Origin of the sequence: Candidatus Litorirhabdus singularis (assembly GCF_026262625.1) — a bacterium.
GTDB classification, from domain to species: Bacteria; Pseudomonadota; Gammaproteobacteria; order Pseudomonadales; family Halieaceae; genus Litorirhabdus; species Litorirhabdus singularis.
On sequence record NZ_SHNN01000001.1, the window covers coordinates 1,038,089 to 1,268,774 of the forward strand.

The 230,686-nt window shown below is 55.2% G+C and carries 192 protein-coding genes and 2 pseudogenes (2 of these 194 cut by a window edge); 99 read left to right on the forward strand and 95 right to left on the reverse strand.

Translation table 11 applies throughout. The annotated features are described in order from the left end of the window. The 6 genes from bglX to EYC98_RS04730 form a co-directional block, all read right to left on the reverse strand. Positions 1 to 115, reverse strand: the start of a protein-coding gene (bglX, locus tag EYC98_RS04705) for a beta-glucosidase BglX (RefSeq protein WP_279244148.1). The gene continues 2,117 nt to the left of window position 1, outside the view; 115 of the gene's 2,232 nt are visible here — the first part of the coding sequence; its start codon is at positions 113 to 115; its stop codon lies off the left edge, out of view. Between the two features lie 20 nt (positions 116 to 135). After that, a complete protein-coding gene (locus tag EYC98_RS04710; protein ID WP_279244149.1) occupies positions 136 to 3,579 on the reverse strand; it encodes a hypothetical protein in 3,444 nt (1,147 codons plus the stop codon). Between the two features lie 4 nt (positions 3,580 to 3,583). Next, complete coding sequence (locus EYC98_RS04715; protein ID WP_279244150.1) at positions 3,584 to 4,522, reverse strand: glycoside hydrolase family 17 protein; 939 nt, start codon at positions 4,520 to 4,522, stop codon at positions 3,584 to 3,586. 17 nt (positions 4,523 to 4,539) lie between these two features. Beyond that, a complete protein-coding gene (locus tag EYC98_RS04720; protein WP_279244151.1) occupies positions 4,540 to 5,448 on the reverse strand; it encodes a glycoside hydrolase family 17 protein in 909 nt (302 codons plus the stop codon). A 215-nt stretch (positions 5,449 to 5,663) separates the two neighbouring features. Then, positions 5,664 to 6,986 carry a glycoside hydrolase family 2 TIM barrel-domain containing protein gene (locus EYC98_RS04725; protein WP_279244152.1) on the reverse strand — a complete coding sequence of 441 codons (1,323 nt, stop codon included), beginning with the start codon at positions 6,984 to 6,986 and terminating at the stop codon, positions 5,664 to 5,666. Positions 6,987 to 7,001: 15 nt separating this feature from the next. Beyond that, a complete protein-coding gene (locus EYC98_RS04730; protein ID WP_279244153.1) occupies positions 7,002 to 8,585 on the reverse strand; it encodes a sugar porter family MFS transporter in 1,584 nt (527 codons plus the stop codon). 432 nt (positions 8,586 to 9,017) lie between these two features. On the opposite strand from EYC98_RS04730, the gene EYC98_RS04735 reads away from it, so the two are divergent. The 4 genes from EYC98_RS04735 to EYC98_RS04750 all read left to right on the forward strand — a co-directional run bounded on the left by EYC98_RS04735 (position 9,018) and on the right by EYC98_RS04750 (position 18,170). Then, the gene (locus EYC98_RS04735; protein ID WP_279244154.1) at positions 9,018 to 13,370 is read left to right on the forward strand and encodes a glycoside hydrolase family 16 protein; all 4,353 of its coding nucleotides are present in this window, start codon (positions 9,018 to 9,020) and stop codon (positions 13,368 to 13,370) included. A 53-nt stretch (positions 13,371 to 13,423) separates the two neighbouring features. Next, positions 13,424 to 16,099 (forward strand): TonB-dependent receptor, encoded by a 2,676-nt coding sequence (locus EYC98_RS04740; RefSeq protein ID WP_279244155.1) that lies wholly within the window; start codon positions 13,424 to 13,426, stop codon positions 16,097 to 16,099. A gap of 117 nt (positions 16,100 to 16,216) precedes the next feature. After that, on the forward strand, positions 16,217 to 17,353 hold the full coding sequence (locus tag EYC98_RS04745; RefSeq protein ID WP_279244156.1) for a sensor histidine kinase: 1,137 nt from the start codon (positions 16,217 to 16,219) through the stop codon (positions 17,351 to 17,353). Further along, positions 17,346 to 18,170, forward strand: a complete 825-nt coding sequence (locus tag EYC98_RS04750; protein ID WP_279244157.1) for a LytR/AlgR family response regulator transcription factor — start codon at positions 17,346 to 17,348, stop codon at positions 18,168 to 18,170. The genes EYC98_RS04745 and EYC98_RS04750 overlap by 8 nt, the downstream gene beginning before the upstream one ends. Before the next feature lie 6 nt (positions 18,171 to 18,176). On the opposite strand, the gene EYC98_RS04755 is transcribed toward EYC98_RS04750, so the two are convergent. Together EYC98_RS04755 and EYC98_RS04760 are read right to left on the reverse strand one after the other, a co-directional pair. Next, on the reverse strand, positions 18,177 to 18,956 hold the full coding sequence (locus EYC98_RS04755; RefSeq protein ID WP_279244158.1) for a hypothetical protein: 780 nt from the start codon (positions 18,954 to 18,956) through the stop codon (positions 18,177 to 18,179). A gap of 27 nt (positions 18,957 to 18,983) precedes the next feature. After that, positions 18,984 to 19,400, reverse strand: a complete 417-nt coding sequence (locus EYC98_RS04760) for a nuclear transport factor 2 family protein (RefSeq protein WP_279244159.1) — start codon at positions 19,398 to 19,400, stop codon at positions 18,984 to 18,986. A gap of 170 nt (positions 19,401 to 19,570) precedes the next feature. Here EYC98_RS04760 and EYC98_RS04765 point away from each other — a divergent pair, with 170 nt between their 5' ends. Next, entirely contained in the window at positions 19,571 to 20,929 is a 1,359-nt protein-coding gene (locus EYC98_RS04765; RefSeq protein ID WP_279244160.1) for an aromatic ring-hydroxylating oxygenase subunit alpha, read from the forward strand. Positions 20,930 to 21,066: 137 nt separating this feature from the next. On the opposite strand, the gene EYC98_RS04770 is transcribed toward EYC98_RS04765, so the two are convergent. From EYC98_RS04770 to EYC98_RS04795, 6 genes are all read right to left on the reverse strand, one after another. Next, positions 21,067 to 21,819, reverse strand: a complete 753-nt coding sequence (locus EYC98_RS04770) for an SDR family NAD(P)-dependent oxidoreductase (RefSeq protein WP_279244161.1) — start codon at positions 21,817 to 21,819, stop codon at positions 21,067 to 21,069. A gap of 11 nt (positions 21,820 to 21,830) precedes the next feature. Next, positions 21,831 to 23,453 (reverse strand): AMP-binding protein, encoded by a 1,623-nt coding sequence (locus EYC98_RS04775; RefSeq protein ID WP_279244162.1) that lies wholly within the window; start codon positions 23,451 to 23,453, stop codon positions 21,831 to 21,833. Between the two features lie 44 nt (positions 23,454 to 23,497). Then, positions 23,498 to 25,012 carry a hypothetical protein gene (locus EYC98_RS04780; RefSeq protein ID WP_279244163.1) on the reverse strand — a complete coding sequence of 505 codons (1,515 nt, stop codon included), beginning with the start codon at positions 25,010 to 25,012 and terminating at the stop codon, positions 23,498 to 23,500. After that, positions 25,009 to 26,025 (reverse strand): LLM class F420-dependent oxidoreductase, encoded by a 1,017-nt coding sequence (locus EYC98_RS04785; RefSeq protein WP_279244164.1) that lies wholly within the window; start codon positions 26,023 to 26,025, stop codon positions 25,009 to 25,011. Before EYC98_RS04785 ends, EYC98_RS04780 begins: the two co-directional genes overlap by 4 nt. A gap of 82 nt (positions 26,026 to 26,107) precedes the next feature. Next, positions 26,108 to 27,571 (reverse strand): coniferyl aldehyde dehydrogenase, encoded by a 1,464-nt coding sequence (locus EYC98_RS04790; RefSeq protein WP_279244165.1) that lies wholly within the window; start codon positions 27,569 to 27,571, stop codon positions 26,108 to 26,110. Positions 27,572 to 27,764: 193 nt separating this feature from the next. After that, on the reverse strand, positions 27,765 to 28,943 hold the full coding sequence (locus tag EYC98_RS04795; protein ID WP_279244166.1) for an NnrS family protein: 1,179 nt from the start codon (positions 28,941 to 28,943) through the stop codon (positions 27,765 to 27,767). Positions 28,944 to 29,144: 201 nt separating this feature from the next. On the opposite strand from EYC98_RS04795, the gene EYC98_RS04800 reads away from it, so the two are divergent. Together EYC98_RS04800 and EYC98_RS04805 are read left to right on the forward strand one after the other, a co-directional pair. Further along, positions 29,145 to 29,699, forward strand: a complete 555-nt coding sequence (locus EYC98_RS04800) for a VOC family protein (protein ID WP_279244167.1) — start codon at positions 29,145 to 29,147, stop codon at positions 29,697 to 29,699. Between the two features lie 37 nt (positions 29,700 to 29,736). Beyond that, complete coding sequence (locus EYC98_RS04805) at positions 29,737 to 31,611, forward strand: propionyl-CoA synthetase (protein ID WP_279244168.1); 1,875 nt, start codon at positions 29,737 to 29,739, stop codon at positions 31,609 to 31,611. 41 nt (positions 31,612 to 31,652) lie between these two features. Here the strand turns inward: EYC98_RS04805 and EYC98_RS04810 are convergent, their stop codons facing one another. Beyond that, positions 31,653 to 33,491 carry a cation:proton antiporter gene (locus tag EYC98_RS04810; RefSeq protein ID WP_279244169.1) on the reverse strand — a complete coding sequence of 613 codons (1,839 nt, stop codon included), beginning with the start codon at positions 33,489 to 33,491 and terminating at the stop codon, positions 31,653 to 31,655. Between the two features lie 168 nt (positions 33,492 to 33,659). Next, complete coding sequence (locus EYC98_RS04815; RefSeq protein ID WP_279244170.1) at positions 33,660 to 34,670, reverse strand: NADP-dependent oxidoreductase; 1,011 nt, start codon at positions 34,668 to 34,670, stop codon at positions 33,660 to 33,662. A gap of 130 nt (positions 34,671 to 34,800) precedes the next feature. Here EYC98_RS04815 and EYC98_RS04820 point away from each other — a divergent pair, with 130 nt between their 5' ends. The 8 genes from EYC98_RS04820 to EYC98_RS04855 all read left to right on the forward strand — a co-directional run bounded on the left by EYC98_RS04820 (position 34,801) and on the right by EYC98_RS04855 (position 42,422). Next, positions 34,801 to 35,559 (forward strand): SDR family NAD(P)-dependent oxidoreductase, encoded by a 759-nt coding sequence (locus EYC98_RS04820; RefSeq protein ID WP_279244171.1) that lies wholly within the window; start codon positions 34,801 to 34,803, stop codon positions 35,557 to 35,559. Between the two features lie 91 nt (positions 35,560 to 35,650). Then, positions 35,651 to 35,893 carry a DUF3302 domain-containing protein gene (locus EYC98_RS04825; RefSeq protein WP_279244172.1) on the forward strand — a complete coding sequence of 81 codons (243 nt, stop codon included), beginning with the start codon at positions 35,651 to 35,653 and terminating at the stop codon, positions 35,891 to 35,893. Further along, positions 35,890 to 36,831: an HlyD family secretion protein gene (locus EYC98_RS04830; RefSeq protein ID WP_279244173.1), complete on the forward strand. Its 942-nt coding sequence runs from the start codon at positions 35,890 to 35,892 to the stop codon at positions 36,829 to 36,831. The genes EYC98_RS04825 and EYC98_RS04830 overlap by 4 nt, the downstream gene beginning before the upstream one ends. Positions 36,832 to 37,072: 241 nt before the next feature. Next, the gene (locus EYC98_RS04835) at positions 37,073 to 37,897 is read left to right on the forward strand and encodes an HAD-IIB family hydrolase (protein ID WP_279244174.1); all 825 of its coding nucleotides are present in this window, start codon (positions 37,073 to 37,075) and stop codon (positions 37,895 to 37,897) included. Positions 37,898 to 37,899: 2 nt separating this feature from the next. Then, entirely contained in the window at positions 37,900 to 39,132 is a 1,233-nt protein-coding gene (locus EYC98_RS04840; RefSeq protein ID WP_279244175.1) for a glycosyltransferase family protein, read from the forward strand. Then, entirely contained in the window at positions 39,122 to 40,876 is a 1,755-nt protein-coding gene (locus tag EYC98_RS04845; protein WP_279244176.1) for a sugar phosphorylase, read from the forward strand. The genes EYC98_RS04840 and EYC98_RS04845 overlap by 11 nt, the downstream gene beginning before the upstream one ends. Beyond that, positions 40,873 to 41,511 carry a carbonic anhydrase gene (locus EYC98_RS04850; protein WP_279244177.1) on the forward strand — a complete coding sequence of 213 codons (639 nt, stop codon included), beginning with the start codon at positions 40,873 to 40,875 and terminating at the stop codon, positions 41,509 to 41,511. The genes EYC98_RS04845 and EYC98_RS04850 overlap by 4 nt, the downstream gene beginning before the upstream one ends. A gap of 104 nt (positions 41,512 to 41,615) precedes the next feature. Beyond that, positions 41,616 to 42,422: an enoyl-CoA hydratase-related protein gene (locus EYC98_RS04855; RefSeq protein WP_279244178.1), complete on the forward strand. Its 807-nt coding sequence runs from the start codon at positions 41,616 to 41,618 to the stop codon at positions 42,420 to 42,422. Positions 42,423 to 42,446: 24 nt separating this feature from the next. Here EYC98_RS04855 and EYC98_RS04860 read toward each other — a convergent pair whose 3' ends face one another. The 6 genes from EYC98_RS04860 to EYC98_RS04885 all read right to left on the reverse strand — a co-directional run bounded on the left by EYC98_RS04860 (position 42,447) and on the right by EYC98_RS04885 (position 49,111). Beyond that, complete coding sequence (locus tag EYC98_RS04860; RefSeq protein ID WP_279244179.1) at positions 42,447 to 42,887, reverse strand: RDD family protein; 441 nt, start codon at positions 42,885 to 42,887, stop codon at positions 42,447 to 42,449. Positions 42,888 to 42,889: 2 nt separating this feature from the next. Continuing rightward, a complete protein-coding gene (locus EYC98_RS04865) occupies positions 42,890 to 43,417 on the reverse strand; it encodes a VOC family protein (RefSeq protein WP_279244180.1) in 528 nt (175 codons plus the stop codon). A 1-nt stretch (position 43,418) separates the two neighbouring features. Then, positions 43,419 to 43,655 (reverse strand): CDGSH iron-sulfur domain-containing protein, encoded by a 237-nt coding sequence (locus EYC98_RS04870; RefSeq protein WP_279244181.1) that lies wholly within the window; start codon positions 43,653 to 43,655, stop codon positions 43,419 to 43,421. Between the two features lie 74 nt (positions 43,656 to 43,729). Then, positions 43,730 to 44,185 (reverse strand): DUF2141 domain-containing protein, encoded by a 456-nt coding sequence (locus EYC98_RS04875; protein WP_279244182.1) that lies wholly within the window; start codon positions 44,183 to 44,185, stop codon positions 43,730 to 43,732. Positions 44,186 to 44,382: 197 nt separating this feature from the next. After that, positions 44,383 to 47,697, reverse strand: a complete 3,315-nt coding sequence (locus EYC98_RS04880) for a pilus assembly protein (RefSeq protein WP_279244183.1) — start codon at positions 47,695 to 47,697, stop codon at positions 44,383 to 44,385. A gap of 361 nt (positions 47,698 to 48,058) precedes the next feature. After that, a complete protein-coding gene (locus EYC98_RS04885) occupies positions 48,059 to 49,111 on the reverse strand; it encodes a mechanosensitive ion channel family protein (RefSeq protein ID WP_279244184.1) in 1,053 nt (350 codons plus the stop codon). Positions 49,112 to 49,512: 401 nt separating this feature from the next. Here EYC98_RS04885 and EYC98_RS04890 point away from each other — a divergent pair, with 401 nt between their 5' ends. Continuing rightward, the gene (locus EYC98_RS04890) at positions 49,513 to 51,984 is read left to right on the forward strand and encodes a TonB-dependent receptor plug domain-containing protein (protein ID WP_279244185.1); all 2,472 of its coding nucleotides are present in this window, start codon (positions 49,513 to 49,515) and stop codon (positions 51,982 to 51,984) included. A gap of 227 nt (positions 51,985 to 52,211) precedes the next feature. Here EYC98_RS04890 and crp read toward each other — a convergent pair whose 3' ends face one another. Further along, on the reverse strand, positions 52,212 to 52,850 hold the full coding sequence (crp, locus tag EYC98_RS04895; protein ID WP_279244186.1) for a cAMP-activated global transcriptional regulator CRP: 639 nt from the start codon (positions 52,848 to 52,850) through the stop codon (positions 52,212 to 52,214). Between the two features lie 370 nt (positions 52,851 to 53,220). On the opposite strand from crp, the gene EYC98_RS04900 reads away from it, so the two are divergent. The 5 genes from EYC98_RS04900 (at position 53,221) to EYC98_RS04920 (ending at position 58,728) form a co-directional block, all read left to right on the forward strand. Then, entirely contained in the window at positions 53,221 to 53,826 is a 606-nt protein-coding gene (locus EYC98_RS04900) for an isochorismatase family protein (protein ID WP_279244187.1), read from the forward strand. 149 nt (positions 53,827 to 53,975) lie between these two features. Then, entirely contained in the window at positions 53,976 to 56,384 is a 2,409-nt protein-coding gene (locus tag EYC98_RS04905; protein WP_279244188.1) for a Lon protease family protein, read from the forward strand. Continuing rightward, positions 56,362 to 57,126 carry a hypothetical protein gene (locus EYC98_RS04910; protein WP_279244189.1) on the forward strand — a complete coding sequence of 255 codons (765 nt, stop codon included), beginning with the start codon at positions 56,362 to 56,364 and terminating at the stop codon, positions 57,124 to 57,126. Before EYC98_RS04905 ends, EYC98_RS04910 begins: the two co-directional genes overlap by 23 nt. A gap of 326 nt (positions 57,127 to 57,452) precedes the next feature. Further along, positions 57,453 to 58,340: a VOC family protein gene (locus EYC98_RS04915; RefSeq protein ID WP_279244190.1), complete on the forward strand. Its 888-nt coding sequence runs from the start codon at positions 57,453 to 57,455 to the stop codon at positions 58,338 to 58,340. Between the two features lie 94 nt (positions 58,341 to 58,434). Beyond that, on the forward strand, positions 58,435 to 58,728 hold the full coding sequence (locus EYC98_RS04920; RefSeq protein ID WP_279244191.1) for a YebG family protein: 294 nt from the start codon (positions 58,435 to 58,437) through the stop codon (positions 58,726 to 58,728). Positions 58,729 to 58,816: 88 nt separating this feature from the next. On the opposite strand, the gene EYC98_RS04925 is transcribed toward EYC98_RS04920, so the two are convergent. Beyond that, entirely contained in the window at positions 58,817 to 60,271 is a 1,455-nt protein-coding gene (locus tag EYC98_RS04925; RefSeq protein ID WP_279244192.1) for an FAD-binding protein, read from the reverse strand. A 169-nt stretch (positions 60,272 to 60,440) separates the two neighbouring features. Between EYC98_RS04925 and EYC98_RS04930 the strand changes: the two genes are divergently transcribed. After that, entirely contained in the window at positions 60,441 to 61,253 is an 813-nt protein-coding gene (locus EYC98_RS04930) for a sugar phosphate isomerase/epimerase family protein (RefSeq protein WP_279244193.1), read from the forward strand. A 9-nt stretch (positions 61,254 to 61,262) separates the two neighbouring features. Here the strand turns inward: EYC98_RS04930 and EYC98_RS04935 are convergent, their stop codons facing one another. Beyond that, positions 61,263 to 61,934 carry a YiaD family glycine zipper/OmpA-like lipoprotein gene (locus EYC98_RS04935; RefSeq protein WP_279244194.1) on the reverse strand — a complete coding sequence of 224 codons (672 nt, stop codon included), beginning with the start codon at positions 61,932 to 61,934 and terminating at the stop codon, positions 61,263 to 61,265. Positions 61,935 to 62,096: 162 nt separating this feature from the next. On the opposite strand from EYC98_RS04935, the gene EYC98_RS04940 reads away from it, so the two are divergent. Beyond that, complete coding sequence (locus tag EYC98_RS04940; RefSeq protein WP_279244195.1) at positions 62,097 to 63,167, forward strand: aldo/keto reductase; 1,071 nt, start codon at positions 62,097 to 62,099, stop codon at positions 63,165 to 63,167. A gap of 33 nt (positions 63,168 to 63,200) precedes the next feature. Continuing rightward, a complete protein-coding gene (locus EYC98_RS04945; protein ID WP_279244196.1) occupies positions 63,201 to 63,380 on the forward strand; it encodes a hypothetical protein in 180 nt (59 codons plus the stop codon). On the opposite strand, the gene EYC98_RS04950 is transcribed toward EYC98_RS04945, so the two are convergent. From EYC98_RS04950 to EYC98_RS04965, 4 genes are all read right to left on the reverse strand, one after another. Beyond that, positions 63,377 to 64,756, reverse strand: a complete 1,380-nt coding sequence (locus EYC98_RS04950; protein ID WP_279244197.1) for an alkaline phosphatase — start codon at positions 64,754 to 64,756, stop codon at positions 63,377 to 63,379. The two genes, EYC98_RS04945 and EYC98_RS04950, sit on opposite strands and share 4 nt — an antisense overlap. 105 nt (positions 64,757 to 64,861) lie before the next feature. Then, on the reverse strand, positions 64,862 to 65,281 hold the full coding sequence (locus EYC98_RS04955; RefSeq protein ID WP_279244198.1) for a MaoC family dehydratase: 420 nt from the start codon (positions 65,279 to 65,281) through the stop codon (positions 64,862 to 64,864). Continuing rightward, on the reverse strand, positions 65,278 to 65,733 hold the full coding sequence (locus EYC98_RS04960; protein ID WP_279244199.1) for a hypothetical protein: 456 nt from the start codon (positions 65,731 to 65,733) through the stop codon (positions 65,278 to 65,280). The genes EYC98_RS04955 and EYC98_RS04960 overlap by 4 nt, the downstream gene beginning before the upstream one ends. After that, positions 65,730 to 66,236 (reverse strand): pyridoxamine 5'-phosphate oxidase family protein, encoded by a 507-nt coding sequence (locus EYC98_RS04965; protein ID WP_279244200.1) that lies wholly within the window; start codon positions 66,234 to 66,236, stop codon positions 65,730 to 65,732. Before EYC98_RS04965 ends, EYC98_RS04960 begins: the two co-directional genes overlap by 4 nt. Before the next feature lie 86 nt (positions 66,237 to 66,322). Between EYC98_RS04965 and EYC98_RS04970 the strand changes: the two genes are divergently transcribed. Together EYC98_RS04970 and EYC98_RS04975 are read left to right on the forward strand one after the other, a co-directional pair. Next, positions 66,323 to 66,526 carry a DUF7661 family protein gene (locus EYC98_RS04970; RefSeq protein WP_279244201.1) on the forward strand — a complete coding sequence of 68 codons (204 nt, stop codon included), beginning with the start codon at positions 66,323 to 66,325 and terminating at the stop codon, positions 66,524 to 66,526. A gap of 6 nt (positions 66,527 to 66,532) precedes the next feature. Further along, positions 66,533 to 67,495, forward strand: a complete 963-nt coding sequence (locus EYC98_RS04975; protein ID WP_279244202.1) for a patatin-like phospholipase family protein — start codon at positions 66,533 to 66,535, stop codon at positions 67,493 to 67,495. A 188-nt stretch (positions 67,496 to 67,683) separates the two neighbouring features. On the opposite strand, the gene EYC98_RS04980 is transcribed toward EYC98_RS04975, so the two are convergent. Continuing rightward, entirely contained in the window at positions 67,684 to 68,289 is a 606-nt protein-coding gene (locus tag EYC98_RS04980) for a DUF502 domain-containing protein (RefSeq protein WP_279244203.1), read from the reverse strand. A gap of 207 nt (positions 68,290 to 68,496) precedes the next feature. Here EYC98_RS04980 and EYC98_RS04985 point away from each other — a divergent pair, with 207 nt between their 5' ends. Then, positions 68,497 to 69,705 carry a DUF1214 domain-containing protein gene (locus EYC98_RS04985; protein ID WP_279244204.1) on the forward strand — a complete coding sequence of 403 codons (1,209 nt, stop codon included), beginning with the start codon at positions 68,497 to 68,499 and terminating at the stop codon, positions 69,703 to 69,705. Here the strand turns inward: EYC98_RS04985 and EYC98_RS04990 are convergent. The 3 genes from EYC98_RS04990 to EYC98_RS05000 all read right to left on the reverse strand — a co-directional run bounded on the left by EYC98_RS04990 (position 69,686) and on the right by EYC98_RS05000 (position 71,747). After that, positions 69,686 to 70,558 (reverse strand): sterol desaturase family protein, encoded by an 873-nt coding sequence (locus tag EYC98_RS04990; protein ID WP_279244205.1) that lies wholly within the window; start codon positions 70,556 to 70,558, stop codon positions 69,686 to 69,688. The two genes, EYC98_RS04985 and EYC98_RS04990, sit on opposite strands and share 20 nt — an antisense overlap. 3 nt (positions 70,559 to 70,561) lie before the next feature. Next, positions 70,562 to 71,248 carry a TetR/AcrR family transcriptional regulator gene (locus tag EYC98_RS04995; RefSeq protein WP_279244206.1) on the reverse strand — a complete coding sequence of 229 codons (687 nt, stop codon included), beginning with the start codon at positions 71,246 to 71,248 and terminating at the stop codon, positions 70,562 to 70,564. Between the two features lie 151 nt (positions 71,249 to 71,399). Beyond that, a complete protein-coding gene (locus tag EYC98_RS05000; RefSeq protein ID WP_279244207.1) occupies positions 71,400 to 71,747 on the reverse strand; it encodes a hypothetical protein in 348 nt (115 codons plus the stop codon). Between the two features lie 107 nt (positions 71,748 to 71,854). Between EYC98_RS05000 and EYC98_RS05005 the strand changes: the two genes are divergently transcribed. Next, positions 71,855 to 72,730, forward strand: coding sequence for a LysR family transcriptional regulator (locus EYC98_RS05005; protein ID WP_279244208.1), 876 nt, complete (start codon positions 71,855 to 71,857; stop codon positions 72,728 to 72,730). Here EYC98_RS05005 and EYC98_RS05010 read toward each other — a convergent pair. Both EYC98_RS05010 and EYC98_RS05015 read right to left on the reverse strand, forming a co-directional pair. Then, positions 72,727 to 73,113 (reverse strand): VOC family protein, encoded by a 387-nt coding sequence (locus EYC98_RS05010; protein ID WP_279244209.1) that lies wholly within the window; start codon positions 73,111 to 73,113, stop codon positions 72,727 to 72,729. The genes EYC98_RS05005 and EYC98_RS05010 overlap by 4 nt on opposite strands. Before the next feature lie 95 nt (positions 73,114 to 73,208). Then, positions 73,209 to 73,622 (reverse strand): MAPEG family protein, encoded by a 414-nt coding sequence (locus EYC98_RS05015; protein ID WP_279244210.1) that lies wholly within the window; start codon positions 73,620 to 73,622, stop codon positions 73,209 to 73,211. Between the two features lie 287 nt (positions 73,623 to 73,909). On the opposite strand from EYC98_RS05015, the gene EYC98_RS05020 reads away from it, so the two are divergent. Next, positions 73,910 to 74,266, forward strand: a complete 357-nt coding sequence (locus EYC98_RS05020) for a glutathione peroxidase (protein ID WP_320415546.1) — start codon at positions 73,910 to 73,912, stop codon at positions 74,264 to 74,266. Between the two features lie 54 nt (positions 74,267 to 74,320). Here the strand turns inward: EYC98_RS05020 and EYC98_RS05025 are convergent, their stop codons facing one another. After that, positions 74,321 to 76,399, reverse strand: coding sequence for a 3-hydroxyacyl-CoA dehydrogenase NAD-binding domain-containing protein (locus tag EYC98_RS05025; protein WP_279244212.1), 2,079 nt, complete (start codon positions 76,397 to 76,399; stop codon positions 74,321 to 74,323). A 215-nt stretch (positions 76,400 to 76,614) separates the two neighbouring features. Between EYC98_RS05025 and EYC98_RS05030 the strand changes: the two genes are divergently transcribed. The 11 genes and pseudogenes from EYC98_RS05030 (at position 76,615) to EYC98_RS05080 (ending at position 87,392) form a co-directional block, all read left to right on the forward strand. Next, entirely contained in the window at positions 76,615 to 78,336 is a 1,722-nt protein-coding gene (locus EYC98_RS05030; RefSeq protein ID WP_279244213.1) for an N-acyl-D-amino-acid deacylase family protein, read from the forward strand. 166 nt (positions 78,337 to 78,502) lie between these two features. Then, positions 78,503 to 78,778, forward strand: a complete 276-nt coding sequence (locus EYC98_RS05035; RefSeq protein WP_279244214.1) for a hypothetical protein — start codon at positions 78,503 to 78,505, stop codon at positions 78,776 to 78,778. A gap of 60 nt (positions 78,779 to 78,838) precedes the next feature. After that, positions 78,839 to 79,270: a PPOX class F420-dependent oxidoreductase gene (locus tag EYC98_RS05040; protein WP_279244215.1), complete on the forward strand. Its 432-nt coding sequence runs from the start codon at positions 78,839 to 78,841 to the stop codon at positions 79,268 to 79,270. 157 nt (positions 79,271 to 79,427) lie between these two features. Beyond that, on the forward strand, positions 79,428 to 79,922 hold the full coding sequence (locus EYC98_RS05045; RefSeq protein WP_279244216.1) for a lactoylglutathione lyase family protein: 495 nt from the start codon (positions 79,428 to 79,430) through the stop codon (positions 79,920 to 79,922). Between the two features lie 101 nt (positions 79,923 to 80,023). Beyond that, the gene (locus tag EYC98_RS05050; RefSeq protein WP_279244217.1) at positions 80,024 to 80,422 is read left to right on the forward strand and encodes an MAPEG family protein; all 399 of its coding nucleotides are present in this window, start codon (positions 80,024 to 80,026) and stop codon (positions 80,420 to 80,422) included. A 75-nt stretch (positions 80,423 to 80,497) separates the two neighbouring features. Then, positions 80,498 to 81,562 (forward strand): DUF1254 domain-containing protein, encoded by a 1,065-nt coding sequence (locus EYC98_RS05055; protein WP_279244218.1) that lies wholly within the window; start codon positions 80,498 to 80,500, stop codon positions 81,560 to 81,562. Positions 81,563 to 81,688: 126 nt separating this feature from the next. Then, positions 81,689 to 81,976: pseudogene (locus tag EYC98_RS05060) on the forward strand (hypothetical protein); the annotation flags it as partial. A gap of 8 nt (positions 81,977 to 81,984) precedes the next feature. Further along, on the forward strand, positions 81,985 to 82,773 hold the full coding sequence (locus EYC98_RS05065; RefSeq protein WP_279244220.1) for a hydroxypyruvate isomerase family protein: 789 nt from the start codon (positions 81,985 to 81,987) through the stop codon (positions 82,771 to 82,773). A gap of 10 nt (positions 82,774 to 82,783) precedes the next feature. After that, entirely contained in the window at positions 82,784 to 84,322 is a 1,539-nt protein-coding gene (locus tag EYC98_RS05070; protein ID WP_279244221.1) for an acetyl-CoA acetyltransferase, read from the forward strand. A 345-nt stretch (positions 84,323 to 84,667) separates the two neighbouring features. After that, complete coding sequence (locus tag EYC98_RS05075) at positions 84,668 to 86,272, forward strand: isocitrate lyase (protein WP_279244222.1); 1,605 nt, start codon at positions 84,668 to 84,670, stop codon at positions 86,270 to 86,272. Positions 86,273 to 86,714: 442 nt separating this feature from the next. Next, a complete protein-coding gene (locus tag EYC98_RS05080) occupies positions 86,715 to 87,392 on the forward strand; it encodes a hypothetical protein (protein ID WP_279244223.1) in 678 nt (225 codons plus the stop codon). A 68-nt stretch (positions 87,393 to 87,460) separates the two neighbouring features. On the opposite strand, the gene EYC98_RS05085 is transcribed toward EYC98_RS05080, so the two are convergent. From EYC98_RS05085 to EYC98_RS05095, 3 genes are all read right to left on the reverse strand, one after another. Further along, positions 87,461 to 88,468 (reverse strand): zinc-dependent alcohol dehydrogenase family protein, encoded by a 1,008-nt coding sequence (locus EYC98_RS05085; protein WP_279244224.1) that lies wholly within the window; start codon positions 88,466 to 88,468, stop codon positions 87,461 to 87,463. Between the two features lie 89 nt (positions 88,469 to 88,557). Further along, a complete protein-coding gene (locus tag EYC98_RS05090; protein ID WP_279244225.1) occupies positions 88,558 to 90,579 on the reverse strand; it encodes a DUF3604 domain-containing protein in 2,022 nt (673 codons plus the stop codon). A 79-nt stretch (positions 90,580 to 90,658) separates the two neighbouring features. Beyond that, positions 90,659 to 91,567 carry a transporter gene (locus EYC98_RS05095; protein ID WP_279244226.1) on the reverse strand — a complete coding sequence of 303 codons (909 nt, stop codon included), beginning with the start codon at positions 91,565 to 91,567 and terminating at the stop codon, positions 90,659 to 90,661. A 311-nt stretch (positions 91,568 to 91,878) separates the two neighbouring features. On the opposite strand from EYC98_RS05095, the gene EYC98_RS05100 reads away from it, so the two are divergent. Both EYC98_RS05100 and EYC98_RS05105 read left to right on the forward strand, forming a co-directional pair. Next, the gene (locus EYC98_RS05100; RefSeq protein ID WP_279244227.1) at positions 91,879 to 95,526 is read left to right on the forward strand and encodes an AsmA family protein; all 3,648 of its coding nucleotides are present in this window, start codon (positions 91,879 to 91,881) and stop codon (positions 95,524 to 95,526) included. Positions 95,527 to 95,657: 131 nt separating this feature from the next. Next, a complete protein-coding gene (locus EYC98_RS05105) occupies positions 95,658 to 96,719 on the forward strand; it encodes a porin (RefSeq protein WP_279244228.1) in 1,062 nt (353 codons plus the stop codon). A gap of 65 nt (positions 96,720 to 96,784) precedes the next feature. On the opposite strand, the gene EYC98_RS05110 is transcribed toward EYC98_RS05105, so the two are convergent. Together EYC98_RS05110 and EYC98_RS05115 are read right to left on the reverse strand one after the other, a co-directional pair. Beyond that, on the reverse strand, positions 96,785 to 97,357 hold the full coding sequence (locus tag EYC98_RS05110; RefSeq protein ID WP_279244229.1) for a DUF4136 domain-containing protein: 573 nt from the start codon (positions 97,355 to 97,357) through the stop codon (positions 96,785 to 96,787). 120 nt (positions 97,358 to 97,477) lie between these two features. Next, on the reverse strand, positions 97,478 to 98,038 hold the full coding sequence (locus EYC98_RS05115) for a lipid-binding SYLF domain-containing protein (RefSeq protein ID WP_279244230.1): 561 nt from the start codon (positions 98,036 to 98,038) through the stop codon (positions 97,478 to 97,480). Positions 98,039 to 98,260: 222 nt separating this feature from the next. Here EYC98_RS05115 and EYC98_RS05120 point away from each other — a divergent pair, with 222 nt between their 5' ends. The 4 genes from EYC98_RS05120 to EYC98_RS05135 all read left to right on the forward strand — a co-directional run bounded on the left by EYC98_RS05120 (position 98,261) and on the right by EYC98_RS05135 (position 102,931). Further along, positions 98,261 to 99,403, forward strand: a complete 1,143-nt coding sequence (locus tag EYC98_RS05120) for a BamA/TamA family outer membrane protein (protein ID WP_279244231.1) — start codon at positions 98,261 to 98,263, stop codon at positions 99,401 to 99,403. Between the two features lie 122 nt (positions 99,404 to 99,525). Continuing rightward, complete coding sequence (locus tag EYC98_RS05125; RefSeq protein WP_279244232.1) at positions 99,526 to 100,260, forward strand: DUF3313 family protein; 735 nt, start codon at positions 99,526 to 99,528, stop codon at positions 100,258 to 100,260. A gap of 168 nt (positions 100,261 to 100,428) precedes the next feature. Further along, entirely contained in the window at positions 100,429 to 101,262 is an 834-nt protein-coding gene (locus EYC98_RS05130) for a hypothetical protein (RefSeq protein ID WP_279244233.1), read from the forward strand. 97 nt (positions 101,263 to 101,359) lie between these two features. Continuing rightward, positions 101,360 to 102,931, forward strand: a complete 1,572-nt coding sequence (locus EYC98_RS05135) for an arylsulfatase (RefSeq protein ID WP_279244234.1) — start codon at positions 101,360 to 101,362, stop codon at positions 102,929 to 102,931. 56 nt (positions 102,932 to 102,987) lie between these two features. On the opposite strand, the gene EYC98_RS05140 is transcribed toward EYC98_RS05135, so the two are convergent. From EYC98_RS05140 to EYC98_RS21855, 7 genes are all read right to left on the reverse strand, one after another. Continuing rightward, positions 102,988 to 104,061 (reverse strand): NAD(P)H-dependent amine dehydrogenase family protein, encoded by a 1,074-nt coding sequence (locus EYC98_RS05140; protein WP_279244235.1) that lies wholly within the window; start codon positions 104,059 to 104,061, stop codon positions 102,988 to 102,990. A 228-nt stretch (positions 104,062 to 104,289) separates the two neighbouring features. Further along, positions 104,290 to 105,789, reverse strand: coding sequence for a porin (locus tag EYC98_RS05145; RefSeq protein WP_279244236.1), 1,500 nt, complete (start codon positions 105,787 to 105,789; stop codon positions 104,290 to 104,292). A gap of 220 nt (positions 105,790 to 106,009) precedes the next feature. Next, positions 106,010 to 107,389: an APC family permease gene (locus tag EYC98_RS05150; protein WP_279244237.1), complete on the reverse strand. Its 1,380-nt coding sequence runs from the start codon at positions 107,387 to 107,389 to the stop codon at positions 106,010 to 106,012. Then, a complete protein-coding gene (gene dinB, locus EYC98_RS05155; RefSeq protein ID WP_279244238.1) occupies positions 107,382 to 108,455 on the reverse strand; it encodes a DNA polymerase IV in 1,074 nt (357 codons plus the stop codon). Before dinB ends, EYC98_RS05150 begins: the two co-directional genes overlap by 8 nt. A gap of 22 nt (positions 108,456 to 108,477) precedes the next feature. Further along, the gene (locus tag EYC98_RS05160) at positions 108,478 to 110,268 is read right to left on the reverse strand and encodes an ABCB family ABC transporter ATP-binding protein/permease (protein ID WP_279244239.1); all 1,791 of its coding nucleotides are present in this window, start codon (positions 110,266 to 110,268) and stop codon (positions 108,478 to 108,480) included. A gap of 4 nt (positions 110,269 to 110,272) precedes the next feature. After that, positions 110,273 to 110,704: a hypothetical protein gene (locus EYC98_RS21850; RefSeq protein ID WP_478219244.1), complete on the reverse strand. Its 432-nt coding sequence runs from the start codon at positions 110,702 to 110,704 to the stop codon at positions 110,273 to 110,275. A gap of 39 nt (positions 110,705 to 110,743) precedes the next feature. Next, positions 110,744 to 111,484, reverse strand: coding sequence for an alkylhydroperoxidase-related (seleno)protein (locus EYC98_RS21855; protein WP_478219245.1), 741 nt, complete (start codon positions 111,482 to 111,484; stop codon positions 110,744 to 110,746). Positions 111,485 to 111,542: 58 nt separating this feature from the next. Between EYC98_RS21855 and EYC98_RS05170 the strand changes: the two genes are divergently transcribed. From EYC98_RS05170 to EYC98_RS05185, 4 genes are read left to right on the forward strand one after another with little or no spacing between them, the layout of a single operon-like run. Then, a complete protein-coding gene (locus EYC98_RS05170) occupies positions 111,543 to 112,514 on the forward strand; it encodes a quinone oxidoreductase family protein (protein ID WP_279244241.1) in 972 nt (323 codons plus the stop codon). 25 nt (positions 112,515 to 112,539) lie between these two features. Beyond that, on the forward strand, positions 112,540 to 112,932 hold the full coding sequence (locus EYC98_RS05175; protein ID WP_279244242.1) for a nuclear transport factor 2 family protein: 393 nt from the start codon (positions 112,540 to 112,542) through the stop codon (positions 112,930 to 112,932). Positions 112,933 to 112,954: 22 nt separating this feature from the next. Next, complete coding sequence (locus tag EYC98_RS05180; protein WP_279244243.1) at positions 112,955 to 113,422, forward strand: YbaY family lipoprotein; 468 nt, start codon at positions 112,955 to 112,957, stop codon at positions 113,420 to 113,422. A gap of 21 nt (positions 113,423 to 113,443) precedes the next feature. Then, entirely contained in the window at positions 113,444 to 114,475 is a 1,032-nt protein-coding gene (locus tag EYC98_RS05185) for an alpha/beta fold hydrolase (RefSeq protein ID WP_279244244.1), read from the forward strand. A gap of 51 nt (positions 114,476 to 114,526) precedes the next feature. Here EYC98_RS05185 and EYC98_RS05190 read toward each other — a convergent pair whose 3' ends face one another. After that, positions 114,527 to 115,000, reverse strand: a complete 474-nt coding sequence (locus EYC98_RS05190) for a LabA-like NYN domain-containing protein (RefSeq protein ID WP_279244245.1) — start codon at positions 114,998 to 115,000, stop codon at positions 114,527 to 114,529. Positions 115,001 to 115,099: 99 nt separating this feature from the next. Beyond that, positions 115,100 to 117,583 (reverse strand): TonB-dependent receptor, encoded by a 2,484-nt coding sequence (locus EYC98_RS05195; RefSeq protein ID WP_279244246.1) that lies wholly within the window; start codon positions 117,581 to 117,583, stop codon positions 115,100 to 115,102. A 304-nt stretch (positions 117,584 to 117,887) separates the two neighbouring features. Here EYC98_RS05195 and EYC98_RS05200 point away from each other — a divergent pair, with 304 nt between their 5' ends. Both EYC98_RS05200 and EYC98_RS05205 read left to right on the forward strand, forming a co-directional pair. Further along, complete coding sequence (locus EYC98_RS05200) at positions 117,888 to 120,203, forward strand: TonB-dependent receptor (RefSeq protein ID WP_279244247.1); 2,316 nt, start codon at positions 117,888 to 117,890, stop codon at positions 120,201 to 120,203. 167 nt (positions 120,204 to 120,370) lie between these two features. Next, the gene (locus EYC98_RS05205) at positions 120,371 to 120,823 is read left to right on the forward strand and encodes a Spy/CpxP family protein refolding chaperone (RefSeq protein WP_279244248.1); all 453 of its coding nucleotides are present in this window, start codon (positions 120,371 to 120,373) and stop codon (positions 120,821 to 120,823) included. 36 nt (positions 120,824 to 120,859) lie between these two features. Here EYC98_RS05205 and EYC98_RS05210 read toward each other — a convergent pair whose 3' ends face one another. Then, on the reverse strand, positions 120,860 to 121,237 hold the full coding sequence (locus EYC98_RS05210) for an EthD domain-containing protein (RefSeq protein ID WP_279244249.1): 378 nt from the start codon (positions 121,235 to 121,237) through the stop codon (positions 120,860 to 120,862). A gap of 272 nt (positions 121,238 to 121,509) precedes the next feature. On the opposite strand from EYC98_RS05210, the gene EYC98_RS05215 reads away from it, so the two are divergent. Next, complete coding sequence (locus tag EYC98_RS05215) at positions 121,510 to 122,028, forward strand: P-loop NTPase family protein (RefSeq protein ID WP_279244250.1); 519 nt, start codon at positions 121,510 to 121,512, stop codon at positions 122,026 to 122,028. A 6-nt stretch (positions 122,029 to 122,034) separates the two neighbouring features. Here the strand turns inward: EYC98_RS05215 and EYC98_RS05220 are convergent, their stop codons facing one another. Continuing rightward, complete coding sequence (locus tag EYC98_RS05220) at positions 122,035 to 122,598, reverse strand: hypothetical protein (protein WP_279244251.1); 564 nt, start codon at positions 122,596 to 122,598, stop codon at positions 122,035 to 122,037. A 97-nt stretch (positions 122,599 to 122,695) separates the two neighbouring features. On the opposite strand from EYC98_RS05220, the gene EYC98_RS05225 reads away from it, so the two are divergent. The 5 genes and pseudogenes from EYC98_RS05225 to EYC98_RS05245 all read left to right on the forward strand — a co-directional run. Beyond that, the gene (locus EYC98_RS05225; RefSeq protein ID WP_279244252.1) at positions 122,696 to 123,592 is read left to right on the forward strand and encodes a hydroxymethylglutaryl-CoA lyase; all 897 of its coding nucleotides are present in this window, start codon (positions 122,696 to 122,698) and stop codon (positions 123,590 to 123,592) included. 97 nt (positions 123,593 to 123,689) lie between these two features. Further along, on the forward strand, positions 123,690 to 125,747 hold the full coding sequence (locus EYC98_RS05230; protein WP_279244253.1) for a hydantoinase/oxoprolinase family protein: 2,058 nt from the start codon (positions 123,690 to 123,692) through the stop codon (positions 125,745 to 125,747). 11 nt (positions 125,748 to 125,758) lie between these two features. Beyond that, complete coding sequence (locus EYC98_RS05235; RefSeq protein WP_279244254.1) at positions 125,759 to 127,645, forward strand: hydantoinase B/oxoprolinase family protein; 1,887 nt, start codon at positions 125,759 to 125,761, stop codon at positions 127,643 to 127,645. A 146-nt stretch (positions 127,646 to 127,791) separates the two neighbouring features. Beyond that, positions 127,792 to 128,286: an LEA/WHy family protein gene (locus EYC98_RS05240; RefSeq protein WP_279244255.1), complete on the forward strand. Its 495-nt coding sequence runs from the start codon at positions 127,792 to 127,794 to the stop codon at positions 128,284 to 128,286. Between the two features lie 30 nt (positions 128,287 to 128,316). After that, positions 128,317 to 129,507 (forward strand): annotated as a pseudogene (locus EYC98_RS05245) (MFS transporter); the annotation flags it as partial. A gap of 105 nt (positions 129,508 to 129,612) precedes the next feature. On the opposite strand, the gene EYC98_RS05250 reads toward EYC98_RS05245, so the two are convergent. After that, a complete protein-coding gene (locus tag EYC98_RS05250) occupies positions 129,613 to 129,825 on the reverse strand; it encodes a YqaE/Pmp3 family membrane protein (protein ID WP_320415539.1) in 213 nt (70 codons plus the stop codon). Beyond that, a complete protein-coding gene (locus tag EYC98_RS05255; RefSeq protein WP_279244257.1) occupies positions 129,797 to 131,215 on the reverse strand; it encodes a carotenoid oxygenase family protein in 1,419 nt (472 codons plus the stop codon). The genes EYC98_RS05250 and EYC98_RS05255 overlap by 29 nt, the downstream gene beginning before the upstream one ends. A gap of 157 nt (positions 131,216 to 131,372) precedes the next feature. On the opposite strand from EYC98_RS05255, the gene EYC98_RS05260 reads away from it, so the two are divergent. From EYC98_RS05260 to EYC98_RS05290, 7 genes are all read left to right on the forward strand, one after another. After that, positions 131,373 to 131,990, forward strand: coding sequence for a TetR/AcrR family transcriptional regulator (locus EYC98_RS05260; protein WP_279244258.1), 618 nt, complete (start codon positions 131,373 to 131,375; stop codon positions 131,988 to 131,990). Between the two features lie 95 nt (positions 131,991 to 132,085). After that, a complete protein-coding gene (locus EYC98_RS05265; RefSeq protein ID WP_279244259.1) occupies positions 132,086 to 134,398 on the forward strand; it encodes a TonB-dependent receptor in 2,313 nt (770 codons plus the stop codon). A 48-nt stretch (positions 134,399 to 134,446) separates the two neighbouring features. Continuing rightward, positions 134,447 to 135,223 carry a hypothetical protein gene (locus EYC98_RS05270; protein ID WP_279244260.1) on the forward strand — a complete coding sequence of 259 codons (777 nt, stop codon included), beginning with the start codon at positions 134,447 to 134,449 and terminating at the stop codon, positions 135,221 to 135,223. A gap of 13 nt (positions 135,224 to 135,236) precedes the next feature. Then, positions 135,237 to 135,431 (forward strand): hypothetical protein, encoded by a 195-nt coding sequence (locus EYC98_RS05275; RefSeq protein WP_279244261.1) that lies wholly within the window; start codon positions 135,237 to 135,239, stop codon positions 135,429 to 135,431. Continuing rightward, complete coding sequence (locus tag EYC98_RS05280) at positions 135,428 to 135,904, forward strand: hypothetical protein (protein WP_279244262.1); 477 nt, start codon at positions 135,428 to 135,430, stop codon at positions 135,902 to 135,904. Before EYC98_RS05275 ends, EYC98_RS05280 begins: the two co-directional genes overlap by 4 nt. A gap of 4 nt (positions 135,905 to 135,908) precedes the next feature. Beyond that, the gene (locus EYC98_RS05285; protein WP_279244263.1) at positions 135,909 to 136,382 is read left to right on the forward strand and encodes a hypothetical protein; all 474 of its coding nucleotides are present in this window, start codon (positions 135,909 to 135,911) and stop codon (positions 136,380 to 136,382) included. Positions 136,383 to 136,460: 78 nt separating this feature from the next. Beyond that, positions 136,461 to 136,643 (forward strand): hypothetical protein, encoded by a 183-nt coding sequence (locus EYC98_RS05290; RefSeq protein ID WP_279244264.1) that lies wholly within the window; start codon positions 136,461 to 136,463, stop codon positions 136,641 to 136,643. A gap of 18 nt (positions 136,644 to 136,661) precedes the next feature. On the opposite strand, the gene EYC98_RS05295 is transcribed toward EYC98_RS05290, so the two are convergent. Further along, entirely contained in the window at positions 136,662 to 138,638 is a 1,977-nt protein-coding gene (locus EYC98_RS05295) for a pyrroloquinoline quinone-dependent dehydrogenase (protein ID WP_279244265.1), read from the reverse strand. Positions 138,639 to 138,921: 283 nt separating this feature from the next. On the opposite strand from EYC98_RS05295, the gene EYC98_RS05300 reads away from it, so the two are divergent. Beyond that, on the forward strand, positions 138,922 to 139,896 hold the full coding sequence (locus EYC98_RS05300; protein WP_279244266.1) for a 2-hydroxyacid dehydrogenase: 975 nt from the start codon (positions 138,922 to 138,924) through the stop codon (positions 139,894 to 139,896). A 14-nt stretch (positions 139,897 to 139,910) separates the two neighbouring features. Here EYC98_RS05300 and EYC98_RS05305 read toward each other — a convergent pair whose 3' ends face one another. Next, positions 139,911 to 140,231, reverse strand: a complete 321-nt coding sequence (locus EYC98_RS05305) for a hypothetical protein (RefSeq protein ID WP_279244267.1) — start codon at positions 140,229 to 140,231, stop codon at positions 139,911 to 139,913. A gap of 64 nt (positions 140,232 to 140,295) precedes the next feature. After that, positions 140,296 to 140,871 (reverse strand): DUF4136 domain-containing protein, encoded by a 576-nt coding sequence (locus EYC98_RS05310; RefSeq protein ID WP_279244268.1) that lies wholly within the window; start codon positions 140,869 to 140,871, stop codon positions 140,296 to 140,298. Positions 140,872 to 141,012: 141 nt separating this feature from the next. Between EYC98_RS05310 and EYC98_RS05315 the strand changes: the two genes are divergently transcribed. Beyond that, a complete protein-coding gene (locus tag EYC98_RS05315; RefSeq protein ID WP_279244269.1) occupies positions 141,013 to 141,978 on the forward strand; it encodes a LysR family transcriptional regulator in 966 nt (321 codons plus the stop codon). Between the two features lie 75 nt (positions 141,979 to 142,053). Then, the gene (locus tag EYC98_RS05320) at positions 142,054 to 144,195 is read left to right on the forward strand and encodes a PQQ-dependent dehydrogenase, methanol/ethanol family (RefSeq protein ID WP_279244270.1); all 2,142 of its coding nucleotides are present in this window, start codon (positions 142,054 to 142,056) and stop codon (positions 144,193 to 144,195) included. Between the two features lie 45 nt (positions 144,196 to 144,240). Here the strand turns inward: EYC98_RS05320 and EYC98_RS05325 are convergent, their stop codons facing one another. Both EYC98_RS05325 and EYC98_RS05330 read right to left on the reverse strand, forming a co-directional pair. Further along, positions 144,241 to 145,146 (reverse strand): MBL fold metallo-hydrolase, encoded by a 906-nt coding sequence (locus EYC98_RS05325; protein ID WP_279244271.1) that lies wholly within the window; start codon positions 145,144 to 145,146, stop codon positions 144,241 to 144,243. Positions 145,147 to 145,156: 10 nt separating this feature from the next. Next, entirely contained in the window at positions 145,157 to 146,254 is a 1,098-nt protein-coding gene (locus tag EYC98_RS05330) for an NADP-dependent oxidoreductase (protein WP_279244272.1), read from the reverse strand. Between the two features lie 27 nt (positions 146,255 to 146,281). On the opposite strand from EYC98_RS05330, the gene EYC98_RS05335 reads away from it, so the two are divergent. Then, entirely contained in the window at positions 146,282 to 147,244 is a 963-nt protein-coding gene (locus tag EYC98_RS05335) for an enoyl-CoA hydratase/isomerase family protein (protein WP_279244273.1), read from the forward strand. A 5-nt stretch (positions 147,245 to 147,249) separates the two neighbouring features. Here the strand turns inward: EYC98_RS05335 and EYC98_RS05340 are convergent, their stop codons facing one another. Beyond that, positions 147,250 to 148,131: an AraC family transcriptional regulator gene (locus EYC98_RS05340; protein WP_279244274.1), complete on the reverse strand. Its 882-nt coding sequence runs from the start codon at positions 148,129 to 148,131 to the stop codon at positions 147,250 to 147,252. Between the two features lie 106 nt (positions 148,132 to 148,237). Here EYC98_RS05340 and EYC98_RS05345 point away from each other — a divergent pair, with 106 nt between their 5' ends. From EYC98_RS05345 to EYC98_RS05375, 7 genes are all read left to right on the forward strand, one after another. Beyond that, the gene (locus EYC98_RS05345; protein WP_279244275.1) at positions 148,238 to 149,641 is read left to right on the forward strand and encodes an aldehyde dehydrogenase family protein; all 1,404 of its coding nucleotides are present in this window, start codon (positions 148,238 to 148,240) and stop codon (positions 149,639 to 149,641) included. A gap of 6 nt (positions 149,642 to 149,647) precedes the next feature. Beyond that, positions 149,648 to 150,808 carry an acyl-CoA dehydrogenase family protein gene (locus tag EYC98_RS05350; RefSeq protein WP_279244276.1) on the forward strand — a complete coding sequence of 387 codons (1,161 nt, stop codon included), beginning with the start codon at positions 149,648 to 149,650 and terminating at the stop codon, positions 150,806 to 150,808. Then, positions 150,805 to 151,593: an enoyl-CoA hydratase gene (locus EYC98_RS05355; protein ID WP_279244277.1), complete on the forward strand. Its 789-nt coding sequence runs from the start codon at positions 150,805 to 150,807 to the stop codon at positions 151,591 to 151,593. Before EYC98_RS05350 ends, EYC98_RS05355 begins: the two co-directional genes overlap by 4 nt. After that, a complete protein-coding gene (locus tag EYC98_RS05360) occupies positions 151,593 to 152,717 on the forward strand; it encodes an enoyl-CoA hydratase/isomerase family protein (protein WP_279244278.1) in 1,125 nt (374 codons plus the stop codon). Before EYC98_RS05355 ends, EYC98_RS05360 begins: the two co-directional genes overlap by 1 nt. Before the next feature lie 2 nt (positions 152,718 to 152,719). Next, complete coding sequence (gene mmsB, locus EYC98_RS05365; RefSeq protein ID WP_279244279.1) at positions 152,720 to 153,604, forward strand: 3-hydroxyisobutyrate dehydrogenase; 885 nt, start codon at positions 152,720 to 152,722, stop codon at positions 153,602 to 153,604. Between the two features lies 1 nt (position 153,605). Further along, positions 153,606 to 154,442: an alpha/beta fold hydrolase gene (locus tag EYC98_RS05370; protein WP_279244280.1), complete on the forward strand. Its 837-nt coding sequence runs from the start codon at positions 153,606 to 153,608 to the stop codon at positions 154,440 to 154,442. A gap of 125 nt (positions 154,443 to 154,567) precedes the next feature. Next, positions 154,568 to 155,371 (forward strand): enoyl-CoA hydratase, encoded by an 804-nt coding sequence (locus tag EYC98_RS05375; RefSeq protein WP_279244281.1) that lies wholly within the window; start codon positions 154,568 to 154,570, stop codon positions 155,369 to 155,371. Here EYC98_RS05375 and EYC98_RS05380 read toward each other — a convergent pair. From EYC98_RS05380 to gor, 5 genes are all read right to left on the reverse strand, one after another. Further along, complete coding sequence (locus EYC98_RS05380) at positions 155,359 to 156,270, reverse strand: DUF4340 domain-containing protein (protein WP_279244282.1); 912 nt, start codon at positions 156,268 to 156,270, stop codon at positions 155,359 to 155,361. The two genes, EYC98_RS05375 and EYC98_RS05380, sit on opposite strands and share 13 nt — an antisense overlap. Beyond that, on the reverse strand, positions 156,267 to 159,116 hold the full coding sequence (locus EYC98_RS05385; protein ID WP_279244283.1) for a Gldg family protein: 2,850 nt from the start codon (positions 159,114 to 159,116) through the stop codon (positions 156,267 to 156,269). The genes EYC98_RS05380 and EYC98_RS05385 overlap by 4 nt, the downstream gene beginning before the upstream one ends. Beyond that, a complete protein-coding gene (locus tag EYC98_RS05390) occupies positions 159,106 to 160,056 on the reverse strand; it encodes an ABC transporter ATP-binding protein (protein ID WP_279244284.1) in 951 nt (316 codons plus the stop codon). Before EYC98_RS05390 ends, EYC98_RS05385 begins: the two co-directional genes overlap by 11 nt. Before the next feature lie 69 nt (positions 160,057 to 160,125). Further along, the gene (locus EYC98_RS05395; RefSeq protein WP_279244285.1) at positions 160,126 to 160,875 is read right to left on the reverse strand and encodes a sulfite exporter TauE/SafE family protein; all 750 of its coding nucleotides are present in this window, start codon (positions 160,873 to 160,875) and stop codon (positions 160,126 to 160,128) included. Next, positions 160,875 to 162,230, reverse strand: a complete 1,356-nt coding sequence (gene gor / locus EYC98_RS05400) for a glutathione-disulfide reductase (protein WP_279244286.1) — start codon at positions 162,228 to 162,230, stop codon at positions 160,875 to 160,877. The genes EYC98_RS05395 and gor overlap by 1 nt, the downstream gene beginning before the upstream one ends. Before the next feature lie 157 nt (positions 162,231 to 162,387). On the opposite strand from gor, the gene EYC98_RS05405 reads away from it, so the two are divergent. From EYC98_RS05405 to EYC98_RS05435, 7 genes are all read left to right on the forward strand, one after another. Continuing rightward, on the forward strand, positions 162,388 to 163,800 hold the full coding sequence (locus EYC98_RS05405; protein WP_279244287.1) for an FAD-linked oxidase C-terminal domain-containing protein: 1,413 nt from the start codon (positions 162,388 to 162,390) through the stop codon (positions 163,798 to 163,800). After that, positions 163,790 to 164,749 carry an FAD-binding protein gene (locus EYC98_RS05410; protein ID WP_279244288.1) on the forward strand — a complete coding sequence of 320 codons (960 nt, stop codon included), beginning with the start codon at positions 163,790 to 163,792 and terminating at the stop codon, positions 164,747 to 164,749. The genes EYC98_RS05405 and EYC98_RS05410 overlap by 11 nt, the downstream gene beginning before the upstream one ends. Next, positions 164,746 to 166,005, forward strand: a complete 1,260-nt coding sequence (gene glcF, locus EYC98_RS05415) for a glycolate oxidase subunit GlcF (protein WP_279244289.1) — start codon at positions 164,746 to 164,748, stop codon at positions 166,003 to 166,005. The genes EYC98_RS05410 and glcF overlap by 4 nt, the downstream gene beginning before the upstream one ends. Then, positions 165,998 to 166,441: a nuclear transport factor 2 family protein gene (locus EYC98_RS05420; protein WP_279244290.1), complete on the forward strand. Its 444-nt coding sequence runs from the start codon at positions 165,998 to 166,000 to the stop codon at positions 166,439 to 166,441. The genes glcF and EYC98_RS05420 overlap by 8 nt, the downstream gene beginning before the upstream one ends. A 364-nt stretch (positions 166,442 to 166,805) precedes the next feature. Next, positions 166,806 to 167,276 carry a hypothetical protein gene (locus EYC98_RS05425; RefSeq protein WP_279244291.1) on the forward strand — a complete coding sequence of 157 codons (471 nt, stop codon included), beginning with the start codon at positions 166,806 to 166,808 and terminating at the stop codon, positions 167,274 to 167,276. Next, on the forward strand, positions 167,242 to 174,120 hold the full coding sequence (locus tag EYC98_RS05430; RefSeq protein WP_279244292.1) for an FG-GAP-like repeat-containing protein: 6,879 nt from the start codon (positions 167,242 to 167,244) through the stop codon (positions 174,118 to 174,120). The genes EYC98_RS05425 and EYC98_RS05430 overlap by 35 nt, the downstream gene beginning before the upstream one ends. 14 nt (positions 174,121 to 174,134) lie before the next feature. Further along, positions 174,135 to 186,380 carry a PKD domain-containing protein gene (locus EYC98_RS05435; protein ID WP_279244293.1) on the forward strand — a complete coding sequence of 4,082 codons (12,246 nt, stop codon included), beginning with the start codon at positions 174,135 to 174,137 and terminating at the stop codon, positions 186,378 to 186,380. 2 nt (positions 186,381 to 186,382) lie between these two features. On the opposite strand, the gene EYC98_RS05440 is transcribed toward EYC98_RS05435, so the two are convergent. From EYC98_RS05440 to EYC98_RS05485, 10 genes are read right to left on the reverse strand one after another with little or no spacing between them, the layout of a single operon-like run. After that, positions 186,383 to 188,689: a vWA domain-containing protein gene (locus EYC98_RS05440; protein ID WP_279244294.1), complete on the reverse strand. Its 2,307-nt coding sequence runs from the start codon at positions 188,687 to 188,689 to the stop codon at positions 186,383 to 186,385. After that, the gene (locus tag EYC98_RS05445; RefSeq protein WP_279244295.1) at positions 188,668 to 189,840 is read right to left on the reverse strand and encodes a hypothetical protein; all 1,173 of its coding nucleotides are present in this window, start codon (positions 189,838 to 189,840) and stop codon (positions 188,668 to 188,670) included. The genes EYC98_RS05440 and EYC98_RS05445 overlap by 22 nt, the downstream gene beginning before the upstream one ends. Then, complete coding sequence (locus tag EYC98_RS05450) at positions 189,837 to 190,742, reverse strand: DUF58 domain-containing protein (protein ID WP_279244296.1); 906 nt, start codon at positions 190,740 to 190,742, stop codon at positions 189,837 to 189,839. The genes EYC98_RS05445 and EYC98_RS05450 overlap by 4 nt, the downstream gene beginning before the upstream one ends. Then, positions 190,715 to 191,704, reverse strand: coding sequence for an AAA family ATPase (locus tag EYC98_RS05455; RefSeq protein ID WP_279244297.1), 990 nt, complete (start codon positions 191,702 to 191,704; stop codon positions 190,715 to 190,717). Before EYC98_RS05455 ends, EYC98_RS05450 begins: the two co-directional genes overlap by 28 nt. After that, a complete protein-coding gene (locus EYC98_RS05460; protein WP_279244298.1) occupies positions 191,697 to 192,725 on the reverse strand; it encodes a hypothetical protein in 1,029 nt (342 codons plus the stop codon). The genes EYC98_RS05455 and EYC98_RS05460 overlap by 8 nt, the downstream gene beginning before the upstream one ends. 23 nt (positions 192,726 to 192,748) lie before the next feature. Beyond that, positions 192,749 to 193,219, reverse strand: coding sequence for a hypothetical protein (locus tag EYC98_RS05465; protein WP_279244299.1), 471 nt, complete (start codon positions 193,217 to 193,219; stop codon positions 192,749 to 192,751). After that, positions 193,216 to 194,676, reverse strand: coding sequence for a hypothetical protein (locus EYC98_RS05470; RefSeq protein ID WP_279244300.1), 1,461 nt, complete (start codon positions 194,674 to 194,676; stop codon positions 193,216 to 193,218). Before EYC98_RS05470 ends, EYC98_RS05465 begins: the two co-directional genes overlap by 4 nt. A gap of 9 nt (positions 194,677 to 194,685) precedes the next feature. Next, entirely contained in the window at positions 194,686 to 195,768 is a 1,083-nt protein-coding gene (locus EYC98_RS05475) for a prenyltransferase/squalene oxidase repeat-containing protein (protein WP_279244301.1), read from the reverse strand. After that, positions 195,768 to 196,469 carry a hypothetical protein gene (locus tag EYC98_RS05480; protein ID WP_279244302.1) on the reverse strand — a complete coding sequence of 234 codons (702 nt, stop codon included), beginning with the start codon at positions 196,467 to 196,469 and terminating at the stop codon, positions 195,768 to 195,770. Before EYC98_RS05480 ends, EYC98_RS05475 begins: the two co-directional genes overlap by 1 nt. Continuing rightward, a complete protein-coding gene (locus tag EYC98_RS05485; protein WP_279244303.1) occupies positions 196,454 to 197,065 on the reverse strand; it encodes a TVP38/TMEM64 family protein in 612 nt (203 codons plus the stop codon). The genes EYC98_RS05480 and EYC98_RS05485 overlap by 16 nt, the downstream gene beginning before the upstream one ends. 138 nt (positions 197,066 to 197,203) lie before the next feature. Between EYC98_RS05485 and EYC98_RS05490 the strand changes: the two genes are divergently transcribed. From EYC98_RS05490 to EYC98_RS05500, 3 genes are all read left to right on the forward strand, one after another. Next, entirely contained in the window at positions 197,204 to 198,226 is a 1,023-nt protein-coding gene (locus EYC98_RS05490) for a methyltransferase (protein WP_279244304.1), read from the forward strand. Then, complete coding sequence (locus EYC98_RS05495; RefSeq protein ID WP_279244305.1) at positions 198,223 to 198,909, forward strand: YdjY domain-containing protein; 687 nt, start codon at positions 198,223 to 198,225, stop codon at positions 198,907 to 198,909. The genes EYC98_RS05490 and EYC98_RS05495 overlap by 4 nt, the downstream gene beginning before the upstream one ends. Before the next feature lie 217 nt (positions 198,910 to 199,126). Then, entirely contained in the window at positions 199,127 to 199,744 is a 618-nt protein-coding gene (locus EYC98_RS05500) for a hypothetical protein (protein WP_279244306.1), read from the forward strand. Between the two features lie 84 nt (positions 199,745 to 199,828). Here EYC98_RS05500 and EYC98_RS05505 read toward each other — a convergent pair whose 3' ends face one another. Both EYC98_RS05505 and EYC98_RS05510 read right to left on the reverse strand, forming a co-directional pair. Beyond that, positions 199,829 to 202,246 carry a TonB-dependent receptor gene (locus tag EYC98_RS05505; protein ID WP_279244307.1) on the reverse strand — a complete coding sequence of 806 codons (2,418 nt, stop codon included), beginning with the start codon at positions 202,244 to 202,246 and terminating at the stop codon, positions 199,829 to 199,831. Between the two features lie 145 nt (positions 202,247 to 202,391). Then, positions 202,392 to 203,018 (reverse strand): MSMEG_1061 family FMN-dependent PPOX-type flavoprotein, encoded by a 627-nt coding sequence (locus EYC98_RS05510; RefSeq protein ID WP_279244308.1) that lies wholly within the window; start codon positions 203,016 to 203,018, stop codon positions 202,392 to 202,394. A 105-nt stretch (positions 203,019 to 203,123) separates the two neighbouring features. Here EYC98_RS05510 and EYC98_RS05515 point away from each other — a divergent pair, with 105 nt between their 5' ends. Further along, positions 203,124 to 203,867, forward strand: coding sequence for a sulfite exporter TauE/SafE family protein (locus EYC98_RS05515; RefSeq protein ID WP_279244309.1), 744 nt, complete (start codon positions 203,124 to 203,126; stop codon positions 203,865 to 203,867). Here the strand turns inward: EYC98_RS05515 and EYC98_RS05520 are convergent. Next, positions 203,864 to 204,211, reverse strand: a complete 348-nt coding sequence (locus EYC98_RS05520; RefSeq protein ID WP_279244310.1) for a DUF805 domain-containing protein — start codon at positions 204,209 to 204,211, stop codon at positions 203,864 to 203,866. The two genes, EYC98_RS05515 and EYC98_RS05520, sit on opposite strands and share 4 nt — an antisense overlap. A gap of 204 nt (positions 204,212 to 204,415) precedes the next feature. On the opposite strand from EYC98_RS05520, the gene EYC98_RS05525 reads away from it, so the two are divergent. After that, complete coding sequence (locus EYC98_RS05525) at positions 204,416 to 204,829, forward strand: putative quinol monooxygenase (protein ID WP_279244311.1); 414 nt, start codon at positions 204,416 to 204,418, stop codon at positions 204,827 to 204,829. A gap of 2 nt (positions 204,830 to 204,831) precedes the next feature. On the opposite strand, the gene EYC98_RS05530 is transcribed toward EYC98_RS05525, so the two are convergent. From EYC98_RS05530 to EYC98_RS05575, 10 genes are all read right to left on the reverse strand, one after another. Continuing rightward, positions 204,832 to 205,245 (reverse strand): cupin domain-containing protein, encoded by a 414-nt coding sequence (locus EYC98_RS05530; RefSeq protein WP_279244312.1) that lies wholly within the window; start codon positions 205,243 to 205,245, stop codon positions 204,832 to 204,834. A gap of 112 nt (positions 205,246 to 205,357) precedes the next feature. Beyond that, positions 205,358 to 205,618: a DUF2845 domain-containing protein gene (locus EYC98_RS05535; RefSeq protein WP_279244313.1), complete on the reverse strand. Its 261-nt coding sequence runs from the start codon at positions 205,616 to 205,618 to the stop codon at positions 205,358 to 205,360. Then, entirely contained in the window at positions 205,618 to 206,148 is a 531-nt protein-coding gene (locus tag EYC98_RS05540) for a hypothetical protein (protein WP_279244314.1), read from the reverse strand. The genes EYC98_RS05535 and EYC98_RS05540 overlap by 1 nt, the downstream gene beginning before the upstream one ends. Before the next feature lie 155 nt (positions 206,149 to 206,303). After that, entirely contained in the window at positions 206,304 to 207,620 is a 1,317-nt protein-coding gene (locus tag EYC98_RS05545; protein ID WP_279244315.1) for a malonyl-CoA decarboxylase domain-containing protein, read from the reverse strand. A gap of 186 nt (positions 207,621 to 207,806) precedes the next feature. Next, the gene (locus EYC98_RS05550) at positions 207,807 to 208,655 is read right to left on the reverse strand and encodes an SDR family NAD(P)-dependent oxidoreductase (RefSeq protein ID WP_279244316.1); all 849 of its coding nucleotides are present in this window, start codon (positions 208,653 to 208,655) and stop codon (positions 207,807 to 207,809) included. Between the two features lie 52 nt (positions 208,656 to 208,707). After that, complete coding sequence (locus tag EYC98_RS05555) at positions 208,708 to 209,445, reverse strand: SDR family oxidoreductase (RefSeq protein ID WP_279244317.1); 738 nt, start codon at positions 209,443 to 209,445, stop codon at positions 208,708 to 208,710. Positions 209,446 to 209,448: 3 nt separating this feature from the next. Next, positions 209,449 to 209,787 (reverse strand): 2Fe-2S iron-sulfur cluster-binding family protein, encoded by a 339-nt coding sequence (locus tag EYC98_RS05560; RefSeq protein WP_279244318.1) that lies wholly within the window; start codon positions 209,785 to 209,787, stop codon positions 209,449 to 209,451. A gap of 9 nt (positions 209,788 to 209,796) precedes the next feature. Continuing rightward, positions 209,797 to 210,567, reverse strand: coding sequence for an SDR family oxidoreductase (locus EYC98_RS05565; RefSeq protein ID WP_279244319.1), 771 nt, complete (start codon positions 210,565 to 210,567; stop codon positions 209,797 to 209,799). Next, positions 210,564 to 212,027 (reverse strand): aldehyde dehydrogenase family protein, encoded by a 1,464-nt coding sequence (locus EYC98_RS05570; RefSeq protein ID WP_279244320.1) that lies wholly within the window; start codon positions 212,025 to 212,027, stop codon positions 210,564 to 210,566. The genes EYC98_RS05565 and EYC98_RS05570 overlap by 4 nt, the downstream gene beginning before the upstream one ends. Before the next feature lie 2 nt (positions 212,028 to 212,029). Continuing rightward, a complete protein-coding gene (locus EYC98_RS05575) occupies positions 212,030 to 212,887 on the reverse strand; it encodes an NAD(P)-dependent oxidoreductase (RefSeq protein WP_279244321.1) in 858 nt (285 codons plus the stop codon). A gap of 98 nt (positions 212,888 to 212,985) precedes the next feature. Between EYC98_RS05575 and EYC98_RS05580 the strand changes: the two genes are divergently transcribed. Genes EYC98_RS05580 through EYC98_RS05590 form a run of 3 tightly spaced genes read left to right on the forward strand, consistent with a single transcriptional unit; the run spans position 212,986 to position 215,209 of the window. After that, positions 212,986 to 214,095, forward strand: coding sequence for a MarR family winged helix-turn-helix transcriptional regulator (locus EYC98_RS05580; RefSeq protein WP_279244322.1), 1,110 nt, complete (start codon positions 212,986 to 212,988; stop codon positions 214,093 to 214,095). Next, positions 214,092 to 214,790, forward strand: a complete 699-nt coding sequence (locus EYC98_RS05585) for a sterol desaturase family protein (protein ID WP_279244323.1) — start codon at positions 214,092 to 214,094, stop codon at positions 214,788 to 214,790. The genes EYC98_RS05580 and EYC98_RS05585 overlap by 4 nt, the downstream gene beginning before the upstream one ends. 8 nt (positions 214,791 to 214,798) lie before the next feature. Continuing rightward, on the forward strand, positions 214,799 to 215,209 hold the full coding sequence (locus EYC98_RS05590; protein ID WP_279244324.1) for a nuclear transport factor 2 family protein: 411 nt from the start codon (positions 214,799 to 214,801) through the stop codon (positions 215,207 to 215,209). A gap of 41 nt (positions 215,210 to 215,250) precedes the next feature. Here EYC98_RS05590 and EYC98_RS05595 read toward each other — a convergent pair whose 3' ends face one another. Both EYC98_RS05595 and EYC98_RS05600 read right to left on the reverse strand, forming a co-directional pair. Next, positions 215,251 to 216,093, reverse strand: coding sequence for a class I SAM-dependent methyltransferase (locus tag EYC98_RS05595; protein WP_279244325.1), 843 nt, complete (start codon positions 216,091 to 216,093; stop codon positions 215,251 to 215,253). 119 nt (positions 216,094 to 216,212) lie between these two features. Next, positions 216,213 to 216,758 carry a YaeQ family protein gene (locus EYC98_RS05600; RefSeq protein WP_279244326.1) on the reverse strand — a complete coding sequence of 182 codons (546 nt, stop codon included), beginning with the start codon at positions 216,756 to 216,758 and terminating at the stop codon, positions 216,213 to 216,215. Positions 216,759 to 216,958: 200 nt separating this feature from the next. Here EYC98_RS05600 and EYC98_RS05605 point away from each other — a divergent pair, with 200 nt between their 5' ends. From EYC98_RS05605 to EYC98_RS05630, 6 genes are all read left to right on the forward strand, one after another. Next, complete coding sequence (locus tag EYC98_RS05605; RefSeq protein ID WP_279244327.1) at positions 216,959 to 218,389, forward strand: coniferyl aldehyde dehydrogenase; 1,431 nt, start codon at positions 216,959 to 216,961, stop codon at positions 218,387 to 218,389. Between the two features lie 16 nt (positions 218,390 to 218,405). Beyond that, positions 218,406 to 219,599 carry an amidohydrolase family protein gene (locus tag EYC98_RS05610; RefSeq protein ID WP_279244328.1) on the forward strand — a complete coding sequence of 398 codons (1,194 nt, stop codon included), beginning with the start codon at positions 218,406 to 218,408 and terminating at the stop codon, positions 219,597 to 219,599. A gap of 108 nt (positions 219,600 to 219,707) precedes the next feature. Beyond that, complete coding sequence (locus EYC98_RS05615) at positions 219,708 to 220,703, forward strand: SDR family oxidoreductase (protein WP_279244329.1); 996 nt, start codon at positions 219,708 to 219,710, stop codon at positions 220,701 to 220,703. Positions 220,704 to 220,785: 82 nt separating this feature from the next. Further along, entirely contained in the window at positions 220,786 to 221,709 is a 924-nt protein-coding gene (locus tag EYC98_RS05620) for an NAD-dependent epimerase/dehydratase family protein (RefSeq protein WP_279244330.1), read from the forward strand. A 23-nt stretch (positions 221,710 to 221,732) separates the two neighbouring features. Next, positions 221,733 to 222,497: an SDR family NAD(P)-dependent oxidoreductase gene (locus tag EYC98_RS05625; protein WP_279244331.1), complete on the forward strand. Its 765-nt coding sequence runs from the start codon at positions 221,733 to 221,735 to the stop codon at positions 222,495 to 222,497. A gap of 113 nt (positions 222,498 to 222,610) precedes the next feature. Further along, positions 222,611 to 224,683 (forward strand): TonB-dependent receptor, encoded by a 2,073-nt coding sequence (locus EYC98_RS05630; protein WP_279244332.1) that lies wholly within the window; start codon positions 222,611 to 222,613, stop codon positions 224,681 to 224,683. Positions 224,684 to 224,734: 51 nt separating this feature from the next. Here EYC98_RS05630 and EYC98_RS05635 read toward each other — a convergent pair whose 3' ends face one another. From EYC98_RS05635 to EYC98_RS05650, 4 genes are all read right to left on the reverse strand, one after another. Continuing rightward, complete coding sequence (locus EYC98_RS05635) at positions 224,735 to 224,974, reverse strand: YgaP family membrane protein (protein ID WP_279244333.1); 240 nt, start codon at positions 224,972 to 224,974, stop codon at positions 224,735 to 224,737. A 62-nt stretch (positions 224,975 to 225,036) separates the two neighbouring features. Beyond that, positions 225,037 to 225,639: a DUF3501 family protein gene (locus tag EYC98_RS05640; RefSeq protein ID WP_279244334.1), complete on the reverse strand. Its 603-nt coding sequence runs from the start codon at positions 225,637 to 225,639 to the stop codon at positions 225,037 to 225,039. A gap of 13 nt (positions 225,640 to 225,652) precedes the next feature. Next, positions 225,653 to 226,981: a heterodisulfide reductase-related iron-sulfur binding cluster gene (locus tag EYC98_RS05645; protein WP_279244335.1), complete on the reverse strand. Its 1,329-nt coding sequence runs from the start codon at positions 226,979 to 226,981 to the stop codon at positions 225,653 to 225,655. Between the two features lie 63 nt (positions 226,982 to 227,044). After that, complete coding sequence (locus EYC98_RS05650; protein ID WP_279244336.1) at positions 227,045 to 227,464, reverse strand: rubrerythrin family protein; 420 nt, start codon at positions 227,462 to 227,464, stop codon at positions 227,045 to 227,047. 151 nt (positions 227,465 to 227,615) lie between these two features. Here EYC98_RS05650 and EYC98_RS05655 point away from each other — a divergent pair, with 151 nt between their 5' ends. Continuing rightward, entirely contained in the window at positions 227,616 to 228,509 is an 894-nt protein-coding gene (locus EYC98_RS05655) for a hydrogen peroxide-inducible genes activator (RefSeq protein ID WP_279244337.1), read from the forward strand. 26 nt (positions 228,510 to 228,535) lie between these two features. On the opposite strand, the gene EYC98_RS05660 is transcribed toward EYC98_RS05655, so the two are convergent. Next, positions 228,536 to 229,654, reverse strand: a complete 1,119-nt coding sequence (locus EYC98_RS05660; protein WP_279244338.1) for a hypothetical protein — start codon at positions 229,652 to 229,654, stop codon at positions 228,536 to 228,538. Between the two features lie 70 nt (positions 229,655 to 229,724). Between EYC98_RS05660 and EYC98_RS05665 the strand changes: the two genes are divergently transcribed. After that, positions 229,725 to 230,686, forward strand: partial view of a DUF481 domain-containing protein gene (locus tag EYC98_RS05665; RefSeq protein ID WP_279244339.1) — the 5' portion only. The gene runs 61 nt beyond the window's last position; 962 of the gene's 1,023 nt are visible here — the first part of the coding sequence; it begins with the start codon at positions 229,725 to 229,727; its stop codon lies beyond the right edge, outside the window.

The window sequence follows — 230,686 nt, forward strand, 5'->3', positions numbered from 1 at the left end:
CGGCGCTGGTCATGCGGCCCAACAGTGTTTGTGCGCGCTCCAAGGCAGCAGAGGCTTCTGCATCCTGCGACGGCTGCTGCCTCGCTGCCGCCACTTCGATGTGATTGTCGGTCATCAATGGACTACACCCTTGGATCAGTCGCTAAATAAGGCATCTGCGCTGATGTAAATATCGATGCAGGTAATAGCGCCGCTGCGCTCAAACAATTCCCGGGCGTGTTCTGCCGGTAAAGCCAGTGCGGAGGACTGATAAGCCTCAGCGTTGCTGCGGGTAGCAACCAGCTTGGTCTGTGCTGTATCGACCAGGTGGTAGGACACTGGCACCTGGCACCAGGTGAACACTAGTGACGCTGTCGGCAGCGGCAGATCTTGCCAGTCCCCGGCGACATCCAGGTAACGAAACGATTGCTCCTCGGAGGTGAATTCGCGGCCGCGCAACAGCGACGGATCGAAAGTTACTTCGCCATTAGCAACCCGAACTCCCAGCTCATTGAAGCGGGTGATAACTTCCTCTTTGACCTGACCGGTCATGCCGGGCTGTTGGGCGCCGATATGCGCCGGCGTATGTGAGTATGGGTCGTTGGGAAAGGCACCGTATTCGGCGGGAGATTTGTTGAAGCCAATGCCTTCACGCACTGCGTAATAGAGCTCGCCCAGCTGCTGCAGGGTGGTCGGGTCACAGGCTGACGACTTTGCCGCCATAAACCGTTCCTGAACTGCCAGCAGCAGCTTGGCAACCATATGCCAGTAAATGCTGCCCAGGCCTTCAAAACCGAACATGCCGCCAGAGCGGCCGGTAAAGGATTGGTGACCGAAAACACTTTCATAAAGCTCGCGCAGGGCATTGGCCGCGGTGCTTCCCAGTGTGGGGTAGTGAGCTTGCGCGGACTGCAGCGCCTGGTCCAGCTGGCCAACATTGGTGATTCGCGCATTGAAGCGAAAGTCGCCGCGGGCATCCTGCACAACCAGTGTGGTATCGGTGTTTTTCAACATGTCCTGTACCGTGCTCAGCGACTCCAGCTGCTCGGCAGGAATACGATTTTTCTGCAAGAACCCAACGTTGGGTTTATCCGGGTAAAGGATGAACGATTTCTGGTCGGCTCTATAGAGCGGGCTGGCAAACAGAGTTTGCAGTAGCTGTACCGCTTCTTCAGCTTCGATTGCGCCGCTGCTGAGTGCCGCAACTTGGCCTTCCAGCATTGGGTACAGGGTATCTATGGCGGCACTGCCAGGCGCGATATCCAGCAAGTTATAGGCGTTGTAGAGCCCATCTTCATTGCGGTTACTGGCAATACTATGGTCCACCGCAGCCAATGCGCTGTCCAGCAGTTCGTGAACCAGCCCAATTTCGAGCTGGCGGCTGCCGCTGAAGCCATCCTGGCGGTATACCGTTTCGCGATAGCGGCTTGCGGCTTGACCGAGCTGCTCTAGCAGCGCGTAGCGCTGTTCATTAGTGAACCTGCCACCGGCCAACTGCGGTTGCACCTCGCGCAGCGCAGCGACGGTTTCTTCCAGCCAGGTAAAGACTTCGGCAGATACCACTCCGGCCTGATCGAGCTCCCGCATCAGCGGCTGCAGAAAATGGATGTAGCGGCGGATGTAGTAAAGCGTCACCATCGACAGTCCCTGGCCAACCAGGGCGTTGTTAGCATCGTTCCATTCAGGGCGCTGGGTATTGAGCCAGATGCCGCCGTCCACAACCAGATTACCGAGTTTGCTGAGCAGCGGCAGTAACAGTTTTTCCAGCAGTGTCACCAGATACACTTGACCGGTTTGGTCCAGAATCAATTTGCCATCGGCGCCCAGTTCCTCAACCCGCGACTCAATGGTCAGCGCCAGGTCGGCGTCATAGGTGACGGTACTTTTGGCATTTTCCAGCATGCTCTCGAAGGATTTGAGTCGGTAAGGCACATTCGCGTAGCTGAAACATTGGGTGTGCAGCAACTGCGGCAACGCCTGCGGATGGAATTGTCGAGATAGCTCCAGCAATTTGAGCAGGTAGATGATCTGGTGGTCGCCCCAGTAGCCGATGTAGCTCCAAGGGTCGTCTTCATCTTCGACTTCCCAGTCGATACCAGCTTCGGTAATACGATAGGGGTTGTAGCCATCAATGGTAGAGGCATTAACGAATTTTGCGATAACACCCTCGATGTAGTCGGGGTAGCTGAGCAATAGAGCTTCCCAATTCTGGAAGATGTCGCGCCAGTTGCCCTCATAGGCAAGCAGCGGCTGTTGCTGATCATCCTGCAATTTGATCGTGAAGTGGTTCCAGGGTCGGCTGGGGTCACCATGGCGTCTACCAAAGGTGAGCGGCAGGTACTCCAGCGCGAGCCGATGTGCCTGTGAATCTCCATGCTCAGTGATCTGCGCCAGAAACTGTTGGTAGTTGAGGCTGGCCGGTAGCTGCTTCAGCAGCCCCTGCAGCTGGCCTGCCACTGGCTTGTTAAAGTGTTGGAAATGAGCGTTGATTGCCGCTGTTTCCACCCGGTACTGGTCATTAAAAATGCCGCCGCGCATAACGTTAAAAAGCACGTTGGCGTAATGGTGTGCGGCCAGGTTTTCATTTTGCGTATGCTGCAGACCATCGGCCGCGCCAATGATCCGGTTGAGCACATCAGAGCCGCGCGCAATAGAGTGCGCAACCGCGGCGCTAAGCTGCGCCGGGTCCGCCAGCGCCACCTGTAGCTCGACAACTTCAGCCTGAGTGCGCTCGGTATTGGCTACCAGCTGCCAGCTTTTTTTGGCGCCTGCCTCCAGCACGATATCCGCATTCAGCAGGTAGGCACCACGGATTCCGCGGGTATGACTTTCGTCGCTAAGCCTTTCACCGGCACGAAATGCGTCGAGTTGCTTATTGCTCAACAGCACCCGGGGCTGCTCAAGGCCCAGCGCAAATACCGTCGTGGCGCGCAGTGACTCGCAGGGCTCGGCACGATCGGTGATGGCAGAGTACAGGGTGTAACAGGCCAGCCCGGTCTCGGCATCGACTTCGTTCCATTTGTAAGCATCGACCAGATAGCTGGAATTGGTCTGGGTAAACCGCGGGGTATCGGCGGGCAACAGGTTTTGCAGACCATCAATCAGGGAGATGGCGGTGTCAGCGGTACCCAGCGACTCCAGCTCGCTGCTACGGATAAAACCAAACTCCTCGCTGCTGGCCCACTGGTAGCGAAAAACCAGCGCCAGGTCGTGGTTGATCTCTTCAAAGATCAACTTGTTGCCGTGCCAGTTTTTGTAGAGATTGCGTTGTAACCGATAGCCGCTGCTGCGCTCCGGATTGAACGGTTCCCAGAGCTTAACATCGCCATCGCTGCGCACTCTCAACAGCGTCTTGGGACCGGTTATGGGCACGCTGTCATATATTTTGTCGACAGTAACATAGGGCAACAGAGCGGTATCAGGAGACACGCGCCCGGCGGTCAGTGCGCCATTGGAAGCAACGAACATCCAATGGTCGAAGGCCGAGACCACGCTGATGAAAAACGGGGGCAGCTGATCGACGTTATCGATGCAGTAATAGCGCTCTCCGTCCAATGTTTTCATAGCGCCGGAGACAGCTGGGGTTTGATATGTAGTCACAGGCTTATCCCTGATTGGCAAAAAGTGTTTGCAGCGCAAGCTTCGGCTGGCGGTCTTCGGTCCACAGGCCCCAGTGCTTTTCTGGCTCCAGTGGATCCTCGGAACCCTTCCAGCTTTCGTCAAAGGCTTCAAAGATAAAAGTCAGTATCCCAGCTTCCCGTGACCAGTTCAGCAACTCGCGGCAATAAATGGCCTGTAATTGCTGTGAGGCGTTGTTCGGTTCGATACCGCGGCCGTTGGAGGCTGTAGTCCAGCCAGCTTCGGTGATCACTATGGGTTTATCCGGATTTTTGTCGATAACCGCCTGCAGGTTCTGCTGCGTGAAGGCCATGGCGTGCTCAATCGACTGATACTCCCAGACGGGATAGGTATGTACGGAAATAAAGTCGAGCTCTCTGGCCAGTGGTTCCAGCTTGTTGGTCCAGGGCACGTAGTTTTCGCAAAAAGTCACCGGTTGTGTAATGGCAGACTTCAGCCGCCGTGTTTGTGCTACCAGCCTTTCCACCGGAACCAGGTGGTCGCTCCAGTCAACGCTGGCTTCGTTGCCGATAGAGACGCTGAATACGACATCGGGGTAGCGGAGTGACAATGCAATCAGCCGGTCAATCTCACGATCGTTTGCTATCCGGTTAGAGGCCAGGGTTTCTTCATCGAAATGTGCACCCCAGGGGCAGTTTGGGTTGCTGCTCTCGGCGGTCATATTGGCGCCCAGCATGACTTTGAAATCGAGCTGCTGCTCTTCAATCACTTGCAGCACGGTCTCTGCATGCGCAGTGCAATCGTAAAGACGAAGGAACTTCCAGCGCGGCTGCAGCAGTGCGAGGTCTTCACCTATTTCCAGTGCTGAGGGAAAAATACCGTGTACTGGCGACTGTCCCGCCCGGTAGCCGGAGTAGCAAATGGCATTGCCGCTGTCAGCCCAATTTTTATCATTGTTGTGCATTGTCGTTTCCATACGTTTTAGGCGACAGAGTATTTGGGTATGCCGTCTTTGTCCCAGAGACCCCAGTAGGCACCAACATCACCTTCATCGGCGACCTTCCAGGCCTCATCAAATGCCGCGAAGTAAAAAATATCGATATCGTCTTCTTCCGCCCATTGGTAGGTGTTGAGGAAGTAACGCAGGGCGTTGGATGTTGAGGGTATCGAGCCGCCAAAGGCGGTGCCTATGTTAGGCCAGCCAGTTTCGGTGATGATGACCTTCTTGCCCGCTGCGACTTTCATTGCGCGTCGGTACATGTCTTTCATATACAGTAGCGAATACTCCGCGGCACAGGCTTCCCAAAATGGATAACAGTTGGCCAGCACGACGTCGCAGGCAGCTGTGACATTCGGGTAATCGACGAATTTGTAGTAGGCGTCCACATAGCCGACGGGAACACCCGGGACGGCGGCCTTAACCCGTTCCATATAGTCGATCAGCTGTGTCTCCGACAGCTCATCGCGCAGCAGCACTTCATTGCCAATAGCGATGATATCGGCATCTCCTGCCAGGCCAACGGCAATCGCGTTGGCGATTTCGAGTTCGTTGTTGTCCAGATCGCCGTCCAGCCAGGCGCCTACCAGCGTTTTCATGCCCTGTTGGCGGGCCAGCCCCGGGATCAGCTGATTGCCCTCAGTGCAGGAAAAAGTGCGGATCCACTGCACATGATCGGCGATGATGCTGAGGCGGCTGCTGATCTGATCAGCAGTGATCACGGTGCCAGGGCCCTGGCCTTCCAGGTAGGGGCTAAAGCAAATACCGTGGATGCCAGCTGCCAGGCGTGCCTGGAGCTGTGTGATCAGCTGCTGTTCCGACAGCTGGTCAATGGCGATACCGGCTAGCGCCATACGAGGGTGCTGCCGATAGTCCTGCCGTGGTCGCGACATAGTATTTCCCCTTAAGTGGTCCTGCCGCTACGGCAGACATTGTGCTTGTGCTCTTTGGCACTTTGCGTTGCATTGCTACTGGTGTTGTAGGGCGGTGCTTTTTATATGCAGTCAGTTAGCGTTGCAGACCTTAAGGAATGCGGTCGGTAACACAATAACGCTGAGACAAACGGTTGAGTTGCTGCGACCAAATGGTCTTTGCCGGACTCCCTTTGCTACTTTACGTAGAACGGCGTGTTGGAGTGCGCCGCATTACCCTGACCGTCGTAGGCATAGACGAAGAGGCGATAAGCGCCTTTTTCATCGGGAGCTGTGACCTTGATCTTGGGTGTGCTGGACGTGCCAACGACGCCCTGAACCAGTTCTGGAATGGCCTCAGTATCACCGCCAATTTCCTTGGCGCGACTTTCACGGCGTACTTCCCAGCGGTATTCAATGGTGTCTTTATCGTAGTCAACGATCACAACCTCGGCATCGTAGCTCTTGCCACGCCATAGATAGATGCCCTCGTAGGGGTTTTTGCCGTTCAACTGGATCCGGCTGATGCGCGGCGCCCGGTTGGCGGGCCAGCGTCCGGTCCAGATAAAATGCATCACATCTACTGCCTCGGTGCGGGCGCCGTCTTCGGTAAACATACCGTACCAGGTTGAGGTGCGTTCTTGCTTCTGGCCCCATAGGAACACGTAGTTGCCAATCGCCTGGTCGCCAAAGGGCTCCAGCACCTTCAGGTAACTATCGGCATAGTGCGCAGCTTTTTCCGAACTGGTTTGCTCCACGGGGGCGCCCCACTTGGTTTTATGGACTTCCCAGTGCCCAACGGCCCCCCATTCGGTCACGAAATAGGGCTTCTTGAAGCGAGCTTTCTTAAGGTACTTGGGTAAGTTGGCAAGATCTGCGTAGAGCTGAAAACTGACAAAATCGAGAGCCGGCGCGCGTTCCTGAATGTCTTTCACCGCGCGTTTGTCAAACCCCGCAATGGTCGTTGTCACTGGATGGTTGGGGTCCAGCTCCTTGATCATTTCAGCCACATCATTGACCGCGTCATAGACCTTGGAGTTGGTATAGTCGAAATTAAGCTCGTTGCCGATGAACCAGGTCAGCAGCGCGGGGTGGTCCTTGTTGGCCAGCACGCGGGCGCGAGTTTCTTCCTTCTGCTTGGCCACAGCGACCGGATCATTGTAGTCAAAGCCAACCCGCTCAGGCGCGAACTCCAGACACAGAGATACGGTCAGGCCTAATGCATGGGCGCGATCCAGCAGTTCTTTGGCCGGCAGTGCGCCGTCATCTACCGCCCAGGTGCGAAATGAATTGCCCCCGGAGGCAGCGAACAATTCCAGATCGGCATGATCGATGCCGGCGCCCTTAATAGCGTAGGGCTGGCCATTGCGCAGCAGCTGAAACTTGCCGTCGCGCTCGATAATCTCTACTTTGCTGGGGCCTTCAGCGGCGTTCGCTGGAGCCGTGTTTTCTGTGGCGCTGGTAGCGCCCGCCAGAAAGCTGCCGGCGATGATAAGAGGTGCCAAAATAAGCCATTTCATAAAATTTCTCCTGTATTACTTCGCGGCCGCGAGGCCGGGTACCAGATCCTGTTCTATTTGTTCGAGCGACTTACCGCGGGTTTCCGGTAGCAGCCGCAGTATGATTAGCAGGCCTGCAAATGCAAACATCCCGTAAATCAAAAACGTTGTACTGGTGCCCAGATTGGCCAGCTGCCAGGGAAACAAAAGTTGCACCAGAAAGCTGACGGCAGAATTGATGAAGCCGACGAATGAAATCGCTGCGGCACGCAGGCGGTTGGGGAACAGTTCAGAAAACAGCACCCACATAACCGGACCCAGTGAAATAGCGAAACTGGCGACAAAGCCGATGATGCCGCCAAGTACCAGCATAGGATTCATCTGAATAGCGGCGCTGATCAGCTGCGATTCATGTTGCCGTAACAATTCAGGACTTAATTGGCTGGCCAGTGCCTGCTTGAACGCAATGTCATTGTCGAAAACCACTTCACGCAGGCTCTCCAGGGCAGTGGTGTTCAGGCTTGAACCCAGAGCACTTATAGATTCCGCCGACAGCACGTACGTGGCGGAACCGAAGACCCAGGCCAGTAACAACATGCTGCAGGTGATGCCAGAGACGCCAATTATCAGCAACGGTTTGCGTCCGATCCGATCAATGCACATCAGAGCCACGACAGTGAAGGCAAGATTGGTCAGACCGACGACGACCGCCTGCATAAACGCCGCATCGGTGCCGATTCCCGACTGTTCGAAAATCATTGGAGCATAGAAGAACACCGAGTTAATGCCAGTGATTTGTTGTAACACAGCGACACTAAGGCCGATGGCAAGCACCAGACGCATCGGCTGACTGAAGATACTGCTGAAGGGCAATTGGTTGGCGGCCTCCTGCTGTTCCGTGGCTATGTTGGCCTGGATAGCCGCCATTTCGGTGGGCGCTGCATCTGCGCCATTGGTCTTTGTGAGCACCGCTAGGGCGGGCTCTAAATCTCCGCGCATAATGAGCCAGCGCGGGCTCTCGGGCACCAGTCGCAGGCCCACGAAATACAGGACTGCCGGTACGGCCTCGACCATCAGCATCCAGCGCCAGGGCCATTGCTGTAAGCCCAGCTCTATGGCCCAGGGTGCCGGCGACTGGCTCAGCTGTAATATCAGGTAATTGCTCATGAAGGCAGCGGAAATCCCCAGCACAATATTCAGCTGGTTGAATGACACCAGGCGCCCGCGTTGCTGTGCCGGGGCCATTTCTGCAATGAACATGGGTGCTATAATCAGTGCTGCCCCCACGCCAAACCCGCCCAGCATGCGTGCCAGCACCAGTTCTACAAAGGAGCCTGCCAGGGCGGACCATACAGCCGATACAGCGAACAACAGTGCCGCGGCCTGAAGCACGGGCTTGCGCCCCAGTCGATCGCTAATGGGCCCGGCTACCAGCATGGCGAAGGTAGCCGCCAATGACAAAGATGCCACCGCCCAGCCGAGCTGAATCTTGGTCAACTGAAACTCGACTTCTACAAACGAGACGACTCCGGAGATGACGGATGCATCAAAGCCCATGAGAAAGCCACCGAGAGCGACAATCAGGGCAGTTCTGGCGGTATAGGAAGCAGACTTTGTCATTTGGATGTAGTTACCATACCGGGACGAGGGAGGTTGCTGTTTAGATGAGGAATGACGGCGCTGCATTATTGTAGTACAGGTTGGCGGAGTGTACTCTGACCTGTCGGCCCACCTAGGCTTACCGCTAGTATTTGTTGGATAGGAAGTGCCAACAACCCGTAAGCGATCAAGTGGACTGGCAATGCGGTAAAGGGGCGGTCGCGAAACTTTGAGCAGAGGTTTCGAGTCTAATGACGGAAAACCGCTTTGTCGGAAACCTAGTCCCATTTATCGTTTAAAACTGGTGCTGCCGTGGCACTGGTTGTATATGACAGGCATACAAAAAATTTAACAAAACCGCAATCAAGCTGCCCATAGCCGACGTCCGACACTGTAGTGGTAAAAACAGTGGTTAAAGCACGTCCGCAGGCAGGACTCCAAGGGAGAAGAACGTTGTCTATTAACCCATTGAATTTTGTAGCACTAAGAGCTGCAGGCCTGGCAGCCATTCTGGCGATTGCCGGCTGTAGTGAAGGCAACAACAATTCCGCCATCGAAGGCCCGCTGATACCTGCACCAGAACCGACAAGCGCAGACTATGAGCTGGTTTGGAGTGATGAGTTTGATGGCAGTGGCGTCGATGAGGCCAATTGGGAAATAGAGACCGGCGATGGCTCAGATGCCGATGTGGGTCTTCCTGGCTGGGGCAATAATGAGGAACAGTATTACACGGCCAGCAATATCACTGTAGCCGATGGCAATCTGGTCATCGAAGCACGCGAGGGGGACTCTCCCGACGCCGCGTATAATTACACCTCGGGTCGTCTGCGCTCACAGGGCAAAGTAGATTTCACCTTTGGGCGCATCGAAGCCAGCATCAAAGTGCCACCGGGCGTAGGATTGTGGGCGGCTTTCTGGCTGCTGGGCACGGAACCTGGACCCTACGGCGGCTGGGCTGCCAAGGGCGAAATTGATATTCTGGAGTCATTCGGTGGCAACGACCCGTTTGCACAGGGTGCGCTGCATTATGGTATGGGCTTTCCGCAGAATCAGTTTGTGGCGAAGGATTATCGGGATATTGACCCGACCGACGGGTTTCACCAGTACGCGGTCGAGTGGGATGTAGAGCAGGTGCGCTGGTACATTGATGGCGTGCATTATTTTACCGTGCGTGCAGACAGCTACTGGAACTACTACTTCCAGAATGAGAGGGATGGCTTTGCCGCTGGCGGTGAGGCTGCGCCCTTCGACCAGAATCAGCACATCATTATGAATCTGGCGGTGGGCGGTAATCTGCCCGAGGATGATCCTATCTCCTCGGTATTTCCAGCGCAGATGCTGGTGGACTATGTGCGCCTGTATCAATGCCCCATCGATCCCCAGAATACCGGCTTGGGCTGTCAAAATTCCATCGATCCGGTGAATCCCTATATCATCGCCGAAATCGAAGAGGATGATGTATTCACCGCAGGTTACATCCTCTATTTAGACCAGATAGAAACTCTTTTTGCCGATACAGGTGCAGACCGCTTTTTGGGCCTCGACGTGTTCACGGATGGTGGCGCGCTGGTGCTCACCGAAGTAGCCACACCAGACGGCGGAATGGCGCTGGATTTGCGCACTACTGGTGGCGGTAATGTCTCCATCAAGGATTCTGAAGGTGACACCTTTAACGTCTTCGGTGTTGGTGCATCCGATTCATCCGGGTTCTTTGGTGGCGAGATCAGCTTTGATATTAAGGTGATCAGTGGTGCTGACACAGACGCTAACGGAATGCTGCGGGTAAAAATGGACAGCGGTTTTCCTAACACCAGCTTTGTCGAGATTCCGATCAGCGAACTGCCCCAGGATCAGTGGGGGTCGAGATCGGTACCCATCACCGATATCTTGGAAAGCAACCAAGGGGTCGATGGCGGTGACCCAGTCGATATCAGCCAGATAGTGAGCCTGGTGACTTTCGAACCGACCAGCGCGGCCCATATACAGATCAACAATATACAGCTTAAGTGCGGTGCCCCGGATGCATGCGGCATAACCTCTTTTGCCACCGCGACCTTTGATGTGTTTATCGACAGCGTTGACCCGGCCTGGGAACGTGGTATTGGCGCTTATGATTCTCCGGCTGATATAACTTACTACGAAGGTGACACTGGCAATCATGTGACCTGGGAACTTGTGGATACCGGAGAAGCGGGTCACGACATTGTTGTCGAAACCACATTCGATGATTCCGGCGCTAGTGGCTTGGTCTTTATTGGCGGCCCGGAAGACGGTTCGTTGGACTTGTCCGGCTTTTCCGATGGTGAGTTGGTATTTGACGCTCGCTTCATCAGAAACCCCAATGACCTTGCGCTGGTTTACAAGGTCGACGGCCCCGAATTCGCGGGTACTGGCGAGCAGTCTTTGGGTCAACTGGTGTTAAACGAATGGGAGACTTTTAGTATTCCGGTACGGACTCTGGTCACCCAGGGATTGCCGCTAGCGGAAGTGACTGCTGTTGTCCTGATGCCAACCTTTGCTGGCAACGATGCAGTGCTGCAATGGGATAATATGCGCTTTGAACCCACCTCAGCCGGGCCTACAGTTCCGGTCGGCCTGCCGGTCGATTTTGAAACTGAGGGCGCTTTTTATACCTTCAGTGATTTTGGCGGTAGCGCGACCGAGGTGATCGACAACCCGGAACCCGGTGGCATTAATACCAGCGCTAAGGTGGCACGGTTTTTCAAGTTTGAAGGGGAAGTATATGCCGGCTCTACCCTGCTACTGGATACCCCGATTGATTTCGCCGCCTCTGAGCAGATTACTGTGAGTGTGTGGTCGCCGCGACCGGTCGATGTCTTGTTCAAGTTGGAAGGCGCTAATCAAGAGCTGACTGTTTCCCATACTGGCGCCGGCTGGGAGCAGCTGACGTTTGACTTCACGGGTCTGACTGTAGCCGGTGAACTGGCTCTGACCTTTATCTTTGATAACGGCGTGGTCGGTGACGCTGAAGGTGATCCCGATAACTGGACCTTCTATGTCGACGATATTGCGCTGAGGACTTCGGGCGGTACCGGCGGTGATGGCGCCACTGGGTGTGATGCCTGTACGGACTTTGATGACCCCGGCATCACCTATAACTTTATCGATTTTGGCACCCCAACAGGCCCCATGACTGTGTTGACTATGGATCCGCTCGATGCTGGCAATACCGTTGCTAGCACCACTAAGCCTTTGGGTGCTTCGGCTGACTCGGGTACGACGCTGGATTCGGGTACCATTATTTATCCGTTGAGCAGTATCAATAGCAAGATTAGCCTCCGTATTTATTCGCCTACTACCGGTATGCCAGTGCGGCTGCGGCTGCAAGATGCCAGTGATCCTATGCGTTCGGTGGAGAGTGAAGTCGTTACTACAACTTCCGATGCCTGGGAAACTCTGGTGTTTGATTTCAGTGATCCAGTAAGCGGTACGCCAGCACTGAATCCGGGTTATACCTATGATCAGCTGAGTATCTTCTTCAACTTTGGCACGGACGGTAATACTGGCGGTGAGCTGACGACCCTGTGGGATACGATTGAATTTATCGGTGACTCGGGCGGCATCAGGTATAGCGCTGATTTTGAATCGTCGGACATCGGAGCCTCTGAGGTTAGTGATGGCTGGCTTACCTTTGTTCAGGTGTTTGAGAGCGATGGTATTACAGTCGCTTATGTTTATGGTCCGGCGTTTGCAACCCCCAACGGCACTGGCCATATCGCTGCAATAGCACCGAATATGGAGGGTGACGTGGAACAAGGGCTGCAGTACCTGAACTTGTTCAGTGACTACAATAATGCCGACCATGGGGTGGGTCGTTTGATCAACCCGCTCACCTTTCAGCAGCGCACCATTGGCGCTGACGATGGTGCCCTTTATCGTCTGAGCTTTCAGGCCAAGGCGCCGTTCACCGGCGGCATAGCTGCTCCCACCACGGCTCAGGCATTTATCAAGACGCTGGACCCGGAAAATGGGTTTGCGACTACCAGTATTCAGACCTTAGATCTGTCGATGGTCAGCAACAGCGAGTGGGTGAACTACGAGGTTCTGCTGCTGGTTGACGCCGGGGCGTTGGAGGGCCAGATACTGCAGTTCGGTTTTGAGAATACAGCCACTGGCTATAATGACTCGGGTATTTATTACGACAATATTGTGTTTGAGCCTGCTGTAAATACCCCGTTCAGTTATGAGACCGATTTTGAAGCTTCGGACATCGGAGCCTCTGAGGTTGGTGATGGCTGGCTTACCTTTGTTCAGGTGTTTGAGAGCGATGGTATTACAGTCGCTTATGTTTATGGTCCGGCGTTTGAAACCCCCAACGGCACTGGCCATATCGCTGCAATAGCACCGAATATGGAGGGTGACGTGGAACAAGGACTGCAGTACCTGAACTTGTTCAGTGACTACAATAATGCCGACCATGGAGTGGGTCGTTTGATCAACCCGCTCACATTTCAGGAACGCACGATCAGCGCGGGTACTGGCGGGCTCTATCGTTTGAGCTTTCAGGCCAAGGCGCCGTTCACCGGCGGCATAGCTGCTCCCACCACGGCTCAGGCATTTATCAAGACGCTGGACCCCGAAGATGGGTTTTCCACTACCAATCTTGAGGTTGTAGAACTTTCGATGGTCAGCAACAGCGAGTGGGTGAGCTACGAGGTGCTGCTGATGATTGATGCTGATGAATTAGACGGCCAGATCCTGCAGTTCGGCTTTGAGAATACAGCGACTGGCTATAATGACTCGGGTATCTATTACGACAACATCAACTTTGGCTTGGCACCATGAGAACAACGAAAGGGGCGAGTGTGAAAACCATAACAAAAATGAAGGCCAGTTCCATGAGATCAAGCATCGTGTTGGCAATGAGTCTGGCTGCGGTAGCAGTTGTCGCCCAGGAAGATGAGCAGGAGCAGCCTGCAGAGCAGCGGCAGGGCCGTATGCTGGAAGAAATTGTGGTTACCGTGGAGCGGCGCGAGCAAAGCCTGCAGGACTATGCGGGTACTGCTTTTGCCATCTCCGGTGATGACCTCAAGCTGCAGGGTATTCAGAACCTGGCCGACCTGAGTGAGAGTACTCCGGGTCTGCAGATCAATAACAAGCAGGGCAACTTTGAGGTTTGGATTCGCGGTATTGGTTCCTCCAACAATACTGAGTTGGGTGATCCGGCTGCAGCCACGCACTATGACGGTGTCTACCTCCCGCGTCCTACCGGCATTGGTTCCGCTTTTTATGACATTGCACGGGTCGAGGTTAACATGGGGCCGCAGGGTACCTTGCGTGGCCGTAACGCCACGGCCGGTTCGGTCAATATCGTACCCTGGCGTCCAGGCATTGGCGTGTTCGACGCTATGATTGAGGTCGAGGGCGGTAACTACAATAGCAAGATGGTCACTGGTATGGTGAACCTGCCCGTGGGCGATAATTCCGCGTTCCGAATTGCGGCTTATGGCATGGAGCATGACGCCTATTACAACGATGTGGGGCCACTTAGTCAGGATATCGCCGAGGCAGCAGAGAACTCTTCCGCACGTTTGCAGTACCTGTGGGAGCCGAATGACAAAGCCAGCCTGTTACTGGCGTTTGACTACCTCGATGAGAAAGGCAGTGGCTATACCGGCACCAACTACGCCAACCCACTGGGTAACGGTATTGATCCAGAGGATATCAAGGACCCCCGCGATGTTCACGCGCGAGGCCTGGAGCCGCGCAATGATACTGAGCACTGGGGCGCCAAACTGGAGTTCAAGTATGACCTTGGTTTTGCCCAGTTGGAATACACCGGCAGTTTCAGAAGCCTGGACTACAACTTTGAAGCGTCCACGCCGCTGACACCGGATTATCAGGGTGTTACGGAAACTCTGGGGCCATTGGATGAAGCTTACGACAACTGGTCGCGGTTTCAGTTTTTAACTGAGAGCGAGTCTACTATTCATGAATTAAGACTGATCTCCCCGACTGAAGAGCGCTTGTACTACACAGTAGGTCTGTTCTATTTCAAGGAAAACCAGAAGAGCTTTCTCGCTTCAGCCGGTGACCGCGGTACATTTTTTCAGGGCGCTGAGTTTAACCAGCCGGATGTTGTTGGAGAGTCGATTTCTGCCTACGGCGATATGACTTTCGAAATTAATGAGCGCATGCGAATTTCCGCTGGGCTGCGCTATACCTATGATGAAAAGAGTCGACAGGGCGTCAACGGGCGCTACGCGTTTGCGCTGGGTGGCTTTGATGTCACCACCGGCAATGAGTTCGCTTGTTGTATGGGTGCACGTGTGGGTACCGAGGGCTTTGAGTTTGCCGGCTTTGATCGTCAAATTTATGATCCGGATCTCGATGGTAGCGGAGACGTAAGCGGAGACGAATTCCTTGAGTTCTATAATGACGGTATCAAGTCTTATGGAGCACGCGATACCCTCGATGACATTCTCGCCAATGGCATTCAGCCTGGTGGCTCGGCGACCCCGGCACAGTGTACCGATACCATTACAACCGACGGACTCATTTGTCCGGCCGATGGCAATCACTCTTTTGTGGATGTTATTAACCCTAGTACCTCGATCACTGTGCAAGATGGCGAAATGGACGCAGACTTTGTGGATTGGCGTCTCCGGCTGGCTTACGATGTAGGCGAGTCGTCAATGGCCTACGGTCTGGTGTCGACCGGGCATAAGTCCGGCGGCTTCAACGACACCTTCTCTGACCCCGAAGTGGGTATAGATATTTCGCCCACTTATGACACCGAGACGGTGACGCTTTATGAGTTGGGTTGGAAGAGCGAGTTTGACCTGGGTTCAGTACCTACCCGCTTTAACGCGTCAGCTTTTTACTATGATTACGCAGATCAGGTATTCACTTCTTTGCTGTCGGTTGAGCAAGCACTGGACTTCGACTCGGGCGTTCCACCCGACCCCGATGCCATTGATCAATCTGGCGCTCTGGTAGTATCTTTCAGCTATAACGCCGCAGATTCCGAAATTTACGGTATGCAGTTTGATGGCGGATTCGACCTGCCTTACAACTTCAGTTTTGACTACACAGCACTGTGGCTGGAAGCAGAAATTATTGAGGCAGAACCGATTCAGGATTTTCGCTTTCAGGCCGATGTCGCGCCTGACGATGCCGTGTTTCGCTCAATTGATGGCAAGCGCCTGCCGCATACCCCTAAGTATCAGCTCAATATGAAGCTGTCGCAGTGGTTTGCAGTGCCTTGGGGCACGGTAGACTATGTGGTTTCAGCGGGCTGGCGTGATGAACAGTACCTGACTATTTTCAATGGTGAGGACTACGGTCAGCCTGAAGATCCGCGCCAGCGTCTCGACGACAGGGTGCCCGCTTACTGGACGTTTGATGTTGGTATGGGCTACTCGCACGGTGACGGTAACTTGCGTATAGAGGCTTTTGCTAATAATTCCACAGAAGAAGTGAAGAACGCAGCTGTCATCATCACCCAGTTCGACAACACCCGCTTTTACACCCGACCGCGAACTTACGGCGCGCGAGTGAAGTACTTCTTCTGAGGCTCAGTACCACTTTGTGACGGACTTCGCGGAAGCCCGTCATGCTGCCTCGATCAGGGTCTGGATGTGCTAGCATAGCGCCAAACCCTATCGAGACTGCCAGCTATGGTAAGAATCTTGAGTAAGGCGCTTATATACAAGCTCAATCAGAGCACCGAGATACAGTTCTGGCTGGCGCAGTTTTTTGGTTGGTCAGCCTACTCGCTGGTCACCTTTTTTGCGCTCACAGTGTGGGATGACAATGTCACCTGGAGCCATGTTCTGCACATCGCCGTGCAAGCATTACTAGGCATATTGTGTACTTGGCCGCTGCGACCCTTGTTCCGCTGGGCGTTTGGTTTACCTGGGCTGTCGCGGTTGTTGCTGGCAATTAGCGGGCTGTTGGCTCTGAGCTGGGCCTGGACTGCCTCACGCATGACACTGTTCATGTGGATTTCTGGTGAGCGTGGTCTCTGGCAGCAGTTCAATGACTGGTACTTTGGTTCCCTGTTTGTGTTTATCAGCTGGGCGGCGATCTATATAGGCGTGCGCTACTATGGACTGTTGCAGTTGGAGCACGACAAGTTGCTGCGGGCCAAGGCCAGCCGTCGTGAAGAACAGGTAAAACGCCTGCAGGCTGAGGCAGAGAGCCGTGATGCTCAATTACGCATGCTGCGCTACCAGCTTAACCCCCACTTTTTGTTCAACACGCTTAATGCGCTGAACTCACTGGTTCGCGTTGGAGAATCCGAGCAGGCTGCAGCGATGATAGATCAGCTTAGCGGTTTTTTGCGGCATGCTCTGGATGCCGACACGCGTCCGGTAGTGTCGCTGGATGAAGAGCTGTTTATGATTCGGCTCTATCTGGATATTGAGCGCGCCAGATTCCAGGATCGACTGCAGCTGGAATTCAATATCGAGCCCTCTGCGGGTCTCGCTTTGGTGCCCTCTATGATCCTGCAACCGCTAATAGAAAATGCGATGAAGTACGCCATTGCCGATAGCGAGGATGGCGGTATTATTGGTATAGACGCTAGCGTGCAGTCAAATCGCCTGGAGCTCAAGGTGTGGGACACGGGCCCCGGTATGGATACGAAAACTCTCGGGGATGAGCGTGGGATTGGTTTGAGCAATACGCTGAATAGGCTGGAAACGTTATTTGAGAGTGACTACACGTTTGAGGCCCTTGATGTTAACCCCACCGGTTTGTGCATGCGTATGGTGATACCTCTGACTTTTGATACACAACAGATGCTGGAGGCCAAAGTTGGCTAAGCTACGTACTGTCATAGTCGACGATGAGCCGTTGGCGCTAAAATTGCTGGGCTCACTGCTGCGTAATAACAAATATATTGAGGTTGTTGGCGAATGTCGCAATGGCCGCGAGGCAGTAGTCGCTGCCGCCCAGTTGCGCCCTGACTTGCTGATTCTCGATATTCAAATGCCGGGCCTGAACGGCTTTGATGTGATCAAAAAACTACAGTCCGATCTGGTGCCTCTGGTTATTTTTTGTACCGCCTATCAACGTTATGCGATCGACGCCTTTGATCTGCATGTGGTTGACTATGTACTTAAGCCGGTGAATCAGGAGCGGCTCGATCTGGCCCTGCAGAGAGCCGTCGCCAGGTTTGAAAAAGAACTGCCCGGCGAAGACCATAAGGCGCAACTCATCGGTGCGATTGACGATATTACACAACGCGCCAGCGGTCGTCGGCTCGATGAAGAGCCTGGCTCATTGTCGAGTGGTTCCGCCGTCGCTGCGGATCGAAAAATAGCGATTCCCGATGCCGGGAAAATCCTCATGGTTGATGTTGACGATATTGATTGGGTAGACGCCGCAGGCGACTACATGTGTCTGCACATCGACGGGGTTACCCATATATTGCGCAGTACCATGAAAACCCTGAGTGCTCGTCTGGACCAGCAGAAATTCAGACGCATTCACCGCTCTACTATCGTTAACATGGAGCGCATCAGGCAGGTCACCTCGCAACCGCGCGGAGAGTATTTGGTAGAGCTTGATTGCGGTGCTGAGCTTAAGGTCAGTCGAAATTTTCGCGAAGCTATTAAGGAATACCTGCAGGCGCATTGATCGCTGCTAGATGTTCACCCAGGGCATGATGACAAAGTCGATGGCTTCTTCGAACTGCACGATGTGCTTCGGTGTGCTCTCCAAAAATTGCGACCAGTGGGTGTCATCAACAATGCTGACCGACTCGGGGTCAATGCAGTGCGCTTTGGGATAGGCAAGACCGCTATCGTAGAAGGTTCGATCGCAAATTCCGTTGCGCCAGTAGATGTAGTCATTGGCGCTGACCCATTCGGGGTGAATGGCAGCCTGAGTGGTACTGTCAGGTTGTGGATAGCTGGCTTCAAATAGTTTTTTGTCCCGTGAAGCCACTAAGGTCGCAACGGTCTGTGTACTCGTGTCGTGTTCTACCCGACCCTTTTTGGTGATCACGTCAACCGGGTCCATGGAGTATTCGCTGGACTGTGCTTCCAGCACCATATAGCGCCGCGCGCCATCCGCATCCTTTATATAGGTAGAGTACTCTGCGCGCACACCCACCGCGATACCTGTTACTTCATAGACGTTCAGCGTTAGCAAAAAATCTGCTTGTTCGCCCTGCAGGCAGGTCATCGGACAGACTTCAAACTCGGGCGGGAGATTGATATAGCGGATGAAGTCCTCAACCTTGTCGGGTTGGATTCGGAAGTTGTAATAGACTGAGCTGGGCGACGCTTTTACCGTAAAGGGAACCCGTGCCTGAGTATTTCCGAAGGCGATTTTAAAAACGTCTAGCAAGCTGAAGTTGGCGTAGAGATAGCGCTTGAGCAGTTTCCGGCCGGTGCGCGATTGATTGGTATCTGGCAGCATGAGAGCGTCTCTTAAGGTGGCGGCTACTTATGCCAGCTCGCTGCCGCGAACGAGCAGACGATGCTTGACGATGCGCCACTCGTTGTCGCAGCGGCGCATATCGGTGAAGTAGGTAGCCCACAGAGTGAACCGTTCATGTTCGCCCTCCTTGAAATAGTGCAGAGCTTGAACATCACTGCGGGTATAAGCCATATCCCCATCTATGGTGGCCAGCTGGGGTCCCAGCATATGCTGGGTGGAGCTGTATTGTTCCAATGCCGACCAAACGTACTCGACCCAGACAGCTTTGCCCTTGAAGGGGTCGGGCCCAAAGTCTAGCACTTCGACGGTGTCGTCAAAGCAGGACTGGTACATATCCTGATCGCGATCATCGACGCCGGCGGCATAGCGCAGCATCAAGTCCTGCAATGCGATTCGATCTGCCTGCGAATTTGGGTTGGGCATAGTTCTACCTTATTGACTGAAAAGTACTGGTATTTATATCACAGCTTGGCAGGGGGATGGTTGCCCGGTGAGCTTTGTTTTGATTACGCGGCTGTTGGCTGACTTACCATTTACCCATGGTTTTGTCCCTGTTAGGGTAGTATAGATAACTGGTATTAGCGGATGAGAGCATGAATTCAGAAACCAAGAGACGGACATTGGAAGATTGGCCTCAGCAGCAATTACGTGGGCATAAGCTGGAAGGCAGCCGGTACAACTCGAAAGAGTTTTTCGCCCAAGAGTGGGAGCACATGTGGACCAAGGTCTGGCTGCTGCTAGGGCGAGAAGAAGAGATGCCGAATCGCGGTGATTGGCAGCGCGAGGACGTCGGTCCAGAGTCATTTATTATGGTGCGGCAAGAGGATGCCAGTATTCGCGCATATTATAATGTGTGCCAGCACCGCGGTGCGCGTTTGGTGAACGAACCCAAGGGCCACGTGAACCGGTTTGTCTGTCCTTATCACGCCTGGGCATGGACGATTGAGGGCGATCTCAACTTCGCACAGGATTCTGAAGACTTCCCCGAGAACCCCTGCGGTAAGTTGACGCTTGAAGAAGTGCGTTGTGAGTCCTTTGCGGGCTTTGTCTGGATCAATATGGATCCGGATTGCGTGCCGCTGAAAGAATTCCTTGGCCCTGTTTGGGAGGATTGGGAAGGCTATGGCATTGAAAAGTGGAAGCGCTACTTCGCGCGAACTACCACTGTGCCATTCAATTGGAAGGTGATCATGGATAACTTTAACGAGTCTTACCATGTGCCGACAGTGCACCGTGCCACGGGTACGGCTGCAGAAAAGGCGCGTTTCCTGCCGGGTATTGATACCGACTACAAGAACACGCGCTTTGACCTGTCTGATGAAGGCCACAACCGCATGATTATGAGAGGTGGCCATGGCGGAGCCGGGCTTGAGTCGGATGGCAGTATTGGTGAGCCGCTGGCGACTGATATGCGCGACTGGGACCTGAACCCCGACGAATTCACTAAGCGTGGCGAAGAAACGCGTGAAGCGATTCAGGAAGCTAAACGCAGAATCGGTCCAGAGCGCGGCTATGATCACTATGCCAATATGGCCGACGAGCAATTGACCGACGCGCTGCACTACACCTTGTTCCCCAACTTCGCAGTGTCAGTCTGGTCCGACGGGTTCCATTTTCTGCGCGCGCGGCCACATCCCAGCGACCCGGAGCAATGCATTTTCGACAACTGGTGGTATGCCAGTCAGCCTGAAGGTGAGACCGCTCCCGTTCGCACCAACGCCAATGTCGTTGAACGCGACGCCGTGGTCGAGCACGAGGTGTATGAAAAGGGTGAGCTTGATATGGGCGTTACCATAGAGCAGGATCTGGCAATCATGCCGGGTCAGCAGGCCGGGTTTGCTTCGCGCGCCTACAAGGGGGCCTATCTGGCCGGTCAGGAGAGTCGGCTGAGTCGTTATCATGAGCTGATAGATGACTATATTGAAGGACGGCGCCCGCTACCGAAAAAGTAAGAGATCGAGGGTGCCGGTGCTCCCGGCCCAAGTAAACAAAGGATAGTCCGTAACCAACCTTAGCTGCGGCTAATGCCGCTGCTAATGCGGTTACGGGCTTCGTATCCGGGTAAGGCGTTTGCCCTGTCCCGCGGGTTTTAGCCCGGGAGACGACCCATTTGCTGGCCACCAGCGAGATCAATCAGCTGTCCGTTAACGAACCCTGAGGCTTTCTCGTCTGCCAGCCACAATGCTGCCTCTGCCACATCATCGACGGTGCCCATACGACCTGCGGGAATGACTGAGGTGAAGCCGTCGACTAAGCCAGGCACAGCAAACAAGCCGGCAGTCATGTCGGTTTCGATAAGTCCTGCGGCGATGGAGTTAAAGCGAATTTTTTGTTCCGCGTACTCGATAGCCGCAACCTTCAGCGCATAGTCGATGCCGGCGCGTGCGCCTGCATAGATACCCAGGCCTGGTCCGGGCAGTCGAGCTGTCAGCGAGGAGATCGTAATAATGGAGCCACCGTTATCCATAGCGGCCGCTGCATGCTTAAAAATCAGTATTGCGCCCATGAAACTGACCTGCAGGGTCGGCAACATATCCTCGGCGGTGACGTCGGCGATAGGGCCACCGCCCATGCCGCCGGCGCTGTTAACGGCGATATCAACACTGCCGAACTCGGCCTTGGCGGTGCTAAACAGGTTGGCGATTTGGCTTTCATCGGTGACATCACAGGCTACGGCGAGGCCGCCAATTTCAGTGGCAAGTTCTTCCAGTGGTTCTTTGCGCCGTGCCGACACGACAACCTTGGCGCCTGCCGCTGCCAATCTGCGAGCGATACTGGAGCCGAAGTTTTTCTGGCCTGATGCGCCGACGACGACAGCGACTTTTCCGGTAAGTTGTCCCATGCTTATATTCCTTATGTGGTGGTCAGTTTGTCCGCTTCCGCCTGCGCGTAAGCGTTGATGAAGGGGTAATCGGGTTTGCCATTGGGTGCGCGTTGCAAGGACTCGATGGCGAAAATCTGACGGGGTATTTTGTATGGTGCGAGTGTTTTTCCGACATGGGCCTGAGTATCAGCAACATCCAGGTTGTCAGCGGTGAGGTTGGGGCCTTCAACCACGGCTACTACCATTTTACCGAATCTGGGGTGTGGCAAGCCTACTACCAGAGCGTCGGTAATAGTCGGGTGATCGAGTAAGGCGCGCTCGATTTCTACCGTGTAGACTTTTTCGCCTCCGGTATTGATTACAGTACTATCGCGGCCCAGTAGTACCAGCATGCCATCCTCTCGCACTGTGCAACGGTCACCGGTCATGACAAAACGCTGACCGTCGATTTCGACGAAGGTCTCGGCGCTTTTCTCAGGTTGCTTGTAATAGCCGATGGGGCTGAAGCCGCCGGAGTAGGCAATGCCAATAGTATCGCTGCCGGGCACAACTTCTTGCATTTCATCGTCAAACACGCGGGTAGTTGGCATGGGTTTGAACACGCCAGCTTCCGGTGTGGATACGGCAAAGCCCGAAGCTTCCGAGGAACCCAAAGTGTCAAACAGAATCAGGTTGGGCTGGTGTCGCAGCAGACCATTACGATTTTCCTCGCTCAGCGAGGCTCCAGTGGAGACGCACAGAATAATTGACTGCAACAGGTTTTCATCCGCGCGGCGGTCCAGAGCCTCGACCAAGGGGATGGCAAAAGCATCGCCAACCAGCGCCAGTCCGCTGGCCTGGTATTGACGGATCAGGTCCAGCGTAAGATCAGCCTCAAACTTCTCTCCCGGCGCGGTCAACACGGGCACGCCCTGCGCCAGCATCAGTATCGCCATCAGGCTGGCGGCGCCATGCATCAGCGGGCTGAGCGGCATAAAGGGCTTTGCTGCCGGCAGTTTGACGACGTTAACTATGTGTTCTTCGATGGTCTCTGGATGCGCGTCGAGCTGCAGTGCCAACATGGCGTTACCGGTAGAAATCTGTTGCTTGCGCCAGATGTCTTCGTGGCGCCACTGAGTTCCTTTAGGGAGGCCGGTAGTGCCGCCAGTCGCTATAAGAATCAGGTCATCGCTGGAGGTTTTGCGCTCAAAGCCGCTACTATCGTAGTCGTAAAGGTCTTCCATACGCACGGCAAAGTCGTTGCGCAGCGGGCCGCTGCCAACTTCTATAAACCCTACCGTTCCGGTGAGTTGTCCATGAATGGCCGCCACTCGTTCGGCAAACTCAGCATCGTAGACCAGCACCCTGATATCCAGACCATTACTCAGATCGATTAGTTCCTGATCGATATAGCGGTAGTTGACGTTGACATGTGCCATGCCCGCCAGCCCGGCCGCAATAAAGGTTTCCATATAAGCGTTGGAGTTGCGCATGTAGTGGCCAATATGGGCACCCTGCGGCAAGTCGAGACTCTGTAGCCAGCTAGCGACACCACTGCAACGACGAATCACTTCGCGATAGCTGATCACTTCGTCGCCATGGATAAGCGCTGCACGCTCGCCGATGTCGCTGGTGCTGATTTGGTAAACTGCTTCGCTAATATTCCAGGCCATGTTTTTGTTGTGCTCCGGTTCTGTTTTCGCTGGCAGAGGGTGGCTTACGCCAGTTGAAAATTCAGACTTTCACCCTCTGGTGGTGTTACCGACACCGGCTGGCCGATGGGGTCTGTTTCTAGCAGGGCTTGTGCTGTGGCTTGATCATCTTTAGCCGTGGTGGCCACAAAGCGTTCACCCTCTGCGGTATCGCCAATAATAATTGCGTGGGCTCCGCCATCACGGTCAAAGTGCACGGTATACGACACAATGGTGCCCTGGCCGGGGTCTAGACAGATGTCGCGATGTTCCACGCCGCTGTCGCTGACCTTGGTTTCTACGGTAGCCCAGTCAGTACTACTGGGAATCTGGGAGTAAATGCCACTGGCGTGCTTTGACATGACGCCGCCGTTGGCAGTGACCATGATGTAAGCATCGCTTCGATTACGTGCAGCGCTCACGGCCTCGGCGATACCATGCATGCTGTAGTTGTTGCCGGGACCACCAAAATAGGGCAGCCCTCCGGTGAGCGTAAGTGCTCTGCTGCCGTCTGTCGGCAAACCTAAATGATCGGCTACTGCGGTAACGGCGCAGGGGAAGCAGCTGTAGATATCGATGGCATCAATGGCATCAATACTCAGGCCAGCAATTTCCAGCGCCCGGTCGGCTACTCGGCCGGCCATGGGTGACTTACCAGGATCAGGTCGTCGACTGAGTTCCAACTCGGTGCCATCTGCCATGCCATGTAGATACACCCATTGTGACTCGGGTATACCCAACTCACGGGCTTTACCCACAGAGCACAGTATCAGGGCAGCAGCCAGATTGACTCCGTCCTGAGCGATCATGCGCTTGGTGTAAAGATGAGTCATCGCTGGCGCGGCCAAAATATCGGCGGCACTCTGACTGCCGGTAAACTGGGCATAGGGATTGTCGGCGGCGACCTTGCTGAAAGACTCCAGCAGTTGGGCCATCTTTTCCCGGTGCTCGGCGACGCTGCGAGCCGCACTGTGACATTGCGCCTGTTCTATCAGGGCGTAGTAATAGGCGACGTTGTGCAGGCCGTTACTGAGTTCCTGACTGGTGGCGACGGACTCGCCCATCCCGCGATCTTCCAGCGTCTCTTCAAAATGCTCATTCCAGTCGAGTTCGCGGTTATTACGTTCGGCGTGGCGCTGGTTTTTGAGAGCTTCGGAGCCGGCCAGTAGCACCACCTCCCGCTCGCCCAGAGCAATATCTCTGGCCATCTCGATCAGTCTTGACTGTGGCTGGTTGCCGCCGGTTTGCGAGTAAATACGTGCTTTGGGGCTGGCCCCGATGCCCCGTGCTATGGACTCGGGTGGATTATTGCTGCGCCCCCATTTGCAGTTCCAGAGATGCCCCATGTCGGAGAACAGCTTGGTGACGCAAATGGTATCGATGGCCTGGGCGATATCCGGTGCACCGCAGTCCGCGACAGCGTTAGCTGCGGCCTGAATCGCTAAGCCCATGTGCGAGGTATCAGTGGCCTCGCGCTGTGTGAATTGCCCGGCGCCCACCAGTATCGGGGTGGAGTCGGGCAGCGTTTTAGTGTCGGTCACAGTACCAGGTCAGCCACTTCTCGGAGTTGCTGTTTGTCGGTGGTTGATACCAACAGTGTGGTGACGCGGGAATCACGCCAGGCCTGCAGGCGCTCTTTGATGCGCTCCTTGGGGCCGACCAGAGTCATGGCATCTGCCAACTCATCGGGAATGACACGAGCGGCTTCATCGCGCTTGTCTTCGAAGAACAGCTGCTGAATTTTCTCTGCTTCTTCCTCAAAGCCCATACGAATGAACAGATCTTTGTGGAAATTGGTGTTTTTGGCACCCATGCCACCCACGTAAAAGCTCATGAAGTATTTGAACGACAGCAGGGCCGCATCGATATCGTCAGTGACATTCACGGTAACCATCTGATTGATCTGAAAGTCTTTAGGGGCGTTGATGAGCGATTCTTCGTAAACGCTTTCATCGTACGGGTTGTAGAACAGCGGAATCCAGCCGTCCGCGATTTCGGTTGAGAGCGCGATATTCTTGGGACCTTCAGCACCCATAAAAATGGGAATCTCGTTGCGCAGCGGGTGCACAATCGGCTTCAGTGGCTTACCCAGGCCCATGCCATCGTCGCCGGGGTACGGCAGCGGATAGTGGGGTCCAGCGTTGGTGACAGGTCCTTCGCGCTTGAATACCTGACGAATAATATCAATGTACTCGCGAGTCCGTGCCAACGGCTTGGGGAAAGGGCGACCATACCAGCCTTCGACAACTTGCGGACCAGAAACACCCAGCCCCAGATTGAAACGGCCGCCTGACAGGTAATCCAGGCTCAGCGCGTGCATGGCACAGGAGGTAGGTGTGCGACCGGACAATTGCACGACGGCGGTGCCCAGTTGAATCTTGGAGGTCTGTGCGCCAATCCAGCACAGGGGGGTGAAAGCGTCATTGCCCCAGGCTTCTGCCGACCATACTGAATCGTAGCCAAGCTTTTCGGCCTCTTGTGCCATTTCTACAAAGTTGGGGTTGGGTGCTGCGCCCCAGTAACCCTGCGCCAATCCCAGTTTTAAATCGCCCATTGCGACCTCCAGTAGTTTTTTAAGAGATGATTCAATGCAAACGGCCGCCCTGACAGGCGGCCGTTCTGGTTAGTATTAGGTGTTAGATTTTGGTTTGCATCTTGATCGTTTTTTCAGTGTTGGGTCCGTAAGGGGGGCGCATGCCTCCCAACCCGGCCACGTCAATCTTGGCCTGCTTGTAAATAGACTTGGCATGGCTGAAGTTTTTAAAGCCATCATAGCCATGATAGGACCCGGTTCCAGCTGGTCCGACGCCACCAAACGGCAGGTCTTCTTGCATGATGTGCATGATTACGTCATTCAGACACACCCCGCCAGACGTGGTGCGGTCCAGTACGTTGCGCTCTTCCTGGGCATCGCTACCGAAGTAGTAGAGTGCCAGCGGACGCGGGTTGGCGTTGACATACTGGATAGTCTCGTCAAAGTCCTTGTAGGTCTTGATCGGCAGCAGTGGGCCGAAGATTTCTTCCTGCAAAACGCGCATATCATCAGTGGTGTTGTTAATGATGGTGGGTGCAATTTTGTAGGTGCCCTGTTGCTGGCTGAAATCTTCGCCAGCCGGTGCTGTGGAGATGACGTCGCCGCCCTTTTCAGCAGCGTCGGTCAGGTTGTCCTGCAGACGCTGGAAGTGGCGCTCATTGACCATCGAGGTGTATTCCGGATTCTCCAGCATGGTTGGGTACATAGCCGCTACCGCTGTCTTGATTTCGGCAATTATTTCGTCGGCTTTTTCTTCAGGCACCAGCAGGTAGTCGGGTGCCAGGCAGATTTGGCCGGCATTCATAGTTTTGCCCATCATGAAGCGACTGACAGCTGTTTTAACGTCTGCGCTGCGACTGATGATGACCGGTGACTTGCCGCCCAGTTCCAGCGTAACCGGTACCAGATTCTTGGCCGCGGCTGCCATGATATGACGCGCCACCGAGGTTGCTCCGGTGAACAGCATGTGGTCAAACGGCAGTGCGCTGAAGGCCGCTCCTGCCTCGGGTCCGCCAGTAAAGATAGCGACTTCCTTTTCATCCCAGGCATCGGCAACAATCTCCGCCATAACGTCGGAAACCGAAGGGGTAAACTCAGAAGGCTTAATCATGGCGCGGTTGCCAGCGGCGAGCACGTCGGCCAGCGGACCAAAAGTCAGGTTGGCCGGGAAGTTCCAAGGGCTGATGATGCCGACGACACCCAAGGGTTGGTATTCAATACGCGAGCGACCACCTAGCAGACCCAGCGGGAACATGGTTTTGCGTTTTTCAGGCTTCATCCAGGTCTTGACCTGTTTGATGGCACTTTTGAATGGGCTGATGCTGGCTGAGACATCGGTCAGCATGGACAACTGGCGCGGACGGCAGGTGAAATCAGTGCTGAGGGCGTCAACCAGTTTGTCCTGGTATTTGGCGACGGAGTTCATGCCACGACGCATGCGGTCAATGCGTACTTCTACGCTGACATGCCCTTCGGCAAGATAGTCTGCGCGCTGTGCTTCCAGCACCTTCATCATGGCTTCGGTAATCGGGTCATGGCCCGTGGTAATTGTTTCGGGAGCATTCATGCTTTTGTCCTCATGGTATGTTGATACCGGCCTGTAGACCGCGGCTGGCGGCAAGGCAGGTATATAGCCCTATGGGTAACGCAGGTAATAGGTAAGTGTAGTCTAATACGCGGCGCAAATAAAACCGGATGAACGGATTTTTTTATACACAAAAGCGGCGCCTGCCGGGTTATTTGCAGCGGCCCTCGATGGTTTATCCGGGCTTGCCGTCCGGCCGACGGGTGAGTAGTACGCGGGCATAGCAGATCAGGAACCCACAGAACGCCAGCAGCCAGCACAGGGCGGATATGCGCCAGCTCCAGAGTGTAGATGTGGGCAGCAGGATGGGTAGTGCAGCTCGAATAAGGGCAGCTAGTGCAAGCAACACGAAGCTGGTGGTGACCAATTTGGCCGCTTGCAAGGGCCTGCCAGTGTGGCCCAGCGAAACCCGTGTCATCATGGACAGGATCATCCCGGCCATAGCGCCTATAGCCAGCAGATGCATGACACTTTTTGTTGCCACCGGGTCTGGAATGACCAGTGCCAGGGCGGCCAGGCCAACCGGAATGAATAAATAGCTGAGATGCAGAGACCAAAGCAGCGGTTCGGAGCCGCTTTTACAGCCTTGCCAACGGCACAGGCGCATGAAATGGGCGCCAGCAGTAACCAGCAACAGGACTTGTAGCTCGCGGCCGCCCTCCAGCAAGTAGCCGGTGGCAACAGCTGCAACCACGATCAACAGCAGGGCCAGCGACCCAAAATCAAGCCAGGGCAGAATCGGCGGCTGTTCAAAACCCAACCGTCGACTGGTGAAAAAGGGGATGACGCGACCGCCGACGAAGCCAATCAGTAAGATAAACAAGCACAGCATGGCGTAGTGAATATGCAGTGATACTTCGGGCCGGTCATGATTGGCATAGCTCAGCAGGTTGCCCGTGGCGAACAGTGTCAATATTGGGATAAAGGCATAGTTACGTGCCTGTCGCGCGCCGATGATACGGGTTCCCAGCTCCCAGGCTGCGCCGGCGATGAATAAGGTGTCTGCCGCCGCTGCCAGTGTTAAGGCCGAAGGTAGCGGTAGCAACAACAGCAGGCGTGCCGCCAACCAGGTGGCAAAAAGTAGTATGAGCCGGGCCCCGGTGGTGCCCTTGGTGCCAGTCCAGGTGGCTACCGCCGTCAAGGCAAAACCTACCACCACCGGCATGGCAAAACCAAACAGCATTTCGTGGGCATGCCACCAGGCTATGGGAAACTCGGGGCTCCAGCTTACCGCGCCCTCCAAAACCAGAATCCACAGCAGCAGGCTGCCAACGCCTGCGGTAGCGGCGCCTAGAAAGCCTGGTCGGAACGCTAATTGCCACAGGCCCAGGTTGGATTCAGAAGTTGCAGACATGGGTAGATTCCCTGGTGATGCTGCCCGGCGGCGTCGCTTGAGTGCAGCGCTACCCAAACGGCTAACAGCGCGACTATGCCATGTCCCAGCCGGGAAATATAATAGGTGGGCCGTTGGTGCGCGAGTCTTTGTGAAGCACCGGCAACATTTGTGCGGGCGACTGGGTTATAGTTTTCGCTGCCTAATGCGTGAGAGAAATGTATGAGTCTTATTTTTGGACCCTGTGTGCAACAGGGCTACGTGGTTCCCGATATTCAGGTGGCGATGCAGCATTGGCTGGCGCGTGGGGTGGGGCCTTTCTATATCGAGGAACACATTAGTCCACCTGCGGAGTTTGACGGCAAGCCGTTCACGCCGGATATTTCAGCCGCTTTCGCTTACTGTGGCGAGCAGCAGATAGAGCTGGTGCAGCAGCACGATGAACAGGAAACGGTCTATCTCGAATTTCTTCGCCAGCAACCTGCTGGCGGTCTGCAGCACCTGGCGTTCTGGTGCGAGGACGTGCCGCGTGCCATCGTCGAGTTGGGAGAGGCGGGGTTGCGCTATCGGGTGCGTCAGCGCTATGGCGACATGCACGCCTATCTGGACAGTGAAGATGCCCCGGGCATCATGGTGCAGCTGATGGATAGCGGTCCGATGATGGCGGACCTGTTTGCCGTGATTAAACAGGGCGCGGAAACCTGGGATGGGGTAACCGATCCGATCCGCAGCATCGACTGGTCCACCGGCGTGCCGGTGGTGCAGCCCGTAGCCTGATGAATTCGTGGTTGGAGTACTGCAAGGAGCGCTGCGCATGATTGATACTCAGCTATGGCAGCAGGCCGCGGAGGATATTTTCTGGTATCAGGCTCCCTCCCGGGTGCTCGATGACAGCAATCCGCCTTTTTATCGCTGGTATCCGGATGGCGTGACCAATGCCTGTTTCAACGCGCTGGATCTGCAGATAGAGCAGGGTCGTGGTGAGCAGGTGGCGATCATTTACGACAGCCCGGTTACGGCTAGCAAGCAGCAGATTACGTATGCCGAACTGCTGGATCGTGTGGCCCGCTTTGCTGGCGCGCTGGCCGCGCGTGGTGTCAGCAGCGGAGACCGGGTACTTGTTTATATGCCGATGGTGCCGGAAGCGGTGATCGCCATGCTGGCCTGCGCCCGCATCGGCGCTATTCATTCGGTTGTCTTTGGCGGCTTTGCCAGCAATGAACTGGCGGTGCGCATTGATGATGCGAGCCCTAAAGTCATTGTGGCGGCTTCCTGTGGCATCGAGCCGTCGCGCCTAGTCCCCTATAAGCCATTACTGGATGAGGCTATAGAGCTGGCGGATCACAAACCAGAGGCATGCATCATTATGCAGCGGCCTGAGTTGGCGGCGCTGTTACTGCCCGGGCGGGATGTTGACTGGTATGAGGCAGAAGCAGAGGCTGAGCCTGCTGAATGTGTGCCGGTGGCAGCCAACCATCCGCTGTATATCCTCTATACCTCTGGTACCACCGGGCAGCCCAAGGGCGTAGTGCGGGATACCGGAGGCAGTATCGTCGCTCTCAAGTGGAGTATGCCCAATATCTATAATGTCGCGCCCGGGGATGTCTATTGGGCCGCCTCAGATGTGGGCTGGGTGGTAGGCCATTCCTACATTGTTTATGCGCCACTGTTTAATGGCAATACCACGGTTATTTATGAGGGCAAGCCAGTAGGGACACCAGATGCCGGCGCCTTTTGGCGGGTGGTTGAGGAGCATCAGGTCAAAGTGATGTTCACAGCGCCGACGGCATTTCGCGCGATTAAGAAAGAAGACCCGCAGGGTGATCTGCTGGCGAGCTATGACATCAGCAGTCTGCAGTCGCTGTTTCTGGCCGGCGAGCGCTGCGATCCCAACACCCTGAACTGGGCCATGGATAAACTGGGTGTGCCCGTTATCGACCACTGGTGGCAGACAGAAACCGGCTGGCCAATCTGCTCCAATTGTCTGGGGATTGAGTTGTTACCCATTTTGCCTGGTTCCCTCGCCCGCCCGGTGCCTGGCTACAATGTGCAGGTGTTGGATAGCGCCGGGCAGCAGATCACTGATGGCAGCATCGGTTCGCTGGTGGTGGAGTCGCCGTTACCACCGGGTACCTTTATTACCCTGTGGAATGCCGATGACCGTTTTGAGCAAGCCTATTTCAGCAAGTTTCCCGGTTATTATGAGACTGGCGACGCTGGCTTTATCGATGCGGATGGGCATGTCTACGTGATGTCCCGGACCGATGACGTGATCAATGTGGCCGGCCATCGGTTGTCGACCGGTGCGCTGGAAGAAGTGCTAAGCGCCCACCCTGATGTTGCCGAGTGTGCCGTAATTGGCGTAGCGGATGCCATCAAGGGGCAGTTACCGTTGGGTTTGGTGGTACTGAATGCAGGTGTCGTGCGTGATGACACAGAGATAGTCGCCGAGATTGTTGCGTCAGTCCGACAACAGATTGGTCCGGTGGCGGCTTTTCGGCAATGCGCAGTGGTGGAACGGTTACCGAAAACTCGATCGGGTAAGATCCTGCGCGGAACCATGCACAGCATGGCGGACGGTGAGCCCTGGAAGCTGCCAGCTACCATTGATGACCCACTGATTCTCGATGAAATCAGCGTTACGCTGCAAGCTTTGGGTTATCCACCCGGCACTGACGGTCTGTCCTAGTTGCCAGGCGTGTGTCGTTTGATGAAGTCCGAGCCTGACTGTTAGCCGGGTAGAGGAATATTCTTGGCTTCATGGACTTGAGGCTCTGGACTGTCTGTTACCGCCAGCGCAATCACAATGGATTCCTCTTTGGGTGCCAACTCCTGCTCGGCCGTAAACGGGAACACCAGCCCTTTCGGATCGATGACCAGCAGTGGCAGGCGACTGTCGCGGTACTTTGTTTGATACGTGGCCCAGTCGAACTCAGCGCTGAGGCGGGTGCTCTTGACCTCGCTGCCGCTGCCTACCAGGCTGACCAGATCCGTGTAACTGATGTCCTCGCCGAATAGTTTGTTGCCCGTGTAACTGGAAGACACGCGTAGTTTCTCCGGGTTTTTCTGATCGACTTTGGAGACCAGGCTGAAGATACGCTTGGTACCGAAGTCGGCCTGAAAATGCATCGCCGAGACCAGATTAAGATGACGTTGCCGGGACAGCCCAAGCAGCCCGCCAATACCGCTGAGATCAAGATGCATCTCGGCATGTTCTGAAACCGGGTTGCCGTAGTAGGTCTCCAGCCCTTCCATACGCGCCAGCCGAATTTGTTCCCAGTTGGTGTCGGCGATTACACAGCGAAACTCATGGCGTGTCAGTTCCTGTGCCAGCGCTCGAGCAAACGCATTGGCGCCAATAATCAGAAAGCCGCGGGGGGAGGGTTCAGCCACTCCCAAGCCCTTTGCCACAAAACGGGAAGTGGCGCTTTGCAGCACCACCGTGCCGATAATCATGGCAAACGTCAGTGGTAGTAGCAGTGCTGCTTCTGCATAACCTGCGGCCACCAATTTCTCGCCGAAGATGGCGGCAATTGCAGCAGCGACGATGCCTCTTGGCGCTATCCATGCCAACAGCCCGCGTTCTGGCCAGCTGACGTCAAGGCCGATAGTGCTGACCAGGATCTTGGCCGGTCTGGCAATAAACTGCAGCACCAGCAGCAACAATGCCGCCTGTCCCGCGATACTCATCAGTTGCTGCAGGTCTATGCGCGCTGCCAGCACAATAAACAGCATGGATATGAGCAGCAGGCTTAGGTGCTCCTTGAAATTGAGGATGGGGTGAATATCCACCTCGCGTCGATTGGCAAGCCATAGCCCCATCACTGTAACGGCGAGCAGCCCGGATTCATGCATCAGGGCATTAGAGACACTGAATGTAACCAGCACCAGACTGAGTGTGGCGAGATTGTGTAGGTAGTCGGGTAACAGGTTGCGTGACAGCAGCTGTCCTAACAGCCAGCCGGCGCCGATGCCCAGCAAAAGACCTGCGAGCAGGGTTTGCAAAAACAGCCAGGCCACGTGGCCAAGTGCGGTTTGTCCGGCACTGGCAATAATAAACTCATAGGTCATGACCGCTGCGAGTGCGCCGACTGGATCGATGGCGATGCCTTCCCAGCGCAGGATATTGGCGATTTTGGCGGTGGGGCGCACCGACCGGAGCATCGGCACTATGACCGTCGGCCCAGTGACGATAACGATGGCACCGAAGAGAGCGCTGAGCTGCCAGGAAAAACCAAATATCAGGTGCGTCGCAACGGCGACAATCAGCCAGGTTACAGCGGCCCCAATAGTGATCATGCGCTGGACGACCTGGCCTACACCGCGGATTTCGCTGAGGTTAAGAGTCAGACTGCCTTCGAAAAGAATAATGGCGACCGACAGGGAAACCATGGGCATCAGCAGGTCGCCAAACATGGCATCGGGGTCGAGCCAGCCGGTGACGGGGCCAACCACAAAGCCGGTGATGAGTAAAAACAGGATTGCCGGCAGGCGCACCCGCCAGGCCAGCCACTGGCAGAGCGTAGCGGCTAGCAAAACCAGTGAAATAGCGATTCCGATATCTTGCATTTAGGGGTCCAGGTCAGGGCAACGCGACGCAGCGCGGGTAATGATCACTGTCATCATCGGCCACCCGAAGCCTAGCAGAACCCTGCACTGCTGTCTGGCTGGGTCAGCGGCAGCCGGATTGACGCCGCTCACGGTTAAGCAGGTTTGTGCGCAGTTTAGTTGGAGCCGCTAGTCGCTGACTTTCACTACCGCCTTGCCAAAGTTATTGCCGGCGAACAGATCGCTAAAGGCTATGCCGCATTTCTCTACGCCGTCATACACTTGCTCATGAGCTTTGAGTTGGCCGGAAGCGAGCCACTGGGAGAGCTGGTTTCGCGCCTCAGGGTAGCGCTCTAGTTTCATGTGAGTCATGAAGCCCTCCAGCCTGGCGCTTTGCGCTACCAACTGGAACAAATTGCCGGGCCCCTTGCTGTCACCCTGCGCCGTGTAATCGGCGACCGCGCCACAAAAGGGGATGCGTGCGCCTTGAGCTATATGGTTGAGCACTACTTCCAGCAGCGGGCCGCCGACATTGTCAAAGTAGACATCAATGCCATTGGGGCAGGCCTCCGCGAGCTGCGCAGATAAATCGGCTGACTTGTAGTTCAGTGCAACGTCATAGCCCAGCTCAGCGACCAGACGTCGGCATTTTTCATCGCTACCCGCCAGGCCGATGACTCGCGCGCCCATAATTTTGGCGATTTGTCCGGCGATAGAACCTACCGCCCCACCGGCGGCGGAGATCAGTACGGTCTCGCCCGGCTGCGGTTTGCCAATATCGGTTAAGCCGAAATACGCTGACATTCCGGTGTCGCCCAGTACGCCCATGTGATAACTCAGGGGCTGCTCGCTGTCTTCGATGGTGACCAGCCAGTCGGAGTCATCAACGACCGAATACTGCTCCCACGCCAGCCTCGCCATCAGTAAGCGTCCCACCTCGATTTGCGGGTTTTGTGATTCCACGACGCGACCCAGAGTGAGGCCCATTACCGGGTGGTCCAGCGGCATCGCTGGCAATACCTCGTCGCCGGAGTCAGCGTCCATCCAGTTGCGAAACCCGGCATCCAGTGACACGTAGAGGTTTTGCACCAGGGCCTGGCCATCTGTAATGACCGGTATGGGGTTGGTCACGACGGCAAAATCTTCCGGTAGTGGTTTGCCCTGCGGTCTGCGTGCCAGTGTCACCTGAGTGTTGTCCATGCCGTTGCTTCTCTAGAAAAGGGACGCTTAATCTAACATCGGCAGCGGATTTTGGGTATTGCCACCATAGTTGGGGATTTTTTGTGGCTGTGCGACTATTACCGCCCCAAATTCGTGTTAGGAACGAGAGATGCAATTACAGGACAAAGTTGTGGTAATCACCGGTGCGGCGCGTGGGCTGGGCCGTGCTTATGCAGAGGCAATGGCGGCGGAAGGCGCAAGCGTGTATGCCTGTGACGTTAACAGTTGTGATGAAACTGTAGCGGCAATTACCGCGGCGGGGGGCAGTGCGGCCTCAGGCAGCGTGGATATTTCCAGTATGGAGAGCTGCCAGGCCATGGCCGATGGCGCCGTAGCGGCGTTTGGTCGCATTGATGTTCTAGTCAATAACGCTGCCTTATATGGCGGTCTCAAGGGTGGACGCTTTGAGTCCCTCGACGAAGACCAGTGGGACGCGGTAATGAACGTCAACATCAAGGGCGTATGGCAGACCTGTAAGGCCTGCGTTAATCCCTTACGCAAAGCGGGTGGTGGTTCGATTATCAATATAGCCTCATTGGCAGCGGTGTTCGGTATGCCTTACGGTCTCGATTATGTGGCCTCCAAAGCCGCCGTTATCGGCATGACCAGAGGCATGGCTCGCGAGCTGGGAGGTGACAGTATCCGGGTCAATGCGGTAGCACCGTCGGCGGTAATGACCGAGAGCACCAGTGAATTCTTTGGCGAAAAAATGGATAAAGCCAAAGTGGTGATTGCCAAGGGCCAGGTCTTGCAGCGTAACCTTGAGACGCATGATCTGACCGGCACCATTATCTATCTGGCATCGGACAACAGTGCTTTTGTGACCGGCCAGACGCATATGGTCGACGGTGGCTCCTGGTTCTTATAGACGCTACTAACGCGATTTTTCCTATCTTTGGTTGGTCGTAAAAGGGTTCAGGTAGATACGGAGCTCTGAACTGGTAAAGGAGTTAACTACCATGGGTATTATGGTGTTTTCGATGATCGTGCTGCTGACTTTGTTGGTCACGGCTTTGGCGATTTTTGTGTTTCTTGCGCGCTGGCCCGGCCAGACCGCGGCGGCGCGCAATCATCCCTACGCAGACGCCGTGACCGTAGCGGGTTGGGTGGGATTGTTGGCAGGTGGCGTACTCTGGCCGCTAGCGCTGGTGTGGGCTTATTTGACTCCGCCGGCGGAACCACTGTCAGGAGATGGCCAATGATCGTATTTCTGACGCTAATATATGTGGCGATTCTGCTCTTGCTGGTGAAACTCGGCGTGGTGCGGTGGACGCTGTTCTGGAAACTGTCGCCGGCGTTGTGGATGATCATGTTGACGCTGGTGCTGTTTTTACCACTGCAGTTTTATGCGCCATCTGGCCCGATAATAGTGCTGCAACCTACGGTGCAGATTGTGCCTCCGGTGGATGGTCTGGTGGAGAGCGTTGCGGTCAAGCCTAATCAACGGGTGGAGCGCGGTGACACTTTATTTGTTATAGAGCAGGACAAGTATCAGGCGGCGGTGGACCGGCTAGAAGCAGATATACGGCTGACCGGGATTCAATTGGCACAGGCTCAGGAGCTGTTTGCCCGCAATGCGGGGCGTCAGTTTGAGATTGACCGCCGCCAGGCGCAGTTAGACAGCTTGCAGGCCCAATTGCGTGCTGCGCAATGGGATCTCGAGCATACCGTGGTGCGAGCGCCCGGCGCTGGCACGTTGACCGGCAGCGAAGCCCTGCAAGTCGGTGCGCGGGTGGTTTCCATGCCGTTTCAACAGACCATGGCATTTCTGGATGACAAGCGCGTTTTCGCGATGAACGTGCAGCAGATTTATCTGCGGCATATCGAGCCTGGGCAGCCCGCAGAAGTCACTTTTAAAGTGCTGCCCGGAGAAATTTTCTCGGCGACGGTAGAGCTGGTGATTCCGGGCAATGCGCTGGGTCAGGTGGCTCCCACTGGCAGCTTATACACCGCGCTTGCTACTGACCCGATGCCGTTTGGCGTGCGCCTGGTACTGGATGACTCAACGGTGGCTGAGCGCCTGCCAGCCGGAGCTGTTGGCACTGCTGCGATATACAGTGGCAAGATGTCGGCGATCTATATTATCCGTCGCGTGATGATGGGTATGGATGCCTGGCTCAATTTCGTGATTCCTGCCTGATGTCTGTAGGCCCGAGCTGCTGCCCTTTTACAGGGTGACAGGCTCGGGTCGCCAAACGCGGCCTGCCGCTGCCCTCAGTGACATCGTTGTGTTTGTACCAGCCTGGCGCACTAATATGGTGCACTAACCTGTGTGTGCGCCGTAATGAAGCGCGGCCAGATCAATAAGTGATCGCTTTTGTCCGTGAACTGCTGTGAAACAGGGGTAATAACTTGGCACGAAACTTGATAACGAAGCAGGTATGACCAAGAAACGTTCATTGTTGGGGCATTACCCGCTGGTGGTTACCGATCTCGACGGTACTTTACTGGATCGCGAAAGCTATAGTTTTGCAGCGGCCTTGCCGGCGCTGGAGGAACTGCAAAGGCGCGGCATCCCACTGATTCTTAATTCCAGCAAAACCGCCACGGAGATGCTCGAGCTGCAGCGGGCTCTGGGGATCCAGACGCCTTTTATTGCCGAGAACGGCGCGGGTTTATATCGGGTCACCGCGACTGGTGACAGTCAGCTTTGGCACAGCTTTGCCGCACAACGTGAGGTGGTGTTGGGCCACTTGTGTGAGCTGCGCGATGAACATCAGTACCGCTTTAGGGGCTTTGCTGACATGAGTCCTGTCGAGATCAGTGCTTGCACGGGCTTAACGCCGGCCCAGGCAGTTGCTGCGGCAGCGCGGGCGTTCTCAGAGCCACTGCAGTGGCAGGACACTGCCGAGCGATTGCACCTGTTTATGCAACAGATAACAGACGCTGGCTTATACGCGGTGCAAGGTGGGCGTTTTCTCACCGTGACCGGGCCCTGCAACAAAGGCGCGGCGCTGAAGGCCTTGCTGCAAGAACTGGGTGTGCTTGATAGCGCCTATGTTGTAGCGCTTGGTGACAGTCCCAACGACATCGAGCTATTGCAGAGCGCTGATGTTGCCGTAGTGATTCGCTCGGTTCATAGCGAACCGTTGCAGGTGGAAGGGCCGGCGCGGGTAATCCGCAGTCAGGCTGAAGGGCCTTCGGGTTGGCAAGAAGTAATGCAAACACTGCTGGCTGAGCCGGCATTGCAAACAGAGAGGCTTTGAGAATGGCAGATTTCCATCAGAACGGTTTGGTTACAACCTTACACAATCTTTCCCACCGACCGATTGAGGACCTGGAGCGAGAGCTGGTGAGTTTCAGTCAGCAGCGGGCAATGTCGCTGGTGCTACCTTCGCTCTATTCCGAACTGTCTGGGCCGGCGCTGGGCAATATAGTGCAGGAGCTCACCAAGGTGCCGTACCTGGAAGAGATTGTCATCGGGCTGGACCGGGCCGATGAAGCCGAGTATCGCCACGCACTGGAGTACTTCGGCAAACTACCCCAGCATCATCGAATTCTCTGGAACGACGGTCCCAGGCTGCGTGCTATTGATCAGCAGTTGCAGGATTTGGAACTGGCTCCCATGGAAATGGGTAAGGGTAGAAACGTCTGGTATTGCCTGGGTTATGTGCTGGGTTCTGGTCGCAGTAAGTCAGTGGCTTTGCACGACTGTGACATCGTCACTTATCAGAGAGAGTTATTGGCACGGCTGATTTATCCGGTGGCGCATCCCACCTTTAGCTACGCTTTTTGCAAGGGTTACTATGCGCGCGTTGCCACCAATACCATGGGCGGCCGGGTCAGCCGTCTTTGTGTGACACCATTGTTGCGGACTTTGACCAAGGTCTGCGGTTATTCAGAATTCATCGACTATCTGGACAGCTTTCGCTACCCGCTGGCCGGTGAGTTTTCGATGCGCGTGGATGTCATCGATGACCTGCTAATTTCCAGTGACTGGGGACTTGAAATTGGTGTGCTGGCAGAAATGAAACGTAACTACGCTACTAATCGCCTGTGTCAGGTGGACATTGCCGATGTCTATGATCACAAGCATCAGCAATTGTCTGCCGACGATGCCAGCGCCGGTTTATCGAAGATGAGCACGGACATCGCCAAGGCGCTGTTTCGTAAACTCGCGACCAAAGGCGAAGTTTTCTCGACAGAGAAATTCCGCACGATCAAGGCGACCTACTACCGCGTGGCGCTGGATTTTATTGAAAGCTACCACAATGATGCGGTGATCAATGGTCTCGAATACGACCGCCATCTGGAAGAGCAGGCGGTCGAGCTGTTTGCGCAGAACCTGATGGCCGCGGGCGAACAGTTTCTCGAGAACCCGATGGAAAAGCCCTTTATGCCCAGCTGGAATCGGGTGCGCTCGGCAGTGCCCGATATCCTTGAGCAACTGCATGCGGCGGTTGAAGCTGATCACCGGGAGTTTGGTGGCAATGTCGGCTGATACTGGCGATTTACAGCGCCGGGTTAGTGAGCACCTGGCACGAATTTATCCATCCCATGATAGTACGGCGTTGACCCAGCGGGCACTGGCGGCCATGGCGCTGGAGCCCGACGCGCCGGCACCGCAGCCGCATCGCAATCTCTGGGATCAGCGCGATGCGGTGCTAATCACTTATGGAGATTCTATTGTCAGCGAGGGCGAGCGTCCGCTGCGCACCTTGCATCGAGTGCTGGATAAGCACATCGGAGCTGCGGTGAACTCAGTGCATATACTGCCGTTTTTCCCCTACAGCTCCGACGATGGCTTTTCGGTAATCGACTATCTTTCGGTCAATCAGTCACTGGGCGAATGGGAGGATATTACGGCGCTGTCTGAGGACTATCGCTTAATGTCAGACCTGGTGCTGAATCATGCTTCCAGTCGCGGTCACTGGTTTGAAAACTTCAAGCAACGTGAGCACCCGGGAAAAGACTACTTTGCAGAAGCCAATCCGGTTGATGACCTTAGCCAGGTGGTGCGACCGCGCAGTTCGCCGCTGCTGACCCCGGTGCAAACTGCTGAGGGTGTGCGCCATGTTTGGTGTACCTTTAGCCCAGATCAGGTTGATCTCAACTTCGCCAACCCAGAGCTGTTGCTAGAGTTCGTACACATTATTTCCCAGTACCTGGAACGCGGTGTACGACTGTTTCGAATGGACGCGGTGGCTTTCTTGTGGAAGGTGCCGGGAACCCCTTGTGTGCATCTGCCCGAGACCCACGAAATTATTAAGCTCTTGCGAACCCTGATTGAGCACCATACCCCGGATGCGGTCATCATTACCGAAACCAACGTCCCCAACCGCGAGAACCTGACCTACTTTGGCAACGCCAATGAAGCGCATGCGATATACAATTTTTCTTTACCGCCACTGCTGCTGTACACCCTGGTCAGCGGTGACTGTCGTCATCTGAAGACCTGGCTGATGAGTATGCCACCCGCACAGGCGGGTACCGCATACCTGAATTTTCTAGCGTCTCACGACGGTATTGGCTTGCGTCCCCTGGAAGGTCTGTTGAGTCCCCAGGAGCAGGAGCAACTGTTGTCTTGTATGCAACGTTTCGGCGGTAAGGTGTCCATGCGTCAGGCTGCGCTTGACCATCTGAAGCCCTACGAAATCAATATATCTTTGTTCGATGCCATGCAGGGCACCATTGATGGCGGGTCTGATCAGTGGCAGGAACAGCGCTTTATCTGCGCTCACACTATTATGTTGGCGCTGGAGGGGATTCCGGCGCTGTATATACATAGCCTGCTGGCCACCGGTAACGACTATAAGCGACTGGAACATACCGGCCAGAATCGTTCGATCAATCGCCATATCTGGGATGCAGAAATGCTTGAGGCTGAACTGGCCGATGACAACAGTCGCCACCCACGTGTGTTGCGCTCTCTATTGGAGTTGCTGACCCTGCGCCAGCGGCAGACCGCTTTTCACCCCAATGCGACCCAGTTCACCCTGCACCTGGGCACTAGTGTGTTTGCCTTCTGGCGGCAGAGTATCGATCGCCGCCAGAGTATCTTCTGCCTCGCCAATATCACCTCCAAACCACAACGTATGAGCCTGGCGGATATCAATTTGATAGGTACTGACCGCTGGTGGGACCTACTGAGTGGCGATGAGTTCGGTGAGTTAGACGCCGGACTGGAACTAGCACCCTATCAAGTGGCATGGCTGAGTAATCTTGAGGGGGGAGTGGATCAATGAGCGATATTAAAGCACTGGTAGACGGCTTCAGCGGTTTTAGAAACCAATATATGAAGGACAGTAGCGGGCGCTATAAAGGCCTGGCTGACTATGGCCCGCATTCGCGGATACTGGTGATTGCGTGCTGTGACTCACGTGCAGATCCAGCCATTATCACCAACTCCTCGACCGGGGATATGATGGTGATTCGCAATATCGCCAATCTGGTGCCGCCACATTTAGCGGTCAGTGAGTTTCAGGAGACCGACGCGGCGCTGGAATTTGCTTCCTTGTACCTGGAGCTGGAACATATCATTGTGTTGGGGCATTCGCGCTGCGGCGGGGTGCGCAGTCTGTTAACCCGATTAATCGATGACATGGTTCCTGATAGCGCGCTGGACAGTTGGATGAGTGTGGCTGAGCCGGCGGCAAAATCGGTATTGGCAGACATGCCCGACGCCTCTCTGGATGATCAGGCCTGCGCCTGCTCGCGGCGCGCACTGGTGGCGTCGTTGGACAATCTGCGACATTATCCGGGAGTGGCCAAACGTCTCGATGCTGGCCAACTGCAGCTCCATGGTTGGTACTTCAACCTCGCCAGCGGTGAGCTGCAAGCCTGGGACGAGGAAGGGCAGGAGTACGTGGAGTTGGTCTGACGCTAAACCGCAGAGCCTTGTACAGACGCTGGCGGGCTGGCGTACTATATCGCCTATTGCAAGCGCGCCGCTGTGGCGCTGTCTAACCCTTCACAGGAATTCATATGAGCGCCATCCTCTTTGAAAAGCGCGGCCAACAGGCCTGGATTACCCTCAATCGCCCCCAGCACAAAAACATTATGAACGGCGAGATGTTTGTGCAACTGGCTGATGCCTGGCAGGAGGTGCGTGATGACTCTGCGATTAGGGTGGCGGTTGTGACTGCAGCCGGCGATCGTGACTTTTGCTGCGGCGGTGATCTCGGTGAACTGATTCCGCTGTGGACTGGCGCGCGCCAGCCGCAAAATGAGTTAGAGCAGCGCTTGCTGGATGACCCCATGATCCCAGACAAAATTATGCTCAAAGGCGAGCCTCTGTATAAGCCGATAATTGCTGCCATTAATGGCCGCGCGCTGGGTGGAGGCACCGAGTTGTTGCAGGCCACTGATATTCGTATAGCGGCTGACCATGCGCAGTTCGGTCTGCCCGAACCTCGCGCTGGAGTAGTGCCCGGGGCTGGCTCTATGGTGCGGCTGGCGCGACAATTACCCTACGCGCATGCCATGAAGATCTTGTTAGGTGGTGAACCGGTGTCTGCCGCTGAGGCGCTGGCCATGGGTCTGGTGTCTGAAGTAGTGCCGTTGGAGCAACTGCAGGCGCGAGCTGAGCACTATGCCGAGAATGTCTGTCGCCAGGCTCCGCTGGCATTGCAGGCCATCAAACGCACTGCAATCGAAACCCACACTCAGTCCTGGGCTGATGCCTATAGTTTTGAAATGGAGCAGGCGGGAGCGGTGATGATGAGTAAAGACGCCCGCGAAGGGCCGCGCGCGTTCAAGGAAAAACGCGCGCCGGAGTTTCGCGGCGAGTAGTGGGGCTTGGCTGTCAGGCTGTGGTTACGCGTCGGGGTCGTAAATGACCACTGTGCGCGCCAGTTTGTCGTGCCAGCCCTGTTTGCGTTTGTCGAAACCTACCCAGATAAGGCCCAGCAATAGCGGTATCGTCGACACATAGTAGCCAAGGTAGCGGCCGATCAAATGACCGGTATCAGGTTTGCCGCCGGTACGAGCATCGACAATTTTTAGCTTCAATAGCATTTTCCCAGGGGTAGCCGAGCGGTAAACCCAGAACGCAACTGCCGCGACTGCCGGGGCCAGATAGTTTAGCAGCAAGTCCCAGAGCCGGGGCTCGGTTGAGATAGTGGTCCAATAACTACTGCCATAGATGAACGTTAACAAAGGTGCCAGCAACAATATGAAAAGCACCGTGTCTATCAAGCTGGCCGCAACTCGAATCCAGAATCCCGCGTAGCGGGGCTCCTGTGCAGTTTCTGTCACATCTAGTCTCCGGGCAATTCGATAAAAGTCTGACCGGCGCTGTTTGAATTTGCCGCAGCCTTTATAAGCGCGTAAAAATCACGTATCTGCGCACCGTCCTGATACAGCTCAGTCATGTGGCCCAGCTGTGCACTGGTATCAACAAAGGCAAAAGCGAGACCGCCTGCCTCTGCTTGCAGCGCGGTGGTGAAGCCTTGTTGCCGGTAAGCCTTTAACTCAGCGGGCAGGTCGGTAGCAAAGCGTGCCATATGATGCAGGCCCCAATGCTCTGGTGCGTATAAATCTCTAAACGGCGATGGGCCGGGATTATGCTGTTGTACTAACTCCACCATCAGGTCGCCGTATTGACCGTAAGCAGAACTGTGGTCAAGCACCGCCGGCTCGCCGCGATACAGGCAATTTTGCAGCGGTATATGCTCCATCACCAGAAATGGGCCGGCGCCCCAGGTCTTTGCCCAGTATTCTGCTGCGGCATGTACGTCTTCGACGAAATAGGCCGCCTGAACGAAACCACCTGCTTCTATTTTCATCTCAGTTGCTATGACTGCCGTCACACATGGGTTGCCCGGCCGTGGCCTTACAGCCGCAGAAAAACACCTTTTTACTCTCCGTGGCTTCGTACTTTAGTGGCACAAAGTCGCTGCCTTGATGCGAGCCATCACAGAAAGGTTGGCTGGCGCTTTTACCACAGGAACACCAGAAATAGGCTTTGCCTGCTTCTACTTCCACCGCAAAAGGGCTATCGGCTGCTCTAACAGGGTCGCTCATATTCGATTTCCTTATTTTAGAATGTTTGCTGACTGCCGTTGAGTATAGGCCATTGCTTGATTGCCGGCTCAACCCTAGTCTAATAACTTGATGGGCATGCTGGCGCCGTCGGCACCCACACTGAAAACAGCGTCTTTGTATTTTGGCGGTCCGTATTTGGGTACCGCGCCATTACTTAGCCCTAGCGGTTCTTTGGGGATGCCAATAAAATTGGTGTCCATTTTGCCGTTATCATTATTATCGTGATGCACTGAGACGGCGTACTCGCCTGGCTCTACCTCGAAGCTGGTCGTGATAATGCCTTCAACCATGGACTCGCTGATACGCAGCTGTTTGGTGGCAAATACCCTGTCGCTCAGCCAGTCGTCCGGGTTATTGTAAAGCGTAATATTGAGCGCTCCGACGTCGGATTTGATGTCGCTAACAGTGACGGTTAGTTCGGTTGCCCCGCTGCTATTACTCAATAAAAGCGCGCCAAACGCAGCTGTTGCCAATAGACACTTCACTGAACTATCCCCCGAAAATTTCATTACCTGTCTCCCAGCGCAAGACGATCTGCCTGTCGATTTTTGTTGTTGTTGATAAGGCCCTGCGGTGATTCTATCTGTTCTGCTTTGTTGTACAAGTTCTGGCTGAACCAGTGGTTTTTAGGTGGCAAAAAAAACGCCCCTGATGCGGGGCGTTTAAAGTGCTTTTGTATAGGACCTGATGTCCAGATAAGAGCCAGCTAGTCCGCGATAATATCCACCCAGGTGCGGCGTCCGGGGAAGTAGTTGGGGCCTACGGTGATACCGAGGTTCTCGGCACTACCACCAACGATATTGGGCACGCCATCTGTGCTGTCGAGTCCGCCGCCGGTATCTATGCCGTCACCGTAGCGCAACAGGGCTTCAATGGCAGCCAAGGCCTGCAGATCCTGATAGAACTGGTTAGAGCAAAGGCCAGTCAGGTCGCATCGGCTGATTTCTTGATCTACATCGGTGATGCCCAGGTCGTCCAGCAACTCCTGGAACTCCTCCTCATCAATGGTCAGTTCGTCGCGCGCGGCAAGCACATCGGCTACCCAGTCGGTATCGCCATAGCAGGCACCACCGGGATAGTGCCAGAATATTGTCGACTCCCACAGGACGTCGGGGGTGCCCTGGCCGGATGGAATGCCACGCAGCCCACCGAAGATCTCTATGGGCTCTATGCTGCCGGATTCATCGAGGTCCTCCTGCATCGCCACCTGAGTGCCGTCGGTCAGCAGGATTGTCTCGGTATAATCATCCGGAGTCTGGATGATTAAATTGTCCAGTGGATTGCTGCCGCCAGTCAAGGTACTGAGACTGACTGCCTGTGTGACTAGTGATCCGTTACGGTAGCGGCCCTGAGTTACGGCATCCGAACCGTTAACACAGCCCGTATTGGTAGGGTGCAACCCTCCCGCTACGATGGCCATATCGTTAAAGGAGTGGCGCACGGTGCTGCCGTCGCTTGAAGTAGACAGGCCTCCGGCAGTAAAGATCAGCGAATTGCCATTACCGTCGGTGATGTCGCTGCTGCCGTCCCAGTCGTAAAGCGCCTTGTGAATCATGACCTGGTATTCCACCACGTTGTACTGCTCTGTACCCAGTGTCATTACACTGCCTGGTGACAACTCGCCGTTGGCGATAATGATCACAAAGCGGGTGTCCTGTGGAATGAAGGCCGCATCGTCCAGCTCGGCATGACCATTGGCACCCCCAGTGTTAATAGCTAGATAGTCCACGTAAACCTGTTCGGTTTTCTTGTCGTATTCGTGGGTATGTTTGTAGGTTTTACCGCCCACGCCGCCCGTATCTGCTGGCTTGCCTTTTTTGGCCTTGCCCGCCTTGGCATTGTAGTAATCTGTATCAACGTCAACGTGGCCGCCAACAAAGCCGGCGGTACAGTCTTCGGTACAGGGCTGATTGCCGCCCGCTACTGGCGGCACAATGTAGTTGAACAACTGGGTGTCAACCCCCTGACCTATTCTGGCGATTGTCGCCTCGGACATTACACCTGAGGCTTGCTGCCACATGACGGGGATATCATCCGTATCGTCCAGCACCACATCACCATTGCCGTCGATCAGGTCGTCCACAGTCAAGGTAGTCGTCTTGTTGAGATCGAAGATGGGCTTACCGGGGTCACCCCCATCCAGATAGGCGGCTTCGAGCAACCAGTTTTCACGTGTGCCGGGGTTAGTGATAGTGACTTTGAGGCGACCTGCGCGCAGCTGCGGCGGCTGCAATACGCGATAGCCGGCGGGTAGCTCTACTTTCCAACCGTGTTGATTGCTCCAATTTATGGGGCCAGGTTCGGGGGTGAAAGTGCTGACTACTTCCGTGATGGTGCCGGAAGTATACTCGAGGCTTTCGCTGCGCAGCGGTTGCGCCAGCAGCGACTGACTATTCGCCGCTACCGGGGTGCTGCCTGTATCCCAGATGCCGAACAATGCCTGCGTAGCGGTGGTATCCAAGTCAGCATCGGAGAATAATTGGCCAGTGCCGAACATAACAATAAGGCCGGTGCTGGGATGCAGTGTCACATCTGGCGCCAGAGTAATTGGTTGGGTGACGTCTCCGGTATGCAGCGGGGTTCCGTTGTAGGCTACGATCCACAGCGCCGGGTTGGTCTTGCTAAGATCGAACTTCCACATATTGCCATTCAGATCACCCGCGAAGACCACATCTACAGTGCCGTTGCGATCAAGGTCGATAGCTGCCGGGGAGGACAGGCCGTTCTGCGGATTACCGTTACCACGAATACCTGTATTGATGCGTATCACGGCACCATCGGAGAGGCGCACCAGGATCAATTTGGCTCTGGCGTTCACACTGTTATAACCGTTGCCGAATATTGCATAGTACTTGCCATCGTTCAGTTTGCTGATGGTGGCTTTGCCAAAGGAATAGCCGATATCGTCGCCATAGGTGGCATTGTTGGCGTCTAGCTCCCACATCACTTTATCATCACGTGCGCGAACCGAAATGGCGTCCTCTTCCTGCAGATTTGGGTTGGTGATGTCCAGTGCGTACCAGCCCTTGCCCCCTGAGCCCAAGCCGCCAACCAGAACGCTGCGCCAGGCTTCACTGCTACCGCCGGTTTTATCAATGTAGACGTCAGCAACGCTGAGCTGACCGTCGACAAAGTAATGGTGCTCATAAGGCCGTCCAGCGAGTCGATCCAGTTCGCCGATCAGGATTGAGGGGATATAGGCGTAGACTTCTTTGCCAGATGTTGCGGTGCCCGATGTGGCATCAAAAACGTGTAGCATGCCGTCATTGGCCCCGACGTAAACCCGCGGTGGGCGGCTTGCCTTGCTGATGGCCCAAGCGGCGTAGCCGTCAGCGGTAAGTGCGGCGTTGGGTTTCGCGACATAGACCGGTTGTGAATGAATGATGTCACCGAGGAGCGAGTAGCGGGTGCGATAGGCTTCACCTAGCGGGTGTTCATTACGACGATCGCCGCGTACGTAATTTAAGATGGTGCTGGTGACAGCGGTTTCGCCGTCTATTTCCCTATTTCGCGCCTCATCATCGAGGGCGGCTTTTTGGTCGTTGGACAGGTTAGCCCAGCGGAAACCTACCTGCGCGCTGCCGTCATAGGTGATAATCTTGCGAGAGACATCCCAGTAGTTGCTTGACGTGTTCTCAAAACGCCAGTGCGCAGACCAGTTGGTCTGTGGGTTGGCATTGGTTGGAGATAGCCCGGATACATCGACCGTGGTGGTAAGCGCTCCCAAGTTGCTCACTGAGTATTCGATCAGGTCGCCCTGCCAGGCGCCGTTTTCAAACCAGGTGCGGTAGGCCTTGACGTTACCCTTGGACAAGTCCGTATCGGTCAGTGTTAGTGGCGCAACCGAGCCCAGCGGTTGGCGTATTGGATCAAAGCTTGGTGCCGCTGAAACTGTGCCTGCGCCGGCCAGAGCCAGTGCCATTAGCAGTGCGTTGGCACGGTTCAGGCCGCTGCGGGCGGGAGCTGCAGCGGTCAAAAATGGGCGAATGATGCTGTTATCTAGGTCAGTGTTCTCGGCCATGGTTACACTCTCTTGGCGCCTTCACAGCGCGCTAACTTGCTGTATTAAGTCGCGAATGATTCCATTGTGGAATAGCACCCTGTGGCTCGGCATCTAACTACTGAACAGGGTCTTCGCGCACTTGTACTGATGCTGCAATAATCCCACATTTGAAAACCCCGATGTTGAACACGTGTCACAGAATTGGGATAAAAGTGGTGTGTCAAAAATACTGCAAAATCGATATCGCGGACTTATAAAACGCTGGTTTTGTCTGGGCATCCGCCCGCATACATAATGATTGCGGGGACTTTAAGCTCAGGGAGGTATTTTACTACAGGGCCTGAGTTTGCAGGTTACCGTTCATCGGTCTGACCGACGGTTAGTCGGGTTTGCTCTGCTCAATAGAGTTTTTGAGCCAGATTTCGCGCGCTTCGGCGGCACTGACACGCTGCTCCAGCGCCACCTGTTCATCGTCGCTGGCATTTTTGAGCTCGGCTTTCAGTTCCTTCAGCTCTGACTTTGTCGTATCCAGATCGACCTGTAACTGCTCCTGGTTAGTGGCTTCCTCGGCTTTATCGAAGATCCGCTCTTCGGGCACTTCTGTCAGTGTCTGCGGGGTGGAATGCAGCACCGGTTGCGCGGGTATCACTCGTTGTGTGGGGTCCAGAGCGCGCTGATTCATAAAAGAGGGAGACACAATCTCCACGCCGTGCCCGTGCAACATCTCCAGCGCCTTTTTGCGCAAATTGGAGCGCGCGGTGATCAGGTTGCGGGTCTCGGCCAGAAATCCGGCTACGCGGTAGCTGACGGCATGGTCGAGCAGTTCCTGCACCAGCACAAACGGATCTTCCAACCCGGCGGCCTCGGCAGCTTCGGTCAACAACGTTTCTACTTGGGGATAGGGGATATCATAGCCCAGTGACAAATCAGCAGCTATTACCGTGCCGTCGCGGTGTAACACGGTGAGTGGGTTATTGACTAACAGGATGTTGGGCAATGTGGTGATATCGCGCAACTCCGTCTGTATTTTGGTTTGCAGCAAATTGCGCTTAGTGACCCGGCCAAATTCTCCGTTCACCCTAACGTAATCGCCGGTGCGGATAGTGCCGCTGCTTTGCAGCATCAACCCCGCCATGGCGTTGGCGACAAAGGTGGTGGCTGACAGCGCAATCACCGCGGTCAGTATCACCCCCAATAGACTGAGAATCTGTCCTTGGGTTTCGTCGGTGATCGGGAGTAGTACGATCACACCTACCAGGGCGAACGCGGCTAGCACCAGACTGATGAACTGTGCGGTGGTGGATGAGCCGCTGGCCTTGCCCTCACGGCCCCGGCGCAGCACCAGATTGAGCACCGTAATTACCAGGAAAGTAGTAATGGCTATGCCCAGGGCAGGGAACAGGTCTTCAATCAGTTGCAGTACATTTTGCATAACGGAGGCACGTTGAGTTTAGGTTAGTGTAATACCTGCGTCGTCGCTTAGCTATGAGCCTGCCTGCCGGTGCGAGTCGGAATCTGCCTGGCTACTGAGTAATTTCCTAGGCAATTGAATAACTTAGAGTTCCCCTCAATGTGAATATTGCCCATATTTTTCACTGCAAGCCCTGCACGGGTGGGCTACGGTTCACACAAGGTAGTTGTCATAAGCTATATGACAAGGTAGTAGCCGATCTAGCGCAATAAGATAGCGCTTCAATAACAGTCCCGCTAAGGGCTATGCGGTCAGAGTAATCGCAGTGTCAGCTAGCAACGGCTTAATGCTCGACATGTTAAAAAATGAGTTTGTAAGACTCACAACAATGAGAAGAACACCCAATTTTCTGGAGGTAGAGGATGCTTAAGCTACAACACAAACCCATATGTTTGGCGGTCGCAGCGGTTGTCGCAGCGATGGGCCAGCCCGTGCTGGCGCAAGGCGGCGACGAAAAGGTTATTGAAGAAGTTATAACCATTGGTACTCGGAGCTCCAAGCCTCGTTCGGCGACAGATTCGCCGGTTCCGGTTGATGTATTCAGTTCCAGTGATCTTAGTGCCGGCGGTAACTCGGTTGATTTGACCGATAACCTCAAGTCCTTGATCCCTTCTTATACCGCCATACCCGCTACCGGAGACGGCTCGGCGTTTATTCGAGCCACTTCGCTGCGTGGTATGTCTTCAGACCAAACCTTGATTTTGGTTAACGGCAAGCGCCGGCATCGTGCCGCGCTGGTGCAGGATTTGTCCTCGGCCGCAGGTCGGGGTGCCCACGCACCGGATATCGGCATGATTCCCAGCATGGGCGTCAAAAGTGTTGAAGTTCTCAGAGATGGCGCCGCTGCCCAGTATGGTTCTGATGCGATCGCTGGTGTCATCAATTTCCAGATGAAAGATGACTCTGAAGGCGGCGAAGTCATGGTTCAGTACGGCGAATTTTTCGATGACGAGCAGAGCATGAAAATTGGCGCCAACGGTGGTGTTGCGCTAGGCGACAATGGTTTTCTTAACCTGACGCTTGAGCATACCGATAACGATGCGTTGTCGCGCGGTTTTCAGCGTGCCAATGCCCAGTCTGCTATTGACCTCGGTGCTGAAGGCATCGGTGCAGACTCTCCCTTTGGTGATGCACCTCTGGCGCAAAGCTGGGGTCGTCCAGAGACACAGGCTACGCGCTTCTTCTTGAATGCAGGCTTTGATATCAGCGATAGCACTCGACTCTACGCGTTTGGTAACTATGCCGAAGCCGAGGGCCGTTACCGCTTCTTCTTCCGCGAGCCCAACAACCCTGTTGATGGGCTGGATGGTACGTTGCAAAGCCTGGTCGATGACCATGGCTACTCGGGTGATCTGCTGGAGACAGGCTATACACCTTTCCTCGACGGCGAGCAGGAAGACATGAGCCTGGTGTTGGGTATCAAGGGCGAGGCTGGCGCGATCTTTTATGACCTGAGTGCTGCGTATGGTATGAATACGCTGGACTATTTCTTGAATAACACGACCAACCACACGCTAGGCCTTGGCGCCGATGGAGAACCGTTGCAACGGAACTTCCAGGTCGGTGGGTTTGAGCAGGAAGAAACCAACGTCAACGCCGATTTCTCCATGCCCGTCAGCGATACCGTGAACGTTGCGTTTGGCGCGGAATGGCGTGAGGAAACTTTCACCATTAATTCCGGCGAAGAGAACAGTTACATTGGTGCGGGCGCCAGTGGCCTTAGCGGCTTTGAGCCGCAGGACTCGGGCGATTTCTCCCGTGATAACTGGGGTATCTACGCTGATGTGGAATGGGATGTCTCTGACGCCTTCATGATACAGGGTGCTTTGCGCTACGAAGACTTCTCTGACTTTGGTGATACTACCAACGGAAAACTGGCGGCCCGTTGGACACTCTCAGATGCGTTTACACTGCGTGCTGCAGCGTCTACCGGTTTCCATGCGCCAACACCAGGGCAGGCTAATTTGCGTACCACCACCACCACTTTTGACGGCATCACCGGTCAGCAGGTAGAAGAAGGCTTGCTCCCGCCAACGAGTCCTGTTGCCGTGCTTAATGGCGGTCAGCCCTTAACCGAGGAAAAGGCGGTCAACTATAGCTTTGGTTTTACCAGCAATATTGGCGAAAACACCAGCTTAACCGTAGACGCTTACTTGATTGAGGTTGAAGACCGTATTTATCGCACCGGTGATATTCCTGTAGCTGGCGTTCCAGGCGCGGCAATCAGCTTTTACACTAATGCGCTTGATGTTGAATCCAAAGGTATTGATGTGGTCTTAACATCTGGCTGGGACTGGGGCGATTCTGCCAGTACCGACTTGAGCTTTGCCTTTAACTACAATGAGTTTGAGGTAACCGATCAGCAGGCAGTGCAGCGCCCGGGTGGACTGGATCCCATTTTGCCGGTGAATGCGCGCGCGATTGGCAATATCGAGAACAACTATCCTGATCAGCGCTGGGTGCTGACGGCTAATACCTTCTTTGGCGATAACTGGAACTTCCTGATTCGGGCCAACTTCTACGGCGATCACTATGATGAAGCTGGAACAGTCGGCGGTGCGCTGGTTGATGCTGATGATCCGAGTGCGGGTATTGTGCCTGGTTCGGAAAGTCAGAAGATTGGCGAGACCATCTTCATTGATCTGGAGTTGGGCTGGGATGTTACTGACAATGTGCGTCTGACCGCAGGTGGCATGAATATCTTTGATGAATATCCTGATGAAACCAACGCGCCGTTCCGTAATAACCAGAGCGCGGGCTTACCCTACCCGCGTCGTAGTGCAGCGAACTACGAAGGTGGTTCATGGTACCTGCGTGCGGCTTATCGCTGGTAAGGTCAGTTCCGCCTAGGCGGACACGCGTAATAGTAAAAGACCAGCCGGTTTACCGTGCTGGTCTTTTTTTTGATCTGTTGGTGAGTAGAGCTAAGTAGAGCTGAGTAGAGCGCAGTAGAGTGGTTTTGGGTCTGGTACGCAGTAGTGGGGAGTCGTTGGGTTAAGAAGGAAAGACAGGGGTAACTGCAGAAGCCGCCCCGTGCTCTGGTGGCAGGGGGCGGCCTGTTTTAGCGTGTACCCAGAACCACCATCGTATGTCCGGCCACCTGCACCATGCCTTCTTGTTCCAGCACTTTCAGAATGCGGCCTGCCACTTCTCTGGAACAACCGACGATACGGCCTAGCTCTTGGCGTGACACCTTGATTTGCATGCCGTCCGGATGCGTCATCGCGTCGGGCTCTTTACAGAGATCGTAAAGCGCGTTGGTTATGCGCCCCTTGGCATCAACGAAAGCGAGGTCATGCAGTTTCTTGGTGGCGTTGGTCAGCCGGTCGGCCATTTGCGCGCCAATGGCGTAGAGAATTTCTGGAAACTGCTCTTTCACTTCATAAAAGCGCTCGTACGAAATCTCTGCGACCTCACAGTTAGTCTTGGCCTGAATGCTGGCCTCGCGAACTTTGTCGACGCGTTTATAGAGTCCTACCTCCCCAAAGAAGTCTCCTGGATTCACGTAGGTCACGACCATGTCCTGACCCTCTTCGCTTTTGATCACTACTGAGAGAGATCCCTCCAGTACGAAGAAAAACGACTCGCTGGGCTCTCCGGCGCTAACCAGAGTGGTGCGAGATTTGAAAGTGCGGCGCTGGCAATGATCGAGAAAACTCTCGATATTGGGCAGCAAGTTGCGTACACGGGCGTTGATCACAATAAGAAGCCTTTTGTTATATCCCCGTCGGGTAGTGTAAAACGTGAAGCCCCCCAAAAACAGCTCTATTTGGGGTTAGCGGCTACTTCAACGGCTGGTTAGACGTTATTTTTTGTTGCTGGGGCTCAGAAAGGCAATATTAGGCGGCAAGCGTTGAACTCAGTAGACGTTCGGCCCCCATCCGGTTAGCCATAGAAACTAACTTTGCAGGAGCGATTCGGCTTTATATCGAGTACCTCACCGCGCTGGGACTGCGGTGCATCTAGCCGCTGATAATGGTTTACTGGTTATAGTGTGCGGCACTTGTCCGCGTGTAAGTTAATACTTGAGTCTGATGACCCATCCGGCGCCAAGGTCAGGAGGCAGTACCATGGATCTCAAACGCAGCAGTCTCGGTTTAGGCCAGCGCCCGGCTTTGATTCTGGTAGATATGATTAACGGCTTCACCGATTCCGGTTGCCCACTGGGCACTGACTGCCCCGAGGTGGTCGCGGCCAACGTCAGCCTGTTAAGCGCTTTTCGCCAGCTGCAGTTACCCGTGTTTTTTACCACGGTAGTATTTCACGATGAGACTACCGCGAGTGTTTTCCGAGCGCGAGTTGAGGCTCTGAATGTCTTGCAGCCAGGGTCGCACTGGGTTGCGGTCGATACACGGTTGGCTCCTGCAGTAAATGAAGCTGTAGTAGAGAAACAATGGGCCAGCGCCTTCTTCGGCACGGACCTTGACCAACAGTTGCGCGCGGCCGGCGCCGATTCTCTAGTGGTAACGGGTCTCACTACCAGCGGTTGCGTGCGTGCGACCGTGGTTGATGGGCTGCAATTCAATTATCCGGTGGTGGTAGCGGCCGAGGCCGTGGGCGATCGCAACCCGGACGCCCATGCGGCCAATCTATTTGATATGAATGCCAAATATGCGGATGTCTTGCCTTTGGCGGAGGTGCTAGCGAGCCTGCGTCTTGCGCACGAGTCGGCCTGATAGCCTCGCCATGACTGGGGTTTGACCTTTTCGAATCTACCGCACAACGCCTTCGCGGGTAGATTCAACCCGATGTAATCATGATCAAGAGCAAGGTTGTTTCCCACTAGACTGCTATATTTTTGACTGTATCTGCACAGGGGTAATCTATGGCGCTGATGGAACTTACAACCGCACAGCTTTATCGAAACTGTGACCTGACCGCGTCCAGCTTTGGTAATACGGGCGAGCTGGAGCCGTTGCAGCAGCCGCTAGGCCAGTCGCGGGCGTTGGATGCGCTTGAGTTCGGAGTCGATATTCAGCGGCGCGGTTTCAATATATTTGCGTTCGGACCCAGTGGCCTGGGCAAGCACCAGCTGGTGCGCGATGTGCTCGGTAAGCAGAGCACTAATGGCTGGGTCCAATATGATTGGTGCTACGTCAGCAATTTTTCAGACCCGGCCAAGCCGCGTTTGCTGCAGCTGCCGGCTGGAGTTGGCAGCGAACTTGAGGAGGATATGCTGCAGTTGATAGAGGATCTTTTGACGTCTCTTCCCTCTACCTTTCACAGCGAAGAGTATCGCAATCGACTCCAGGATATCGAAGGCGAGATGATGGAGCGCTCCGAAGAAGCTTTCTCGACGTTGGGTGCCCGTGCCCGCGAACGCGATGTTGCGCTGTTACGCACTCCGGCGGGCTACACCCTGGCACCCATTGCTGATGGAGAGGTGATTACTCCGGAGCAGTTTGCCAAACTTAGCGAGGAAGAGCAGACAAAACTGCAGGAAGTTATAGCGGAATTGCAGGTGGATTTGCAGGAGGTGGTGAGCCAGTTACCGATGATTAAGCGGGAAGGCAGCCACCGAATCAAGGATCTGAATCGGGAAATTACTCAGCTGACTGTGGAGCAGTTTATTGCCTGGTTGGACAAAAAGTACGCGGAATATCCATCGATTGTAGATTACCTGACGCAAGTGAAGAATTTTGCGATTGAGAATGCAGAAGAGTTTTTACCCGAGGAGGAGGGCGCGGAAAACGAGCACGTTAAACAGCAGGCCAAGAACTATGCTGCCTTCAGGGTTAATGTGCTGGTGGACAATACTGGAGCTACGGGACAGCCGGTTGTCTATGAGGAGAATCCGACTTACCAGAATCTGATAGGCCGAGTGGAATATGTGTCGCAGATGGGCACTTTACTCACTGACTTCACACTGATTAAACCGGGCTCCTTGCATCGCGCTAACGGCGGCTACCTGATTGTGGAGGCACGGAAGCTACTCAGTCATATGTATGCCTGGGAGGGCCTCAAACAAGCGCTGCGCGCGGGCGAGATCAAAATTGCATCCCTGCAGGAAATACTGAGTATGAACAGCACGGTTTCACTGGAGCCCGAAAGCGTGCCGCTTGAGGTCAAGGTGATCCTGCTGGGTGAGCCGTTTATCTACTATATGATGAATCACTATGATCCCGAGTTCCGGCAGCTTTTTCACGTGGCGGCGGACTTTTCTGCGGACATGCCTTGGCAGGAAGAAAACCTGCTGTTGTTTGCGCGAGCGATAGCCGGTTGTCAGCAGCGCGAGGGGTTATTGCCGATCGACCGTCATGCGGTGCAACTGATCATTGAACAGACTGCGCGCTGGGCGGGGGATACCGAAAAGCTCTCACTGAATCAGGACAATCTCGGATTGCTGCTGGAAGAATCCGACTATTGGTCGCGGCGTAACGGACATGAGGTGATAGGCCGTGATGATGTGATTGCGGCGATAGAAAAACATGACATGCGTCGTAGCAGTTTACGGGAGTTGCTGCAGGAACAAGTGCTACGGGATATTCGCCTGATCGATACCAGTGGCAGCAAAATTGCTCAGATTAATGGCCTGTCGGTATTATCGCAGGGTGACTACAGCATTGGAGCACCGGCCCGCATAACGGCAACGGCGCGGCTTGGCGCTGGAAAAGTTGTGGATATTGAGCGTGAGAGCAAGCTGGGTGGTGAGATTCATAGTAAGGCGGTGATGATCATTTCGGCCTACCTGGCAAGTACCTATGCCAGCGATGGGCCGCTGGCATTATCCGCCAGTCTGGTGTTTGAGCAATCTTACGGCGGAGTGGATGGTGACAGCGCCAGCTGCGCTGAGGTATGCGTACTGTTGTCGGCGATCGCGGCGCTACCACTGGCGCAAAATCTGGCGGTGACTGGTTCGATGAACCAGTTTGGTGAGGTGCAGGCCATCGGTGGTGTTAACGAAAAAATTGAAGGTTTTTTTGATATTTGCGCGGCGCGCGGACTCAGTGGCGATCAAGGCGTGATCATTCCCGCCGCCAATCAGCCTCACCTGATGTTAAAGCCGGCGGTAACAAGTGCGGTTGAGGCGGGTCAATTTCATGTCTATACGGCGTCTCATGTTGAACAAGTGATGGAGAAACTGAGCGGGTTAGCAGCCGGGCGTGAAGCTGACGGCTTTGCAGCAGGCAGCTTCAACCGTCTGGTTTTAGATCGTATCCATGAGTTACAGAACCTGCAGGCCGCTCTGGCCGGACCTGAAAAGAGTCAGAATGGTGATAGAGAAACCAGATAAGCAGACTCGTGAGGATGCCAGCGCTGAGGTTTTGGTGGTGGTGGACACGCACTGCCAATGGTTAGTTCCGGTTGAGTTGGCGGTTACCTTCGCGGCTGCCCGCAGTGCGAGCTTACGCGGAATTTTCGTCGACGATGCGCAATTGCAACGTGTTGCCGAGCTGCCTTTCGCCCGCGAAGTTACTCTGCTTGGCGCACAGCCCAGGGCCTTGGGGCAGAAACAGTTAAGCCGCTCCATGCTCGACGTTTCCCAGCGCTTTCAGCGTTTACTATCAGAGCGCGCGCAACCGTTGGCAGTGGCGTACTCATTCGCCATGGTGAGTGATCGTCAGCAGGCACTCGCCATGGCGCTCTCGCAGGGAGCGGACTTGCTTATCATTGGCCAGCCACGGGTTTTGCCTCTGCCCACGTCTCGACCGTTGCGCGTATTGTTGCTGCCGGCTGCCAGCGGTGATCTGCTGTCAGCGCTGGCAGTGCTGTTAGACCTTGAGCCGGATCGACCTGCCGAAGTGCTGGTGGTCGAAGCACAGCGGGGGGATTCTTGCGGTGAACAACTTGCTTGCCTGCGCCAGCGCTTTGCTTTTATGCACACCCGCGAGGCAGACGCAGAGGCTTTGCACGGTTTGTTGAATGCAACGGGTCAGAACTCCCTGGACTACGTGCTGGTGGCACGGCTGGCTCCGGCAGAGTTGCTGGCACAGGTGTTAAACTTGGCGAGTTGTCCAATCCTGGTTACTGCCTAGTTTCGCCAGAGTTGGCCGCTGAAGTGTCGTTAGCGTGTGGAACAGAGCCGATTAAAAAACTCCGCCAGGTTTTGCATGCATGCAGCGTACCCTGCATCAAAAAGTTATAATGCCGATCATCATAAAATATAAATTAATCAGCCTATTGCCATGGATTCACTGATTGACAGATTTTTCAGCGCTCGTGATATCGATTCGTTCCGCTGTGGAGTATCGACGCTCTGGGACTACATAGGCTGCGATTTACAAAAGCCTGATGTTCAAGACAATGCAATTGCGCGTGGGTGTAAATGCCTGCCTGGCATGCGGCAGCTGGTTCAGGAATTATGATACCACTGGGCCCCAGTATCACCGGAACCCTTGTTACCAGTGATCTTAAGCAGACAGTAAGTGCTTACTGCGATTTTCTATCGACCAGCGTCTATGAAGACACGCAGGTCAGTCCCGAACAGGCAGTGCTGTGGGGTAAGCCCAAGTTGGCCGGCGCCTCCGTGGTGACTTTGGTGTCTCCCAGCGGTTACCCGTGGGTGCGTATTATTGGTCATCCGGAAGTGCTGCCAGCCAAACCCTTTCGCGAACTTGGCTGGATGGCGCTTGAGGTGTTGGTGGCTGACGTGGATGCTCTGGCTGCGCGACTCGCTGGGTCGCAGTTCGAAATTTTTCGTGCCCCGGCCAACCTCGACGATAGTGGTGATGTACGTGCTATGCAGGTTATCGGCCCTGCGGGTGAAGTGTTGTATTTGACCCAGGTCAATGCCGAGATTCCGCCGTTTGAGGTGCCACAGGCGAGCTGTGATGTTGACCGGTTATTTATACCGGTCAGCTGCTGTCTGCGTCGCGACGAGGGGCTGGCTGTTTACCAAAAGCTGGGGGCTAACCAGAGCTGGAGTTTTGATACACGGATCGCCTCGATCAACAAGGCACTGGGCTTGAACCCTGAGATGCGGCACCCGGTGGCCACGGTGCAACTGGCCGGACGAAGTATGGTAGAGATTGATCAGTTGGGGGTGGCTAAACCAAGGCCGCCTAGCGGGGGTGGTTTTCCTGCGGGTATAGCGATGGTCAGCTTTCTGGTCGATGACCTGGATGCCCTGAGTGTTCAGCCAGTATCCCCGCCGCGGACTCTGCCGGGAAAACTTTATCGCGGGCAGCGGGTGATGGTCTGCCGCGGCGCCGGCGGAGAGCTGATCGAACTGATTCAGGCGGTGCAGTGAAGCAAAGGCGCGGATTTAGCTGAAAAACCGCTTGCCTTTAATACTGTACGTATATACAGTTTCTGTGATCGAATTATAACGCACGAGGTGAACTGTGGCCGTAGTAGCAATGTGGAAATGTGACCGGGACGAGGCGATGTTTGACAGTAAGAAAAGCGCTGATGCTCATGACAAAATGCTGGAACTGGCAGAGAACTTTAGCCTGCTTCTGGAAAAACAGATTGAAGGCATTAGCGAGAAAGACGCAGAAAACATTGGACTGCTGTTATCCAGGAACAAGGATATTCTTGTTGCGGCCTGTAGAGGTAAGCCGGAGTCTCTGCTGGATATCGGTAGCGAGCCGGAGCAGGAAGAGTCAAATATTACGCCGCTAACGGCCAAAGCGTAATTACTGTAGCGCAAGGCTCCGGCTGCGGCCGGGTCTGGCGCTAATTGAGCCAGCTGTCCGTGCAATTGGGCGCAGTGGTTGGCGTCTGCTAGCAGCTCCCGCTGGCGACATGGCGCCCGGCTCTACGTCCAAAAAAGGTCGATTCACCGATGGCAGTGCCGCTAGAGTAGCCAGCTCCATCCTGAGCTATGTTTGATGCGCATGCGCCCGCTGCATACAGGCCAATAATCGCATCGCCAGCCTCTGTCATTACCTCGCCCTGCGCGGATACCCGCAGGCCTCCCAGCGTAAAGCCCACGTAAACCGATTCACCCAGTGAACACTGCAGTGCTGCGTAGGGCGCTTCGATCAGCGGCTGCAGCCAATCTGAATGTTTGTGGAATGTGGGATCTTTGCCCTCGGCGGCGTGTGCATTGTAGTCAGCTAGAGTTTGCTGCAATGAGCCCGCTGGTAATCCTAGACCCTGTTCCATGGTGGCGATGTCTTCCCAGGCGTCGATCAGCTCTTGCATCTGGATTTCCGGTCTGCCAAAGCAGGCGTTGTCGGTAATCAGGTAGGCAATGCCATTTGGCTGATCCAGGCAGGCGGTCATGGTGCGAGCGTGGTAGCTGTCTTCATTGATAAAGCGCTGGCCATGAGAGTTGACCAGAATGCCTTTCAGCAGGCTTTCGGGTGGATAGAATGGCGCGGTGATCAGGGCGCCCTCCATATGTGTTGCATAGCCGCCGGCCGCCAGACCCATATTGATTGCGGCACCGTCATCGTTTGGGTTGCCTTGCTTGACCACGCCAGGATGTGCGAGCTTGGGGCAATACTGTTCCAGCATACTTTGATTCATAGCAAACCCGCCTGCTGCCAGCACCACGCCATTGCGGGCCGCCACAAAACGCTCTTCGCCAAAGTGTGTATAGCGTACGCCAGAGATGTGCCCCTGCTCATCGCTAACGAGGTTTGTCACACGGGCATCGAACTGGAACTCGACCTGCAGCTGCTGGGCGGCCTCGTTCAGTTTTCGCATTACCAGGCCTCCGCCCTCGCTGCCGACGTTTTCAACTTTATGCCCCCGCGCTACCGGTTTTGCCTGTTGGCTGAATGGCCAGGCCTTCTCGTTGCCTGACCAGATGAGACATTCGTCGGTGGGCTGCTCATAGTGTTTCCTGCGGTAGAAACCGTCATTGAACGGGACGCCATGATCCACCAGCCAATTAAAATGCTCCACGCTCTGTTCACAGTAGAGGCGGATCTTGTTGAGATCAGGCTCCGGTGTATTGGCGACCAAATAATTGAACATGTCCTCGACCGTGTCTTCGAGACCATTGGCTAGCTGCGGTCGGGTGCCCCCGCCCAGATAGAAATGTCCCGTGGCCATGCAGGTAGTGCCGCTAATGCCGCTCGCCCGTTCCAGCACCAGGACCTTGGCGCCGGCAGCGGCAGCTTCGATTGCCGCGCAGGAACCCGCAGCGCCAAATCCGACAACAATGACGTCACTGCTAGCGTGCCATTGGTTGACCGACTTTGCCTGGATGGTTTGGTAGTCTGTCATAGGGCACCCCCAAGATTACTGTGTGCTAAGGATTTATGCTAAGTGTGCCGTTCCGGCCTCTGGCTGGCAATGACCCCGGTGGTAGGACGCGTCAGTCGGATTTGGCTACCCCCAGCCGGTCAGACCTTCTATACTCGCAATGACACTTATCCCTCAGCGGAGAAAGGCTATGGCAGAACTTTGCTACAACACCATGAACTGGTCACCGTATCTGGTGGCAGAGGGCGCGCCTTCCTTGCCCGCACAAATTACCGCCGCGTCGGCCGCTGGATTTCGTTGGTTCGGGGCTGATGAGGGCTCGATTGGCCGTTACTGTGACCTGGGTGGCAGTGTTGAGGAGCTTGCTGCGCTGATTCTTGCAGCGAATATGCGTACCTATGAATTACCCACGTTAATGCTTGGTGCTCAGCGTGAGCAAAATCGGGCTAGCACAGAGCGACTGGCAGCGCTGGCTGATCAGCTCCAGCCCGAATTCGTACAACTGAATATGGATTCGTTAGTAGACACCTCTGTGATCGAGGATTTGCAGTACGCCGGTGAAGTATTTGGCAAACTGGGTGTGCGCTTGGCCATAGAATACTTGCCTTGGCTGCCGGAGGTACGGAATATTAACGCCACCCGCGACGTGCTTAAGCGAGCGGGGGTTGCCGGCGCTGGTGTGTTGGTGGATTGCTGGCACTTTACCCACAGTGATGACACCTGTGCCGACCTTGAAGCGTTGCCGCTGGATGAGGTGGCCTATGTTCAGTTTAATGACCACCCGGCGCTGATCGGTGATGATTTGCTGATGGAAACTATTACCCGTCGCGCGATGCCTGGTGCCGGTGAGTTTGAACTGGATCGCTTTGCCAGCATATTCCGAAAAAAAGGCTACGGTGGAGTGGTTAGCTGTGAAGTTATATCGCTGGAAGCCCAGACCATGGATGTAGACAGTTACGCCCGGGCGGTGTACCAGAGTAGCAAAACCTACTGGCCAGACTAGAGCTATAGGCTAGCGGGTGATCGGTATCAAAGTGATTTCTACCCGTCGATTGAGTGCCCGCCCGCTGCTGTTTGTGTTGCTTGCCACCGGATAACGGCTACCCACACCGTAGGTTTCTATTCGCTGCGGCAGTATTTCACGGCCCAGCAAATAGCTGCCTACGCTGGCGGCGCGCCGCTCTGAAAGCGGCTGGTTGATGCTGTCTGAACCGGTACTGTCGGTATGCCCGACGATTTCAACGAGGGTTTTCTCAAATTCCTGTAGGACTAGCCCCACTGAATTGAGCACGGGATAAAAATCGGCATTAATGTCGGCCTGATTGCTGGGGAAAGTGATATTGCCGGGCATGTTCAAGACGATATGGTCATCGACCCGGGTAACGCTAACACCAGTGCCGGCGAGTTGTGCGCGCAGTTTGGCTTCCTGCTGGTCCATGTAATAGCCCACGCCACCGCCTGCCAGGGCGCCGATACCAGCACCAATTGCGGCTCGCTTGCGCGCTTCTTTGCTGCCATCGGCGCTGATTGCACCAATCACAGCACCCGCTACCGCGCCGATGGCGGCGCTGGTGGTTGCATTTGATGTCTTCTGTTCGCCGGTATAGGGGTCAACCGTCTGGCAGGCCGATAGAGTCAGCAATACTGCGCTGCAGAGTGCGGTCGTACGAAGGGTCTTTTTCATTCTGGTTGGCTCACTTGTGTTGGCAGCAATAACGGTAGCCAATATACACGATGGAGGCTGAACCAAGCCTGAACAGACTGGTGATTTTTGATTCTAGCGCCAAGGCGTATTGCGTGCTGCGGCTATCGCCTCCCGTGCATGGTTGATTTAAAGTGTGGCTCTGTGGATGATGTTATTGCAACCAAAAAGGAAATGGATATGCGCTATAAACTGTTGGGTAGAAGCGGGCTTCGAGTGTCTGAAATTTGTCTGGGTGCGATGACTTTTGGCTCCGACGAGGGTTGGTGTGCTGATAAATCTGAAAGTCGCGCTATGTTTGATGCCTATGTTGAGGCTGGTGGTAATTTCATAGACACCGCGGACATTTATACTCAGGGTGAAAGCGAAAAATTGGTGGGCGAATTTGTCGCCAGCGATCGTGAGCGCTTCGTAGTGGCGACCAAATACACCAATGCGTTTCCAGGTCGTAACGATGCCAATGTAGCGGGGAATCAGCGCAAAAATCTGCGGCAGTCCCTGGATGCCAGTCTCAAGCGTCTGGATCTCGATTACATTGATGTCTATTGGGTGCATAACTGGGATTTTACGACTCCTGTCGATGAGGTTATGCGAGCGCTGGATGATGCCGTTAGCGCCGGTAAAATTTTATACATTGGCTTGTCCGATGCTCCGGCATGGGTGACTTCGCGTGCCAATACATTGGCGGAGCTGCGCGGCTGGACCCAATTTGTAGGCATGCAGTTGGAGTACTCATTGGTTGAGCGCAGTATTGAACGCGAGCACTTTCCCATGTGCAGGGATATGGATATTGCCATGACGGCCTGGTCACCACTCGCCAGTGGCATGCTCAGCGGTAAGTACACCCGCGGTGGCTCCGAGGCCAAGCGTCTGGATACGCTGGCGTTTCACGATATTGATGATCGCAAGCTGGCCATTGCGCGAGTGGTCGACTCTGTAGCTGATGATATTGGTGTCAGTTCAGCGCAGGTAGCCTTGGCCTGGGTGCGTCAGCGCGGCACTATACCTATCATAGGGGTGCGCACACTGGCTCAGCTACACGATAACCTGGGTAGCTTGTCCGTGACGCTGGGCATTGAGCATTTGGCCCAGTTGGATGCGGTCAGCGCGATCGAGCTGGGGCATCCCTACGACTTCTTCACCAAGGACTTGGTAAAGGCGCTGGGTACAGGTGGTATGGGTGATCTTATCGATAACCATCGTGAGTGCCGATAATCAGAACTGTACGAGAGCCGCTGGACAGAGCCTATGAAAAGACTGTTGATACTGGTACTCGTCATTGCTGTAGTGGCGGCGCTAGCCTGGGGTATCGTTTATCTTGAGGCTATGCGCGAGCAGTCTGCAGAGGCCTCCAGAATTAACAGCAGTCTCATTATTGAAGCAGCTCAGGAAAACGAGGGCAAAGAGGCGGGGCAAGCACCCCGCTAAAGGCCAAGGTGCTCGCGCACAAGCTCAAAGATTTGTGGCTGGGTGATCATAGTGGGTATTTTGCCAACCCCGGTCTGGTTACTGAAGACCGGTATATTGACTCCGGTGTGTTCTTCCATGATGAAGTCATTGGTGGCGTAATTGACGCCCATGATGGTGCCTTCCGGGGTTTTGATGCGGGCCAGACGGCCGCGGGTAAACACCGGCGCGCCGAACGCCGCGAACAGGCTTTCTTCAGGGATCATTTGCGCCGCCTGACCATGGTCGGCGGTGACGATAATGAGTGTGTTGGGGTTGGATTCAGCGAAGGCCAGAGCGCTGTCGAGCACTTCGTTAAGTTGCTCCAGTTCGCCAATAGAGCCACAGGGCTTGCGTTCGTGAGATTGCTTGTCGATAGAGGCAGACTCTACCATCAAAAAGAAACCACTATCATTGCGCAGCCGCGCTAGCGCTATCTCAGTCATGGACTGCATGCTGGGCATACCCGCAAAACCGGGGTTGGGCTCGCAGATCATCGGTTCCGGCATCGTCACACTGCCGATATAGCGGCTGATGTGGTTGGCCCAACTGGGAACAGGTTTTTCCGCCTCGCGGCCACCTTCTCCCTGTAACCGGACCGGCATGGTGCCAGGTGAGAATAGTCCCAGCAGTTTTTGATCGGCTGGAGCTGTTGCCATATCGGCCGCGGCAGTCACAACATGATAACCATTGGCGCTCGCCAGATCACTGACGCTGGTACTGCCGCCCGCACTGTTGACTGCGAAGTGTTTGCTACCGCCGCCCAGCACCACATCGACATTGGAGCGCGCAATCTGTTCTGAAATAGATCCGGCTCCTCCATTCACTGCAAGGTGCTGAGTACAATCGCCGATCTTGATGCCGCTGAATTCGACGTCTTGCATGGCCTCGGGGTTCTCGCAGAAGCGAGCATTAATATGGGCTACAAATGACGCGGGTGTTGCGTCGGTTACGCTGGCGGTGCTCACCAGGCCGGTCTTCATGCCAGCGGCCTCGGCCAGTTCAATAATGGTAGGAATAGGCTGGTCACTGCCGGCAGTTGTGGCGATACGTCCGCGACTGGTAACCTCACCGGTGGCCATCGAGGTGGCGCTGTTGGCTGAGTCGGCCACGTAAACTGCTTGCCCCGATTCATTGACAGTCAGCACCTGAGCTACTCCGCGCATTGGCATTTGGTCGAGGGTAAGCCGGCCCCGCGAACCTACCAGGTAGTTGCGGGCAATCGTTATCTGGTGGTCATCCATACCATCGCCAATGATCAGAATCACATTGGCAGGTTGCTGTGCTGACAAAGTAGCAGCAGCGGTCAGTAGCAGTGTGCTAACCGCAGTGGTCAGAGTTTTCGTCGGTGTGCGCATAATTTTCTCCAGTAGCGGCGAATTATGCGCAGAGCGGGGCGAGTAGTAAACCGTCAGAATGGCAAAGCGCGACGTTCCGGGATTATTGCTGAGTCTGGTTTGAGCTCATACAAAGCCGGACGCGTCGATCCATGCCGTGCCTTCTAGCAGATGGCCACGTTCTTCGTGCTCCAGCCATATCGTGCATTCCAATACCGGCTGCCCGGCGATTTCGGCGTTAGCGGTGACGGTACCGCGGGCAATGACGGTGTCGCCGTCGAGAACAACCTGTGGAAACGTCATGCGAATGCGCTTGATGCACTCAGGTCCAGCCCAGGCGTGCAGCATATTGACCATATAACTTAGCCCCAGAGGCCCCTGGTTAATGGTGCGGTGTCCCAGCCCCATTGGCAGCGCCGCCACGGCGTCCCTGTCCCAGTGCAGAGGGTTGGGGTCACGCAGCAGTGCGGCCATGGTGCGCATCTTCTCGGCACTGACGCTTGGCATAACCCACTCAGGTATCTGATCACCCGGTTGAGGATTCATAGGGTATTCCTTGTGTAGTGCCAAGTGATGGTGGAGCGCGCCACCAACTGTTGACCCTGGCTGACCTCAAAGCAGAACTGTATGCGGTCGTAGGTCTGACCTTGAGTATTGGTATGTCGCTCGGCAGACGTGATTGATGCGGCGATATCATAGGTCACAGATTCCCGCAGGGACTGCAAAAATTCCCAGTCATAGCTTTCTATCTTTATCGAAAGGTCGGATTCCGCCTGCCCCAGAGCAAACATCTCTGCGATGCTGGTCCCTGCTCCCATAATAGGCATGTGAAACAAAGCGATGGGGTGGGCTAGCGCATTGCCCATAAGTTCGGCACCAGTGCATCCAGTCAGCAGGAAATTCTCCCAGGGCTCAATGCGGTACTGGCCACCTTTAAAGGTGTGGCCACGCAGCGCTTCGATTTCAGCGACCGGTGGTATCTGATGTGATGAGCTCATTCTGCTGCGGCAGCCGCTGACATAGCCGCCACTCTGTCGCCATCAAACTTGATGGAAAGCTCTGGAACCAGTTCCAGAATGACACGCAGTGGTGTGTCCAGCATTTCTATTGCGGCTTCGATGCTGGTGGCAGGGTAGCCATTCAGCAGTTCGGCCATGGCCGGGTAGAACCAGTCCTTGGTGGCCTGGTCTTCGTGAATGATGACGCTGCCCTTATAAGTGATGGTTTTGCCGGGGCCCATATCTGTGCCCATACTGGAGACTGTCACAGATACTCTCGGGTCACGCTTGATGGCTTTGATCCGCGCCCGCTGTGAAGTTGCTGTAAGCCAGATGCGGCCATCGTGATAGATGTAGTTCATGATCACACCGATCGGGTGTCCCGCTTTGTTTGTCCACATGAACACGGCTTCTATCTGTTTCTCAAGTAACTCACGCTCACGTTCCGGGGTCAGTTCGTAAATACTGACATCGTCATAGCTGGCCTTGTCTGCGTCACTCATTCTTATTTCCTGTGGGTGTGATCGACCCGCATACTCACAATTTCACCGGTGAGAGTCAATCGGCGACTAACAGTGGTGCTGTTAGAATGCAGGCTATCGCCGTGGTTTGGAGCGGCAATGTTTCTGGATGCTGGCAGATCCGCTATCGCGGCAGCGATGGTCTGCAGCGCCCTACTGGTGAAATAACAGTGCCTGCTGAGGTTCCCGAGACTGAGCTGGTGCAGTATATTGCCGATCTTTGTGACGAGTGGGCGACGCGCTCACACCGTGAAGTCGTGCCGCTAAGGTAAATTTTTATGGAAGAATCTGATACTGAACTGCCTGCGGCTGCAGGGAAGAAAAAAACCACACTATCTCTGGTGCTGGGTAGCGGCGGCGCTCGCGGTATGGCACATATTGGTGTAATTCGTGAGTTGGAGCGCGCGGGGTTTGAGATCGCATCAATCGCCGGCTGTTCCATGGGTGCAGTCGTTGGCGGTGTCTATGCCGCCGGAAAACTGGATGACTTTGAGCGGTGGGTTACGGCGCTCACTTCAAGAGACATGTTGAGAATGCTGGATTTATCCTGGAACGGCAGCGGCTTGGTCAAAGGCGACCGAATTATTGCGGCGCTGACCGAGTTGGTGGGACAGCGTAATATTGAAGATCTGCCCATCCCTTACACCGCCGTTGCAGCAGACGTCAAAAATGAAAAAGAGGTGTGGCTCAACAAGGGATCTCTGTTTGACGCTATACGAGCCTCCATGTCGTTACCGCTATTTTTCACCCCGGTTGAGTACAAGTATGGTCACCTGCTTGATGGAGGTATTCTTAACCCGGTTCCGATTGCGCCCACGTTCAACGACTCCACCGACTTTACCGTGGCGGTTAACCTGGGTGGGCCCAAGATCGCCGAACTACATGAGCCGGTACTGGCGCAAGAACCTGCCGAGGAATCGTCGGCTTTGCGGGAAACGCTGGATAAATTTATTGATACGCTGTCTGCTACCTTTTCAGACAAGGAGGTTGGCCCTGTCACGTCTGGTTTTCTGGCTGTTGCCGATGAGGCCTTCGATGCTATGCAGAGCAGTATCGCGCGACAGAAATTGGCGAGTTATCCGCCCGACGTGCTGATCGAAATAGCGCGGAACCGTTGCGGTACTTGGGAGTTTGATCGCGCCCAAGAGATGATTGAATTAGGTCAGTCGAAGACCCGGGAGTGCCTGAGCAGGGTCGACGTTCTTGGTTCAGTTAGTGGCGGCGTGCATGGTCTTGGTTAGTCTCATGAGGCCATGCTGGGAGGTCATCGACAAGTAGGTCAGTTAGCCGGGGTCTGTCTTTGAGCCAGCGTGTACGCCAGCCAGTATTTATAAATGTTGCTGACATACTGCACTGTTTCGCGGCCTGTAGGTTTCGCCGCTACCACTTCAGCATAGTTGAACCAGATATGGGTGTTTACATCAATTGATCAGCTGATATTCTTTTCTTCTGCGAGCATCTCGGTGGCACCGACTCCCCAGTTTGCGATGACCTTGCTGACTTCACCGGCGCTTGCATCAAGCTCTTGCACAAAAGCCGCTGCCACTACCTTCACCGAACCGGTAAAGCTGGCTGGGGCGAATGGCACGAGTATGACTACTCTGTCATCGGACAGAGTTTCAATAATGTAGACGATATCGCAGCTGCCATCGTCATGCTGCCACAGCCCGCCCTTGAAACCAGCGCCACCCTCAACGCCGATCAATCCGGTAGATAATTGCTTGATGGCGCGGTAGATAGGTAGCTTTCCTAGCGTTGCCGACTCTAGCCAGCGCCCTAGTTTGGCGAGCAGTTCGAGTCGGATCGCAACGCCGAAAATAAATGAAGTTAACAAAATCAGCAATGCGGCTGCGATAGAGGGCTCGCTTAGATGGTCGAAAGTTTGTGCCGGGAATAAGTCTGCAATGGGGATGGCAAGGGCAACGATCAAGCCCAGCACCTCATCCATCAGAACCCAGAATAGAAGAAATGGCAGTACGACTACCAATCCGCCAAGCAGGGAAGTTTTGAAGAAATTTGATAATGTTGTCAGCATTGGGCTTTCCTGTGGGATGTGGGGGCTAGTGAATAGAGCGTGCCGTCGACCCGGTTTAGGTCTGCGTGTCGAAACTGCAACTAAAGTCCATTGTTTAAGAATAGCTTGGTTGTCAGCATATCGCGCGTTTTTAATAGCGGTTGAGAGTTGCGTCTGACAGCGCCATTATTGTATGGCTGTTGGAAGCACTGTGGAATGGGATAGAACATGATTAAAAAAATACTGCTGTTCTTTATCACGCTAGGAGTGGGCCTTTATCTGGGCTATCAATTGCCGCGCGGAGCTGGAGCGGTGTCGGCTTTGATGAATATGGGCGGGCGTGCCAGCGACAACTACGCGGCACTGGAGTCACATCAAGCACTGCTGGAATATGAGGCGGTATTTGCCGCGGCGCGCAAGATGGTGCTAACCGATGCCCGCAGCGAGCAGGAGGCCATTGAGGGTATGCGTTGGCTATTGCGAGTGGTGGCTATGAGCGCCGAGGTGGCGGCTGATGCCAATCCGCGGCAGCCACATTTTCAGCGCATGGATACCTTGGTGCGTAAAGTGGGCGGCGATAACCCTGATGCCGAATATGAGCATGTGACGATCGATGGGCGCTACGACTACCGCATTACCGGTAATGTCGGCAGCGTGCGTTATCTGGGGTTCACCTTTAACGCGGGTCAAGGTATGACGCCGCGCCGCCAATTTGACTATCTTAGCGATCAGACGCTGACGCTGGATGAGCACGGTAATTTCACCATTTTGCTGGCTCAGGACAAGCCGGATGCTGCCGGGGACTGGGTGCAGATGCCAGCGGATGCCTCGGGAATATTAGTGCGCCAGTATATCGCTGATCGCAGTCGCGAAGTGTTGCCCACCCTCCATATCGAAATACTCGGGCCACAACCTGATTACCAGCCTCCCTCAGACGAGGAAGTGGCAGGTGCGATTGTGGGCACCACTTTCGCTTTTCTGAAACTGACTACCCTGCATCGAACCGTGCTACCTGAGCTGCTGAACACCCATAACGAATTTGTGCGCGCTACTTCAGAGAATCTTGGTGGGGCGATTAGCAGTGAGGACAATCTATATATGCTGGCCAGTTATCAATTGGGCGACGACGAGGCATTGATGATTACCGTGCAGCCGCCGCAGACGCGTTACTGGAATTTGGTGGCGGAAACCCGCTGGCACGAAATCTATGATTACTTACATCGGCCAACGTCGCTGACCCTGGAACAGGTTGAGTATGCAGAGGATGGGTCGGTCGAGTTTGTGATTGCTCATGCTGACCCCGGCCATCCCAACTGGATTGATACCAGTGGTCACAATTTTGGCTTTTTAACGCTGCGCTGGCTCGACAGCAAGGAGGATCTGGTGCCACTGCCCCAGACTCGCGTGGTCAAGTGGGCTAGTTTGCAGTCGCGTTAGGCGCTGCAGGCTTGGGTGTGCCGCCTTCAGGCAGTATTTGCTTGGCAAGTAATGGTTTGCGGACTATGGGCCACAGCAGTTCTTCGGCCCAGTGCAGGCGCGGAGAGATAGGCAGGCCAAAGTTTTCCTGACGCGCTCTGGGCCATTTGGCGGTGCCAAATAATACGTCGTAAAAAAACAGCGTGACCGCATAATTGCCATTGGGGTGAGCCTGTTTACTGCCCCATGCATGGTGTGCCTGATGGGTGTCAGGCAGGGTAATTATTTTTTCAATGATGCGCCACGCCGGTTCGGTAGCGGGAAAGCGCTGGCGTAACTGCAGGTCCCAACGGAAGCTGAGGTGTGTACCGACATTCACCAGATAGGTGATCGCCGCTGCTGCCAGAAACTCCTGATACAGCCCGAAGTACATAACAATCGCCCCTACCCAGGTTTGTGGGACGATCATCGGCCAGAACAGGTTGTAGCGATAAATGAGACTGGCATTCATATCCATGCCCGAGTGATGGGTGCGATGCAGCTTCCACATCCAGCGCCATTCATGGGCTGCCCGGTGCACCCAGTAGTGGCAAAATTCATTGAGCAGAAAAATTGCCAGAAACCCAGGCCAGAAAGGCAGCTCGATTAGACGATCGGCCCCGGTAGGAAAAAGACTGCGTGCCAACCAGGCGCCGGCGCTGGCGACGACCACCGAAGTTAGTATGGGTTGCGTGAGTATGGCTGCCAAATTGAACAACATATCGCGCCGGGGACGCTGGGAGTGCTGAATGCGTCCTGCTATAAGCTCAGCGCTGATAGCGGTCAGATAGCCGGCGGCGATGATGCCTAGCATGATGATTTGTGCGGGTTCCATGACTTATTCCTCGCGGCTTTTTAGCTGTCTGCGGGTGGGGCCGGACACCGGGCTTGCCAGGCCGGCGCTGATAAAATCGATCAGGTTTTCAGTGCGCCAGCCCAGCTCTTGATCTGCGTATTCCGGGTCGCCCGCGCGGCGGCGTGCATCCCATAGTGCCAGGCTCTGGTAGAGCTGTGCCGCCATGAGTTCGGTGCGCGCGTAGAAGAGGGGCCGCGGTATATCTGCCAGTGCTGCAGCCATTAGCCGGGACAACTTGCGTGTCGCGGTGGTGTGTTGTGGATTCGCGTGGTGATTTAGCTCGTCATGGCGTTGTGCAGATAACTGGCCAATGAAGCCGACGTAATGGTTGTGCTTGTTGTCGCTGCGTAGTTGCTCAACGAAAGGGATTACCAATGCACCGACAATGGCGCGCAGGTTGTGTGACTGCCCGGCGTCGTGCAGAAAGGTCAATAGTTGTTGACGACGCTCATTAATGGCGGGCAGCCGAAGCTCTAAAATCGCCGCTATGAGCTGACCTTTACTACCAAAGTGGTAGGCCACTGCCGAGTGGTTTTTTTGTCCCGCTGTGCGAGCGATTTCGCGTGTAGATACAGCGTCGACGCCGTGTTCGGCAAATAGCTGCTCGGCGGTTTCCAGTAACGCCAGGGCGGCACCCTGATAGACGGTGGATTCGGTCGCTGTGGTCATCGATTCCTGCATGGGACCATGTTACGCCACCTGTCTTAATAAAGTCAATTGCCTTACTTTAAGTCAACTGTCTTCAGGTGGTGTGAGTGCAACAGGCGTTTCTCGATGATCTGCTTGGAAGCCCGGTAGCGTTAGCCATCGGCGGGCTGAGCTATTCGCTCTCGGCGACTTGCAGCGAGCTATTACCCTCGGTTTGCAGGAGCTCCAGGCTCTGTACCTTGCCCGACATACTGGCCACGCAGGTCGCCCGCCAGCTGATTTTCTCGCCGCTGCCGTCCACCCCGGTGACCTTGAAGTCAATTTGTTTGTTAGGACCACTGCGACTGAATTTTTTGGCGCGAGCGCGGGTGTCTGCGTAGGGCGCCAGGCGAGCATCGTCTCGAAGTTCAGCTTCGCAGCCCTTCAGAGCTTCGGCGCTGCCGGCATGAGACAAGCTGGGCAGGATCGTGAGGCAGGCGCTTAAGCTGAGTGCCGTTAAGGTAGAGTTAAGAATGTTCATGAAGACGTACTCCGAGTTTGTTGAAGACTGGAGATCAGGTTACTCTGTGCACTAAGCCACAGGAATTAGCCATTTATGCAATATATATCTACATTTATGCACAGTTTATGAATTGGGATGATCTGCGCTACGTACTTGCGGTTGTGCGGGAGGGGTCTATGAGTGGCGCCGCCCGGGCTCTGAGCGTGAATCACGCCACTGTAATCAGGCGCGTGCGAGGCCTGGAGCGTGGGCTGGGGGCCTCGTTGTTTGACCGTGACGGGCATCATTATGTGATTTCGCCGGCGGGTGAGGTGGTGTTAGAGGCGGCAGAGCGTATGGAAGCGCAAGCGGCGACGGCTGAACGTTTGATTGCCGGTCAGTCCACCGCGCTGTCTGGTACTGTGCGCATTACGGCTCCCGAGCCTATGGGTACTGAATTCCTATTGCCTGCGGTCCGCGAGTTTAACGGGGATTACCCCGACATTGTGGTTGATATTAGTCTGAGTAGACGCGCCTATGATTTGGGTCGGCGTGAAGCTGATCTGGCTATTCGTGTAACCACTGAACCGCCATTGGATGTGGTTGGGTTCCGGATTACACCGCTGTATTGGGGCATATACGGGCCCGCGGGCTGTGGGCTGCTGGCGGCAGATGTTGAAAAAGTGATTGTTGAGCCCGGCGCCAGTGCCGGGGTGCCAGACTGGGTGCTGCAGTTTCTGCCACAGGCGCGGGTTAGCCTGATGGTCGACGCCGTCGAGTTAGAGGTGGCGGCTATTAAAGCGGGCTATGGCGTGGCCCGGTTGGCCACCCAAATTGGTGATGCCGATCCAGCGCTGGAGCGTCTTGCCGATATGCTGCCGCAGTATCTGGCGGACATCTGGTTACTGACGCACGTGGACGTGCGCAGCAACGCGCGGATTCGGGTATTTCGTGACTTTTTGATCGACTACTTTGAACATAATCACGCCCTCTACCAACCGCGTAATCTGGGTGCCCGCTAGCCATCGCGTTGCACGAGTTCGACGTGGTAGCCATCGGGGTCGATAATAAAGGCAATGCTGACCTTCCATTCCTCCAGTCGCGTTGGCGGCGTAGGGCACTCGCTGCCCCAGGCCAGCGCGGCGTCATAGATAGACTGGATATCGTCGCTGTAGATATAGAATTTATGCAGGGCGCCGTTTCCGTGGTCAATGTCCCCTTGCTGGTCTGCTTTTTGCGCCAGCTGTATAGATGCCGTGGAGTCATCTGAGCCCAGTATCAGCTCTTTGGCCTCCGGTACTTCTATGCGCTGCTGTACCTGCAGACCTAGTACATTGGTGTAGTAATCCTCGCTACGATCCAGATCAGTGACTGATATGCAGAATTGACCGACTTGTGATGCCATTGTCTATGTTTCCCTGGTTTTGGTTTGTATCGAAGCAGCGCGCCTCACCTTAAAGGTTGGCGACGCTGCCCGTTGTATTCCGCTGTATTGGCTCTTTACAGCGCCAGCAGGTTTCTCACGGTCATTGCCACCAGCACCAGCGAGCTGGCCGCAAAGAGGGGAAAGCGCAGCATCACATTGTTTGAGGTAGTTTGAACCAGGGAGTGCACCACGCGGATGGCCACATAGGCCCACGCCAGATTCACCGCAATGCCGTCGGCATTGCCGGCCAGCAGGGTGTAAAACACCAGCGCATAAAAAATGGTGGGTTGTTCGTGGAGGTGATTGAAATTATCTGCGGCTGCGCGAGCGCCTGAGGGCAGAACATCCAGTGATCCTGGGTGCTTGGCATCGCCGGGGTCGATGTTGGCGGCCTGCATGGCGGGAATACGTCGAGCGTACATCAAAAACCATATGACTAGTGACCAGGTGATCAGTGCCAGTGCGGGTGTCAGAATTGCGTTGTCCATGGGCGGCTCCTTAAGGTTGCCTGTTATTGTGAGGCCGCTTATCTGGTGCGGCACGCGCATTGTGGCTCCTGCGGGGCAAAATCTCCAGTGCCCGCCTATTGTCGCAGAAGTCTTATCGCGCGGACTTGGTGTTTGTGAGCTATGCTTGGAGCGAGTTTACTTTTTAGGAGAAAGTTGTGAGTCAATTTCATGATCTGCAAATGACCGGTATAACCGGCGACAGCATAGATTTCAGTCAGTTTAAGGGCCACAAGTGCCTGGTGGTTAATGTCGCCAGCCAGTGAGGACTGACTCCACAGTACGCAGGTCTGCGTACATTACATGAAGACACCGAGGGGCTCGTCGTACTGGGCTTCCCCTGCAACCAATTTGGCGCCCAGGAACCCGGCAGCGACGCTGAGATTCTGGAGTTTGCGCAAAGCAACTATCAGGTGACTTTTCCTATGTTCTCCAAGATTGAGGTGAACGGTGAGGGAGCCTGTGAACTCTACAAGATGCTCACCAGTGCGCTTGCGGATGACGAGGGTAAAGCGGATATTGCCTGGAATTTCGCGAAGTTCATGGTGGACGAAGACGGTGCCGTCGTGGCGCGTTATTCGCCCATGGTGACGCCTGAGGAGATCGCCGCGGAATTGGCGGGTTAGATCGTTGCAAGGCACCCGGTGCGGGTGCCTTGTGCCGCGATTAGAGTAGTCTGTTCAGAGGCTGGAGAAACCCTGACCCGCTTCTGCCAATTTAACCATCAATGGTGCCGGTTCAAAGGTCGCGTCACCCGTTGCCTCGGCATACTTGCGCAGAGTTGCCACTATCTGGTCTAGACCGATGCTGTCCGCATAGTGCATCGGGCCGCCGCGATAAAGCGGCCAGCCGTAGCCGTACACCCACACTACATCGATGTCGCTCGCGCGAATGGCGATGCCTTCTTCGAGAATCTTGGCGCCTTCGTTGATCATCGGGTAAATACAGCGCTCCAGAATTTCCTGGTCGCTGACCACCCGGCGATCAATACCGTCTTTGGCAGAAAACTCGAGGATGATTTTTTCTACCAGAGCAGAGGGGCTGGGAGTTCGATTTTCGTCGTAATCGTAATAGCCTGCCCCCGTCTTCTGCCCGCGTCGGTCCGCTTCACAGAGCATATCCCGAATGGTTGCACCGTTGGAGGCTTGCTTGTTCCAGCCAATATCGAGGCCAGCCAGATCACTCATCTGAAACGCCCCCATGGGCAGCCCAAAATCTACCAGCACTTTGTCTACCTGATGCGGCAGTGCGCCCTCCATGATTAACTGCTGAGCCTGCGCCTGACGTTGAAACAGTATGCGGTTGCCGACAAAGCCAGGGCAGACGCCGACCAGTGCCGCTACCTTGTTGATGCGCTTGGCAAAGGACATAGAGGTTTTGATGACATCTTTGGCGGTGTGATCACCTCGCACAATCTCTAGTAGCTTCATGACGTTAGCCGGCGAGAAAAAGTGCAGGCCAATCACCGATTCAGGGCGCGCGGTGACGGCGGCAATCTGGTTGATGTCCAGTGCTGAGGTATTCGAGGCCAGTATGGCTCCCGCTTTAACAATGCCATCCAGTTTGGTGAAAATTTCTTTTTTCAGATCCAGACTTTCATACACAGCTTCTATTACCAGATCGCAATCTGCCAGATCCTGCATGTCCAGACTGCCGGTGATCAGGCCGCAGCGTGTCTCTACGTCGTCGGCACTGATGCGACCCTTTTTGGCGGTGTTCTCATAGTTCTTGCGAATAATGCCAAGGCCCCGGTCCAGCGCCTCTTGTTGAGTTTCAATAATGATGACGGGGATGCCGACATTGGCCATGTTCATGGAAATGCCGCCGCCCATAGTGCCAGCGCCGATAACGCCCACTTTATTAATGGGTCTCTCAGGCGTATCTCGGGGTACATCGGGAATCTTGGCTGCTTGTCGTTCAGCGAAAAAGAAATACTGCTGGGCGCGTGACTGCGGGCCGCTCATCAATTCCATAAACAGCTTTTGTTCTACAGCAATACCTTCATCGAAAGGTAGGTTGACCGCCGCTTCGATGCAGCGAATATTGTATTCCGGTGCCAGAAACCCGCGAGTTTTGCGCGCAATAGACTTGCGGAATTCATCGAACAGTCCCGGGTTGCCGCGCGCTGATTGAAGCTTGTCATCGCGGTCGCGAATGCGTTGCAGGGGTTGTCCAGAGGCAACCACTTCGTGGGCAAACGCAACGGCGCCGCTGCGCAGGTCGGTATCGACAATCTGCTCTACCAAACCGGTGGCCAGCGCCTCTTCGGCGCCAATCTGGACGCCAGAAGTCATCATTTGCAGGGCTTTTTCTGCGCCTACAACCCTTGGCAACCGTTGGGTGCCGCCAGCACCTGGCAGCAGCCCCAGATTGACTTCGGGCAGGCCGAAGCGTGCGCCGCTGTCACAGACGCGAAAATGGCAACATAGGGCAGTCTCCAGACCACCACCCAGCGCTGTGCCATGGATAGCGGCGACGATGGGCTTGTCGGCATTTTCCATACGGTCCAGAGTCTCGTGCAGGCCGGGCTCCTTGGGCGCGCCTCCAAACTCGGTTATATCTGCCCCGGCAATAAAGGTGCGTCCTGCACATATCAATACAATAGCTTTGACTGCATTATCGGCCAGACACTTTTCCACGCCATCCTTGATGCCTTGCCGCACGCCTTGTGACAGCGCATTGACCGGTGGGTTGTCGATGGTGATAACGGCGATGCCGTCTTCCAGAGTGAGATCGGCCATATCAGTAAGAGCGGTCATTGTAATTCCTCGTTGCCTGTTTGATGGGTGCCCGTTGATTGGCTGCTGCGGGCTTACCGGATTTTAAACGTTGTATTGTAAGCGGTGGAGTATAGTACAGAGACTGTGGTGGCGTTGTCAGCTACCGGGTGCCTGGAGTACTGCTGCAAGCCCTCGCTAACTGATATGATAGCCCGCGATGAGAAAGACGGTGTCCAACCAAGAGGCAAAATTGTATGCATGATTTGGTAATTAGAGGCGGCAAGGTTTACGACGGTACCGGCGCTGAGCCGTTTGCGGCAGATATCGCCATTGATGGCGACAAGATAACGGCAGTTGGCGTAATCAAGGCTACAGGCCGCGAAGAAATTGATGCTACCGGCAAAATCGTGACACCGGGGTTTGTTGATATTCATACCCATTTTGACGGCCAGGTCACCTGGGACCCTCTCTTGGCGCCCTCCAGCTGGCATGGGGTTACCACGATTGTGACCGGTAACTGCGGGGTGGGCTTTGCGCCCTGCAAGCCAGAGCAACGCGATTGGTTAATCGGCCTGATGGAAGGCGTAGAAGACATTCCAGGTACCGCTTTGCACGAGGGTATTGATTGGCAATGGGAGACCTTTCCCGAGTATCTGGATACCTTGGCGCAGAAGCCGATGGCACTTGATGTGGCGACCCAGATACCGCATGGAGCGGTGCGTGCTTATGTTATGGGTCAGCGCGGAGCTGACCACGAAGTTGCCTCGCCCCAGGAAATTGAGCAGATGGCCAGTTTGGTTGGCGAGGCCATTACTGCAGGTGCGCTGGGTTTTACCACTTCGCGTACTGAGAAACACAAAGATTCCAAGGGTATCTTAACGCCGACGATTACCGCCCACGCCGATGAGTTGGTGTCGATCGCCAAAGCGGTGGGCGATACCGGTACCGGCGTTTTGCAGGGCATCTCTGATTTTTATGATTTTGAGTCTGAGTTTGAACTCTTCAAAACTATGTCGCGTGAGTCGGGCCGACCGATCTCACTGACCGTCGAGCAGCAGGATGCGCGGCCTGAATGGTGGACCCAATTGCTTAACGGTATTACTGACGCCCAGGCTGAGGGCGTTGAAATGTACGGACAGGTGCCGCCCCGCGCGACCGGCGTACTACTGGGTTTAACGGCGTCGTTGAATCCGTTTTTGTTACACCCTCCTTTTAAAGAAATAGCGGACAAGCCTCTTTCCGAGCAGGTCGCCGTAATGCGCACCCCGGAGTTCCGCGAGCGCATGCTGGCTTCTGAGCCGGTGGACATTGGCGCACCGCTGTTGCACGAGATTCTGTATAGCTACAACAAACTGTTCCGTCTGGGTGAGCCCGCCAACTACGAGCCCGACCCTGTCGACTCTTTTGGCGAGCGTGCGGCTGCTAGTGATACCACGCCGCAGGCTCTGATTTACGATGCGTTGCTGGAGAAAGATGGCAAGTCGCTGCTCTACCATCCGCTATTCAATTACGAGAACGGTAATCTCGACCACGTAAAAACGATGTTGGAACATCCGTACACCATATCTGGTCTGGGTGATGCAGGCGCTCACTGCGGTGCCTTATGCGATGCGAGCTTTCCCACGACACTGATCCAACACTGGGGCCGCGACCGTGATCGCGGCGGCAGAATACCGCTAGAAAAACTAATTGCTATGCAAACCAGCGAGACCGCCAGACAGGTTGGTCTTGATGATCGTGGTGTACTCAAGCCCGGCTACAAGGCCGATGTAAATATTATCGACTTTGAGCATCTGACCCTGCACGAGCCAGAGATTGTTTATGACCTGCCTGCTAACGGCAAAAGACTGGTGCAGCGCGCCAGTGGCTACGCCGCGACCGTTATTGCCGGCAAGGTGGCGTTTAGAGAAGGTGAATCTACGGGTGAGCTCAACGGCAAGTTGATTCGCGGAGTTCAGACAGCACCTGCTGCCTGAGTTGGTCTTTTGAAGATTTCTTGAAACTATGCGAAAAGGCATAAGGATAGTCGGTCACAGAGGCCACCCCGAAGTTAAGGACGCATTGATAAAATTTGCTCGTTGGCTGCGAACGCATACTGATTTTCCGATTCGTGTGCCGGTATATTTGAGGCCGGAAGCTGAATTGACGAATATGAGGGGCGACAAATGCTCCGCGTCATTTTTTGGGCCTTGGGAACATACCGTAGAGCCCTATATACGAATCGCGACTGGCGGTTATGAGAGTGAAAAAAAGGAGTACGGTAGGGATGACGCCTTGACTGGCTATTTGGTTTCTCTGGCGCATGAAGTGATACATTATCAGCAGTGGGTAGAGAACAATCAGTTGCACCAGCGTGGTGTGGCGGTAAAAGCTGCCAATATGGTAAAAGCCTATGCGCTAACGATAGAGCGGCCATAGAGTTAGAGCGAAGCCAAGTCATGGCGAAACATCACTTACTGATACCTTCAGGGGCTACGCATGGCAAACAGGCTTGAAACCAAAGAGCTTTACGCGTTTCTCGAAATGGGTGCCCGCACAGCGAAAATCGCCTGTGTGAAAAAGGACGGAAGCCCTATTGTTTCGCCGGTATGGTTTGTTCTGGATAATCGCGAACTGGTTTTCACCACCATGAATACCTCACTGAAGTATCGGCTTATCCAGAGAGAGCCAAGAGTATCGGTCTGTGTTGAAAGTGATTCATACCCTTACGGTTTCGCCACAATTCAAGGCACTGCGACTTTGCATAAATTACAGCCAGCCGATTTGCTGAAGTGGACAACGCAAATAGCTTCCAGATATGTACCTGGGGAATTAGTAGAGCAGTTTGGCCGCAGAAACGCCGTTGAAGACGAAGTCCTGGTCAGAGTCAAAGTTGAAAAATTCTTTGCCTTTGAGGGCATAGCAGATTGAACCGATGCTTGGGCGTTTGCAGTTTCAATAGCGACAACTCCAAAATTTTTCATTGCAGGTCGCTGTGACCCACAAAAATACAGTGAACGTTCACACGGTGCGCCGGAGAAATGCAGTGCACCAATTTCCAACTGAGCCATAAAACCAGGGAGCAACAATGAGCACATATCCAAGGACGTTTTCGCACATCGGAATTTCGGTTCCAGATGTAGAGAAAGCTGCGCAATTTTACAGTGAAGTAATGGGTTGGTATCACATCATGGAACCCACTGTTATCACCGAGGAGTCAAATACGCCGATAGGCCAAATGTGTATAGACGTATTCGGCGCTGGTTGGGGTTCTTTCAAAATCGCACACATGTCTACTGGCGACAAAATCGGTGTCGAAATGTTTGAATTCAAGAATAATGAAACGCCAACAGAGTTTGAATATTGGAAGACCAGTACTTTCCACTTTTGCGTGCAGGACCCCGACATTGAAGGCTTGGTGAAAAAGATCGTAGAACATGGCGGCAAGCAGCGCATGCCGATCCGCGAATACTACCCCGGAGAGAAGCCGTATAAGATGTGCTACGTCGAAGACCCATTTGGGCTGATTTTTGAAGTCTATTCGCACAGTTATGAATTGACCTATTCGCAGGGTGCGTATTAGATCGGGAGCACGTTCGTGTAGTAGCACATGTCAGCACAGCGAGAGCCTGTGCTGGCGATTTTTTGAAGTAATTTTGAGCGAGCCAAGCGGAGATCCAACTCATGTCTACCTATTTAATCTGTATCGCACTACTGGGCTTTCTCTGCCTCTCGCTGGGCTTCCACGTGTCCATGGCCCGCGCCAAAGTGGGTGCGATGTATGGTGGCGACGCCGATCCAGATAGCGCGCTTTATAAGGCACAGCGTGCTCACGGTAATACTATCGAATACGCGCCTATTTTGGCGCTACTGATCTTCGCTCTTGGGCAAACCGAGCAAGCGAGCTGGGTGGTGTGGACTATGATGCTAGCCACATTTTTCCGTTATCTGATCGTTGTCGGTATACTTCTGCCGCAGACAATGGCGAAGCCCAATCCAATGCGCTTTTTGGGTGCCTTGGGTACCTATATCAGCGGCCTGGTACTTGTGGCAGCACTGGTTATTCAAGCGACAAGTGGATGATGGGCAGTGTGCATTAGAAGCACCGACTCTCTTCTTGTAGCGCTCCCAAGCGTTACAACTAAAAAGGAATACCAAATGAAAATTGCACATGGCTTTAGTGGCGTACTCATGCTGCTTGCACTCAGCGCTTGTACCTCAACAGGACACACCGTAGACAACCTTGACGGTTTCTTTTCACCTGAGGGGCGAACTGTAACCAGCGCCAGCTATCCCACTGACGAGACGTCGCATCAGATATTGAAGAGCCAGGATAACGTCGGCGTCAATAAATTTGCGCATAAGCCGCAGCTGACTCCCACCGACCAGCAGCCCGTCGTGCGGATGAATCGAGATACTTACTACTCTATGGCTGTGGTTGATGTCTCTAACGGCGCCACAGTAACCATGCCTGAGGTTCCCGAGGGTAAGTACATCTCGGTACAACCAGTAACGGAAGATCACCGCATTCAACCCATGTTCTATGGTGCTGGTACCTTTGAACTGTTCACGCATACCGGTAGTCATCTTTATCTGGTGGTCCGTTTGGACGCTACCTTCACTGAGGCGGAGGCCGCCATGTTGCAAGGTCAGATGCTGGTAAGTGCGCAGAGTGATAATCTGTTTCAGGCGCAACCGGTGAATGAGGATTCTTTCAAGGCGGTAGAAAACGCCCTCAAGGCCAAGATACCTGGGATCACTCAAAGAGACGGTAAAGACGCATTGGTCGGTATGTTCACTGCTCCCACCGACGCCTCTGACGCATTGTTCACTCAAGAGAAGTACGAGGTAGGTGCCGCAATAGGTTGGGGGGGAGCGCAGCAGATCGATAACATTTATGAAGTCTCGGGAAATTACCCAGCAAATATCTGCCACCAGTCGACGTTCACTGATCCGAAGAACAGAGCGTTTTGGTCTATCACTGTCTATAACAAAGCGGGATTCATGTTCAACGATCTCGCTAATCTGAGCTCAAATACGGCGACGCCCAATGCTGACGGTACGTACACCATAAGCTTCGGTTGCGGAGCTGATGCTCCCAACAACATCGAAACTGCCAATGATTCCGGTGTTTTCAACTTGGGTATACGCCATTATCAGCCTAGTGAAATGGTTAGTGTTGAAGGGTTTCGTGTTCTGCCCACAGTTAAAGCGGTGAAATAGCCAGTCTTGCCGCTCGTACTTGTCACGGCTATGCTGCGCAGTGAGTAACGACAATTCAATGAGAGTAAAGTTATGACTAAGAAAATAGATTGGTATTACCACCGCCCCGGATGAACCAGCTGTACCAGATCCGCCAAGTTCTTGGGGGACAACGACATTACTATTACCGAACAAATACCTGCTAGTAAGAAGCTGGCAGAGGCGGATGCGAAAAGCCTGATTAAGGCGGCCAGTAAACTATACGTCGCCAAGGGCAAGAAGCTGAGCGAGTTCAAGCTCGGGGCCAAGCCAGATCCGGAAGCCGTTGCAGCCATGCTTGGACCTACCGGAAACCTGCGTGCGCCAACTATTGTGCGCGGCAAGACGCTGATTGTAGGGTTTAACGAGGAGCTGTTCGCCGAACTGCTCGGCTAAACGGCGCTATGTACAGGTTTTGTGCCGGTCTTGGGCATCTGTTTACTCATGTGACACTGCCCGAGCGGTTCGACCTGGCGCTGGATAGCGGCTTCGATGGGGTCGAACTTACCCTACCTTATGATTATAGCGTCAGCGAAATGGCGTCGATGCGCGAGCATTCCGGCGCCAACGTAGTCGGATTTACCGCTCCTGTGGGAGATTTTATGACCGCTGGCGAAGGGCTTGCCTGCGTGCCTGGCAGACAGCTTGAATTTCGCGAGTCGGTGGGCGTGGCGCTGGAGTATGCCGGCGCGTTGCAGGCGGATTGGGTTCACTTTGTGGTCGGGCGCTGTGGTGACCCCGCGCTCCGAGCGGATTATCTGGATGTGCTAGTCGATAACTTCGACTTTGCGCTGGAGGCCTTTGCCGGTGTAACCACTGGCGTGGTCTTTGAACCTCTAAACCGACGTGATTTCCCCGGCTTTTTAGTGAGCTCCCCGGCGCAGGCGCGTGAGGTCATAGCGCGGGTAAATGGGCCGCTTGGGTGTATCTTCGATACCTTGCATCTGGGTGTCGAGGGTATTGACCCGGCGCGCGAGATTGCCGACCATGCTGCCTGTTTTGCTCACCTTCAACTTGCCGATACACCGGCGCGGCAGACTCCCGGCAGCGGCACTCTGGATTGGGAGGGGTTTTATCAAGCACTGGCTAATAGCGCCTACAATGGCTGGATTGGTGCCGAATATCATCCCGGCAATGAGCATAGTGAAGACCTGGACTGGTTGACCACAGCCAGAAGCATTTTGAACGCCTAAGGAAACTGATATGAATGAAGCACGTATGCCAGTACTGATCGGTGCTGGACAGATTACCGATAAGCGTGACCCTGAAGAGGCGTCTACGCCTGTGGAACTGATGGCAGAAGTGGCACGTCGTGCTGCGGCAGATGCAGGCCCAGGCGAGGCCTTGTTGCAGGCTATTGACGCGATAGCCGCCATCGGTCTCGTGGTGGACAGCCCCGAAGCGACCAGTCCTCTTAAAGGGACGTATACCAATGTCCCACGCACTGTCTGCAATATGTTGGGCATTGACCCGGCGCAGCAGTACTACACCACCTCAGGCGGCAATACCCCTCAATATCTTGTTAACAAGTTTGCCGAGCAAATTGCCAATGGCGAAGCTACTGCGGTGCTGTTAACCGGTGCCGAAGCCCTACAGACTATGATTTCACGCCTGAAAAAGGGCCTGGATCTCGACGCGTGGGCCGATGATCCTGGCGTTCCTGTGCAGATGCTGGGTCAGGCGCGTGATGCGGCTACCCCGCATGAGGTCAGTTTTGGTATTCAGACGCCTTCCGTGTCCTATCCGCTATTTGAGAATGCGTTGCGCGGTAAGTACGGTTTAACGCTAGAGGAACATCAGCATCGTCTGGGTGAGCTTTACGCCAGATTTAACAAGGTGGCTGCCACCAATCCACTGTCGTGGTTTCCCACTGAGCGCAGTGCGGAAGAGATAAGCACGCCCAGTGACAGTAATCGCTATGTCGGTTTTCCGTACACCAAGTACCTGAACTCCATCATTCAGGTTAACCAGGGTGCCGCCGTCATCATGACGTCGGTAGCCAAGGCCCGTGAACTGGGCGTCAGCGATGACCGGATGGTCTACTTGCATGGCTGTGCCGATGCTAATGACATCTGGAACGTGTCGGAGAGAGTCAACTACACCTCCTCGCCGGCGGTGCGCACGATGGGCCAAAAGGCGCTGGCTATGGCGGGTAAGACCATCGCTGACATGGACTTTTTCGATATCTATAGCTGCTTCCCATCGGCGGTACAAATTGCCTGCGATGAGCTGGGTATTGCCCATGACGATTCGCGTGGCCTGACTCTGACCGGAGGTTTGCCTTACTTCGGTGGCCCCGGCAATAACTATGTGATGCATTCTATCGCCCACATGATGGATAGGGTGCGCGCTAACCCGGGTAAGTTTGGTCTACTCAATGCTAATGGCTGGTTCATTACCAAGCACGCGCTGGGTATCTATTCGACTACACCGCTTGCAGCTGATTGGGAGCGGGAAGACCCGGCTGCCTACCAGCAGGCGATTCTGGATGAGTCTCATCCGCCCTTTACCGAGTCTCCCTCAGGCGCGGCGACCGTAGAAACCTATACAGTGCTGCATGGCCGCAAGGGGGTGGAGCGCGGCTTGATTGTCGGTCAACTGGCAGACGGCACCCGTTTTCTGGCGCAGACGCCAGAGGATGCAGAGACACTGCAAAAGCTCAAGGAAGTGGATGCGCTGGGCATGGCTGGGACCGTTAGTCAGGTGGACGGTATCAATACATTCGTGCCCCGATTCGGGTAGTACGGGCCCCCGCGGGGGTGCGAAAGGAGGCTTTTGTGGACTGTTTCTCAGTTCTGGCACTGCGAATATGATGATTAGGGCTGGGACTTCAGCCTGCTTTGGCCGCGCCAGGGGCGCCTGCATAGACTTATATGTAAGCGCTTACATACCTGCATAAGCATATATATAAAGGCTTTCTCTCATTAATTATTCGAGGCGCTAACATTCAGCGGAACCGGCTACTGTCAGCTTCTTACGAGCACTATTCATCAAATGAATAACTAAAATAGACAACATTCTATTAACTAATACTCGATCAGTACTTACACTTGCCGTCCTTAAATTTTGCACTACCGAGGACGACCCATGGCTACTTATAACCAAGACATTGATTCCCTGACTCAGCTGCGCGACGCACAAGGCGATGCCTGGGCTGGCATTAACCCTGAGTACGCAGCACGTATGCGTCAGCAGAACCGCTTTCGCACTGGCCTGGATATTGCCCGTTATACGGCTGATCTGATGCGCCGTGACATGGCTGCCTATGATGGCGACAGCAGCGATTACACCCAATCACTGGGTTGCTGGCACGGCTTTGTAGCCCAACAGATGATGATGGCCGTGAAGCGTCACCAACCGACGACTGCACGCCACTACGTTTACCTCAGTGGCTGGATGGTTGCAGCACTGCGCTCCAAGTTTGGCCCGCTGCCCGACCAGAGCATGCACGAGAAAACCACTGTACCTGAACTGATCGCTGAGATTTACACCTTCCTCAAGCAGGCCGATGCGCGTGAACTGCGCCACCTGTTTAAGGATCTCGACGAAGCTAAAGCCAACGGCGGCGATGTGGCGGCAGTGCAGGCGAAAATTGATAACTTCGAAACGCACGTGGTGCCTATCATTGCCGACATTGATGCCGGTTTTGGTAACGAAGAAGCTACTTACCTGCTGGCCAAGCAAATGATTGAAGCCGGAGCCTGTGCCATTCAAGTAGAAAACCAGGTATCTGATGCCAAGCAGTGTGGTCACCAGGCCGGTAAAGTCACTGTGCCTCACGAAGACTTCCTGGCCAAGATCAACGCGATTCGTTACGCGTTCCTGGAGCTGGGTGTTGAAAACGGCGTTATCGTTGCCCGTACTGACAGCCTGGGTGCCAACCTGACTCAGAAAATCCCGGTATCGCGTCGCCCCGGTGACCTGGCCAGCCAGTACTGTGATTTCCTGAATACTACACCGGTCGAAAATCTTGATGAACTCAAGGACGGCGACATTACTATTCATCAGGACGGCAAATTGGTGCGTCCCAATCGTCTGGAGAACGGCCTCTACGAATTCCGTGAAGGAACCGCAGTCGAGCGAGTTGTATTGGACTGTGTTACCAGCCTTCAGCATGGCGCAGACTTACTGTGGATCGAAACCGAAAAGCCCAATGTGGCGCAGATTGCAGACATGGTGAACCAGGTACGTGAGACAGTGCCCGATGCCAAGCTGGTCTACAACAACTCGCCTTCGTTCAACTGGACGCTTTCATTCCGTGAGCAGGTATTTGCGGAGTGGGTTGCAGCTGGTAAGGACGTTTCTGCTTACCCGGACCCGGCTACACAACCCAAGGGTCTTATGAGCGTTGAGTTCGATAGCTCTGAGCTGGCTGCCGAAGCTGACAAGCTGGTGCAGAACTTCCAGAAAGATGCTTCACGTGAAGCGGGTATTTTCCACCACCTGATCACTCTGCCGACTTATCACACGGCGGCACTGAGCACGGATATTCTTGCTGAAGGCTACTTTGGTGATCTGGGCATGTTGGCTTACGTCCGCGATGTCCAGCGTCAGGAAATCCGTCGTGATCAGGCATCCGTTAAGCACCAGGATCTGGCCGGTTCCAACATCGGTGATGATCACAAGGAGTACTTCTCCGGTGAGAATGCATTGCTTGCTGGTGGTACCGACAACACTATGAATCAGTTCTAAATCACTGATGGATAGCGGCTCCGAATGACAGGAGCTGGGAAATGGGCCTCACGGCCCATTTTTTTTGGCCGCTCTTGCCTGTGCAGCATGAACGTTGATTTTGTCTGTGGGGCCGAATTCATTCGGCCACGCCCAACTTGCAGCCATCTATACAGTAGCGCTGCCTACTCAGTTCGCTAGCTTATATTTTCATGCTACTGTTTAAGCTGTTTACCTGTAACCCAACGGAGTAGTTAAAGGTTTGATTCGCCAGCACTCTGCATCTGCCCCAAGCCTCCTGCCCACTGGATTTATACCGCGTGCAAGTTGCGTATGCTTTCTGTTTCTACTCGCGTACCTGATCTCCGCCACAAGCCTGGCAGATGATCAGGGCGTCCCCAACTATGCTTACTCGGTATTCGTAGGTACCGGGTCCTATAAGATTGATGACCGGACAGTCTATGTGCTGCGCGCTCCGCTGGATTTCAATCTAAGCGAGGCCGAGCCCGAAGCTGGTCGCCGGTTTGGTATGCGCTTATTGATGCCGGTCGCCGTGGGATTGACGCAGTATGAGGATTTCGTTGATATTCCGGAGCTCGATATAGAGGACATACAAAGTATCAGTGTCGTGCCCGGCGTAGAATTTCCGATATGGCTGACTGACGAGTGGACGCTTAGCCCATTTGCGCAGCTGGGCTTCGGCATGGACACAAAATCAGATTCCCGCAGTATTATTTGGGGCTCGGGCGCTCGTGTCCGCTGGGAACCCAGAGATGCTCCTCAGTGGTTAGTCGGTGGAGAATTTCTATGGGCGGGTAATAATCCGAACAATAATCAACCAACCACCGATTTTACGCGCTGGGGTGTGGGTGCCGAATATCGTATTGATACACAGCAACAGCTGTTTGATCGTGAAATCTCCTGGCATTTGCGTGCATTGCTTTGGCAGTACTCAGATGCACTTCGTTTTGAGCCGCCGCTGCAGCTCTTTAAGCTTAACTCAGCGACAGAAGTGGGAGTATCAGTTGGCTTTAGCCGGCCTTTCAATATTTTCGGCTACAAATTTCATCAGGGTGGTATCGGCTATGAGTGGGCTGACGACTTCAAGGCGGTGAAATTTTATACGACGTTTCCTTTCTAACCGTCGGCTGTAAAGCCGGTCAGTCCGGCTTTAGCAATGGCTAGCTTGATGGCTACACGAGTCCTGAGCTAGATGGTCAGACAGATTTTCCCGAAATGCTGCTGCGATTCTTGAAGGCGAAAAGCATCTGCAATCTCGGAGAGGCCAAAACAACGATCAATAACCGGCTTGATGCCGTTGGTTTCCAAAGCGGCAACCATATCCAGCTGGCTTTCTCTTGATCCTACCGTGATGCCGCTGACAACAGCGTTCTTCTGAAACAATTCTGCCGTGGGTACATCGCCAGATATACCAGTCAGCACGCCAATCATCGAAATATGACCACCCATTCTTACCGCGCGTATCGACTGTGGCAAGGTGCCGGAGCCGCCAACCTCCACGATCACATCGACGCCACGTCCGCCCGTTATCTCAAGTACCTTGTCGCCCCATGCTGGAGTCTCTTTATAGTTAATGGTCTGGTCTGCACCCAGCTCGCTCAGGCGTTGTAGCTTGGCGTCGCTGGAGGAGGTCGCAATAACGTGACAGCCGGCTGCCTTGGCAAACTGCAGCGCGAACACAGAAACGCCGCCACTGCCTTGCACCAGCACTGAGTCACCGGGTTTGATTTTGGCTTCAACCATTAGCGCGCGCCATGCTGTCAGCGCTGCGCAAGGCAGTGTGGCTGCTGCTTCAAAGCTGTAGCCTTCCGGCATCCGCGTGAAGGCACTGACAGACTTGGTGACAAGCTCCGCGGCAAAGCCATCGGCCATATCGCCCGGCACATCAGTGATTTTCGCAAAGGCATCGGCACGGCCGCTTTCCCAATGGGGAAAGAAGCAACTCATAACTTTGTCGCCGACTGCGAACTCGGTTACCCCGGCTCCCACCGCTTCTACAATGCCCGCACCATCAGACATAGGGATGCGGTCCTGGTCGACAGCGATAAGCCCGATAACCACCGCATAATCATGAAAATTCAGCGAGCTGGCCTTGTTGCGAATCGTGATTTCTCCCGGTCCGGGCGCCGGTGCTTCCGCAGATTCCAGTATCAGGTTGTCGAGGCCGCCGGGCTGTTTGAGGTGAATGGCTTGCATATCTTTATCTCCGCGAAAGTAGCTGTGCACTATAGCTGTATCGCGGGCCCGGTACCAAGTTGTGTTGGTATAGCTGTCTGAACGCCGCCTTATTCGCTGGCTTTGTACCAGATAGGTGAGGACCAGGCGCGCTCCTGCAATGTTTTGGCCAGATCAGGCCTGGGCTCGACGCCTTCGCGCAGTGCGTCCCAGGTGGACCAGCGACAGGTTGGGTTCTCCAGTACCCGCAGGTAGTAGAAAGCCTCCTGCTGAATATCGAAATCCGGATCCCGCCACAGGCTCAATAGTTCGCCGGCGCCCACGCCCTGGCTGATAGAGCAGTCAGCCAGATTGACCTTGGCGCCGTTGCCGGGACAGCGCCCGGTATTTGGGTCCACCTGCCAGCCATCCGAGCATGCGACATCATAAATTTTCTCCACGGCAGCACCGTCTTTGATGTATCCCTTGATGATCTGTGCCCGCTGCAGCAGCGCGCCATTAGGTGCGGCCTGTGCCCAAACTACGAATGCTGGAGTCTGGCCGTCTTTTGCGTCAAGGTCAGCACCCATGCTGACACCTCCCGCATAGGCGATTTGCGCCAGATCCGGGTTTTTCAGTATGTTTTCGTCAAAGTTGTAGCCGGCAAAGAAACGGACTTTGATGCGCGGTCCAGTGGTGGCAAAAGTTTCCTTGCGGCGAAAAGCTGAATAGATGGATTCACGGGTATTCTCTTCAGCCCACACGCCCGCAATCCCTGAAGCACTCCAGGTCTCGAAACCGCCGCCTTGCATGTATTGCTTGCCGTCAATGGTAATCAATGTGTCAGGCGCCAGTAACTTGGCAGCGGTGCGCTGCAAAAACGGCGCGGGTACGGAGCCGCGGCCCACGGGGCTGCCATCCAGAATGCCCGCCTTGCTAAAAAAGGTAGCCTCGTCATCGGTGGTGGCAGCCACGTGCGTATCACTGGCGGCGACGAGTCCAAACTTATAGGGGTTAAGCCCGCCTTTGGCGGCGATGTCCATTCCGTTCAGATAGGCTTCGCGCACATAGCTACCCTGTGGTTGACTGTGCTGTGTGGTGCCGACGCGGTAGGGATAAATCTCGAAATTGGCCCACTCATCGTTTGGAGAAAGCTCAGGGTGAGTGTCCGAGGTTCCCTTAATCTGGGTAATTTCTACCAGCGGTTCATTGCGCATGCGTTGCTCTGCGTAATCATCGTCCAGTGGGTTACCTGCCCAGTCCTCCAGCTTGAACATTTGTCCATTGGATCCATTGGAGTTATGCGGGATAGCAAGACTCTCTATGCCATGCTCGCGAAGTCCATCCATCCAATCCCACAAGCCTTCCGGGTTCTGTGAGTTAAAGCGCGAGAAAGGTACTGCTGGCAGTCTCTCACTGTTCCTGAAAATAACGTTGCGGTGTAGGTTGCCGCGGTCGTTGGAGCTGCTGGTGTATTCGTAGGCCACGAAAGTAGTGAAACGGCCGGGATCATTATGCTGCTCCGCAGCGTCGATCGTGTCCAGCCAGGCGCGCTTCATGATATTCAGGGTCAGCTCGGGATCGATGCTGCCATCGCCAAGGCCTATCAGGGTGCCGGGTATAAATCTGGCGAAGTTACTGACTCTTTGCAACACGCTGGTATCGCCCATGTTGTCTGGTGCATTCAGGTTGTGAATAAGCTCAGCGACCCTGTATTTCGAAAACTCGGTGCTGGTGTCGGCCGCTTCTCGAACCACGCCCAAGAACATGGCATGGTCGGTTACCGCATAGAAATCTAACGGCTGCTCCAGCTTGATTTCATAGCCGCGCGGATGCGTTAACGGCGCGCCCTTGGCATAGCGATAGGCATCGTAGGGAGTTGCGGTGGTACCGAAAGAATAGGCGTCAAAAGAGTATTCGGTGTGCACATGCAGGTCACCAAAGTAGGCATTACGGCTTGGGTTTAATGGTTTGGTGGTGCGGTCAATCAGCTCTCGGTTAACCGGTATTAGCGTATTGGGGGCATCGGGATCACCGCGGCCTACAAAATCGTCAACTTCTTGCGTGATACTGGTGCGTTCACAGCTCGCCGAAGACAGGATAAGTGCAGTGGCAACAACCAGGGCGGCAACATTCGTGTGGCTAATAGGCACAGCGGACTCCGATTAAAATTATTATAGATATAGCATAGACGATTATGGTCGGCCGGGTAAGTCGGAGTCAGTCGGCGTTTCAGTCGCCCCAGCGATATTGCCAGGCAATACCGTAAGTGTTGAAATCATTACCCACCGTAGTTGCCAGTGAGCTGTGAGCGAGAAACTTGATTAGATGTCTGGGGCTAACAGGCCAGACCAGCGTGGCACCGAAGCGGGAGTTTTTCAGCAGGTCGGCGCTGCCAATACCGTCCTTTTTTGTCTTTCCGCCCCAGAAATAATTAGCATCGATGGCCAGCCATACACCTTTTGGGAACAGATGGATTAAGTGTGCCTGCAAAGCATAAATATTATCCTGAGTAAGCTCTCTGTCCACGATAAAATCGTCATTGTCAGTGAACACGGTTACCGAAAAAGCAGCATCAACCGACCAGGTATTCCAGGTATGAGAAGCGCCGATCTCTGGTTTGAAGAACCAACGATTCGCGCCACTATTAATCAGTTTGTCACCGTTGTAGCTGCCCAAAGGTATACCCACCTGGAAGCTTGTGCCAACCACTGTTCCGCGCAAGTCGTTCAGGGTGTACTGTTCGAGTGTGGTCGCGGGCGCCCCGTAAAAATTCCACGCCACGCGTACCTTAGGGTCCAATGAGCCGCAGCGAGAAGCTTCAGCAAAAACCCCGTCAACGAAACCGTCGCCATCAAAACACTGTACCCCAACACTGGCATCAAACTTCGCCAACTGCCCCGCCAATTCAAAAGTGCGCGCGAAGCCTGCTACTGTACTGACTATCTCCACCTGCGCATCATCGAGTGGTACCGAAGGCGCTGCATTCATTTCTCCCTCTGAGTAGGCAGTAGCCACTAGTACAAAGCTCTGATCAATCGGCAGATTGAGATAGTTACGGGGTTCCAGATCCTGGCTGAAGCTGGCGCTAGTCCATGCCAGGCCAATTATGACAACTGCGGTGAAAAGCTGGTTACTCATGGTGTGTTTCAAAACGATAACCCTTTGAATTGCGTTTGCATTGATGTGCCTGCAAAGCGTTACTGGTGTTATCTTAACATTATCTGAGCCACGCGCAGGTGTTGAAATATCACAGTCAGAATGCCCTCCCGACAAAAGATCATACTTCGGGCTGTTACCGGTTAAACTCGCCACTCGGTCTTTAAAAAGTCAGAGCGGAAAAAGGGAATGTTCGTAGCAGGTCATCATTGTAATTTTAGCCTTTGTGCTATGTGCTGCATTGCTTGGTTCTTTGGGCTGCACGGCGATGAGCCTTACTGCGAGACTGTAAGGTGAAAAGAGCGACGTTTGGCGGCCTTGCTGGAGTTTTTTCACTGTCCCTGATTCTAGTGCTGCTGATAGGCACTGGCCTGTTACCACTCAACCTCAGTCTGCTGCGCGGCACTATCGCGGCTCAGGTTTCTGACTTTCTTGGCTTTGAGTTGCAGTTGGATGCTCCCTTGCGTGTCCGGCTGGGTCCACGTGCCAGTTTGACCGTTGGTGGTCTGACGCTCGCTGCGCCTGCTATGAATACCACCGGCCTGATTCGGGCTCAGAATCTGAAGGTTTCTTTGGATACGCGTGCCTTGTTGCGAGGTGAGATTTTGTTGCACAGTGTCAGAGTAGCGCAGCTGCAGTTAGAAATCTGTGAGCTGGGTGAGGTGCAGTCGCCGGTTAGTGAACCCGGTGAGGCCCAGCTGTTGCCGCGATTGGCTTTGGATACTCTGGATGTTGGTGTGGTGTCTCTACTGTGTGCTGGCGAGGAGCCTGACGAAGACTATTGGCCGCGGGATTTGTCTTTGGCAGGTGCTGCAGTCTGGGGAAAGCCGGTTTTGCTGCGGTTGAACGCGGAGATTATGCAGCAATCACTTGGGGTTGAGATTGAGACCACAAACCTGCAAAGTTTATTGGAAGGCCCTGCGTCAGTGCCGTTCAATCTTGCGGCGATACTACAGGCGAAAAATGATCGCTTGGAGCTTCACTTCGATGGCAGTATCAATACGCTGCTGACACTGCCGACCTTGTCGGGTTCTCTGCAGGCATCTGTGCGTGGGGCCGCAGGGCTTTTGGCGCCCTACGAGGTAGAGATTCCGCAGGACTGGGGGCTGGATAATATTGGCCTCATCGGTTCTTTGGAGATTGCCGAACACGGCGTTGCCCTGTCTGATGCCCACCTAGTAATAGATGAGTTAAAGCTGCAGGCAGCTGCTACTCTGGTTCCTGATGATAAGGGCGTGGCCACAACCGTGGCGCTGCAATTCAACGATTTTGATCTCGCTTTCCTTAACCGCTTTATCGACGCTGACCTTGTGCTAACTGGAATCGCCGGCACTATCAGTGCCGATGCTGAGAGCTACGGCGATAGTCTGGCGCTTATTTTGGACGAGCTCAGAATGAACGCGGAGCTAGCCAATGTTCAGGTGGCCTTGGACGGGCAGGCGTTGCCTCTGCAGGTCAATAGCGCCAATGTAGCAATCGGGTTTCACGAACAGGGCCAGCTGGAGTTGCAAGGGAACTGGCTGGACAAGCCTGTCACTGTTTCAGCGCAAACACCACCACTTGTCGATTTGATGAAGCAGGAAGAGTGGCCTTTGAGTCTCGAAATGAACAACGACAATGCGCGTCTAGCACTAACAGGGACTATTTTTGACGCATCTAATGCGCCGCGGATGGCGGGTAGTCTGCAGTTTTTCGCGCAGCGTAGCGGAGACCTTAACGGGTGGTTGGATATAAACCAGGCCAGTGAGCTTGATATCGGTGCAGAAATTTCTTTCGACATCGAACAGAGTTCGCAGCGCATCGAAGTGCATTCTCTGCGACTGGGTCTTTCTGCTCTGCAAGGTAGCCTGCAGCGATGGGTACTCGATGATAAGCCATCACTGGCTTTGAACCTGCAAGCCTCTCTGCTCGATCTGGCGGAACTGCAGCTCCTATTACCGGCACTCGAAACCAGTGCACAGAGCCAGCCGCAACCACTGGAGGCTGGTTCTGCGCCTGCGAACCAAGACCCCCTTGGCTGGCTTGAGGATTTTCTGAAAGGGCCCAAACTGGTTGTGGATCTGGGTATTAAAAGTCTGCTGAATGGAAGCTTCAAGGTGGATGACGTGCAGATGACTGGTACGGTTTTTGCCGGGCGGATTGAGGACGCCAACTTGGAGCTCGAGTACGAGGATGTTGTGCTCGGCGGTAAGCTTGATGCTAATTTTAGCCAGCGCCCGTGGTCACTTGAGTACGACATTGTTGCCGACAATATCGATATTGGCCGGGTACTGGAAAGTTTTGACATTGCCACTGGGGTCCGTGCGCGAGCAAAACGAGCTGAAATTACTATGCAGATGCGAGGGGGTACGGTGGCGGAACTGATTGACAGCGCCAATTACCACGCGTTTGTCTATGAGCTCGACTGGTTGCCGCGCGGGCTGGCAAACGACGACGAAGACAAATTGTTTTTTTCCAAGCTGGAGTTTCTCGGGCAGCCGAACGCGCTCTCGATTTGGCGAGGTACTGCCAATTATCAACAGCTGCCTTTGGACTTTTTATTGCGCGCGCCGCCATTGAAGGAGTTGCTCGACCCTGCTAACGCTGCAGATGTGCAATTCGCTTTGCGAGCTGGCTCGGATGCTATGCTGATCGATGCTCGAATTGCCGCTGGGAGCTCCTCTATTTTGGACATGGAGCTTGATATGTCGGCGGCGACATTAGACCAGCAGCTTGAATCTCTGGATGAGCTTACTGGCCCGCTAGACGCGGTGCGCATGCGAACTCGATTGGAGCTTGAGCGCGGCAATTTGAGGCTCAGTGACATTGACTTGCAGTTGGGAGTAAGTCGTATTTTGGGCAGTGTTACTGTGTTACGGCGTGGGTCACTTACCGAGTTTGATGTGGCACTGGATTCACCACTGCTGGAAACTGAAGATTTAGTAACGCCAATCGCGCTTCTGAGGGGTGGTCGGCTAGCAGATCCCGGGCGAGATCAGCAGCGCGAGCGGAGTAATACTGCAAGTCAGGCTGAGGTTGAGGCTGAGATTGAGGAAGTGCCGCAAACGTCTTCTTCCGAGGCTGTATTTTTCGCTATGTTGAACCGCCGCATCGAAGAAATTACTGCGGAAAATCATCTCAAATTCAATCTTAATATCGATGAGTTGCAAACAGCAGGTGAGCCGCTTGGGCGGGCCAGCGCAGCCATGTTTGTTGATGACACCAAAGTGGAAATTAAGCCGTTTAGTATTGAATTTCCGCAAGGCAGAATCGAGGCGATGTATGTCGCAAAATATCTGGATGATGGAGTGCAATCCAGCCTTAAGGTCGATATAGAGCGCGTTCAGTACGGAGGGCTGTTGCGGCTATTCGATGCGGATTCTGAAGCTGATGGCATGGTTTTTCTGGAGGTGGAGGCTACAGCTGATGGTGAGCACTGGAATGATCTGACTGGCGAAATAGCGGGGCATCTTGATGTGGCACTTTTTCCCAAGGATATAGAGGCTGGATTTCTCGACTTGTGGGCTTCCAATGTGATTTTGGCGCTGCTGCCTTCTAGCGGTGCCGAGAGCAAAAAGAAGATGAATTGCATGGTCTCGCGCTGGACTGCGCAGCAAGGGCTTGTGACCTCCAAGAATTCATTTCTGGATTCGACCGATATTATTGTGAGAGTGCGTGGTGATGTAGATCTGGGTCGGGAGGAGCTCGATTTGCTCGCGGTTCCCCAGGCTAAGACCGAGCGCTTTTTAAGCGTATCTGCGCCTATAGAAGTCAAGGGCGGCTTTGACGACTTCACAGTTGCTCTGGCGCCTGGAAGTTTTTTCATGACCATGACGCGATGGTATTACGGGCTTATTTATGTCCCCTGGAAGTGGCTGACCGGTGATCGGTTTCCCGAAGACGGGATTGAGACCTGCTTTAATGCGATTGACTGGGAGCTTCCAGAGACGATGAAACCTTGATTGATCGCGCAACCTCTATAAGCGGGCCGGGTTTGCTACTGACGATGTCCTTTTGTGTTGCTGCCCAAGCGACCCCCGCGCAGGAACAGGCCGGTTCTGGACCATTTTATGGGCCCAAGGGTATACAGTTCGTGTCAAGCGACGAGGCAACTGATCTGTGGTTGGGCGTCCGCTTGCAAACTCGCTGGTCGAACAGTCGCATAACTCAGGATGCTTTGCCCGCTCCTGTCGAAGAGGAAGATAGCGAGCTTAAGCTTAACCGCGGCAGGATCAAAGGTGGGGGAACTCTGCTAGACCCGCGCCTGGATGTGTATTCCGAAGCTGATTTCACTGATCAGCGTCTGCTGGATCTGCGCATGACCTGGCAGTTTAGTCCGGCGCTTTATCTTCGCTTGGGACAATGGAAAGCGGACTATAACCGTGAGCGAATCGATTCTTCTGGCAAGCAGCAGTTTGTTGAACGCTCCGTGGCTACGCCCTGGTTTACCGTCGACCGTCAGCAAGGGATCGTAGCCTCTGGACGACTGGCAAAGGGCTCCGGTCTGGATAGCAACTATTGGTTTGGCTGGCTGAGCGGTAGTGGCCGGGGCGGTGAGCTTGAAGCCGATAACGGGCTTTGGATGGGCCGTTACCAATGGAATATTGGCGGCAGGAAGCTTGCCTTTAGTCAGAGTGATATCAAACGACACAATCCGGGTGCTGGATCGGTAGCGCTGGGACTAGTGCATGGCAAGAGCAGCTATACCAGCTTTTCGAGTGCGGGTGGCGGACAGTTACCTGGCTTTACCACCTCTAGCCCCGGTCGCTATCGCATAGATCAAGCGATGCTGGAAACAGCCTGGCAGCAGGACGGTTTCTCATGGCAGCAGGAGTTGCATTGGAAGCGTATAGAAGACCGTCAGGATGGTGGCTCGCAGAGTCTGGTTGGGGGCTATGCTCAGGTTGGTTACTTCCCAGGTAGCCGCTGGCAACTGGTTCCAGCGCCGCTCGAGCTGGCGCTGCGCTGCGCTTACGTTGATCCGAACCGTAGCGATGGTGATGACTATGAACGTGAGCTGACTGTGGCCGCCAACTGGTTTTTCAACGGCCATCGTAACAAGCTGACGGCGGATTATTCACATGTGCGACGGCGCGAAGTGCCCGAAAGCGACACTAGCCAACGTCTTCGACTGCAATGGGAGTTTTCGTTCTAAGTGCAGTTGCCAGAGTCGCGGGGAGCGGCAAGAGAGCGGGGCTGTGAGCCAACCCCGTTGTTACATTACTGTATAGGAAACTGCTCGAAAATATCGCCAACCGACTGGTCAACCAGCCCTTCCAAGTTCTTAACATCCTTTTGAGTGATTCTGCCGCTGACGGTACCTTCCCACAGGAGTTTGCGTTTGCTTGTTTCGATCATGTCTATGCTCAAAGTGCCTTCCGTGTATTGTTCAATACGCGTTTCATAGTCCATGCCACCGTAACCGAAGCTGTCATAGTAGCCGCCGCGATACCCGTAATAGCCGCCACTCATGGTAGGCGTTTGGCGCGAACGAATTTTTTCCTGCGAGTGAATGTAGAAATTCATCAATACATCGGGGTTAACCGGGTCGTAGGTTAAACCACGCAGATCAAGCTGCTGGGCGACGGCAACCTTCAGGAAATTGGTTTCCAGTGATTGGTATTTGGCTGTGTCTGTGGCCAATTCTTCCAGAAAGCCATAGGTCTTTATGGTAGAAAAGTCAGTGCCAGGCGCGGTGTTCGAATAGGTGTTTGGTGTTGAAGAGCATCCCGCTAGCAGGGCAGTGATGGTCAAGAGAAAGAATGCAACGATGCCAGATTTTTTAGAATTCACAGATACTTGCCTCAAGTTATGGATGGACGCAAAGTACCCGAGTTTATGTATGCGGGCAAGCGCTATCGTTGTACGCTGATCTGGTAATCTGCCACTCGTGCCGGCTGTTCTAAGTTCATGTTAGTTGAGCGTTTTGTCGGGCCAAAACTTGAACCCATGAATCAGAGCCTGGAGGGCGAAGCCGGAGTCCGTCATCTGGTAGACACGCACGCCTGGCGTGAGTGTGCCGGAAATTTCCTCGCCGGCTTCTACCGCGTCTGTTTCAACCTTCGCGTCGGCCTGTGCTGAATAATCCCAGCCTGACTCAATGAAGTCATCAATGGCTTCTTGAGAGTCGAATATCATCACCGCAGTATAGTCTTTGAGGCCGACACCGAAGCCGGTGCCGGCGCCCACCATCCGCATATAGGTATCACTACCATCGCGATGGTCGCGCAGGATACCGACACCGCGGGCGGTAGAAAAAAGCAGCAGATTGATGCCCGTGTTACTAAAAATGGCGTATCCCTTGGCTGCCAGTAGCACTTCTTCTGCATCGCTGACCTCCTGATAAAGTTTGGTGAGGACATTGAGGCGCATCTGTTTAATCTCCGCGCGGCGCTCGTCCGGTGAAGCGTCCTTACCAAAGGCCGATCCTATTGGGAGTGTCAAACTGAGCATTAATATGAGCAAAAATCTCATGTGCCTACCTTTCTAAAAAAAATGCGCGAGCCATCGTTTTATTGTAGTAGCCATCGCTGAGAGCGCAAGAGACACAAGTGTCGTTTGCTCTGCGTTCGCGGGATGTATGCTGTCGCATAGACTGCTGCACACTGTGTTGCCGAGGGATGCGAAGCGCAACGCCGTTTGGACCTGTTGGTGCCTTAGGTTACACTCGTTGCCGTTCACCGATAAGGTATACCCATGCGTAGATTAGTTCTGCCGCTGTTGCTGTTGGTGTCTTACTCTGCTTTAGCCGCCGATAGTTTTCTTAGCAATTTCATTGATCCAGACGATGGTTGGTTCGATGGAAGCCAGTTTCTGTTGGATTATCCTTATGGTGTACTTCCGGTGCCGGTAGTTATTACTGAACCTGCGGTAGGTGAGGGTTTGGGTTTGGCGGCGGTTTATTTTCATGATGCCGATCCGGCCTGGGATGGCGAAAGAGTCGGCGAAGATGGCCGCCTGCATCCACTCAGTACTTCGGCGGTCGTGGCGGCAGCGACCAACAATGATTCCAAAATAGTGGGTGGCGGGCACTTCGGGCATTACAAGCGCGATACCCTCCGTTACGAGGGTATGGTCGGCGCTGCCGATATCAATCTAAAATTCTATGGCTTGGGTGACGGCGCAGAGAACTCTGGCGGCTTCGGGTTCAATGCTAAGGCACTTTTTGTTAGTCAGCAGCTGGCATTTCGCCTCGGCCGCAGTAATTGGTTTGTCGGCGGTGAATTGCAATACACTGATATGGAGACAAAATTCAAGACCGGCATTGATATTCCTGGTTTAGACACGTTTGATTTTGATTCGACCAATGTCGCTTTAGGCGTATTGGCATTCTATGATTCACTGAGCAACCCCTATACGCCGCACAGTGGCGTGCTGAGTGACGTCAGCTACAAGCGCTACGATGAGAGTCTGGGCGGAGATTTCGACTATAATCTGCTGGACTTAAAAAATCAGGTGCACTTTACCCCGTGGCAGTCGCTGGCAGTCGGGTTGCGCCTGGACGCCAGTTTTCTCAGCGGTGACGCGCCATTTTGGGCTCTACCTTTTATCTCGATGAGGGGTATTCCGGCCCTGCGTTATCAGGGTGAGAACGTGGTAACTGCTGAAGTGCAGGGCGCGTGGTCGCTGCATCCGCGTTGGCAGCTGCTTGGATTTGCCGGTGCCGGACAGGCCACGCAAGACCGTGATAATCTGGGGGACGCGGAAACCCATGTTTCTTATGGCGCGGGATTTCGTTATCTGGCAGTGCGACAGTTGGGCTTGAACATGGGGCTGGATGTGGCCAAGGGGCCCGAGGAAACGGTTTGGTACGTTAGTTTTGGTACTAAATTTATGTGATATTGTAGAAAATTATTTACGTATACAAGTTTACTGGTTGACCGTGGAATCAGTCAGTATGCAAAGGCTGACATCACAGCTGACCGCAAGAATACTTAGATTAATCTAACCAGGAGCTCCCAATGTTTAAACAATCTATTGCCAGAGCGCAGTCCGGAGTATCTTCCGTGAGAAAGCTGACCGCTCTTTTTATCACCGCAATTGCTTTTGCGGCTATCTCAACGCTGTCAGTGCAGTCCGGCGACGCGCCGGAAGTAAGCCATGATGGCCTGCACCTGGATACTGACTCCAAAGTCGCCCTGCTTTACACCAAGCCGGACGCGGACTTTAGCGTTTACGAGCGCTTTTTGATGCTGGATGCTTACGTCGCGTTCAAGAAAAATTGGGAGCGGGACACCAAGGTAGCTGGTCGGCGCATTCCAAAGAAAGATATTGAGAAGATTAAGGTCGAAGCGGCAGAATTGTTGTACGAAACTTTCAGAGAAGAATTGGATGAAGAAGGCGGCTACGAGTTTGTTACCGAAGCCGATGACAATGTAATGATTATGCGCCCAGCGTTGATCGACCTGCAGATTACCGCGCCAGATATAAAATCGGCGGGACGCGTCACACAATACGTTGCATCTGCGGGATCGGCCACGCTGTACCTTGAGTTATATGATTCTGTCAGCGGTGAAATTATTGCCCGTATTGTCGACCGTCGTAATATGCAAGATTACGGTTACGCGCGCTGGGCCAATAGTGTCACCAACCGGGCTGACGCCAAGCGGATGTTCAAGCGCTGGGCTGACCTGTTGCGTCAGGGCATGGACGAGCAGCGCAGCGAGGCTGGACTGCCTCCGATTAAGGCGAAGTAAAAGGTTCTGCTGAGGCGGTTCTGCCGCCTGGCCCTTGTCAGTCTTTGGTATTTTTTATTTAGATTAAGTTGAGCGAAATCAATCCGCGCTTAATTGACATTTTTGCACTATAACGTCGCCGCTCTGAAGCTGCCATACTATAACCTTGAGATTTATCGGAGAGACGATATGTCAGTGTTTAGGGTGATTGACGTTGCGGTAGCTGCTTTGGTTTTCGGTGCGCTGATGGCGTCTCCGGCGCAGGCCGAGCAGGCCGAGCAGGACGACGTCAGCAAGGCGTTGGACTCTACCGCTACGCAGTGGAGCTATCAGTTTGCCTATCAGAGCATGCCTAACTACCATGACGATACGGTAAACGGCGAACCGCGGCCCCAGGGCTCTGACAATTTTGTGCAGGCCAGAATTGTCGCACCGATAAAATTTGACTCCTTCACGCTGCTGCCGCGTTTGACACTACGGCACTATGAAAACAGCAATGGCGACTCAGGTTTCGGCAACACCGAATTGTTTGGCCTGATCATTCCAAAGTCCTGGGACTGGGGTACCGGTCGCATGGGGCTGGGGCCGCTTATCACTGCACCGGGAGACGAGAAGGTTGCCAAGGATGAGTGGGGTTATGGCGCTGCTGGTGCCTGGGTCAATACCTCCGGCAACTGGTTCTATGGCGTGTTGCTGACTCAGTCTTGGCGAGCAGTTGACCCTGAAGCTTTGCCACCCAGTGAATCGGACACCCAGCCGCTGGGAATTGCACCGTTTCTGAACTATCAGTTGGGCAACGGTTGGTTTATTGGTAATGGCGATATGGTCGCGCGTTACGACTGGGATTCCAAAAAGGTGTATTTGCCCATTGGGGTGCGTGTTGGTCGGGTGATAGTGCGACCCAACAGCAGTATCAATATTTATGCGGAGTACCAGACTGCGCTCATATACGACGATTACCCGGGTCCAGCGGTCGAGGACTCAATTCGCATTAACTTTACACTGACAATGCCTGCACTATAGTTAGTGACTACTGTGGGCTCGGTCTGGAGCTGGGCCGAATCTGGGCAGGTCAGTGCCGGGCTACCAACACCTTTGATAACTAAAAGAGGTAAACCTCATGAAACTCCGATTTATTAAGAAAACACTTTGCGCCGCCGCTGTGTTGTTCACGAGTGTGGCCGCCTTAGCTGCCGATAAGCCCAATATTCTGGTTATCTGGGGTGATGACATTGGGGTGCACAATATTAGCGCCTATAACCACGGCGTGATGGGTTACAAGACTCCCAATATTGACCGCATTGCTCGTGAAGGCGCTATGTTCACCGATTCCTATGCGCAACAAAGTTGTACTGCGGGTCGCGCCTCATTTGTTCTCGGTCAGCACCCGTTTCGTACCGGCCTGTTGACGATTGGTATGCCGGGCTCCGAGCACGGAATACCTGAATGGGCGCCCACCATTGCTGACCTGCTAAAGAATCATGGCTACCGCTCTGGCCAGTTTGGTAAAAACCACCTCGGGGACCAAGACCAGCACCTGCCAACCAATCACGGCTTTGACGAATTTTTTGGCAATCTGTATCACCTGAATGCAGAGGAAGAGCCAGAGACCTATTACTACCCGAAAGATCCCGAGTTCCACAAAAAGTATGGCCCGCGTGGTGTACTCCACGCCTATGCGGATGGCAAAGTTGAAGATACCGGCCCGCTAACCCGCAAGCGCATGGAAACTGTTGATCAGGAGTTCCAGGGCGCCGCGGAAAAGTTCATTGAGAATGCGGTGAAAGACGACAAGCCCTTCTTTGTCTGGCTGAATGCCACCAGGATGCACGTGTGGACGCGGTTACAGCCCAAGTATCAGGGCATTACCGGCATTGGTCTGTATCCGGACGGGATGGTTGAGCATGATGATGCGGTTGGCCGCATGCTGGCGCAGTTAGAAGAGCTTGGCATCGAAGACAATACGATTGTTATCTACTCGACCGACAACGGCGCTGAAACCTTCAGTTGGCCAGACGGTGGCATTACGCCGTTTACCGGTGAAAAGGGTACTACCTGGGAAGGCGGGTTTCGCGTCCCCCAGGCGATCCGCTGGCCCGGAGTGATTGAGCCCGGTACCATTTTTAACGATATTATCTCTCATGAAGACTGGCTGCCCACATTGCTGGCCGCCGCCGGTGAGCCCGACATCAAGGAAAAGCTGATGAAGGGCCACCGTGCCAACGGCAAGAAGTTCAAGGTCCATCTGGATGGCTACAACTTTCTGCCTTACTTTCAGGGCAAGGCAGAGGAAGGCCCACGGGAAGAAATCTTCTACTTTGGTCAGGGCGGCGAGCTGAATGCTATTCGCGTGCAGGATTGGAAAATTCACTTTGCGACCATCGATGGCAACATTGCCACCGGAACCCGTCGAGTATCTTCCTGGCCAGTGTTGGTGAACTTACGCGCTGACCCCTATGAGAAAGCGCCGCATGAGGCAGAAATGGGTTATATGCGCTGGTTTGCCGATAACATGTGGACGTTTGTGCCTGCCCAGGCTTACATCAAGGAATTCCTTGATACCATGGACGACTATCCGTTCCAGCCTGGCAGCAGCCTGAGTGCCGCCGATATCAATTACGGTACTTTTCAGAAACAAAAAGCGCTGAATCGTCTGATCGAACTGGAGACGATGTCCCGGCCCAACAACTAGGTCCGCGGTATCTGTTCTTTTAAGCCCGGCCTGTGCCGGGCTTTTTTATGTCCCGGCTAAACCCGCGCCTTGCCAACCACAATGGGCAGGTCAAGATAAGTCTTGATACCCGGTCCGGCCTGACACACAACCGGTATGCTGTTGACACAATGCATGGCCGTCGCCACCATGCCGGGGTTGCGTTTTTGCACCTGTGCCCAGTCCATATCGCGGGTCGGGTGGATACCGTGTGTTGTGATATACACGGGAGGATCACCCTCTACTTTCATGGAGAAACATTCGCCTTTTTCTTCAATCGCGCGGCCGTCGAACCAGCCAGATTCAATATTGTCGGTGCCCATATACCAGTTGGTCTCAGCCTTGATCACCGGTTCCCCGTTTACCAGGCCTTGCCAGCGAAAGCGCTGCGCGGCCAGCAGTCCCGGTTCAATAACACCCATGGGGGTGTCGATAGGTGCGGTTGCCAGCGCGATATCGTGGGTTGCCTGCAAGCCCTGGTCCAGGGTAAAGCCCATGGCATCGGCGATCATGTGCACTGACTGTCCAAAGCCGAGCCCCAGAAAATCCAGCATGAAACTGCTTTTGGCTTCCTCGGGTGTTTTACCAAACAGCATAATGTCGTGGAGTACATCAGGTGCCCCGTACGTGCGGCAATCGGAGTACTCTTCGCAGCTAACGTAGGTAACATCACGAGAAAAGCCCGACATAATCAGCGGCCACTTCTCCGTCACTCCGCCGGGGTGTATGCCGGTGCCGTGCAGTGTTGAGTGGCCTGATGCGCAGGCGGTATCCAGTGTGCTGGTATTGAGATGTGCCGGATAGAACCAGCCCAGCGGGGTGACCACGTTGATTCCGGCTTGCAAAAAACGCGCTAACTCTTTCTCGTCCGGCAGCAGTGGGCTATAGAGAATGCAGTCGGGCTTCAAGCCGAGGATAGCTTCAATATCATTGGTGGCTTTGACGCCAGTATCCCAATCCGGGTGCCCGGCGAGCGCACCCGCATCGAGTCCGACCTTTTCCGGGCTGTGCACCCATACCCCTGCCAGCTCCAGGTCGGGGTGAGAAACAATACCTTCGATAGCCGCCCGCCCCAGGTTTCCTGTGGCCCATTGCACAACGCTGTATGTCATAACCTGCTACCTCTATAGCTAACGTGTCTCGTCAGGCCAGCCTGACGATCGGTAAATTTTGAAACTCAGCTCGCCCTATTCTGCTTGGCGTCGCTCGCTTAAGGAAGGCCCTATGCTGATTCCAATTCCGCGGGTTTACCTATCTGTCCGCATGGCTCGATATTGCCACCCTCGCGTGAGGATGGCATGCCCCGGTCGTATGCATTAACGGCAGTCGCGCCCGGTGCGCTAATAAACAAAGTTGTAGCGAAACCCCAGTACCAGGATGTCCGGGCTGGAGCTGCCGTCAGCAAGCTGACCATTGCTCCATTGATATTCCAGGTAGATCATGTCTGCCAGGCGATTGGAGTTAAACTGGTAGTCCAGTGAAATATAGGTGTCGTTGAGGTCAAATGTGCCGGTATAGGCGTTGCCATTGGGTTGCAGCCCGTTGTAAGCGAGCCTGAATCGGTAATCGTCACTCAAGCTGTAGCCCAGGTAAAGCTCGTAACCGCGACTGTCAAAGTACTGTCCCTCGTCGTCGGCTTCCAGATTCTCGGTAACCGAAGCGGTGGCGGCTATGGTCCACAAATTATTATTCCATTGCAGTCCCAGCACAGCGGCGCTGCTGTCGCCGGTTTGTCCGCGCGCTTGCATCTCCGGCGTAACATCGTCGACGCTGGCGTTGTTAAACGCACCGCCCACACTAAAGCCCGCCAGGTTCTTCCATAGCAGGGAGGCGGCGTAGCCGTATTTGTAGTCGACGCTCTGTTCCAGGTCTGGTATTTCGGTGTTCAATTGCCCCTGTAAGCCCCATTGCCACTGACCTTCACCAGAGCGCAGTTGCAACGAATTGGTGGCTCGGCCGGTGCCCGCCGCAGCCCCGTCGGTTCCAGCATTGTAAACACCGTGTGCACGTCCCCCGAGGGAAATCAGGCGGTCGGTCAGCCCGGCAATATCATGGTATACCGACCAGTTCTTGCCGACCTCGACACTCATGCCGTTCCAGCCATAGGACAGATATAAAACGCGCACATCCAGGTTATCGATACTGTTTGAATCGGGACTGATCGCGCCGCTCTCGTCGTCAAAAAAGTTGGCACCGATTTCGATATGTCCGGTAAGCTCCTGCCCGGATTGAGTCTTTTTAACCACGATACCGCCCAGGCGACTGCCAGCGTCCGTGAGCTTTACGGTGTCGTCGGTGAATGTGGTGTTGGCCCTAAAGCTGACATAGCCTTTGAAGGGCAACCGGCGGGTCTGCGTAGCACCGCGTCCAGCATCAGGGGTCTCGGCGATGTCGCTTAGCTGATCCATGTTCGAGGGCTGCATGCCGGCGAGCTCAGCGTTATCCCTGTTGAGGGTGATGACGCGCTCTTCACTACCCTGGCCCGATTGCTCCAGCAGGTCGCGGCGCAGGCCGATCAGTTCCTTATTACCGCGCTGGGAGTCGTTATCTTCGCCCAGCTTCTTATCTCCGGTACGGCAGCGGTAGCTGACGTTGTCGTCATTCGCCAGACCCCGTGTCTCGGCTGCCTCGGAGGCAATTTCATCCTGGTCGCAGACGATTTCTGTATCGTCATTTGAGACTGCTGTGATTTGTTTTGGCGCCTGCTGCTGTGGGCGGTTGGTCTCTAGCGAGACACGGCTAACATCATCGGCGGTAAGCTCTTGCGCGGCGGCAGCATAGGTTAGTAAGTGCTGAGTTAGTATCAGGCAGAGTGCGAGCGCAAAATTCAGGGAGGACATTATAGTAGCCGTGCTTATCGGACTGCAGAGGCGGCCGCGCTGTGATGAGTGGTAATGCCTGTGGTCAAGTGTGATTGCCTCGCGCCTGAATCTTATGAGCTAGTCTAGCATTCTCACTAGGCATGGCCAGCGTCAGGAATGAGGTTTGCCATTACCCTTCGACATGATACTCAGATTCATTAAATCGGCAGTGGCGCCAACCGCGTCTCGTGTCTTCTGGTCAGTTAGGCTCGGCTGGCGGGGCAGAAACCTTGCGCGCCACACGGTACCAGACCACGATTCCCAACCCAGACCACAGCAGCAACATAAACCACTCATGCGGCCAGCTTAGTGCTCCGGGTGAACCCGGCATGAATACCAATAGCAAAGCCAGTGCTAGCACCAGTGCAGTGGTTGCAACTAGCTTGCCATGCCGCACCCTAAACGGACGCTCTAACTCGGGCTCCGTGCGGCGCAGGCGCAAGAAGGCCCAGCACACCAGACAGTTGGTAATCACGAACATGAAGCCGCCGGCGTTGACGAGCCAGATCAGCAGACTGCTGCCAAAGAATGGTGCGATTACGCTCAGCGCTCCGATCGCCAAAATCGCGTTGTGTGGGGTGTGATAGCGCGGGTGAATCTCCGCCAGAAAGGCGGGTAACATGCCCGAAGCTGCCATCGCATAGATGGCGCGGCTGCAACCCAGTACGAAGGCAATCCAACTGGTCATGATGCCGGCGATACCGCCCAGTACCAGAATCTTGCCCATTAAGGGGGAACCCCAAGCTGCGGCATTGGCGTCGGCGGTGGCCATTGTGCTGAGTTCGCGCTGTTCGGGTGACAGGTTCATGCCGACGCCCAGAATCATCAACGCATACCACGCTAGCGCCATCATTACTGATAGCACCAGCAGTTTACCGATCTGTGCCGGCGGCAAATCGATTTCCTCAGCCGACTGCGGGATAACGTCAAAGCCAATGAACATCATAGGCACCAGGATAAGCACGCTGAACACGCCACCGATGCCGTCCCTGAAAAGCGGCTGCATGTTAGTGGTGCTGCCGTTTTCCAAGGTGCCCATGACCAGAGACAGGCCAATGAGCAAAATGACCACGCTGGCAACGCTTTGCACCAGGGCCGTCAGGGCTATACCGCGGATATTGACCACGGTGACCAGCACGGCTGCTGCTGCGCCGATCACAGCAGGAAGTAAGTAAACCTCACCGCCTGCAAACTGCCACAGATAACCCTGCTGTATGTTGGGTATTAGGTACTGCATGGCCTGCGGTAGGGCGACTGCCTCAAAAGTGGGTATGGTTAGATACGCCATTATCAGACACCAGGTACAGATGAACGACGCCTTGCGACCCAGTGCTCTATAAGTGTAAACGTGTTCTCCACCTGCCTTGGGCATAGCTGTCACCAATTCTGCGTACACCAGAGAAACCAACAGCACCTCCAGGCCGGCAAACGCGAACGCGGTTATCGCGCCCATGGTTCCGGCGCGACTGATCCAGGTGCCGGTGAGCAACACCCAGCCCCAGCCAATCATCGCGCCGAACGACAGTAACAACACCTCGCGACGTTGTATTACTCGAATAAAGGGACTCGGTTCAGTCATCGAATAGCTCGTACTGCTGGTCGCTATAGTTTTGCCCGGGTTGCAGGCGCAGGCCCGCTCCCAGCAATCGTACCGGTTTTTGCTCCCGTTGCCAGGCGCTGCGTATTAACCGTTGGTAGTCAGGCAGGCTCTGCCAATGGCTTAAGTCGCCGCTGATAATTTCTTCCTGAGTGGTCTGGGTGAAGGTGTCGAACTTGACCTTCACATAGCGCTTGGTCGGTTGATACTCATTCTCGATCTTGCTGAAGCGGCGGGCCAGTTCCTCCAGCAGGTCTGCTACCGCGGCGACAATGTCGGCTTCATTACTGATATCTTCGGGATAGGTGTGTTCGACACTGATAGATTTGCGTTGGCGGCTGGTCTTGACGCTGCGTTCGTCGTGGCCGTATGCCAGTTCAGCCAGCCGTGGGCCGTATTTACCGAAGTGTTTGGCCAAGGTAGGTACGGGTATGGTTTGTAAATCACCACAGGTAATGACGCCCAGTTTTTGCAGGCGCCTCCCGGTCACCTTGCCGACACCCATGATGCGCGACACGGGCAACTGCTTAACGAATTCAGCTATCTGCTCCGGCGCTATAGTGAAAGTGCCATCGGGCTTGTTCCAATCGCTGGCCACCTTGGCCAGAAACTTGTTGGGCGCCACACCTGCCGAGGCAGTCACTTGCAAGTCTTCGCGAATCCGCTGACGAATCTCGTTGGCAATCAAGGTCGCGCTGCCGTCGTACCGGGTACATTCAGAGACATCCAGAAAAGCCTCGTCGAGCGACAGTGGTTCAATGATATCCGTGTAGTCATGAAAAATGGCATGAAACTGCTTCGATACCTCGCGATAAATTTCGAAACGTGGTTTGACGATAGTCAGCTGCGGGCATAACTGTAAGGCGCGCGCCGATGACATTGCCGAGCGTACGCCAAATTTGCGGGCAGCATAATTACTGGTGGCTATGACGCCACGGCGGTCAGAGTGTCCGCCGACAGCGATGGGCTTGTCGCGGAGGCTGGGGTCGTCGCGCATCTCGACTGAGGCATAAAATGAATCTGCGTCTATGTGAATAATTTTGCGCATGGACGTGGTCTTGCTCTCAGATCTACTGCTGGCGCTGTTGCTGCTGTGCTGCCCAGAGTCCGGCATACACGCCGTCCTTTTCGAGGAGCTCCAAATGGGTGCCTTGTTCTACGATGCGGCCCAGGTTGAGCACGGCAATTTTGTCAGCATCGACAATTGTCGATAGCCGGTGGGCGATGACCAGGCTTGTGTGATCGCGAGAAATTTCTGACAGAGCCGCGAGAATGGCCTGTTCCGACTTGCTGTCAAGGGAGGACGTGGCTTCATCAAAAACCATTATAGGTGGGCGTTTCAATATCGTGCGAGCGATAGAGACCCGCTGTTTTTCGCCACCGGAGAGCTTCAGCCCGCGCTCGCCGACGACGGTTGCGTGGCCTTGTGGTAACTGGCGGATAAACTCGCCGAGGTGGGCGAGTTCGATCGCTTCCATCACTTCGGCATCGCTGGAATCTGGGTTGCCATAACGAATGTTTTCGAAGATGCTGTCGTTAAATAGCACGGTATCTTGAGGTACTACGCCAATGGCTTCGCGCAGGCTGCTCAATGAGACACCGCTGATGTCTTGCCCGTCGATTAGAACACGCCCACCTGCGGGATCGTAAAAACGGAACAGGAGTTTTACCAATGTCGATTTGCCGGCGCCACTGGTGCCTACTACCGCGACCTTCTGTCCTGGCTCGATAGCCAGGTCTACCTCATGCAGAATGCTTCTGTCTTCTCGATAGCTGAAATTGACTTTACTGAACAGGATGCCGCCGCGTTTGACCTGCAGTGGTTTTGCGTCAGGCTGTTCTGTGATCAGTGGTTTTTCCGCCAGTAGATCAAACAAATTCTCTATGTTCGCCAGCGAGCCTTTGATCTCGCGGAACACGAAACCCAAAAAACCCAGGGGCATGAACAATTGCAGCATGAACTGGTTGATGAGAATAAAGTCTCCCGCGGTAATTTCACCAGCGCGCACCTGAAAAGCCGCCAGACCGATCATGCTGGTTTGTGCGACCGCAATGATAAGAGCCTGTCCGCCATTGAGTCCAAACAAGGAGAGTCGATTTTTGCGCCGCGCCAATTCCCAACGCGTTAGCTCGACGTCGTAGCGATCAGCTTCAAAGTTTTCGTTAGTAAAGTATTTGACCGTCTCAAAGTTCATCAGGCTGTCGATGGCGCGCGTATTGCTGGCTGAGTCCGCCTCGTTCATCTCGCGCACAAAACGAGTGCGCCATTCAGTTGCGCGCAAACTAAACACGCCGTAAGCAATAATTGAAGCCAGAGTAATCACGGCAAAGCTGGGCCCGTAACCCCATAAGAGAATTCCGACTACCATGGCAATTTCGAATATTGTGGGTGCAATATTAAAGACGAAAAACCGCATCAGAAAACTGATGCCGGTGGTCCCTCTCTCAATATCCCGGGCCAGGCCGCCGGTGCGCCGGTTGAGGTGAAAGTCCAGATCAAGCGCATGCACGTGGCGAAATACCTTAAGACCAATCCGGTGCATGGCGCGTTCGGTAACACGCCCGAAAATAGTGTCACGCAGCTCGCCAAAAAAGACATTGGAAAAGCGCGCGGCACCGTAGGCTAGTACTAATCCCAGCACGAGAGTGGCCCCAGTTTGCGCCATGGTCTGCCCATCCATCATATCGACCAGATGTTTGAGCAGAAAGGGAATGGTCAGTAACGCGCCCTTTGCCAGAATCAGACAGGCGAGCGCCAGTAGGACCCGGGACTTTGATTCGGCCAGGTAGGGCCATAGATGACTAATGATACGCCAGTTGGCAGTACCCTCTGTGTTGGAGTCAAAGTTACCGTGACGCATAGTTTTAGTGGTTTCCGGTGTTAGCTTTGCGATCTATGCGCCGCATTACAAATTTCATTAAGGGTTTCATGAACACAGCTTTGAGGCGATCGCTGAGCGTGGTGCTGCGACTATTGGCGGCAGAGCCAAAACGCTGCAGATCCAGCTGCTCGCGTATATCAATTGTGGCAATTATGTTGCGTTCGTCGAGTGGAATGCCGGCGGCGTCGGCTATGCGCACCATGCGCTGGAAATTTCCCGCCACCGCTGCAGCGTCTACTAGCACGGCGCTGCCAGCTGCGCTCGCCAGTGCTTCGCGCGCAGTGGTCAGCGCGGCTTCATCACGGCGGGCGAGACTTTCCGCGAACACCATCAGTTCGAGGGCGTATTCAAGGCCACCCGCTGTGGCGCTGCTATCGCCATTTATCATTTGCAGGTTAACGTCGGTCTTGGTCATATCGGCACTCAGACTGAGCATCGTTGCGTGTGAGGTAGTTCAGTAAAAGCACTCGTTGATGGCAGACACTCTGCCGGCAACAAGTTCCATTTGCATACGATTGATGGCCCGACCGTGGTCGCCGCTGAACTGCATCATGCCCGCCATGTCCAAATACTGCCCGGCAGCGACCATGAACCATCCGCGCACGGCATCAGGTACAACGCTGAGCGCACGCAGCACGTTGGCGGTGTGGTCGCCCCATAGATCTGCTTCTTGGCCGGTGGCGCCTTGTGTGGGCAGCATTGGCACGAAACCCGTGCCTCTTATAGCCTGAGCCGGTCGATAGTGATTCGGCTCGCCGGGGTGTGCTGGCGGCAGCGGTTCAGGCGTCAGTCCCAAGCCGCGGTTAAACTCGTCGATGCTGAACACGGTAACGGCAATGCCCAACAACTCGACGTATTTCTCCGGGCGCATCCCGGTCTGTTCCAGAGAGTCTACCCAGTCTTGGGTAATGCGAGCCTGATCAGTGATAATCCGGTGCACCGCATCAACAGTCAGTTCATCCAGTTCACCAGCGTGCGTATGCTGGCCAGCGAAGTTATAGGGCGAAAGCGCCTGCTTACGCTGAGCGCAATATTCACAGCTAGTCGCCTGGCGAACTTCATTGGCTATGGCAACCCGTTCAGTACCGCTCCACCAGTTGCCCGGGTGCGACAACATACTCCAATAGTCTCGATAGACCTGCTGCAGATCTTGCCGGACGGGATAGGGTGAATGTTCGTAGCTAAATGCAGACACGTGCTAAGCTCACGGCAAAATAGAGAGATCAGCTTAAACTCTGAGGGTGAAAAAAACTATGGTTAAAGCAGTGCGTATTCACCAAACCGGTGGTCCTGAAGTGATGCAGTTTGAAACTCTGGAACTGTCTCCACCGGGTCCTGGCATGGTTACGGTCAAGAACCATGCTATTGGGCTTAACTACATTGATACCTATCACCGCAGCGGCCTATATCCACTGCAGCTGCCGACAGGTATTGGTCTCGAAGGGGCCGGGGAGGTGACTGCGGTCGGTGAAGGAACCGACTTGCAGGTAGGTGACCGCGTGGTCTATTTTGCGGCGGGGTTTGGTGCTTATGCGGAGGCTCTCAATTTGCCCGCCGTGCGTTTGGTTAAAGTGCCCGATGGCGTGGATCTGGATGTTGCAGCGGCTGTGGCACTAAAAGGCGGTACGGTTGAATACCTGTTACAACGTACTTACCCCTTGCAGGCCGGTGAGCATTGCCTGTTTCATGCCGCTGCTGGCGGTGTCGGGCTGATTTTTGGCCAATGGGCGGCAAGTATCGGCGCTAATGTAATAGGTACGGTGGGTTCTGATGAGAAGGCTGACCTGGCGCGTAGTCATGGTTATCAGCATGTGATTAATTATCGAACCGAAGACGTAGTCGAGCGCGTGCGTGAGATTACCGCTGGCAGTATGTTGCCAGTGGTTTACGACGGTGTTGGCAAAGATACGTTTGAGATGTCACTGGATTGCTTGCGTCCCCGTGGTTTGATGGTCAGTTTTGGTAATGCGTCAGGCTCGCCAGCGCCGCTCGACCTGCAAACGCTCACCGCCAAGGGCTCTCTATTCATTACCCGTCCCTCACTGATGAGTTACACCGCAGATACTGACGAGATGCGCCAATGCATGGCTGATGTGATGGCCAAGGTCGAAAGTGGGGCTATCACAGTAGATATCAATCAGCGTTATCCTCTGGCGGAAGTACAGCAGGCGCACCGTGATTTGGAAGCGCGTAAAACAACCGGCTCCACGATTCTGGTGCCCTGATGACAACTAGGACAAGGAATAGGCTATGACTAACCTGGAACGCTGGCACGAAGTAGTTGCTGGCAAAGATCCCGATCTGCTCGACCCACTGCTGGCGGATGACTGTGTGTTTCATTCCCCGATTGTGCATACCCCTCAAGAAGGTAAGGCGCTGACCAAGTTGTATTTAGCGGCGGCGATGCAGGTATTGACGGTGGAGGGTTTCGCTTACACCAAGGAAATCGTCGATGGCAATCAGATGGTGCTGGAATTCAGTGTTGAGAATGAAGGCGTTATGATTAATGGGGTTGATATTATAAGCTTTAACAACGCCGGACAGATTGTAGAATTTAAGGTAATGGTGCGGCCGTTGAAAGCGGTTAATTTTTTGCATGCGCAAATGAAGGCGATGCTTGAATCTATGACGGCCGCCAGCTAGTTCTGGTTGTGGAGGTATGACAGTGAGCAACAAGAAAGAAATTAACAGTTTTGGGTGGGCGCACTGGTGCTCGCAACAGCTTCGTTTGCTAATGCTGCTTGTTCTGGCGCTGGTTCTGGTAGCCTGCTCGGCGACCAAGGGTAAAGTGCCGGAGCAAGCCAGTTTGTCAGGTACGGTGACCTATAGGGAGCGCATCGCGCTGCCCCCGGGAGCGCTGGTCACCGTGCAATTACAGGATCAGTCCCTGCAGGATGTGAAGGCGACGGTGCTCGCTGAAACGATCGTTGAGGCGAAGAGTGGACCGCCCTATGCGTTCTCTCTGGATTATTTTCCGCCGCAGATTGTGCCGCGGCGAACCTATGGGCTGAGCGTGCGTATCACCGTAGGCGATCAACTGTGGTTTATTAATGATACCCATATACCCGCCTTTCCCGAGGATGGTAGCGAACACAATATCGTGGTTCGACGGGCGGGCTCGAGCGGGCGTTAGTGGCATGGAGGGGGTGAGCTGATGCTAGATTCTGTAGAGCACTTGCAAATAAGCACTAACGGCATTGAGCTTCATGTTGCCAGTTTGGGCTCCGGGCCGCTGGTCATTATGTGTCATGGATTCCCTGGGCTCTGGTATAGCTGGCGCAAGCAGATGCCGGCGATAGCAGCCGCCGGCTTCCGAGCTTTGGCGGTGGATACCCGTGGCTACGGGCGCAGCGACCGACCGCAGGAATTCAGTGCCTACGACAGTCAGACTCAGGTAGCAGATATCCTCGGCATTCTCGACGTGCTGGGTGAACAGCAGGCAATTTTCATTGGCCAGGATTTTGGTGCACCGCTGGTTTGGAATATCTGCGCGCGGGCGCCGCAGCGAGTTAGGGCCGCGGTTGTGTTTGGAGTGCCTTACGATTTTGAATCGGCGGTGGGAGATAGCCAGGATTCAGAGGTCGAGTTATTGGGCGGCAGTGCGCTGTCACCCAGCGAGCAGTATGCTCTGGTTGCGCAGGACCATTTCTTCCATATGCATTATTTCCAGACTATTGGCCCAGCTGATGCCGAGCTTAACGCGCAGCCACGCGAATTTCTGACGCGACTTTATTGGGCGCTTAGTGCCAAGGGTAATCTTCTCGACTGGCGTAACTACCCGAGTGATGGCACCGGATACCTGGATGTCCTGGAGCCGGCGGGGCAGCCCCTGCCCTGGTCATGGATGAGTGAGGCTGACATGGACTACATTGTTGGCGAGTATACCAGTGCCGGAGCGGAGCTGACTTTTCGCGGAGGTCTAAGTGCTTACCGAGTGCAGGATATCAATTGGCAAATTGCCAAAGGCTATCAGGGCGTCAAGGTTGATGCCCCCGTATTGTTCATGATGGGTGCCGATGACCCGGTGCGCGACATGATGCCGGCTGCCGCCTTCGAGCACATGCGCAGCGGTGTCCCCAATCTTACCGACATTCACTATATAGATAACGCCGGACATTTTGTTATGCAGGAGCAGTCAGAGGCGGTTAATGCTCTTTTGATTCCGTATTTGACGCAGTACCGCTAGTGTTACTGAGGCAGCAGTGGGCGAGCCTAAGAGTGCATATGGCCATGCCGGTCAGAGCAGCAGCCGGTCATCGATAGGGATAAATTTGCTGGCCTGCTCAATCAGCAGATCGGAGGTCAGGCTGGGTACGCCGTAGACTTCACCGGCAGTGTCAAAGCGTTGCTTGATGCGGTGCAGCAAGAAGCCAAAGTCGCCATCGCCAGACAGCAGTACCACGGTATCGCACTCCTGCGCTGCTTCGTAGGCGTCCAGCGCCAAACCTACATCCCAGTCTGCTTTGGTGGTTCCATCCAGCCGCTTCAGCACGGGTTTTAATTTTACCTCAAACCCTATCGCGCGCAGAATGTTCTGAAACTGCATTTGTTTTGAGTCGCCGCGGTGAGTCGCGTAGGCATAGGCGCCTACTAGCTCGCGTCCGTCGTTAACCTCGGCCCAGAATTTGTTGTAATCGAAGTTGCGCTGGTAGGCCTGACGACAGGTGTAGTAGATGTTTTGCACGTCTACGAAGATGCTGATTTTTTCCATAAAAGTTTCCAGTCTGCCTATCACGCGCCGCGCGATGGTCGGCGACAGCGCAAAAAAAAGGGGCCATCCGGCCCCGTATTAAACTCTGGTGGCGCCCGCTCAGAAGCGATAACCCAGGGTTACCCCGTAAGTGCGTGGCTCCATCAATTGGTAGTTGGTATACAGGCCAACCGCGGCATCCTGCAAGTATTGGCCAGTGCGGTTGTCATCGTCTTTGATATTGCGCACATAAACCTCAGCATACCAGTCATCGTCGGCGCTGGTCAGCATCGCATTGGCGTTCCATACGTCCCAGGACTCCAGCTTGTCATTCACGGTGTTGTATATTCGTGCATAGAACTCGTCTTGCCAGTAATACATCAGCATTGTGTCAACGGTCATACCGTTGTTCAGGTTAAAGCTATAAGCCGCCTGCAGGTTAACACTGAATTCCGGGGCGTTGGGCAGGCTGTTGCCCTCGACACTTACCGGGATGCCTGAGCAGCCGGTTGGACACTCTGCGCCAACGTACGTATTGAAGTTACCGCCGGAGCTGATGCCTTCAGTAGTCCCTCTCTGGTTGGGGTCGGCGGGATCAAAGGTCTCGTACTCGCCAAGCTCACTATCCAGCCAGGCCACATTGGCTGTCAGGCGCCAGTTCTCGGTAGGTGCCCAGATGAACTCGCCCTCCATGCCCATAACCTCGGTGTCAATGTTCTCATTAAGCGCGGTCTGGTTGACAATCTTGGCAACCTGCAGGCCCTCATAATCATAGTAAAACCAGGTAAGGTTGGCCTGTAGAGTGTTGTCAAAAAGGCGGGATTTCACACCTAACTCTATCGAGTTGATGTACTCGGGGTCAAAACTCGTTAGCGAGGGATCGCCGCCAAGGTCAGGGTTTAGCAAGTCGTTGTCTGAACTGATCGGATTGAAGCCGCCGCTCTTATAGCTACGCGCCAGCGTGCCGAACCACATGACATCCTCGTTCATGTGATAGTTCATGTTGAACTTACCCGTGGTTTCTTGCCAGTCGTCCTTAAACAGGTCATAACCGCCACCTTCCGCATTGGGGTCGCTTGCAAAACTCAGGTAAATAGTGCGCTGCTGACCTTCTTTTTCTTCATCGGTATAACGCAAGCCGAGGGTCATCTCCAGTTTGTCGGTAATGTCATAGTACAGTTCGCCAAAGATTGCGCTCGTGGTTAGCTCGTATTTGGCAGTGTCATTATGGAAAACGCGTTGATCTTCTGGCGTGCCAAGCGTTGCGCCAACCAGTTCGAGCGCTGCCGAGTATACGTAGAAGGCGGTTGTAGATTCATAGTCGAGATAAAAGCCACCCAGCAGGAAATTCCAGTCGCCGTCAAAATTGGAGGCCAGACGGAACTCCTGGCTCCACTGCTCTGGCGTAGTATAGGAACGGTCATTTGAGGTAGCTCTGTCTGACGTCGTGAACCCATCTGGCCCGGTTGGGTAAGTGACAGTCACAGGCCATGGCTCTGATGCCACGGTCTGGTCATAGTCATTACGGGCATCCAGGGTAGATTCGTGATAGCCGGTTAGTGAAGTCAGCACCATGTTGCCGAAGTCGTGATTAATCTCCAGCGAGACTATGGTTTCATCAGCTTCATATTGCGGTGTGAAGTCCAGATTGGCCTTGCGCGGGTCTGCTGGATTGATGGAGTTGGCGAAGTCGTCCTCTGGGTATGGTGTTTGGGTGATTAACCCAACTAACGGTATCAACTGCCCGGTAATCCCGGCGCCGCCGTGAGTGGTTTCATTGGGAAGACTGCCCGGGAGGCAGCCCAGTATGCCATCATTGTCCTTTTTACAGAGCGTGCCAGCACCACGCATACGATTGCTGTCTTCTTCAAAATAGTTGATCACCAATGTCGCGTCGGTGTTCTCACCCATTTGCAAGGTGGTAGAGGAGCGGATGGCCCACATGCTCCGATCATCAATCTCTTCACCATCGTAAATGTTTTCGACAAACCCGTCGCGCTTGAGTCCAAAGACCGAGAAGCGTTGCCACAGGTTGTCGGTGATCGGGATGTTGAGAGCGCCTTTGACTTTGGTATGGCCGTAGTCACCTAATTGTAATTGCAGGTCGCCGCCGAATTCTTCCGTGGGTTTTTGGCTGATGACGTTGATAACACCACCCGTGGTGTTGCGACCGTAGAGAGTTCCCTGGGGTCCGCGCAGGACTTCGACGCGGGCCGTATCGAAATACTCTGTTTCAAAAATACGGGCGTTGTTCAGGTAAACGCCATTAAAGTGTACGCCGGTGCCGGCATCTGTAAATGAGCCGACCGCGTTGTTACCAATGCCGCGAATAGAGATATTGGCCGTGGTAAAGAAACCTTTGCTCATGAGCATGTTGGGCACGCTCATCTGGATATCCATGTTATTGGTGATTAGACCCGCATCCAGCTCGCCCTGAGTAAAGGCGCTGACCGCTATGGCGGTGTCTTGCAGGGTAGTTTCACGTTTTTCCGCCGTGACGATGACTTCTTCCAGAAAGCCCTCCTGAGCGAAACTGATTTGTGAGTGCACGGCGGCTGCCAGCAGGGTTGAAATAAAAGGAAGGTGACCGTGGTATCGACGCATATTTATATCTCCGACTGTCTATTTATATAATTATTAGAGTCATGTATAGCTGATGCTGGCATAAAACTAACAGACTGCTTGCATCTCGTCTACGCTATTTTTCGGGTGCCGATTTTAGCGGCGCTCAGCGCTCCAGAAACATTGGATATGAGCCCGGGTCGCCGCCATTTAGACGCATCACGCTGCTTCGCTTGCCTGGCTCCAAATCCGCATAATTCACAGTTTCCTTACTTGTTTGTTCGACCCCCGTATTTCATGATTGCGACCGCATTTATAAGAAGAAGTTATAACGAGGTCTCTATATATGAAACATAAGTTCCAAAAGACTCTGCTGGCTGCCAGCCTCGCCTGCATGAGCGTAATCACGGTGCAGGCGCAAATGTTGGAAGAGGTGATTGTGACCGCGCAGAAGCGTGAGCAGAACCTGCAGGATGTGCCCGTAGCTGTTAGTGCTTTTAACAACGAGATGCTGGAGCAAACTGGTGTTCGAGATATGTTCGAGCTGCAGGCCAATGCGCCCAGTTTGCGGGTCGGCCAGACCCAGAGCTCATCTACTGCGACCTTTGGTATTCGGGGTGTGTTTACCAGCTCGCAGAACTTTGGACTGGAATCATCGGTTGGCCTTTATGTTGATGGCGTCTATCGGGCTCGCCAGAGCTCAATGATTAATAACCTGGTTGATATCGGCTCGGTGGAAGTACTGCGCGGCCCTCAGGGCACGCTGTTTGGTCGCAATACCCCGGCTGGTGCGGTTTCTGTCAATAGCGTCAAGCCAGACCATGACGGCAGTGCTTACTTGCAGGTCGAAGGTGGCGATTACAATCTGTTCAGCGCACAGGGTGCAGTCTCTATTAGCGCTATTGAAGATGTGTTGGCATTTCGCCTGACTGGTTTTGGTATGCAGCGCGATGGTTTTGTCAGTGACGTTGCCCTTGGCGATGACAAGATTTATGACCGGGATCGTTGGGGCGGCCGGTTGCAGGCGCTGTGGACGCCAAACGATGACCTGAGTATTCACGTGATTGCCGATATGTCGGAAATCGACGAGGTTTGCTGCGGCAATGGGACCCTAAAGAATAATTTCGAAGCTGATGATGTACCCGGTAAGCTCGGCACAGACACTAACGTGCGTGACAATATCGGCGGCACTGTTTTGCTGGGCGAAGATTTTTATGACTACGACGTAGCCTACAGTTACCTGCCGGTGTCTACCAATGAAGATAAGGGATTAACAGCACAGATCGACTGGCAGGCTGACAACTTTTTGCTGACCAGTATCACTGCTTACCGCGAGTATGAGTCGTTCGATGACGTCGATTCTGATTTTATGGATATCGACGCACTGAAACGCACCAACGAGCAAAGCCAGAAGCAATTTTCTCAGGAATTACGCATCAGTCAGGAATTTGACCGCTTTAACTACGTTGCTGGTCTGTACTATTTTTCTCAGGAGCTCGATACCTATCGTGAGACTATCGTCGGCGTCGATACCGCCGCGTTGGTTGGTTTAGCTGCATTACCCAACTCGTTTATTGGCGGAGATGGCTCCTACGACACAGCGGAGCAGGAGCACACCAGTTACGCAGCCTTTGGTCAGGTCGATTTTAGTATCACCGATGCTTTGGTGCTGACCGCAGGTTTGCGCTGGACCAAAGAAGACAAAGATATGAGCAATACCTTTGTTGATGATGCGCCGCCTGCGTTAGACCCTACGCAGGACAACTGGGGTTTCTACTTGTTCCCTCCACTGGCTCCGCGGGATGACGCCGACGAGGAAATTGATGACGATGAGGTGACGGGTTCGATTAAGCTGAGCTGGTTCGCTACCGATACCATTATGCTTTACGGTTCTTACGGCACTGGCTACAAGGCCGGTGGAACTAACACAGACCGTATTGAGGAGATCATTCCCACAGTGTTTGGTCCGGAGACGTCCGAGTCATACGAGATCGGCATGAAAGCTGAGTTCCCTGATCAGGCTGTGCGTCTGAACGTTGCCCTGCATCGTACCGACACTGAAGATCTGCAGACTGTCTCCTTCCAGGGTACGGCTTTCGCATTGCAAAATGCCGGTATGGTTGAAGCACAAGGATTAGAGGTCGACCTGTTCTGGCAGGCCACCGACTCCTTGGGTTTCACCGTTGCTTACGCCTATAACGATGCTGAATACGCTGACTTCGAGAAAGGCGACTGTCAGATTGCCACTCCATGGCATACAGGCGAGGCGGACCCGGGTGATAACGGTGACGGCTCCTGTGATCGCAGCGGCGGCATGGTATCTGGCAACCCGGAGAATGTGGGCGTAGTGGCTGCTGATTACAAATTTGGCCTCGGCGACAGTGCTTCTGGCTTTATCTATGCCGAGTACGTTTATACCGATGAGCGTATGACTGACGTCAATAATGACCCACTGAAGCTGGATGGGGATTATGCGCTGTTCAATCTTCGTGGCGGAGTGATCTTTGAGAACCTGGATCTGAGCGTTACCGCCTGGGGTCGCAACCTGACCGAAGAGGAATACACTAGCACCATCGCTGACGGTGTCGCGCAGGACGGTAAGTTGAATGCTTACTATTCAGAGCCGCGTACCTGGGGTGTGACTCTGCGCAAGAACTGGTAATCCATATCGCGGGAGCAGACGTCAGTCTGTTCCCGTTTTTCTTGCCGTTCCTTTATGCGACTTTTTCCTCTCGCGATATCCCGCTTTACATTTCTTTGCACAGTTGCTGCATACCTTCACGCCGGTGTTTGCTTCAATAGCACCTCACACCAGAGGAGGTGCTCACTATGAACAAAACTATTTCTGTAATTTTCAGCACATTGCTACTGACCGGCTCGGTACTGGCGACGTCAGTTCTGGCGGACGGCCATCGCAATGGCGGATCTGATCGCATGGCGCGCATGCAACAGCATTTAGGGCTCAGTGACGAGCAAGTCCAGCAAATGCAGGCGATTCGCGATGATGGCGGCAGTCGTGAGGACATGCAGGCGGTGCTGACCGCGGAGCAGCGTGAAAAGATGGAGCAGCATCGTGCCAGTAAAGGTAAGGGGGGTGACCGCCTGGCGCGTATGCAAAAGCACTTGCAGTTAACCGATGATCAGGTCGAGCAGATGCGTGAAATTCGTGCCAACGGCGGCGGTCGTGACGAGATGCAGGCGGTGCTTACTGAAGAGCAGCGCCAGCAGCTAGAGGCGCATCGGCAGGCGCGAGGCAAGCGGGGTGAATCAGAGCCTTCCTGAGTTTTGATTTCAGTCCGCGGCGTTTATGCGCGGGTTTCACTGGGCAAGGTCGAAAATCTCATGCTCTTCGCTCATAAAAATGCGCGAGCGTGAGAAGTCGATAAAGTTTGCTTCGTCTGCTTGCAATTGACGGGCCGCCGCCACGCCCTCGGGGGTGGCAGTGCCCTGTTCGAAGGCGGCCTGATCCTGCCACCAGAGTTCGGTGATACCGTCATAGGGCGCTTCGAGTCCGCGCCCCGCCTGAAATATCGCATTCACCTCCGGGAGTGCGGTGTGACTCTGCACATAGCGGCTTGCACCAATGGCGGCTGCTACAGATTTCACCAGCGGCGCATGGTCCTGTAGCCAGTAGCGGTAAAATTCCGCGGCGTCTAAGTCTTCCCGTTTGCTGATGCAATAAATCAGTTTAATCATCTTGGTTTCTCCGGCAATGGTGTCACTACGCTCACAGTCTGACATGAGCTGCGGGCGAGGGTCTATGTATCCCGGAAAGCTGTGCTAGACTAATCGTAAGAGTTAAGGAGCCAGACATGCGCCAAGGTCTGAAGAAGTTATCCATGAATATTATTATTCTGCCGCAGTTTCGGTGGGATTAGCTGTGCCTAAGGCACGTATCTTAAACCCGCCACCCGGCGGGTTTTTTGTGCCTGCCCAATAGTCCGGGGGCATAGCAGGATTGCAGTAAAATGAAAAAAGTAGCGATATTTGGTAACGCCGGTGGCGGTAAATCAACCTTGAGCCGTGCGCTGGCCCAGCACACCGGGCTGCCATTACATACTCTGGATAAATTGGCCTGGCTGCCCGGCGGCGTTGCCGTGCCGCCAGCAGATTATCGACGAGCTCATTCCCAAATTCTGACTCAGGAGCGTTGGCTCATCGACGGTTATGGCTGCCCGGAGACTTTATGGCAGCGACTGGATGCGGCCGATACGCTGATTCATATCGACTTACCCTTGCCGTTGCATGGCTGGCAGGTAATTAAGCGCTTGCTGAAGGGGCTGTTTTCAGCGCCAGAGGGTTGGCCGGAACGCAGTCCTATGTGGCGCAGCACGCTGAGTAGCTACCGGGTGCTGCTGCCCTGCCGTCGCCTCCTGACGCCGCGCTACCGCGCTTATTGCGAGCAGGCTGCGGCTACCCGTCGCGTCTATCAGTTACGCAGCCGGGCTGAAATAAGGAATTTTCTGGCGACATTGGAACCGGGTTGAGTTGGCTTAGGCTTTGCCCAGTCGCTGTATCAGTCGCGCAATACCAAGCACCAGACAACTGGCCGCCGCCAATGCGACCAGGCCAAACTTGGGCACCGCGCAAAGCAGAGCGAGGGCAGCCCAGTGGTTGCTGGCGCCGTGGCGTAACTGCACCAATAAGGCGTAGTTTTCTGTCAGGTCCAGTGGTATTGCGAATAACACCAGCCAGGCCAGGCCCTGAGCCAGGCGCTGGCTGCGCGGACCCAGTCCGCTCGCCAATAAGGTCAGCGTTAATGCCAGCCAGGTTGGGTATACCAACAGATACAGGTTATCCATGCCCTGCATAAACATAGCCTGTTCCCGCTGCGGTGCCGCCCAAACGGCAAGAATACGGGCGGCTTTGTCGGCATTGCCGGCCAGCTCAAAGGAGACGATGCCCTGGGGGGCTTGTTCGTTAACCAGAGTCTGGTCCAGTGCCAACATCCAGGCCGACAGAGCCAGCAGCACCAGAGTGAGAACCACCAGGAGGCGGGGTAGTGACTTAGGATTTAGCCATAGGAAGGGATGCTGCATGGTTCTAGTGTAGAGCAATCTGCGTCTGCCAAGCTATCACAAATCATGGTCAGAACACTTATCATAGTGTCCATGAACATCGGTGAGAGCGTATACTGGCGCGATGAAAGAATTAGTGACAATCAACGATGTGGGTCCCCGAGACGGACTGCAGAATCAATCCCGCACTCTGGCTCCGGCCGAACGGCTGAGGCTGATAGAAGCGCTGCTGGCAGCCGGTTTGCCCGCTATTGAAGTAGGCAGCTTTGTTTCTCCCAAAGCGGTGCCGGCGATGGCGGGTGCCGCCGAAGTAGTGGCGGGTCTACCGGTCGGTGCTGCGGTCTATTCGGCGCTGATTCCCAATCGAAAAGGCTATGATTTGGCCACTGCCGCTGGCGTCACGCAGGTGGAACTGGTGGTGGCGGCCTCGCAAACGATGAATCGCGAGAATATCAATGCGACCACCGAAGCAGCTATGGCCGGTTGTGAAGATATTGTGACGGCGGCGCAGGCCGACGGTGTTAAGACGCTGGCCTGTATTGCCACCGCCTGGGAGTGTCCGTTTGAGGGTGTGATAGATCAGGACGTGGTACTGGGGCTGGCGCGGGATATGTTTGCTCATGGTGCTGACGAAGTGGTGCTGGCGGATACCATCGGCGCTGCCGACCCTGCTGGCGTCAAGCGGTTGACCCAACTGGCTGCCCAAGAGTTTGGCGCCGATCGCTTAAGCTGTCATTTCCATGATACACGTGGCATGGGAGTGGCCAATGTGGCGGCGGCGCTGGAGTCAGGTATACGCAAGTTTGACGCGTCTATTGGCGGCCTGGGTGGCTGCCCGTTTGCGCCGGGTGCAACCGGTAACGTTGCCACAGAGGATGTAGCGCTTATGCTTGGGCAGATGGGATTTACGACCGGCATTGATCTGGTAAAGCTGGTGGCAGCTGTTGATGTGGTATCCGAACTTGTGGGCCACCCGCAGGGGGGTAACTCTATCCGCTGGTTACGGCGCCAAATTGAGAAAGGTACGCTGTAGGCGTGCTGTGTCGTTAGTGCAGTGATAGGGAACCGCTACACCTCCGCGTATTTAACAGACTAGAATAGACAGACCAAAACTCGAGGAATCAAACAGCATGAGTTATCGATTAGGCGTAGATGTGGGCGGTACTTTCACCGACTTGCTGCTGATTAATGAAGACAGTGGCGAAACCTGGACTGCAAAAGTGCCGTCAACCCCTGAGGACTCCTCCATAGGCGTGCTTAACGGCGTCGCCAGAATTTGCGATGAATCACAGGTTGATCCGCAGGCCATCAAGTTGGTGATGCACGGTACCACCGTTGCAACCAATGCTGTCTTGACCGGACGTGGTGCTCGCGTTGGGCTGGTGACTACCGCAGGTTATGAGCATACCTTACAAGTGGCGCGATCATTTTGTCCGGGCGGCCTGGGAGGTTGGGTTGGTTTCATGAAAGACCCCTTGCTGGCGCCGCTGGAATTGACCATTGGCGCGATTGAGCGCATCGGTGCCGACGGCGTTGTGGTGACAGATTTGGACGAGGTAGCGCTGCGTGAAAGTTTGCAGGCGCTGCATGCCAAAGGGGAAGTGGAAGCGCTGACCATTTGCTTCATCAACTCCTATATCAATGGCGCCCATGAACAGCGGGCTGCCAAGATTGCCCGTGAGATTTTTAGTGATATGCCGATTTCCATCTCCAGCGATGTAGTACCTGAGATGCAGGAGTACGAGCGTACCGAAACCACGGTCGTTAACTCCTATGTGCGTCCTGAGGTAGCCAAGTACGTTGAGAACCTGCAGCGGTCTCTGGCGGATCGACTGGGAGAAGATACCCAACTATCGATACTGCGCTCAGACGGCGGCCTGGCCTCTGGCCGCGGCGCCTCTGAGTCCCCCGTTAATCTCCTGATGTCGGGCCCTGCCGGTGGCGTCGCGGGTGCGATGTATTTTTGTAGTCGAGCCGGGTTCGACAATATTCTGACCTTTGATATGGGCGGCACCTCTACTGACGTGGCACTGATCCAGAATGGCAAAGCCAGAGTGAGGCGTGAAACTATTGTTGGTGATGTGAGGGTTCGTGCTCCCTCCGTGGATGTCCGCACAGTGGGTGCCGGCGGTGGGTCTATAGCGTTTGTGCCGGAGTTGACCAAGGCGCTGCGCGTGGGCCCCGAGTCTGCGGGCGCCGTGCCGGGGCCCGCCTGTTATATGAAGGGGGGTGAGGAGCCAACAGTCTGTGATGCCAACGTGGTATTAGGTTACCTACCTTCCGATGTGCAACTCGGTGGTGCTATGGAAATTAATCGTGCGGCCTCTGAGAAAGCGGTACAGAAGGCGGCGGACGCCATGGGCATTTCACTGGAAGCGGCCGCAGAAGGCATGATTCGAGTCGTTAATGAATCCATGTTTGGCGCGCTGCGGCTTGTCTCGGTAGAGCAGGGCTACGACCCGCGCGATTTTGCGCTGGTTGGCTTTGGTGGTGCGGGGCCTTTGCATGCCAATGCGCTGGGCATTCTGACTGATGCCTGGCCGGTTATTGTGCCGCCGGGACCTGGCGTACTGTGTGCCTACGGTGATGCTACGACTCAGGTCCAGGATGAAGCCACACGTACCTATATCCGTATGGCCGAAGATGTCAGTGATGACCAGTTAGTGGCGGATCTGCTGGAACTGCAGGAGCGTGGTGGTCTGTCGCTGATCGAAGATGGTATACCCAGCAGCGACCATGAAGTCACCTTTCAGGCTGACTTGCGCTACGTGGGACAGGCGTTTCAGATTACCGTGGACTTCACCGAGCAGGAATTGCGCGACAAAGGCCTGGCCCTGCTGACCCAGACCTTTGACGACGAGCACGAACAGCTTTTCACCTTTAAGCTCGGCGACGGCCATGAAATCCTGATGATTCGCGCCGTGGTCAAGGCCCGCACTCGGGCTATTGCTGAGTTTACTCGCGGCGAGGCTGGGGCGACGGTAGAGGACTGCAAGTTACACGACACCAGCTTTTACTACGACGGCGAAACCTATGCCGCTGTTATTTACGACCGCGGCAAGCTGCATGAAGGGCTGACCGTGCCGGGACCGGCGATCGTCAGTGAAATGGACTCCACCACAGTGATCCTGCCCGGCTATGTCGCAGCGGTCGATACCGTGGGCAACCTGCTGATTAACAAGGCTTAGAGGGAAACGTCATGCCAGCTACAATATTGCAAACCAATAGCGACCCTCTCAACAAAGTAGACGTCGAGGGCGTCACTGTAGACATCATCGAGAACGCGCTGCGTAACGCGCGCGAGGAAATGGACGCGGTACTATTTCGCACGGCCATGTCGCCTGGAATCCGTGAGCAGGGCGACTGCTTTCCGATGATTGCCAACGTCGAGGGCAAAATGGTCGTCGGCCAGTTTGGCTCCTTTATTGGTCCGTTTCTGGAAGTGTTCGACGGCGAGATTGAAGAAGGTGACATCATTCTCACCAACGATCCCTATGTCTGTAATGCGGCGGTATCGCACCTGCCAGACTGGCTGGTGTTAAAGCCGGTATTCAAGAATGGGCGACACATAGCCTGGTCAGCGATGTTTGGCCATATGTCAGACAACGGTGGCATGGTGCCGGGTTCTATACCTATTGAAGCCACCAACATTTTTCAGGAAGGCATCCGTATTCCGCCGGTAAAGCTTTACAAGAAAGGCGAGTTACAGAGCGATATTCTCGAGCTGATTTTACACAACGTGCGCACCTCACAATGGAACCGCTTCGATCTGAATGCTTTGGTAGCAGCCTGTAATACTGCTGCCAAACGCGTGTTGGAATTGTCCGACCGGTTTGGAGACGACGTGCTGTATACCACCATGGACACCATGCTGGCGCGTAACCATAAGGCAATGAAGGCGATTATCGAAATGATTGTGCCGGAAGAGCCGCGCAGCTTTACCGACTACCTGTGTGACGATGGCATGGGTATGGGGCCCTACAAAATTCAGTGCAAGCTGTGGCGAGAAGGTTCCAAGGCGATCTTTGATTTTGAGGGTACCGACCCGCAAGCGCAAAGCTCGGTTAACTTCTTTTTAAACGAAGACATGTTCAAAATGTTCTTCGGCTCTTTCACTATTAACGTGGTTGACCCACAGATCGTCTTCAATGACGGCTTCTACGATCTGGTGGATGTACGCATTCCCCAGGGCACCCTGCTGAAACCAAACTACCCGGCGGCATTGTCAGGCCGCACCCATGCTCTGGGCCGTATTTTTGATGTACTAGGTGCTCTGCTCGGTATGGGCGCACCACAGGAGATGCTCAACGCCGCGGGCTTTTCGGACTCACCGCACCTGTTCTATTCCGGATACGACCATCGTGAGGGCAAGGGGAATGAGTGGTTTCAACTGTTCCAGATTGGCTTTGGTGGTATTCCAGGTCGACCGGTTGGCGATGGTCCCGATGGCCACTCGCTGTGGCCGGGTTTCACCAACGTGCCTAACGAGTTTATTGAGTCTTACTTTCCGCTGCGTATCGAGACTTACCAGACAATTATTGACTCTGGTGGCGCCGGCCTGCACCGCGGAGGTAATGGTTTGAGCGTGGCTTACCATTTCCTCTGCGATGGTGAGATTGGTATTCATGATGAGCGCTGGCTGATGTACCCCTGGGGTGTTAACGGGGGTGAAACCGGCATGCGCTCGACCAAGCGGCTGGTGCGAGCAGATGGCAGCGAGGAATGGGTGCCAGCCAAGGTAGAGGGCATCAAGGTCAAGGTGGGTGATGTGCTGTACTTCAATACCTGGGGTGGCGGCGGCTGGGGCGATCCCTATGCCCGTGATCCCGCTCTGGTAATGACTGACGTTGAACGGGGTTTGGTGTCTGTGGAAGGCGCGCGTCGTTACGGCGTGGTGATCAGCAACGGTGCGGTAGATAGCGCGGCCACTGATGCGCTGCGTGCTGAGCTTGTAGCCGAGCGCGGTGACGATATACCGGTATTCAACTTCGGCGGCACCATCGAAGAAATTAAAGCTCGTTGTCTGGAAGAGACACACCTGCCACCGCCGGTCGCGCCGACATTCCGGCAGAGTCAGCCCGGTTAAGGTGAGCTGCCTAAGAAAGCAATATGCACGATAAGAAGGTAGTAATCACCGGTGCGGCGCGCGGCATGAGACGGCGCTGGCCGCCGCGTGATTTACCGTGCCGCTGGTCATGACTTGAGCACAACGTGAAGCTGGGGAGATTGAGTGTGTATAAATTGATAAAGGGACTGCTGCCAGCAGTGGCTCTGGTGCTGTTAAGCGCCTGTGCTGGTTTAAATCCAGGTGGTGATCCGTTTGAGGCCCCATCCATCGAATTGGTCGGCTTCAAGCCGCTTAAATCCGAGGGCATGGAGGCGCGTTTTGGCATTACCCTGCGCGTAGTGAATCCTAATGCGATCCCCTTGGATATCGAGGGCGTTTATTACGAATTGGAAGTCGAGGGCAGCAAGTTGTTGAGTGGTGCCGATTCAGCCCCTATCAGTATTCCGGCCTATGGTGAGGGGCGGGTTGAGCTGGAAGGTGCTGCTAGCATGCTGGGTTCATTGGGCTTTATTCGCAATATGATGGAGCGGCCACCGGAGCAGGAATTGAAGTACGAGTTGAAAACTAAAATTTCAGTAGCACAGTTGCCCAGAGCCATCCGTGTCAACAAAGAAGGCAGTGTTGGTCTGGGTACGAAATCCAGCAGCGCGGCTAACTGATCAGTTTCCAGAGCGCTCGCGCCTGCTCGCAACAGGCCCGCTAAGCCCATGCCAATTCTTTTTGCCACCATATTATTGGACCTGATTGGTTTTGGGATCGTTATTCCCATACTGCCGTTTATGGCTCCTCAATTGGGCGCCGATAAGCTTGATATAGCGCTTCTGATCGTCGTCTACGCTGCGGCCGCTGGTGTCTGCGGTCCATTCTGGGGCCGCCTTTCGGACCGTTTGGGGCGCAAGCCGGTGCTGATTATTTGTCTCTCCGGCGGTGCGCTGTCCTATGTTGGTCTGGCGTTGGCGACTGAGCTGTGGATGATTTACTTGGCTCGTACTTTCGCGGGCTTGGCAGCGGGAAACTTTGGCGTCGCCACCGCGATGATCGCAGACATTACCACGCCGGCCAATCGGGCCAAGGGTATGGGAATGCTGGGTGCGGCATTTGGATTGGGCATGGTGCTGGGTCCGGTGCTCGGCGGCACTCTTGCCGGTAGCGATGGTAGTTTCATGTTGCCCTGTATCGTTGCTGGCACTATGTCTGTGGCCGCGATTATCGCCGCACTGTTCTTTTTGCCCGAGAGTCACGGGCCGCAGCAGCGCGCTGACCATCGGGCACATCATGGCTCGCAGCCCACGTTGTCGCTGCTGGCAATGCTCACGGAAAACGGCAATCGTCTGCTGGTTTTACAGTTCTCGATGCATACTGCCTGTGTCACAGCGATCACCTACCTGTTGCCACTGTGGGTGGGGGATTTACTGGGTTGGGGCGCGCGTGAGGTGGGTATCATTTTCGGTGCTCAAGGCCTGATGATGGCGATATTGCAGGGTTTGCTGGTAGGCCCGCTTTCGCAGTGGATGGGTGAATTACGCTTTTTGAGGACCGGCGTCTGCATCATGTTAGTCGGTCTGATAATGGCGATTTTTGCCACCACCACGGTACCTATGATTGCTGCCTTCTTGATCGCCGCCACCGGCGGGACTTTTACAATGCCCATACTGAACAGCATTGCGACGAAGCGGACACCGGCGATGCTGCGTGGAAGGATGATGGGTACTACCTCTTCCGCTGGTTCCTGGGGGCGGGTCGTTGGCCCGCTGGTCGCAGGGGCGGGGCTCTATTTTTATGGTTACCCGCAGGCGTGGGTGCTGTGTGTCGTGATGGCGCTGTGCTTGGTGTTCTGGGCGTTTTTTCTGGTGCCTGACCTATCTTTAACCAAAAAATAAAATCTGCCGGAGTTTTTTAGGGGGACAAAAAAGGGCCGCTGCAAGACTGCACTAGCACCATAAAGTGCTAATGCAGGCCACAACGGCCCCTGTTTTCGTTCAGTGTCAGCCTTTCTGTTGTGTCGCCACCAACCATACTGCGTGAATTACAGCGGGGAACCAGAAGAGGAAACAAAGCACGATATTGATCCACAAATGCTTGCTTGTGCCCACTTGAAGGAATGCTCCAACCGGTGGAAGCAGGATCGCCAGTATCAGATTGAGAATGCTCATAATGTTATTTTCCTTATTAGCTGCCAGCGGGACGCCAGCCTCCATGGAATCCTACAGGAATTCGGTTAGAAAGTTGAGCCACTGCCAACGGTCCGCCCGCCAGGTTCTCGGCATCCATGATGTACAGAGCACTGGTATCACTGGGCAAATCGGTGACCACTGAGAGTACATAGCCCTGACCTTCGGGAGCATCATCAGACTTGGGTACAAATATAGCCTCGGACGTGAAGGTCGTATCACGCGGACCGAAGGTATAGCGCTCGCTGCTATTGTCGGCCAGATTGAAGCGGCCCAGTTGATTGTACATCCCATCGCCATCGCCATCTGGTGCGGTGAGAAAGCCAACCTTATATTCTTGCATCGCAAAGCGTGGGTCACACTGGGGGAATTCGGAAGGGATAGGGTCTATCTGGTTGCTCACCACGCGCGGATTGGCCTGGTTCATGTCGATGCTCCAGCGGCTCAGGTAAGGCGCAACATCAGGCATCATTTCGCCCTTCGCATTGGGGAACAGCGGCGCATATTCAAACTGACATCCGTCAACGGTAATCACGCCGTCTTTATCGAAGCCATTCATGTAGTGGAACACAAAGAACGGATCGCATTCGACCCAGCGGGTATTGGCAGCATTGCCGCCAACGCGAGGAATAACGGCAATCGAGGCGCCGCGCTCTGGTTCCCAGGCAAACGGGGCTTCGCCGACCATGGCGCGGTCGAGGCTGCCGGTCAGCGGAAACACGGCTACGACAATGTAGTTTTCGGTAACCACGAAGTCGTGGATCATAGCTGAGTATGGCGTTTTGATGCACTCGGAACTGGTGAGTACGCCATTGCGGTCCACCTTGTGTACGGTGAAATCTGACTCAAAAGGCCCGGTGGACATATAGGCAAAGAAAATTAGCTCGCCGGTGCGTGGATCAACCTTGGGATGGGCGGTCATCGCCGTAGTCAGTTTGCCGTTGTAGTCATAGGTCCCGATGGACTCGAGCGTGACCGGGTCGACCTGAAAAGGCTGGTGGCCTTCTTCCAGTATGAGCATTTTGCCGGCATGCCAGACACAGGCGGTATTGGCTAGACCGTCCTTGTCATTGAAAACGAACTCTTCATAGCCTTTTTCGCAGTCGAAAGGGTTCATCGGGTTGATGACGCCACGGCCCACTTCGTTTTCAAGCTTGAATTTGGCGGTCTCTATCCAGCGATTGCGATAGCCCACTTTGCCGTCTTCTATGTGAAAGGCGTGGGTCATTCCGTCACCGGCGAACAGGTGATAGTCGCCGCGGGGAGCAAATTTCACGTTGGGTCCGTTGCGATAGAAGCTACCATTCAGATCCCGTGGCACCTCGCCAGTAATCGGTAGTACCTCGTGGGTATACTCTTGGTCTATCGGGGCGAAACACCCCTCCAAAAAACGATTTTCAGGCATTGCTTCGGTCATGATTCACCTCTTCCCATTATTATGTTGAGCGGCAGTTTGCGGCCATTGAACTGGTGTTTACAGCAGCAACATAGCATTGAATATTAAAGTTTACAATATCAACATCTTGCTAAAAGTGAGGTAGACTGGCCTTCAAAATAACAACGGGTAGACTCAATTGACCGCTGCCAAACCGGCTTATCACCATGGCGACTTGCGCTCTGCATTGCTGCAGGCGGCGCTGGAGGTGATTGACGATACCGGACCCCAGGGCCTGACGATCCGCGAAGTTGCTAGGCGCGCGGGCGTTTCTCACGCTGCGCCCTATCGACACTTTGCCGATAAAGACGATCTCATTTTGGCGGTGGTTGAGCAGGGCTTTGAGCTGATGCATACCAACATGATGGCGGACAAGGCGGCGGCTGGACCTGATCCGCTGGATCAGTTCTCGGCCAGTGGGATGGCCTATCTGCATTTTGCTATGCATTACCCGGCGTATTACCGAGTGATGTTCAGCGGTGACTTACTGTCCAGCAGTGGACAGGATTCGTTGCGTCATACCAGCACCGCGGCATTTGAACAAATGCTGACTGATCTCAAGCTGTGCCAGAGGATGGGTATTTTGCGCGAAGGCGACACTATGTTGCAGGCCGTAGCGATCCTATCAACAGTGCACGGCTTTGTATCGCTGGCCAACGATAACCGTATCAGCCACCTGGTGGGCGCAGAGTATTCTATGCAGGAAATTCAGGATTTTGTATTAGCGGCCATCTTCCAGGGGCTTGCTGTGCAGTAGAGAACTTATCTGATATTTTTATTTAAAGCTTTATCTATAACTATAATCAAGACCGACAGCCCCCCCCGCGGGTTCTGGTCGCCAGGAGAAGCACCATGAAGAGAGAGTTTACGCGAGTAATTGTACTGGGCGGTTTGTTGCCATTGGCCCCGATACTTACGCCATCGGCAGTCGCCGATGAGGTTGTACAATTAGAAGAAGTGATCGTCACTGCGAACCGCCGTGAAGAAAATCTGCAGGAGGTGGCGATCTCCGTATCGGCATTTACTGATGAGTTTTTCAAGAACACGGGCACCACCAATCTGAAGCAGCTCGATCAATACACTCCGAACTTCAAAATTACTCCAGTAACCGATAGTCGCTCTACCTCCATTCGTATTCGCGGTATCGGTTCTGTTGGCAGCAATGCCGGCATCGACCCCAGTGTCGGTGTATTCATAGACGGTGTTTATCAGGGCCGCGCAGGCATGAGTGTCGCTGACCTGATGGATATCCAGCGCGTTGAAGTGCTGCGCGGTCCTCAAGGCACGCTGTATGGCAAGAACACCGCAGCTGGTGCTCTTAATATTATCTCCAAGGCACCTGCCGAGTTGTTTGAGGCCGAAGTAGAGCTGGTTTTGGGTAACTATGAAACTGTGGAAGCGCGCGGCATGGTCAACGTGCCACTGGGAGACAGTGGTCATGCGACACGGCTGTCCGGATATTATGTCGAGAACGGTGGTTTTGACAAAAATACTTACACTGGCAAGGACATTAACATTACCGAGCGTTGGGGTCTCAGATCACGCACTCTGTTCAGCACCGAAAATGCTGGCGATTTCACGTTTAGCCTGGACTATTCAAAGAATACCGGCGATTGCTGTGCGCCAGATATTATCGATTATGTCGGCGATGGCTCGGCTCAGGGCTTGCCGTTTGAAAGGTTGGTAGCGGAAACCGGTGTACCATTACCAGACGTTGTTGACCCCTATGATCGTGAGCTTTACTTCGATACCGAGTTCACCAACGACGTAAAGGTTGGCGGTGTTGCGCTGGAGTGGAGTAAGGAGTTAAACAATGAATATGTGCTGACCTGGATTAATGCCTACCGTGGGTACGAGTCTTTCAGCACGCTTGACGGTGATTTTTCGCATTACGCAGGGGTTAAGTATGAGACGGATGTTGAGCTGTCTCAGGTCTCCAGTGAATTTCGTATAGCCTCTCCGGTGGGTGAGGTTTTTGACTGGCAGATCGGCTTTTACTATTTTGACTCGCAGATGGATACAGAGGGTCAGAACGGCTTTTTACCGCTGTTTGGCAGCAATTTTGCTAACCCGCCATTCCCTGATGGAATCTGGCCTGACGGTGGCATCAACTTCGATACTAATAAGCACGAAACTACCAGCTATGCCACGTTTGGGCAGGCCAACTGGACCTTTGCCGAAGATTGGAAGCTGACCTTCGGCGCACGCTATACCTATGAGGAAAAGTCTCGCAAGGGCACCCAGATTTCCACGCCAGATCCGATTTTTCCTATTGACGCACCGCCCATCGCAGGTCCGGATACGGCCATTGATGAAGATCGGGATGCCGACGATATCTCACCTTCACTCAGTCTAAGTTATTTCGCGGCGCCAGATGTCATGTTGTATGCCAGTGCCAGCCAGGGTTTCAAGTCTGGCGGCTTCAATCAGCTGCGGACCGCGCAAGGTGTGCCGGGTGAATTCGATGATGAGCGCTCGCGTAACTACGAACTGGGCATCAAGAGCTCTTGGTTGGAGCGTCGTCTGCAGGTCAACATGACCGCATTCTTCGTTGATTACGAAGACTTTCAGGCTCAGGGCTTCGATGGCAGCAATATTCTCGTACGCAACGCAGGTACGATGGAGAGTAAAGGTGTTGAATTTGATCTGATTTATGTGCCGAACTCGCTGGCGACTATGGGCATGGCTATTGGCTACAATGACGCAACTTACGGTGAGTTCCCTACCGGTGAATGCACCGCGGCGCAACTGTTCGCAGTGACCGGTGGCTCGCCGCTGGTGCCGGCGGATTGCGTGCAAGACCTTGAAGGTAAGTCTATTGATAATGCGCCCGAGTGGACGGTGAGCAACTTTCTCCAATTGTCCGATGACTTTGGCGACAGTGGCATGAGCTGGATGGCGCGCCTTGAGTACAACTACACCGGCGAACTGTACATGGCTCAGGATCTTGATGAGTCCGTGAAGCGGGATCCGGTGCATATGGTTAATGCCAGGGTAAACCTTTCGGGCGCTAATAAAAAATGGGAAGTAACGCTGTGGGGGCGCAACCTGTTGGATGAGGAATATCATGTGGTTGCCTTTGATATACCCGTAACAGGAGGCTTTGCCGGCATCAATGCACCGCCACTGACCTACGGACTAACCCTGAATTATCGGACCCAGTAATAACCTCCCTTGCGGCTCTATTGTTAACGGGCAAAAGGAGTGAAGCATATGACTGATGCAATAACATTCGATGGCGGCGCTGCTGTTAAAGCAGTCAGCGCTAAATCAGGTTTTTGGTACCATTGGGGGCCTCAAGCCTGGATAGATATGTGGATGTCTAACTCCATGCTGGTAAAAAGGGCGATGCCGATCGTCACTCACAGCTTGCTGCCGATATTACGCTTATCCGGCGACAAGGACGCCATTGATGCCGGTTACAAGGATATCAAGTCACGTCGAGAAACCCTGTACTGGAAAGACTCGCCGCGGGAGAAATGGCGCAAGCGTTATGGCAACTTTGTGCGCGAAGTGGAGTGGGGCCTGCTTGAGTTGCGCAAGTACTACTCTCAAGCTCAGTATGAAGAAATTGTGATTGGTACCTGTGTGTCCACCGCCGAGGAGACTACGGCCGACTTTATCGCCATGATGCAAAGCATGGCGGAGAAGAACGAGGGTAAGACGACGGTTCGCGCAGAGCCCAGCCGCTGGGAAAAATTTCTCTTCGACACTTTTAACCCGGCGGGTTTTCTGACCGGGCCAGCAGAGATGCGAGACATTAATATGGTGGAGGGCAGTATGACCATGTATGTGCCCGACTGCGGCTGGCACACCTGTGCCGCCCAGGCCAGCTTGCCCAACCCTGAGCAACTGCCAGCGGAAGGCTGCCAGTTGATTTGCAAAGGTGCGTTTGAGGCGCTGTTCAACGGTGACAACGGCGGTCTGCGGATGGAGTTTGAGCCCCATCTGCCGGAGACTTCCTGCACTGTGCGCATGCGCTGGAAGTAATCGGAGTAAGCGCGTGAATCTATTGCAGCGTGAGAAAATGCTGGTCCAGCAGTCTCTGGAGCTAAAACAGCTGCGCGCAGAAGTGCAAAAGCTGCAGGCGCAGAATGACAGTATGAGGCAGGGAATGCGGCGGTGTGTGACCTGTGATTACCGATTGCAGGTAACCCGCAATACCTTAGCCTCCAGCCTACGAGAGGAGACGTCATGAGTGCAGTTGAAGTGCCTAATTTTGGTGAGTTATTGGCCCCTTATATCGGCTCTGTGCCGGAACATGCGGTGCCTAATTTTTTAGCTTTGCTGGAGCGTGGAGCGGCAGATCGCTATCGCTACTGGGCCGAACAGCTACCTGATTTTAGCGATGGTTTAAACGTCTGCGCTGCCAGTGAAGACAAAATTGCTGATATCGTTGAGAGCCTGTTTCCTATCGCCGAGGACTTGGCTGCGGAGATCGCAGGGCCGCTGCCTGACGCCCGTCAGGCTTATTACTCGGTATTTGAGCCGTTGACCCTAAAACAGCAGCTGCAGATTCAGGCGGCTGCTGAACTGCAGGGTGCCAAAGCCTGGGAGGCGATGCTGGTCGACGGGATGCCTGCGGCTATGCGTGAGGGCCTCGAGCAATGTATGAAGTTGGAGCGCGAAAGCTCGACCTATCTTTACAGTATTATCGATCAGGTAGGCTAGAGCTTTGAGCCAGACCAATATTCTGCGCCGCCCTCTGGACCTGCTGCTGGTGTTGTTCTTTTCTGTGGCGGTGATTTACGCGCTGTTATTCAGCCTGCCGGAGGGGTTGGGTGTGCCGGTCGCAGCCGATAGCCCCTGGCCGCCGTTGCAGTGGTTATATGACTGGGCGGTGGCGGAAGAGCCCGCCCACCTGGACCCGCCACCGAACCTGATTGCGGCGACATTGTTTGACGGCCTGTTTCAGGCGCCTTTATTGATAGGCGTGATTATCGGTTTGATTGGCCAGCGCAGCTGGCTGCGCCCTTTGGGTCTGTTCTATGCTGGGGCAGCAATGACCAACATGTTTTTTTACTTCACGCAGACCTTTCTGGGGCCGCACCCGCCGCCTAATACGGCCTATTATCTGGTGTTTAACTTGCCATGGTTGTTGGCCCCGGCATTACTGGGTCTGCGGGTTTTGCTAGCCCGCGACCTCTAGTGTGGGCCGCTCCCGAGCATTCCTCGTCAATTTAGTGTAGAATGCTCGGCCCTAAACGATAAGTACAAGACTCTTTATATGGCTTCTCCCAGCAAGCGTCGCGGTCCTGCGGCCCCCCCCCAGACCAGTTTATCTATTGCCGAGCAAACTGCGGCGTTCCTGAAAACCGGTGGTAAAGTCGAAGAAGTGCCGCGTGGTATCAGTGGGCAGCCCGGCGCTACTGCGCGCAAGCACATCACCATCAGCACCAAGTCGCAGTAGCTAACGAACTCCCCGCCTTCAGTCGGGGAGCGCAAACGCTATAATATGGTCGCTGGGCATTTGCCCATAGGCAGCCATGCCAAAATGGCCGCCAGCGGTTATAACCACGTACTGCTTCTGGTTTTTGCCTGAGCGATAGGTCATGGGTGTGGCGTGGCCTCCGGTTGGCAGGGGCGCTTTCCATAGTTCCTCTCCGGTTTCCGTGGCAAACGCCCTCAGGTAACGGTCGGTGCTGCCCGCAATAAAGGTCAATCCGGAGGCAGTTACTGCCGGCCCACCCACATTAGGTGGGCCCTTGATCAGCGACACGGGCCAGGGCGCGATGTGCTCCAGCGTTCCGAGCGCAGTCTCCCAGAGTATCTCTCCACGATTCAGGTCTACTGCAACCAGTGTTCCCCACGGTGGTTCGTTACAGGGTACGCCAAGGGGCGATACTACCGGTGCGATTTCCAGGCAGTAGGGAGTGCCCAGCTGCGGTGAGGCAGCGCTGGCTTCGCTGCATTGTTCGCGTGGCGTTAGCTTGAGGATCGCCGGTATGAAGCGCGAGTTGAGCACGGCGATGTTGCGTTCGGGGTCCAGCGCTGGAGTGCCCCAGTTGTTGCCGCCAAAATCGCTGGGGTAGAACAATGAACCCTGCGTTGATGGCGGGGTAAAAATCCCCTCATTGTACAGCCCGGCCAGCGTATCCCGGCAGGCACTTTTATCCCAGAAAGTGAAGCCCCAGGCATCCTCCGGCCCCAGCCGGGACGGGTGTAATGGCGGTGGTCGGGTCGGGAATGGTTGTGTTGGTGACAGGTACTCACCGGCAACTTCACTACCCTGCGGCACTGGGCGTTCTTCTACCGCAAACAATGGCTCTCCGGTTTCGCGGTTGAGCAGGAACAGGTGGCCCATTTTGGTTGGCTGTGCCAGCGCGGGTATGGTTTCACCGTCACGTTCGAACTCGAACAGCGTAGGCTGAGCCGGAGTATCGTAGTCCCAGATGTCATGGTGGACCATCTGGAAATGCCACACTATCTCACCCGTGCCACCGTTCAGTGCCACTACGGAGCTGGAATAGTAGTCCAAATTATCGCGCAGGCCGCCGTAGAAGTCGGTAGAGGTGTTGCCGGTAGGCAAGAACACCAGATTGCGTTCCGTATCCACTGAAATAATTGACCAGACGTTGCTGCTGCCGCGTTGGTAGACCGGCTCGCCATTGGCATCCAGCTCCGGCGTTTGTCCGGGTGGAATAGGGTCCCAGTGCCAGATTTTTTTGCCAGTGCGAACATCAAAGGCTCGCACCACGCCGCTGGGCATGTCGTTGTGTACGCGGTCCAGTACCATAGCACCCATGATCAACTTGTCGCCGAGAATCGCGCCGGGTGAATGTGCTGAGTATTCATATTCAAGATGTTTGCCGAGTCCGGCTTTCAGATCCACTGTGCCGTCTACGCCAAAGTCTTTGCAGAACTGGCCTGTGGCGCCGTCTACCGCCAGTAGTCGCCCGTCCATGGTCCCCATAAAGATACGGTGAGCGCAGATGCCATCGCTGTTGGCCTCGCCCTGCCAGCTGCTGACGCCACGGCAATTCACCATGACTTCCTTACTGATATCCACTTGCGGGTCAACGCTCCACAGTTCTTCACCGGTGCGCGGATCCAGCGCGAACATGCGGTTGAATGCTGTGCAGCCATAGAGCGTGTCATTGACTAGCAGCGGTGTCAGCTGCCAGCCGCTGCCCATGGCTGGAAATTCGGCGCCATTGGGATAAGCCACAGTGCCGTCGCCAGGCATGCGTACATCGCCGGAGCGATACTCCCAAGCCTGCTCCAGCTGCATGACATTGTCAGCAGTAATTTGCGTGGCGGCGGAGTAGTGACCGCCGCCCTCGTTGGCGCCGTAGCTGGTCCAATCCGCGGTGGGACCCGAGTAGTCGATTTCCTCCGGTTGTCCGCAGCTGGTTAGCAATGCGGTAGCGAGCATCAATGTGAGTATCGAGTAGAAGTTGCGCATGGATAATCCTGTCGGTTGCGGGTTGGCTGCGCTGGGTTATTTTTTCTTATTCGCGGGCCAGATTCTCGATCCGTAGTGTAGAGCGAATTGACGCGCATTGGCATGGGCATCACGCAGCCGGATCGAGCAAATGGCCGCTGGCCTAATATGCTTTACTGCTGGCGCTGAGCCGGACGATCTTAGCGGTAGCCAGTGGGCGAAGTCCTGCTGATGTCTGCTAATGTAGTCAGGTAGAGCATTGAGATAACATTTCAAAAAGTAGCTGCGGAGTTTACGCGAGTTAATGAGCAAGATATTTGTAACCGGTGTACTGCCGGGTGATGCGTTGGAACGTCTTGGGCAGTTCTGCGAGTTGGACACTTGGAGTAGTAGTGAGCCACTGTCGGTAGAGGTTTTGAGTGAGCGCCTGCAGGGCTGCAGCGGCCTGCTTTGTATGCTGACTAACCGCATTAATGCCGCCTTGTTGGATGCCAATCCGCAGTTACGCTGGGTGTCGAGTATGTCGGTGGGCGTCGATCATATCGACCTGCCGGAACTGACCTCTCGAGGTATAGCGGTGGGCAATACTCCAGGGGTTTTGGTAGACACCACGGCGGACCTCACTTTCGCGCTGCTGCTAGCCGCTGCCCGCCGTATTCCCGAGGCAGATAGCTATATCCGCGACGGACGCTGGCGTGCAGACCAGGCCTGGTCGCCAACTATGTTGACAGGTAAGGACGTGTCAGGGGCCACGCTGGGTATTATTGGTCTAGGTGAGATAGGTCAGGCGGTGGCGCGGCGCGCCCAGGGTTTCGGAATGCGCGTACTGGGGTGGACCCGTTCCGGCCGGCAAGTGCCAAGTGTAGAGACTATGGGGCTGGATGAGCTGCTGGCCAATGCCGATTTTGTCAGCGTCAATGTGGCGCTGACTGCTGCCACCCGGGGTTTGCTCGATGCTGAGGCCATCGCCAAGATGAAGCCTGGCGCGGTGCTGGTTAACACGGCTCGTGGCGGTATTGTTGATGAGGCGGCGCTGGCCACAGCGCTAGCTGAAGAGCGTCTCTATGCGGCCGGTATTGATGTCTTTGCGCGTGAGCCAGTAGCTTTGGATAATCCTTTGCTGGCACTGCCCAATGTGGTGGTGGCGCCGCATATTGGCAGCGCATCAAGCGCTACACGCGAGCAAATGGCAGGGCTGGCCGCGGATAACCTGATTGCGGCACTGACCGGTGAGCCCATGCCCCACTGTGTTAATCCCGAGGTCTATCCGCGGCTGTAGTGCTGTGTGCCCGTCTAATCGTGCACGCCGTGCATATTGTTGATGGTGCAGGACATATCCGTGCCGAGGATGAAATAGTCAAAGCTGCGGGTCCTGGCCTGGTTGCGCTCCTGCGGATTGTCGCGGAACTCCAACTTTAGCACGCGGGCGTTAAGGTCAATTTGCAGAGTATCCAGATTGGTGCGGTTGAATACCTCAGGGGCACTGGTTAGCCCGGCCTCATAGCAGGTGACGCTGCATTCTTCACCGGGCTCGCATTGGAGCTGGCGTTGGGCCAGTGCCTGTGGCGCGCTCAGGCAGGCCAATGTGAAAACGGCAGCAACAACTTTTATCACGGTATTCTCTCCTGCAAAAAAATCGATTATTGCCAGGTTACTGTTGTCCAACACCTTAAGGCGCTCAGGCGTCGGGAAGCTGACCGGTCAGTTTGGACAGCAGCGTGCGCGCGCTCGATCTGACGGCATCCTGGCTGCGTGGATTAATGTCGGTAGCAATTTTAGTGACCACACCGCGCCATACCTCATGGCGTTTTTTACCATCATTAATCTGCAGTGCCAGGTTATAAGTCTCGCGGTCAGTGCCCAGGGCAATGGCGTTATCTCGCTCGGCTTGGCTGACATTCATGTTGGGGCGCAGCCCGGCACGGGCACTGACCATGTAGGCATTGTCACCTTTGGCACCTGCGACCAGGCCGGGTGCATAAATGTAGTCGATGGTGAAATCACCGTCCCATTCGAGCAGACGGTAACCCTTGGCTTTTAGCAGGCGGTCCGTCTCCTCACGCACGATCGGATCCAATGTATAAATGGCATCAGCGGAACCCTGAGAGTTGCGAATCGGCTCGGTGCGCCAGGAGTAGGTCTGGTAATTACCTGCACTGAAAGTGTCGACCGGCCAAGTATCCACCTCGGTACTCGCGCAGCCGCCGACGATCAGCAGTGTCAGTACGATAGTGCATTGTTTCCAAACGCTCATGGGTGGTTCTCTCCGGCCAGTTTTTGCGAAAAGGCATGTTATCAGTATGGTCTGCAGGCAGCTAGCGCCGACAGTGCTGAAATAACTTAAGCGACCTGCTAGAATTTTGATGATAATAATTAGTTATTTCTTGGGGTAACCATGATTTCGCGGCAAATGATCCGTACTGACCTGAATTTGTTGGTCGCTTTGCAAGTATTATTGGAGGAGCGCAATGTGACCCGCGCTGCGGAGCGGCTATTTGTATCTCAACCGGCGCTCAGTAAAACCCTGCAGAAACTGCGTGAAGCTTTCGACGATGAATTGTTTACGCGTACCGCTCACGGTCTCATACCAACGCCGCGAGCCGAGGCCCTGGGGCGCGGATTGCCCACGGCGCTTATTAAGCTCGATCAACTGTTGGCCGATGATCAGTTTGATCCCGCGACGTATGAGGGGCACTTTCATATCGCCATTTCACCGTTGTTTGCCGAAGTGTTGCTGCCCGGTTTACTGGCCGAGGTGACCAGTGCTGCGCCGGGCGTCGACGTATTGACGTCGGACGTGACTCCGGAATTTCAGGACCAGCTGAAGCGTGGCGATGTCGACTTTGTGGCCTACGTAGTGGGCACCACCGATAAAGAGATTCATGCAGAGCCGATTAACACGATCAAACCGTTGTGTTACATGCGCGCCAATCACCCGCTGGCAGACAAAAAACTGACCTTGGAGAATATGTTAGAGCACCCTCATGTGCGGCTTTATCTGCCAGGTCTGGCGCGTGAGAACTCTAGCAAGGTAGATGAAATTCTGGCGCAGAAGGGTATGTATCGGCGCGTCGTGCTCGAAACCACTCAGTTCGCTCCGGCCGTGGGGGTGATGCTGCAAACTGACTGTCTTCTCATTGCTAACGCAGGACTGTCGCGCAGCAATCTGTTTGCGGACCACCTCATTGGTAAGGATGTGCCGGTTGATTTGACCCAGATGTTCGATGCGCACGGTCGCTCCGGACGCACCCGGATGGCGTTGTTGCGCCATACCCGCATCTCGAACAGTCCCGCTCACCAGTGGATGCGGCGCCTCATCGTCAAACATCTGTCGGATCCAGACAGCATTGAGGATGCTTGAATTTTGCTGATTTCAGATGCGTAATGCGCTTCGGCCTACTATTCTTATTAATAGCTTAACCAAGGATACACAATAATGAAAAATACCTCCTCGCGGTCTATGCCGCTGCGTACCTTCCTAATGGCAGGCTCGATATCGCTGGTTCTTTTAGCGGGCTGTCAGACCAAAGAGCCGGCAGTTCCTGCAGCGCCCGCTGCCGTCGATAGTGAGCGCTTACTAGGTGCGGCAGCAGAGCCGGCCAACTGGATGTCCCACGGGCGCACCTATGATGAGCAGCGACATAGCACGCTGCAGCAAATCTCTAGTGAAAACGTCGCTGAATTAGGCTTGGCCTGGAGTTTTGACTTGCAGACCGAACGCGGTATTGAGGCCACCTCGCTGGTGGTCGACGGTATTATGTATATGACCTCGGCGTGGAGCATAGTCCATGCTCTGGATGCCCGCACTGGTGCGGTGCTATGGAGCTATGACCCCGAGGTTGCCAAGGACAAACAGCGCCATGGCTGTTGCGATGCGGTGAACCGGGGTGTTGCTGTCTGGCAGGGTCAGGTGTTTGTGGGTGTCTATGACGGCCGTCTGGTGGCGTTGGATGCGGAGACTGGCGCGGTGAACTGGTCGGTGGCCACGGTGGACCCTGAATTGCCCTTTACCATCACCGGCGCACCCAGAGTCATCGATGGAAAAATATTAATAGGCAATGGCGGCGCCGAATTTGGCGTACGCGGGTTCATCAGTGCCTATGCGGTTGCGGATGGAGAGCAATTGTGGCGTTTTTACACCGTGCCAGGAAATCCGGAATTGGGTTTTGAAAACGCCGCTATGGAGATGGCAGCCAAGACCTGGAACGGGAAATGGTGGGAACTTGGCGGTGGCGGTGGCACCGTTTGGGATTCTATGGCCTACGACCCTGAGTTGGACCTGCTGTACATTGGCGTCGGGAATGGCACGCCCTGGAATCAGGAAATTCGCTCGCCCGGTGGCGGTGACAATCTGTTTCTGTCCTCCATTGTTGCCTTGCGTCCCGACAGTGGTGAATACGTTTGGCACTATCAGACCACGCCGGGAGAAACCTGGGATTACACCGCCACCCAGCACATTGTGCTGGCCGATATGGAGCTCGATGGTAAGCCGCGCAAAGTACTGATGCAGGCCCCCAAAAACGGCTTCTTTTACGTGCTGGATCGGACCGATGGCACGCTGTTAAGTGCCAACAACTACATCGACCTGAATTGGGCCACCCATGTCGACATGGAAACCGGTCGCCCGGTAGAAGTTGCCGGTGCTCGTTACCGGGATGAGACGATGATTATCGTGCCCTCCTATCTCGGCGGGCACAACTGGCATCCGATGGCCTACAACCCGGACACAGGTCTGGTATACATTCCCGCACAGGAGTTTGCTGCCGCCTATGCTCAGGCCGCAGATTTTGAGTACCGTCCCGGTGCCGCCAACCTCGGCACCGATGGCGTGATCGGTAGTCTGCCGGATTCCCAAGCGGCACGGGATGCTATTCGCCCGTTGATGCAGGGGCGACTGCTGGCCTGGGATCCGAAAACGCAAAGCGAAGCCTGGCGCGTGGAGCACACAGGTCCCTGGAATGGCGGCGTATTGTCGACGGCGGGCAATCTGGTGTTTCAAGGCACGGCTGACGGCACTTTTGTGGCCTACAGTGCCGACAAGGGAGAAAGTCTGTGGCAGTTTCCGGCTCAAACCGGGATCGTCGCGCCCGCGATCACCTATGCCATTGACGGCGAGCAGTATGTGTCCGTCAATGTCGGTTGGGGTGGCGCCTACGCCTTGGTGTTCGGTGAATACGTGCGCGCGGAGAGTTTACCCAACGTGAGTCGGGTACTGACCTTCAAGCTGGGCGCCGATGGCACGCTGCCGCCGGTGGAGTGGCGGCCGACAGTGGTATTCAACCCGCCGTCACGCAGTGCCAGCGCAGAGCTGGAGGCGCGGGGCTTTGCCCTGTATCAGGACGGCTGTATGGGTTGCCACGGGCTTAATGCGGTATCCGGTTTGCTGATTCCCGATTTGCGCGGTTCGGCCTATTTACATGATGCCGACGGTTGGAATGCGGTAGTCAGAGAAGGCGCGCTGGCCGAGCAGGGCATGGCAGATTTCTCGGCATACTTCGATCGTGAGGAAAGTGAGGCGATCAGGGCCTATGTGATTCAGCAGGCGTGGCGGGGCAAGGAGTTGCGCGCGAAACAATAATTTTGCAAGTAACCAAGGTTGCAAGTAACTAACGTTGGTCAAACGTTAAGGTTTCCAGGCGGCCATGCCACTGTCGCGCATGGCTTGCACGTCATGCTGTATGACTACTGCAAAATCTGGCCGGGCGTCTAACTGCGCCAAATAACGGCGCAAGTCGCCTAACCTCGTGGCGTTCTCAGGCACGATAAAATTGCTGTAGATCCAGGGCTTGGGCTGATCCGCGATGATCGAGTGTTTGTCGTTGCTGATATCGCCGGCCATGACCCAAACCCGTTCTGCTACCTTGGCGAAGTAAATCGTGCTGCCGGGTGTATGGCCGCCGGCGGCTAATGCCAGTACGCCAGGGAACCCAGGAAGTGGCATCAGCAGTGCATCATCCAGAGTGGTCTGCGTGCAGTTGGCGCGGGCTATCGCATCAACCCCGGAGCCGGTGGTGTAATTGCTCTGGGTGCTTTGGATAGGTGTTTGATAGACAGTGGCGGGGGCAGACTGCGCCGCGCAGATACCCGCCAGACCATCGGTATGGTCGCTATGCAGATGCGTGAAGACGATGCCGGTAATAGCGTTGGCCGCATCCCCTAATTGTTCATCCATGGCGCCAAAGGTCTGCGTAGGTTGGGCTTTGAGCAAGGATTCCATCGGTTTGCCAAAGGCTATTGCCTGCGCTGGAGGCATTCCGGTATCAATGAGCAGTGTCTTGCCGCTCTCCCAGCGCAGCAATATACCCGGGTGATCGATCGTGCCGTCTGGCCCTGTTTGGCTGGCAGTGTTCAGATAGTGAATGCTGGTAGGGCCGAGATTGGTTTCAATGGCGGCCAAAAGGACGTTCATCGCTGGCAGCGGCGGGGTTTCTAACTGCCGTATCTGCCAGTGTGCTGGCAGTAAAATGGCGGCTGGGAGTGCCACTAACAGCACCAGGATGAAGGTGAGCGTGCGCAGCAGCCCGTTCATAAAGAAGCCTCTAGACCTTTATCACCAGCTTGCCGAAGTTATTGCCGGAAAACATTCCCATGAAAGCCTCGGGAGCGTTCTCCAGACCCGTCACCACGTCCTCTTTATAGGTGATTTTGCCAGCAGCCAGCCAGCCGGCGACATCACCAATGAATTCGGGTGCATATTGATAGTGATCGCTGATAATGAAACCGGTCATCTGAATACGTTTGGTCAGAATCAGGCTCTGCAGCAATGACATGCGGTCTGGCCCTGGCGGCAGCTGCTTCTGGTTATAGTGCGCAATCAGCCCGCAGACGGGAATTCGTGCGTAATTGTTAAGTAACGGCATAACCGCTTCCCAGGACGAGCCTCCCACATTTTCAAAATAGACATCGATACCATCGGGGCAGGCTGCGGCTAGCTGTGCTGCCATATCGTCGTCGTAGTGGCTGACGCAGGCGTCATAGCCCAAGGTCTCTACCGCGTACTTACACTTCTCTGCCGCACCGGCAATACCGACCACGCGACAGCCCTTGAGCTTAGCTATCTGGCCGACTACCGAGCCGACTGCGCCAGTGGAGGCAGCCAGTACCACGGTTTCACCGGCTTTAGGTTGGCCCAGCTTGAGCAGGCCGTACCAGGCTGTTAACCCGGGCATACCGAGCACACCCAGTGCGTAGGAAGCCGGGTTGATGCGCGGGTCCAGCAGGCTGACGCCGGTGCCATCACTGACCTCGTAGGACTGCCAGCCCGAATAGGCCATGACACGGTCGCCGACCTTGAACTTGTCGTTCCGCGAAGCCTCAATAATGCCAACCGTGCCGCCCACCATGACGTTGTCGAGCTTTACGCTGGCGGCGTAACCATCGCTGGCATTCATGCGACTACGCATATAAGGGTCCAGTGACAGGTACTCGGTGCGAATCAATATCTGACCCTTGCGTAGCTTTGGAATGTCGGCGCTTTCCAGTCGAAAATTGTCTGCCGTGGGTTTGCCGGAAGGGTGTGAGGCCAGCACGATGCGCTGGTTGCGAGTAGCTTCTGCGGTAAAGCCGAGAGTCGGCGCAAGCGCTGCAGCCCCCAAGCCGAGAGAACCGGTGGTGAGAAAGTTGCGACGTGTTTGCATGGGGAGCTCCGTAGCGGACAGATGGCAATGAGTGAGGCAGGTTATCACTATTTGGTTCAGGCAAGAACCGGGCGCCGCTGGTTTGACAGCGACCTCGCGCCCACACAGAATGCTGGTCTTGCTTTTTCCCGTCAGGAGATCCACCGCATGCAGCCAGATCAGTTCAGTGACATAACCTACGTCAGGGACAGCGCCGGTATTGTCACCCTAACGCTCAATACTCCGCAGCGTAAAAATGCGCTCTCCGGGCTCACCTTTCATGAAATCTGGTGGGCGGCTGAGCACTTTAAGTCCGACGAGGATGCCCATGCCATGATCATTACGGGTGCGCCCGATCCGGACTCTGATGACGCGACCCGTGAGGCGTTCAGCAGTGGTGGTTATTTCAGCCCGGATGCTTTTGAGGGTGTGCCTGAGGCGGTGATGGCAGAGATAGACCTGTCTGACATTGCACAAAAGAAAACCGTGCTGCAGCTGTTTCAATGCGACAAGCCGATTTTTGCCGCGGTTAACGGTCTCGCTATTGGCGGTGCAGTCACCTTGGTATTGGCAGTGGCGGATCAAGTGTATATGTCCGAGCATGCCTGGATGCAGCTGCCGTTTGCCAAGCTCGGTATTGCAGCGGAATTGGGTTCCACATTTTTATTGCCAAGGGTACTGGGTTTCCAAAAAGCCAAGGAGGTGTTTTTCTATCCGGAACGTATCGCGGCGGCGCAAGCTGTGGAGCTGGGCTTGGCGGGTAAGGTGCTGCCGCACGCTGAGTTGCTGGACTACACCCGCGAGCGCGCGCTGCAGTTGATCCCCCCGCGTGGTGCTGGTCTCGCGATTCGCGAAATGAAAAAAGCGATGCATGCACCCCATGTGGAGGCGTTGAGCGAGGCCCTGGATCGGGAAAACACGGCACTCAACACCTTGTTCCGCAGTAAAGATTTCACCGAAGGGTTGAGCGCGCGCATGGAACGCCGAGACGCAGTGTTTATAGGCCAGTAGCTGGACTAACGGCGGATCGAGGCGCGGTAACTGCGGGGTGAAGTGCCGATGGTTTTGCTGAACAGGCGGGAGAAATAGAGCGGGTCATCGTAGCCTAGCGCGCCGGCAACGGCGTTGACGCTGAGGTCGCTGGAGTCCAGCAGCTGGCAGGCGTATTCCATTTTCATATTGAGAAAATGTTTAATCGGCGGGTAGCCGGTCAGGCGTTTGTATTTGCTGGAAAAATGATACTTGGACATGACCGCAACGGCGGCCAGCTGCTCCAGAGTCAGCTGGCCGTCGATGTGCTCGCGCATGAAATCCTGGATCTGCTCCAGATTAAAATTGTGTTGGGTATTGGCTTGCGTAGCGCTAATCTCCAGCGCCATCTCGCTGAACACGTGGCGTAGCTGATTGGCGGCGTTGATAAAGGCCCTGGCACTGTAGCCGGTGCGTCGTACTGACATCAGGCTATTGAAGTTCGCGGTCAATGTGGGGGATAGACCGGCATCGACGACCGGAGTCCCTTCTCGATACCCCAGATATTGAGTGAAGATGCCGGTACTGGCGCCTTGAAAATGCACCCAGTACAGGGTCCATGGGTCGCGGCTGTCTGCCTTATACTGGTGTGGAAGGCCCTGCGGCAGTAACAACACCTGTCCAGGCCGTATCTTGCCCTGCCAGTCATCGGTGGTAAGGCTGCCCTGTCCCGAAACGCAATACATTAGCAGGTTGTCATCATGACGCGTGCGTTGCATACGGTGCCCGGCGGCGCTGGGGTAGTAGCCGATAGCAGTGGGGTAGCAATCTTTAGTCAGTGGGTGACGGGCCAGTTTTTCGATCATGAACGACGGCGTCATAAAGCGAATACCGGACTCGGGCAGGGGCCATTTTGAAGGAGCGCTCATAGCGCAATATAATCCATAAACTTCGCAATTTAGTCAATGTCTACCATACTGAATGCTGGTAACGTGGTCGGCTACCAAAAAAACATGAATCGCAGGAGATAGTGAGATGTCCGCAGAACAGACCCCACAGCAGCAAATGGCTGCCATGATTGAACGCTCGCGCGTGGCCCAGGAACAGATCGCCGATTACACTCAGGAGCAGGTCGACGAACTGATTCGCGCCATGGTTTATGCCGTGGCCCGCGAAGACCGCGCGGAGGAGATTGCTCAGTTCACGGTGGAAGAGACTCAGCTGGGTAACTATGAGGGCAAGTATCTCAAGATTCACCGCAAGACCCGCGCCACACTGATGGATATTATCCACGATAAATCTGTGGGGGTGATCGAGGAAGATCACGAACGCAATATTGTCAAAATTGCCAAGCCGGTGGGCGTCATCGGTGCTCTATCCCCGTCTACCAACCCAGAGGCGACGCCGGTCATCAAGGGCATCTCCGCCATCAAGGGTCGTAATTCCATCATCATAGCGCCGCATCCACGGGCCAAACTGACTAACAAGAAAATCTGCGACTACATGCGCGAGGCACTTGAATTGTGCGGTGCGCCGGCTGATCTGGTACAGGGCATCGAGATTCCGTCGATTGAGCTGACTAATGAACTGATGGCCCAGTGTGATCGCGTGTTGGCGACCGGCGGCGGTGCCATGGTGACGGCAGCGTACTCCAGTGGTACCCCGGCACTGGGTGTCGGCGTTGGTAATGCCTGCATTACAGTGGACGACACCGCTGATCTGGAGGAGACCGCCGAGAAAATCCGCATTTCCAAGACTTTGGATCTGGCTGCATCATGCTCATCAGATAACTCCGTACTGGTCTTCGAATCTATCTTTGATGCGCTGGTTGACAAGCTCAAGCATGAGGGCGGTTATGTTGTTAATGAGGAAGAGAAGCTGAAACTGCAGAACACCCTGTGGCACGATGGTCATCTGAACACCGCAATCGTGGCTCAGCCGGCGCACAAGATTGCTGGCATGGCCGGTATCGAGCTACCCGAAGGCGTACAGTTTTTTATCGTGCCTGAAACCGGTGCGGGTCCGGATTACCCCTTTTCTGGAGAGAAGCTGTCGGTGACCATGACCCTGTACAAGGTCAAGGATATCGATGAAGCGATTAGTCTGACCAATGCGATTCAGGCCTATCAGGGCCAGGGTCACTCTTGCGGCATCTACTCTTACAGCGACGACAACATAATGAAGTTTGCGCACGCGACCAAGACCTCGAGGGTCATGGTGAATCAGCCGCAATCTGCCTCTAACAGCGGCAACCTGTGGAATGGTATGCGCCAGACATTCTCCCTGGGGTGCGGCTCCTGGGGTGGTAATTCAACCAATAACAACATCACCTGGCGTGACCTGATCAATGAGACTTGGGTTTCCAAGCCGTTGGCTGTCACCAAGACGCTTCCTTCCGATGAGGAGTTGTTTGGTGCTGTTATGACCAAGTTCAAGTAAGCCGCTATGGACTTTTCTCTGAGTGATGAGCAGCAGGCTTTTGTCGATAGCGCGCGCGCCTTTTCTGAGGGCGTGTTGGCACCTCAAGCAGCTCACTGGGATGAAACCTCGACCTTCCCCAAAGACGCGTTGCGCGAGGCGGGTGAGCTGGGTTTCATGGGTATGTATACGCCTGAGGAAGCGGGAGGTCTGGCCCTGCCGCGCCTTGACGCCAGCTTGATTGTTGAGGAGCTGGCCAAGGGTTGTACCACCACGGCGGCATTTCTGACTATCCACAATATGGCCACCAGCATGATCGGCAAGTACTGCTCGCAGTCTGTCATTGATGCCTGGTGTCCCGATTTGGTGATGGGCATTAAGCTGGCTTCCTATTGTCTGACCGAGCCCGGCGCCGGATCTGATGCGGCTTCGTTGCGCACAGCAGCGGTGCGCGATGGTGACGACTACGTCGTTAACGGCAGCAAGGTATTTATCTCCGGCGCTGGTGAGACCGATGTGCTGGTGGTGATGCTGCGCACCGGCGCTGCGGGTCCCAAAGGCATTTCCACCTTACTGATACCGGCCGATGCCGAGGGTATCAGCTACGGCAAGAAGGAAGACAAGATGGGTTGGAACGCCCAGCCCACGCGCATGGTTACCTTTGATAATGTGCGTGTGCCGGTGATCAATCGCCTGGGTGAAGAAGGCCAGGGCTTTGCTATCGCGATGGAAGGCCTGGACGGCGGGCGCATTAACATTGCGACCTGTAGTGTCGGTACTGCCCAGCAGGCATTGGAAGAAGCCACTGCCTATGTGCAGGAGCGGCGTCAGTTTGATACCGCGATCAGTGACTTTCAGGCCACCCAGTTCAAGCTCGCCGATATGCTGACCGAGCTGGTTGCCGCCAGGCAAATGGTGCGACTGGCTGCCAGCAAGCTGGATAATCGTGATTCCCAGGCCACTACTTACTGCGCCATGGCCAAGCGCTTTGCCACCGACGTCGGTTTTAACGTCTGCAATGATGCTCTGCAGTTGTTCGGCGGCTATGGCTATATCAAGGAGTACCCGATGGAACGGCATGTGCGCGATACCCGTGTGCATCAGATACTGGAAGGTACCAATGAAATTATGCGGGTCATCGTGTCCCGTCGTCTATTAATGGAAGGGGCCCTGGAGGTCATCAAATGAGTCTGAGTACATCCGAAAAACTGCAAGTAGAAATCAAAGGTCACACGGCGTTGATCACTATCAACAATCCCGCCGCCAACACCTTTGATACCGAAAGCCTGCCGGCGTTGCAGGACCTGATTCAGAAGCTGAATGCCGACCGCACCATCTTTGCTTTGGTGCTGACGGGTTCTGGCGATAAGTTCTTCTCTGCGGGGGCTGATCTCAAGCTGTTTGCCGATGGCAACCCCGATACCGCCCGCGACATGGCGGAGTATTTCGGTAAAGGCTTTGAGTGTCTGGCTGACTTCCGTGGCGTATCCATAGCTGCCATTAATGGCTTTGCCATGGGCGGTGGACTGGAAGTGGCTTTGGCCTGCGATATTCGTATTGCTGAAGAGCAGGCGCAGATGGCATTGCCAGAAGCCAAAGTAGGCTTGCTGCCTTGTGCAGGCGGCACGCAGCGTTTGTCCTGGCTGGTCGGTGAAGGCTGGGCCAAGAAAATGATTCTTTGCGGTGAGCGTATCAAGGCCGATGTTGCTGAGCGTATTGGCTTGGTAGAAGAGGTAGTGGCCAAGGGCGGTGCGCTGGAGCGCGCTCTGGAATTGGCCGAGCAGGTGGGAGACCAGAGTCCCATTTCTGTCACCTACTGCAAAGAGCTGATTGGCATGGCACGTGAAAATGCCATGGGTGAAGCGTTGCCCTATGAGCGGCAAAAATTCGTTGACCTGTTCACCACAGAAGATCAACGCGAGGGCGTGAATGCGTTTCTCGAAAAGCGTAAGCCGCAATGGAAGAACTGCTGATGTCCGAGAGTTCTGTACTGTGCAGTGAGTTACCTGCGGCCGCCGGCAAGGTTGGGCGCATCACACTCAACCTGGAAAGCACACTCAATTCGCTGAACCTGGAAATGGTGAACCTGCTGCAGGCGCAGTTGGACGCCTGGCGTGACGACCCCACTATTGCCGCCGTGTTTATTGATGGCGCTGGTGAGAAGGCCTTTTGTGCCGGTGGCGATGTGCAGGCGCTTTATGCCTCTGCTATAGCCAGTCCTGGCGGTCCCTGCGACTATGCAGAGACGTTCTTTGCGCGTGAATACCGCATGAACTATGACCTGCATACCTACCCCAAGCCTGTTATTTGCTGGGGTCACGGGATTGTTATGGGCGGCGGTTTGGGTGTTATGGCGGGCTGCAGTCATCGCATCGTCACCGAGCGAACCCGCATCGCCATGCCTGAAGTGACTATCGCCCTGTTTCCAGATGTGGGTGGCAGTTGGTTTCTGAATCACATGCCCGGTAATGCCGGGGAGTTCCTGGCTCTGACCGGTGCGTCTATCAATGCCACTGATGCCATCTACACCGGTATCGCTGACCGTTTCATTGGCAGTGAGCACAAGCAGGCTGTCATTGACGCATTATGTAAGCAGGGTTGGTCAGCGAGTAATGAAGAAAATGACGGACTGGTTCGCTCGGTGCTGCGACCGTTTGCCGAGCAGTGCATCGGTACCTGGCCGGCTGGACAGGTAGAGCCGCATATGGCGTCTATTACCGCACTTTGTGATGGCGATAATGTGCATCAGGTTATCGACAATATCACTGGTTTGGAGACGGAAGATCCGTGGCTAGCCAAGGCGCGAGACGGGCTGGCTCATGGTTCCAAGCTGGCCGCCAGCTGGATTCATCGGCAGCTTTGGGAAACCCGGCATGCGTCGCTGCTGGAGGTATTTCAGGCAGAAATTCAGCTGGCGACCACGGTTGTCCGGCACCCGGAGTTTGCCGAGGGCGTGCGAGCTTTGTTGATTGATAAAGATCGCAAGCCAAGCTGGAGTTACGCCGCTTCACGCGACGTACCTGGGAGTGTTCTGGACAGTTTTTTTACCGCGCCATGGGATAGTAATCCGCTGGCAGATTTGAGTCGGGGAGAATAGACATGGCGACAGTAGCCTTTATCGGTCTGGGTAATATGGGCGGCCCTATGGCCATCAATCTGGTTAAAGCAGGCCATGCAGTAACCGTATTCGACTTGGCGCCCCAGGCGCTGGAGCAACTGGCGCAGGCCGGTGCTGCAGTAGCGGAGAGCGCTTTGGCGGCCACGGCTGGTGCTGAGTATGTGATTAGTATGTTGCCCGCGGGCAAACACGTGGCGAGCGTCTATACTGGAGAAGAGGGTTTGCTACAGCAACTGGATAGCTCAGTGACTGTGCTCGACTGCAGCACCATTGATGCTGCTACGGCGCGTCAGGTGGGCGAGGCAGCTGCTGCGATCGGTATCGGGTTTATGGATGCGCCGGTGTCAGGTGGTGTGGCCGCAGCGGCGGCCGGTACGCTGGCCTTTATGTGTGGCGGCGATGCAGCTACTTTTGAAAAAGCCAAGCTGATTTTGGCGGCGATGGGTAAAAATATTTTTCATGCCGGCCCGGCTGGAGCAGGGCAGGTGGCCAAGGGGTGTAACAATATGTTGTTGGCTATTCACATGATTGGTACCACTGAAGCACTGGAGATGGGGGCCCGCAATGGGCTCGATCCGTCGGTGTTGTCAGAGATCATGTTGGCCAGCTCTGGACGTAACTGGTCATTGGAAGTGTATAACCCATACCCCGGTGTGATGGAGGGAGCTCCGGCGAGCAACGATTATCAACCAGGCTTTATGGTTGACCTGATGGTCAAGGATTTGGGACTGGCAATGGAAATAGCCGAACAGTCCGGGGTTGATAACGTCATGGGTAAACTGGCCCAGCAGCGCTACCTGAAGCATCAACAGGACGGCAACGGCGCGGTAGACTTTTCCAGCATCCTGCGGACTATTCAGGACTGATATGGAGCCCGCCGCACAGGTAGCTGCGCTGCTTGATAAGGCGGAATTGCATCAGACGCCCTGCGGCAATGGCGAATTGCGGTGGCAGCAGTGGTCCAGCGGCAGAGCTGGCCCGCCGCTTATTTTATTGCACGGCGGCTATGGCAGTTGGACACACTGGATAGCCAACATTCCCGACCTGGCCGCTTCTCGTAATCTATGGACTGTGGACCTGCCCGGCCTGGGTGATTCAGCTGACATGCGTAAACCCCATGCCACCAGTAACAGTGCCAAAATACTGTTGCGAGGTATAGATAGCCTGCTCGGTGCTGGCAGCGAATTTGATCTGGCCGGCTTCAGCTTTGGCGCTATGGTGGCGGCGCAGCTTGCCATACAGGCAGGCAGTCGCTGCCGTCGTCTGTTGCTCTGTGGGGCAGCAGGATTTGGCCACCTGCATGTACAAGTAGATCTGGAAAAACCACCCCGCGTGGGCAAGGATGCCGAGGAAGCGCGTGGTATTCATGCCAGCAATTTGCGCAGCCTGATGTTCGCTAACACAGAAACTATTGATGAGCTGGCAATTTATGTGCATGGGGAGAATCTCAGCCGTGCACGTATTAACAGCCGGCCGTTGTCCCGTACCGATGAATTGCTCAAATCTCTGCCACAGATCAAGTGTGCTCTGACCTGCGTCTGGGGCTCCCGCGATGCCACTGCCGGGGGTACTGAAAATATCGCCCAGCGGCGCAAACTAATTGAGCAAGCTCAGCCGAATGTCGACTTTCATGTGCTTAACGGCGTCGGTCATTGGGCCATGTACGAGTCTCCCGCTGCGTTCAATGCGCTGCTGACTGATTAACCTCTGGTCTGACTCGCGTGCGCAGTTGAGACAGGCGTTGTGCCTGCCTAATGTGACCGTTATGGTCATTAACCCTCTTCCATCATCAAGCTATGCTGCCTGCTTTACTGCTGCAGGAGTCTAGCGTGTCCTACGTCCTTGTTGATAAACCGCGCCCGCATGTTACTCAGATCACCCTGAATCGGCCGGAGCGCATGAACGCCATGGCGTTTGATCTGATGGTGCCATTTAAAGAAGCCCTGGAAGAAATCAGTTTTGATAACGACACCCGAGTGGTCATTATCACCGGTAGCGGACATGGATTTTGTTCCGGGGCTGATCTTGAGGACCCCGGCTGGATGGATATTTTTGATGGCTTGACCATGCCCGGTATTGCCCGCCGCGCCATGCGAGTGCTAGACGACACCATCAAAGCGATTCATAACATGCACCAACCCGTAATCGGCGCAATCAATGGCGCGGCTATCGGCGGTGGTTTCTGTCTTGCTATGGCCACTGATATACGTCTGGCGTCGGATAGCGCCTACTTCCGTCCCGCTGGCATTAACAACGGCCTCACCTCTGGCGAGCTGGGATTGAGCTATATGCTGCCCCGCGCTATTGGCAGTTCACGGGCGTTCGAAATTATGTTGACCGGCCGCGACGTCAGTGCCGAAGAAGCGCAACGGATTGGTCTGGTGTCGCAAACGGTTGCGGAAGCCGAACTGTTGGATGAGTGTTATAAGGTGGCGGAGCGAATTGCTGGCTTTAGTCAGCTGGGGGTTGAACTGAGCAAGCAGCTGTTGTGGGCCGGCATGGACGCGGGCAGCCTGCAATCACACATGAATCATGAAGGCCATGCGCAGTTGTTTGTGCGCATGACGACACAAAATTTTGAGGAAGCGATCAGGGCCCGCAAGCAGGACCGCAAACCTGATTACAAAGATTGATCGTCGGGTACAGTTTTCGCAAACAGGTTGTCTGCGTTGGCTGTGTTCAGCCTGTCAAAATCAAGCGCGCTGAGATTGAAGTAGATATCGATATCGGAACGCTTGATGTAGTAAGTTTCATCGATCTGAAACAAACGGATTTCGTAGCGTTCGCCGCCCGTTTGAGCCACTAGCGTGGGCGGTGCAGTTGTTTCATGCAGGATGGTCGCGGTTTCCTGACTCACTACGCCTGAGGCTATTAAATTTTCCAGTCCGTTGATCAGCTCATCGACAGCATCGACATTGGCCTCCCTACCAGTGTTCGATTGCCAGCCTGTCGCGCTGCGCTCAAGTGCGTAGTCCAGTCCCTCGACTCGCTCAATATCGTTCAACTGCAGCAGGGTCTGGTCAAACCATTGACCCTGCTGTGCAGGTGCGTCGAAGGCATTAAAAGTGATCGCGTAAATATCGTTACTGTCGGCGCGACGCGCATGCACCTTCCGAAAGCCCGGTGATGTGCCTAGATACAGGGTCGCGACAACCTCATCTCCGGACACCCATTCCAGTTTGCGCTGGTAGTTAGTGGTGGCAACCTCAAAGCGCAGCGCAGCGGCCTCGGTCTGGGCTACCGGCCAGCCCTGTTGCAGGCTGGGCAACTGTTGCAGCAGGGCTGATAGCTTGTCTTCGGCTGCGGGGAGGTAGTGGTATTCTGGTAACACCCAGTCGCCGTCTCTACGCTGGATAACCGTGCTGTTTGCCAGGTCGCTGATGATCAGGCGCTGAATGCTCTCGGGTTCAACAGTCACTACAGCGGTCTGCGCATCATTCTGCAGGGTTTGTTGTTGAGGCCAGAATATCCAGCTGGCAATCAGCAGCTGCACGACTAGCAGAGCAGCCAATAGTTTAATGGAGCGGTTCATGCTGCACCTCCCAGCTCACGCAGGTAGCGGGCCTGACGCGCGCGCCGGCTCCTGTTCTGCAGCAGCGCCAGAATGATGAGTGCGAGCAGGGCGGCGGCGTAATTAGTGTATTCCCAGAAGGCTTGAGTTTGCCGTTCAAGGGGCGGTAGCGTGCGATTGAAATGTGCATTGGAACGAATGCCCAGCAGGCCGCCGTCTTCCAATGACCAGTCTATAGCGTTGGCTATGAGCTCCAGCGGCCCCAGATATTGGCCGCCGGTTAGCGAGCTTATGGTTGTGAGTATGTCGTCGCGCAGAAAGTCATTGGAGGCGATCACCAACAGCCGGGCTGACTCTGGTGAGCGTTCTATGACGCTGGTTATTCTGTCCTCGCTGTCGGCTGGCGCTTGCAAGGGTGAGCTCTGGCCGGCGAAAAAGGATTCAAAGCGCCCGCTGATCAAAGTCGCGAGCAGCTCGCTGTGAGTTGCTCCAGGTGCGGCCCAGCTGCTCATGCCGCTGTCGTCCATACGTGGTAGTACGTTGCTGGAGGGTGATGTCCAGGCCGCGTCGGAACTACTGATAAGTGCTGTCACTTGACGTCCGGCGTTGCGTTCAGTGTCTATAATAATGGGGACCGCCCAGGGCACAGTGACCTGTGGCAACCCTCGGGTTATTGGATGCTCGGCGTTGAGTCCGTTATCTCGTGCGTCAATGAAATACGGATAGTCCACCAGAGCCGCGTCCTGGAACGTATAGCCGCCAACTTGACGTGTCACCGGGACCGGGAATGCGGAGTTCTGCGAGTCCAGCACCATCTCGCTGCCGAGATTAATGCCGTGGTGGCTGAGCCATTCTTGCAGGCCGCTGGGCCGGGGCAGCATGATCATGCTATTGCCACGGGTCTGCGAAATATACGGTGCTGTTGCCAGAATAACGGTGCCGCCACGCATCAAGTACTGGTCCACGGCAAACACCTGTTTGGAGGTAAAATTCTCTGGCGCCACCACTACCAGTAGATCGGTTTCAGCAGCCACCGCGCCGTCAGTCAGGTCTGCCATACGGATGGTGTGGTCCTGCGTAATAGCTTGTTCCAGGTTACGAAACTGCGGTCCCATCATGCCGTACTGGGCCAGGCGTGGGTTCATTTTCGGCGCTGAAAAAGCGACCGTGCGAGTAAAGCCAGTGGCAAAACGCTTGAGACTGGCATCCAGCGCCTGCTCGAAGGTAGCGGGGTCAAAACTTTCGGTGGGAACCTGCACCACCTGGCGCTCATCGGCCACTGTCAGGTAGAAGTAAAACTGGTTTTCATCTAATACCGAGGCGACCATGGGCTTGAACCCCCACTCTTCCTGAATTTGCCGGGCCACCTGGCCACCATTGGCTTCAGGCTCAAGCCAGCGCACGCTGAAGCCTCCACCAGCGCTAACGACTGTCGCCTGCAACTGCTCTTCTATGGCCTGTTTGTAACTGGCCAATTGGGGTGGCAGTAACTCGTCAGCGGACACATAGCCGATAAACTCGATGTCGCTGTCAATGCTCTCGAACAGATTGCCGCCAGCCTGATAGGCATAGAGGACCTGTTTGATCGCCCGAGTGATATTAAATTCGGGATTGCGTAATTGCACATCAATACTAGTGCTGGCGCCGGCCTTCACCTCAACCATTTCACCAAAACCTAATACTTCATGGCTGTCGCCGTACTCTACTAATATGTTGAGGTATGAGTTGACCACCGCCGCTTGATAACGATCAGCGACCTGGAATGGCACTGCTCTGATGCCATACTTCTGGTTGGCTTCGTCCTCTAGTTCGGGGCTATCGGAAGGGTCAATAATTTCGACCCTGACTCGACCCTGGCCTGCTACTTCATACTCCATCAGCAGGTCGCGGAGTTGTGGCACCAGTGGCGCCAGCAGGGGGTGGGTTTTTTCGCTGAAATAGCCGCGCAGCAGCAGTGGTTCCTGTAATTGGCTCAGATAGTTCCGGGTCGGCTCGGAGATGGAATAGAGCTGCCCCTCAGTGACATCCATGCGCCAGCGACTGACCTGGCTCAGCCAGGTGTTGGCAATAATCACGTTGATGACGAACAAGGCAATCAACAAGCGCCAACCACGGTGGCGCCGGGGTGATCCCGTCGCAGCCCAGCGCTCGCGTTCCAGCGTGTAGATATTCAGTGCCAGGAACACAACAATCAGGCTGATGTAATAGAACAGGTCGCGCAGATCGATTACCCCGCGTGTAATCGCATCAAAGCGGGCACCGGTGCCCACAGTCCGCATTAGCTCGGCGCCGCCGGTACCAAAGAAACCGGTCAGCAGGTCGCTGCCGAGCAGGTAGAACAGGCCGCACAAGGCCACGCTACCGATCATGCTGACAATCGGGTTGTCGCTGCGCGCAGACACATACAGGCCAATCGAGATATAGGCCGAGCCCAGCAGCGCTGTGGCCAGGTAGGCCGCAAGCACCGGGCCCCAGTCCAGATCACCCAGCCTCGCCACTGTCAGTGGTAGTGGCAGGGTGATCAATAAAGCCAGTAACAGCAGTGTTACGCAGGCGCGAAACTTACCCAGTACAAAATGGCGCAACGGTACCGGCAGGGTTAGCACATACTCCAACGTGCCAGTGCGGCGTTCTTCGCTCCACATGCGCATGGTGAGTGCGGCGCTGAGGAACACCAGTAAAATTGGCATCCATTCAAACAGCGGGCGCACATCGGCGACGTTGCGAGCGAAAAATGCCTCTCCCCAAAAAAAGATGAACAGGGTCACTGCTGCAAAGCTGCCAAGGAATAACCACGCCACTGGCGAAGAGAAAAAAAGCGTCAGCTCTTTGCTGGCGACGCGTTGCGTATTGGATTCATGCGGCATTAGCGACGCCCCCGGATTGGCTGACCTGGCGAAATACCGTTTCGAGATCCCTTACTTCGGCCGCGATGTGGAATAGCTTGCCGCCCTCACCGAGGATAGCCGCTGCGACCGCGGCGACCTGATTTTCAGCGTCCGCATGGTCTGCCAGGCCGATGCGATAATCCCACCTGTCGGCTACTCCCAGGTCCGTTTGGGTGACTTCTAGTAGTCCGGATAAATTGCCACACAGTGTTTGCACTTTGCTACCGGCCAGATCCGTGCGCAGGCGCAGGTGGCCGCTGTTGCGCAGATCCTGCAGTGATTCATCCAGCGCCAACTGACCCTGGTTAAGGATCAGGGCGCGGTCACAAATGGCGTCGACCTCCTGCATGATGTGGGTTGAGAGAATAATAGTGGCGGTGGCAGCGAGGCCTTTGATCAGATCTCGCATGTGCTGGGTCTGGCCCGGGTCCAGTCCATTGGTGGGCTCATCCAGAATCAACACCTTGGGCGAGCCAAGAATAGCCTGTGCCACTCCCACACGCTGCTTGTAGCCGCGCGAGAGTGTTGAAATGCGGTCGCCCAGGCGTGCCTGCAGTTCAGTGTCGCGAATGGCGCGCTTGAGCGATTGCGTGGCGGCTGCGCCGCGCAGACCTTTGAGCGTAGCGGCGTAGTCGAGATAGTCTGCAACACACATATCGGGGTAGACGGGCAGGTTTTCCGGCAGGTAACCCAACACTTGCTGAACCTCACGAGGCTGCTTTTCGAGGTCGATATTGTCTATTTCAATGCTGCCCCCGGAGGGCTCCAGATAGCCGCTGAGCATTTTCATGATAGTGGTTTTACCGGCGCCGTTGTGGCCCAGCAAGCCGACAATTTGTCCGCCCGGAATGGTAAAGGAAACCTTGTCTACGGCGAGTGCATCGCCGTAGGCACGGGAAACCTGATTGACCTTAATCATTCACGTAACTCCACAATGAGATGGTTGCAGCGCATTCTTTTCAGATTACGCGACAAGTTTCAAACGCTATCAGGGGAAGAAAATAAGCTTGATGATGAAGATCACCAGCACCACGTTGAGTACCTTGCGAATCAACCCCTGACCCTTACTGATTTGTGCCCGTGTGGCAATCCAGCCACCGATCGAGTTGCCCAGCGCTAGCACAGCGCCCAGCAGCCACAGCATCTCTACCCGACTGGCAAACACGACTAAAGCGACGGCAGTGTAACTGGCCACAATAAAGACTTTGTGCATATTAGTGCGCACAAGATCAAAGCCCATGACCCGATGCAGTACCGGCATGATGATAAAGCCGACGCCGAGCTGGATAAAGCCGCCGTAAAATCCTACCCCAACCATAAGCACATGCCCCCACCATAGTTGCTTGCGGGTCGGCGGGCTGCTCACGTGTTCTTGCTTGCCGTTATCAAATGCCATGATAACCATGACACCCAGCATGATCACCGCTACGGTGCGACTGAACCAGACACCTTCTAACTCTGTACCCAGCAGCGCTCCGACCACTGCACCTGGAATGGCGCAGGCAGCCAGTGACAGGCTAAGGCGAAATTCAGAATAGCCGCGGCGGAAGAAGGTGGTTGCGGCGGTAATGTTCTGGGCCAGTATGGCAATTCTGTTAGTGCCGTTGGCGACCGGGCCTGGCACTCCCATGAACAGCATGATGGGCACGGTCAGCAGCGAGCCGCCGCCGGCCATGACGTTGAGGAAACCGGCTGCAACCCCGGCAACCGCCAGTAGCGCTAGTTGCCAGATCTCCACTAGGGGGTCCAGGGTTCTCGCATGGTCACAAACTCTTCTGCAGCCGTGGGGTGAATACCGATAGTGGCATCAAAGTGGCTTTTGGTGGCGCCGGCTTTCATAGCGATAGCAATACCTTGAATAATTTCGCCAGCGTCCGGTCCCAACATATGAACGCCTACCACTCGCTCGCTGGCCGTGTCGACTATCAGCTTCATAAAGCTGCGCTCGTCGCGTCCACTGATAGTGTGCCGCATTGGCTTGAAGCCGGACTTGTATAAGGTGATCTCGCCGAATTCCTGTCTGGCCTCATCCTCAGTAAAGCCCACGGTACCAATATTGGGTTGGCAGAAGACAGCGGTGGCAATGAAGTCATAGTCCACGTCAGTGTTTTGTGGCTGAAACTGGCGGCGTGCAAAAGACATCCCCTCCGCCAAGGCTACCGGCGTTAGCTCCATGCCACCAATCACATCGCCCAGTGCAAAAATGCTGGGTTCATCGGTACGAAATTCGTTATCGACGGAGACGGTACCCGCTGCGGTGAGGCTGACATTGGTATTTTCCAGCCCCAGTCCCTCCAGGTGCGGCTTGCGACCAGTCGCATAGAGGACCTGGTCGACTTCAAGTTGGCTGCCGTCGGTAAGCGTTAGCACCAGACCATCGCTACCGCGCTCAATACTCGTCACGTTGGTATCAAAACGCAGGTCTACACCACTGGCGGCAATTTCATGTGCGGCGTGCTCGCGGATATCTTCGTCAAAGCCGCGCAGAAACAGCGGACCGCGGTATAGCTGGGTAACCTTCGAGCCTAAGCCATTGAAAATGCCGGCAAACTCTACCGCAATATAGCCACCACCGACGATGGCCAGACGTTGCGGAAACTCGTCCAGATCGAAGATTTCATTGGAGGTGAGTGTCAGGTCGCTGCCGGGAAATTCTGGAACATGGGGCCAGCCGCCAGTGGCAATCAGTAGTTTCTCCGCACTGTAGCGGGTGCCGTTAACAACAACGGTATGCGCATCGATAATACTGGCGCGGCCATTGATCACTTCTGCATCAACGCCATTGAGCAAATTGTCATAAATAGCGTTGAGTCGTTTGATCTCCTGCTTCTTGTTGTCTCGCAAGGTAGACCACTGAAACTGCGGCACTGCCGGTTCCCAGCCAAAGCCCCGCGAATCTTCGAAACCACGCCCGTACTCTGACGCGTAGACATAGAGCTTCTTCGGCACGCAGCCGACGTTGACACAAGTGCCGCCCATATAGCGGTCCTCGGCGACGGCGACACGGGCGCCAAAAGCGGCTGCCATGCGAGCAGCGCGGACTCCGCCGCTGCCAGCACCGATCACAAAAAGGTCGTAGTCCCATTCACTCAATGTTCTGCTCCAGCAATAAGTTAGTCAGGTCAGATACGTGAACACGTGCTGACCGCATTGTTGTTTGGTATGGCGTTCGGGTTTGCAGCATACTATGGCAATGACGATCTCAAGTAATAGCCCAATTGCTCCACAAACGAACTATAGCGCATCTGCGATGAATCCTAACCAGCTTATAGCCGAGTTGCGAACTCTTTTGCCGGCAGCAGCGGTGCTCACCGCCACGGAGCAACAACGGCCGTTTGAATGTGATGGCCTCTCCAGCCATACCGGGCTGCCGCTGGTTACCCTGTTGCCAACAACTGTCGCAGAAGTGCAGGCGGTAATGAGACTGTGCCACCGGCTTGGAGTTCCTGTGGTCTGCCGTGGTGCCGGTACCGGGCTGTCTGGTGGCGCCACGCCTTGGGCCGGCGGGGTGTTATTAGTGTTGTCGCGGCTGGACCAGATCCTGTCAATAGATGCACCGGGGCTGACGGCTGTGGTCGAACCTGGGGTGCGCAATTTGGCCGTTTCCGAGGCTGCCGCACCCTGGGGTCTTTACTACGCGCCGGACCCCTCTTCGCAAATTGCCTGCTCGGTTGGCGGCAACGTAGCCGAAAATGCAGGCGGCGTGCATTGCCTGAAATACGGCCTGACTGTGCACAATGTGCTGGCAGTCAAATTGGTGACTGTCAGCGGTGAGTTGGTGGAGATCGGCATAGACAGCGATGGACCCGACTTGCTGGCGTTAGTGATTGGATCTGAAGGGCTGCTGGGGGTGGTGGTCGAAGTCACGGTACGGCTGTTGGTGCTGCCGCCCGCGGTGGATACCCTGCTAGCGGCTTTTGATAGTGTTGAGGCAGCCAGTCAGGCGGTTAGTGCCGTGATTGGCGCGGGCATCATTCCCGCTGGTCTGGAAATGATGGATCGCCTCGCCCTGACCGCTGCCGAGGATTTTGCCGGGGCGGGTTACCCGCGTAACGCTGCTGCGATACTGCTGGTTGAGCTCGACGGCCCTGCCAGCGAAGTAGAACGCGATTTGGAAGAGTGTCAGGCGCTGTTGCTGGCCAGCGGTGCCAGCGGGGTGCAGGTCGCCGCAGATGCTGAGGAACGCGCGCTATTCTGGAAGGGGCGTAAGAACGCTTTTCCTGCAGTAGGCCGGCTATATCCAGACTATTACTGCATGGATGGAACCATCCCTCGCCGCTCGATTGGCGACGTGTTGGGCTTTATCAGCGAGCGCTCTGCGCATCACGATATGCCCGTCGCCAACGTCTTCCATGCCGGCGATGGCAATCTGCATCCGCTGATACTATTTGATGCCAATTGCGAGGGTGAGCTTGAGAAAGCAGAGCTCTTCGGCACTGAGATTCTGGAAAAGTGTATCGCGGTGGGTGGCACCATAACGGGTGAACACGGCGTCGGGCGTGAAAAAATTGACCAGATGGCGAGTCAATTCACTGATGCAGAACTGGCTCAGTTTCGGCGTATAAAGGCTGCCTTTGACCCCGCGGGCCTGCTCAATCCGGGCAAGACAATACCCACGCTCAAACGCTGTCAGGAATATCGGGCGTTGCGACATGAGCACTGATTGCACAGAGCAACTTGCCGCTCAGGTACGTGATGCCCGTGTCAGCGGAGACACTCTGGCGATATGTGGCGCCGGCTCTAAGCCATGGCGTAACCAACTGACTGGGGTGCGCTTGAATATGCTGGAGCATAGCGGCGTGGTTGCTTACGACCCCAGTGAGCTAGTGATTGTGGTACGCGCGGGTACCACTCTGGTAGAGCTGGATCGGTTGCTGGCTGAGCAGGGACAAATGCTGGCGGCGGAACCGCCCAGCTTCGGTGATGCTTCGACAGTCGGTGGTGCCATTGCGCTGGGCTGGTCGGGGTCGCGCCGACCCTTCGGTGGAGCCCTGCGCGATGCAGTGCTGGGAATTCGAATGATCAATGGGCTGGGCGAGGTGCTCAGCTTTGGCGGTCAGGTCATGAAGAATGTTGCCGGCTTTGATGTGGCGCGGCTGATGACCGGTTCCCTGGGGCATCTGGGAGTGATTCTTGAAGCATCCCTGCGGGTTGTGCCGATGCCGCCAGCTGAGGTTACCTTGCGTCTTGAGTGTGATTCGGCAGAGGCGGCTGTTCTCCGCGTGCGGGCGGCGCTGCAGGAAGGTGCGCCGGTAACGGGCGCGAGTTATTGCGCAGGCGTGCAGCGGGTGCGACTAGCCGGCCATGGCACAACACTAGCGATATTGTGCCAGCAATGGCAGGCACAGCAGGAGGATAATAGTTTCTGGGAGCAGCTGCGCCGCGTGCAGGCACCGGCAGGATTTCCAGCCGCCAGCGTCGATGACTGGAATGGGCAGCTTCAGTGGCGCTTTACCGAAGACGGCAATATTGCCAGACAAGCACTTGGCCGCGCGCCGGTGGAGCTCGCTCAGGGCCTCGATTTCAGTAACGCAGATCCAACACTGGCGGCATTGCAGGAACAACTGCGAGTGGCCTTTGATCCGCACGCAATTTTTGAGCAAACCCGATGAAAACCTCGATACCCGCTACTCTGTTGGATACGGCGCAAGGCCAGGAAGCGGAAAGCATACTACGTGCCTGTGTTCACTGTGGTTTTTGTCTCGCTACCTGCCCCACCTATCAGGTGGAGGGCAACGAGCTGGACAGCCCCCGTGGCCGCATTTACCTGATCAAGAATATGTTGGAAGGAGAGCCGGTCACTGCGGTTACCCGTAACCATCTGGATCGCTGCCTGACCTGTCAGGCCTGTGAAACGACCTGCCCCTCGGACGTGAATTATCACCGCTTGCTGGCTATTGGTCGCAGCACTGTGTCGAACTTGGTGCCGCGGCCGCTTTGGCAGCAGTGGTTGCGCAGCGCTCTGGTTCGGGGTTTTGCACAGAGGCGCATGGTCGCATTGCTGCTAAAAATGGGTCGCCCGCTAGCGGGCTTGAGCCCGGCGGCGTTGCGGGCTTATTTGCAGCCGCAGCGCGCCAAAATCAGTCCTCCAGCGGTGGTTGCCGGGTCGCGCTCGGTGATTCTGGTGCAGGGCTGCGTGCAACCGGGGCTGTCCCCAACCACCAATGCTGCGACCAGTTGGGTGCTGGCGCAGCTGGGTATTGGCACGCTCACAGTGGCTACAGAAGTGTGTTGTGGTGCTTTGGCAGCCCACCTTGACGCGGAGGAGCGCGCGGCACAGCAGGCGCGCGCCAATATTGACGCCTGGTGGCCCCACCTTGACGCCGGCGCGGAAGCGATAGTGATGACCGCCACCGGCTGCAGCAATCAGGTTATCGACTACGGTCGTTTGCTGGCCGATGATCCGGAATATGCCGAGCGCGCGGCGGCAGTCACTGAAAAAGTCAGGGATGTGGCACAAATATTACTGGCCGAGGACCTTAGTGCACTGGCGGTTACTAATGCACCGCGAATAAGTTGGCACTGTCCCTGCACCGGCCAGCATGGCCAGTCGCTGGATGCTCCCGTCAAAACTGTGTTGCAGCGGCTTGGGTTTGCGGTGCCTGTGGTTCGTGATTCCCATTTGTGTTGTGGTTCAGCGGGTACCTACTCGCTATTGCAACCGAAGATGGCCAAGGAGCTGCGCCAACGCAAATTGCTCAATCTGGAAAGCAGTGATCCGGAGCAGATAGTGACTGCCAATATTGGCTGTCAGGTGCACTTGGCAGGCGGCACTAACACGCCGGTGGTTCACTGGATCGAACTGCTGGCACGCAGCCTGCAGACTACAATACAAGCTCCAGTGAATTCGGAGCGGAATCATGTTTGAAGGTGAACACCCTGCGCGGCGCGCTTCTTTGTTGTCACGTGAATATGTGCAGACTCAAAACCGCGAAGGTTGGTTGGGACTGTGGTCAGAAGATGCGGTGATTGAAGACCCGATCGGTGTGTCGTATATCGACCCGACCGGGGAAGGACATCGTGGGCCGGCGGCCCGGGCGGCTTTTTACGACAGTTTTATTGCGCCGGCTAGCATTAGTATTGAAATTCACCAGTCCTATGCGGCGGGGCTGGAATGCGCGAATCACATTACCATTACGATTCTCCTGCCTGGTGCAGACGGTAAAAAGGTGCAGCAGCTTGTGCATGGGGTTTTTACCTACCACTGTGATGATGCGGGCAAACTGACCGCTATGCGCGGCTACTGGGATACGGAAGATCCCATTAATGCCATGACCGAGATCGAGGATGGCGCCGCCGACTGAGGGTTTGTTTCCCTCCCGTGATGATGCCGCGTATGGCAGACCGTGATTGACCTCGATCAAGCGATTAACTTTATGTTCCGCTAATTTACTCGCGTCGCTGGCGCCCGCCTGCATTGTGTACTACACCTGAGAGTAGGGTTTGACGTTGCCGCTGTCTGAAGTGCGCCCTTAACAGAGGTTTTGACCGCACCAATGGTGGTATTCGACGGGTCATAGAAGTGAGTACTAACTATTGCTATAGCCAGTGTTTCACCTCGTTAAGTGTCAGCTTTTTTTACACACTAATTGTAGGGACATTGATTTTTCCAGTTTTGTTTTCTTAAGGGTTTGAAAATGAAGTAAAAGTTCTCAACTGGCGCAATTTATGCTTAAAAAGAAAGACCAGACAAAAATATGGAGAAAGTCCGTGTCTCAGCTCGCCCTTGAGGGCAGTAATATTGTTAGCCAAAACAAGACTGTAGTACTCGCTATATTACTAATGGTACTCAGCGCCTGTGACGGCGCTGGCACGGAAGATACAGCCGGGGTAGCCGCACAAGATCAGCCTTCGATCCGTAATGTGCCTGATCCGGCGATGGCGCCTGTGGTGGAGCCTGCGATTGCGCTGGCGACCAAACCCGACGTATTACCCACGCAATTGACACTCGACAAAAACCAGCAACGTATTTTTGTTCCCGATCTCGGCTGGCTGCCGCTCGCCGAATTTTGGGATATTTATGAGAATAATCCGGCGCGCCTCCCGCCGGATTTCGATTACAAGGCCATGCACCAGCTCAAGCTCAGCATGGCGGGGAAGGAACATGATGATGCTAAAGGATTTTCAAACAGCCAATAAGCCCATGAAATCCCTGGCCTACTGGCTGACCTTTCTGATGGCACAGCCGTGGATTCTTGCCGCTGGTGCGCAGGCGGCCTTTCTCGATGAGACCGGCTCGCGCTTGCCAGTGGCGGCTAATGATTCCTATAACTTTGCCGTCGCTGATGTTGATGGGGTCAATGGCCCGGATATTCTAGTTGCCAATCGAGGTCAAAGCCGACTCTTGATTAACGATGGCAACGGTGCCTTCACTGATGAAACTGCCAGCCGCCTGCCGGCCTCATTGCATACGACTCTGGCAGTAGTGCTGGCTGACTTCGATGGTGTTAATGGTCCCGACGCGGTGTTGGTTGGAGACGGCCAAAACCGTATTCTGATCAATGATGGTAGTGGTAACTTTACCGACGAGACCGGCTCACGACTGCCCACCGGTATGCGAGTCAGTGTGGATGTGGCAAGCGTCGATATAGACGCCGATGGTGATGAGGATCTGGTTATCGCCAATAGACGCTCGCGCAACCGTATTCTGGTGAACGATGGTAGCGGCAACTTCAGTGATGAGAGCGCCGCGCGCCTGGCGACCGATTCCGACCTCAGTTATGGCGTTGCCATTGGTGATGCTGACGGCAACGGTTCTGCAGATATCTTTTTTGCCAACTTTGCCGGGCAGAACCGTTTGCACCTGAATAATAATCTGGGTGTGTTCAGCGAAGTTACTGCCGCCAATCTGCCTCAGGTCAAGGGCACAACCGGTGGCGCGGCTTTCGTTGATGTCGACGCTGATGGTGATGCCGATATTGTTACCGCAGAAGGCGGCAATGGCGCTGCCGTATTACTGAATGACGGTGGCGTGTTCAGTGCCGCTGCTGCGCTGCCTGCCTTCAATGAGTTTGCGATAAGAGTGCAGGCGGGCGATATCGATTTTGACGGTTCCCCCGATCTTTTGATAGCGACCATGGGACAAGACCGTCTGCTGCTTAACGATGGCAGCGGGTCTTTTACTGATGCCACTGGTAGCGAAATACCCGCTGATGATCGACGCAGTTTTGGGGCCCGCCTATTGGATGCTGACGCCGATTTCGATCTGGATGCCGTGCTGGCGACGCCGGCGGGGCAAAACCGATATCTGGATAACGCCATTGCGGGGCCGCGCATCATGATTGATGTCTCCCCGGGCTATATTGAGCGAACGGATACGGCAACCATTGAGGTTATCGCGTTTGATGAAGACGGTGTCGCGACGTTGGATGTTTTCGTGATCGAGCCGTCCGCACCAGGTGTCGAAATTCCAGTGATTCTGACCGGTGACACTGGCACCTATGTGCCCGACGAAATTGGCTTACACACGGTGCGGGTGCGCGCCAGTGATGGTGTCAATGCGTCGGCGAAAGAAACCAAATTTCTGGCTCAGGCTAACGATGTCACTAATCCTGATATTAATGTGGTGGTTAACCCGACCTCGGTGACTCAGGGTCAGTCGGCGGATTTCTCCGTTACCGCCAGTGATGACCGCGGTGTCACCGAACTGGAACTGACGGTGGGAGGAGTAGCGGTGCCGTTGGATTCCAGTGGTAATGCCACCTATGCCCCAGCGGCAACTGGTAATCTTGCGGTGGTGGCTACTGCTACGGATGCGGCGGGCAACAGTCAGATGGATAACGCCACACTCGAGGTTCTGCCTGATACCGACAGCCCCTTGGTAACACTGACAGCAACGCCGGGCACTATTGATATTACCAACCCCATCGCCATCACCAGTAGCGCCACAGATACAATTGGTGTCACCAGCTTCTCAGTAGTGGTCAATGGACCGCCCGGGGTTGTACCGGATACCCCTATTACATTGGATGGCTCAGGAGAGGGCAGCTATACGCCCTTTATACCCGGTACCTACACGTTTACCGCCAGCGCCGGGGATGCTGCCGGTAACAGCGACTCTGTGCAGCAGGTGGTCGAGGCGATTGGTATTCCCGACACCGAAGACCCGGTGGTCAGCATCAGTGTTGTGCCGGGTGTTACCGTGCCCGGTGGCAATGTCACAGTCACGGTAAATGCGACCGATAATATCTTTGTACTGTCGCGCACGCTGGAGATCAACGGCGCGCCGATCACGCTGGACGGCAGCAACCAGGTAGTTTTCTCGGCGCCTGTACTGGGTGATTACACGGCAGTTGCCACGGCTGTGGATCCTACCGGCAACACCGGTGGCGACACTCTGGTATTTTCTGCGGTAGACCCCGCCACTGATACTGAAGCCCCGATTGTGGCCATCACTGCGCCCGTGGATGCCGAAGAAGTAGCGGGTGAGGTAGCTATTATAGGTACCGCCACCGACCTCACCCTGGTCAGCTACGAACTGGAAATCAGTCCGGTGGGTGAGAGTAGCTATGTCAGCTTCGCTACCGGTACCACGGTGGTGGAAGACGGGGAGCTGGGTACGCTGGATACCTCGGTGCTCGAAAACGGCCTCTATAACATCCGCCTGACCGCGTTTGATATTAATGGCCTTGGCAGTCAGGTCACAGAGGTCGTCAGTCTTAGTGGCGCCTTCAAGCCCGGGATCTTCACCTACACGTTTGAAGATCTGCGCGTGCCGGTCAGCGGCATAGAAATGGTGATCAATCGCAGCTACGACACCCGCCGTCGCGCCCGCCAGCAGGATTTTGGTAATGGCTGGGATCTGGAAGTTTTGCAAGAGGCGCGCTATGTCAATAATCGGCCACTGGGTGAGGGCTGGACCGGTCTGTCCGGCGGCGGATTCTTTAATTTTCCCTGTGCCGGTGGAGCGCGTGAAGACGAGTTTCATGTCACCGAGGTGCGTTTTTCAGATACCGAGTTTTACCAGTTTTCGATCAAGCCATCCATCGGCGCGGCAATCAGTGGTGGCTTCTGTGAGATCGTGGGTATTAGCTTTATTCAGGTGGGTGGCGTGCCTGGCGCCTCTCTGGCGTCTCTGGATGCAACTCCCTGGTACATGGGGCAGGGAGTTATTTTCAATGAGGATTTTACTGTCTACAACCCCAAGAATGTGCGTCTGACCACCATTGATGAACGCATCTTTGACGTTAACCTGAGTGATGGACTGAAGCGCATTGGCGATAACAACGGTAACTCGGTGTTTATAAACACCAACGGCATTGTGCACAGCAACGGTAAGTCGGTCAGCTTTGTGCGCGACGGGCAGGGCCGCATTACGTCTGTTGTCGATCCAATAGGAAACAGCATCACCTATACCTACGACGCCAGCGGTAATCTCGCCACCTCCACCGATCGTGAAGGTAATACCACCACCTATGAATACCTGGCGGGCAATTACCTGGATCGGATTATTGACCCCGAAGGCAATGTGCCGCTACGTAACGAATACGACGCCACCGGTTTGATGGTGGCGCAGATAGATGCCGCGGGTAATCGCACCGAGATCGACCGTGACCTGGACACTAATATTGAAACGGTGACCGACCGCGATGGTACCGTTAGTGTCCTGGACTATGATGAAAACGGCAACCTGCAGTCGGCCTCGGTGGGGGCCTCCAGTAGCTCCTATACCTACGATGACAACGGCAATAAACTCACCGAGACTGATCCCAACGGCAACGTTACCATCTGGACTTACGACGACAAGAATCGCATGACGTCGCAGGTTGACGCGCTGGGTAATCTCAACACTTACGCCTATACCGCCACCAATCTGGCTTCCATGACGGACCCCCAGGGTAATGTGCTGGCCATGACCTATGACGGCAGCGGTAACGTCACCGCGCAGCGTGATGCCGACGGTAACCTGGTACAGGGTTTTGCCTATGATGCAGACGGCAATATTACCCAGCTGACTGCGGGCGCCGGTGATACCACCATCGCCTACAATGCCGACGGTTTTCCGACTACCATTACAGACCCGGTCGGTCTTGTGCGCACATTCGCCTATGACGCCAATGGCAACCGCTTGAGTGCGGCAGTGGATCGCACCAGTGGTGGTTCCCTGACGCGGGAGACAACCAGCTTTACTTACGACAGCAGTGGCCGCGCGTTGTCTATGACCGACCCGCTGGGTAATACCACCAGTTACACTTACAACGGCAATGGCCAGCGAGCCAGCAAAACTGACGCGCTGGGCCGTGTCACCACTTTTACCTATGACGCGCGCCGTAACCTGCAGACTGTGACCCACCCGGACGGAAAAACCGAGGTCTCAGGTTACGACCTGAAGAACCGGTTGACGGCAAAGACCGACCGTGATGGCCGTACTACCTTTTATAGTTATGACAGTAATGATCGTCTCACTGGAATAACCTTTCCGGATGGCAGCACGGTGGTCAGCGACTACAATGCCGGAGGCAATCTGGTGACTAGCACCGATGGTCTGGGTGAAGCCACAAACTATACCTATGATGATCTGGACCGGTTGCTGACCAAGACTGATCCGTTGGGTAATATCACCACCTATACCTATAGCGCAGATCAAGTCAGCCCGACCACTTTGACCGACCCGCGCGGTAACGCCACGGCGTTCGAGTATGACGGTGCCATGATGTGGACCGAGTATCTGGTCAAAAAGACGCTGCCCGGTGGCGCTGTGCAGGAGCAGACCTGGGGTCCCAATTCGCGCCTGGCCAGCAAGACCGATGCCAATGGCAATGCCAGCAGCTACACCTATGACGACATGGGTAACCTGGCCAGCGTCACCGATGCGCTCGGCAATGTCACCACCTACAGCTATGACGAAGTGGGTAACCGGCTGACCCAGGTTGATGCGCTGGGGCGCACCACCCGGTTCACCTATGACGCCATGGGTCGTATGTTGAGCAAAACCTTGCCGGGCGGCCAGGTATCGACCTGGGCCTACGACGCGGTAGGTAATATGCTTACCGAGGTCGACTATAACGGGGATACCAGCACTTACGTCTACGACAGTATGGATCGCCCAGCCAGCATTACCCGCCCCGGTGGGGTGGTTGAGGACTACACCTATACCGGCACCGGCATGGTCGCCACAGTTGACGACGATAACGGCATCACCAGTTATACCTATGATGGTCTGGACCGGGTCAAGACCGCCGCTACTCCGGACGGTATTACCCTGACCTATAGCTACGATGCTCAGGGCAATCGCACCACGGTAGCGGGGGTCGGCACCACTTCGTTTGCCTATGATGCTGCCGGGCGCATGACCAGCGTGGCAGTGCCGGGTGTGCCTGACCCGCAGGTGACCAGTTACACCTATGATGCTTCTGGCAATATCACCGCCATTGATTACCCCAACGGAACCTCGGCGGCGTTGACCTACAACGGTCGCAACCAGACGCTGAGCGTGACCCACTTTGCGCCCAATGGCGTGACTGAGTTAGCCAGCTATGACTACACCCTGGATAATGTGGGTAACCGTACCCGGGTGATTGACGATATTGGCTTACGTATTGACTACAGCTACGACGCACTGAACCAGCTGGTCGGCGCGGTCGATGACCCTGAGGGTATACCTGCAGTCGCCAGCTACACCTATGATGCAGTGGGTAATATTTCCAGCATTGTGCTGCCTGGTGGTGACAGTGCCATCACCTTTGACGTTAATGATCGTATCCTCACCGCCGGTGGACGCAGTTTCAGCTACGATGCCAACGGCAACCTGCTGGCGATTGATGAGGATGCCATTGCGGCAACCACGGACGATATAACCACCTTTAGCTACGACTCGCAGAATCGCCTGATCGGTCGGGTGGAGGCGGACGGCACGGTCTCCGAGTTTGAGTATGATTACCAGGGTAACCGCATCAGCCGCACGGTAGCTGCAGCGACGACGACTTTTATTTATGACAGTGCGAGGCCAGATGGCATCAACCGCGTGCTGCAGGAGCGCGATGGCGGTGGCTCGGTGACTGCAGATTACTATCTGGGGCATAACCTGCTGGGTATGGACCTGGCTGGTGCCGAGAGCTGGGTGCATACGGATGCGCTGGGCAGTGTGCGGGCCTTGTCCAGCCCCTCCGGCGCGGTTACGGACACCTATCGCTACGATGCCTATGGCAACTTGGTGCTGGCGTCTGGCAGTAGCGCCAACGAATTTGGTTACGCGGGTGAGCGCCGCGACCCTGCCACCGGTTTGTATGATCTGCGCGCGCGCTTCCTTGATCCTGAGGTGGCACGCTTTATCTCGCGTGACCCGTATCCCGGCGATCCCAGGTTGCCGGGCACACTGCACCCTTATCAGTACGTGCTTAACAACCCGCTCAACCGCATTGATCCCAACGGCGACATCGGCATGGTGTCGATTTCGATATCTATAACGATCTCTGTAGGTTTGGCGACCATGGCGGCCTGGCATCTGGTGGGCAAGCCGGCAGTTGAGGCTTACGAAATCATGGTCGAGCTGGCAAAGACGATTCCCAACCTGCCGCTCAATAAGGATGCCACTAGAGATCAGCTGGGAATAACCTCAGATAGTGCCCAGGCAGCCTATGATGAGTGGGATATTACCAAGCTGGTGAACCTTGGTGGCGGCGCTGTTGAGAAAGCCTATGGTGTGACCTATGGAATGGCCAATACCGCTGGCAAGGTGGTGTCATTGATTCACGCAATGAACTCGGCGACGTGGATGCGGTATCTGCCCAAGTACGACGACAAGCCCGCTCATTATGCGGATTGCGGCTTTAACAAATATGTCGCCAAGACCTATGGCTTAGGCCTGGTATTGGGTCTTTCCGCTGCCAAGTTTGCCGGTCCTGCTGCAAGCATTATTAGTATCTATGGAGCTTACTTCCACTTTCTTATGTTGGTCGTGGAAACCGCCGGTGATAGTAAGGCCGAGCCCCAGCCGTTCCCACAAGAGTCCGGGGGTAAGGCATGTCCGAATCTCGCAGAATAACGATAGGTGAGCACATGAATAATCTTGCACAGTTGCTCCCGTCACGCGCGCAGGCTGTCTTGCTGGGTCGCATATTTGGTTTGCTGACGACAGTGCTGCTAGCTCTTTCTGGAGGGTCTTTGCAGTCTGCCACCAATGTCATTGGCAGCGCTGATGGTAGCTTTGAGTCCGGACTGGGTGGCACCACACCGTCTGGTAGTGTTGAACTGGTTGCTAACCTCGGCGCGCTGTCTGCGATTGAGGGTGCGCAGTCGTTGCTGATCAGCAACGCCGGCGACGCTGGCTCTACCACTGCGGATATCGACAGCAGTACGCTGCTGATAGAGAACTTCACCATTGATCCGGCGTATTCGACCCTGCGGCTCAATTACAACTTCCTGACCAACGAACCCGGACCCAGTTTTGCCAATGACGCGTTCACTGTGACGCTCGTTATGGTCACCGATGCCGACGAAGAAGTGGTATTGGCTTCCGATACTTTTGACACTTTTGTCGCAGCGCCCTGGACGGGTTATGCGTTGCAAACTGGCTATCGGACGCTGATCGCGGATGTGTCTGCTGTTAATGACGGCGTCAAGGTGCTGAGCCTGGAACTGCGCGTCGACGATGTCGGCGACGGTCGCCGCGACTCGGCGGTTTTGCTTGACGATATTCGGCTGGTGGAACCCGGTACCCCGGAAGCCCGGGTGCTGGACAATTACATCACGATCGCACCGGGCGAGGCCTTCGTCTTTGACGGCCGTCCCTCTTCAGATGATGTTGGTATTGTCGAGTATAACTGGGACTTCGCTAACGGTTTTACCGGCAGCGGCCCGCTGATCAATATGACCGGCTATACCGAGCAGGGGTTCTTTCAAGGGACACTGACGGTTGTGGACGCCGATGGTAATACCGATACCACCACTTATACGGTGGTGGTGGGTGATATCAACAGCGCGCCTGTGATCACCTCTGTACCTAACCGGGGAGGCTCGCTGGGCGTACCCTATCGCTATCAGGTGCTCGCCACCGATACCGAGGTGGCACTGGGCGATACCTTATCTTACGCGCTCGATACCGCGCCAGCAGGAATGGCCATCGATGAGGTCACTGGGCTGATCACCTGGACGCCGCCGACTGATGCAGGTTTCAGCACGGACGTGACCCTGGTGGTCACGGACAGTTTTGATGAGATGGATACCCAGTCGTTTGCCATCACCATGGGGCCCGATGTTTACGCTGCGATGATTCGCGATGATGGCTGGATTTACACCACCCGCAGCCTCGGTGACGGAACATTCGACAGCTTCCGGCCGCATGATGATATTGGCTCGAATACACGTGGCATCGTGGTTGCCGATTTCGACGGTGATGATGATTTTGATATGGTGGCGGGCGCTACCAGTAATCCCTTTTCAAACCTGTATTACTACGCGCGTGATGCCGGTGAGTTTGATGTTCCGGTGTATCTGGGTCCGATTGGCAGCACTGCCGAAAGCGTTAGCAGTTACACTATGGATATGGCTGCCGAGGATTTCAATAACGATGGCTTGATAGATTTTGTCGTCCAGGGTAATAGCGCCTATACCTTCCTGATGGAAAATACCGGCACTCTGGTCACCGTCGATGAAGCGATATTGAGTACCGATTTTGAAACCGGCACCGATGGCTGGACCTTATCGGGAAATGGAACCACGGTTAGCCGCGACAATACCACTGCTTCCAGCGGCGAATGGTCTATGCGTGCGGTGGCAAGCAGTGCCGGCAGCGATCTTTATTCCCTCATAGATCCCGCTGATTTTATCTTACCTGATGGCTCCACCATGAGCTTTGACTACCGGATTCCTGCGGGGACACCGGTGGGTTTGCTCATTCATGTCAACGGCTACAATTGGATGTCACTCGGTGGTACCGCGAACGCAAGCCCAGGGCCGTACGTGGTTTCGCCTCTGGCGGTCACCCTGATTGATGACGGCGAATGGCATTCTATCGATATTGATATTTATCGCGCTATTCGCGCCGTCACCTCGGCCGGTTACTCAGTGTCGCGGTTTGAATTCTGGAGCAATAACACCGCATCTGCTGGCCAGGAATTCTGGTTCGACAACTTCCGCATCACACGCCCGCGCATGGTCAGCGGCTTCGACGTTAGCACTGTGCCTAGCAGTGGTACGGCCGGACGAGGTATTGACAGTGGTGATGTCGACGACGACGGCAATATGGATGTCGTGCGTGCGCGTTATAGCAGCGGCTATATCCATCTGCACCGCGGAGATGGTGACGGTAACCTGGTATCGGACGGCACCGTAATTGCCGATCCAGGAGTTGACCCTTACGCCGTTGCCTTGGCTGATTTCGACAGCGACGACGTTCCCGATCTTCTCGCCGGCTATGGCAGTAACGGCGACACCTATTTCTACAAAGGCAATGGTGACGGGTCTTTCCAGGCCGGCGTCAAGGCCCTGGATACCAATAACTACGCCTCAATCGCTGCCTACGATTTTAATAACGATGGCTTAATGGATGTAATTGCCTCCAACCACACCTCGCGGCAGCTACTCTATTTCCGTGGTAACGGCGACGCCACCTTTGCTGCTGCAACCCAGGTTGCGGCGTTAGGGAACAACACGCTGGCGGTAGCGGCACCGGCGGGACGCGTGCTGGGGCAACCGTTTGCCGCCGCCGAGCAGACTAAAACCGAAGCCGATGAGGGTGAGGCCATCGATTTTGACGGCGCAGACTCCTTTGATGATGGCTCCATTATCAGCTACGAGTGGAATTTTGGTGATGGCACAACCGCCAGTGGTGTGACCGCGAGCCATGCCTTCACTACAGAGGGCCGTTTTACGGTTACGCTGACGGTGACCGATGACGAGGGCTTTACTGATCGTGTCGGCCTGCAGGTGGTCGTCAACGGTGATGCGCCCTTGGCCGTTGCCAGCGGACCCTATGTGCTGCCGGAAACAGCCGCAATACTGGGTCGTTGGCACGGTGTATTGGATGGACGCGATTCCAGTGATACCGAAGGCGATATCAAGCGCTACGAATGGGATTATGATGACAGTGACGGTATCCAGGTTGATGCGCTTGGTGCCGTGGTGCGCCCCGCCTATGAGTCCGCGGGTGTCTATACTGTCACCCTGACCGTCTATGACCAGACCGAGCAAAGCCATAGCGTCACCACCACCGTTACCGTAGCGTTTGCAGATCCACCGGCAGCTGCTCTGGCCGGTCCGGCGGTGCTGGCTGAGGCCGATGCGTCTTTGGGTCGCTGGGCCGGCTGGTTCAGTGCGGCTGCCAGCAGTGATGACAACGGTATTGCCAGTTGGAGCCTTGACTGGGCCGATGGGGCGAGCGCGACCTTCAGACCGCTGGCCGATGACTTTGATGATGGTAATTTCTCCGGCTGGACTATCAATGGCGGTACCTGGACTGCAGCTGGCGGTGAGTTGGCGCAGACCAATACCGGGGGTGCGTGGCGCTGGGCCCAGGACCTCACTCGCTCCTACTACGACTTCCAGCTGGAAGTAGACTTCCGGGCACTGACCAGCAGTCCGGATGGCTATGTCGGCATAGTATTCCACAACGCCAATACCTCGGCGTCGACCAACAGTTATCTGCTGTACTCGCGCAATAGCTGGGATTTCTGGAGTATCTACGATTGGTCAACCGGTACCACACTCAAGCAAGAAGGCCAGGGTTGGGATGCCGGTATACGCTATCACCTGCGTCTGGTTGTGGTGGGGGACAATGTCAAACTTTACGTCACCCCGGAAGATGGCGTGGAAGTACTGGCTCTCGAATATGAGGCGCCGTCGACGCATCCGTTTGGCGGCGTGGGCTTGTTGGCCAATGCGCAGGACCTGCGCTTTGACAATGTTAAAGTCACGCCACTGGATGACAAGTGGACTGACAATGGTGTGGGCCCGGCCAAGATCGGTCATATCTTCGATACCGCCCAGGATTATGACGTGCAAGTCACCGTCACGGATCACGGTGGGCAGAGCCATACCTCCCAGCTGACTACCATCGCCACTATGGGTGCAGCTCCGGAGGCCGATGTGGGCGGACCCTATGTGCTCAATGAAGCTGACGCGGACTATAGCGCCTGGAACCTGGTGGTCGATGCGACCGGGTCCAGTGATGATAACGCGATTGAACGCTATACCGTTGATTTTGGTGATGGCACCAGCTACACCGCGGGCGTCGGCGATGGCACACGCAGCAGCTATTTTGCGGTGGGCACGGATCTCTATGGCCAGGATGTGGGTGATGGCAACCTGTACCGTATTGTCGCCACGGAAGATAACACCGTGGTCGATGTGGTTAATCTGGACACGGGTGCGGTAATAGGGACCAAGACCCTCAATCGCCTGCAGAGCTGGAACAGCTTTGATCCCGGGACCGGGGTTTACTTCAAGGTAGAAGCATCACATCCGGTGGTAGCCTACCTGACGGATTCGGCTAACCACAGTGCGTTTGTGCCCTCGCTTGACGGCACGCCGGTAGGCCGCGAATTTGTGTTTCACCGCGACGGCAATCAAGGCTTTTTTGTCTACGCTTACGAAGACACCATTATCAGCTTCACCAATAGCAGCGGTACTGTAATTGACTCCTTTGCGCTGCTGGCCGGGCAGTATCGCGCTCCCGCGCTTACCGATACTATCTATCACGTTGTGTCCAGTGGCCGGGTCAGCATGCAAACGGTGGGTGCTAACGGCTATACCACGGTGCCCGCTGCGTCCGGCGATGGCGCCGGACAGTTGTTCCAGTTCGCGACCTACGGCGGTGGCGGTATTGTGGTGATGGCGCATGAGGCCGCCACCATTACGGTACGTGATATGGACACTGATACCGAGCTTTATACGGCGGCGATCGCGGCGGGTGATTTCTGGTTCCAGAACGGGGTAGGCCAGCGGCGCTTGCGACTGGAAAGCGATGCCCTGGTAGAAGTGTGGGCCGGCGATATGGAAGGCGGCACCGACATTCTCAGCCTGGGTGACGACATTTCCTTCGCCGGCGGCATGGATGGCACGGAGTTTGTACTGCACAACCTGCGTGATGGCATAGTCATTTTTGCTCCCAATGATGCCACTGAAATTACCGTTGACGGCGACGTGGTTGGCACCCTGGAGCGCGATCGTTATTTGCGCCTGGCGCCGACAGATTTTGCCTCCGGGTCCGGCGTCCATCGCATCAGCAGCGACAAGCCCATTGTCATTCAGACCCTGGGTCGCGCTAACACCTTTAACGACCTGGGAACGTATCTTGGCGGGGTTAGCCTGCGCCATTGGTACACAGCAACCGGTAGTTATGACCTGACGCTGACGGTGACCGACAACGTCGGCCAGACGTCGACCGCGAGCACCACAGTCGAGGTGATGTTGAACGATCCGCCGGAGTCTGCGTTTGAGGCGCCAGCTGTTGCCGGTGAAGAGTTCGCCGACGGTGGCGTCTGGACCGTGGAATTTGATGCAGGCACCTCAACAGATGATTTTGGCATCGCCAGCTATGACTGGGACTTCGGTGATGGCAGTACCGGTTCTGGCAAGGAAATTTCCCATAGCTATACGGTTCCCGGTACCTACACCACGCGGTTGACTGTCACTGATCATGCCGGCCAGGCGGTCAGCCTGGAGAAGGATCTGGTGGTAGAGTTTGGGGATGGCCCAACCGCGGATACCGGTGGCCCTTATGTGCTGACCGAAGCTGATGCGAGTCGCGGAGTTTGGACCGCGGTGCTGGATGCAAGAGGTTCTTCAGACGACGGTGGAATTTTTGATTACGCCTGGGACCTGGGTACGATTCTGATCGATGACCACAGTGATGGTGTGCTCGATGAGGACATCTGGGTCACTAATGTTGCTACCGAATCTGACGGTTTCCTTAAGTTTAGCGGTGTTAACAGTTGGAATCAGGGCGTCTATAGCGGGGAGTCTTTTCAGCGTGCGGCGGGGGTTGAGATCCTGGGTCAGGTCCGTGATGACAGCGCGGGCTCGCGCTATATGATGTGGGGCGTATTCAAGAGCAGCCCGGCCAGCTTTTCTTACACCCAGATGCCGCACGCGCTCTATTTCAACAATGGGGTGCTGAACATTTATGAGAATGGTAGTAGTCGCGGACAGGTTGGTACCTATTCGCGTGGTGTGCTTTATGATGTTCGCCTTGTTCTTAAACCCGGTGGTGGAGCGGAATACTATATCCGTGAAGCGGGCGCGGGCGACTGGACGGCATTGACCAGCTTTACCTCCGTCAACCCTTCCGATTCACCGCTTAGAGTCGGAGCCAGTCATAACAGAGAAGCCTGGAGTCTCGATAATATGCGGGTAGCGTTAGTTTCGCGCGACCCGGTGACGGAGCAGAGTTACACCGAAACTGGTGTTACCACTGTTGGCCTGACGGTACGCGACAATGCGTTGCAATCCGATTCAACGACTACCACGATTACGGTGGAAGATGGTGAGCCGCCCGTTAGTGATGTTGGTGGCCCCTATGTGGCAGAGGTGGGATCGTTCATTAATTTTAATGGATCCGGGTCCAGCGATGATTATGGTATCCAGACCTTTAGCTGGAAATTTGGTGATACTACCGGTGGTCCTCAGGCGGAGGGAACGCAGACCGCTGATTTGCCCTATGTTGGCAAAGGTCCTAACCCACGGCATTTTTATCAGGCCACCGGGACATATACGGTAGAGCTAGAGGTCACTGATCGTACTTTGAAAACTGATACCGCTAGTACCACCGTTGAGGTGATTGTTGGCGATGCGCCGCAGGCAGGGGTTAGTCCGGTATCAGGTGCGGCGGCTAATGGGCCTCCGGCATACTTTGATGGTCGCAGCTCCAGTGATGATTTTGCGGTAGTGGAATACCGCTGGGACTTTGATGCCGATATAGATTCTGACGGCGACGGTAATCCCACTAACGATATCAATGGAGTCGGCGCAACGCCTTTCCATACTTACGCGAATGCCTCGTCGGCATCAGCATCGACTTTGTTTGCAGATACCTACGACGAAGAAGGCGTGCAGGGATTGACCTGGAATACCAGTGGCGTCACCCAGACTGGCGGCGTGCAATTGCTGACCGGTGCGGGCAGTTGGAGTAACCGATATGCGACTAGCACGACGACCTATGCGCGGGGCAGAATCAGTGTAAGCGCGGAACTAACAGCGCTCGATTCGAACGTAACCATGTGGGGTCTGAAAAAGATCAGCAGCTCGGCCAGTTATGCCCAGATGCCGCATGCGATCTATTTCAACCGTGGCGCGATCGTTATTTATGAGAATGGGTCTAGCCGCGGCAATAAGGGTAGCTACAGCGAGGATGTCAAATACGATGTGCGTATCGACACACTCCCCTCCGGCGCGGTTTACTATTTCCGTGAACACGGTGCTAGTGAGTGGACGGAACTGTACTCATCGACGGTAGGCAGTGATGCTCAGATGCATGTGCATATTACGTCTGCTGGCGGCAATATGGAGATAGACAATACTCGTGTTGAAGATCTCGGCCCCTATGTGGTGACGCTGACGGTTGTTGACGGTGCTGGCCAGACCTCGTCTACGCAGCAGACAGTAGCCGTAGCTGACAATCTGGCGCCAGATGTTATAACTGTGCCGTGGGTGGCTTTTGACCCACTGGTGCCCCATGAGACCTATAATGGGAAGGCAATTCGCCTGAAGGGTATCGTGCGCGATGCTGACCCTGTTTCCTATCAATGGGACTTTGGTGATGGCACTCAGTCTGCGGTGACTCCAGTAAGCAATGCCTTTGACCTGTCCGTGTCGCATATATATCCAGCGGCACCGGCTGGCACTCCATTCACGGCTACGCTTAGTGTCACCGATAGCGTCGGCAATGTGGGCAGCGCAACCTACCTGGTCATTGTTAAACCGAAAAACCTGACCACAGAGATCAATGTCGCGATCGATGAGGGCCTGTGGTATCTCCACCAGACGCAGACGCGGTCCAGTGCGGAAGGCTATACGACCGGTTATTGGGTCAGTAATGCGCGCGCCAGCGCCACGGCCTCGGCGATACAGGCTTTTGAGATTAATGGTCATCTGGAGACGATCGACCACTCTGAGAACCCCTACGCCGAGACAGTGATGCGCGGTTTGCGTCAATTGTTTCGGGATCTGGGCACCGTCGCGATCGCCGTGCAAACCTACGGCGAGCCTGATAGTAACGGCAACGGCATTGGTATCCAGACCGGCGTCAACAATTCCGGTAGTAATCCTATCTATCAGGGCGGCCAGGTTATGGACGCCATCGCTGGCAGTGGCACCCCGTTGGCGCGGGCGATCACTGGAGCGGATGGCATCAAGGGTAGAACCTACTTTGAGATTCTGACGGATATGGCTGATCAGTATGCCTGGGGTCAGACTGAGCAGGGCCAGGGTGGCGCATGGCGTTATTCCTGGAATAGCAGTATCGATAACTCCGCAGCTCAGTGGGGTGCGATCGGGATGCTGGCTTCGCAGGATATCTTTGGTATTCCTGTGCCCGAGTGGGTCAAGGAACGCAATCAAGTGTGGTTAGATATTTCTTTCACTGGTACGGGCTTTGGTTACACCACGGGTGGGTCCACCGCTGCCGGAACACCGTCTGGTATGGTGCAGTTGATCTTCTCTGAAAGCGATACCAGCGATAACCGTTGGCTTGCATCTGAAGCCTGGATAGCCGGTACCTGGACCAGCCAGTATATTATTACGCCTGGCAACAGACCCTATTATCCGTTCTATGCTTTGACCAAAGCGATGCGTCTGGCACAGCCAGAGCCAGTAGTCGAGTTTGTCAGTAGTGGCCTCGATTGGTTCCGTGACGAAGAGCTGGGCCTGGCCCGGACCCTGATCGATGACCAGATGACCGATGGCAAATTCCCCGGTACTACCTGGATACGTGATCAATTGCGCTCAGCTTGGGGCGTGATTATCCTCAGTCGTACTGTGTTCGTGCAGCCACCGGTGGCGGTGGCAGGTAAGGATCGGGTCTGGGGCGTGGATCGTGAGCTCGAGTTTGATGGCTCCGGCTCTTTCCACCTGGATCCGTTCCGGTCACTGGTCAAGTACGAGTGGGATTTTGATGGCGACGGCATTTATGATTCCAGTAGTGATCAGCCGACGGCGACACACACCTACGCGAAGGATGATTATAACGAAGACGATCTGCCGATATCTGTGATCGTCAGTCTGCGAGTCACGGATAACAATATTCCGTCGCTGACCGATATTGATACCGCTGAGATTATTGTGGCTATTCCTCCGCACCCGCCCGTGGCTGATGCCGGTGGACCTTACACCTGTACAGCCGGCGTGCCGTGTGAGCTGGACGGTAGTGGGTCGTTTGACATAGACCCCACTGATAGCATTACTGCCTGGGAATGGGATCTCGATGGTTTCCCGTTTGAGTATCAGGGAGCTAACGGTGAAAAACCCACACCAGTATTTGCTGAAGGTGTCTACGACATTGGCTTACGGGTCTGGGACAACGGCGTACTCAACGACATTGATGAAGATGAAGAGGTCGATGAGAACGAAAAGCTGAGTGATATTGACTTTGCGGTTGTCACGGCAGTGCCCAATATAGCGCCGAAAGCAGAATTGGCGGGACCTTATCAGGTTAACGAAGGCAGCTCATTGATTCTGGATGCGAGTGGATCCAGCGATGCCAATGGCGATTTGCTGATTTACTCCTGGGATCTGGATAACGATGGCCAGTTTGATGATGCCACCGGGCCTATGCCGAGTTTTGACGGTCTTGATGACGGTGTCTACACGGTTACAGTGCGGGTAACAGATAGGGACCTGGACGACACCGCGTCCGCCGAGGTCTCTGTACTGAACGTTGCACCTGCGGTAGAGGCAGGCCCGAATCAGACTATGGTTGAAGGCCAGCAGTTTGCGTTCAACGGCAGCTTTACCGATCCCGGTACCGCTGACACACATACCGTAGAGTGGGATTTTGGTGATGGCAGCACATCGACCGATGGATTGACGCCTACTCATACCTACCCGGACGATGGCAGTTATACGGTTGTATTGACCGTAACTGATGATGATGGTGGTGTAGGTTCTGACACCCTGACGGTTACCGTCGCAGACGCAGCGCCCAGCGCCAATCTTGTCGGTGACAACAGCCTTACCGAGGGCGATAGCGGTAGCTACGATGCCACCGGTTCGACGTCGTCTCCGGATGATATTGTTCTCTACGAATGGGACTGGAATTACGATGGCAGCTTCAATCCGTCAGGTGATTCCGGTAGTACCGCGACCCATGTGTATCCGCAGGACGGAAACTACACTGTGGCAGTGCGGGTAACCGATGATGATGGCAGCACAGATATAGCCACGCTGGCAGTGGTGGTAGCTGATACTGAGCCCACCGCCAAAGTGACGGGTACTGACACTATGGTGGAAGGAGACACTGGTAATTATGACGCCAGTGAATCCAGCGTGCCGGTGGGTAGCATCGTTTCTTACCAGTGGGATTGGGATTACAGCGGTACATTTGCGCCCTCCGGTGATGCCGGCGCGTTGCAGAGTCATAAGTATCCCGAAGATGGCAGCTATTTGGTTGCTGTGCGGGTAACCGATGATGATGGCAGTACTGCAATTGCAACTCAGGCGGTAACCGTTTCCAATGCGACGCCTGTGGTCGCAGCGGGTAGCGACCAGAGTGGCTTGCCCGGTACCTTGATCAGCCTGGCGCCAGCAACCTTTGCGGATGCTGGTGTCCTGGATACACATACCGCGCAGATTAACTGGGGCGATGGTGATTCAGAGGCGGGTGGTTTGACGCAAGGAGAGGGTAGCGGCAGCGTGGCTGGTAGTCATAGCTATGCGGGTAGCGGCACCTATACCGTCACCGTTGCGGTAACTGATGACGAAGGCGCTACCGGAACCGATAGCTTCCAGGTGTCTATTAGCGCTTCGCCGAACCTGGTTCCGCAGGTGACTGTAGGCGACGACGCCACTATCGACGAGGGCGGTACATTCAGCGGTTCTGGCAGCTTCACTGATACTGATGACAGCGCCTGGACTGCCACCGTTGACTATGGCGATGGTAGCGCTGTGCAACCACTGCCTGTGACGGGTATGGCCTTTGTGCTGGAGCATGATTACGCTGAAGATGGCGAGTACATAGTCACAGTGATCGTCAATGACGGTAGCGGTGATGGTACTGACCAGCTTCAGGTTACCGTTAATAATCTGGCGCCAGTGGTTGAGGCGGGTGCTGATCAGGGCGGCGTAACGCTTGGCGCCAACGTTGATCTCGATCCGGCGACCTTCACTGATGCTGGTATAGAGGATACGCATACGGCGGTTGTTAACTGGGGTGACGGTTCTGGCGGTCAGGTTGCCACCGTTGACCAGTCAGCGGGCGGTGGCAGCGTCCAGAGCAGCCATAGCTATTCATCTAGCGGCAGCTTCACAGTGACTGTTACGGTTACCGACGATGAGGGCGCCAGCGGTGACGACACCTTTGAAGTGATAGTGGTCGACATTCCCAATGGCCCACCGGTGGTCAATCCTGGTGGTGATGTCACTATTAACGAGGGTGAAGGATTCACCGGTGTCGGCAGCTTCAGCGACGACGAAGCTGACAACTGGACGGCCACTGTTGACTACGGTGCTGGCGATGGTACAGAGACCTTGCCCCTAAATGGCAAGACTTTTGCGCTGGCCAATGACTATCCGCAGGATGGTGAGTATACGGTCACTGTTGCTGTCAACGACGGGGTCAACCCGGCGTCCAGCGCTACGTTGAAGGTGACTGTGCGCAATCTGGCACCGGTGGTCGAGGCAGGCGCTGATCAGATTGGCATTGAGATTGGTGCTGGAGTGAGTCTGGATCCGGCAACCTTTACCGATGCGGGTGTTGACGATGTGCATACGGCTACGGTGGACTGGGGTGATGGTAACGGCCCGCAGGCGGTGTCTGTTAATCAGGGCGAGGGTAACGGTAGTGTCGCTGCTAGTGCCAGCTATACCAGTGATGGGGTTTACACGGTTACCGTCACGGTGACTGATGACGAAGGCGCCAGCGGCAGTGATACCTTCAGTGTCACAGTCGATGAGGCTGGTGTGTTGGCTTGTGATCTGGATACGGATGGTGATGTTGATCGGAGTGACATCGGTATCATCTCTGCGGCACGCAATATGCCGGCAGATCCACCGGGCGCTGATCCGCGCGATATTGACGGTAATGGCGTGATCAACCTTAACGATGCCCGGCAGTGTGTGGTGCAGTGCACCTACGCACGGTGTGCTGCGCAGTAGTCCTAGTGAGGCGGGCTTCGGCGTAAAATGCCGGGCCTGCCCGACTCCAGCCAGACGCTGGTGAGATAGGCCAGCACAGCTGCCAGCAGCGCGAACCAGCGGGGTTTATGCTGTTGCTCGTTGATGGCAAGCTCAGCCAGTGCTGACGTCGTCCACAGCGTTAATAGCCCGGCTTCCCGTGCCGCACTGAGTTCACCGACCGGTTGGTGGTAATAAGCCTGCTCGATTTCCAAATCACCTTGATTGACCTGTAATAGGTGGTTGCCAGGCTGTATGTTTTTGACAGTCTGCATATACAGTCCTGGCGCGCTAGCGGGCATTGCCAGATCGAGGCGCTGTGCATTGGGGCCGTAGACTGTGAGAGTCGTCATTGCTGCCCCGTTTACAGGCGCCATTTCTACTACGATTCTTAGCTCACGGCCCACCTGTTGTGCCTCTAGTGTAAGTGCTGAGCTGTCATTGAAGGCTCCATCAAGCTGCATCAGTTGCTTCATTACACGGGATAGCTGTGGCCATGATTGCCATGCCGGCACCCATTCGTAGAGGCCTGCTGGCAGCGCCAACACCCGACCTGCACCTACGCGAATGTCCGCCAGCAGTGGCTCACCGCTGGCCGCTACCAGATATTGCCGTGCCTGTTGCTTGGCACGCGTGGTTTGCAACTGGCTAACCTCAGGCCATTGATAGGCTGACGTTGTGTTATCCAGAGATCGGCGTTGAATAACTTGAGTGGCGCCGCGTGCAGGGTTGCGCTGTTGGGCTACTGTGTTGGCCATTAGCTGCGGTAAGTCGCTAACCTTACTGACCCTGAGCACCTGGCTGTCCTCGGACCAGGCCAACTGTTCAAGTGTCTCCAGATCTGGCGCGACGCCAACGGCCAGTGCCACTAGCGTCACGCCGGCCTCGCGCAGTTGTAGCCGCCAAGCTGCGATATCAATGTCGGCCGTAAAACCATCGGTGACAAGTACCAGCAGTCGCTGTTCCAGTTCACTTTGACGTAGTTGCGCTATTGCCTGTTCCAGTCCAGCGCTCAACTGCGTGCTGCCACTGGCGTCCAGCGTCAGCAGTTGCAGGAGTTGCTGGCGGCTATAACGTCCGGGTGCCGCTACCAGTCTGGCGCGGTCAGCAAACTCCACCAGGCCAACCTGGTCCTCGGCAGCTAACGCTGCTACGGATGCCTCGACTGCCCGATTGGCCATGCTCAGTGCCATGTTGTGACCGTCACTGCCGCCCATACTGCCGCTGTGGTCAATAAGAAAAACCACGGCGGCGGCTGGCTTCTGGAGCGCCGCCTCTGAGATAACCGGTAGCAGCTGCTCTTCTAATACTGAGCCGCGATAGCCGCCGGCGCTGAAACTATGATCGCCGCCCAGTACCCACATAGAGGTACCGCGTTGGCGAACCTGTTGCTCCAGTAGCGCCCACGCCTGGGGCGGTAAATCTTCAATCGCAATATTATCGAGCACGATGGTAGTGGCCTCTGCCAGCCATTCCAGGTGACTCATTAGCAATGCCGAGGTTACCGTGAGCTGCTTTCGAGCCTCGGCAGGCAACCCCGGCAGTTGCTGATGCCGGTCGCTGATTAGCAGTAGAGTGCCAGCGCCCTCAACAGTGATGCCATGGTGGTATTGGGTCAACGGAGGTCGTTTCTGCTCAGGGTTATGCACACTGACGACGAGTTGATGATTGCCGGCGCTGCCTTGCAGCCATAATGTCAGGGTCTGTTGCTGCCCCGCGTCCAAGCTGACATTTTGGTCGACGCTGTTAGTCGCTATCCTGGCCCGCACCAAGTAGTGCCCCGTCAGGTTTGCCGTGAGGTGCACGGTCACAGGTATCTGGGTCAGTTCATTGGCGCGCGATGGGGCATTCACGGCGACTATACTGGCGGGCTCTTCAGTTGTTGAGGTTGGCACCGGTAACCAGAAATTGCTGACCCTGGTCGTCGGTGATTTCTGCAAGTATTCGGTAATCCGGTATTCGGCTGTATCATCTGCAACCAATAGCAGCAGCGGGTTGGCGCTGGCGGTCGGTATTGACTGCCGGGCTGCGCTGATTGCCGTATCGGCGTTTGTGGTGCTAGCGGTGACTGGATGCCAGTTTGCTTCGAGGTTAAGGCTTGCCAGCGTGTTGTTTAGCCGTGCGACAAGCGCGTCGTGTTCTGCTGATTCTGTGCTGGTGAGGTCAACCAGAGCGATGTCGAGTGTGCCTTGCCGCGTCAGTAGTGGGGGGTTCCACAAGGCCAGCACCAGTAGTGCTAAAACCAGGCCACGCGACGCGGTCACTGTCTTCATGGTTTGCGGGACAGCCATAGTTCGCTGCCCACCATTAACAGGCATAGCACTAACAGGTAAGGCGTCAGTGGCCGCTCTGGTTCCGTGTCGGAATGCTCCAGTACCGGTACGGGTGCCGCCGTTATGCTGCCGTGGCGGAGGTCAGCCTCGGTCAGTTGATCTAGCAACTCCGTGATTAGCAGTGGATACGTGGGCTGTGCGGCCAGTACGCTAGACTCCAGATCCAGTGCGCTGACCAGATTCGCTGCGCGTCGGGCCAGCAGTGTGTCAGCACCGGCCATCAGCAGTGGTTCGTCTGCGCCGGTAAAGACGGTGCCCACCGCGCGCTGCAGCCACGTACCATCAAGGTAAATAAAGGGCTGCGGCTGGTAGCTCCACCACGGTTGGGCTGCAACCGGTTGCAGCTCAGTTCTGCCGGGCAGTAACAGGGTGGGTAATGAGGTCGACGGCTGCGCACCGGCGCACGCAATGGCCATAACTGCGCCGCTATGGTCTCTACTGCTATGGTCTCTACTGTTGTGGTCTCTACTATTGTCGTTGCCCGCGGCAATGCGTAGTCCGGGATGGGTCTGCAGTGCGCGACGTAAGGACTGGCCGCAGGCTGGCGCCACCAACACTGGTACTGGCAATAGCTGTTCTGTAGTGAGTTGTATACGGGTGGTTGCTCCTTTGACTGCGCTTAGTTGTAGCGAGTCTAGCGGTGCTTGCTCCAGCTGCAGTTGTTGAGACCAGTTAGCTGCAGCGGCAACCGTGATTGATTCACGGTATTGCGGAGTGCCATCGACGCGCAACTCAAGTTCGATAGTACTGGCTTTGTCGCCGTGGTTGATGAGGCTGAACATCGCGCTATAGTTGCCGCTGACGTAGTCGCGTTTCAGGGTAAGTGAGCTGATTTCCAGTGTGCCATTCACAGCCGCGGCGCCGGCGCTTCCGGGCCAGCTGGGGTTGGTTAGGCATAGCGATAGCAGGCTGAGTAAGAGCGCGCGCATTAGCCAGCGTCGGTCCGGCAGTGGGCGCCGCTGGCCGACCTCGGCATCTGCTGTGGTTGGCCATAGCTCTAGCGCAGAAACAGTGATTGTCCTGTTGGCACTGGCATGTCGGTGCAACCACCACAACACTGCCAACAACGCAGGAATCAGCCACAGCCAGAGCGGTGCCTGCAGGTTCATTGGCCAATGCCCCGGGTAGTTTGCAGGTGCGTTCGCAGCACCTGCATCCAGTTATGCCCGGTCGAGGCCTGGCTCAGGTGGATGCGGCGCCGAGCACAGTGCGCACGGAGCTGGGCTTGCTGTCGGTCAAAGATTGCGGACGCCTGAATTGCTGCCTGCGCGGTGTCTGGCAATTCCCGCGTGGCGCCGGTTTCACTGTCCCGCAGGCGGCAGGCCGCAGTGTCGGGCAGAGTCAATTCGTCAACAGAAGTTATTTGTAGGGCATGTAGTTCACGGTGCTTGCTGCGCAGCAGATCAAGGCCGCGGAACTGGCTGTCCGGACCCAGAAAATCACTGATGACAAATAGACCGCTACCGGATGCACCGGCCGCCGAGGCGCAGATGCCCGGGTTGGAGCCGCTGCCCCCACTGGAGTCATTGGCGACTAGCAGTTGCCGGCATAGCGCCTGATACTGATAGCGTCCGCGTCCGGGCGCGACTGTGGCGTCCAGACCGCTACTGAATTGCAGCAGACCGACGCGATTGCCATGCTCCAGCAGCAGATAAGCGGTAGCGGCTGCTAGCTGTGCCGCCAGACTAAACTTGCCCAGACCGGGCATTAACATGGAGGCGCTGGCGTCGACACAGACAAACCAGTCAGACTGATAGTGCTGCTGCAACTGCCGCATCTGCGGGCGACCGGTGGCCAAGGACTTCTGCCAGTCGAGACGTCTGGCATCATCTCCGGGCTGGTACTCGCGGTATTCATAAAACTCAGTGCCAGGGCCGGTGCGTCGGCGCCCCTGTTCGCTGGCGCCGGGTACGGTCGCTCGCGCGTTAAGCGTCGGCCCGTAAAGACGGGCGAATCTGGCTAGCTGCCCGCTCTCTGGCAGCATCAGCGTGGCGTTTGCGTGCCTTGCCATACTGCCACGATATCCTCTAGCACCTGATCACTGGTGAGCCCTTCTAACTCAGCTTCATGGCTGAGTAACAGTCGATGCCGCAGGGCCGGTAGACTGACCGCAGCCAGATCCTCCAGTGCGACGTGGCTGCGACCGCTTAGCAGGGCTTGCGCCTGGGCACTTTTTACCAGCGCCTGCAGACCGCGTGGACTAACGCCATGGCGGATACGGTGACGGTTATCGGCAGCGGGTTGAGTCAATTGAATGAGCGCAACGGCTGCCTCGCGCACGGACTTGGCTACCAGCACCTGCTGCGCGGCTTCAGTCAGCTCCTGCAATTGTTGTGGGTTGACCACCGGTTCCGGTAGTTGATCGGGGTTGGGTTGCAGCGACAATTCCAGCAGTTCCATCAGCGCCGCGGAATCAGGCATGGTCACCGAAAGTTTGAACAGGAAGCGGTCGAGTTGGGCCTCCGGCAATGGAAACGTGCCTTCCAACTCGATTGGATTTTGCGTCGCCAATACCCGAAATGGCTGCGGTAAGGGATAAGTCTGGCCGAGGTGAGTGACCTGTCCTTCCTGCATGGCTTCCAGCAATGCCGACTGGGTGCGTGGGGTGGCGCGGTTGATTTCGTCGACCAACACCAGGTTGGCAAAAACCGGTCCCTGCCTAAAGCCCAGCTGCTGCAGTTCCCCGCCAATTAGCGTCTCACTGCCGGTGATGTCGGCGGGAATCAGGTCGGGGGTGCACTGTATACGTTTCATGTCGAGGCCGATAGCGGCGGCCAAAACCTGTGTAAGCCGGGTTTTACCGAGCCCAGGCAATCCCTCCAGCAGCACGTGGCCGCCACTCACCAGGGCCACCAACAGCTGACTGATGAGCGTTTGCTGGCCGACGATGTGCGCATTGAGGGCAGTTTGAATGTGCTGCAGATTCTGTTGTGCCTGCTCTAAACTGGCCGCAGCTGGTGGTGTACTACTCATCGGAAACATCCTGTCGGGCAAAGAAGCGGCGCATAATGGCGCCACTGGAGCCGGTTACAAAGGGTTCATAGTAGGGCGCATCACTCGCCGGCGCGTAGCTGCTGAGAGAGATTGCGGTAGCAACCCCCGTGGCTGCATTTTCCGCTCCGGCGCTGCTTTCCATGCCAGTGCCGCGGCGCGAAATTTCCGCTCCGTTTGACGACAGCTCATTGGGTTCCGTCGATTGCGGCGTTGCGGCTGATGATATTTCCGACACGGCTGAGGTTACTGGGGTTAGCCTCGGCAGTGCTTGCTGGTCGGGGCTGGGCTGCGGTGAGGCGGGGCCCTCGGTGTGAGTATTGACCTCAAGCATCGACGCGGTCAGGTTTTCATTTGCGTTGCCTGGCATGTGCTGAATAGATGCCTGCGGAAAAGGGACTTGCGACATGGGGGCACCGCCGGCGCGCGGGCTTGCAGCGGCTATCGATGACTGGTTTGAGGCGAAACGATTTGGCCAGGCTGAGTCCTGCGAGACCCGGTCTAGCGAGCCCCGGTCTAGCGAGCCCCGGTCTAGTGAGGTCGGTGATTGCAGCGACAGCAGGAACACCGCCACCAGTAGTGTCGCCAGTGCCGACCCCCACCTGCCGCCGGGCGTAAATTGGGTCTGCTGCCGCAGTGTGCGGGTCCATGCCGGTGCCCGCAGTGAAGCCTGTTGCAATACTTGTTGCTCAGCGGCTGTTAGTACCTGCGGTTGGCGCGCCAGAATATCGGCCGCAGTAGTTATGAGCCCGTAGCTGCCTAGCCAATAGTCGGCAGCGGTGGCGGCCTGTGTGTTATTGGTCGATGTCTGGAACAGTGTGATGATCATGGTCGCCAGCACCAAGCTACCGACAGTCACAGCGATAGTCGTCCAACTTGGTTCGCCGGGCAACAGTAACAGGGCAATCAGCGCAGCTGCCGCTAGCCACAAGCCTGGAGCCAGGCCACGCAATAGTGCAGAAAGCTGCAGCCGGCAGCGCGCGGTCATCAGCAGCCTGTTCAATAGGGGTGCCTGCAGCAGAGTGTTCATTGGGCTAAATAGTCGCTGGCCAGCTGCACCGCCGGCAACAGACTAAGGCTCAGCGCCAGTTGCAGGGTTGGCGTCAGCACTGCCTGCCAGCTTTGATGAGGCAACGCGCGAATGACTGCGGCGCTCATCAGGGCCAAACAACTGAAGCCCGTCATCGAGACCATGATTCCTCCCAGAAACGCCAGCGAGGTGGCATCCATGAGCCAAAGTATACTGTGAATAGGCAGCGGTACCAGTATTAGCCAGCTAGCTACAAAGAGGTTGGCCCAGCGGTCTGTGCAGGCCGGCAGGGCCGGTAGTATCAAAGCCAGCAGTAAACCCTGTAGAGCCAGCAGCGCAACAGCGGCGGTGTTGTGCAGCAACGGCTGCTCGGTGGCTGACAGTCCTGGCGCCAGCGAGCCCAGCAGCCAGAGGCTCCAGACCAGCAGCGCAGCAACCATTAATAGTCCGGACAGACGCAGGTTCATATTGTGGGTCCTGCGGCTATTGCAGGGCTTCGCAGCAGCAGCCAGTGCCTGTTGGGCTCTTCTGCTGGAAGGTTAATCAATAGTGCCAACGGAGTATTTGCCAGGCGCTGATGCATCATTTGCAATAGTGGACGTGCCCCGGCTATGCCGCTGCTGTTGCCAATTTGCCATTCCGCACCGGGGGCTAGCGCCGGTATTGCAAAGAATTCCTGATTCCACCAGAGCACGGCTGCCGGTAGAGTCTCGCTACTGTGATTGACCAGATAAGGCCGCGCCGCGCGCATACCCAGCTCCAGTTGCGGGTCGATAAAGCGGTAGCGCTGATAACTCAGCTGCTGTCGCGAGAACAGCTGGGTGGCTAGCTCCAGGGCCATGCCGTTAGCGCCGATAGCAATGGTGGTTACGCTGGCGTTAGCCGATATTGCCTGCGGTGCTGTTGTGGGTTCTAGCAGAGCCTGTTGTCCGCGCCAGCGTCCGCGGCCAGCCAAGTCCAGTATGCGGGTGGTCTGAGCGACTGGATCATTGATCTGCATTTCGCTCCAGCTCAGTGCGGTGCGTAAGGGTGGTCGTTGCCACCAGCCGCCTATAGCCAGTGCGGTGATTAATACTACCCAGCCCAGCAACCAGCGGCGTTGCGTCTTAAGCCCCAGCAGTACCAACAGCCCTAGCAGATAGCCGCCTAGCAGCAAACTCAGGGGAAGCATAGCCGGGTGCATTGGCGCTGAGTCTGCCGCCAGCCGTGCCAGCGCGTTGATGGCGTCGCGGCTCCAGGCCGGGCGGGGTGTCACGGTGTTACTGGCCTGCTGCCAATGGGTAAACGCTGCTACCGTTTTCCCTCCACAGCCAGCATAGCGTTGCAGCTCACCAGTTTGTGCGGTGCTGGTGTTGAGCAGATAGAGCCTGCCACAGGTGGCCACAAACTCACGCAGGGCCTGACGCTGCTCAGGTAGCAATTGATTTAGCGTGGCGCTATCAAGCACCAGTGTAGTTACGCCGGCGTAGCCCATAGCCAGATGTGGGAGAGAGTCTGGCGCGGTATGCAATAAGCCCTCCGGCGCGCTCAAAAGATACTCCTGTGCGGGCGCGCGTACCGCGCTCACACGCAATGGTCGGGTCGGTTCTATAAGTTGCAGACGCAGCTGTTGCCGGGACGCAGTCCCATCGGCGTAGGCAGCCGTGACAGTTATTGTGCCGCCGACGTCGGCCACGAACGGGAGTTGTAGCTTTATGGCTGCAGCGCCACTCAGCTCGATACTTTGTTCAAAACGGTGGCTGGCACTGGCGGTCGCGAGCTGTACTTTGCCTGCCGGATAGTTAGTCAGAAGCAGCTCAACTTCACTGCTGTGACCGATTCTGGCCAGTCCCTGCCACGCTGGCCACGCCTGCAGCTGTGGCTCTGCCAGTGCTGGTCCAGCCTGCAACAGCAGCGCGAGCAGCCAGATCAGCGAGTACCGCACCTCAGGTGGTTACTGGCGAATAACGTGGTTGAGCGCAATCACTGACCAGGCGGTCACCAGCTCGGGTTTGTCTTCCCACCAGCGCCCCGAATAAGGGTTAACCCAGGAGCCGTCTTTAGCCTGCATGCTGAGCAGTTGCCGGGTCAGATCTTCACGCCAGTTATGTTTCACCCCTGCCGAGTCTACCAATAGTGGCTCACCGTAGGCGTACATAGCTTTAGCAAAGGCGTTGTAGTAGTAAAAGAGGCCACTGTTGTTGTCCACGCCTGGGTTGTTAGCAAGCGTGTAGTTATTACGAATCCAGTCATAGGCCGCCAGCACTCTGGGATCTTGCTTTTCAGCGCCTGCGAACAGCAGTCCAATAAGTCCCGCATGGGTCATGCCGCCATAGGATCCGGTACCTCCGTGGGGACTGTAGCCCGGCATATAGGTGAAGCCGCCATCGTTAGCTGCCCAGTCCTGGTCGTTGCTCTCACTGCGATTTTGCGAGCGACTCACAAACACCAGTGCGCGCTGCCAGACCGGGTCTTCAGGGTCCAGTGCAGTCGCCCGCAGGCCTTCCAGCGCAAGGTATTGATTGGACAGGTCGGGGCGTTCGTCGCCACCGTAACCGATGCCGCCGTAGAACTTATGATCGGGCTCGTAGCCCTCGCTTTGCTCCAGTTGCAAGGATTGCAGATACCTCTGCGCGGCTTTGATAATCGGTTCATATTTGGGGTTGCCGGTCGCCTGCAGTGCGACAAGTGCGACGGCGGTGTTGTAGCCGCTGTTCTGTCCGCTTTCGCTAATCGAACCGTTGTCATTGACGTGGCTGAGCAGGAATCCTATCGGGCGTGTGATAAAGGCGCCGTCGCTCTCGTCATAACCGCGCCTGTTTTCCAGAAAGGCTCTTGTCGCCAATGCGGTAATGCCAACCGAGTGCATCCACGAGCCATCGTCCTGCTGTTGATTGCGTAAAAAGCGCAGTCCGGCATCTGCGGAGCGCTTGGCTTTTTCCAGCAATTCCGCGTCTATAGGTGCCTGGGCAAAAGCGCTGGCGCTGATGACCCATAGACCAGCGACTATTCCCAGTAATCTGCTTCTGCGTTTCATCAGTGTGTCTCCGGGGGTATGGCGGGTGCCGGTTTCGGGGTGCGCAGACAGATGCTGCGAGTATGAATCATAAGGCCGCCATAGAGTGCCAGCAATAACACCAACGGCGGGTAAGTGACAGGCATAGCAGCCAGTTCGGAGTAGCGGTAGGACCAGCTGCTGCGCATAAAATCAATATCAGCCAGTCCTGCCAGCAGGCTCAACGGGCTGATGAAGAGTGCTATCGCGCCCATGTTCTCGCTGCCGCTAGCCGCCAGCGGACCCAGCCACAGCGGCGCCAGCATCAATATCAGCGTGGTGATGGTTACAGCTGCTGCCGCCAGGCTGGCGGACAGCTGCTGTCGCAGCTGCAGTGCCTGCTGCGCAAGGCTACTCAGTATCACTAATATGGCAATACCCGCGCATAGCAGCCACAGGGATGCACTGACCACTGCGTTTAGGGAGGTTAACAGCGGTACGCTGCACAGGAATGCCAGACCCGCTGCCAAGCCTTGCCCCAGCGCCGCTAGCGCGGGTGCCGGTGTTGATAGCGGCGTCTGTTGAGCCATAGCTAACGGCCCCAGCAACTGGGCCAGCAACACGGTAATCGCAGCCCACACTAGCTGCTGCTGGCTGCCGAACAAATCATTGTCCGGCAGCGCCAGCATCGTGACTGCTGTCAGTAAAGTCAGTGCTAGCCACATTTTCAAGAGTGATGCCATGTGCCCTCGCTGCCTATAAAGTAACGCCATAACAACCAGCATAACACTGGCAACAACATCGGTAGCACCAGACCAGGACCCGCCAGTTGCTGCGCCAGCTGGTATTCGCCTATTAGTGCCAGCGCCATGGCATAGCAGCCATTACCCAGTAGGCAGGGCGGCAGAAATACGCGGAATGGCACGCGGCTGGCGCCGGCCATAAAGGTCATCGCCTCTGCCAAAACCGGCACCGGCCGGCTTAGAAATAACAGCACGCCAGTGGGGCGCTCCGGTAGGGATTGAGAGAATCGCTGTGGCCACAGGCGGCCGATGCCATAACCCAGGCAATGGCCGATCATCAGGCCGCACCATATCCATAGTAGTGAGGGTAGCCAGCCGAGTCTGGCGCCAAGTAGGGTGCCTACAATACTGGAGGGGACGGGTAGCAAGATGTCACCAGCTAACAGCAGCATACCGGCCGCGGCGAACTGCGTGGCACTGCTGTCAGCAGCCGACAGCCAGCGTTCTCCCGGCATCTCTCCCACCGCGATAAACGGGATGATGGGTATGAGCAGGGAGAGCAGGCAGATGACTGTCACGCGTCCCCAGGTTTGCATTGCAGTCTCCAATCAAGAGTTTCAATTGTAGTGGCTGCCGTCGTACGAGACAAACGGCAGCAGTCTGGGTGTATGGAATCACCCTGCCAAGCGTGACATCATGAGATTCTCTTAAAGCGACCATGGGACTGTCAGGTAATGGAATCTGTCGCAACGCTTGCAACACCGGTTGCAGATGCAACGCGCATCATGCAACTGTCCACCGCCTACTGGGATTCACAGATACTGCTGACGGCGAATAGGGTAGGTTTATTTGGCGCTATTGAGGAAGGTGCAGATACAACCTCCGCAATAGCCACGGCGCTGGAATTCGCCGAGCGGCCAACCCGGCTGTTACTCAAGGCTCTGGTGAGTCTGGGGTTGCTTTCGGAGCAGGCGGGCCGCTTCAGCAATACGCCGGCGGGCAAGGCGCTGCTGGTGCCCGGTGGTGGTGCCTTCATGGGTAATTCGTTTCGCTACAGCGATGATCTCTATAACACCTGGGGTTTGTTGGAGCAGGCGCTGCGCGACGATACGCCGCAGCTACCACCGGCGCAGTATCTGGGGGATGACGCCGAGCGTACCCGGCACTTTGTTTATGCCATGCATGACCGGGCGTTAGGCACCGCCAGCACTCTGGTAGACCTGGTGGATCTTACGGGTCGTCGCACCCTGCTGGATGTGGGCGGCGGTCCTGGTACCTATTCCGCACTCTTCTGCCGTCGTTATCCTGAGTTGTCTTCGCAGGTGTTAGATCTGCCCGGTGTGACGGCTATTGCCGAGGAAATTGTCGCCGGCATGCAAGTAGGCGAGCGGGTCGGTTTTATCGCTGGCGACTACTTTGTCGAGGATTGGCCGGGTGATCGTGACGTGGTAATGATTTCTGGAGTATTTCATCGTGAAACGGCAGCTAGCTGTCAGCAGTTGATTGCCCGTGCTCATGCCAGTCTGGCCCCCGGTGGGCTGCTGGTGATAGCCGATGTTATGACCGATAGCAGTGGCAGTGCGCCCAGCATGGCAGCTTTGTTTGGATTGAATATGCTGTTAACCGCCGCCGATGGGGGTGTCCATGCGGATGCGGATATAGCCAGTTGGATGGCAGATGCAGGTCTGGGCCAACTGGAGACACAGATCTTTCCGCCGCCCATGCCGCATAGGGTAGTGACTGGAGTGAAATTGTGAAGCAGCTGGCGCTAGTGCTGATGTTAGTACTGGTCTCAGGACCGATCACAGCGGCGGCGCCTGAGGTAAAAAGTGCCGCTGCGCCCATCGACCTGGGGGATGGGCGGCTGCAGGTTGGTGCCATTATTATCGATCAAGCCAAGCAGACGTTTACGACACCGGGCGTGACGCTGCGGCGGGCTGACCCTATCGAGTTCATAGCGGTCACGCAGGGCGGCCACAAAAGCTATGAAAGCATCGTAGAGCTGGAGACCAATGCCCACGATTTCAACCTGGCCTGCATTTTGATTGGTTTGGATAACAGCCGCGCGACCCGTCCGCAACGGCACTTTGACCCGGCGCCGGTGCGCGGTAATCCGGTCGATATCAGCATCAGTTGGCAGCAACAGGGTGCAACTCGCACCGTGGCAGCAGCAGATTTGTTGAGTGTCGATGGCAAGCCGGTCACCTCCCACCGCTGGCGCTATAACGGGTCCTGGTTTGGTCCTGGCGGTCGTTACAAGGCCGAGGAATTCGGCACGCTGGTAGGCTTTGTGCATGATGAGGACAGCATTATTCACCATCGCGAGGGGTTGGGGCTGGATAACTATGGTGGGGTCAAGTTGAATGAGGCATTGGCGCCTCCACAGGGAGCGTCGGTACTGCTAACGATTAGTCGTCCTGTATCAGGCGGGGCTCCTTGATTTAAAGGCTTGAACGTTAGCGAGTACAAGTAATTCGGCAGGCAAAGTGTCAGCAAATTTTACACTTGGCGTTTTCATGATTTTGCTCGAGATTATAACCCCATGATAATTATGGATAATAAATATTTTGGCGCGTTTTTTGCTTAATCTCCTATACTCAAAGAAACACGCATCAGTTAAATGCCGGGTTTGGTTCCGGCATTGGAGGAAGACCCGCATGAATTTAGCTATTGTGAAAAAGACTATCGTCGGTTCGTTGGCGCTCGGCCTGTTTGGCCTCGCCACCTCGGCCCAGGCGCTGATGCTGAGCATTTCACCAGCCTCGCAGGTCCGTATGCCCGGGGATTTAGTCTCTGTGGATATTCTGGCCTCGGATTTGGGGGTAGCTGTGATCGGCGATTTTGACTTTGATATCGGCTATGATTCGGCCGCTCTTTCTTTTAGTAGCTATAGCCTTGGGGCAGGCTTGGGTGCGCCAGGAGCCCTGGGGGACTGCATCGATCCATTCAGCGACTCGGTTGATTGTAGTCAGGGGGATTTCGGTGGCGCCGTCAATTTGGCCCAGTTCAGTTATCTGAGCTCAGCGGCGCTGGACGCGCTGCAGGGTGATCCGTTGGTGTTGGCGACTTTGAACTTTGTTGTTGATGTGCTGGCCCCAGGCGATTTCACCACGATCACTTTCGATACCGTTTGGGCCTTGGGTAATGGGCTAGGATTCACGCCCGTGCCATATGATGGCACCAGCAACGGCATTATCCGCAATGTTCCCCTGCCTGCCACCGCCTTCCTGATGCTGGCTGGCCTGGCTGCTATGCGCAGCCAACGCCGCCGCTGAGTCAATCTCCTGTTAACGCGCGTCAGGCTTGACGCGCGGTCTCTCTGCTAGATTTACTTATTCCACCGCAAGTCGCAGGCTCCGCTAAAATGCGTAGTTGAACCGCAGTCCATAGGTGCGGGGGTCGGTCAACGTCACTGTGGCCAGGTGATTGACCGGGCTCGGCCGCCCTTGAAACACTATTTCACGGTCATCGGTAATATTCTTCACCCAGGCGGTGAGGGTCCAGGGACCGTCCTGCGGACGCATCACCAGGTTGGCATCAAAGCGATCCCAGGCATCTATCTCATCGTAGTCGGCGCGGTTGAACGGTTCCATGTATTGCTTGCCGGTGTACATGTAACTGCCGGTAAGAGCCCAGTTGAGCTGCGCCAGTTCCCAGTTCACGGTCGCGTTTAACGATACCTTATGGTCCGGTGTCAGCGGGAATTGGTTGCCGTTGAGGTTCTGCTCGTCTGCGCACAGCGGGTCACTGGCATTCCCCTCCAACAAAGGACCCAGCGAGCAAGCCACGGCGTCCTTGCTATAAAAGTCGCCGTATTCCGATTGGTTGTAGGAGTAAGTGCCGCTCAGCAGCAGATGGTCTCCGACCAGTCCGGTAGCCTCCGCCTCGATGCCGTAAATGGTGGCCTCGGGAGCGTTGACAAAGGAGTTAAGGGTAATGCCGTTAACGACATCGCGCTTGAGCACGTGCAAGTCAGTGTAGTCGTAATAAAACGCTGCCGTGCTTACCTGCAGTCGGCTCTCCATCAGGCTGGCCTTGTAGCCGATTTCATAGGAAATCAGGCTCTCAGGTTCAACCTGATCAACGTCGGTGCTGGCGGTAGGTTTCATGAAGTTGAAGCCACCGGCACGATAGCCGCTGGCAACGAAAGCGTAAACCATGCCGTTGTCGCTCAGTGTGTGATCCACCGCGAGACGCCAGGTCACATCGTCCCAATCGTCATCAATTTCACGGTCGATATAGCCATCCGTGCCCACCTCGCCAACGAACTGGGCGAAGGTGCGATCACTGCCTTCCTTCTTGTCGGTGGAGTAGCGCAACCCCAGGGTAAACGTAGTGTCATCTGAGTATTCCCAGTCGCCCTGTCCGTAAACCGCCCATGATGTGGTCTCGACTTTAGCGCGGCCCTCATACAGGCGGTTGCTGTCACTGACTGGAGCGCCGCCCAATAAGGCCGCACCAAAGAACCGGTAAACATCCATCAGGTCCTGGTTTTCTTCGGTGAAAGTCAGGTACTGATCTTCCTTGCTGTGGTAGTAATACACCCCGGCAATGAAATTGAGGGGGCCGTCTGATTCAGAGTGCAATTGCAGGTCATGGGATTGGAATTCAGCATTCTGGGAAACGATCAGATTCTGGAACGAGGGGGTCCGCTCGATTCCTGTAAAGACCGATACCGGGACGCCGTTTGCATAGATCTTGCTCCAATCCAGACCCGAAAGGCGCGCCACCGAATGATCTGAATCGTAGCTCGGTTGAAAGTCATAGTCGGCGTAGCCGGCGATCCAGCGCACCAGGTAACCGTCGAGACTGATATCGTTGGTCATAATCAGACCGTTGGCCTCGGTGCTGGATTCGGGCATCGAGTCGATACGTACTTCCTGATCATTGGTGGCCCCCGGGTTCTCCATAAGGTAACCCTGATGCGGGTTGGCAAAACTTTGGCCGGGATAGATGCCAGGTAAATTCAGTGGCGCACCGGTGTCCTGGTCGTTAACCAGTTCAATATATTCGCGGTCATACGGGTCCGGGCGATTGGAATTATTGGACGGGGTATTGTTTTGTTCGAAGCGATGGCCTTTGAGGGTGGTGGTCCAGTTGTCATTCCAGTTGTAGCGCAGAATCAGGTTGACGTAACGGCGGTCCAGATCGTCCAGGTCCTGACCATTCTCCAGATTTTCGGTAAATCCGTCGCGCTTGATGGATGACACCGCCAGCAGTGCCGAAAAATCCTCGGTGATCGGGCCGCTGACCAGGCCCTGGGCCACCTGGTAACCATAGTTGCCGAGCTCGATATTGACATCGCCGCTGAGTTCATCAGTGGGCATCTTGCTGATTAGATTAATGGCGCCGCCAATGCTGTTGCGGCCATACAGCGTGCCTTGCGGGCCTCGCAGTACCTCTACCCGCTCGATATCGAACAGGTTTGACCAGTCCATAATGCCGATTTCGGTCTGGTAAAAACCGTCCCAGTAAATGCCGATGCCGGGGTCGGAGCCCACCGCAAGATTGGGTCTGCCGACGCCCCGCAGGCTTACCCTGTAGCTGGTTACCGACAGCGAGGGAGTGCGGCCAACCAGATCCCAAGCGTTGTCTATGCCGAGCAAGTCGCGGGTGTTGGAATCAAAAGCACTGACAGCCGCCGGCGTTTCCAGCAAATTGGTTTCACGTTTGTTGGCGGTGACAATGACTTCTTCGAGGGCCGTAATAGATTGCGCGTATAGCGGTATAGATGCGGCCGTGGTGATCGCCAGCACGGCGAGGGGGAGCTGCTTCATAGGGGAGTTGCCTCCGGTCAGTTTAGTTATTGTTATAATTTCTTGTTACTGAATATGGCGCTATCTGGGCTAAACCGCAACCACTTATTGGTAGGCAGGTATTTCCGGCGCTGGATTTGCGAACCCCTGACTGTAGCGAAGTAACTCAGTACAGCTCGTCGCGATAGTTGTCTTCCAATGCGGTCTCGATATCGGAGTAGGCGCTTTCGTCAGCATCAAACTGTTTTACCATAGCGCTCACCATCGGAGATTTTGTGCTCGCCTCCTGCCAGTGCTCCGGCTGCCACAGTTTGCTGCGGATCATGGCTTTACCGCAGTGAAAGAAGCACTCACTGACGTCGATAGTGGTGCACAGTGTGGCCGGCTTGCCTTGGGCTGCCAGTTGTTCCAGCAGCGCCGGATCGTTACTCAATGTGGCAGTACCTTTAACTCGCAGAGTCTCCCTGAGATGCGGGACGACGAAAATCATTCCGATATGATGATTGTTGAGAATATTGCGAAAACCATAGGTCAGTTTATTGCCGGGGCGGTCTGGCAGCAGCAGTTTACCGGTGTCGGTAGCCTTCACGAACCCTGGTGAATCTCCCTTGGGCGAAACGTCCATGCGTCCGGCGCTGTCCAGGGTCGACAGAAATATCAAAGGCGAGCGCTGAATGAATTCCAGCATGGCTTCATCGAGGGAGTTGCGAACTTTCTGGGCAATGAATTCCAGCGGCGTGCCAAGAGTGTCTTCCAGTTGCTGGACACTGGTTATCTGATAGTTGTCAGCCATAATCGTTCTCCTTGTGGTTATGGTTATAGCACGGATCTGTCACGCGAACGCGGCGCACTCACATAACCCTTGTGTTTACAGTCAGCAAACGCTGCAATAGCGGCCATGCTAACTGATCCTCTATTTTACCTCACCGCTATTCCGGCGGTGCTGCTCTATGGGATAGCCAAAGGCGGCTTTGCCGGTCCAGCGGCCGTGATGGCGGTACCTATCATGGCACTGTTCATGTCGCCGACGCAGGCTGCCGCCATCTTGTTGCCGATTCTGGTGGTGATGGATGCTCAGGTCGTGCGCACCTACTGGGGGCACTTTGACCGCCGGGCGCTGCGTATCTTGTTGCCCGGTGCCATGGTGGGTATTGCGCTGGGATACTTGAGCGTGGGCTATATGAATGACGACCATATACGGGTGGTGATTGGGGTGCTTGCCACGGCCTTTGGTCTGCAGACCCTGTTTGGCCTGCGCGCTCTGAGCGGCTCTGAACACAACCCGGTGACCGGCTCGTTATTCGGCACCCTGGCCGGATTTACCAGCTTTAGCATCCACGCTGGTGGTCCACCAGTAGCTATGTATTTATTGCCCAAAGGTTTGTCGCCGCTGCTGTTTGCCGGTACGTCGGGTATGTTTTTTGCCGTGGTAAACGTCGTTAAGTTGTTCCCTTACTATGCGCTGGACCAGTTGCAGCTGGGTAATCTGACTCTGTCGCTGGTGCTGATGCCGCTGGCTCCGCTGGGCGTGGCCATGGGGCATTTTCTGGTGCAACGCACAGACCCGACGCTGTATTACCGGATTATCAGTTTTTTATTGGTCTTGGTCGGACTGCGCCTACTGACCCAGGGACTAGGCTAGGCCTGCTTCAGATCTGGCCCGTAGTCATTGTCTCCCGGTTCGCCGTCCAGGCAATGGAACACAAGCAATACCAAAGTCCCCAGAATTGGTAGCAGGCTGATCAGTAACCACCAACCGCTGCGGCCAATATCGTGCAGGCGTCTGACAGATACCGCGACCGATGGTATGAGTACGGCCAGACTGTAGAGGAAACCTATTGAGCCCTGAGTCCCAATGGCGCTTTCCAGCAAGCTGATGCCAATGATGACGAACACGTTAATGAGTACGAACATCCAGTACTCGGTGCGGTGCGCACGGCCTTCAAAAACTGCATAGTTTTCCAGAACGCGAATATACCATTCCATGACTTTTCTCCACCGGTTGTCGGGTTCCAGTGTAACCGCGCTTGCCTAAATAAAAAATGCGGTCGATACTAAATAACACGGTGCTGCTATGGATAGGGGCGCGGCCGATAATATCGCCTATAGGGTGCTATATTTGGCCTCTGACGAGTCCCGTTACACCCACGGGGCAGAAATGGTAAGTGATAACGCATTTACGGCGGGCTAATGGCTACATTACTAGCAAAAATACAGATACATCCGGGTAAAGAAGCAGAGTTTGAGGATGTCATGGCGTTCATGTATCGCCAGACTCACGACACCGAAACTGGTGTCATGCGCTATGAATACTGGCGCGGACACGAGCCGGGCTTTTACTACTGTTTACTGTCCTTTGTGGACAATTTGACCTTTTGGCGGCATCAGGCCAGTGATCACCATGAAGGTGAAATGCAGCGCTTTGCAGCCTGTATTGCAGCGCTCGATCTTGAGTTGGTGGACCCGGTTAGCGAGTCTTCACCACTGCCCGCGGCAGCTGAGCAGGACGTGCCAGCTGATGAGCCTGAAGCCGTGCGGGAGCAGCAGGCGCTGTATCCGCTAAGCCTTGAGCAATGGTGGTTGTTGCTGCGCGGCAAGGCTTAGGCTTACCGGTCGGGTGCCGTCCAATCTGGCGGCACTTCAGCATTTAGCGTGCCTTCACCTGGTGTGACAAACAACATGCTGGTTGCACTGTGCGGACGGGCAGTGTGCCAGGCACCCTTGGGCACGACCACATACTCTCCCGGTGTATTAATGCGCACAACGCGTTCAACGCCTGCCTGCCATAACACCATATCGGTGTCCCCGGCGAGCAGATAGACGAATTCGTCACCGTTGGGGTGCATCTCCCAGGTCGGCCACGGCTGGTCGAAACTGAACTCAGAGATCAACGACTGGTGCGTGAATTGCCCCAGTTCCTGGTAAAAAGTTGGGCTGTCTGGTTTGGTTGTGCCAGAGCCATCAGCGCCCATGATGTAGCGCACCTGATTAAGACTGTGGGGACCGGGTTGTGGCGACATGGCTGTGTCCCTGCTTGAGTATTCTTTCAAGCATAGGTGGCGATGACTGGCTGCGCCAGTCGCTGCTTCGATAAGGCGGCCAAGAGCTGTGTTAAGGCCCCCTTGTGTTCTGCTAGCGCTCGCTACGAATGGTTTCCAACTGACCAGCGCCGTTGAAACGTAACTGGACAGCTTTTTTACCTATCTGGTAAACCCAGGTGTGGCCCATACGACTGGCAGGCTCTCCGCACTTTTTTAGTACCTCATACTTGGTGGCACCAGAGCGCTCGCCATCCTGAATCAGGTAGTTGCCGCAGCGAATGGTCTCGGCGCTGGCACCATGAGACAGCAGCAAGCCGCTTGCCAGTGCAAAACTTAATAGTCGCTTCGTCATTACTTGCCTCCCAGGGTGTACTTGAGATCCAGTAGCAGCGCGATGCCGGAATCTACGCCAATAACACTACCATTGCTGATACCGTCAAGCATATGCCGCAGCGGTGAGCGCATGATGAGAGGGCTGGAACCTTTGATGCCTTTCAGGCGACCGGTGCCAGCAGTGAGTCTGAATTCGCCGCGACAAGCGCCGATTACGCCATTGCAGTCAAATTCAGCAAAGGCAGAGTCGTCGGCCGATTGAATGATCATGCAATTGCCGGAGCCATGGGTTGTTTCAGAACCGTCTTTGACTACTTGCTTGAAAGAGCATTCAACGAAGGCCTCGTCGAGTGCGCCGCTGGAGCTCTCGATATACATAATGCCTTCCAGGGCTCCCTGAAACTCAATCTGGTCCGGGGTGGTGCGAAATACCCGACCCTCGGCAGACCAGGCGATAGCTGCACCGGCCTCCATTTGGTTTTCGGCGGCTAGTGCGCCGTGGCTCAGCATCAGTATGACTAAGCTGAGTCCATACAGTAGTGGCTTCATAAGTTCCCTCGGTAGAATCTGCGCATCAATTATTAGCTTACGTTATAGGAGAACGGAAACAGGCGTCAAGCTGCAGAATTACCGGTTTGTGCGCGTGCTGCCAACACCTGGTAGCCTTGCCCGCGGCACTTGTTTATCTTATCAACGGGCTAATACTAGAGAAGTTTGCTGACGGTTTTCGAGGCAGAAATTTCGCCTTGGTCAAAGTAGGCATCGTGATTTTGCTCGATCTTATCGAGATCGTAGAGATAGTTGACCATAATGCCGGCAGACTGCTGCTTGCCCTTGGTGCTCAGATCTGCGCCCCAGTTGAGGCGGTGCAGGCGCGCGCCGTTACCGAGGTGAAAACGCGCCACCGGGTCGGCCGCCGCGGCACCCGTCGCTTTAGCGTTAATCAGGTAGTGGGCGCACAGTTTAATCAGCGCATCACGTACTTCTGCGGTAACTACGCCGGTGATAGGTTCGCACACCTGCTGGGCCAGGTCCTCTGACACCAGCTCGGTCAAGTCGGCGCCTGTGAGCCAACGTCGAAAACCAGGTACCGGTGATAAGGTGACGAAAGTCTTCAGTCCCGGCAGCGTCTGCTGCAGCTCGGCTACTACCTGCTTGATGAGGAAGTTGCCGAAGGAGACTCCGGCCAGACCCGGGTGACAATTGCTGATCGAATAGAAAACCACCGTATCTGCAGCCTCGCTGGCTACGGGTTCGCGCTGTTGATCGAGTAACGGTGCAATGGCTTCGGGTGTGCCTTGGGTCAAGGCGACTTCAACGAACACCAAAGGATCATCTGGCAAGGCTGGATGAAAAAAGGCAAAGCAGGAGCGATCACTGTGCAGACGGCTGCGCAGGTCGTCCCAGCCGCTGATAGCGTGTACCGCCTCATAGTTAATAATGCGCTCCAGCACCAGTGCCGGAGAGTTCCAGTCGATTCTGCGGAGTTCCAGAAAACCCTGATTAAACCAGGAGATAAACAGGTGCTTGAGATCCGCGTCCACCGCACGCAACGAGGGGTCTTCGCGCAGTTTACCCAGCAGTTGTCCGCGTAGACGGACCAGCAGACTGGTGCCGCCTGGCGCCATATTAAGACGGCGAAACAGCTTTTCACGGGGTGCCTCTGCTGCCCGCTTTAGTGTCGCCAAGGTATCGAAATCGGGTGCTTCGCTATAGCTTTTCGCGCTGGCGAGAATGTGCTCTGGCACCACGTCAAAGTCCAGCGCCAGAGATTGGAAAAAGTCATCCATATCCGCCTGGGCGAGTGTTTCGAGGCGCTCGCAGATTTCGCTGGCCAAGGCCAGGCCTGAGGCTTCTCCGCGGTGCTCCAGCAAGTCGTGGCACAGAGTGAGCAGTTCGCCTGAGCTGGCCTGCTGCGTCTGCCGACGCTTTGCCAGTATCCCGCGTCCGGCATCGACGACAGAGCCGATCATGCGGCCGAAATTGGCGGTGTGTTGGCTGAGTTGCTGCTGGGGCGTCATGCGGCGTGCTCGTGATTATTGATGGCTTACTATATCGGCAAAGGCCGTTTGGGTCCCACTATGCGCGTCCGGAATTAGAACTGTATCGCAAAAATTCGATAGCTTGCTGCGGATACACGTCGCAGCGGCCACTGCGGGGGTGTCAGAGACATCACAGGCAAAGTCTTTTTGGCTCAGCGGTGCTGTTCAGTCGTCATTGGCGGATGTTTGCGGGTCCAGTTGATAGGACTCAAAGGCCTGCGCAAAATCCGGGTGCCAGCGCGAGAGCGGTGGCCGGTTGTGAATCAGATCGCCCACCGCCCAGGCCATACGCTTGTTGTCTGCGGCACGATCGACATCATTGTCGGGGCACAGGATGTAAAAGTCGCCTGCGTTGACGCCTTGCAGTAAAAAATCGACTACCTGAGCCGGCGACCAGGCCGCCGGTGGTTGCTCCGGCATAAAGCTGGCAATCATGCCGGTATAAGTGAAACCTGGCACTAACAGGTGCGCACTGATCTGGCAGTCCGCGGTATTGCGCAGTTCGTGCTGCAAGGCTTCAGTAAACGTTTTGATGCCGGCCTTGCTGACATTGTAGGCAGGGTTGCCCGGTGGACAGGTGATGCCTTGTTTGGAGCCGGTGTTGATAATGACGCCGGGCGTGGCTTGTGCCAGCATTGCTGCGCTAAAAGCCTGCGTGCCATTGATAACCCCCCACAGATTGACCTGCAGCACTCGCAGCCAGTTGTCGCGCTCGGTCCAGCAACCTGTGCTGGCACCCATGCCGGCATTGTTCATAAGTACGTCGACCTGACCGAACGCAGCGTATGCGCTGTCGCGCAGAGCTTCTACCTGTGCGATATCACTCACATCTGTTGCCACAGCGAGCGCACCGGGGATGGTCGCAGTCGCTGCCTCGAGCTTTGCCAGGTTGATATCCGCCATGCAAACGCGCATGCCCATACCCGCGTACTTTTTTGCCGCCGCTAAGCCGATGCCGTCGGCGGCGCCAGTGATAACCGCGACGTTGTTCTCTGCGAAAGCAGGGTGCTCCATGGTCTATATCCTCGTGGTGTCATTGGGGTATTGGATAGCGAGGCAGACGCGGCTACGGGCGCATAAACTGACCACCGTCTACGTTGAGAATATGTCCGGTTATCCAGCTGGCTTGCTCTGAGAGCAAGAACAGCGCTGCGTTGGCCATATCTTCCGGCTGTCCGAGTCGTTTAATAGGCATGCTCTTGAGCATTTCCTGGGCGTAATCACCGGCGTTGCGCTCCAGCGCGGGGGTATCGGTGGGGCCAGGGGCGATGGCGTTGATGCGAATTTTGCGCCACCCCAGTTCATTGGCGAGGGACTGGGTGATACCGTTCATGGTGAGCTTGGCAACTCCATAGAAACCAGTGCTCATCCAGGCCGCAGTTGAAGACTGATTGACGATGGCGCCGCCGCCCCCCGCGGTCATGTGTTCAACCACCGCCCGTGTCATAATCAGGCAGCCGTGAGCGTTGACGCGCATGAATTTTTCCAGGTAATCGAGGTCGACATTGAGGTAACCCTCAATCAGCATGTTGCCAAAGATTGCGGCATTGTTGATGAGGTAGTCAATGCGGCCAAACTTCGCCATGCAAGCTTCCGCGCAGGCATTGGCTGAGGCCTCGTCGGCGACGTCGGTTTGCACAAATAACGCCTGTTCACCAATCTCGTCTGCCACCCGCTGCCCGCCCGTCGCGTCAAGCTCTGCGATCACCACGTTCATGCCTTCCTCTGCGCAGCGCTTGGCATAGCCTTCGCCGATGCCGCCGCCAGCGCCCGTTACAATAACCGTCTTGCCGGTAAAATCCATGTGCTATTCCCCCTGGGGTAAAGAGCCCTGTTCTTCGGGCAGGTGTACTTCCATGCCTTCCATTTCCCAGCTCACCATTACCTGGCAGCCGAGACGGGAGGTGTCTTTTCTAAATTTTGCGGTATCCAGCATTGCCAGTTCGTTGGGCTGGGGCGGGTGTGTTTTGTCCTTCCAGTCCCCCTCGATATAACAATGGCAGGTGGCGCAGGAGCAAACGCCGCCGCACATGCCTTCGACGCCGGGCACCAGATTCATGGTGGCGCCTTCCATCAGCGTAGTCTGTTCATCCAACTCGACTTCATGGCGGGTGCCATCGGCTTCGACGTAAATGATATTGGGCATTGGTGTTCCTTATAGTTTGAGTTTGGGAATAGGCTGGTTGGGTCGAACTTCAAGCAAGTCTACCGCAACACCGGCCGGGTAGCTGAGACTGTAAACCACCGCATCTGCTACATGTTCCTGCTCCATACCAAAGTCCATGGTGGGGCCAGAGTTTTGCCAGGCGATTATCGCCTTGGTCACTCGCTCCATGTCCCAGCCGTCAGCGAAATTGGTGGCCGCGGCACCGGGTCGAATGCAGGTCACTCCGATACCGTCAGTTTGCAGTTCCAACCTCAGGTCGCGGGTGAAGCGCTCAACCGCAGCCTTGGTGGAGGCGTAGATCGACAGGTGATAAATCTCATCATAGTGCCAGGCGCTGGCGGAAGAAATATTGATGATGCGCGGATTTTCCTCGCCTCGCAGCAGCGGTATGGCCGCCTGGCAACACAGGACTGTGCCGACGAAGTTGGTATTGACCTGTAATAAAAGGTCATCATGGTCGAGGTCCTCAACGTTGCCGGGCCGAGCGAGACCGGCGTTATTGATCAAACCGTTGAAACTACCAAAGTGGCTTTTGGTGGTGTGCAGCGCCTCACGCATCTGCGCAGCGTTGGCCACATCACCGCTAATCGCCAGCACTCGATCACTGTTGATGGCGCCGGCCGCCGCCTGCAATACGTCGTCGTTGCGTGCCAGCATCGCCACGTTGGCGCCTTGCTCCAGCAGGGCCTTAACAATGGCCAGCCCAAAGCCCTTGGAGGCGCCGGTTACCGCATAGGTTTTACCCTGCAGTGAACTCATGCGCCAATCGCTATGGTTTTGGTTTCCAGATATTCCTCAAAACCTTCCGGCCCCATTTCGCGCCCAATACCGCTCTGCTTATAGCCGCCAAAAGGCGCGTCAGCCGCATAGTAGTTGCCGCCGTTCACCATCAGAGTGCCGGTGCGTATGCGCCTCGCCACTGCCAGCGCGCGCTCATCGCTGGCTGACTGCACGCCACCTGACAGGCCATAGGGAGAATCATTGGCAATGCGAATCGCATCTTCTTCGTCTTCATAGGTGATGACACACAATACCGGCCCAAAGATTTCTTCCTGAGCAATGGTCATGTCATTGGTGACGTCGACAAAGACCGTTGGCTCGATGTAATAGCCCTTGCTCAGGTGCGCTGGTGTGCCGCCACCCAATAGCAAACGTGCGCCCTCATTTTTGCCTCGCTCAATATAGGCCAGCACCCGCTCGTATTGACGCTGGTTGACCACGGGCCCCATGATCTGGTCTTCTGCTGCCGGATCCCCATACTGAATGAAGCCAAAGTAGGTCTTCAGTAGTTCCTCAACTTCTTGCTGTTTGGAACGTGGTACCAGCAATCGCGTCATAATGGCGCAGCCCTGACCGGCGTGGAAGCAGACCGCCAGGGACGACAGCAGTGCACTGCCCAGATCGGCATCGTCCAGAATGATATTGGCCGATTTGCCACCCAGTTCCAGAAACACTTTTTTAACGCTGTCGGCGGCCTGGCTCATAATGTGTTTCCCGACCGCGGTAGAGCCGGTGAAGGAAACCATGTCGACTCTGGGATCGGTGACCAGCTGTTCGCCGACCGCGACGGGGTCGGCCGCAGTAATGACATTGAAAACCCCGGCGGGAATATCCGTGTGCTCCTTGACCACGCGACCCAGCATGGTCGCTGACCAGGGTGTATCTGGCGCTGCTTTGAGTACTACGGTGCAACCCGCTGCCAGTGCCGGTACGCACTTGGCGAGGTTGATTTGTAGCGGCACGTTCCAGGGCGTCACCGCAGCGACAACACCAATCGCTTCTTTTTCTACCAGGCGTCGGCTGCGTTGCCCCAGTGGCTCGGCAATGCCCAGATCGCGTGACCATTGGAAGTCGGGTAATGTCTCCAGCGTGAAATCCATCATTGAGATAGGGACTTCGCACTGGGGGCCACTGCCACCACAAATGCCCATGGGTGCGCCAGTTTCGGCGGAAATCTGTTGTTTGAAATCGTCCTGCACCGCGCGTAGGCCGGCCTGCAACTGTTGCAGGCAGTGATGGCGAAAGGCATGGTTGGTTGACCAGTCGGTTTCATCAAAGGCACGTCGGGCAGCGGCTATTGCGCGTTCCATATCGGCAGTTCCGGCATCGGCCACCTCGCCGATTACGGCTTCGGTGGCGGGGTTGATGTTGGGATAGGTGGCGCCGGAGGCTGCTGTCACCAGCTCGCCGTCGATAAATAATCTTGTCTCGGGATTCATAACTAGGCCTTGTTCAGGAACAGGTTGTAGACATCGCCCTGTAGTTTTTCGGTATACGGTAAACTCACGCCCAGTGCTTTACCACTGTCTATGGCGCAACTTAGATCTTTTTCTCCCAACTTGCCAAAGGCACCAAAGAACTCTGCCATTTGCTCCTCGGTACAACTGGCCGACAGCGCGTTGCGGTTGGAGATAAAGCTGTGCATGTTTTCGTTGATGACGCCGTTGGATTTGCCCACTTCGCGCAGAATATCGGCGGAAAGTCCTGCCGCCTCGGCGAGCCGGGTGGCTTCGGACATGGCCATAAACTCGGCATAGGTAATCAGGTTGTTGCACAGTTTGAGCACAATGCCCGTGCCTATGTCGCCTGCGTGTACCACTTTGTCTGCTGAGGTATTGAAGACCTCCGTGGCCGCTGCCACTACCTCGGCATCGCCGCCGACCATATAGCATAGGGTTCCAGCCTCGGCGCCCTGTGCACCGCCAGTAATAGGGGCGTCAATGATGTGGATTCCATACTCCGCACCATCCGCAGCCCATTTGAGAATACCGGCCTGTGTGATGGTGCTGTGAATGGCAATGATACAGCCGACGTTGGCATTGGCCAGCAGACCCGCCTCGCCATACAGCAGCTCCTCGACCTGGTTGTCGTCACGTACGCAAATACCAATGTGGCTGCACTGCTGTGCCATGGTGGCGGGAGATTCACTGGCGATTGCGCCGAGTGCGACGAGCTCGTCGACGGCGGGTTGCATCAGGTCGTAGACGTAGGCATTAAAGGCGTCGCACACCAGATGTCTGGCGGAGGGTTTGCCGATATTGCCGAGTCCGATATAGCCCACATTTTTTTTATCTGCCATGGCGATCTCCTTCACGGGGCACCTGATGATATAGGCTGCCTCGCGAGTAAGTCAACATAGATTGACTACTAGACAATACGTGTTTACTATCTCTCCCTATGAGTAATCTGGCACAACAGAGGGTTGATTCGCGGGAGATTTGGGGTCGTTATCGCAGTAATCTGCCACGCCACTGTATTGGTGTGTCGCGCCACCTGCAGACCCACCTGATGCACGCGCTGCACCAGCAGTTTGGGCATACCGGACTGCGACTGGGTTTTGAACCCTTCATTGCTTTGATTGGAGCTGGCGGTGCCCGTCCCGGAGAGCTGGCGAACTTGCTGTGCATCAGTAAGCAGGCCTGCAATCAGACAATTAATCAGATTGAGCGTGCTGGCTACCTGCAGCGCCAGCCCGATCCGGCTGATGGCAGGGCAAGATTGGTGCTGTTGACTGATCGCGGGCTCCAGTTGCGCGCCCAGGGTGCGGAACTTATCGGTCGCTATGAAGCTGAATGTGGCCAATTGCTGGGGTCAGATCGATTTGATGAGTTGATGCTCTTGTTGCGAGATCTGTACGAGGGTCTGCAGTTACCCTCTGCCAGCCTGTCGTTAGGCGGCGCTGGTAGCGAAACAATCCTGGCGAAGTCGATAACAGCTGAGCCAATTCGGGCGGGAGAGATCGGTGCGCGTTTACCTCGAATTGCTGATTACATGATGCGGCGTTTGATGCAATTAACGATCGCGCGCGGTCATCCTGGACTCAAAATGTCGTTTGGGCAGGTGCTGAGCCTGATTGGACTGGAAGGCGGTAAAGTCGGGCAGATGGCGAGAGTCCAGCAAGTGAGCAAGCAGGCGATCAGTTCGGTGGCGGCGGAGCTTGAGCATTTGAATTATATAGAGCGGCACCCTGACCCCGCCGATGCACGCCAGCAGGTGTTGCAGTTCACCACCTTGGGTATGCAGCTGTTGGCCGATTCGGTGCAATCTGTAGTGCAACTGGAGCTCGAGCTGAGCCGCCTGCTAGGCGCCGACAGGCTGTCAAAACTGCAGCGTATACTGGCTGACCTCTATCAGGGTCTGCACCTGGAAGAAGAAATTTTCGGCCCTGCGGCAGACACAACTGCTGATCTCAGACTACTGGCCGCGCAGCTTGTTAAACAACTGGGTCCAGAGAATGCCGCCAGTCTGGCGAGCATGCTGAACCCGCAACAGGAGTTTATGAAATGACCTATGACTGGCAGGCAGGGTTGGTGTTTCTTGCTGTATTAATAGCCTTGACCAAAATCATCAAGTTCTTTGTATTCAAGGTGCCGGCGCTGGAGCAAGAGCGCCTGAAAAATATGGAAGTATGGAAGGAAAAGCGCAAACTGGACAAATATAAGAAGGTTATGCAGCAGACGCGCTCCGCCGGCATGTATACCAATCTGGTATTCATTCTGCTGGTGTGCCCGTTTTTTATTAACCTTGCGCCGCAACCGATCTGGAAGATTTTTCTCGATCTTTTTATCATCCTTATGGTCTACGATTTTGTTTACTACCTGACCCATCGCTTTGTGTTTCACGGGCAGGGCTTTTTTCGCAAGATCCATGCGGTGCATCACCAGGCCCGCGATGTCACATTTATTGATGCTCACTACGTGCATCCGCTGGAAACTTTTGTCGGTGTGTTCCTGTTCGTATCGACCATCCCCATGCTGACACTGGTGCTGGGCCCTTTTCACGCGGTGACAGTTGCGCTGGCGTTTTTGGTGTTCACCCAGCTGAATATTATTAATCACTGCAAGGTGGAGTTACCCTTCTTCCCATTCAAGACGGTTAGTTGGATTTCCGCGCGTCATAATGCTCACCATGAAAATATGCACAAGGGTAACTACGCCACCATCACCCTGCTCTACGACAAGGTGTTTGGCACGTTCTGCTAGGAGAGATCATGAGCCAGCTTGAAGCTAACAAAGAGTTTGTCCGTAACTTTCTCGACGCGATGAATCGCGGCGATGTTGAGGCTATCGTGGATGCCTACGCCGCGGACGGGTTCGTTTGGACGATGGGTAATACGCTAGCTTCCGGGCAGTATGACAAGCAGCAGATCAGCGAGTTTGCGGGCAGTATTTATGAATCCTTCCCAGCGGGTATCCGCTTTGACGTGCTAAACATGACGGCGGAGGATGATCGGGTTGCGGTGGAGGCTACCTCGGAGGGGGAGCATGTATCCGGTGTTCCCTACAGAAACCGCTATCACTTTCTGTTCACCCTGCGCGATGGCAAGCTCGCGTCGCTGAAAGAATATATGGACACCGAGTTGCTAACCGAGGTCATTTGCGGCGGTCAGCGACCCGGCTAGCCCAGCTCTGCTACATCTTTAAGCTTAGCTGATCCAATGCGCTACTTTGGCTTACGAAACTTCAGCGTCATGCGATTGGACTCTCCGATCGATTGCATCTGCACGCGTAGTTCAGGGTCCTCGCGGCTGGTCGAAAGGCTGGGCGGCAGGCGCCAGACCATATCATCGGCCCCCGGTTGATCGGCGGGGTTCTGGTTAATGTTGTTGGAACCAACGTATTCCAGTCCCGCTGCCTGCATCTGTTCGATCACAAACGACTTTTTGAGGTAGCCGCGTGGGCCGCTGGCCCAGGCATCATCTTTGTCTTCGCGCGCTTCATGTTGCACTACGCCCAGAATGCCGCCGGGTTTGAGGGCGGCAACCGAATCTTTAAGGGCGGTGTCCAGATAGCCGTCAGCCCGAAACCGGGCCAAATTGTGTAGCGCTCTGACCAGCAGTACTGCATCAGCTTTGCCGTGGAACGAATCTGGCATTGTGCCGAAAGTGAAAGCGCTGATGCTGGCAGACTCAGCACCGCCCCAGCTCTGGGCATCCGCGGTCCAGTCTGCAGCCCAGGTCTCTTTGGCCTTGATTCGTTCAGCAGAAACAAAGCCGAACTTGGGGAACATAGACTGGTTGTAATCGACACCGACAAGATGGCCGTCCGGGCCCAGGTAGTCGAGCAGTATCTTGCTATACCAGCCGCCGCCGGGCAGTGCTTCCATGACGGTCATGCCTGGCTCGATACCCAGCCAGCTCAGAGTTTCTGCCGGATGGCGAAAGTAATAGCGTGTCTGCGTCTCTGCAGGTTGCGCGGTAAGCACTTCGGCCAGCTTGCGATTATCGGCATGGACCGCCGCAGTGCAGGCCAGCAGGCATATCGTGGTAAGGCGCATCAGGTTCATAGCAATCTCCATAGTTGGTTTAGGTAGCATAGACCAGTTTTGATTGTAGATAGCGGTCCTGCCGGGTCTGGTCGGTAAAAGCTTTGATTGTGCGGCAGGCTTGGTTGCCAATGCCGCGCTTACATAAGTACCGTCGGTTTAATGGTGACTGGGTCCAGGGCCGCGTGTTCAGAGCTGATGTAAACCTCTCCATCCATGATTGAGGCTTGCAGGCGCATGCCGGGCGCTGCCATCAGTGCCAGCTGCTTACTGCTTTCAGTGTCAATTTCCAGCACCTTCAGGTTGTCAAAACGCTGCAGCAGCGGTGCGTTTTTCTCCCACCAGAGGGGCACTGCCCGACCCCCATAGCAATACAATACGACCTCGCGCGCGCGCCCGCAGGCCTTGCGCAATCGGCTTTCATCTGGCGTCCCCAGTTCAATCCAAAGTTCGATATCGCCAGTCAGCTGTTTGCGCCACAGATCAGGTTCATCATCCGTGCTGATACCGCGGCCAAACTCCAGTTCCTGATCAGCGTGTAGCGCGAAAGCCAGAATACGCATCAGCATACGTTCATCGGTTTCCGAAGGGTGGCGCGCAACGGTAAGTGCATAGTCGGCGTAGACCTGACGGTCCATATCGGCAACATTGAGGGCGGTTTTGTAGATGGTTGCCTTAAGGGCCATGGCAAGATTCGCACTATTTTTGAAGCGGGTGCACAATCTACCACAGCGCCGCAGGCTTGTTGCATTAGCCGGACAGGTTCAATCAGCTGGCAATGGGTTTAACAGGCTAGCCACGCCGACCTTTTAAGTCGATGGCGCTGGTCATTTGCGCTGGCGGCGCGGAAGATATGCCCCCTTGTTCGGGGTTGGAGGTTAATACGATGGATACAGAGAATAGTGTGTTGGTAATGGAAGCGGATCTGCAGCGTTTGCGTCAGGCGCAGCGCGATGATGGTTTTCCCAATGCTGCGGTGCGTAAAGATCGTCTGCAGCGCTGTATTGATCTGCTGGTTGACCATCAGGATGCGCTGGTAGCGGCTCTGGATAAAGACTACGGCGGCCGCTCGCCCTATCTCAGCAAGATGTCTGAGGTGATGCAGCCAATCGGTCATCTCAAGCATGCAATCAAACATGTCGATAAGTGGATGAAGCCGGAGAAGCGTAAAGCCATGTTTCCCATGGGCCTGTTGGGCGGCAAAGCACGTATCGAATATCAGCCCAAGGGTGTGGTGGGTATTATGTCACCCTGGAATTTTCCGCTGGCGATGATTTTCCACCCCCTGAGTAACGCTCTGGCCGCCGGCAATCGTGTGATGATCAAGCCCTCCGAATTTAATCCCGTTACCGCTGCCTTGGTAGCCGATTTATTCAGTAAGTACTTCAGCGCTGATGAAATCGTAGTGGTCACTGGCGGACCTGAAATGGGAGGTGCCTTCAGCGCGCTGCCGCTGGACCATATCCTGTTTACCGGCGCGTCCAGTATCGGTAAGAAGGTGATGGAAGCGGCCAGTCGTAACCTGACTCCGGTGACGCTGGAGTTGGGTGGCAAGTCGCCCACGATCGTTGCCGCAGATGTTGATATCACCAAGGCGGCGGCCAAGATCATCACAGGCAAGACCATGAACTCTGGCCAGGTTTGTCTGTCTCCTGATTACACCTTCGTACCAGAAGCCAGCCTGGATTCATTTATTGCTGCTGCGACGGATACGTTTACAGAGCTTTACCCAACTGTGTCGGGTAATGGTGATTACGCTGCGATGATTAATCTGCGCCACTACGAGCGGATGGTGAGCTACATTGAGGAGGCGCGCGCTGCGGGAGTTCAAGTGGTGGCCCTGTCTGAAGATGTCTATACTCCCGATGAGCAGCGTATACCGGTGCATTTGGTCATTAATCCGGGTGACGAGCTAAAAGTCTCTCAGGATGAGATCTTTGGCCCCCTTATGATTGTGCGCACTTATCGCGAGCTGAGCGAATGCGTCAATTACATCAACGACCGTCCGCACCCCCTGGGTCTCTATTTCTTCGGCGATAATCCGCAGGAGCAGGACTATGTGTTAAAGAACACGCTGTCCGGCGGCGTCACTATCAACGACGTCATCTTTCATATTGCCAATATTGACCTGCCGTTTGGTGGGGTGGGTAATAGCGGGCTGGGTAACTATCAGGGCCGCGAAGGCTTCAAGACCTTCAGTCACGCTCGCAGCGTTTACAAACAGGGTTGGGTAGATCTGGGTAAGCTGGGTGGCACCAACCCGCCGTATGCGGCAGGCAAGCTGGATAAGCTGCTGGCCGGACAAATCAAGAAGTAACAGCAGGAGACAGACGATGACCGATTTGGGCTTTAAGGCCTTTGACGCCGATAACCACTATTACGAAGGCTTGGACGCGTTCACCCGGCATGTGCCAAAGGCCATGCGCGAGCGCTGTGTGCAGTGGGCCACTATTGACGGCCACCAGCACCACATTGTGGGCGGCAAGCTGGCACGCGCAGTAAAGAACCCCACCTGGGACCCTATTGCCTTGCCTGGCTCGATCTCCGACTATCTGCGCGGTAACCCGTTGGGTCAGGACGCTATTGAATTGATGAGCGCGCGCGAGCCCTTGCCCGCTTGTTACATTGACCGCGACGCGCGGGTCGAGAAATTGCAGGGTCAGGGTCTGGAGTCGGTGTGGTTGTTCCCGACGCTTGGTGTGCTCTATGAGGAGCTGCTTAAGCATGACACTGAAGCCGTGACCACGCTGTTTGGCGCCTTTAATCGCTGGCTGCAGGAGGATTGGGGCTGCAACTACAAAGACCAGATATTCGCCGCGCCCTACATTAGCCTGTGCGACGTCGACTGGGCCTGTCAGGAGCTTGAATGGGCGTTGCAGCAGGGCGCGCGCGTGGTGGTCATGCGTCCAGCCGCGGTGCAGACCCGAGACCATGGCTTACGCTCGCCAGCCGACCCCATGTTTGACAAGTTCTGGGCTGCACTTAATGAATCCGGTATTACGCTGGTAGTCCATGCCTCCGATTCTGGTTATACCACTCACGGTTACGTAACCGATGGCTTTTCCGCCAATATCAGTGGTGGCTCGTTCGCACCCAATATCAAGCACTTCAATATCGAGCGTGCGGCGTATGATTTTCTGATTACCATCACCTACGAGCGGTTGTTCGAGCGGTTTCCGAACCTGCGCGTAGCGTCTATCGAAAACGGTGCGGAATTCCTGCCTGACCTGTTCCGGAAGCTCAAGCAGTCGAGTAATCGGCTGGCCACGGCCGGCTATTTTAAGGAAGACCCGGTGGAGAGCTTCAAGCAGCACGTCTGGATTAACCCGTTTTGGGAAGATGACGTGAACGAGGTGGCGGCGCTCATGGGCACCGACCGGGTCATTTTCGGCTCCGACTGGCCGCATATTGAAGGCATGCCGACGCCGCTGGATTATGTTGCGGAACTGGATCAGTTCAGTGCCGCAGACCAGCAAAAAATCTTGCGTGATAACGCCCGGAGTCTTAATACACCGCAGCCACTATGAGCCTGTTCAGTTGACCTGATTTGCCCTCGCGGTATGGCCTGAATCGCTATCCCAACCACTGCGGCACGCGATTAGACTGCTAGCTATCACCTGTAGACAGAGAAACGTATGAGCAAAGTACTGATCACCGGCGCCACCGGCTTCATTGGCAACCATGTGACACGCCTGTGTCTTGAGCAGGGCGATGAGGTTCGGGTCATGGTAATGCCCGGCGAGGATCGCTCGCCGCTGGACGGTATGGATGTGGAGTTTGTGGAGGGCAATTTATTGGCGCCTGACTCTCTGACACATACCGTGCAGGGAGTCGATCAGCTCTATCATTTGGCTGCGCTGTTTGCGGTTTGGACCAAAGACCCGGATCTGCACTACAAAATCAATATTCAAGGTGCTGAGGCGATGTTACGCGCCGCCATGGCGGCCAACGTCAGCAAGGTGGTGTTTACCAGCAGTGTGGCGGCCATTGGGGTGGCGCCGCGGGGTCAGCTGGCGAACGAGGAAACACCTTTCGATAGCTGGGATTTTGCCAGCGAGTATATTTTATCCAAGTTTATCAGCCACCAGATGGTCAAGGGGCTGGTTATGGAGGGTTTACCTGCCTGTATGGTTTTACCCGGCCTGCCGTTTGGTCCTGGCGATCGCGCTCCCACCCCCACCGGCAGTATGATTGTTTCAACGTTGCAGGGAAAAATGCAGAACTATTGGGATGGCGGCGTCTGTGCTGTAGATGTCCGTGATGTGGCAGCAGGCCACGTTTTGGCGATGCAAAAAGGCCGCGTAGGCGAGTCCTATATTCTTGCCAACCCAGCAGGCAACTTGAGCCACAAAGAGTTTCTGACGCTGGTAGGCGAGACGGCGGGGGTCAGCAAAACTGCCAGCCGCGAAGTATCAGGTGCGACCATGTTGCGGGTTTCCCGGGTGATGGAAATGTGGTCCAAGCTGACTGGTAAGGCACCCATGACGACTTACAAGAATACGGTGTTTGCCCAGCAGCACGCTTATGTTGACCCCTCCAAGGCGGTGACTGAGCTGGGCTTGCCGCAAACACCGATTGAAACGGCGGTGCGTGATTCTGTGGACTGGTTTCGCAGCCACGGCTACGTCTAGGGCGATGGTTGTCTGAACCGAATAGCCGCGGTGTATCCCTCCAGCGGTAGATTAGCGCTTAAATAATAAGGAGATATCGATCATGTTGAATAATGTCCGAGTTCTGGTAACCGGAGCCACAGGTCAGGTGGCCCGCCCTATCGCTGAAGCCCTTAATGCGAATAACGAGGTCTGGGCAGCAGCGAGATTCTCGGATCCACGCGCTAAACAGGAGTTGGAAGAGCAGGGCATCAACACCGTATATTTCTCAATGGGTGATGCGGATCTGTCCGCTTTGCCCGATGTCGACTACGTTATTCATTGCGGCTGTAATACCGACCCCAAGACGCCCGACGAAGGTATCAGCCAAAACGCCGAGGGCACGGGTTTTCTGATGCAACGCTATCGCGATGTGAGAGCCTTTTTCCATATGTCTTCGTCTTCAGTCTATGGCCTGGCGGCGGATGCCAGTGAAGCGGTCGCGGAAGACGCGCAGCTCGGGGGCTATGCCAGTTATTCGCCGCATTACGCGATGAGCAAACAGTCTACCGAGGCAGTGGTGCGGTTTCAGGCACGCGTTCTCAACCTGCCAACGATTATTGCACGTCTTGATGTGGCCTATGGAACTCGCGGCCACGGCGGTGCACCTATGGCGCTGGTGCAGTTTATGAAGCACGGTATTCCCTATCATCGGGCCGCCGGCAGTGAGAGTTTTTGCTCGCCGATTCATGAAGATGACATTGTCGAGCAGGTACAGGGTTTGCTGGAGCATGCCGCAGTGCCGGCCCCCATCGTCAACCTCGGTGGCGATGAAGTGGTCAGCATGGAACAAATGCTTAGCTATATCGAATCACTGACCGGTCTCAAGGCGACTGTCGAAGAGCGAGACATGGCTACGTGGCAGATGACAGTCCTGGACAATACCCTGCGCAAGCAGATGGCCGGGCCTTGTAAGGTGAGCTGGCAGGACGGTATTGCCAGCGCTCTTTCAGTGCGTTACCCCGATCTGGTCAGTCAGGACGAATAGGCAGAACCTCAGGAGCGAATGACGTGGTCGAGATAGATTTGAGCGGCAAAGTGGCGCTGGTGACCGGCGGCAGTCGCGGTTTGGGCCGTGCCATGTCATTGGGGCTGGCGGATGCCGGCGCCGACGTGGTCGTCGCCAGTCGGAAGCTGGAGAGTTGCGAAGCAGTCTGTGCAGAGATAGCCGCCAAAGGGCGCAGGGGATTGCCGGTTTCAGCGCACGTGGGTGACACTGAGAGTCTCGATCGGCTGATTGCGACCGCTTTGGAGGCTTTCGGTAAAATCGACATCCTCATCAACAATGCCGGCATTAATCCGGCTATGGGAGCGCTGTCGGACCTTTCCCCTGAGCTGTTTCAGAAGATGTTTGACGTCAATTTGAAAGGCCCCTGGTATCTGGCGTCACGATTGGCGCCGCATATGGCCGCCTCCGGCGGCGGTTCGATTATTAATCTGGTGTCGGTAGGTGGACTGCGGCCTTCTGCCTGGCAGGGCTTTTACGCCACCACGAAAGCCGGGCTCGACGCCATGACCCGGGTGATGGCGGCAGAATGGGCGGATGGGAATGTCCGCGTCAATGCGCTGGCGCCCGGCAGTTTCCATTCGGACCTGTTTGACACCAGCGCGGAGCTGATTCCCGGGTTTGAGGAGGGTGCTAAAGCCGCCAGCCTGCAAAAGCGCATTGCCGACACCGAGGAAATCGTCGGGCCGGTACTGTATCTGGCTAGTGATATGTCCAAATTTACCACCGGAACTACTGTGGTTGCTGACGGGGGCTTTCTCGCGCTCTGATCAGAGCTTCGCCGTTTTCCAAAAGCTGCAGGTGCGACACTGTGTCACATGTCTGCAGCCTTCCCGGTCCTTACAATAGCGCCTGCATTTTTACAGTTTGTGCGGGAGTTTTCATGACGTATCCAAGGACGCTGGTCGGGGTGTTGGCCAGCGCGGTTAGTGTGGTCGCCTGGGGCGGTCATATGGAAGAGGTAATTGTTAGCGGCAGCCACGAAAAGCGCACCATCGATGTGGTTGATGAGATGACGATTGCTGCAGATACCGCGCAGTTGCTGAAGCAGGCACCTGGAGCGACGGTCAATAGCAATGGTCCTTTGACAGGCATTCCCCAGTATCGAGGTATGTACGGTCCGCGCATCGGCGTGCAGTTGAACGGTACGCAACTGGCTCCAGCTGGCCCCAACTGGATGGACCCGCCGCTCTCTTATGCGGCTGCCGCGCAGTTGGAATCGCTTCAGCTCTATCGTGGTATTGCCCCGGTTAGCGTGGTTCAGGAATCCATCGGCGGTGCCGTAAACGCGGTAACTGCCCGCGGTGAGTTTAGCGACAGCTCGGCAATGACGCTGAACACTCACGTGGTCGCCAGTGGGCAGAGCGTTAGTAATGGGACCCTGCTGGGAGCAACGGTGTTAGCTAGCAACGATGTGCACCGCTTGCGGCTGGCCGCCATGACTGAGCAAGGCGATGATGCGGAGTTTTCCGACGGCAAGATATTGCCCACTGAATATGAGCGTGATCGCTATGAGCTGGGTTATGGCCTGCGGGTGGGCGATCATACTCTGCAGTTCGACTTCAGCCGCAGCGAAACTGGCGATGCCGGTACGCCCGCCCTGCCCATGGATATTCAATTAATTGACGGCGACTTATACACGCTGGGTTATAGCTTTGCCGGCTCTGACTGGTCTGTGGACGCTACTGTGTTTGGTAGCGAACTCGATCACACCATGAGCAACTATCACCTGCGTCAGGCGCCGACGAATGAGGGCATGTGGCGGCGTAATACAGCGGCCTCCAGCAACCGCGGTTTCAAGGTGAGCGCGACATTCAACGATGACAATGGGCTCTGGATTGTGGGCGCCGATGGCCTCGACTCCAGTCATGATTCGAATATCGATAACCCACAGAACCCGGCATTTTTTGTCGTTAACTTTAATGACGCAGAGCGAACCATCGTCGGCCTGTTTGCTGAGCGCCAGCATGATTTCGGCAATGCCTGGAGTGCGGAGCTGGGGTTGCGTTACAACCATGTGGTAATGGATGCCGGTGAGGTCGATGGTACTCCAGCGATGATGCCGGCGGGTGCCATGCTGCGTGACGCCTTCAATGCGGCAGATCGTAAGCAAACCGATGATAACTTCGATGTGGTGGCCAAGGCCTTCTATCATGTCAATGACGAGCTGAGTTATTACGCCGGGCTGGCACGTAAAACTCGCTCGCCCGCCTATCAGGAGCGCTATTTGTGGCTGCCTCTGCAGGCCACCGGTGGTCTGGCTGACGGTTTGACCTATACGGGCAATATTGAGCTTACACCAGAGGTAGCGCGCGAGCTGGAGTTGGGTCTGGATTTTAACAATGGCAGTCTGGTGCTGTCGCCGCGCCTGTTTTACCGCGATGTGAAAGACTTTATTCAAGGCGTCCCCAGCACATTAACCCCGGCGAACATGTTCGTGACGATGATGAATATGAATACGGGCAATAGTAACCCGTCACCGCTGCAGTTCGACAATGTTGACGCCGTACTGTGGGGTTTTGATATGGACTGGCGTTACACCGTTAACTCAGACTGGGCGCTGAGTGGTCTGGTTAATTATGTTCGTGGCGAACGCGATGATATTGACGACAATCTGTATCGGATAGCACCGCTGAATGGCTCCCTGGCGCTGGATTACACCGGTAATCGTTGGGGTGCCAGACTGGAGGGGCGACTATACGCTGAGCAGGATAAGGTCAGTGCGACAAACAATGAACAGGAGAGTGACGGCTACGGTTTACTCAACGTAGGTGGTTATTGGTTGGCAACTGATCGCCTGCGAGTGGCTGTGGGTGTCGATAATGTGTTGGACGAAAATTATGCCGACCATGTCAGTGGCGTCAATCGAGTTATGGGCAACCCGGCTATAGCGCGTGGTGAGAGATTGCCCGGTTATGGGCGTAACGCGTTTTTGCGGCTTGATGTAAATTTGTGAGCGTGGGGCTGATGCCGGGCGCTAGGACCCGGGCATCGTGTGTCCGGTTGTTTAGCGGCAGTCGGGCGTCGTTTGGCCGACAATGCCTTGCTCGCGGTTGGTATTGATCTCCAGCACATACCAGAGATAGCAGCGCGAGAAGATACCGTTGAGTATCAAAAAGCTTGATGTCAGAACCACAAACCACTCAATGCCGTTCATTGCAGGTTGACTGAAGGCCCATACTCCAAGCCCGATACCGCAGAGTAAGCGGATAAGGCGTTCGATATTGCCTAGATTTCGTTCGATCATGAGAGCACCATTTTGATTGATTGTGCTCTTCTTACGCGCAATGAGGCTGGCTGGATTACACCTTAATTAAGAACAACGTCTGACAGATCCTCGGTGAGTGAGTCTCGGATGGGTCCAGGCACCGCCAGCGGCCCTATCGTAAAGGCCTTGTGGTCGATGCCTGCACTGAAGTCTGCTCCGGCTTTGGCAGCGGTAATCATGGCAGGGCTTAGCTCAAAGCGCAGGAAATGCACCGAGGATGTCTTCTCCGCGGTATCTCGCTCCAGGTCCTCATCGGCAATAGGATAGACTTTGTCGCAGCCGTCGACTTGCATCCATACTTTGTTCTCGATCCCGATCATTTGTGCCAGCTGACTCGCCCGTTCGGCGGGGTCGTCAAACTCGATCATAAAGGTTGCCTTCCAATTGTGACCATCGGGTATCAGCGGATTGTAGGCTTCAAGTTCTTCGGTGATGCCAGCCGCTTCGAAAACTTTTTCGATGCGCAGCATTTCCTGAATCTGATACCTGATCGTCAGTAAATCTTCGAAATACAGACGTGCATTATTGCCCAGTGGTAATTGTCGGCGCTTTTTGTGTTCCATCACTTGAGCACGAAAACTGGAGCGCTGCTCGGCGTATTCTTCCAGCGACCATAGGTCGGCTCTCGATAACTGCTGGTTCATCTTTGTTCTCCTGCTAAAGGCCGTAGGCCATGCGTAATAGCGTCATGGGGTGCTCGGCCCTGTCGACTTTTTCCGACAAATTGGCGATATGGGTGGCAGCCATGGGGCAGTCACTCATGAAATGGTCTGGCTCCTGCTGGTCGACCTTGCGCACCACCGGGCGCGCAATTTTGACCGACTTGGCGTGGGTCTCTTTCTTAACCGCATACGTACCATCGTGACCGGAGCAGCGTTCATGCGCAGTAACGTCAGTATTGGGCACCAGGTTAAGCACGTCGCGGGTCTTCAGGCCTATATTTTGCACCCGCTGGTGGCAGGCGACCTGATAGGCGATGTCACCCATGGCCTGCGGGAACTCGGTTTTTAATTCGCCCTGTTTATGCCTGATCCACAGATATTCAAACGGGTCAAAAAAGGCGTCGCGTACTTTGGCGACATCCGGGTCGTCCGGAAAGAGCAGTGGCAGCTCCTGCTTGTACATTAATACACAGGAAGGTATGGGTGCGACGAGGTCGTAACCCTCATCCACCAACTTGGCCAAGACCGGAATATTAGCGTTTTTCAGCTTTTCGACAGTGTTGAGGTCACCCAGCTCAAGCTTGGGCATGCCGCAGCAGGCCTCCTTGGGCACCAGGTCAATATAGATATCGTTGTGCTGGAATACCTTGACAAAATCTTCACCGATGCTGGGGCTGTTGTAGTTGCCATAACAGGTGGCGTAAAGGGCTACCTTGCCGGTAGTGCCCGCGACGGCCTTGCTGGTGACGGGTTTGACCATCGGTTGTACGCGCTTGCGCATGGTTTTGCTGTGAAATTCGGGTATCGGGGCTGCGTGATGCACCCCAAATGTTGATTCGAACACCTTACGGAAGGTGGCGTTCTTGTTCAGTGCGTTAACCGTGATGTCGACCAGCGGGATGGTGGCCGCGGCAAAAACCTTGTCGGTGCTGGTGAGGACCCTGTCGCGCAAACTGGCGCCTTCCTCTTTGTACTTGACGGCTTTGGCACGCAGCATCAAGTGCGGAAAATCCACAGCCCATTCGTGAGGTGGTACGTAGGGGCATTTGGTCATGTAGCACAGGTCACACAGGTAGCACTGATCGGATACTTTGCTAAAGTCGGCTTTGTCGACACCGTCTACTTCCATGGTTTCGGATTCGTCCACCAAGTCAAATAAGGTGGGGAAGGAATCGCACAGACTGACGCAGCGACGACAGCCGTGGCAGATGTCATAGACTCGTTCCAGCTCCTGATCCAGGTCGTCGTGTTCCCAGAACTTTTCAGTCTTCCATTCCACAGGGTGCCGTGTAGGCGCTTCCAGACTGCCTTCTCTGACTGCCATAATGTTGTCTCGCAAAAATCGGGACGGGTGCTTGTCTATACTAGACAAGTCCGCCCCAGAGGATTAATCGTCCAGTGTGTCCAGTGCTTTTTGGAACCGGTTAGCGTGGCTGCGCTCAGCCTTGGCCAGAGTTTCCATCCAGTCAGCGATTTCGTCGAAGCCTTCATCGCGGGCTGTCTTGGCCATACCCGGATACATGTCAGTGTATTCGTGTGTCTCGCCAGCAATCGCCGCTTTCAGGTTGTCAGAAGTGCCGCCAATGGGCAGCCCAGTGGCGGGATCGCCAGTTTCTTCCAGGTATTCGAGGTGGCCGTGGGCATGGCCGGTCTCGCCTTCAGCCGTAGATCGGAATACGGAAGCCACATCGTTGTAGCCCTCGACATCGGCTTTTGCTGCAAAGTACAGGTAGCGACGATTGGCCTGGGATTCCCCGGCGAACGCAGCTTTCAGATTATCTTCGGTTTGACTACCTTTCAAAGACATGGTGTGTCTCCTGTTTATGATCACATGTGAATAGCAGCAGCCCGTCGGCAGCAGCTAGAGCCCTGCATTGGTGTAAGACCCGTAGTAAGAGTAGACTGCGAGGCAGCATCTGTATAATGAAATATTTACCAATCATTGATCGATTATTACGATGGCGCGTCAACCGACTCTGAAACAGCTCAGCTACCTGTCAGCACTGGCTGAACACGGCCACTTTGGCAATGCCGCGCGCGCCTGCCATGTGTCCCAGTCAACTCTGAGCGCTGCCATTATTGAGTTGGAGAGCCTGCTGGGAGTGGCACTGGTAGAGCGTAGCAATCGACGGGTGTTGCTGACGGCACTTGGCGATGAAGTGATAAAACGCAGCCGTTCGATTTTGACCGATGTAGAGGACCTGGTCGCTACCTGCGAGGCATCGGCAGAACCCTTCAGTGGCCGCATGAGGTTAGGTGTTATTCCCACTATTGCTCCGTATACGCTGCCTCACCTGCTCAAGCAACTGCGACGCAAGCACCCGGAATTTCAGCTGTTTATTCGCGAGGAGCTCAGCGCACGGCTGGTTAACGCGCTGCATCTGGGTGAGCTTGACGTGCTGCTGCTAGCGCTGCCCTTTGCGGCGGACAGGGTAGAGACACGGCATCTGTTCCACGACGATTTTGTGTTTGCCTGCCCGCCCGACTATCCGCTGGCGGACAATGCCAAGGTGCATGCAGCGGATTTGCGCTCACACGAATTACTGCTGTTAGAAGATGGCCACTGCTTGCGTGATCATGCCCTGGAGGCCTGCAGTCTGAATGAGGTCGAGCTGAAGATTCCTTACCAGGCGACCAGTCTGACGACGATTGTGCAGATGGTGGCGAATGGCATTGGTGTCACCCTGTTACCGCAAATGGCGCTGGACGCGCGCATTCTTTCCGGTACCGGGGTTAAGGCGCATCAATTCAAGGAGTCTGGTGTTTCGCGCTCCATCGGGTTGATGTGGCGCAGCAATAGCCCGCGCCGCGAGGAGTTCAGTTTACTCGGAGATTTTATTGCTGCCAGCTGATCCCGCGCCCTATCCCCGTTTCACCATCAAGCCCCCAGCTGATCGAATTTCACCACCTCGGCCTGTGGTGTTTCAATAGCTCCGTCGGGGAGGAAGAAACGCCAGAAAACCAGCCCCAGGGCACGCCCTTCCGTATCTATCCAGTTGTCGCAACCCGGATCTTGGTGCGCCAGCACCATGCGGAAGCTGCCGTCAGACTGCGGCTTTGTTTGTGCCCGATTGAGGGAAACCTGCCGGTTGCTGTAGTCGTAGGTCTGCTGAAAGCGTGTCCATAGGCATACATTGGCCATACGACAGCTGGGCCAGCGCCCGGTGATCACCAACGCTTCATCCGGGCCCAGGTAATAGGGCGCCATGGAGTAGGCAGCATCGATGGCAGCCAGGCCCATATCACCGGGCGGCACAGGAGCTGGAAACTGGTTGGGCTCGATGGACAGAAAGGGCACCTTGGCTGCCGTTTCAGCCATTGGTGGCATACCAATAGTGCGACTGCGCACAAACTCGCCAACCCGGCGGATGCCAGCCGCCACGCTGTGTTCGTCGGGAATTGCGGGGGCTGCGGTTCGATTCAACACGGTTAATTCGAACACCGGCTCGCGGGCCGGGTTGGCAGAGGCGCTGCCGACTTCTTCAAAGTAGTGACGGGTGGTAATGCGTGAGGTTTCCGCCGTCAACGCCAGCCAGTTCTTGTCGCGGGCGGCGCCGCCCAGCCAGATCTCAAAATTACCCTCAGCGTCTATCTCAAATTCGGTATCGTTAATGATACCAGCGGTCTTGGTGCCCAGACCGCCTTTGGCTGTGCCTTCTTCCAGAGTGACGGAGACGTAGACTGCGCCGTGCATATTCCCGCGCAAGTGGTACTCGTATTGCTCCGCTACAGGGGCGTCAAAATAGATGGCATCACTATTGTCACCCGTGAATTTGCGCGTTGGGGTGACGATACGTCGCATAACAGGAGCTGCGGGGTCGCTTTCAAACATGGTGCCGATGCCACCATCAAGCAAATGCATCAGCGCTCGATGGGCGCCAGCGACGTCTTCTGTGCTGTGCAGGTTCCATTCTGGCCCCGCCCAACGTTGGTCTACCTCTTGCAGAAGCTCTATTAGTTCTCCTAGCGCCTTTCTGCTTTCAGTAACATTAGTCATCGCTCTATCCCACTTTTCCCAAAGATAGGTATAATGCGCGGTTTTTACGATGGCAGGCAAGGGAAGAACGATGAGAAAAGTGACGAGAGGACTGGCGCTGTTGATGGTTTGCGCATTCTCTGCGGGGGCATTAGCGGATGAACTGCTGATGAAAAATGGCTCGCGGATAATTGGTACGCTGAAAAATTCAGTGGACGGCAAGGTTGAGTTTGAAACCGAATTTGCAGGGACGATTTCCGTCGATGCGGATGATATCGAGACCGCGTTTACCGACGGCGAAGTGACCGTTATGCTAAATGATGGGCGCGTTATTGAGAATCAGCGCATTGCCACAGCCGGCGATGAGATGGTGGTCATGAGTGCCGAGAATGAGGCTATTGTGTTTGATGTGGAAGACGTGGGTCAGCTCAACCCCGAACCCTGGCAGCTGGGACGTGGCTACAAGTGGTTTGGTGATGCACGTATTGCCTTGCTGCTGGAGCGGGGTAACACCGAAACCGATGAGCTCCGCGGCAGTGCCAACTCTACCTGGCGTAGTCTCAAGGATCGCTACTCTATAGCGGCCAGTTACGAATACGATGAAGCGAACGGCGTGCGTAGCAAGAATAAGTGGCGCTGGCGGAACAAGTACGACCGTTTTACCGCTAACTCTGACAACTACTTCGGTGTACTGTTGGGCTTTGAGGGTGACGAGTTTATCGATCTCGATTTACGTACCACCTTTGGCCCCTACATTGGTCGTCAATTCCTGGAGACTAAGTTACTTTCAGTGCGCGGTGAGGTCGGTCTGGTCTACGTGGACGAGCAATACGATGTTCAGGAAGATAATGACTACCCCGGCGCTAACTGGGGCCTGCACCTGACCAGTGACTACTTTGGTGGTGACTCTACTTTCTATGTAGACCACGATGGTATTCTCAACTTTGATGAAACCGATGCGCTGGTACTCAACACCACCATAGGTATCAGTTTCCCCCTGGTGTACGGGCTAGAGGCTGGCCTGGAAATCAAGTATGAATACGACGGCGGTGT

What these genes read in the sequence shown, in the direction of transcription:
- EYC98_RS05295 (WP_279244265.1), bottom strand. Translation starts at nt 138,638, where the DNA reads ATGCGCAACTTCTACTCGATACTCACATTGATGCTCGCTACCGCATTG.
- EYC98_RS05640 (WP_279244334.1), bottom strand. Translation starts at nt 225,639, where the DNA reads ATGAACCAGCAGTTATCGAGAGCCGACCTATGGTCGCTGGAAGAATAC.
- EYC98_RS05420 (WP_279244290.1), top strand. Translation starts at nt 165,998, where the DNA reads ATGTTTGAAGGTGAACACCCTGCGCGGCGCGCTTCTTTGTTGTCACGT.
- EYC98_RS04925 (WP_279244192.1), bottom strand. Translation starts at nt 60,271, where the DNA reads ATGACAGACTACCAAACCATCCAGGCAAAGTCGGTCAACCAATGGCAC.
- EYC98_RS04995 (WP_279244206.1), bottom strand. Translation starts at nt 71,248, where the DNA reads ATGACCACAGCGACCGAATCCACCGTCTATCAGGGTGCCGCCCTGGCG.
- EYC98_RS04955 (WP_279244198.1), bottom strand. Translation starts at nt 65,281, where the DNA reads ATGAATCCTCAACCGGGTGATCAGATACCTGAGTGGGTTATGCCAAGC.
- EYC98_RS04885 (WP_279244184.1), bottom strand. Translation starts at nt 49,111, where the DNA reads ATGCAAAATGTACTGCAACTGATTGAAGACCTGTTCCCTGCCCTGGGC.
- EYC98_RS05615 (WP_279244329.1), top strand. Translation starts at nt 219,708, where the DNA reads ATGAGCAAAGTACTGATCACCGGCGCCACCGGCTTCATTGGCAACCAT.
- EYC98_RS04755 (WP_279244158.1), bottom strand. Translation starts at nt 18,956, where the DNA reads ATGCTGCCAGATACCAATCAATCGCGCACCGGCCGGAAACTGCTCAAG.
- EYC98_RS05130 (WP_279244233.1), top strand. Translation starts at nt 100,429, where the DNA reads ATGTCAGTGTTTAGGGTGATTGACGTTGCGGTAGCTGCTTTGGTTTTC.
- EYC98_RS05590 (WP_279244324.1), top strand. Translation starts at nt 214,799, where the DNA reads ATGAGCCAGCTTGAAGCTAACAAAGAGTTTGTCCGTAACTTTCTCGAC.
- EYC98_RS04865 (WP_279244180.1), bottom strand. Translation starts at nt 43,417, where the DNA reads ATGAAAATAGAAGCAGGTGGTTTCGTTCAGGCGGCCTATTTCGTCGAA.
- EYC98_RS05350 (WP_279244276.1), top strand. Translation starts at nt 149,648, where the DNA reads ATGGACTTTTCTCTGAGTGATGAGCAGCAGGCTTTTGTCGATAGCGCG.
- EYC98_RS05315 (WP_279244269.1), top strand. Translation starts at nt 141,013, where the DNA reads ATGATTTCGCGGCAAATGATCCGTACTGACCTGAATTTGTTGGTCGCT.
- EYC98_RS05265 (WP_279244259.1), top strand. Translation starts at nt 132,086, where the DNA reads ATGAAGAGAGAGTTTACGCGAGTAATTGTACTGGGCGGTTTGTTGCCA.
- EYC98_RS05250 (WP_320415539.1), bottom strand. Translation starts at nt 129,825, where the DNA reads ATGGAGGCTGGCGTCCCGCTGGCAGCTAATAAGGAAAATAACATTATG.
- EYC98_RS04725 (WP_279244152.1), bottom strand. Translation starts at nt 6,986, where the DNA reads ATGAAATGGCTTATTTTGGCACCTCTTATCATCGCCGGCAGCTTTCTG.
- EYC98_RS04980 (WP_279244203.1), bottom strand. Translation starts at nt 68,289, where the DNA reads ATGCTGACAACATTATCAAATTTCTTCAAAACTTCCCTGCTTGGCGGA.
- glcF (WP_279244289.1), top strand. Translation starts at nt 164,746, where the DNA reads ATGAAAACCTCGATACCCGCTACTCTGTTGGATACGGCGCAAGGCCAG.
- EYC98_RS05115 (WP_279244230.1), bottom strand. Translation starts at nt 98,038, where the DNA reads ATGAGATTTTTGCTCATATTAATGCTCAGTTTGACACTCCCAATAGGA.
- EYC98_RS05555 (WP_279244317.1), bottom strand. Translation starts at nt 209,445, where the DNA reads ATGGATTTTACCGGCAAGACGGTTATTGTAACGGGCGCTGGCGGCGGC.
- EYC98_RS05650 (WP_279244336.1), bottom strand. Translation starts at nt 227,464, where the DNA reads ATGTCTTTGAAAGGTAGTCAAACCGAAGATAATCTGAAAGCTGCGTTC.
- EYC98_RS05185 (WP_279244244.1), top strand. Translation starts at nt 113,444, where the DNA reads ATGCTAGATTCTGTAGAGCACTTGCAAATAAGCACTAACGGCATTGAG.
- EYC98_RS05320 (WP_279244270.1), top strand. Translation starts at nt 142,054, where the DNA reads ATGAAAAATACCTCCTCGCGGTCTATGCCGCTGCGTACCTTCCTAATG.
- EYC98_RS04720 (WP_279244151.1), bottom strand. Translation starts at nt 5,448, where the DNA reads ATGTCGCGACCACGGCAGGACTATCGGCAGCACCCTCGTATGGCGCTA.
- EYC98_RS04805 (WP_279244168.1), top strand. Translation starts at nt 29,737, where the DNA reads ATGATTGATACTCAGCTATGGCAGCAGGCCGCGGAGGATATTTTCTGG.
- EYC98_RS04900 (WP_279244187.1), top strand. Translation starts at nt 53,221, where the DNA reads ATGGATCTCAAACGCAGCAGTCTCGGTTTAGGCCAGCGCCCGGCTTTG.
- EYC98_RS05340 (WP_279244274.1), bottom strand. Translation starts at nt 148,131, where the DNA reads ATGAGCGCTCCTTCAAAATGGCCCCTGCCCGAGTCCGGTATTCGCTTT.
- EYC98_RS04760 (WP_279244159.1), bottom strand. Translation starts at nt 19,400, where the DNA reads ATGCCCAACCCAAATTCGCAGGCAGATCGAATCGCATTGCAGGACTTG.
- EYC98_RS04850 (WP_279244177.1), top strand. Translation starts at nt 40,873, where the DNA reads ATGAGCGATATTAAAGCACTGGTAGACGGCTTCAGCGGTTTTAGAAAC.
- EYC98_RS04765 (WP_279244160.1), top strand. Translation starts at nt 19,571, where the DNA reads ATGAATTCAGAAACCAAGAGACGGACATTGGAAGATTGGCCTCAGCAG.
- EYC98_RS05070 (WP_279244221.1), top strand. Translation starts at nt 82,784, where the DNA reads ATGAATGAAGCACGTATGCCAGTACTGATCGGTGCTGGACAGATTACC.
- EYC98_RS05095 (WP_279244226.1), bottom strand. Translation starts at nt 91,567, where the DNA reads ATGAGTAACCAGCTTTTCACCGCAGTTGTCATAATTGGCCTGGCATGG.
- EYC98_RS05390 (WP_279244284.1), bottom strand. Translation starts at nt 160,056, where the DNA reads ATGATTAAGGTCAATCAGGTTTCCCGTGCCTACGGCGATGCACTCGCC.
- EYC98_RS04960 (WP_279244199.1), bottom strand. Translation starts at nt 65,733, where the DNA reads ATGAGCTCATCACATCAGATACCACCGGTCGCTGAAATCGAAGCGCTG.
- EYC98_RS04830 (WP_279244173.1), top strand. Translation starts at nt 35,890, where the DNA reads ATGATCGTATTTCTGACGCTAATATATGTGGCGATTCTGCTCTTGCTG.
- EYC98_RS05290 (WP_279244264.1), top strand. Translation starts at nt 136,461, where the DNA reads ATGGCTTCTCCCAGCAAGCGTCGCGGTCCTGCGGCCCCCCCCCAGACC.
- EYC98_RS04930 (WP_279244193.1), top strand. Translation starts at nt 60,441, where the DNA reads ATGGCAGAACTTTGCTACAACACCATGAACTGGTCACCGTATCTGGTG.
- EYC98_RS04840 (WP_279244175.1), top strand. Translation starts at nt 37,900, where the DNA reads ATGGCAGATTTCCATCAGAACGGTTTGGTTACAACCTTACACAATCTT.
- EYC98_RS05510 (WP_279244308.1), bottom strand. Translation starts at nt 203,018, where the DNA reads ATGGCTGACAACTATCAGATAACCAGTGTCCAGCAACTGGAAGACACT.
- EYC98_RS05310 (WP_279244268.1), bottom strand. Translation starts at nt 140,871, where the DNA reads ATGAGCGTTTGGAAACAATGCACTATCGTACTGACACTGCTGATCGTC.
- EYC98_RS05455 (WP_279244297.1), bottom strand. Translation starts at nt 191,704, where the DNA reads ATGAGTAGTACACCACCAGCTGCGGCCAGTTTAGAGCAGGCACAACAG.
- EYC98_RS04990 (WP_279244205.1), bottom strand. Translation starts at nt 70,558, where the DNA reads ATGGAACCCGCACAAATCATCATGCTAGGCATCATCGCCGCCGGCTAT.
- EYC98_RS04855 (WP_279244178.1), top strand. Translation starts at nt 41,616, where the DNA reads ATGAGCGCCATCCTCTTTGAAAAGCGCGGCCAACAGGCCTGGATTACC.
- EYC98_RS05430 (WP_279244292.1), top strand. Translation starts at nt 167,242, where the DNA reads ATGATGATGCTAAAGGATTTTCAAACAGCCAATAAGCCCATGAAATCC.
- EYC98_RS05600 (WP_279244326.1), bottom strand. Translation starts at nt 216,758, where the DNA reads ATGGCCCTTAAGGCAACCATCTACAAAACCGCCCTCAATGTTGCCGAT.
- EYC98_RS05200 (WP_279244247.1), top strand. Translation starts at nt 117,888, where the DNA reads ATGAAACATAAGTTCCAAAAGACTCTGCTGGCTGCCAGCCTCGCCTGC.
- EYC98_RS05195 (WP_279244246.1), bottom strand. Translation starts at nt 117,583, where the DNA reads ATGCGTCGATACCACGGTCACCTTCCTTTTATTTCAACCCTGCTGGCA.
- EYC98_RS05025 (WP_279244212.1), bottom strand. Translation starts at nt 76,399, where the DNA reads ATGACCGCTCTTACTGATATGGCCGATCTCACTCTGGAAGACGGCATC.
- EYC98_RS05145 (WP_279244236.1), bottom strand. Translation starts at nt 105,789, where the DNA reads ATGTCCTCCCTGAATTTTGCGCTCGCACTCTGCCTGATACTAACTCAG.
- EYC98_RS05190 (WP_279244245.1), bottom strand. Translation starts at nt 115,000, where the DNA reads ATGGAAAAAATCAGCATCTTCGTAGACGTGCAAAACATCTACTACACC.
- EYC98_RS05520 (WP_279244310.1), bottom strand. Translation starts at nt 204,211, where the DNA reads ATGGAATGGTATATTCGCGTTCTGGAAAACTATGCAGTTTTTGAAGGC.
- mmsB (WP_279244279.1), top strand. Translation starts at nt 152,720, where the DNA reads ATGGCGACAGTAGCCTTTATCGGTCTGGGTAATATGGGCGGCCCTATG.
- EYC98_RS05330 (WP_279244272.1), bottom strand. Translation starts at nt 146,254, where the DNA reads ATGCAAACACGTCGCAACTTTCTCACCACCGGTTCTCTCGGCTTGGGG.
- EYC98_RS05085 (WP_279244224.1), bottom strand. Translation starts at nt 88,468, where the DNA reads ATGCAAGCCATTCACCTCAAACAGCCCGGCGGCCTCGACAACCTGATA.
- EYC98_RS04910 (WP_279244189.1), top strand. Translation starts at nt 56,362, where the DNA reads ATGGTGATAGAGAAACCAGATAAGCAGACTCGTGAGGATGCCAGCGCT.
- EYC98_RS05345 (WP_279244275.1), top strand. Translation starts at nt 148,238, where the DNA reads ATGTCCGCAGAACAGACCCCACAGCAGCAAATGGCTGCCATGATTGAA.
- EYC98_RS05005 (WP_279244208.1), top strand. Translation starts at nt 71,855, where the DNA reads ATGAATTGGGATGATCTGCGCTACGTACTTGCGGTTGTGCGGGAGGGG.
- EYC98_RS04820 (WP_279244171.1), top strand. Translation starts at nt 34,801, where the DNA reads ATGCAATTACAGGACAAAGTTGTGGTAATCACCGGTGCGGCGCGTGGG.
- EYC98_RS04915 (WP_279244190.1), top strand. Translation starts at nt 57,453, where the DNA reads ATGATACCACTGGGCCCCAGTATCACCGGAACCCTTGTTACCAGTGAT.
- EYC98_RS05440 (WP_279244294.1), bottom strand. Translation starts at nt 188,689, where the DNA reads ATGGCTGTCCCGCAAACCATGAAGACAGTGACCGCGTCGCGTGGCCTG.
- EYC98_RS05500 (WP_279244306.1), top strand. Translation starts at nt 199,127, where the DNA reads ATGAATTTAGCTATTGTGAAAAAGACTATCGTCGGTTCGTTGGCGCTC.
- EYC98_RS05175 (WP_279244242.1), top strand. Translation starts at nt 112,540, where the DNA reads ATGACTAACCTGGAACGCTGGCACGAAGTAGTTGCTGGCAAAGATCCC.
- EYC98_RS05605 (WP_279244327.1), top strand. Translation starts at nt 216,959, where the DNA reads ATGGATACAGAGAATAGTGTGTTGGTAATGGAAGCGGATCTGCAGCGT.
- EYC98_RS05450 (WP_279244296.1), bottom strand. Translation starts at nt 190,742, where the DNA reads ATGGCAAGGCACGCAAACGCCACGCTGATGCTGCCAGAGAGCGGGCAG.
- EYC98_RS05475 (WP_279244301.1), bottom strand. Translation starts at nt 195,768, where the DNA reads ATGAAACGCAGAAGCAGATTACTGGGAATAGTCGCTGGTCTATGGGTC.
- EYC98_RS05410 (WP_279244288.1), top strand. Translation starts at nt 163,790, where the DNA reads ATGAGCACTGATTGCACAGAGCAACTTGCCGCTCAGGTACGTGATGCC.
- EYC98_RS04775 (WP_279244162.1), bottom strand. Translation starts at nt 23,453, where the DNA reads ATGGCCTGGAATATTAGCGAAGCAGTTTACCAAATCAGCACCAGCGAC.
- EYC98_RS04800 (WP_279244167.1), top strand. Translation starts at nt 29,145, where the DNA reads ATGAGTCTTATTTTTGGACCCTGTGTGCAACAGGGCTACGTGGTTCCC.
- EYC98_RS05030 (WP_279244213.1), top strand. Translation starts at nt 76,615, where the DNA reads ATGCATGATTTGGTAATTAGAGGCGGCAAGGTTTACGACGGTACCGGC.
- EYC98_RS05300 (WP_279244266.1), top strand. Translation starts at nt 138,922, where the DNA reads ATGAGCAAGATATTTGTAACCGGTGTACTGCCGGGTGATGCGTTGGAA.
- EYC98_RS05405 (WP_279244287.1), top strand. Translation starts at nt 162,388, where the DNA reads ATGAATCCTAACCAGCTTATAGCCGAGTTGCGAACTCTTTTGCCGGCA.
- EYC98_RS05280 (WP_279244262.1), top strand. Translation starts at nt 135,428, where the DNA reads ATGAGTGCAGTTGAAGTGCCTAATTTTGGTGAGTTATTGGCCCCTTAT.
- EYC98_RS05525 (WP_279244311.1), top strand. Translation starts at nt 204,416, where the DNA reads ATGGCTACATTACTAGCAAAAATACAGATACATCCGGGTAAAGAAGCA.
- EYC98_RS05235 (WP_279244254.1), top strand. Translation starts at nt 125,759, where the DNA reads ATGCCAGCTACAATATTGCAAACCAATAGCGACCCTCTCAACAAAGTA.
- EYC98_RS05040 (WP_279244215.1), top strand. Translation starts at nt 78,839, where the DNA reads ATGGCAAACAGGCTTGAAACCAAAGAGCTTTACGCGTTTCTCGAAATG.
- EYC98_RS05540 (WP_279244314.1), bottom strand. Translation starts at nt 206,148, where the DNA reads ATGAAGCCACTACTGTATGGACTCAGCTTAGTCATACTGATGCTGAGC.
- EYC98_RS05505 (WP_279244307.1), bottom strand. Translation starts at nt 202,246, where the DNA reads ATGAAGCAGCTCCCCCTCGCCGTGCTGGCGATCACCACGGCCGCATCT.
- EYC98_RS04825 (WP_279244172.1), top strand. Translation starts at nt 35,651, where the DNA reads ATGGGTATTATGGTGTTTTCGATGATCGTGCTGCTGACTTTGTTGGTC.
- EYC98_RS05635 (WP_279244333.1), bottom strand. Translation starts at nt 224,974, where the DNA reads ATGATCGAACGAAATCTAGGCAATATCGAACGCCTTATCCGCTTACTC.
- EYC98_RS05150 (WP_279244237.1), bottom strand. Translation starts at nt 107,389, where the DNA reads ATGACTGAACCGAGTCCCTTTATTCGAGTAATACAACGTCGCGAGGTG.
- EYC98_RS04770 (WP_279244161.1), bottom strand. Translation starts at nt 21,819, where the DNA reads ATGGGACAACTTACCGGAAAAGTCGCTGTCGTCGTCGGCGCATCAGGC.
- EYC98_RS05125 (WP_279244232.1), top strand. Translation starts at nt 99,526, where the DNA reads ATGTTTAAACAATCTATTGCCAGAGCGCAGTCCGGAGTATCTTCCGTG.
- EYC98_RS05580 (WP_279244322.1), top strand. Translation starts at nt 212,986, where the DNA reads ATGAGTAATCTGGCACAACAGAGGGTTGATTCGCGGGAGATTTGGGGT.
- EYC98_RS05660 (WP_279244338.1), bottom strand. Translation starts at nt 229,654, where the DNA reads ATGACTAATGTTACTGAAAGCAGAAAGGCGCTAGGAGAACTAATAGAG.
- EYC98_RS05655 (WP_279244337.1), top strand. Translation starts at nt 227,616, where the DNA reads ATGGCGCGTCAACCGACTCTGAAACAGCTCAGCTACCTGTCAGCACTG.
- EYC98_RS05535 (WP_279244313.1), bottom strand. Translation starts at nt 205,618, where the DNA reads ATGACGAAGCGACTATTAAGTTTTGCACTGGCAAGCGGCTTGCTGCTG.
- EYC98_RS04945 (WP_279244196.1), top strand. Translation starts at nt 63,201, where the DNA reads ATGAAAAGACTGTTGATACTGGTACTCGTCATTGCTGTAGTGGCGGCG.
- EYC98_RS05630 (WP_279244332.1), top strand. Translation starts at nt 222,611, where the DNA reads ATGACGTATCCAAGGACGCTGGTCGGGGTGTTGGCCAGCGCGGTTAGT.
- EYC98_RS05545 (WP_279244315.1), bottom strand. Translation starts at nt 207,620, where the DNA reads ATGACGCCCCAGCAGCAACTCAGCCAACACACCGCCAATTTCGGCCGC.
- EYC98_RS04875 (WP_279244182.1), bottom strand. Translation starts at nt 44,185, where the DNA reads ATGAAATTTTCGGGGGATAGTTCAGTGAAGTGTCTATTGGCAACAGCT.
- EYC98_RS05230 (WP_279244253.1), top strand. Translation starts at nt 123,690, where the DNA reads ATGAGTTATCGATTAGGCGTAGATGTGGGCGGTACTTTCACCGACTTG.
- EYC98_RS05170 (WP_279244241.1), top strand. Translation starts at nt 111,543, where the DNA reads ATGGTTAAAGCAGTGCGTATTCACCAAACCGGTGGTCCTGAAGTGATG.
- EYC98_RS05465 (WP_279244299.1), bottom strand. Translation starts at nt 193,219, where the DNA reads ATGAACCTGCGTCTGTCCGGACTATTAATGGTTGCTGCGCTGCTGGTC.
- EYC98_RS05075 (WP_279244222.1), top strand. Translation starts at nt 84,668, where the DNA reads ATGGCTACTTATAACCAAGACATTGATTCCCTGACTCAGCTGCGCGAC.
- EYC98_RS05570 (WP_279244320.1), bottom strand. Translation starts at nt 212,027, where the DNA reads ATGAATCCCGAGACAAGATTATTTATCGACGGCGAGCTGGTGACAGCA.
- EYC98_RS05645 (WP_279244335.1), bottom strand. Translation starts at nt 226,981, where the DNA reads ATGGCAGTCAGAGAAGGCAGTCTGGAAGCGCCTACACGGCACCCTGTG.
- EYC98_RS05255 (WP_279244257.1), bottom strand. Translation starts at nt 131,215, where the DNA reads ATGACCGAAGCAATGCCTGAAAATCGTTTTTTGGAGGGGTGTTTCGCC.
- EYC98_RS05560 (WP_279244318.1), bottom strand. Translation starts at nt 209,787, where the DNA reads ATGCCCAATATCATTTACGTCGAAGCCGATGGCACCCGCCATGAAGTC.
- EYC98_RS05045 (WP_279244216.1), top strand. Translation starts at nt 79,428, where the DNA reads ATGAGCACATATCCAAGGACGTTTTCGCACATCGGAATTTCGGTTCCA.
- EYC98_RS04975 (WP_279244202.1), top strand. Translation starts at nt 66,533, where the DNA reads ATGGAAGAATCTGATACTGAACTGCCTGCGGCTGCAGGGAAGAAAAAA.
- EYC98_RS05210 (WP_279244249.1), bottom strand. Translation starts at nt 121,237, where the DNA reads ATGATTAAACTGATTTATTGCATCAGCAAACGGGAAGACTTAGACGCC.
- EYC98_RS05270 (WP_279244260.1), top strand. Translation starts at nt 134,447, where the DNA reads ATGACTGATGCAATAACATTCGATGGCGGCGCTGCTGTTAAAGCAGTC.
- EYC98_RS04790 (WP_279244165.1), bottom strand. Translation starts at nt 27,571, where the DNA reads ATGAATGCTCCCGAAACAATTACCACGGGCCATGACCCGATTACCGAA.
- EYC98_RS05140 (WP_279244235.1), bottom strand. Translation starts at nt 104,061, where the DNA reads ATGACATACAGCGTTGTGCAATGGGCCACAGGAAACCTGGGGCGGGCG.
- EYC98_RS21850 (WP_478219244.1), bottom strand. Translation starts at nt 110,704, where the DNA reads ATGACCAAGACCGACGTTAACCTGCAAATGATAAATGGCGATAGCAGC.
- EYC98_RS04880 (WP_279244183.1), bottom strand. Translation starts at nt 47,697, where the DNA reads ATGGCCGAGAACACTGACCTAGATAACAGCATCATTCGCCCATTTTTG.
- EYC98_RS05355 (WP_279244277.1), top strand. Translation starts at nt 150,805, where the DNA reads ATGAGTCTGAGTACATCCGAAAAACTGCAAGTAGAAATCAAAGGTCAC.
- EYC98_RS04950 (WP_279244197.1), bottom strand. Translation starts at nt 64,756, where the DNA reads ATGCGCACACCGACGAAAACTCTGACCACTGCGGTTAGCACACTGCTA.
- EYC98_RS04965 (WP_279244200.1), bottom strand. Translation starts at nt 66,236, where the DNA reads ATGAGTGACGCAGACAAGGCCAGCTATGACGATGTCAGTATTTACGAA.
- EYC98_RS04835 (WP_279244174.1), top strand. Translation starts at nt 37,073, where the DNA reads ATGACCAAGAAACGTTCATTGTTGGGGCATTACCCGCTGGTGGTTACC.
- EYC98_RS05050 (WP_279244217.1), top strand. Translation starts at nt 80,024, where the DNA reads ATGTCTACCTATTTAATCTGTATCGCACTACTGGGCTTTCTCTGCCTC.
- EYC98_RS04795 (WP_279244166.1), bottom strand. Translation starts at nt 28,943, where the DNA reads ATGTCTGCAACTTCTGAATCCAACCTGGGCCTGTGGCAATTAGCGTTC.
- EYC98_RS05325 (WP_279244271.1), bottom strand. Translation starts at nt 145,146, where the DNA reads ATGAACGGGCTGCTGCGCACGCTCACCTTCATCCTGGTGCTGTTAGTG.
- EYC98_RS04905 (WP_279244188.1), top strand. Translation starts at nt 53,976, where the DNA reads ATGGCGCTGATGGAACTTACAACCGCACAGCTTTATCGAAACTGTGAC.
- EYC98_RS04845 (WP_279244176.1), top strand. Translation starts at nt 39,122, where the DNA reads ATGTCGGCTGATACTGGCGATTTACAGCGCCGGGTTAGTGAGCACCTG.
- EYC98_RS04890 (WP_279244185.1), top strand. Translation starts at nt 49,513, where the DNA reads ATGCTTAAGCTACAACACAAACCCATATGTTTGGCGGTCGCAGCGGTT.
- EYC98_RS05515 (WP_279244309.1), top strand. Translation starts at nt 203,124, where the DNA reads ATGCTAACTGATCCTCTATTTTACCTCACCGCTATTCCGGCGGTGCTG.
- EYC98_RS05010 (WP_279244209.1), bottom strand. Translation starts at nt 73,113, where the DNA reads ATGGCATCACAAGTCGGTCAATTCTGCATATCAGTCACTGATCTGGAT.
- EYC98_RS05370 (WP_279244280.1), top strand. Translation starts at nt 153,606, where the DNA reads ATGGAGCCCGCCGCACAGGTAGCTGCGCTGCTTGATAAGGCGGAATTG.
- EYC98_RS05425 (WP_279244291.1), top strand. Translation starts at nt 166,806, where the DNA reads ATGCTTAAAAAGAAAGACCAGACAAAAATATGGAGAAAGTCCGTGTCT.
- EYC98_RS05620 (WP_279244330.1), top strand. Translation starts at nt 220,786, where the DNA reads ATGTTGAATAATGTCCGAGTTCTGGTAACCGGAGCCACAGGTCAGGTG.
- EYC98_RS05015 (WP_279244210.1), bottom strand. Translation starts at nt 73,622, where the DNA reads ATGGACAACGCAATTCTGACACCCGCACTGGCACTGATCACCTGGTCA.
- EYC98_RS05335 (WP_279244273.1), top strand. Translation starts at nt 146,282, where the DNA reads ATGAGTGAGGCAGGTTATCACTATTTGGTTCAGGCAAGAACCGGGCGC.
- EYC98_RS04985 (WP_279244204.1), top strand. Translation starts at nt 68,497, where the DNA reads ATGATTAAAAAAATACTGCTGTTCTTTATCACGCTAGGAGTGGGCCTT.
- EYC98_RS05000 (WP_279244207.1), bottom strand. Translation starts at nt 71,747, where the DNA reads ATGAACATTCTTAACTCTACCTTAACGGCACTCAGCTTAAGCGCCTGC.
- EYC98_RS05160 (WP_279244239.1), bottom strand. Translation starts at nt 110,268, where the DNA reads ATGCGTCACGGTAACTTTGACTCCAACACAGAGGGTACTGCCAACTGG.
- EYC98_RS04740 (WP_279244155.1), top strand. Translation starts at nt 13,424, where the DNA reads ATGAGATCAAGCATCGTGTTGGCAATGAGTCTGGCTGCGGTAGCAGTT.
- EYC98_RS05135 (WP_279244234.1), top strand. Translation starts at nt 101,360, where the DNA reads ATGAAACTCCGATTTATTAAGAAAACACTTTGCGCCGCCGCTGTGTTG.
- EYC98_RS05480 (WP_279244302.1), bottom strand. Translation starts at nt 196,469, where the DNA reads ATGGCATCACTCTTGAAAATGTGGCTAGCACTGACTTTACTGACAGCA.
- EYC98_RS05610 (WP_279244328.1), top strand. Translation starts at nt 218,406, where the DNA reads ATGACCGATTTGGGCTTTAAGGCCTTTGACGCCGATAACCACTATTAC.
- EYC98_RS05595 (WP_279244325.1), bottom strand. Translation starts at nt 216,093, where the DNA reads ATGAACCTGATGCGCCTTACCACGATATGCCTGCTGGCCTGCACTGCG.
- EYC98_RS05550 (WP_279244316.1), bottom strand. Translation starts at nt 208,655, where the DNA reads ATGGAGCACCCTGCTTTCGCAGAGAACAACGTCGCGGTTATCACTGGC.
- EYC98_RS05205 (WP_279244248.1), top strand. Translation starts at nt 120,371, where the DNA reads ATGAACAAAACTATTTCTGTAATTTTCAGCACATTGCTACTGACCGGC.
- EYC98_RS04785 (WP_279244164.1), bottom strand. Translation starts at nt 26,025, where the DNA reads ATGGGCGATTTAAAACTGGGATTGGCGCAGGGTTACTGGGGCGCAGCA.
- EYC98_RS04715 (WP_279244150.1), bottom strand. Translation starts at nt 4,522, where the DNA reads ATGCACAACAATGATAAAAATTGGGCTGACAGCGGCAATGCCATTTGC.
- EYC98_RS05575 (WP_279244321.1), bottom strand. Translation starts at nt 212,887, where the DNA reads ATGGCAGATAAAAAAAATGTGGGCTATATCGGACTCGGCAATATCGGC.
- EYC98_RS05490 (WP_279244304.1), top strand. Translation starts at nt 197,204, where the DNA reads ATGGAATCTGTCGCAACGCTTGCAACACCGGTTGCAGATGCAACGCGC.
- EYC98_RS04970 (WP_279244201.1), top strand. Translation starts at nt 66,323, where the DNA reads ATGCAGGCTATCGCCGTGGTTTGGAGCGGCAATGTTTCTGGATGCTGG.
- EYC98_RS05360 (WP_279244278.1), top strand. Translation starts at nt 151,593, where the DNA reads ATGTCCGAGAGTTCTGTACTGTGCAGTGAGTTACCTGCGGCCGCCGGC.
- EYC98_RS04870 (WP_279244181.1), bottom strand. Translation starts at nt 43,655, where the DNA reads ATGAGCGACCCTGTTAGAGCAGCCGATAGCCCTTTTGCGGTGGAAGTA.
- EYC98_RS05380 (WP_279244282.1), bottom strand. Translation starts at nt 156,270, where the DNA reads ATGAACCGCTCCATTAAACTATTGGCTGCTCTGCTAGTCGTGCAGCTG.
- EYC98_RS05435 (WP_279244293.1), top strand. Translation starts at nt 174,135, where the DNA reads ATGAATAATCTTGCACAGTTGCTCCCGTCACGCGCGCAGGCTGTCTTG.
- EYC98_RS05065 (WP_279244220.1), top strand. Translation starts at nt 81,985, where the DNA reads ATGTACAGGTTTTGTGCCGGTCTTGGGCATCTGTTTACTCATGTGACA.
- EYC98_RS04815 (WP_279244170.1), bottom strand. Translation starts at nt 34,670, where the DNA reads ATGGACAACACTCAGGTGACACTGGCACGCAGACCGCAGGGCAAACCA.
- dinB (WP_279244238.1), bottom strand. Translation starts at nt 108,455, where the DNA reads ATGCGCAAAATTATTCACATAGACGCAGATTCATTTTATGCCTCAGTC.
- EYC98_RS04935 (WP_279244194.1), bottom strand. Translation starts at nt 61,934, where the DNA reads ATGAAAAAGACCCTTCGTACGACCGCACTCTGCAGCGCAGTATTGCTG.
- EYC98_RS04810 (WP_279244169.1), bottom strand. Translation starts at nt 33,491, where the DNA reads ATGCAAGATATCGGAATCGCTATTTCACTGGTTTTGCTAGCCGCTACG.
- EYC98_RS05530 (WP_279244312.1), bottom strand. Translation starts at nt 205,245, where the DNA reads ATGTCGCCACAACCCGGTCCCCACAGTCTTAATCAGGTGCGCTACATC.
- EYC98_RS05055 (WP_279244218.1), top strand. Translation starts at nt 80,498, where the DNA reads ATGAAAATTGCACATGGCTTTAGTGGCGTACTCATGCTGCTTGCACTC.
- EYC98_RS05120 (WP_279244231.1), top strand. Translation starts at nt 98,261, where the DNA reads ATGCGTAGATTAGTTCTGCCGCTGTTGCTGTTGGTGTCTTACTCTGCT.
- EYC98_RS05385 (WP_279244283.1), bottom strand. Translation starts at nt 159,116, where the DNA reads ATGCCGCATGAATCCAATACGCAACGCGTCGCCAGCAAAGAGCTGACG.
- EYC98_RS05215 (WP_279244250.1), top strand. Translation starts at nt 121,510, where the DNA reads ATGAAAAAAGTAGCGATATTTGGTAACGCCGGTGGCGGTAAATCAACC.
- EYC98_RS05485 (WP_279244303.1), bottom strand. Translation starts at nt 197,065, where the DNA reads ATGCAAACCTGGGGACGCGTGACAGTCATCTGCCTGCTCTCCCTGCTC.
- EYC98_RS05585 (WP_279244323.1), top strand. Translation starts at nt 214,092, where the DNA reads ATGACCTATGACTGGCAGGCAGGGTTGGTGTTTCTTGCTGTATTAATA.
- EYC98_RS05565 (WP_279244319.1), bottom strand. Translation starts at nt 210,567, where the DNA reads ATGAGTTCACTGCAGGGTAAAACCTATGCGGTAACCGGCGCCTCCAAG.
- EYC98_RS05445 (WP_279244295.1), bottom strand. Translation starts at nt 189,840, where the DNA reads ATGAACCTGCAGGCACCGCTCTGGCTGTGGCTGATTCCTGCGTTGTTG.
- EYC98_RS04730 (WP_279244153.1), bottom strand. Translation starts at nt 8,585, where the DNA reads ATGACAAAGTCTGCTTCCTATACCGCCAGAACTGCCCTGATTGTCGCT.